Origin of the sequence: Marinomonas sp. NPDC078689, assembly GCF_044542435.1 — a bacterium.
In the GTDB taxonomy this organism is placed as follows: Bacteria; Pseudomonadota; Gammaproteobacteria; order Pseudomonadales; family Marinomonadaceae; genus Marinomonas; species Marinomonas arenicola.
The window spans coordinates 57,672-237,308 of the sequence record NZ_JBITUJ010000007.1; the positions used below are offsets into that span (position 1 = coordinate 57,672).

Sequence of the window (179,637 nt, forward strand, 5' to 3'; positions counted from 1 at the left end):
GCCAACCACCAAACCAGTAAAGAATTGGTGCGCAACCTAGCCCATGAAATTAAAAACCCACTTGGTGGCATCCGTGGCGCGGCACAACTGATCAGCCGAGCTTTCACGGATGAAGCGCTAAAAGATTACACCCAAGTGATTATTGAAGAATCGGATCGCCTTCGCGATCTAGTCGACCGCTTATTAGGACCTCGCCAGTTACCTAAAACCAAAGAACTCAATATTCACCGAGTTATTGAGCGAGTAAAGCAGCTTATTCAAGTGGAGTCAGACGGGCAAATTGAGATCATCCGGGATTATGACCCAAGTATTCCAGACATTATCGGAGACGAATCTCAACTTATTCAAGCCTTGTTGAACGTGTCCCGTAATGCAATGCAGGCCTTATTAGAGCAAGAAGACAATCACCAGAAACAAATTCGCTTAGTCACCCGCGCATTACGACAATTCACCATTGGCGCAAAACGCCATCGTTTGGTGTGCAAAATCAGCATTATTGATAATGGCCCTGGCATTCCTGAGCCCTTATTAAAAACCCTATTTTACCCAATGGTTAGTGGCCGAGCCGATGGCACTGGGCTTGGACTTTCGATTTCACAATCCGTGATCCATCAGCACAACGGAATTATCGAGTGCCATAGCCAACCACAAAACACAGAATTTAATATATTAATGCCCATTGAGACGATCGTCCCAGGCAAGGAGAAAAACACATGACACCACAAGAAACAGTATGGATTGTAGACGATGACAGATCGATTCGTTGGGTACTGGAAAAAACCCTAGAACAAGAGGGCATCCAGTGTCGCTTATTCGAATCCGCTGAAACCCTGGTGGACATTATTGATCATGAGCAACCCAGTGCGATCATCAGTGATATTCGTATGCCGGGCATGGATGGCTTAACTCTGCTCAACAAGCTGCAAAACGACCATCCTCATTTGCCAGTTATTATCATGACGGCGCATTCTGACCTAGAAAGTGCGGTGGCCTCTTATCAAGGCGGCGCGTTTGAATACTTACCAAAGCCGTTTGATGTCGAAGAAGCCGTCAGCTTGGTAAAACGCGCTATTTTGCACCACAGAAACTCCATGCCAAGCCTCGACGAGCCAGTCGAAGAAATAGAAACACAAGTGGACAAGGACATCATTGGTGAAGCGCCAGCGATGCAAGAGGTATTCCGTGCCATCGGTCGTCTTGCCAATTCCAATATTACTGTACTGATTAATGGTGAGTCCGGTACGGGTAAAGAGCTTGTCGCTCAAGCTCTGCATACCCACAGCCCAAGAGCGGCTAACCCTTTCATCGCTCTGAACATGGCGGCGATTCCCCATGACTTAATCGAATCCGAATTATTCGGCCATGAGAAAGGCGCTTTTACTGGCGCCAACACACAACGCCGCGGACGATTCGAGCAAGCCAATGGTGGCACACTGTTTCTAGATGAAATAGGCGATATGCCAGCGGAAACACAAACTCGACTACTGCGTGTATTAGCCGACGGTGAGTTCTATCGTGTGGGGGGTCATACACCAGTAAAAGTCGATGTGCGTATTATCGCGGCGACTCACCAAAACCTTGAAGGCTTGGTGCTAAAAGGCTCATTCCGTGAAGATTTATTTCACCGCCTAAACGTGATCCGTATTCATTTGCCAAAATTAGCAGAGCGACGCGAAGATATTCCTAAGCTGGCACGACACTTTTTAAGCCGTGCTGCCGAAGAACTGGCGGTAGAACCCAAACTGCTGACCAAAGAAACCGAAAACTACCTCACCCGACTGGAGTGGCCTGGTAACGTGCGCCAGCTCGAAAACACCTGTCGCTGGTTGATTGTTATGGCATCGGGACGTGAAGTCCTAGTAGAAGATTTACCGCCAGAGTTACTCTCAGCAACGCCGAGCGAGCAGCCTTTTGGCTCTTGGGAAGAAGCGCTGAAAAACTGGGTAGACAGCGCTTTAGCCAGTGGCCAAAAAGGCATTTTAGAACAAGCGGTGCCAAAGTTTGAACGCATTATGATTGAAACGGCATTAGCCCATACTGCAGGGCGCCGTCGCGACGCCTCTTTATTATTGGGCTGGGGACGCAATACGCTGACCCGAAAAATAAAAGAACTCGGCATAGATAATACCGAACAAGAAGAAGATTAACGCTTCTACTAAAAGATGATTGCAGGAAAATGAAGGCGGATAATTAATTACCGGCTTCCTGCGTCATCTCAATTTTCTTCTGCTTTACCCTTGCTTTTAAACATAACAATCCCATACTACTTAACTAAGTATTATACAAACACTAAATAGGACCTTGTTATGCATCCAACGCTTGAATCTATGGGCATCACCAGTACAGAAAATATCGAAAAATTTACCCTTCGATATGAAAATGGACAAGATGTTTTAAAAGTATATTATCGTCGTGAAAAAGGCTCTCTACTGCCAAAAAGTAAAAAGTTTAAATTCGGCCGATCAACCAAAACCGTATTAGCCGATGGCGGACAACAAACTTACCGCCAAGTACAAGAACCTTCTTTAATTGTGGTTCGTGCGTTAGAAGAACTTGAGCAGATTGTCGGTAAACAACATGAAATCAAAGTTTCTAAAGATGATCTAATTGTTGAGTTAGAACATCTAGAAAAAGTCATGGAAAGTAAAATTGCTGACATCAAAGAAAAAATCAAAGCGCTAAAATAAGCGATTGATGCTCTTTCAAGTCATCTAGTTGGACTCTGGGCTGATTAATTTTTGTTAATCGGCCTTCCCTTCTAGCTCCTCATAAGAAATACCCTTAAAATTCCCTCTGACAATTTTCCTCTTCCTGTCTGAGTGATCTTCCATGAAACTGATACATTCCCCTGAACTACTCGCCGACATCATGCGTCAAGGCGGTGTTGTTGCCTACCCAACGGAAGCCGTTTGGGGTTTAGGTTGTGATCCATTCAACGAATCTGCAGTCAAAAAGATTCTGTCTCTGAAATCACGCGCCATGGAAAAAGGCCTAATTTTGGTTGCGAGCAACGCCTCACATCTTCTTCCTTGGACAAAAACACTGAGCGCAGAATCGGCAACACGACTCACCAGTCGCACGCTTATACCGACTTCTTGGGTAGTTCCAGACACTCACATCGCACCAGAATGGGTCCGTGGACAACACGCCAGCGTGGCCATTCGTCTGTCGCAACATGCGCCAGTTCAGGCATTATGCGATGCCTTCGACGGTGTTCTTGTCTCCACTTCGGCAAACCCAGCTGGGCTCGAACCTGCCATGTCGAAAGAAGAAGTCATGGCTTACTTTGGCGATGGGGTTGATGCGATTTACGATGCTCCTCTTGGAGAAAGCCTGCAGCCTTCGCAAGTGAAAGACTTAATAAGCGACACCTTATTTCGCGCTTAATGCCCTGTTAACACAGTGCTCAACAGCAATAAAAATGGCGAACCCTAATCCATAGAGTTCGCCATTTTTTATTTCTAAGTCAGTAACTTGAGCAAATTAATGTCCGCCTAGATACGCCTCTCGCACTTCTGGATTCACCAACAACTCAGCCCCTGTGCCAGTCAAACGAATTTCTCCGTTTACCATCACATAGCCACGATCCGCCAGTTTCAATGCGTGGTTGGCATTTTGCTCTACCAAGAAAATTGTCATACCTGTGCTGGCCACATCCTTCAAGATTTGAAAGATTTGCTTCACGATAATAGGCGCAAGCCCCAAACTCGGCTCGTCCAACAACAACAGCTTAGGACGACTCATTAACGCCCGAGCAATGGCCAACATTTGTTGCTCACCACCAGACATGGTCGACGCCCGTTGATTGCGGCGTTCTTCCAAGCGTGGAAACAGCTCAAACATACGTTTCATGTCTTCATTCGCATACTGCATGCCGATTGGAATTGTCCCCATCAATAGGTTCTCTTCGACCGACATGCTCGGAAATATACGCCGTCCTTCTGGTGATTGAGCCAACCCATGAGACGCCACATAATGGGCAGACTTTTGCGAAATGTCTTCTCCACGGTAAATAATCTCACCGCTCGAAATACGTGGCTGGCCAAAAATAGACATCAGTAGAGTCGACTTACCGGCGCCATTGGCACCGATCATGGTGACAATTTCACCTTCATCTATCGTTAACGATACCTTTTTTAACGCTTGGATTGGACCATAATGGACATCCACCTCTTTAAATTCCATCAAGGTTGTCATAGGGTCACCTCCTCGCCTTCTTCTGCCCCGAGATAGGCGGCAATTACTTTTGGATTACTCTTGATATCATCAGGACCGCCATCGGCGATCACTTCACCATGATCAAGAACAACAATATAATCCGAAATATCCATCACCATGCCCATATCGTGCTCAATCAATAAGACGGTGGTCTTATGCTGGTCTCGCAAAACACGGATCATTTTCGTTAAGGCTTCGGTTTCCGACGGGTTTAACCCAGCGGCTGGCTCATCGAGACACACTATTTCTGGATTAGTACACATGGCTCGAGCAATTTCTAAGCGACGCTGCTGACCATAAGAAAGCTCTCCCGCTAAACGGTTCGCAAAGTCCACTAGATCAACAACGCCTAGCCAATAAAAAGCACGCTCTAGCGCTTCTTCTTCTGCGAGTTGATAGGCTTTAGTGTTCAAAATGCCGCCCAATAGGTTGCGATTGACGCGCATGTGCTGAGCCACCAATAGGTTCTCTACCACCGACATTTCTTTAAATAAACGAATGTTTTGAAAGGTTCTTGATAAACCTGCACGGTTAACCAAATGTGAGCCGCCAAACATTTTGTATTTTAAGCGCTGAAAAAACGCCACCGGTGAAATAAAGTCAGTGCCTTTAAAAGGTTCACCTAACACTTTGATCACACTGGTTTCTTTGTTGTTGGCAGACAACATGATGTTGCCTCCCGTGGCCTTATAAAAGCCTGTCAGACAGTTAAATACCGTTGTTTTACCTGCTCCATTAGGCCCAATCAAAGCCGATACTGAGCCGCGTTTTATATCAAAGGTCACATCATTAAGGGCCTTAATACCACCAAAGTGCATGACCAAGTTTTCTACTTTAAGGATGTTTTCTTGGCTCATTTAACCGCCCCTTCTCTCGCAGCAAAACCATTTCGAGTCACACGAACGAGACCGCGAGGTTTCCAAATCATCATGACCACCATCAAGATACCGAACAACAGCACTCGGAATTCGGCCACTTCCCTTAACATCTCAGGCAATACGGTCAAACAGAACGCGGCAATAACCACACCCAGTGTTGACCCCATGCCACCGAGTACAACAATCGCGAGAATCAATGCTGATTCAAAGAAAGTAAACGAGGATGGACTAACAAAGCCTTGATAAGTGGCGAAGAACACCCCAGCCAAACCGGCGGTAGAAGCGCCCAACATAAAGGCAGATAACTTAACTAAAACATGGTTTAAACCTAAAGAACGACACGCAATTTCATCTTCTCGCAGCGCTTCCCAAGCACGGCCAATGGGCATTTTAACCAAGCGATGCTTGATAAACAGAACCGCCCAAACCACAGCAAACAGCACCAAATAGATAAACATGTATTTGTAGCCAGAATCGTAGGGCAAATTAAAGAACTCATGGAAGGTCTCACCGCTTGCGGATCGCCGCTTGAACTCCAGCCCAAAGAAGGTTGGTAGTGGCGCAGAAATACCATTAGGTCCGTGGGTCAAGGACACCCAGTTGGTTAACACCAAGCGAATGATTTCACCAAAGCCCAGGGTCACAATCGCCAAATAGTCACCGTGCATCCGCAATACCGGAAAACCCAGTATGGCGCCAGCAAACGCGGCGGCTATGGCTGCAATCGGTAGCATCGACCAGAACCCTAGACCCAGATTTTCATAGCCCAAAGCCAGTGCATAAGCACCGATGGCGTAAAAACCCACAAAGCCAAGGTCCAGCAAACCCGCTAAGCCAACAACAATATTAAGGCCAAGCCCTAGTAGGACGTAAATCAAGCCTAAAATCATTACCGTTAAGATGTACTTAGACGCAATAAAGGGAATCAGAAAACCGATCACCATGACCACAGGGATTACCCAAATCATTTTGGATTTAAAATGCGGAGGATTCACCGTTACGCCATCATGGTTGCTGGCGTATTTAAAGATCATTGCCTTACCTTTTTCGGTTTGAAAATAGTAAGACATAATAAAGCGGCCAACAAAGACAACGCAGACAATCACCGCCACCCGCTGAAAGTCGATATCAAATTTATAGCCGTCAAGAACGACCCCCATAATGGGGCCAAACACCACCAACGCCATCAATGCAGCAACAACGGCATCAGTGAAGCATTGCTTATAATTCATACCTGCTGTTTGACTCATTTATACTTTCTCCACTGCTGGTTTGCCTAGAAGACCACTTGGACGAATAATCAAAATGAGCACTAACAAAGAGAAAGAGAACACGTCTTTATAATCAGAGCTCACTAGACCAGCGAACAAGGATTCAGAAAGACCTAAAATAATGCCCCCTAACATCGCCCCAGGTAAGGAACCAATGCCACCGAGCACCGCAGCCGTAAAGGCTTTAATTCCCATAATAAAACCAATATAGAAATCAAACGCGCCATAATCGAGCGTGACCAACACGCCAGCCAGCGCAGCCATCGCAGAACCAATGACAAACACAGAAGAAATAACCTTATCGGTATCAATGCCCAAGATAGAAGCCATCTTGCGGTCTTGTTGAGTCGCACGACACATGCGGCCCAGCTTTGTCTTCTGAATAATATAAGTCAGTACCGCCATACCAGTGAATGCGATCAGCAGGATCAATAATTTCATGTAGGTGATCTGGACAAATCCATCGCCAATATGGAAGCGGAAGGCACCACTTAATAGGGTAGGCACACCTTGTTGGTTAGGCCCCTGACTAAGCTGTACGTAGTTTTGCAGAATAAGAGACATACCGATCGCAGAGATCAGCACAGAAAGACGACTAGAGTTACGTAATGGTCGATAGGCAACACGCTCTATCACCCACCCATAGGCTCCGGTAATCACAATCGTAAAGATTAACGCACCAAAAATAATGAAAGGAAAAGATTGCACGCCAAAGAAAGTAAGCAGTGCGATTGAAATAGCAGTGAGATAAGCAGAAACCATGTAAACATCGCCATGGGCGAAGTTAATCATGCCAATAATGCCGTACACCATGGTGTAGCCGATCGCTATAAGCCCATAAACAGAGCCAAGAGTTAGGCCGTTGACCAACTGCTGGAGAACGATATCCATCGTATAACCTCGCGGAAATGTAAATCGAAGAACAACTCGCCGATGCACTGAACATCGGCGAGTAATGAACTAAATTAATTCAGCAATTAATCTAATTGGATGTACTTACCTTTATCATTCCACTCATACATAACATAATCCGATACGGTCAAATCGCCTTTTTTATCAAAGCTCTTTTTACCCATTACCGTATCAACAGAGTGAGCATGCAACCATTCCGCGCCTTTGATAGGATCTAAATCCGCGTGTTGTAATGCCGCTGCTGCAACCTGCAATGCCGTGTAAGAATACAGAGTATATCCTTCTGGCTCATAGCCATTTGCTTGGAACTCTTTCACGACGCTTTTGCCTGTTGGGTATGACATTGGATCAGCACCAAATGTCATCATCACGCCTTTCACATACTGTGGACCACCGGCAACGGTAACAAACTCATCAGAAACGATACCATCGCCTGACATAAAGATGGCTTTTGACCCTTGTTCACGAAGCTGGCGAACCAATGGGCCCGCTTCAGAATGCAAACCACCAAAATACACAACGTCTGCATCCACAGAACGAATCTTAGTAACGAGTGCGTTAAAGTCTTTTTCACCACGAGTTAGCCCCTCGTACATGACTTCTTTCGTACCATACGCGTTTAACGATGCTTTCATTGCATCTGCTAAACCTTTTCCGTAGGTGTCTTTATCGTGAATAATCGCCACGCGTTTTGCTTTCAATTTATCAACAATATAACTTGCTGCTACATCGCCTTGCTGGTCATCACGACCACAAACACGGAAAACATTAGGCAGGCCACGATCTGTGATCGTTGGGTTCGTTGACGCTGGTGTTACCATTAAGACACCCGCTTCAGCGTAAATATTTGAGGCAGGTTGAGTAGAAGAAGAACAGAAGTGACCAACGACCGCGACAGCGCCATCAGAGTCAACTAAACGGTTGGCAACAGACACCGCTTGTTTTGGTTCACAAGCATCATCGGCTTTCACCAACTTAATCATTTCACCATTAATACCGCCTGAGGCATTAATGTCTTTTGCCGCCTGCTCAGCCCCTTTCCATAGTTGTTCGCCAAACGCAGCATAAGCCCCTGTATGAGGACCTGCTACACCAATTACCACATCTGCTTGAGCCAGTGTCGCTGCACCTGCTACCGCAATAGAAATTAACGTTTTCCTTACTACCGCCTTTGACATAAGAAGAGCTCCTACTCGTTTTTTTGTTTATCGTTATTATATAAAAGCAAGAAGCGTTCCAAAAATAAGCCACCCCTAAAATGGCATATAAAATGGAACTTTATACGGAATTCCCTAAAGAATGTGCACCGCAATGTAGCAACAGACTAATATTTGAACAGTCCGTGGTCAATAGAGAAGCACTAAAATAGAAAAAATAAACTGCGAGAAGACTTTGAATAGATAAAATTAAACACTGAAAAAATACTATAGAGCGGTGTTTTATGCTCTAAGAAGGCACTTTACTAGGGGAAGGAGTTATCGTAATTAGGCGTAAAATGAGCCAGGATACAGCGCTAAACCACAGGGGGCATCGCAACGAAATGAGGACAGGAGCCAAACTTAGTGAAACATGCTTATGTGAAAATACTAACCGTTTGGACGATAAAATGAAAAGCATTTAAGTCATTAACTTAAATACTTTTCATCGAACAAATTACGGCTTCTGTGGCGTTTTATGAAGCATCTCTGTCAGAGGCACCAATTTTACGCCATCTTTTTCTAACGCCACCAAACGTTTCTTTAAATACGCCATCGTTTCTGGATAAGGATGACCAATCGCGAGGGCTTCACCGTTACGTTTTGCCAATTTGATCAAGCGTGAAAACTGCTTATCTATGGCTTTTTCCATGCGAATATTGTCTAAAAACACATCTCGACTGGTGGTTTTCAAACCATGACGTTTGGCTGTTTTTTCTGCCACACTGTGGGACGACGTCAGGCTATCAATGAAAAACAAAGAGCGCCCTTGCAGCACTTCCATGACCCAATTCATAGAGTTTTGCTGCGCTGTTAACAAGCTCCCCATGTGGTTATTTACCCCTTTAATACCGGGCAAACTGTCGATGTCTTTCACCAAGGCGGTCTTGAGTTGTTTCTCTGTCATTTTGACATACAAACCACCCGGCCCAAGCTTAAGTTCGCGTACGTTCTCCATGGGAGCATGCAGTATGGTTACACGCTGTTGGGCTTTGGCTTGCGTTGCTGTCTCATGAGCAAAAGGGGTTAACGGCAGTATGGCTAACGCCACATTTTTAGGCAAAGCCAGTGCGGATTTCATACCTTGTCGGTTGTACCCCAAATCATCAATTAAAATAGCAATTTTAGGCAACGGCTTTTTAGGCTTGGTCTGCGCGAGATGGCTTCCTTTTGGCGCTATGGGAGTGATTGGATGCCAAAATGGCGGCACCGATTTTAACGGAACAGCCAGTGTCTCACTTTCCTCTGGCGACGCCAAATCGTTAACAATAGGGCCAAGCCAATGTTCACTGGCGTCTGACCAGCTTTCTTCTTCAGCGGTTATCTCAAAATCCGATGAGGCGCTTTTCAGCACTAACGGCCCCATCATAGCAGGCTGTTCGGATGTTGCTGACTGAGCCTGATTCCCCATCAAGCCAACCAAGATAAGAGCGCACCACAGCGCGCCCTTCTTGATGTTTATTACATTCACAGTTTTGTCTCTCAAGGGTGATGATCAAAGGTCGGTAAGGTTTTTAAAATAGTCAGCGCTTGGAATAGCTGAAAATCGCTTTTCGCCAGATCGCTGAGCTTAAACTGCTCCGCTGTATTGGTTCTGTCCGCGCCACCAGTGCCATTACTAAGATGACCTTTAAGCTCCGCTTCTTTCACCACAAAATGATCTTTATTAAGCGTTAAGGTCGCTTCGGGGACCACCAAATCAGGCGTAATGCCTTGCGCCTGAATAGAGCGACCATTAGGTGTGTAATACAAAGCCGTGGTGAGCTTTACGGCGGCCCCATTAGACAAAGGAACCACGGTTTGCACTGAGCCTTTACCAAAGCTCTCTGTGCCCATGATCAAGCCGCGCTGATGATCTTGGAGCGCACCTGCCACAATTTCAGACGCAGACGCAGAACCATCGTTAATCAACACAACCAAAGGCGCCTTAGGTAATAACGTGTGCTTAGTCGTGGCTCTAAATTGGCTTTTAGACAGTTTATGACGCCCATCTGTGTAGACAATCATGCCTTTATCAATAAAGGTATCGACCACACCAACCGCCGCTTGCAGCACCCCACCTGGGTTATTTCTCAAGTCCAACACAACGCCATTAATTGGCTGTTCTTTTTGCAGTTTTTTAACGGCTTTATAGAACTCTGTGTCGGTATCACCTTGGAACTGCTTAATACGCAAATAAGCAATGCCTTTGCTTAACCATTTACTGGTGACACTCTCATCTTCAACCAAGCGGCGCTCTAGACTAAAGTGTTTAATCTTGCCGCCCCGCTCAATGTCTAAGGTGACCTTAGTCCCTACTTCACCACGCATTAAGTTCATCACGTCTTGAAAGCCGAGATCACTAATATAGGTGGTGCCAACTTTTACAATCACATCCCCAGGCAAGATGCCCGCTTGTTTGGCTGGTGAACCGTCAATTGGCGAAACCACGGTTAACTTGCCGTCTTTCATCTCAACTTCAACACCAACCCCGGCATAGTTGCCAGAAGTCAGGTCTTCAAAGTCTGCCACTTCGTCTTTCGTCAGGTACTCAGAATGGGGATCCAATGCCGACACCATTCCCTTTAACGCTTTATTTAAGATCTGCTGATCCGATAAATCGTCCACATACCCTTCGCGAATGGTTTCGAAGGTTTCTACAAAAGACTGTATTTGAGAAAGGGGTAACGGCGATGCATGGCTATCGACTGGCTTATCTGCGGCCATACTCTGCTGCGCAGAAAAGGCCATCAGTAACAATACTAGACCTCGCTTCAAGGGGTTCATCATATTTTTTCCTGTTGTTGTGCCATGTATACAAAAACACATTTATTGCTACTAGGGGTCAACTAGACCGTACCCAAGAGAGCGGTGTTAAAGGTGCACCATTGTGTCTAATGGCAAAAAAGAGAGCCGCGTCCGAGCGTCCACCTGAGCTGCCAACCGTCGCAACCACATCATTACTATTCACCCATTCACCCACTTCTTTTAACAGGCTCTGGTTGTAACCATAAAGAGACATATAACCATCTCCATGGTCAATAATCATTAAAAATCCGAACCCTCGTAACCAATCAGCAAACACCACTCGACCATTAAAAATAGCGTGTACCTGTGTGCCTTCTTTGGCCTCAAGGGTCACTCCGCCAAGGTTTACCTTGCCGTCAGTGGGCAAACGTACGAGTTTTCTTAATGGGCTTACTAGCTTGCCCTTCTGTGATGAGAAAGGCACGTCTTGGTCTGGCAGTTTCACATCTGCCAATGCTTCTTCTAGGCGCTTCAGCATTTCTTTAAGATCTTGTTGGTTTTGCGCCAAACGCTGAGAACGCTGATTGCCTTTTGCTAAATCTTTATCCAACTTAGCCAATAGGGCGCGACGCGCGGTTTTCTCTTGGCTGAGTTGATTGCGTTGTTCTATTAATGAGGCTTCTTCTTGGGCTTGTTGAGCGCGTTTCTGGCGCAGGCTTTTTTCCACCAAATTGAGGTCATTCACCTCATTCGCATAGCCATTAATAAGGGATTGTCGAGCCGTTGAGAAATAACGATTGTATTGCAGCAAGCGCATCGAGGTCGCGGTGTCTGACCCATTGAGCAGCAACTTAATGCCTTCTTGCTTACCGGAACGATAAACCGCCCTTAATTGGGCGGCTATTTGTTCGTTTTGTTTTTGGATACTAAGCTGAAGAGTTTGCTGCTGCTGCTTTAGCTGGCCAAGCTGCTTTTCCCCCTTCTTCAGGCTGTCTTTCAAGTTTTGAATCTTGTTAAGCAATCCCTGAATCGCCTTCTCTTTGCCTTCTAATTCTTTTTCCACATCAGAACGCTGAGACTTTGTATCCTTCAACCAAGCATTCAGCTTTTTCAAATCTTGCTGCAATGCTTGAATTTGCTGTTTGGCTTCTTGTGGCGTTTTAGGCTCCCCTGCTGCCCAGCTCACACTGGACAACAAGAGCAATACGACACAGAACACATGACGACATAATAAAGTCATCAATGCCTCACTGGCGTGTGAGTAGACTAACGCCACTCATTTCTTCAGGTTTTTCCATGCCCATCATGTCCAACAAAGTCGGTGCGATGTCACACAAAGAACCTTCTTTAAGACCAAGACCTGGAGTGGGAGAGAAAAGTACCAAAGGAACAGGACCAATCGTATGAGAGGTCAATGGCTGAGACCCGTCATTGCTTAGCATTTGCTCAACATTACCGTGGTCTGCGGTGACCAAACATTGGCCGCCATTCACTTTCAACGCCGCCATAATTCGGCCTAAACATGCGTCTACCGCTTCGACCGCTTTCACCGCTGCATCGAAAATACCACTGTGCCCAACCATATCGCCATTCGCAAAGTTACAAATAATGGTGTCGTATTTGCCCGCTTCGATCACTTCCACCAGTTTATCTGTGACTTCTGGCGCGCTCATTTCTGGCTTCAGGTCATAGGTGGCTACATTAGGAGAGGGAATCAATTCACGATCTTCCCCATCAAACACCGCTTCTTCGCCACCATTAAAGAAAAAGGTAACGTGGGCGTATTTTTCGGTTTCCGCAATGCGCAGTTGTTTTTTACCAGACTTAGAAAGTACTTCGCCTAGGGTGTTGCTCAACGCCAATGGCGGGAAGGCCACATCGGCAGCAATGTCTGAGGCAAATTCTGTAAAGGTCACGAACGACGCGTACGCAGGGTGCGCTTTACGCTCAAAACCGGCAAATTCTTGCTCAGTAAAAGCACGGGTTAGTTGGCGCGCACGATCCGGACGGAAGTTCGCAAATACAATCGCATCGCCATCTTCAACTGGCACAGGCTCGCCAATGACGGTCGCTTTGACAAACTCATCATTTTCATCTCGCTCGTAAGCGGCTTGAATCGCTTGTTCTGCAGACTCGGCTTGGAACTGGCCTTCACCTAATACGATCGCGTCGTAGGCGGTTTGCACACGATCCCAGCGATTGTCTCGGTCCATTGCAAAATAACGACCCGTTAAGGTAGCGATTTTACCAACGCCCAATTCCGCAAGCTTGGCTTCTAATTCCATAATCGGTGTTTGTGCTGAACGCGGTGGCGTATCACGGCCATCCGTAAAGCCATGAACATAAACCGCTTTGGCGCCACGTTTAACGGCTAGCTCACACATTGCCATGATTTGCTCATGATGACTGTGCACACCACCGTTCGAAAGCAAGCCTAGAATATGCACAGCTTTGCCCGCGGTAACCGCTTTATCGACAGCATTAACCAAGGCCGTATTTTCAAAAAACGAACCATCAGAAATGGCTTTACCAATACGAGTAAAGTTTTGATAAACCACTCGACCCGCACCTAGATTCATATGGCCAACTTCAGAGTTGCCCATCTGGCCTTCTGGCAAACCAACGGCCAAACCCGATGTTTTGATTAAGGTGTGCGCGCGGTTCTCCCACAAACGATCCCAGTTAGGCGTGTTTGCTGCAGCAATGGCATTCGATTGGGAAGTTTCGCTGTAACCCCATCCATCAAGGATGAAGAGTGCGGTGGTCTTTTTATTCATGGTAATGTGTCCCGTAAATTAAACATGACGATGGTTCGATACTATCACAGGCGTGTAATTTAGTTACAGACTGACAACACTATTCCGCTTATTAATTCTCTTTATGATCGGGCTTGTTTGGCCAACAACCAATCTCGAAAAGTCACCACTTGCTCTAAATCGGCTTTGTCGGCCGGATAAGACAACAAGTATTCATGGGGGGTCGCCACTTCATCACCAAAAGGCGCAACGAGATCACCATTGTTTAGGCTGCCTTGCGCCAAGATACTCGGAATGACCGCCACGCCCATGCTGTTTTTCGCCGCTTCAATCAGCATATGAAAATGCTCAAACGAGGTGCCAGCAAAGGAGCCGCTTTCTAATCCCTGCGCCACCATCCAATCGGGCCAAGCATTAATACGCGCAGACGAGTGCAGTAAAGGGAGCTTAACCACGTCGCTGCATTGCCATTGCCCATCAGTTTGCTGGTCTTGATATTGCGCTAACAAAGCGGGAGAGCACACAGCGACGACTTTCTCTTGCATCAGCTGATGCGAGACAGCACGAGGCCAATGATCGCCACCATAGTGAAGAATGATATCGATACATTCAGGGTCGATTTTCGCCGCGTCATCGAGGGAACGAACTTTGATTTGAAACTGTGGGTACGTTTGCTGGAATTCAGCCAATTGAGGAACCAACCAATGGGAAGCAAAGGTCGGCAACGCCGAAATGGTCAACGTAGTTTTTTCGTCTTCTCTATGCAGCATGCGCAAACACGCATTCTCCATACCATCGAGTAAGGGTACGACTTCTTTGTAATAAGCCGCCCCAGTGCCAGTAAGAACTAAGCGTTTGTTTAAACGAATAAATAAGTCACGAGATAAAAACTCTTCCAGATTACGAATCTGACGACTCACAGCACTTTGAGTTAGGTGTAACTCTTGTGCCGCGCGCGTAAAGCTAAGGTGCCTAACCGACGCTTCAAAACATTTGAGCGCGGTTGACGACGGGATATATCTCCGCATTCTTTGGCCACTTCATTCTAAGGTGATAGAGGGATAAAAATATACTCTACCTTAAGCTTATTAGGCATACAAAGGAATGCCCTAAAATTGCGCATTCCTTCATTTTTATTGTCAAATCATCCGATTAAGCTAATCAAAAGCATGTGTTTTTTGGCCTAGGTGATAAGTGTGTGCGCCCACTTCGTAAAATAGACGTTTCAACTCCCGTAATGGAATATCGCGCAGCATGGTAGTGGGCACAGACAAAGCGTCTCGTTTCCCTGCAAACCACTCCGCCAGCTCTTTCCCCATCATGGTGCCCGGGCCAATACCACGACCGCTGTACCCTGCAACACTGAACAGCCCGCGCTGTAATTGCTGACAATGGGGCAGATGATCCTCACTGTAGGCAATTTTGCCACTCCACGAATACGCCCATTCCACCTTATTCAAAAACGGAAACAACTCAAACACTCGTTGAGACGCCCAATTAGATAAGGCACCGCCTTCTCCGCCCATACCACCAAAAATCAAACGCCCTTGCTGGTCAAGCCGAAAAGAACTCATCACAGTACAGGTGTCCCATACCCCTTCACCGTTCGGTAAAATCTGCGCTAGCTGAGCGGGCGTTAACGGTTGGCTGGCTAACTGGCTGTAAAAGATGGGCACAAATTTACGCGCTTGCTCCTTTACCCCATGTTCGCTGTACGCATTGGTCGCCAGGACGACTTTTTGGGCGTGAACTTCACCATCTGGCGTATTCACAATCCAGCCCTCTGACGAAGGTTGCACGCTGCTGACGGGAGAGTGATCAAACAACAAAGCCCCCTCTTTTAGGGCCGCCTTTGCCAACCCACGAGCGTAGGCTAATGGCTGAATCGTGCCGGCCCTAGGGTCGAACAATGCAGAATTAAACTTGCTTGAACCAATGCGCGCTTGGGCTTCTGCGGTGTCCAGCAATTGCACGGGCGCACCGCGCATTTGCATTTGTTCACAACGGCGCTGTAATTGCGCCAAACCAGGTTTGCCCACGCCCGCATGCAAAGTACCATGGCGTACCGCTTCGCATTGGATTTGATACTTTTCGATCAAGCTAAACACCAACTCGGGGGCGTCTGCTAAGGTGTTATATAAGGTTCGTCCCGCGTCCGCGCCTATGGTTTTATCCAGTTGATCTGGCTCCAGCCAAACCCCAGCATTCACCAAGCCCACATTACGGCCAGAACCACCAAAACCAATTTCTTGCGCTTCAATAACCGCAACAGACAAGCCTAACTGAGCAAGGTGAAGCGCCGCGGATAAACCAGTAAAACCGCCACCAACAATCGCCACCTGCACCTCGTGACGCCCTTCTAAAGGCGCTAATTTAGGGCCTTCTGGTGCACTGGCCCGCCACAAAGAATCACACACAGATTCCAGCATACTCACGACCTTAAAGCCGACGACAACGGCCTTAGAAATGGATGGATGAATAAACAACACACCTTACTTGGGTAAGGCTCACAATAAACGGCGAGCCAAACTCGCCGCGTATTGCACTATGCTCGCAACCTAGCCTTACTCAAAAACAATGCCTTGAGCCAATGGCAGATCGCCACCATAGTTAATCGTATTGGTGGTGCGACGCATGTAGTTTCTCCACGCATCCGAACCAGACTCACGACCACCGCCGGTGTCTTTTTCGCCACCAAATGCACCACCGATTTCAGCGCCAGAGGTGCCAATATTAACGTTAGCAATACCGCAATCTGAGCCTGCTGGCGACATAAACAATTCCGCTTCACGTAAACGTTCGGTGAAGACCGCAGAAGATAAGCCTTGTGGCACTTCATTTTGAATTTCAATCGCTTCTTCGAAATCACTGTACGTTAGCACGTACAAAATAGGCGCAAAGGTTTCTTCGTGAACAATAGGGGCGTCGTGAGCGATTCGTACAATGGCGGGTGCCACATAAAAACCACCCGCTGGCACGCCATCCGTTACGCGTTGTCCGCCACAAATGATTTCTCCACCTTGTTGTTTCGCGGTTTCTAACGCCGCTTGCATGCGTGCAAAGCTGCCTTCATCCACCAAGGGCCCGACTAAAGTGCCTTCTTCTAATGGGTTACCAATCGGTAATGAGGTATAAGATTTCGCCAAACGTGCTACCACGCTATCTACCACAGAGGTATGAGTAATAAGGCGACGTAAGGTTGTGCAACGTTGTCCCGCAGTACCCGCGGCGGAAAACACAATCGCCCGCAAGGCTAGATCCAAATCGGCGGAATCCGACACTATCATGGCATTATTGCCACCAAGTTCTAGTAAAGAGCGCCCTAAACGACCAGCCACAGTCGTCGCCACTGCTCGACCCATGGCCGTTGACCCTGTCGCCGACACGAGTGGGAAAGTATTGCTAGCGGCAATGGCCTCCCCTAAATCTCGACCACCTATCATCACAGACACCGCCGCTTTTGGAATGTCTGGCATATCCGCCAATACATTCTGCGCGATTTGATACATGGCCAAGGCACACAAAGGCGCCTTTTCAGACGGTTTTAATAACACAGGGTCACCACAAACCAACCCAAGCATGGTATTCCACGCCCACACGGCCATCGGGAAATTAAACGCCGTAATCACCGCAACAGGGCCTAGTGGTTGCCATTGCTCCATCATTCGATGCCCTGGACGTTCAGAAACAATCGACAAACCATGCAACATACGAGATTGACCGACCGCAAAGTCACAAACATCGATCCATTCTTGAACTTCACCCAAGGCTTCAGGAACAATCTTGCCCGCTTCTAATGAAATGACTTGAGCCAGCTCTTCTTTGTATTTACGAGCTTCTTCACCAATACGACGCACCAACTCACCACGACGTGGCGCTGGAATGGTTCGCAATACGCTAAAGGCGTCTCTTAGTTCTGCACTGACGCCTTCTAACTGTGCTGGTGTGGCATTGTTGAATTGTGACAAGCGCGCGCCGTCAATGGGGCTGTGCGCAGAAAATTCACTGCCGTCACCCAAGGCTCGTGTATTACCGGTCAACACACTGTAGAAAGTATCGCCCTGTTTTAGTTGATTAACACCCAATGTTTCTAAGCAAGTTAATGACATTCTGAACCTCTGTAATCTTGGTGAAATGACAAATAGAGAAAGCGCTGATGGTCAATTTGCCGCGCTCAAGTCTTTCCAACACCTTACTCAGCTTAGTCAATGATGAGAAATACCGTTTTCCTGAGGGAGGTCTAGTTTTTACCTATAGCCTGCTCCATACTCAGTAAAACACAGGCTTCTGAGGCTCTCTTTATGGACGTTCGATCACTTAGGTACTTCATTGCAGTTTTTGAAGAACGCAGCTTAAGCGCAGCAGCAAAACGCTGCTTTATTGCTCAGCCGTCTATTTCGGCCACCTTAGCGCAACTGGAAGAGGATTTAGACACCAAGCTGTTTGTTCGTCACTCTAAGGGAGTGGCGCCCACAGACAGTGGCACACAGCTCTACCCTCACGCTTGTCGTATGGTGAATGAATTCAGCAATCTCAAAGACATGTTCCGCCACAGTGCCAAACCTCTGGCGCTGTCCATTTCTTTGGCGCCTTTTTTATCTGGCACCTTAATCAGCCAAGTCATTAAAACCATGCTCGATGACATTCCGGGGCTGACATTAAGCTTGGTTGACGCCTCTGAAAGTGCCGACTTACGCTTTACCTGCAGCAACTACATAAACGAAGACGATGTGTTTTACCCACTTTGGGAAGACGATTACGTCATTGCTATGCCGGTTGGCTATTGGTTGGCCGATTACACCTCGCTTTCTATCAAGCAGATCGACAAACAACCTTTTGTCTCACGCACACCCTGCGATATTTTGGAATCTTGGAACTTCATTATGCAAAAGCAAGGGCTCACCACCGATGTTCGCGCACAAGTGAAAACCGAAGAATACGCACTCGATCTGGTGGCCGCAGGCTTAGGCATTTCACTGATCCCAGAACACTCATCACGCGGCCGTGGCGACATAGTATTACGCACGTTAAATGACATTGCGCTGAAACGAGTAGTCGGCCTTGCTCACAGCAAAGAACACAGTTTTCCTGCGTATGTGATCAACACTATTTTAATGACCAAAAGCAGCTTATTTAGCAAAAAAGCCCCGAAGCACCGAGACCCGCATAATTTTTTTGCATGACTAAGTGCGTTTTTACCCTTTGTCGGTGGGTCAACGCATCCAGTAAAGTCGTTATCAACCGTCATCCTATTTTTAGAGGTAAGTTATGCAAGCATCAGAATTTTTCGACTCTCTATGGCAGCAGTACATTAAGGTGACTCCTCAAGCTAACCGTATCCAAGCTTTGTTTAAAAGCCATGGAGAAAGCTTTCTTAATGACCATGTTGCGTTTCGCACCTTCGCTAACTCACCGGTTTCGTTGGCAAAATTAGAGCCTCAGCTGATCAGCATGGGCTACCAAGCTTACGGTGTTTTTCGCTTTGAGAATAAACACCTAGTGGCGCGCTGTTACAAACACCCAGAGCATGACGAATTGCCTAAGATCTTTTTGTCAGAACTACTGGTGGACGAGCTCCCTGACAATTGCCAAGCCATCATCCAGACCATGATCAAACAAATTCCGGCAGACGCTGTTCAGTCGCCAGCCGTATTTTGGTCCGGTACCTTATGGCAGCCATTGTCATTCGACGACTATCAAACACTCACCGAACACAGTGAATACGCAGCCTGGCTATCCACTATGGGGTTACAAGCGAATCACTTTACGGTGAGCATTAATCTGTTAGAAGGCTTTACCAGCATCGAACAGGTGAACCAATTACTGTTAGACCAAGGCTATCGCCTAAATGAAGTCGGCGGTTTAGTAAAAGGCTCACCAAGTGTCTACCTCGAACAGTCTTCCACTATGGCCGACAAGATCGAATACACTTTTTCAGACGCCAAAACCAGCACCATCCCAAGTTGCTTCTATGAGTTCGCGCGTCGTCATAAGACACCAGATGGCGTCTTATTCGACAGCTTTATTGAAGGCAATGCGGATAAAATATTCGACTCAACTAACAGCAACTAACGCCTTTTTATAAAACAGGCGATGTTCCAAACGCCAGCCGACTTTTCGTTCAGTGACAGCAGGATTCTGTCACGCGAGCGGCGAAATAGTCGGCTGGCTTTTTGGTCTGTTTTGCCCGTTCTGAAGAAATCTTTTTCTGAGAATCCACATCCTCTGATAAGGAGTATGTACCCGCTAAGCTGGCCGTGTATAATGCTGGCAGTTTTTTTACAGGTCTTACCGTTATGATGATGAATCAAATTATTGAATTTGCGACTAACCACTGGGAAATGGTCGCGGTATTTTTAGCTGTCCTAGCCACATTAATTTTCTCTGAAACAAAAGGTGGCCCACAAGGATTAACCCCTTCTGCGGCAACGACTCTTATGAACACAGAAGACGCTGTGATTCTTGATATTCGTCCAGAAAAGGAATTTAAAACTGGCTTTATCACCGGCTCTTTAAACATCCCTGCGACTAAGATCAAAAGCAGTCTAGGCAAGCTTGAGAAACACAAAGATGCCCCTATTATTGTAGTATGTAAATCTGGCATTCATTCTGGCCCTAGCTCGAAAGAGTTGAAAAAAGCAGGCTTTAGTAAAGTCTTCAAACTTCAAGGCGGCATCGCTGAATGGCAGTCATCTAACCTTCCTCTAGTGAAGAAATAAGAGAGACTATTATGGCAACAGTAACCATTTACTCTAGTGACTACTGCCCGTTTTGCACTCGAGCAAAGCAGTTACTTAGCACAAAAAACGTCGCATACGATGAAATTCGTGTGGATGGACAACCTAAAAAACGCCAAGAAATGATGGAAAAAAGTGGTCGTCATACGGTTCCTCAGATTTGGATCGGTGAACAACACGTTGGCGGTTGTGACGACTTGTTTGCGTTAGAACGTGAACAAAAACTGGATGCCTTGCTTGCTCACTAAATAAAGCGGCAAAAATAGCATCCGGAAAAATAACAACGATATCGCTGTCTAGGACAGTAAATCGGAACACTCTTCATAAGAAAAAGGAATAATAATGGCTGATAATAACGAAGCGGCAGTAAACCAAGAAGAACAAGGTCCTCAGCTTTCTTTACAACGCGTATTTCTAAAAGACATTTCTTTTGAATCTCCACGCTCTCCAATGGTTTTCCAAGAAGAATGGCAACCTGAAGTGGCCATGGAATTGAACACTCGCAGTCGCCAAGTGGGTGAAAGCGTTTATGAAGTCGTGTTAGATATCACTTTGAATGTGAAAAATGCCAATGAACCTGCTTACCTTGTGCAAGTTCAACAAGGTGGATTGTTTGTCATTGCCGGTCTAGACGATCTGCAATTACACCACGCATTAGGCGCTTTCTGTCCAGCAACATTGTTCCCTTATGCACGTGAAAATGTTGATGCGACCATTGTTAAAGGCAGTTTCCCTGCCGTGATGCTAGCGCCAATCAACTTTGATGCGCTTTACTTAGAAAATCTTCAGAAACAACAAGCTGAAGCAGCCACAACACAATAACCCGTGTGCACGTTTTTTGCTTATAAAAGGAGGCCCTGTGCCTCCTTTTTTGTGGCATAGTAGTCGTTAGATGCGCTCCAACAGTAACCATTAACTTGGCGTTTACCCATCATGACGAAAAAAAAGAAAAAGCCTTGTCCATATTGCCTTAAAGCTCGCTGGCTTTTACTTTACTTAGCCTGCATGGCATTGATTGGCGTTCTTTTTATTAACCAATTTCTAGGCAAAGGGCATTAATGTTGAAGTGGGCTATTATTTGCGTAACGTTCACCCTATTGACGGGTTGCGCGACCTATAAACAGGAAATAGACCAAGGCTTAACCCTGGCCAAACAAGGCGATTGGAAAAACGCGGAAAACCAACTCACCAAAGCGTTGCACGACAGCCCCCATGACCAGTTACTCTATTTCCTTGAAACGGGCGCATTGGCGCAGAATCAAGGGGATTATCAGCGCAGTAACGCCTTGCTGGAACAAGCCGATGAGCTTAGCGATACCTTCTTCCAAAAGAGCTTCAAAAATCGCGCTTGGGCACTCTTAAGCAACCCAAGACAAGAAAATTACCATGGCAGTGGCTTAGAACGAATCTACATCAGTTATCTTAAGTCTCTCAATTACTTAGCCTTATCAGAACAAGCCACTAATCGTGAGCAACGCGACAAACTACGGGACTCCGCTCTGGTAGAAGCCCGCCGCATCGACAATAAACTCAATGAGATTCAAGCACAGAAACCCAGCTACCAAGATTTAAACGCGAAACAAGACCAAGCCTTTTATATGAAAGCGCTCAGCTGGCTGGGTAACTTCTATAATGGCGGTCGCAGCACCGAAGAATACGCCTATCGCGATGACGCTTGGGCGCGTTATTTAGAAGGTCTGCAATATGAGATCAGCAAACAATACGACGACGCTCGTATCAGCTATCAAGACGCCGCCAAGCTCTACGAAGCAGGTTACGCCAAACAATATAGCCTGTCTGATATGACCGCAGAACGCGCCTGGCTAGACACCATACGTATGATGCGTAAGGGCGGAGGCTGGAGCCAAGATGAAATAAATAAACTCATCAAAAGCAAACTCTCTTTGCCGATGCAAACCGTACTGGACAGCTACAAAAAAGACGACGCAGAGCTCGTCATTCTCGAACACGAAGGCTTTATTCCAGACAAAAGCGAAATGTCGCTGCGTCTGTACGCCGACCCGAATGCCTATTCCTTGGTATTACAGCCTGTAATCGGCGGCAGCCACCAGCAACAAAACGATGCTTTTCGCTGGTTTACCATGGTGTATTCAGACATTAATCCGCTTAACTTGATCGCCAATTACAAAGCGGGTGGCGCTTGGGGCGCCGTCAGTGGTGTCTTCACCAAGCGCGTCATTATCGGTCCGGCGGTGTGGAAACAACTCGAACAAGCCCATTTAGACACGCTACTAACCCAGCAGTTTATTCGCGTCACCGTGCCCTATTACACACGTTTTACACTCGACCACCAAACCCCTATATTGGCATTAAACGCCAGCGGCACAGATAAAGACACGGCCAACAGTACTGGTAAAAGTACAGACAAAAGTACAGACCAAAACTCTGACAAAAGTACAGATAAAACCGAGCCGGCGAGCCAAACCATCCGCATGACATCCCTGGCGGATATCGCCTTTCAAGAACAGCTGTTTGAAGCACAGCGCGACATATACGAAGGCTTGGTTCGTGAATTATTACGCAGTTGGCTCGCTGATCGGGTGGCGCGAAGTGTCAAAGATGATACCGCCAGCTTGATCCTCAGCTTGATCGGCCAAGTGTCTGTGTTCGCCTCTTCGGCTGCCGACACGCGCAACTGGCTCACCTTGCCTGCGCAAGTGCGTTTAACTCGTAAAGCAATACCAGCTCGCCCTTACGAGCCAACTTACTCGGTAGACAAGCAACATTTTTCATTGGGGAAAATTGTGTTAAAACCCAATGAAATAAAAGTGTGGAACTTACGTAACCCAAACTAAACTGACGACTCTAAACACCTAAAATTTTAGGTAAGTAAATAAGGACTCTGATCATGCGCCTATTAGCTCAATGGAAACATTTAATTGTGATACTGCTCGCCGTTACCTTAGTAGCCTGCTCGGGTAGTGTTAAACGAATCGACACGGACAAAGAAGTGGCGGTTTCTGATCGCTGGAACGACATCGATTCTAAATTGGTCGCCGATGCCATGATCAATGACATGTTGAGTTTCCCTTGGTACCGAGATTACAACTTCTCGAAAAAAGGCAATCCAACCGTCATTATTCAGACCATTCGCAACAAAAGCTCAGAACATATCCCTGTGGATACCTTTGTGAATGACATCAAACGCAGCCTGTTACGCGCGGGTAAAGTGGACTTTGTGGTGTCTGGCGAAGAACGTGAAGACATTCGTACCGAAAGAAGCGATCAAGAAATGAATGCCGCTCCTGATACTGTGGCGAAATTCGGCCTTGAACAGGGTGCCGGCTTTGCTTTGTCTGGCACCATCAACTCCATCGTCGATTCGAACGGTGACGAGCGAGTGACCTTTTATCAAGTGGATTTAAAACTGATCGACATGACAACCAACCGAGAAGTATGGAATGGTCAGAAGAAAATCAAAAAGCTGGCGACTAAAGGTGGTTTCTTCTAACGATGAACAAAGCCTCCTTGTTTCGATCTTTTAGCTGGCTGCTCGTCGCGTCCTTTAGTCTCGCCAGCTTAACCGGCTGTATCAGCGCATTGAGCGGCGACAGCCTGGTCAAGACAGACTCATCCGATGTGCCTGATTGGGTCTTGTCTCCGCCCAGTGATCGCTCTCACCTATATGGTGTTGGCAGTGCGCCACGCATCGATAATCTCGCGTTGGCGTTCTCACAAGCAGAGCAAAACGGCAATGCACAGATTGCCCAACAGCTGCGTACCCAAGTGAGTCAGGTTAATACCCAAGACACTCAGGTGTCGTCGACCTCAGGGCAACACGAGCAAGTCGTGCGGATACAAAGCGCGTACACCCAAGTCAAAACCGCGCCCATTGAACTAGAACAAACCGTCAATGAGCAACGTTTCGCAGGCGCCGATTACGTCTATGTTTTGCAGTCCATTGATCGCCAACGCATCATCGCAAAATTAACCGCTATGCTAAGCGACACCGACGACCAGATTCGCAGCGCGGCGGCTAGGTTAAGCACCACCCCTGAGCAAACGGCAGCCGTAAAAGACTGGCGCACTTACATGGGGTTGATTCGCCTATTCGCCCAACGTAAAACCTATCAGGATGAGCTCAGTCTCTATTCGACTCAAAATGGGTTAAGCGGTCGTGCAGACAAAGGCTTACAAGCCACGGAGCGTCAACTCAATCAAGCACTAAGCCAGTTTGGTTTTGATATTTCTGCCACCGAGCAAGGTCATTTATTGGCAAGTGAATTGTCCAAATATGGGTTGGTTGCAAAACAAGGTGGTGTGTTTCGCTTATCCTCTAAAACCTCCAGCCATAGTCAGACACAAAGTGGGCGCTATTATGTGTTCCAAGAAGGCACCTTGTCCCTTATTGGGCCTGACAATGGCCACTTGGCATCTTGGAATCTGAGTGCTCGTGGAATAGATAAAAACCAGCAAAGCGCAGAAAACAAAGCCGCTGAAGATTGGTCGCAACAAGCCATCAGCACGTTATTTAGCTGGCTGACCAGCCAGAAATAAACGTCTGGGTATCATGGCCAGACGGCAGCTTTTCGCCAATTAGTAAGGGTAAAAAAGCGGCCTCTGTTATCCACAGAGGCCGCTTTTGTTTATTTGCTCAACTCGATTTGTCAGTTAATGCACCAAGCCCACAGCAATCACAGGGAAGGCGACAATCAAGGCCAAGCGCAATAAGTCAGAGATCACAAACGGCACCACGCCCTTGTACATGTCTCCCAGACTAATATGCGGCGCCACTGATTTAATCACGAAGACATTCATGCCAACCGGTGGCGTTATCAGCCCCAGCTCAACGGTAATCACAGCCACAATACCAAACCAAATAGGGTCAAAGCCCGCGGCTTCAATCAGGGGATAAACCACAGGAACAGTCAGCAACAGCATGGCAATACTGTCCATCACACAGCCCAGCAACATAAACAAAACAAGCACACACAATAACACCATGTATGGGCTCAGGTTTAAGCTGCCGACATACTCCACCAAGGAGAAAGAAATACGCGATACCGATAAGAAATAACCAAATATTTCCGCGCCTATGATCATAAAAAAGATCATCGCAGACATCACCAAGGTTTCGCTCACGGCTTCTTGAAATTGCTGGAAGCGCATCCCTCTGGCCAAGGCAATAACCAAGGTCGCACCCGCACCCACAGCAGCGGCTTCAGTTGGCGTAAACCAACCGGTGTAAATACCGCCGATAATAAACAAGAACACAGCAGAGAAAGGCAACAAGCCTTTCAAGCCAATGATTTTCTGCTTTAACGTCGTCGCTTCACCAGGGTTCGCACTCTTCGGAAAAAGCGTCACCACCACAGCCACAGTAAGGCCGTACATCACCAAGCCCATGAGGCCTGGCACTATGCCTGCGATAAACATATCGCCCACCGATTGCTCAGTGATCAAGGCATACAACAAGAGCGCAATCGACGGTGGAATCATCACCCCTAAAGTACCGCCTGCCGCTAACACACCACTGGCCAGCGTCGGTGCATAACCGTTTTTCTCCATTTCAGGCAAGGCCACACGAGACATGCTTGCCGCCGTCGCCAAAGAAGAACCTGAAATCGCAGAAAAGATGCCGCAGGAGGTCACGGCCGCCAATGCCATGCCACCACGCCAGCTGCCAAACATGGTTTTAGCGCCTTGGAAGAGCGCCTGTGACATGCCGGCTTTTGAGGCAAATACCCCCATCAAAATAAACATAGGAATAGGACTGAAACTGTAGTTCGACAGAGTCTCAAAGGGTCCGTTTGCCAAAATAGACACCGCAGGATCAAACGCCACAATCCAGGTAAAACCACCAAAGCCGATCAGCGCCATCGTTAACGCAATGGGCGCTCGCAGCACAATTAATAGCATCATGAACGCGATGCAAACTAAACCTATCATTGAGGTACTCATGATTCTGCCTTCCCACAAATTAATAAATCGAACGCGTAGACAAACGCAGAAACAGCCAGCATCACGGTTGCGAATGTGGCCACTGAGTAAAAGTAGGTTAATGGGATCATCAGGTCTTGAGTGGTTTCATAACTCATCGCGGCGTCTTCAATGTGTAGGTAAAAACTATATGCCATCGCCGCCCCAAATAGGCCAAAGCAAACACTATAAAACGCTTCAAACATGACCTTTGTTCTGGCTTTAAAACCGTCTGTAAACAGGTCAACAATCACCTGTGATCGGCTGACCGAGTGCGGCAAAATAAACAATACCGTAAACAACAAGCTGTACTTAACCAGCTCTATGCCACCGGTAAAAGTCCAATCCAGCGCGCCATCGGTAAGGGTAAAGATTCCGCGAGTAGCAACATCCACTAAGGTTACAAACATCATGGCGACTAAAAAGAAGCCGCCAATTAGATGCATAAAATGGGTGATTCGCACTATAAAACAGGTTACTGCTTTCATGAAAAGTCCCCAGATAACGCTGTAAAAACAGTCTTCATCATCGCTTATTTACACGCGGTTTGTGATAGTTCGATAGCGCGAGCGTAGACCTTATAAGAGGGTAAGCCTTTCTTTTGCAGCTCTTTTAAGTAATCTTCGGTGGCTTGATACAGCACAGGTTTCCACAATGGGTTTTCTGCACCATCTTTGATGATGTCTATCGTGTCACCCATTTCAATGGCTTGGGCACGTCCTTTCGCATCCAGCTCATCAAATACCTTCGCGGCTTTTTCAGACCATTTCATGCCTGAGTTGTTATCGATGACCTTTTTAAGATCGGCAGGAAGGCGGTTATAGAAGGACTTGTTCATTGTCATCACGAAGGCCAAGGTATAAAGGCCACCCACTTCTGTGTGGTATTTGGTTAACTCGTTAAGTCGGAAGGTATATTGCCCTTCCCATGGCAAGGCAACCCCATCAATCACACCGCGCTGAGTGGATTGATAAGCGTCTGGCGCAGGCATACCAACAGGCTGAGCACCAAGTCCTTCTAATAGTTTCGCGACCACAGAAGTCGGACGACGAATGCGTAAGCCCGCTAAATCTTCTGGGGTTTTAATTTCTTTGTCTGTGGTGTGCAGCACACCAGGCCCATGGGTAAACATAAACAGAGGCTTGGTTTGGCGATACTCTTTCGCAATCAAACCTTCATCGTATAAGCTTTCGACGATGCAAGAGCCTTGCGCAGCGTCTTTCGCCACCCCTGGCAGCTCAACAATTTGTGTAAGAGGGAAACGGTTGGCGGTGTAACCCTGAATAGCAACGGCCACATCAGCAATGCTGTTTTTCACCGCATCGTATTGGCCTGTGGCTTTCGCCAAGGTGCCGGAAGGGTAGATTTGAACGTCTATGCGCCCATTAGATTCTTCTTCTACCGATTTTGCCCACACATGGAACAGCTCTTTACTTTGCCCAGAAACCTCTGGGAAAAAGTGACTGAAACGCAAAGTGTATTCAGCGGATGCGTGTACTTGAGCAATGGCGGAAACGGCTACGGCTGCGACAGCTGTCTGCTTTATTATTTTTCTCATGTTCGACTCCGAAGTATCATTATATTTATTATATTGTGCTGCGATCCTTTGCAGTATTCTCTTTAAAAGCTAACAAGCAAATCCTTAAAAAGGTAATTGATTCTGAGTTTTATCTATTGGAAAAATGAATAGCAAAATCTTATTTTTGAAGGAGGTGTTTTCCTTCCCCTCAAAAATAAAATAAAAATATTTTATAAACCCAATGATTTATAAGACTTTTTAAGAAATTGCAATTTCATACTTTATAATCAACCTCTTTCATTTTTTGTTTAACCTAATGATTTTCACTTGGTAAAATAGGCTCATAAGGCAAGCCGACATATTGCATAGCAATCACTCGGCGCCCTTCTTCTGTTCCCGTATAGAAATTCAACTCAGAACTCATGAATTTTTCAAAGGTTGCGGCGTCTGCGCCATTGACCGATACATCACCAAAATCGTGCATCATATTCGTCATCCACCAAGAGAAACGCTCGCCATTCCACACTCGACGCAAACAAATATCAGAATACTGAGAAATACAGGCGGTATCCTTATGTTGATACACTCGGGTCAACACCTTGTATAAGGTTGCAACATCAGACGCCGCCAAGTTCAGCCCTTTTGCCCCTGTTGGCGGCACAATATGCGCGGCGTCGCCGACGAGAAACAATTGACCGTATTGCATTGGCTCACAAACAAAAGAGCGCAGTGGGGCGATGCTTTTCTCAATACTTGGCCCTGTGACCAACTGACTAGACACATCGTCTGGTAAACGTTTTTTCAACTCTTCCCAAAAATCATCATCGCTCCAGTTCTCCGCTTTGTCGGTTAAAGGCACCTGTAAGTAATAACGGGAACGGGTTGGCGAACGCATACTGGCGAGGGCAAAACCTCGATCTGTTTTGCAGTAAATCAATTCATGGTTAACCGGTGGTGTATCGGCTAGTAGCCCTAACCAACCAAACGGATAAACCCGTTCATACTCAGTGCGAACACTTAGGGGAATAGTTTGACGAGAAACACCATGAAAACCATCGCAACCGGCTATGTAGTCACAATCTAAGCGCTGCAATTGCCCGTCTTGCTCAAAGGTCACATAAGGCGAGTCGGTTTTCACGTCGTGCAAAAGCACATTGCTAGATTCGTAATGGGTCGTTAATCCGGCGGCGGCACGAGCTTGCATCAAATCCCGTGTCACTTCGGTTTGACCATACACCATCACGGTATCACCGCCGGTGAGTTCGGCTAGATCAATGTGCACACGCTTATTATTAAAGGCCAATTCAAAGCCGCTGTGAATTTCACCTTCTTTATCCATGCGCTCATTCACACCCGCTTCACGCAATAAGTCCATCATACCTTGCTCAAGAACACCGGCACGGATACGCCCTAAAACGTAATCCCCTGAAGCGCGCTCAATAATGACATTGTCTATTCCTTGTTTGGCCAGCAACTGGCCTAACAATAATCCTGCCGGACCTGCACCGATAATAGCGACTTGTGTTCTCATTTTTTCTCACCTTATGCTTTTATTTTTTTTCTTTAGCGAGATCATTGCTCGCCATAAAGTGAGTTTATAGTGGCGAATTAAAAGCCCTTCCGTTAGGCACATTATGATCAAAAAATTGTACTTTTCGATCATCTATAGATTTATTTAAGAAATCTATATTTCGACAAAAACCATAGAAAAGGCGTGCTTTTGTGGCTATTTTTAAGTAAAAACAGAGATATTCAATAAAAAGTAATCATAAAGAGCACACGCTTTGGTTTTCTCTTTATTGCACCTTTTGGAAAAATAATAAAAACATGATGACAAACAACAGCATTCCTCACTTTGGTTTATACGGCGAATCTAATTGGATTGATGACCCTGATTTTTTTCATATAGAAGCGATAGAATCTCGCAGCAGTCATTTGGATTGGAAAATCAAAGCCCATCGCCATGCCCAGTTGTTTCAGATTTTGATTCTTAAATCGGGCAGCGCCAATATTCAAATGGATGAACAGCAGCAACACTTACTCGGCAGCTGGGCCATTATTGTGCCTACGGGGGTGGTTCATAGTTTTCAATTTGCTCCCGACACTGATGGTCGAGTCATTACCATTGCCGTGCCTGTGATCGACCGCATCGGCAAAGAAGCCGAACAAATTATCAAACCCTTATTGAATCAGCCAGGCTACATCCCCTTTAACGGGCAGCCATCCATGCTGGGAGAGCTTTGGCCGCTGATTGAGCAACTGGAAAAAGAACTGCAATACTCGCGAGAAGGCCGTGGATTGATGTGTCATTACTTAATCAATGCCATTCTTCTGCAATTGAGGCGTCAGCAACGCCTAAGTGGTGAACAACATGCGGTCATGTCGACGCAAGACCGTCAGATGCAGGCACTAAAAACCCTCATCGAGCAGCACTACAAAGAGCATTGGAGCAGTGATCAATACGCGCAGGCATTAGGTTCCTCTATTAGCCGTTTGAATCGCGCCAGTAAAGCGGTTCTGCAACAGAGCATCCATGACTTAATCCATGGGAGGTTGCTCTTAGAAGCCAAGCGGCAACTTCTGTACACCGGCCAATCCATTGAAGAAATTGCTTATAATCTAGGCTTCAAAGACCCGGCCTATTTCTCGCGTTTTTTCAAAAAGAACACAGGCTATCCTCCAGGAAGGTTCCGTGCGGCCAGCCAGCAGCCGATTCAATAACACAGTAAAAATCACCCTATGTAGAGGGTTGTTGCGTTAACGGTTAGTTTTTCTCAACTATTAGCTGAAAATTGATCGTTTGTTCAAGATTCATCCATTCGCTACTATAAAAAGCGTAAACAAAACACGATTTTTATTTAGGAGATAAACGATGAAAACTGATTACAAATACGACAACCTAGGTAACTTAGACACTGATTACTACGTAGAAAAAGCCTACGAAATGCGCCGTGTTTACCTTTCTCTAGCGTTCAAAAAAGTGGTTTCTGGCATTAAAAAAGTAGTTGTTAGCTTGATCCCTAATCGTTCAGTTCAAGGCCACACAGCACACTAATCATTCGCGTCACCGACTAGTCGATTGCCGTTGTTATCAACAACCGTAATGAAGACTAAACGACCCACGTTCCCGATCGTAAGGTAAGAATAAAAATACCGATCTGGTTACGGGTTCAACCCCCCTCTTAGTAGAACTCTTTTCCTACCCTATTTCTCGCTCTGCTTTTCAAAAACAACACACCCTATTTTAATGCGTTATTACCCCGTTCTGTGACAGCCTATGGCGCTCACTGTGTTCCACCGACTCGTGCCCGACAGACCGTCATCAAACGGTCATAAATACGACATAAACTGATGTGCATCAACAAGCTGATGAAGTGTTAAGACGACGATGAGCACGAACGAGAACAAAATTTTACTGGATAAGATTTTAAATGACGGCTTAATTACGCCGCTTTTTCAGCCCATCTATGATTTATCATCTGGTGCAATTTACGGCAATGAAGCCCTCTCTCGAGGCCCTGAAAACACGCCTTTGTTCACCCCTGACGCTCTGTTTACCTTGGCCACTGAAGAGCATCGACTGCACGAACTTGAGCTGCTTTGTCGCGAGCGAGCACTGACTCGTTTTGCCAAACTGGCGCTGCCAGGACGCTTATTTCTGAACGTGAGCGCGTCTCTATTAAGCTCGCCTTACCATCAAAAAGGCATGACGCTCAATATTCTTAATGACCTTGGCCTCAACCAAAAAGACATCATTATTGAGCTTTCTGAACAGCATCCTTACGACCATAATGGATTGTCGAGAACCAGTGTCGAGCATTATCGAAAAATGGGCTTCCAAGTCGCCATTGACGATCTTGGTGTGGGGTATTCAGGCCTTAGATTATGGTCAGAATTGCAGCCTGACATTGTCAAAATCGACAAGCATTTCATTCATGACATTGATAAAGACGAAATCAAGCGTGAGTTTGTTCGCTCCATCATTACCATTGCCCAACGCTTAGATTGCAAATTGATTGCCGAAGGCATAGAAACACAGCAGGAGTTGGACCAGCTCATCGAAATGGGGGTCACATTCGGCCAAGGTTTCTTTCTCGCTCGACCGGTAGAAAAACCCTCATCACAACCTAACGCGTATTTGGAGAAACACGCCCAACGTCGTGCTGCCTTCAACATTGACCATGCAGAAACAGTACAAACCTTATCAAGAGCCACGCCTAACGTTTATGCCGACAGCCCTTTAAACAGCGTGTCTCTGCTTTTTACCGAGCACCCTGACGTGTTCGCTATTCCGGTTCTAAACAAGGCAGATGAGCCCATCGGCGTTGTCCGACGCTATCAGTTGCATGAGTTATTTTCGACCACCTATGGCCGCGCTTTATACGAATACAAACCTGCCATCACCTTACTTAGTGAAGATGTGCTGATCGTTGAAAGCGGCGTTAGTCTGGCGACTGTGTCTGAGCTCGTCACCAACCAAGAAGCCAATACACTCAACAACGAAATCATCATTGTTCGAGAAGGTAAATTTATTGGTACAGGGCATTTACGCGATCTGCTCAAGCGCATTACCGAACTCAAAATACAAAATGCGACCTACTCGAACCCGCTCACCTTGTTGCCTGGGAATGTGCCAATCCACAAAGAAGTCAGCCTGCGTTTAAAAGCCAAAGAAGACTTCTATGTGGCCTATTTCGATCTCAATGATTTCAAACCTTTTAACGACTACTTTGGTTACTCCAAAGGGGACGCTATTATTCAATTGGTCGGCAACCTTATTAAATATGAAGTGAGTCCTGATGGTAACTTTATCGGCCATATCGGCGGCGATGATTTTGTCGCCATTTTTCGCTCGCCAAATTGGGAACAGCAATGTCGCGCTATCTTGGCTAGGTTTGCTCAAGAAGTTCGTCATTTCTACACACAAGAAACTCTCCAAGAAGGCGGTGTCTGGACGCAAAGCCGACAAGGCGAGACGGTATTTCACCCCATTTTAAGCCTCGCTATTGGGGTGGTGAACCCAAACCCTGATGAATGTGACAACCACCATCTCGTCGCCGAGCTAGCGGCGCAAGCCAAGAAATCCGCAAAGCAAAAAGGCGGCAATTACCTTTACCTTCAGCCTTATCAAAATACCTATTTCACCCCCAGTATCGCTATGTGACAGAACCGTCATCTCACGCTCATATATTTGTCATGAAGCCAGCTTATCTTAGAAGAACATGGCGCTCAGGAGACTTTTATGCAAACGACGTTTCGATCGGTTTTCATCTCAGATGTTCACTTAGGTACTAAGGCTTGCCAAGCAAACCACTTGTTGGATTTTCTGCAGAAAATCTCCACACAAACCTTGTACTTAGTCGGAGACATCATCGACTTACAAGAAATGAAGAGTCGTGCCAATTTTATTGATACGCACACTCAGATCGTTGAACAGATCCTCAGCATGGCGCGCTCAGGCACCAAGGTGATTTACATTCCAGGCAATCACGACGCCTTCTTTAGACAGTTTGCGGGACAAACCTTATCCGGCATCGACATTCGCCTAAACGCCAAACACATCACGGCAGATGGCCGAACCTTCCATGTCAGTCACGGCGATGAGTTTGATCAGATGATCAAAATCAGCCCGCTGATGTTAGCCATTGGCGACCGAGCACACGGCCTGATGCTCTCGCTTAACCAATGGATTAATGGCATGCGTCGTTTAATCGGTTTGCCTTATTGGTCGCTGGCCGGATACTTGAAAACCCATATCAATAAAGCCAAAGAGTTTATTGAGCGCTTTGAGACAGCGGCCCTAAAATCTGCCAAAAACCATCATCTGGATGGTTATATCTGCGGCCATATTCACTACGCCTCGTTTCGCCTTAAAGACGCGACCCTCTATTGTAACGACGGCGACTGGGTAGAACATTGCACGGCGCTCACGGAATCAGCCAGCGGTCAGCTTAACTTGATTCACTGGTCTGAAAATCCCAAGCACCTGGCGTCCGAACCGACGGATGAGGAATGGGCATTTAATCCAAGCCCTTCTCGTAGCTAGAGAACAATAACTGAAGAAGTAAGCACGTTAGCCTGATAACCGCACAAAAATAGGAGCAAGAAATCAAAAAGCAAGGAAGCAGAATAGATAGTATTGCAATTAAATAGCGCACTATCTATTATCTACGAATCCAGAGTTTAGAGGTAAGTCCGCCATGACAGGCGTTCCAAAATTGAACGAGCTTTTGTGTTTCTCCTTGTACTCAACGTCGTTGGCGATGAACAAGTTATACCGGAAACTACTCAAGCCCTTAGGCATCACTTACCCACAATACCTGGTTTTAATTGTACTTTGGCAACATAGATCCTGCTCCGTTTCTACCATTGGAGAACAGCTCTATCTGGACTCAGCCACCTTAACGCCATTACTGAAAAGAATGGAAACAGCTGGCTTAGTCACAAGGCACCGTGCGAAGGATGATGAACGTCATGTCATCATTGAGTTAACTCAGCAAGGGGAAGCTTTAGAAGCCAAAGTAGAAGGCATTATTCAACAAGCGGTCTGTGCTTCAGACCTTTCGTTGGATGAGCTGGCGAAGACCAAAACAGCCATAGAAGCACTGCGACAGAACTTACTCACCCACTCTTAATGGTATAGCCGTTAACTGTGCTGATGTGATTAAGTTCTTATTTTTTGATTATTATATAGCGCGCTATTTAATAGTAGACAATATAAATACAAGATTAGGAGACAGCAATGACAGCATTAAATGATGTTCTTTATACCGCTCGAGCAAAATCAACCGGTGGTCGTACTGGTGAATCTCACTCTGATGATGGCGCATTACAGGTCACCCTAAGCACACCAAAAGCGTTAGGCGGTGCTGGTGGTAATGGCACCAACCCTGAGCAGCTTTTTGCCGCAGGGTATTCAGCCTGTTTTATTGGCGCGTTACAACTGGTTGCTTCGCAACAAAAAGTCACGCTGCCTGCAGACACCAACATTGACGCGTCTGTCAGCATTGGGCCAATTGAGCACGGTTTTGGTATCGCAGCGGACCTAGTTATCAACGTACCAGGGCTAGACAAAGCCGTGGCGGAAAAACTGGTCGACGATGCACACCAAGTTTGCCCTTACTCAAACGCCACGCGCAACAACATTGAAGTCACTCTTAGCGTTAACGTTTAAGCGTTTGCTTTGATCCCAAGATGACATGACCGCCGCCCATTTGGAGCAAGTCATGTAAGCGACAACCTTTGCCTTGATAAGCGACTTGCGCAAGTAATAACTCCGCCGTCGCCAAGGCATCGGTTAACGCATCATGCCCTTGGTATTCCGGTAGCCCATAACGCATTCGACAAGGCGCTAAACGAAAGCCTCCTTCTTGTATTGGTTGACTGCTGCGTGCTGCCTTTGTTCTTTCTATCGCCAGCGTATCCAACCAACTTATGGACAACGAAGGCTGCTTCAGTTGGCGCCACCAACTCCTTAAGAAACCAAGTTCTAACGGTGAATGGTGCATCACTAAGACCTTGTCACGTAACAGCAAACGCAGATAACGGATCACGCTTTCTTCACGACGACCACGGTCTTCTAGGTCGCCATCTGTGATCAAATGAATGCCCACACTGGCGTCCACTTGTGCGCCATCTAACAAGAGATGCTGCGCCGAATCCAACTGAATCTGACCCTGTTTGATCAACACCCATCCAATACTAACAATGTGATCTCGCTTGGCATCCAGCCCACTGGTTTCAATGTCTAATACCAAATATTCCCACTCTTGCCATGGCCGTTTTTCGCTCAACTTATCGCGCCGCCACCTTTTATACCTTGTTATCAAACAGCCAAGCACTAAGCATATCCTCTCGCAAAACGCTGTAGAACAATCTCTTGAGCGTCTTTAATCGTGGCGAATGTCGCCTTCAAATGTTTGCGCTCTAAAGGGCTCAGCACACTCGGATCGAGGTAAGCGCTGGCCTTACCAGATGACTGCCAATGCCGGCGCTGGGCATCAAGGCGCAAGCCATTGAGTTCGTCCCAGGCGTCGATTAAGTTGCGGGCGGTGTCGGGAGTAATCAACTTCTCACGAATCGCTTGCTCTAACCGCTCAATCGTACCCACTCGATACGTGCGGCACGCCAACCCATATAAACGCGCAATATCATTGATCAGCGCCAAGCCCTGATGTTTCAGATCCAGCTGGTGTTTATGCTCACCAGAAGACTCTAATAAAAAATGACGGAAGAAACCCAGCGGCGGTTTTGAAGCGAGAGCACTGCGCGTTAAAGAAGCCAAAAACAGACTGTTCTTAGCGACGTCTTTTTGCACTTCGGTGATCAAATTCGCCACCGATTCGTCATCCCCATACACACAACGAATATCAAAGAAAATACTCGCGTTCAGTAACGCGCTAGGGGCAGCGCTGGTTACCCAATTAGAAAATACCTGACGCCACTGTGCCGCCGTCATCCGCCAGTCTGGGTTGCTTGCCATAATGTTCCCAGGGCACAAGCGAATACCACATTCCCCCAAACCTTCGCAGACAAAGGAGGCCAAGGCCGCAAAGTACTCTTCTTCCGTTTGCGTTGGCGCTCTCGACAGCATCAAGCCATTGTCTTGGTCACTGCCTAATGACTGATCGCTTCGCGCTTGAGAACCAAACACCAAGAACTGAAACGCCATCGGCGGCTTCCCGAGCGTCTTAATGGCTAATTCAATCAAGCGGCGGGTCAGATTGTCACTCACTGCGGCCAATACCTTGCCAATGTCCGCCGGTTTCATGTCCGTTAAAATCAGATTCACAATCAAAATAGGCCATTGCTTGCACACCCGTGCAAGGCTGTCGACACTGGCCTGCCGATGAATCTGGTTAATCAATAAAATGGGGCTCAACTCTTGGTGGCGCAATAAATCCGCCGCCGTCACCATACCGACCGGAAGGCCTTCGGCAGAAACCACTGGCAAATGGTGAATATTGTGTTCGCTCATTAAGGTTTGCGCCTGCATCACCAGAGAGTCTGGTAATAAGGTCGCTGGCTCGCCGGTCATGACCTCAGCCAGCGATAAATCGGCCGTGATACCCAACGCCAGCACTCGAGAACGAAGATCCCGGTCTGTCACTATGCCAACTAGGCGTTGCTTCTTCTCTTTACCTTCAACAATAAGAATCGAGCTGACGCGCGCCTCGGTCATGCGCGCCGCCGCTACTTGCACGGTTTCTTCGGGAATCGCTTGAATAAGCTGGCGCGTCATCACTTGTTCGATGGGCGTTGAGAGCTGCAACGCTGGCGTATTAATATCGCCTGATTGGGTGCGTAATAATTTGCGCGATCTATGGTGTCGAGTGTGTTTGAAAAACAGCGCAAAGGCGTCGCTTTGTGCGATCACGGTCAGAAAAGAGGCTTTATCAAACCGGTAAACGAGACTGTCTTCCATCGCCACGATTTCCAAACCGTCTGGGTTTTGAGCCAACACACTTGATACCCCAAAACACTCGCCATCGGCAATTTGATCAACCAGCGCGCCTTTGGGTGTGCGTATTTCACACGCCCCACGACGGATCAGGTGCAAGGTAGCGGCCTCCCCTTCCAGCGTTAATGTCTGCCCTTGGCGCACATAGGAAATACTTATGCCGGTGAGCAGTGTCGTCACTTGCGCAGTAGAAAGATTAGAGAAAGGAGGAGTGCTTAAAATGAACTTTTGTACTTCTGAAACGTCGATGGCTGCCATTGTTATTATGCTCTTAGTCTCGAGTTAACAACATAATGCGCCTTTTTCAGCGACAATCAAACGCCATCTAGACTAATGTCTAGGGAAGGAATAGCAAAACTGGCACCTGCAAGAAGGCACCAGTAAAAGGATAATAAGCGTGTCACTGGCGCTTATCTCAATCGACGGTTACCTGATTGCGACCGAGGGATTTGGCGGCGTAAAGTGCATCATCCGCCCGTGTTAGTAAGGAGTCTATGGTGTCTCCTTGACGATGCTCGCTCAGGCCGATACTGACGCTTGTCGTCAATCGTTTACCATCAAAATCAAGCTCTAGCTCAGCGATGGCAAGACGCATTGCCTCCATCAATTGTTGCGCTTGCTGGCGACTTTTCCCTGGCAGCAATACCAAAAACTCTTCGCCGCCCCAACGCCCAATGTAGCCTTCTTGTGCGATGACAGCAGGCATGGCTTTGCCCAGTGCCACTAACACATCGTCGCCCACCTGGTGTCCGTATTCGTCGTTCACTAATTTAAAATGATCCACGTCCACCATAGCAACACAATAGACTTTATCACGCTCGTCACGCTCGAATTCCGTAGATAAGCGTTTCATCATCATTCGACGATTTGGTAACTCGGTCAAAGGGTCAATCAGGGCCGTTTGTTCAAGCTCACTGTTCACTTGTTTTAACACGCGTTGGTAATGGTCGGAAATTCGAGTGATTTTTTCCAATTGACGCAAATGCTTATCAAAGCGAGCGCTGAGGCTTTTTTCTCGCTTCATCATCATATCTTGGTATGAATCCGATAAACGGGTAATACGTTCGACTCGATTCCATTGGTTAAGATTCATTTCCCATAATCGACCTAAAGCATCACGGGCTGGGTGATCGTCGTATTCAGGGGTGTCCAGAATACGCTGAACTTCCTCTTCTAAGGCCGAAAAATCAATCTTCATTACCCACCTATGATGTCAAAAGGAAAAGAACAGTCTTCTTTAAATTCTTCTGCGAGTTCAGCCACCCGCTCATTTTCTTCGTCGTAGAACCACTTTACCGACACCTGCCGATCCGCTTGATACATCTCTTCCATTTCATCAAAAATATCCATCATCACTTTGATGCTGCTGGTATTAAGATAAACCAAGGTCAATTCTAGGGTCAAAGGAGACGATGTTTCTTTCAAAAAGCGGCTAACCCAAGCCACCACATCGTTATACAGTTCATAGGAATTCTCAGGGTACGAATCGCCCTTCATGTACAGAATACCATTTTCCCAATCCCCACGGATTTCAGGTGAAGACTGGGTACTGTTAATTAATAACTCATTCATAGTGTGTCTCAGATTTGTATACTTAAGCTGAAATAGGCAGTTTCATCGTCAATGGGCTTTAATGTCGCTTCCATTGGCTTGGTCGATTTTCGAGCCATGTCGATCAACCCTAACCCTGCACCTGTGGTGGCTTTGGGATCTCGAGGCTGGCGTAGCTGAGTTTTATACGCTGCTTTTAACTCAACCTTATCCATTGTCGCAAATAACTCAATGCGTTTTACCAGGGCAGCACCGTCGTTTATACGCACAATATTACCGGCTGCCACGCTATAGCAACCTTCGCTGTGACTCACGATCACAGTAGCGGTGTCCGCCCCTGCTAGCTGAGACTCGATGGCATAATGTCGAATGTTTTGCGTTAGTTCAATGTACGCGGCAAACACATCCATCGCGGACGCTGGCGGAAGCTGTTCAGATTGTAAATAGTTTTTCAGCGCATTGCCGATCTCTTCAATCAAACTTCGCGATATTGGTCCATTAAAGCACAGCAATATCTTATCTTTTTCAAAGCGCTCTCTTAAACCATAAAGGTCCGGTGTTGGCATAGCTTATTCCCCATGATCGACTGGGTTATTGATCAAAGCGAAAAGACAATAAAGTGATGTCGTCTCGTTGCGGCTGATCGCCCATGTACGTTTTTAATGCCTCTACAAATGCGGAAGCTTGGTCATTCAATGGTAGCTCCGCATTCTCTTGTAATAAGGACTCGAAGCGACGATTCCCAAAACCGAATTTTTTCTCTCCGCCGGCTTGGTCCAAGAAGCCATCGGTGGTCATATAGTAAGTCCAACCCGATACTGGCAAGTCCACATTTACATACTCACCTAGGCGTCTGTCTCCTAGCGCTCGACGCGACGGCTTAAACTTCACGACGTCTTCACCATTGCTAGCATACAAGCCAATCTTAGCACCAGCAAATCGCATATTCTTGTTATCTTTCGAAATATAAACCAATCCGACATCTGCGTTTGTGGCCACTCGATCACCACTGGCGTCTTCATTCAACATGGAACGCAAGGTGCTATCAATAGAATGCAATAAAGCGGCTGGGTCTTGAATGCCGACTTCCGTGGTGGCATGGTCGATCGCCGCGCGCATTAGCATGGTCATCAAAGCCCCCGGCACACCATGACCAGCACAATCAACAATGCCTAATAAACAACCGTCATCAGAGTGTTTAAAAACATAGAAATCACCGCCAACCACATCCCTAGGACGCCACACCACACTATGGTGTTCACCCAAGAATTGTTTCATTTGTCGGTCGGGTAAAATCGCCTTTTGAATCAAGCTTGCATAGTCAATGGACGCGCCAATTTTCCGATGGGCTTCGGCCATTTCTTGATGGGTAGCTTGCAGTTGAGTGGTTCGCTCAGTGACCTTACGTTCTAATTCTTCCGTGTGGTTTCTAACCTGTTTCGCCATATTGTTAAAGGTTCGACTGAGATCGCCAATTTCATCATTGCCCGTTACCGGCAAACTGACATCGTAAGAGCCGCCCTCCATTGCTTTTGCCGAAGATTGCAAATGACGAATCGGAGAAATAACCAAACGCTCGACCGCGAAGCCAAAAACAGCGAGCAACAAGATCAACAATATAACAAACACACTGGCCGTCGGCAGCAACACCTTCATGTTCAACAAATTGACATTGTTCAAGTCAACGTTGGTCACCACATACCAATCCAGCAATGGGAAGTACATAAAGGACATCAACTGCTGCGTTCCCTTTTGCTGCACCATGACAGAAACAACATTGGCGTCCAGGCCTCGGGCTTTTTCCATGGCCTGTTTTACCTTTTGTTTAGACGCATTATCGTCTAGTAAGGCAAAAATCGAACGGGCACCGTAATCGCCATCCAAGGTATCAAAGGCGATTAAATCCTTGTCTTGATGAGCCTCAATCCCGCCATTGGCATTAATAATAAAGGGGTGAACGCCGGCCACAGGTGTGCTGGTATACTCATCCAAAAAATGGCTTAAATCAAAGCCCGTGCCAGCCAAACCGACAAAAACACCTTTGTTTTTGACTAGGTAGTTGACCCAAATTTTGGTGACTTTTAAGTGTTCATCTTCATCAACATTAATATTAAAGGGCGCTAACTGCTGACGCGTATGGAAATACCAATCGTCACGAGGATTCGCGTGGGATATCCGGTATTTTGGCGTCATGCTAAAAGGGTTATTGGCATCGGCAAAATAATAGTCTTTCGTCGCATCGGTAACGAAAAACATCGAATGATCCTGAAATACCCCTAAGAAGCCTTTTGCGTCTTCAATAAACGCCGCTTGTTTTTCACTGTTAGTCGGGTCTTGCATCCACTCTCGAACCGTCGAAGTGTCCGCAAACCGCTCCGCCAAAGCTAACTCGCGAGAAATAGGGGTTAGAATTTTTTGATAGTTCAGTTCGGTAAAACTTTTGGCGTAATTTTTAGCCGAATACAGCTTACCTTCTTTTAATAGAAGCCAGCCCATAAATGTCGTAAACAACAGGGCTAGAAAGCAGGTAACAGCCAATGCAAACAATGATTTACCACGTAATCCCCAACGAGCCATACAGAAAAAACCTTACCAATAAGTTAAACGTTAATACGTTCTAAACAAGTCATAGTATTCGACAAATAATGCCAATTAGTTCGTATCTTCCGTTATAACAAACTCATTGCTCGGTTGTGGGCGCCCTAACAAAAATCCTTGGTAAAGATCACATCCGTGATTCTTCAGCCAGTCAAATTGGGCTTGCGTCTCAACCCCTTCGGCAATCACTTCCATGCCTAAATTGTGCCCCAAACCTATGATCGACGCCGCCAACGAAGCTTGTTTATCGCTTTCTTCTATCGCACGGGTGAAGGATTGGTCTATTTTTAGTTGATCAATCGGCAACTGCTGCAAATAAGACAAAGAAGAGTAGCCTGTACCAAAATCATCCAACGAAATCAGAACACCAAGTTTTTTCAGTGCCTGCATTTTTTGGATAATATCTAACTGATCTCGTACCAGCATGCTCTCCGTCAATTCTAACTGTATCTGCGCAGGATTGACGCCCGTCTGCGTCAAGGCATCTTCCACTTCAGAGACAAAATCTACCGTGGTAAATTGCAACACACTGACATTGATCGACATGACAAGATCACTCCATTGAGTGGTTTTTTGCCAGCTGGCCAGTTGCGCCATCGCGCTCTGCATTACCCAGCGTCCGAGCGGTAAAATCAGTTTAGATTCTTCTGCGAATGGAATAAAAACACCTGGCGGTATCATGCCTTTTTCTGGGTGAATCCAGCGCACTAGCGCTTCAACACCGATCATTTTCCGCTCGCTATTCCATTGTGGCTGAAAATGTAAAACAAATTCATTGCGCTGCAAAGCCAATCTGAAGCTACTGTCTAGCGTGACTCGTTCAAGAATTTTCTCATGCATTTGAGGAGCATAAAAACACACATGATTACGGCCCAAGCCTTTGGCTTCATACATCGCCATTTCAGCTTGCTTAATAATTTCATCACTGCCGATGGCGTCTTGGCCAAAGATGGCGATACCAATACTCGCCGTCATCGAATAAGGCTGTTCATTTAACTCGAAAGGCTGCCCTAACGACGTCATTATTTTATTCGCAACATGTTTGGCGCGGTAAGCAATGCGATCTGGATTTAACGAGATGTCCACATCTTCTAAAATCACCACAAACTCATCGCCACTAAAGCGCGCCACAGAATCACCTGAGCGAGTAGCGTCCATCAAACGAGAAGCCACTTGCTGTAGCAGAAGATCCCCTAAATGGTGACCTTTTAAATCGTTCACATCTTTAAAGTGATCTAAATCGATAAACAAAACCGCACTACGACGGCACTTAAGGTCAATATGAGTCAGCAGATAATCAATTTCTTCTGTCAACATACGACGGTTTGGTAAACGCGTTAAGCTGTCGTAATAATTAAGCTGATTAATACGGCGCTCATTGGCTTTGCTCTCAGAGATATCTTTAAAGGTCGCGACATAATGAGTCAGCACGCCTTCGTCATCTTTTACGATGGAAATGCTTAGCCACTCAGGGAAAATTTCGCCATTTTTACGACGATTCCAAACCTCCCCTTCCCAGCTGTCGTTTTCTTTAATGCGTTGAAACATTTCCCGATAAAACGATTTAGGGTGACGGCCGGAACTGATCACACTCGGTAGAGCTCCAATCACTTCGGATTCTTTATAACCCGTAATGGCTTCAAAAGCTGAGTTGACGCGAATAATCTTGTTGTCCGCATCTGAAATCAAAATACCATCTTGAGTTTGGAAGGCGGTTGCCGCGATACGCAACTCAGATTCTACCGATTTGCGCTCAGTAATTTCTCGCGACAATAAAATGTAAAAGCCGTTTCCGCCTTCATTGTCACCAGTGTAAGTCATGGAGATCTCAAACCATCGACGATGCTCACCAAAGTCATAGTAGTATTCTTGGCCATTGGCATAGCCCTCTTTTTTCGCTTGCTCCATCACTTTCTTAAAAATTGCGGTCGACTCTTCTCCTAACAACTCACTAAAATGCTTGCCTATCGGCCAGTCCGTTTTTTGATACCAAGCATCCATTCTCGGTGAATGGTAAGACGTTACGACACCACTCTCATCGGCTTCATAAAAGGAATCGGGCAATGCGGATAAAATCGCTTTCATACGCAAGTTAGAAGTACTTAGTTGTGCGGTGCGTTGTCCGATAAGCTCCTCAAGGTTCACTTTTCCTTCGCGCATTTTCAATGCCACAAACACCAGCCGCCCAAACAAGAGGCTCATCAGCAACACAATGAGAAAGTCACCAATCACAACCCAGGGAGACAGCCAATGACCTTGTGGTGACAACATTAACTGCCAACGCCCATTCGGCACCGCGATTGTCACCGCGATATGATCGTTACTGACGGCTTGTTTTGAAGAGGCAATCACAACAGCCGATTCACTTCGCTCTTCCTGTAACTTCGTCAGTTGGTAGTTAAAACCGCCGTTATCCAGGTCGGTGAAATTCACATAACGCAACAAGTCTTCAAGGCGAATAACGACATTGGTAAACCCCCAAAAAACCGGTTCACTGTCATCGTATTGCGGCAAGTAAACAGGCAAGCGTCCAATCACCCCTTCGCCACCTTGAATCAAGTCCATAGGACCGGCAAGAGTGAGCTTTCCGTCTTCTTTCGCCTGTAGTGTTTCTTTTCCTTGCTCTAAGTCTGTTAACTGATCAAAACCTAATGCGGATTTATTCTCTTCAAAAGGAAAAACCTGACGCACAATGCCATCAGGGGAAAGCGCGAAGCTGGATACATCTGGATAATCTTTTTGCAGGTTTGCTGCGAAGGAAGGGAACCAATCCGTTCTTTCATGCTCTCTAGCGGCCACCGCTGCCAGGGCATAATTTGCAGACAAATTTTTATCGAGTGCGGTTTTTAATAATAAAACATGACTTTGCGCTAGAGAGAGCGCCACAGATTTCTTTGTTTGTAGTTGCTGGTGCAAAATTTTTGTCGTTGCGAAACCAAATACAAGCAACACAAGGACAAAAACGGCGACACCAGCGCGTTTCGGTCGAGCCAATAGTGTATGAAATATTCGATGCATTATTACCAGCCAACCTATGAAGAATACATTTAAATTCTGAAGTCAAAATAAAGCTTACATGCTACTACACACCCCTTTATTAATCGAGGCTCTCACATGGCTTTACAGACATAGAGCAAAGAAACGCAAAAAAGATATCTTTAGATATCAATCCATTATGAAAAAACCAATAAAAATAAAGATATCGAACTTGACCAAGACCAAAAGTTACCGGTAACATACGACTCTTAAGTTACCGGTAACAAATACTGGTATTAGCAATCCATTTTCCAAAAACAATAAACATCGGGAAGCGATCTTATGAGCAAGTTAATGACCACACTGACCTCTGTTGCTCTAGCAGGGGTTTTGTCTACTTCCGCATTCGCGGCAGACTACAAATTTAAATTCCAGTCCTCAGACCCATCGGGTGATAAAAATTACCAGATTCAGCAGGAATGGGTAAAACGCGTTGAAACCATGACTGGCGGTCGCGTGCACATTGATTTGCTTCCTGTTGGCAGTGTGTTCAAACACACCGAAACCCTAGATGGCATTAAAATGGGCATCTTGGACGGCCAAATCACCGCAACAAGTTACTTCTCAGGTAAAGATCCAGCGTTCGGACTGATTGGTAATACCGTCGGCGCTTGGTCCAATACTCAGCAACTTCTACAGTACATTAACTACGGCGGTGGTTACGAGTTGATGAATGAACTTTACGCTCCTTACGGCGTGAAATTCATTGGTGGCTCAACGACTGGTGTTGAAGCCTTAGTATCTCGAGTCCCTCTAGACAGTGTTGCGGATCTAAAAGGCCTAAAAATTCGAGCGCCTGAAGGCCTTGTTCAGCAAGTCTTCGCCGCTGCGGGTGCCGCGCCGGTAAACTTACCAGGTTCTGAAGTCTTTACGGGCTTAAGCAAAGGCGTTATTGATGCCGCTGATTACACTGTTTTCTCGACAAACCAGAAAGCCGGCATGAACGACATTGCAACGCACCCTGTGTACCCAGGCTTCCATTCTTTGCCATTGATTGATATCTCTATGAGCAAGAAAAAATGGGACAAATTGCCTGCCGACATTCAAGCGATTCTAACCGTTTCTGTTCGTGATTTTGCAGAAGACATCACCACGCAATTGCGCATCGCAGATGAAGCCGCTGTGAAGGTGGCTAAAGCCAACCCGAAGATCACCATTCATAACTGGTCTCCAGAAGAACGTAAGAAGTTCCGTGCTATTGCTCGTGTACAGTGGAAAGAGTTTGCTAAACGCTCACCAAATGCACAAAAAGTGTACGACTCTATCACTACTTACCTAGAAGAAAACGGCCTTCTATAATCTGCCGATTTTCATAGATAGAACAGCGCCTTTGCGTTGTTCTATCTCATTCTCTTAAACCTCGTTTATTAGCCTCGCGAAGAAGAGATTTTCTGTCTCAACTTTACATTGGACCACTGCTATGAAACCCGAAATAATTCACCCAGAAATAGACCCTTCTGAACAACCTCGTAACGGCTTAGATCACGTTATTCATGGGTTGGGCAATATCTTAAGTCTGTTGTTTATTTTTACCGTTGGTATTTCTTTTTATGAAGTATTAATGCGCTATCTATTCGACTCTCCAACCATTTGGGTGCATGAAACGGCGTCGTTTATCGGCGGCTGCTTATTTGTCTATGGCGGAAGTTATGCCATGGCGACAAATAAACACGTTCGCGTGGTACTGATTTACGACATTGTTTCCGACACTGCTCGTCGCTATTTAAATGTCTTCCACCATATTCTGGGATTGGTATTTACCAGTTTGCTTATTTGGGCGTCATTTCAGATGGTACATGACTCTTGGTTATCACCACTTGGTGGATGGTATTTAGAAACCTCTGGTTCTGCGTGGAATCCCGCTTTTCCAGCCTTAGTAAAAGGCACTATTTTTCTGACAATTTGTCTGATGTTTGCGCAATTTTTCTTACACCTTATTCAAGAGATTAATGGCCTAAGGAAGCATAAAAATGTTTGATTTATCCTCCCTAGGAATAGGCTATGGCAGCCTATTAATGCTCGGTTCAATGATTTTCTTATTGCTAACCGGCATGCAACTCGCGTTTGTTACCCTACTCGTTGCCATGTTTTTTGCTATTGGTTGGTTTGGTGTAGGGGCATTGCCTCTGGTTACCAGCCGCTTATACAGTTTTGTCGGCAGTTATGTGTTCTTGGCTGTGCCCATGTTTGTTCTGATGGCCGCCTTGCTCGATCGTTCCGGTATCGCCCGCGACTTATTTGACGCGATGAAGGTATTCGGTAGAAAGCTACGTGGTGGCGTTGCGGTTCAAACCTTATTAGTGGCCATTGTATTGGCGTCTATGTCTGGTGTGATTGGTGGCGAAACCGTGCTGCTGGGCATTCTTGCTTTGCCGCAGATGCTCCGCCTTGGCTACAACCGTAAGCTGGCAATTGGTACCACCTGTGCTGGTGGTGCGTTAGGCACCATGTTGCCACCCAGTATTGTCCTGATCATCTATGGTTTAACCGCCAGTGTTTCGATCGGCGAACTGTTTAAAGCCGCCTTTCTTCCTGCGCTGTTGCTCGCTTTTGCCTACATGGCGTATGTGTTGATTATTTGTCGTTTGCACCCTGAGTACGCGCCGCTTCCTACGGAAGAAGAGCTCGCAGAAGATGCCAACGTCAACTATTTCAAGGCCTTGTTCTTCCCGCTACTGTCTGTGGCTGTCGTGTTGGGCAGTATTTACACCGGTGTGGCGTCTGTGACCGAAGCGTCTGCATTAGGGGTGGTAGGAATCATGATCAGCGCGGTGATTCGCGGTGAAATGAGCTTCTCCATGCTAAAAGAAAGCGCCAAAGCCACTATGAGCACCTGTGGCATGATTATTTGGATCGGTATTGGTGCCACCGCGTTGGTAGGCGTTTATAACCTGATGGGCGGCATCGACTTTGTCGAAACAACCATTTTGGCCTTAAGCGGCGGCAGCGTAATGGGCACCGTTTTGATCATGATGTTGGTGCTATTTGTGCTCGGCATGTTTCTTGACTGGGTGGGCGTTGCCTTGCTCACCATGCCTATTTTTGTCCCTATTATCATGAACTTAGGACTAGATCCTGTGTGGTTCGGCGTGGTCTTCTGTTTGAACATGCAAGTATCATTCTTATCCCCACCGTTTGGTCCTGCTGCGTTTTACCTAAAATCCGTAGCCCCTAAAGACATTAGCCTAGGCGAAATCTTCAGTTCTTTGTTGCCCTTTATCGGCTTACAAATTCTGGTATTAGCACTGGTTGTCTTCTTCCCTCAGCTGGCTTTGTGGTGGAAATAATTAACCCTAGGTCATGCCGTTCAACACGGCTTTTTGAACGTACGGTCTTTGTCTCAATCAGCAAAGACCGTTAGGAGACATGAAGAAATGATTAAAAAAATTATTGTATTGGGTGTATCTGGCTCAGGAAAATCCTCTATCGGACAGCGACTTGCTGAGCAACTAGGTTATCCATTTTTTGACGGCGACGATTACCACTGCGACGCAAACGTGAAGAAGATGGCCACCGGCACTCCGTTGAACGATGAAGATCGTATGGGCTGGTTAGCCACGCTTAACCAACTGCTTCAAGACACCGATAAGGCCGTCATCGCCTGCTCAGGGCTTAAGCCGGAATATCGCAATATCTTACGCAACGGCGTCGATCAACTCGCCATGGTGTACTTAAAAGGCGACATTGAAACCATCTGGCAGCGTCATCAAAAGCGCGACGGCCATTATTTTAAAGGCCGTGGCATGCTCGAAAGCCAATTTGCCACCTTAATTGAGCCAACCTCTGATGAAGCCATTATTGTCGACATCGATCAAGAGGTGGATGCCGTCGTCAACGAAGCCTTGCAACAACTAAAGCCGTAATTTCACAAAGGCACCTTTCGTTGCGTGCCTTTCGTTTTAGATCCAAATGAAGTTAATACTCACTTCTACATTACTCCCTATAGATAAAGAGATTAGAAAGGCGTAATAGAGAAATTTTTCTTTCTCGTAGGCTGAGTGATATGCTAATGTTACGTGTAACAATGAGATGGATTTAAACAGAGAATGAAAAAGAAACGCCCTACGCTTCAAGACGTAGCCGACCTTGTCGGCGTTACCAAAATGACGGTCAGCCGCTATCTAAAAAGCGCCGATCTGGTTTCTTCTCCATTGCAAATCCGTATCCGCGACGCCTTAGACACCCTAGGCTATATTCCAAATCGCGCACCGGATATTTTATCCAATTCAAAAAGTCATGCGATTGGCGTGTTATTGCCTTCTTTGACCAACCAAGTGTTTTCTGAAGTCATCCGTGGTATTGAAGCCGTCTTTGAACCCGCTGGTTACCAAACCATGTTGGCCCACTATGGCTACAGCCGAGAGTCGGAAGAAGCCCGGATCGCAACCTTGCTGTCATACAATGTGGATGGACTGATTATCTCCGAGAGTTTCCACACCGATCGGGTACGAAAAATGCTCGAAGTGGCTGGGGTTCCTGTGATTGAAATCATGGATTCTGTGTCACCACCGATTGAACAAGCCATCGGCATTGATAACGAAGCCGCCGCTTATGCTATGACCAATTTTATGATTGAGAAAGGCCATCGAAAAGTGGTTTATTTTGCCGCTCGCATGGACGAACGAACCTTACTCAAAATAAAAGGATACGAAAAAGCCATGCAAGATCATGGCTTTACCCCGTTATGCGTCAAAACCACCAGCGCTTCTTCATTTACCCTTGGTGCGACTTTTTTAGAAGAAGTACTGAAGCAACAACCGGACACCGATGGCATCTTTTGCACCAATGATGACTTGGCAATCGGGGCGCTTTACGCGTGTCAAAAAGCCGGTATTAAGGTGCCTGAAGAAATGGGCATTGCTGGGTTTCATGGCCATGATATTTCCCGTGCTATGGTGCCACTACTCGCCACCGTTATTACCCCTCGCGAGGAGATAGGTCGTTTGGCAGCGGAGCATTTACTGTCGCGTTTGCAAGGCAATCCTATCCAACAGCGCATCATTGATTTGCCATTTCAGATCGAAGCCGGCGAAAGCCTCTAGCACAAACTTGTGTGATAAATTTGGCGCCAATCTGGCATCAAATGTGACTATTGGATTGACAAAAAAGCAGCACATCTATTTAATGAGACTTATTATCATTTGGTAATTCTCATTAAATAAGAGGCGACAACATGCCGCACCGCGCGGATCCAAGAGTGCAGCAGGAGCTAATGCACTCTCTTTATTCAGATCACCATAGTTGGCTGTTTACATGGATGCGCAAACGCTTAGAAAATCAATGTGATGCGGCAGATCTCACACAAGACACTTTTGTTCGGATTCATACTCGCCAAGAATCGGACAAGATAGATTCACCGCGCGCCTATTTGCTCACGGTGGCAAAAGGCATCATCAGCCACTTTTATCGCCGGCGCTCCATCGAACAGGCCTATCTTGAGCAACTCGCCTTATTACCTGAACAGGCAATGCCTTCCCAAGAGCACCAGCTGATTATTTTGCAAACCCTTGAGCAAATAGACGCCCTGCTTGATAACTTGCCAAAGAAAGTCAAAACCGCCTTTTTGCTGTCTCAAATTGAGGGTAAAAAGTACCAAGAAATCGCCGATGAGATGGGCATTTCGCTGATCAGCGTAAAGCGTTATATGAAGCAAGCCTACCTGCAGTGCCTGATGCTTATGGAGGAAGATTTTTTTGCCGGAATCTAACCAGAAAATTCCCTTACGAGCCTTAGAGGAAGCCGCAGAATGGCTACTCAAACTCCAAGACGCGCCCTTGTCCAACCTCGAACAGCAAACATTGTTAGATTGGCAGCAAGCCAACACTGACAACCAAGCCGCATGGGAAAAAGCACAGCGCTTGATGCATGGCATGGCACAAATGCCAAAAGACATCGCAGGGGCAGTGCTCAATCGTGCAGACGACGAAGGCCGCCGCCTTGCTATTGGTAAACTTGCCCTACTGCTGGCCGCTGGTCCCACTATTTGGGGCGGCAGCAAATTGGTCGAAAGCCAACAATGGAGTGCCGATTATCGCACCACAAAAGGTGGCTTTAGCTCGGTCACGCTGCCGGATGGCTCTACCGTAAAGCTGAATACAGCCACGGCATTTGATATTCAATTTAATCCAACGCATCGGCTTTTAACCCTGCGCGAAGGAGAAATTGAAATTGTCACGGCGCCAGTGAACAGCAAACAGTTCGGTCCTTTTCTGGTCAGCACTCAAGAAGGGGAGCTAATGCCGCTAGGGACACGTTTCACGGTTCGACAGCACCAAGAAATGACGCATCTAGTGGTTATAGAAGGCCGCGTCAAAGCCACACCAAAACAGGCTACACAACACCAAAATAACATCATAGAAGCAGGGCAAGAAGTCAGTTTTTCCCGCTATCAGCTTCACGCACGCAAAGCCTTAAGGCCAGAATCGACCGCCTGGCTACAACGCATGCTCGCCGTTCATAACATGCCATTGAGTACTTTTATTAACGAAGTGTCCCGCTACCGACATGGCCTGTTACGAGTGTCGCCCAAGCTCGCTGAGCTGACTATTTCTGGCTCGTTTCCCACCACAAATACAGACACGATTCTTACCATGCTCTCGCACACCTACCCACTGACAGTGTCGCGCCATCTTGGGGGCTACTGGGTAACATTAGAAGCCAGTTGAGGCGATGGCAGAGCAGCCAATAGAAATTAATAGGAATAGTTTTCATTATCATTGATACCTTTTTTATTTTCGAGTGGCTTAGTTAGTAACAGTCAATAAAACAACTAAACACACTCAATCGAAAAGAAAGGAGGTGGCTGTGGCTACCCGCAAAAATAACATGGTGAAAACGCCATTGCAGCAGGCAATAAAAGTGGCACTTTGCAGTACTGGCTTATTGCTTGGTAGCAGCATCAGCCTGGTTGCCATTGCCGCTGACTCGGCGCAACACAGCGCACGTCAGTTGTTCACTGTGCCGGCTGGCGACTTAGGCAAGAACATCACCGAGGTCGCGGCGCAAAACCACATAGCCTTGTCTTTTAATCCTGCGTTAACTCAGGGGCTAAAAAACCCTGCTATTCACGGAGAGTTTACGCCTCTCGAATTGATTGATCGTCTGCTCAGTGGTTCAAACTTATTGATGGTCGCCAATAAAGATGGCACCTACAGCTTACTAGACCAACAAGATTACACCTTACCCGGTGTTGCTGTGTCGGCCGACAAGGTGGCGGAGAGCAAGTTAACAGCCTACTCAGGCGGTCAAATCGAAGCCGGTGGACGCTTAGGCACATTTGGTGAGCAAAACAGCGCCAATGTGCCCTTCAGCGTGATTTCTTATACGGATAAGACCATCGAGAACCAACAAGCCGAAAGCATCGCCGAGGTGCTGGATAACGACGCCTCCGTTCAATCTGGCTATGGTTACGGAAACTATTCAGAAACCTTTATGGTGCGGGGGTTTGCGCTCGACAGTGACGCCATCTCTTACAACGGTTTATACGGTATTTTACCGCGCCAAGTGGTGTCGACTAACGCCATCGAAAGTGTACAGTTACTAAAAGGCTCCAGTGCGTTTCTCAATGGCGTCACTCCGGGTGGCTCAGGCATTGGCGGTGCGATTAACCTCCAACCCAAGCGTGCCGACGCCGATCTAAACAAGATCACCCTTGATACCACCGCAGAAGGCCAAACGGGCATTAACCTAGATGTGGCGCGACGCTTTGGTAGCGAAAAACAATGGGGAGTGCGCAGCAATGTACTGTATCGTGATGGTGACAGCGCCGTAGACAATGAATCCCGCGAAGAGACGGCCATTAGTATTGGCGCCGATTACCGCTCAGACACCCTTAGAGTCTCAACGGACATTGGCTATCAGAACCTCAAAATAGACAGCGGTCGCTCCGTGGTTCACAACTCATCTTATTTTGATGTTTCAGCACCAGACGCCGCAACAAACTACTCGCCATCGTGGGCGAACTCTCGCTTAAAAACCCTTTATGGTATGGTCAATGCCGACTACGATTTGAATGATGATTGGACCCTTCATACTGGCCTAGGCCTGAATAAAAACAAGGAATATGGCGACTATTCGTCCCCTACTTTGAGCAATGCCGATGGTGATGCCACTGTGACTCGCTTGTCGGTACCTTATGAGTCAAACTCCTTCGCCTCGACACTGGGTCTAGTCGGTCATGTTAATACTGGCGATGTCACTCATCGGATTAACCTTGCCTATTCGGGCTTCGTGAATAAAAGCTATAGCGCGTATACCTATGGTAGCGCTTCAGATAATACGACAAATATCTATAACCCGAACGACACCGACTACCCTACAGCCTCCTCCTTAGCCGATGGCAACATGGACAACCCTAATATCCGCAGCAAGACCAACGCTCGAGGTGTTTCCCTTGCGGATACCCTAGGCTTCTTGGATGACACCCTGCTTATTACAGCGGGTCTGCGCCGCCAAAATATAACGGTGAACAATTACGACTACGACGGTATTGAGTCCAGCTATTACGACGACGCGGCCACGTCCCCTATTTACGGAATCGTCTATAAACCCATAGAGAATGTTTCCTTGTACGCAAACCATGTGGAAGCGTTGCAACAAGGAGATCAGGTTACCGACACCTCCGCCGCCAACTATGGCAGCGTATTAGCGCCTTACGTTTCTAAGCAAAATGAAATCGGTGTGAAGTACGAAAATGGCACCCTAGGCGCAGAGCTGGCTCTCTTTGAAATCACCAAACCAGAAGCCTACACCTTAAATGGCGACTATGGTCTGCATGGAGAACAACGTAACCGCGGAATGGAAGTCAGCCTGTATGGCGAACCTATGGCTGGAGTACGCTTGCATACCTCAGCGACGGTTCTGGACCCAGAGTTGCGCAATGCAGAAGACAGCGACAATAATGGCAATGATGCCGCTGGCGTCGCCAAGTATCGCCTTGTTGTTGGAGGAGAGTACGACTTACCATTCTTCGCTGGCGCCACGCTTGGCGGCAAAGTCATTCGCAGTGGTCCGCAGTATTTAGACGCTGCCAACACCACCGAGCTAGACTCATGGACTCGTATCGATTTAAGCGCACGCTACCAAACCCAACTCTCAGAACATGAAGTAACATGGCGCTTAAACGTCACCAACCTAATGAACAAAGGGTATTGGGAAAGCGCCAGTAGCTCAGGTTACTTAACCCAAGGCAGTCCGCGTGAAATCAAATTATCCGTGAGCAGTACATTCTAGGGAGAAGCCGCTAGCCTTCCTAATACTAGGGTCAAACCACAAAGCCAGTAGCCATTTGCTATTGGCTTTGTGCAACCGCTGAAGAGAGTAAAGTGAAGGCACTGTCTTGAGAAATGACCGTGGCGTACTCGCCGTCTAGATTCGCCAGCGACATCGCATGCACTTCATCCGCCGAGCGCTCATAGCCATTAAAATCCGCTTTGGCAAAGGCGAAACACGCCTCCTGAACCACATAGGTGTTAAACCCTAAATTGCCCGCCGTACGCACCGTCGATTCCACTGAATTATTGGTGCTCACGCCCACCACAACCAGATCCTTAATGCCTTTTTCTTGTAACCAAACGGCCAGATTTGAATGCGTAAATGCATCAGGCACAGACTTATCAATGACCATTTCATGACTCAATGGCTGAAACACATCTTGGAATAAAGCACCATCTTGCTCTGGCCAGAACAGTGATTCAGGCTCCAGTGAAAGGTGTCGAACATGGACGATAGGCGCATGGTGTACTCGCCAATGGGCCAGCAACTCAGCGATGTCTTGTTCTGCATTAGGATTATTGCGTTGCCCAGCTTGCGGCCATGACATTCCCTTTTGCATATCAATAATAAGCAGGCATGGCATATTTTTCATGGTGCAATCTCCTTTTGTTTCACATCCAATAATCGCGTTAATTGGCGCGCTTGACGTCGCTGAAAAAACAGACTAACCAGCAAGGCAACAAACAGCAAAAAGACTAAGTTGGTTAAGAAGTCGATGCGATCTGTCGCCTGAGAGTTTTCTTTCACTGTGGCCGCTAGCTGCTCTATCTGTGTTTCAAGCGTCTGATAATCATCACTTGAAGCAGTAGACACCTGCAAAATTGCCATACTGCGCTCTAACTCAATGACCTTCTTTTCGACGCTTTGTAACGCCTTCTTAGAATGAGATTGCGTGGCCATGGCGGGCAAAATAAAACCGCCAAGTAAACACAACAGTAGGATGCGAAATAACATGAATAAGGCCTATGTCGATTTAACGAATATCAACATCATAACGGTATCCAAGGCTAGATGGCTATCATTAGAATGGGACCTTGTTTAACCTTTACTTTACTGAATGCGAGAAAACGCCTGTTTCAGAAAATCGACCACCAACCGCAGTTTTTTTGAATTTGCCGTGCCGGGCGGAAAAACAGCAAACACATCAATATCAGAGCAACGGTAATCAGCAAGAATACGCTCTAATGAACCATGTTCAAGGCGCGGCTTTGCGTCGTAACTGGGAATCCGGCCGATACCATTCCCCCCTTCTAAAAACAGAGTGCGGGCGGCCGCATTATTGGTGCTAACGGCGCCAACCACCGAAATACTAAAAGAGCGCCCGCCTTGGCTAAGATGAACGGAATTAGCCGCTTGCCGATACACGACCCAATCATGGTCATACAATTCTTGCGGCTGAGTGGGTTTACCACGCAAGCGGAAGTATTCTGGTGCGCCACACAAATAGGTCTCAAACGACGCCAGCTTACTGGCCTGCAAACCGGAATCCGCCAATGGCGCCCCACGAATAGCCAGATCGACACCGTCTTTTATTATGTTCACCACCTCATCGCCTAATGACACATCCAGCTCAATAAGCGGATACAAACGACGAAACTCATTCAAAGCAGGCACCACAATCTGTAACCCTAAATTCACCGGGCAGGTGATTTTTAACTTACCTATGGGCTCTTGCTTGGCTTTTTCTATCTGTAAATTGGCTTCGTGCGCTTGATGGGCAATCGTTCGACAACGCTGATAATACGCCTCTCCCGTTTCCGTTAACGATATTGAGCGAGTCGTGCGGTTGAGTAACACCACGCCCAATTGATCTTCTAGCTTTTTAAGGTGGTAGCTCACGACGCCACGAGAAATCCCCATCGCTTTTGCCGCGGCCGTTAGGCTGCCTTGCTCGATAACCTGAGAAAACACCACCATGCTTTTTAACTGTTCAAAGGAAATATCCATCGTGTCTCACGCTTTGTAATCAATGCCTCTATTGTATCAATAATTAAATCAATGATGTCAATTTTGTCCCCATAGTCAAGATTTGAATCCACCTCTATACTAATCCCACGCTTATCGATACAGATGGCATTCGCGATTCATCGATAGCAAACCAAACAAACACTCGCTTATAAGGAGCCCGTGATGAGCAGCAAGAAAATTTTAGTTGTCCTAACCTCTCATTCAGACTTAGGAAACACAGGCCATAAAACCGGTTTTTGGGTAGAAGAGTTCGCAGCACCTTATTATGCTTTCATCGATGCTGGCGCAGAAGTGACTGTTGCGACACCAAAAGGTGGTCAAGCGCCCATCGACCCAAACAGTGAATTAAGCGATGCGCAAACCGCAGCCACAAAGCGCTTCTACGAAGACCAAACAGCACAAAACATCATTGCCAACACACAGCTATTAAGCGACATGAAGCAAGAAGATTTTGATGCCATTTTCTACCCAGGTGGCCACGGTCCATTGTGGGACTTAACGAACAATGAAACATCCATTGCCTTGATCGAAAGCTTCCTACACGCAGAGAAGCCTATTTCTTCTGTCTGCCATGCCCCTAGTGCGTTTTTGAACATCAAAGACAGCAAAGGTGAATATTATGTCAAAGGGAAAACCGTCACTGCGTTCAAAAACAGTGAAGAAGACGCCGTACAACTGACCGATGTGGTTCCTTTTCTACTAGAAGACGAGCTGAAAAAACGCGGCGCGGAATACCAAAGTAGCGCGGACTGGAGTGCATTTGCGGTTCAAGACGGCTTAATGATTACCGGTCAGAACCCAGCAAGCTCTGAACTTGTTGCAGAAAAACTGCTCACTACACTGAGCAAATAAAACACCTTAATTAGCCGCCAAAAGTGGCTTCAAGCCTGCCTTATTTACCCATAAGGCAGGCTTTTCTACGCCTAAAAACCAACCATTTTTTCGTTTAATTCAGCCTTGTTTAGCCTTCATTATCATAAATGATAAGGATCTGAGTGAAAAAGTACATCTGTTTGCAAATTCTATTATAAAAAGTATTTATATCTCGAATTCCGCAATTTTCATTCAAAGAATTGGACCAATTATTGATTCAAAGCCTCTCCTATAGATTACGAAACCTAAGCTATCTATACTAAAAACAATTCGAAACCTGACACATTATTGACCCTTCTGGAGTTCTCAAATGACTGTTATCCTAGTCGCAAGTGCCGCCTACTTTTGGCTGTACTCTGTTTAGTTTTTTCCTTAAAAAACGAAAAAAAAGCCAGAACTCAATGAATTCTGGCTTTTCTATAAACAATGCCCCGTCCTGAAATAAACGCGTACTAGCGGCTTCTATTAAGCCGCGTAATCTAGCATGACCACATCTTCTAAGATCGGCAGCAATTCGTCGTTCACCAATGTCTGGTGCGCAGAATGAGGGAGATAAGCGTCACGAGCCGCCTCATCTACAAATGTCATAAACACACAGTGTGTGTAATGTTTAGAACCGACAGGGCTGTTATTTACTCCCCACTCAACGGCTTCGATCCCTTCGATTTTGTCTTTTAATGCTGAAATATTATCAAGGCAGCCAGTGATGGCTTCAGCGCTTGCTTCTTCTTTAAATTGAATAAATAGAATATGGCGAATCATGTGGATTTCACTCCTAATAAATACATTATGGTTAATACTAATGCGCTCATACTAGCATGACGCTATTCACCAAATAGTTAAGAAATAAGGCCAATTCAGGCATTTTAGTACGCGTTGGTTTGATGAAGTTGCGAACAATAAACAGACAAAAAAAGGTCACTTTGAGAGCAGAATATAAGGCGCAATAGCCTCAGCCCATACTCGGTATTGAGCAGCATTAATGTGTAGATAATCTCCCATTACCTCAGGGCTCACCCGCCCATTGTCATCTAAAAAACACTCATTGATATCAAGATAAACCACCTCTTCAGTGTCTGCATAAGCTTGCATCAAACGATTCACTTCATCGTTTAACACTCGCATTTTTTGCGTGGGCTTGGCGCTTCTAGGAAAAATGGCCAGCAATAGTATTTTTGTCTTCGGTAGCTTGACTCGTAATATCGCCAAAATCGCTTGAATGCCTAAGGCTGTCTCTTGGGGAGCATCTTGCCGATGGCCTGTGTTATTGGTCCCGATCAATAACACCAAGCACTTAGGCTCAATACCCTCGACCGCACCATGGGCTAATCGCCATAATACATGCTCGGTGCGATCACCATTGAAACCAAGGTTTAATGCATTCAAAGAGCCGTAATATTCATCCCAAAATACCCGCCCTTCGGCTTCCCAGCCCTGAGTAATTGAGTCACCCAAAAACACCAGATCAACCCGTTCCATCGACGCTTTCTCGGCCAGTTTTTGTTGGTGGCGGGGCAGCCACCAATCAGCATCTTGCGGCGTTGCCAACAACGACAGTGGCGTCGGCTCTGGCATTTCATCCTTTCTCTCATGACTCACCTTGGCTCTCCTACTCTTTTGAGGGTTCGCAATAGACCATTTGCCCAAAGAGAACACACAGCCGTCATTATATAAAAAGCAGTAAACACGGTATCCTAACGACTCCATCCACAGACTGTAAACACCACCATGTCTTTAAGCCTTTTCACTGTCAAAAAAATCATCGGCATGGCGCTAATGCCGATCCCCCTTTCTCTTATTGTTATGCTGCTTGCGCTTCTGCTTATCTCGACACGACCCAAAATAGCCAAAGGCCTGCTGGTCATCGCCATTGCCTGCTTAGGACTCACCAGCTTTGACCCTGTCGCCAATCGTCTGATTGCACCACTGGAAAATACATACCCTATTTTTGATACCCAACAGCCTGTAGACGTCGTTGTGGTATTGGGCAGCGCTCATCAACATTACCCCAATGATCCTGCTGTGATGCAGCTAGGACGAAGCGCCATTTACCGCCTCGAAGAAGGCTTGCGGATTTTAAAAGCCAATCCAGACGCTCAACTTTTTGTCTCGGGGTTCGACGGGCACGCAAAAATCATGCATGATGCCGCGATAGAATTAGGCACAAAGCCAAGCAGAATAGTCATGTTTCCAAAACCAAAAGACACGGAAGCAGAAGCCAATGCCATGGCATCACAACTAACAGGGAAACGCGTCGCGCTGGTCAGCGAAGCCTCACATTTAAGGCGCGCTCTTGGCTTTTTCCAACAAGTGGGCATCACGGCAACGCCCGCCCCAGCCTTCCGCTTAAGTGACACCCGCACCGAATGGCGCATCGGCGCCTCTGAAAACTACCAATCCCAGCGCGCTTTTTACGAATATTTAGGGCTCGCGTGGCAGTGGCTGAAAGCGAAAAACGTCGAATGATCAATGGGCATCACGAAAACAAAAAAGGCCGAGCAGATGCTCAGCCTTTTCGTATTGTCTCTTATTTATACTTGAAACAAGAAGTTCTTAATCAGGTCTTTGCCACCTTCTGTCGCAAAGGATTCTGGGTGAAACTGAATACCTTGAATCGGATACTCTTTATGGCGAACCCCCATTAGCTCAAAGTCGCCACCTTGGTTTATCGTCTTAATATTGCTGAAGTCCGCCTCTTGCAAATCCCCCACAGACGCCGTCACCTCTAACACATCAGGAAAGCTTTCTGCTTCGGCAATCAGTGAATGGTAGCGCATGACTTCTAACTGGTCTGGAATGTCATGGAAAATACCTTCGCCATTGTGAGTAAGGGGGCTGGTTTTACCGTGCATTGGCAATGGCGCTTTCACCACCTTGCCGCCAAACACATGGCAAATACCCTGCATACCAAGACAAACGCCCATTAATGGGATGGTTTTGCCAAATTCCACAATCACCTCAGCACAAATACCAAAGTAGGCCTTATCGTCTGGTGAACCTGGGCCAGGAGAAATAATGATGCGGTCTGGTGCGGCCTTGCGAATGTCATCCAAGGTCACTTCGTCATTACGCTTCACTATCACTTCAAAGCTTGAAACTTCGCCCTTGCTTTGTTCCGTTTCCAACACTTCGCCAATAAACTGATACAGGTTGTAGGTGAAAGAGTCGTAATTATCGATAATGTATACTTTCATGTGTTTACTCCAGACCGGCATTGTTTATGGCGTTGGTTTTCGGTGCAAAGCTTTCTAAAACACGACGAGTGCCAGCAAATTTGCGTTGAATTTCTTCGTATTCGTCTTCGGCATTAGAGTCATAGACATTGCCGCCACAAGTCTGCACGTAGGCTTTCTCACCTTTCGCAAAAACAGTACGGATCGGTATCGCAAACATGCAATCGCCATTGAAAGAGAATTGACCAACCGCACCACCGTAAGGGCCACGACCATCGTTTTCTAAATCGTCGATGATCTTCATCGCTTCGATTTTAGGTGCGCCCGTCAAGGTGCCCGCAGGGAAGTTGCTCGCCAATGCAGAAAACATGTCATGATCTTCCGCCATGATGCCGACAATTTCACTGGAAATATGCTGAACATGACTAAAGCGTTTGATGTCCATCAGGCTACGCACCTTCACCGTGCCAAAGCGAGCCACTCGACCAATGTCATTACGATGCAGGTCGACAATCATGTTGTGCTCAGCAATTTCTTTCGGGTCATTCAATAAGGCGCGCGCTAAGGCCACGTCTTCTTTTTCGTCTACACCACGCTTCGCTGTGCCCGCAAGCGGGAAGGTTTCCATTTCCCCTTGGCGCACGCGGAACAAGAGTTCAGGACTGGCGCCAATGACTTTTTGCTCGCCAAATTTGATGTAATACATTTGTGGTGACGGGTTCACTTCACGCAGTTGCTCATACAAGTTAATCGTATCGCCTGCCATGTTGAACCACATTTTGAAGCCCACTTCACACTGGAAGATTTTACCGTCTACTATGTCTTGTTTCACTTTCGCCACCGCATCTGCGTGGTCAGATTTAGACATAGATTCACCCGCTGGCGTCACCACGAATGGGCCATTTTTCGGTGTTTCTTCTGCCATCATCTTATTCACGAGTGCCACACGATTGGCATCGCAATGCTCATCTTCGTAGTAGAAGTAGACCACTTCGCCGGTCATCTTGTCGTAGATCAGACCGTCTTTGTACAAACCAAAACGGAAGGCATCAAACATCTCACTCGACTGCAGATTCAAACTTGGCTCAAAGTAGTTCATGCTGTCGTAACCAAGATAACCGGTTAACCCACCCGCGAAACCGCGCGACAAAATATTCTGCGGCACAATGTCTCGTAGCAAATAATATGGGTTCTCAGATTCGTAGGACTCAGTCGTGCCATCACGTTCTTGAATAAACAGCTGTTTGCCTTCAGCCCAGATCAATTTCTCAGGGTCAAAACCAATGATCGAATGGCGGGAAATAAAACTCTCTTCGCCAAGGGATTCCAACATAAAGCAGTTATCGAAATGCTTTTCTACCGTTTTAAACAAGGCAAAAAAGTCACAATCGGCGCTGATAGTAATGTACTTAGGCTTGCGCGGTAGCGTGATGCGCTGCGGCTTTTTTTGATAGTAAGACTGGCTATTCATGATTCTTTTAATTCCTTCAATGCGCGGGAGCCACGGGTCACCGTAGCAATACCAACACCTAACTGTTTTGCGATGTCGCGCTGTGGCACACCGTCGTCTAATAAGGCAATGATTTTTAACCGGCGCGCCATTTCGCTGATCTCGTTTGGCGTCAGCAACACGGTTAAGCGCTTTTCTAACTCGGCGGCATCATCAACTTCGGATAAAAACTGGATCAAGTCCTTCATAGGTTGTGTCTCTAATGACTCTTATAAAAAGGGCTATGTATTCACGTACTAGTACAATATAGATTTCAAAGGAGTGAAGCAAGAGGTCTGAGCATAAAAAGGCAAGGTGCTTCATCATTAAATTGATCCGTTCGCTAATTAAGACTTTCAATGAAAAATTAACAAAACTATGGAAGAGCGAGGTTTAACATGAGTATTTTTGATGAATTAAAATCTTCTTTAGAAGCAGCGGTAGATATCCACCAAGGTCGTAAAGAAACTGGTCGTAGTACTCGCGTTGAGATCGCAGATGTAAAATCTATTCGCGATGACCTTCAAGTCTCTCAGGCTGAGTTTGCCAAAGCGCTTGGCACCAGTGTGGATACGATTAAGAGCGGGGAAAGTCGACGTCGCAACCCAACAGGCTTAGCGGCTAAGGTATTGGCAACGATTCAAGATAACCCCAATTTCTATAACGAATTATCAGCACACTGACAATATCCTCAGTCTTACGCATTAAAGCGCTGCTCTGTGTCTAAGTAACGCTTTATCCTACCAACATAGTGTTAAATCAAGAAAAACGCTTTCGTTGTTCTATATAATGCTCGCATCATCCATCATGAGGAAAGCTAATGGGTATTGTCGTCGCGGTTTGTATGTGGCTCATCTTGCTGATGTCTGTTCCTAACCCGCTGCGCGGTAAATTAGAGAAACGGCAGGGCACGCTCGCATTGTTAGCATTTATAGCAGGGGTTTGGAACTTCGCTTTTTATGGATCCTTTCATCTTGGGGAGTTTTGGGGAAATGCGGCCTTTATTTCTGGCTTCTTTATGATGTTCAGTAGCTTTTCGCTCTTACAAGCCGAGACCTGGCCTTCGTCGCTAAAAAGCCCGATTCAAACGCTGCAGCGTTATCGTCATGCAATACACAATGTCATCAATAACTTAGCCCTGTTTGCGCTTGCCATTTATGCGTCACTTTACACTTATGCCCTTATCCTACTGAATTTGAACGCCTAACCCATAAAAAAAGAGAAACCCTTTGTATAAGGCGTTTCTCTTTATGGCTGACAATATTATGTTGTGGCTTTCAACCTGATCTTGGTTACAAGAACATACCGCCGGACGCTTCGATACGCTGCCCGGTTATCCAGCCTGCCCCATCGCTCAATAGCATAGCAACCGCTTGACCAATGTCTTCGGCTTCACCGACACGCCCTAATGCCGTCACCGAAGACACCATTTTATTCATCTCAGGGTTGTCGCGCACATTGCCATCACGAAAATCCGTCGCAATCGCTCCCGGTGCCAAGGTATTCACGCGCACTTGTCGTTGTGAGAATTCTTTTGCCATATAGCGAGTCATGACTTCTACACCGCCTTTCGCAATGGCGTAAGCACTTGAGCCAGGCAAGGTGAAGCGCGCTAAACCAGACGAAACATTTAAAATATGACCGCCGTTTTTAATCAATGGCAATAAAGCTTGGGTCAAAAAGAAAGGCCCTTTCACATGTATTGCTAGCATCTCTTCTAGCGCCTCATAACTGGTTTCTTCAATGCTGCTTTGTATGCCAGTGCCAGCATTATTCAGCAGATAATCGAAATCCTGGCGCCCAAATTCGCTTTCTAGCACCTTTTGTAAGCGCTCTTTAAACTGAGGAAAAGCCGCCACATCTCGAGTGTCTAATTGCAGCGAAAAAGCGTTTTGACCTGTTTCTTTGATCGCTTCCACTACGCTTTGTGCGCCATCAGCATCTTGATGATAGGTCAACACAACATCAACGCCCGCTTTTGCTAAAGCAAGTGCGCTGCTCTTGCCCAAACCACGACTACCACCCGTAATAATTGCTAACTTGCTCATTATGCACCTCTCTTAGTGATCAAATGCTCCAGGCGATGCCCGAAGGGAGCCTTAAGAATAGCCATTAGAGTAAGCGCTTTATTGTCATGGATATAGAGGGTAAAGGTGATAACATTGTTCGGATAAAACAAACAATTTGGAGTATTGAATGGACAAGTTTGATGCCATGCAGCGCTTTGTATTAGTCGCGCAATCGGGCAGTTTTACCAAGGCCGCTGAGGCCCTTGGCCTGCCAAAATCCAGCATTTCACAAGCCATACAAGGGCTTGAGAAATCATTAGGTACACGACTTTTGCATCGTAGTACCCGCAGCGTCGTGCTGACTCAGGATGGGGAAACCTACTTGCCACAGTGCCAGGCATTATTAGCGGAACTGGACGCAATGAGTGGGCAATTTCAGCGCCACCAAGACACCATTCGTGGCGTATTGAGAGTCGACATGTCGAGCCGTTTCGCTTCAACTGTGGTGCTCCCAAATTTGTCCGACTTTCTCACTAAATACCCCAATATCCAGTTAAAAATCAGCAGTTCTGATCATCGAGTAGACCCAGTCAAAGAAGGCATTGATTGCGTTGTACGCACAGGAGAATTAAACGACAGCAGTTTGGTCGCTCGAACCTTAAGCCACTACAGAAGCATCAACTGTGTTTCGCCAAGCTATGTGAAAAAGTTTGGTATTCCTTTGACCTTGGACGATTTAGCCAACCATCAATTGATCGACTATTCGCACACCCTTGGCAATCTAGAAGCGCAGTTTGAATACATGGAACAAGGCGTCGTAAAACACCATATTATGCCCAGCAGCTTAGCCGTTAATGGCACAGATGCCTATTTGTCTGCCTGTTTATCTGGCTTAGGCATTGCACAAATACCCACCATAGGGGTGGAAGATTGGATCGCTAAAGGTCAGTTGATACACATTTTACCGCAATACGAAGCCGAGCCTATGCCAGTGTCTTTGCTTTACCCGTCGCGCCGCCAACCACCCAAACGCCTGAGTGTTTTTATGTCGTGGCTAGAAGAGGTGGTCACCAAGATCGACCAAACGGGTTTGCGTGCCTCTCCTAGTGCAGCACCTTAATCTCAACATCAATCACCCCATGATGGGTGCTCGCAATACGTTGGAACGCCGATTTACTCAAATCGATAATACGGCCTCTCACAAAAGGACCACGGTCATTTATGCGCACAATCACACTTTTACCATTCGCCACGTTTGTCACTTTTACCTTGGTGCCAAAAGGGAGGCGTTTATGCGCCGCCGTGTGGGCATGCTGATTAAAGCGCTCGCCACTGGCGGTTTGTCGCCCTTGGTATTTGTCCGCATAGTAGGAGGCCTCACCTGATTCTTCATAGCCCATCGCCGCTGAGCGTGTCAGTGGGGTGCTCGAACAGGCGGTGAGCCATAAAGACAAAAAGACCCAATAAATAGGCGCTGCATTTTTCATAAGACTCTCTTTTTCGTTGCTTGTTATCACAGGCGCGAGTGACAACAGGGTCGATGGGGGTAATCTGCTGTAGAGCGATGAAAAGTCTAACAAATCTTGGTCGTGATAAAACAAACCACTGCGAACTTTGCGCTTTCCTCGCAGGCTTTTACGCTTTGTACACGAGCGCACTCCAGGTTTTGGCGGTTCGAGAAAAATGTGAATAGATTAGTGACACCCTCTTCCATTCGCTTATTATTCTATGATTTCAGGTATGCTCTAGATACCGCATTCCTTTACCACTTTCTTGGATCAGAAACATGCCCTCGCCAGAGATAAACACTGCCACCTTAGCTCACTGGCCAACGCCTTGGCGGTTTCTTCTACTTTTCCTTTTGTCCTGTGTGTTTGCCAGCGTATTAGAATACTTTCACCTACCGGCCGCTCTATTACTCGGCCCCATGGTAGCGAGTATTTTTATCACAGTGAAAGGGGCTGATTTGAGTCTGCCGAAGCCGCTTTTTTTGATGGCACAAGGCACCCTTGGTTGGATGATAGCGGGTCATTTACCCACCAACATTTACCTTGAAATCGTTCAAGAATGGCCAATTTTTCTACTCGGCACCTGCTCTACGATTGTCGCATCCAGCTTCCTTGGCTGGCTATTGAGCCGAACCGGACTCTTGCCCGGCACCACGGCTATTTGGGGTTCATCGCCAGGGGCTGCTTCCGTCATGACTATCATGTCTGAATCCTATGGGGCCGACATGCGCCTCGTCGCTTTTATGCAATATTTGCGGGTCGCCTGTTGTGCCATCGCGGCTATGGTTGTGGCTACCTTGTTCAATGTGGACGGTGTCAAGCCGATCCATTGGTTTGCCATGAGCTCGTCCTCTGGCTTTATCATGACCATAGCGATGAGCTGCGTCACCGTCTATTTAGGCGTGAAATTGCGCCTGCCTGGCGGTGCCTTACTCATGTCCATCGCAGTGGGGATTTTCATCAAGTTCTCTGGCACCTTTCCCATTGTGTTGCCTTATTGGTACTTGGCCATCAGCTTTGGCATTCTTGGTTGGGGGATTGGCTTTCGTTTTTCACCCGCGGTATTGCGACACGCGCTGCACGTCTTTCCTCATGTTCTGGGCGCGATTATTGCCCTGATTGTGATCAACGGTGGTTTTGCCATGCTGCTGGTGTACTTTGCCGACATTGACCCGCTTACCGCCTTTCTTGCCACCAGCCCAGGGGGGGCGGATTCTGTGGCCATTATTGCCGCTACCACCCACGCGGACGTGGCCTTTGTGATGGCCATGCAAATCATGCGCTTCTTTGTGGTATTGATTGCTGGCCCTATGCTTGCTCGCTGGCTATCGGTAAACAAAAGCCTACCTTCGAGCTAACGAGCGGGCATAAAAAAGCCACGCTGAGCGTGGCTTTTAACCTGACATAAATCGGCGTTTATTAAGCCAAATTTTCAGGCCCAAACGAACACGGCAACAGCTCATCCATCGCAAAAGAACGACGTACTTCCGTCGCGCTGCAGACGTGAATACGCGTCGCTTCTGAGGAAAACTCACGAATCCGCTGACGGCAGCCGCCACACGGTGTCACCAGCTCACTTCCATTGCCCATAACGTAGATGTTTTTGATCTGGCTTTCACCGTCTAAAATCATCGCCGCAATCGCGCCTGCTTCTGCACAGGTTCCTTCAGGGTAAGAAGCGTTTTCTACGTTACAGCCAGAATAATAACGACCGTTCGCCGTTTCAATGGCAACCCCAACCTTGAATTTAGAGTAAGGCACATAGGCCTTACTCATCGCTGTTTTGGCAAGCTCAAATGCTTGTTCGTTCATCACCGCATGACTCATAAACTAAGCTCGTTCTTTCAGATAAGGACGACCAACGGCTTTTGGCGCGACCGCTTTGCCAATAAAACCGGCCAACAACAGAACCGTCAGCACATAAGGCAAGACTTCAATCAATTGCACTGGCACTTCACCCATACCTGGAATGACAACCCCTTGCAAACGTACTGCTACGGCATCTAAGAAGCCAAACAGCAAACAAGCGAACATCACAGGCACCGGACGCCATTTACCAAAAATCAACGCCGCTAATGCCATGTAGCCTTTACCCGCACTCATGTCTTTTAAGAAGCCAGCATTGTGCGCAGTAGACAAATAAGCCCCTGCAATACCACATAAGATGCCGCAAACAATCAGCGCACGGTAACGAATCCAAGCCACCGAAATACCGGCGGTATCCACCGCATGAGGGTTCTCACCCACCGCACGTAGGCGTAAGCCAAAACGGGTTTTATAAATCACCCAATAGGTCACCGGCACCATCACAAAGGCAAGGTAAACGATGATATTGTGGCCACTGAGTAAATTCGAGTAGATCTGACCAATCACGGGCACATCACGCAAGGCATCGGCAAATGGTAAAGTAATATCGGTGAAACGCTGGTCACCAGACAAGGTCGGCGTTTGCCCACCCATGCCAAACCAATCCAACCCCAAGGTGACCGTTAAGCCAGCCACTATGGTGTTAATGGCGACGCCGGAGACAATGTGATCACCGCGATGAGTGATACAGGCAAAGCCATGTATCATCGCCAACACAACCGACGCGGCAATACCACAAGCCAAGCCTATCCACGCAGAACCGAATATGGCAGCGCCCGCGGCGGCGGCAAAAGCACTGCCCAAGATTTTACCTTCCAAGCCAATATCAACGATACCAGCACGTTCAGAATACAAGCCCGCTAATGCCGCGAGAATCAAGGGAGTGGAGACACGCAAGGTGGCATCCAGCATTATGATTAGGGTATCAAACATTTTATTTCTCCTGCGCCGCGGCTCTGCGAATAAAGAAGCCTTCGATGCGACCTTTGAACATGTGCTCTAGGGCACCACAGAACAAAATCACCAGACCTTGAATAACCACCACAACTTCAGGTGTGATACTTGGAATTTCAAACGCTAGCTCAGCGCCACCTTGATACAAGGCACCAAACAAAACAGCGGCCAGCACAATACCAATAGGATGATTACGGCCCATTAAAGACACAGCAATTCCGGCAAAACCATAACCTGCGGTAAAGTTCAGCAATAGACTGTGGTTTACCCCCATGATTTCGTTAATACCCACAAAACCAGCCAAACCACCAGAAATCAACATCACCCAAATAGTGACTTTAGCGGTATCAATACCCGCGTACTTAGCCGCTGTTGGGTTGGTTCCCAAGGTTCTAAGTTGGTAACCCCAACGGGTATGCCAAATTAAGACCCAGACCAGCACACAGCACACCAAAGCCAAAATAAACGCACCATTTAATGGAGAATCACCGATGTCGATACCCAATGGGGTGAGCATATTGTGCAGATACGGCATCCAAGCGTTTTCTTCGAAAGTACGGCTGTTTGGCGCCATGCCCGTTTTTTCTTTTAACCAGTTCACCATTAGGTAAACCATCAAAGACGAGGCAATAAAGTTAAACATAATGGTGGTAATAACGATGTGACTACCACGTCGCGCTTGCAAGTAAGCGGGAACATACGCCCACGCTGCACCAAACAAGGCGGCCGCTATGATCGCCAGCGGCATAATGACAATAAAGGGCATAGAGTGATCAAGCGAAAGACACACAAGGCCAACCCCTAACCCACCGATGTAAGCTTGGCCTTCACCACCGATATTAAACAAACCCGCTTTGAAGGCGACCGACACCGCCAAACCAGTAAAGATGAAGTTGGTCGCGTAATACAGCGTATAACCAATCCCCTCATCGTAACCAAAGGCGCCATACACCAAGTAACCCGCAGCTTCTATTGGGTTTTGGCCAATGGCAACAAACACCAAACCAGACACCAAAAAGGCCAGTACAATATTAATAAACGGAATTAGGCCGACATTGACCCAAACAGGAACCTTAGCCTGACTCATTACGCCACTCCTTTTTGGTCTTCGTTGTAGGCGTTTGCCATCATCAAACCAAGAGTACGTTCGTCGGCGTCTTTTGCATCAAGCTCACCAACAACCGCACCATCAAACATCACTAGGATGCGATCACTAAGTGCCATAATTTCGTCCAACTCTACCGATACCAGCAAAATCGCTTTGCCAGAATCTCGCAATTTTACAATTTGTTCATGAATGTTTTCGATGGCGCCGATGTCGACACCACGGGTTGGCTGACCAATCAGCAACACATCTGGGTTCTGCTCGACTTCACGGGCGATCACGATTTTCTGCTGATTACCACCAGAGAAGTTGGCGGTTTTTAGATGAGGATTTGGGGGACGAACGTCCCAAGCGGCCATCCGAGTATTACACTCATCTAGCATGGCCTTGCGGTTCATCAAAAAGGCGCCGTTATAGGCCGCTGAGTTGTGATAACCCAGCACCGCCGCTTCATACGCTTCAAACCCAGTTACCAAGCCCATTTTATGGCGATCTTCTGGCACGTGGGCCATTTTCATATCACGCATTTGCGCTGCATTTTTAGGCGCACTGGCGGTAATGGTTTGCCCGGCAAATTGAATTTCACCTTCGTCCATTGGCGTAATACCAGACAACACATTCAACAGCTCACTCTGGCCATTACCAGAGACCCCTGCGATACCTAGGATTTCTCCAGCACGCAGTTCCAAGCTCACTTCTTTTAAACGTTTCACGCCTTGGCTATCAAATTGGGAAAGGTTTTTGGCGGATAAGAAAACGTCCGTTGGTGTCGCGTCGTCTTTATCGACTTTCAAGCGCACCTTTTTTCCCACCATCAGCTCGGCTAACTCTTCTTTATCCGTTTTTGCCGTCTCACGATGCGCCACCATTTCACCTTGGCGCATCACAGAGACATTGCTCGTGGAAGCCAAGATTTCACGTAATTTATGCGTAATCAATAAAACCGTCACACCTTGCTCAGTCAACGAGCGCAAGATACGGAATAGGTGATCCGCTTCTTGTGGTGTTAAAACGCCTGTCGGCTCATCTAGAATCAGAATGCGCGCGCCACGATACAGAGCCTTCAAAATTTCAACACGCTGCTGTAGACCAACTGGGAGCTCTTCCACAACCGCATCTACATCAATGTCTAGACTGTATTCATGAGCAAGACGCTTCAATTCAGTTCGAGCTGCATCCATACCTTGCTGCAATAAGGCACCACCCTCGGCCCCCAACATCACGTTTTCCAAAACCGTGAAGTTTTCAACCAACATAAAGTGCTGATGCACCATACCTATGCCGGCTTTAATCGCATCTTGTGAGTTGCGAATATCTACAATTTTTCCATCGACTTCAATATGGCCCGAGTCCGCCTCGTAGAAACCATAAATAATACTCATCAGAGTCGATTTACCTGCCCCGTTTTCACCGATAATACCGTGAACCGTACCTGCAGGAACTTGTAGGCAAATGTCTTTGTTCGCCTGAACGGCGCCAAAGCGTTTGCTAATATCACGCAATTCAATTGCGTATGGCGTTGTATTGTTTGTCATATTTCAATAATAATTCGTCTGCTTTATGTTAGGGCGGTGAAATCATATTTTGATCAAAATACACTCAACCTGCCTATATCGCTACCTTAGTTTGATGGCTATCAATGCCTGCTCTGCGGATAAACACTCAACAATCTTACTCAATGAAAACAAACGATTCAGAGCATGACCCATGCGATATTTTTCGTTAGCAGAAACATTTTTCACAGAAGCACTAAGACAAAAAAACAGCCGCCCACACAATGGACGACTGTTTCTCGATATAACTTAGTAGTTACAAGTACTGTCTGACATGTAGTCATGTACTTTGATGTCACCACTGATAATTTTTGCTTTGATGTCCGCTAATTTCGCTTTCATCTCAGCGGTTACTAAGCCCTTGTTATTATCATCAAGCGCCCAATCCACACCATCTTCAGCCAAACCTAGTACTTGAAGACCTGGTTTCCAATCTCCCGCTGCACCGTCTTTAAAGGTGTTGTACGCTGCACGGTCAACGCGTTTAACCATAGAGGTTAGCATCACACCTGGGTGCAAATGGTTTTGGTTAGAGTCCACACCGATCGCGTAATGACCAGCATCGGCGGCGGCTTGATAAACACCGATTCCTGTACCACCAGCGGCCGCGAAGACAACATCAGCGCCTTGTGAAAACTGGCTTTTCGCCAATTCAGAGCCTTTTGTTGGGTCGTTAAACGCCGCGCCAGTAGAACCAGTCATGTTTTGGATAACTTTGTCATTTGGAGCAATGTATTTAACGCCTTGCTCGTAACCACAACCAAACTTACGTACCAAAGGAATGTCCATACCGCCAATAAAGCCAACCGTACCGGTTTTAGACTTCATTGCTGCCAAAGCACCAACAAGGAAAGACCCTTCGTGCTCTTTAAAAACGATAGATTCAACGTTTGGCAGATCAACCACGCTGTCAATCAAAGTGAAATGAATGTTAGGGAAATCTTTCGCTACTTTTTCAACAGAAGACGTCATCGTGAAACCAACCGCCACGATTGGCGAATAACCACGCTTAGCTAAACGGCGAAGGCCTTGCTCAACTTGCGCTTCATTCTTTGGTTCGAATTCGCGAACTTTAACGCCACTCTCTTTTGTGTATTTAGTAATACCGTCGTACACGCCTTCGTTAAAAGACTTGTCGAATTTACCCGCTTGATCGTAGACAACCGCAGGTTTGTCCGCAGCATGAGCCACACTTACAGATACAGCCAATGCCGTTACGGACGCAAGAAAGATACCTTTCATTCCAATTCCTCTCATGTTTTTTAATGATGGCTAGCCCATTTTTATTTTGAAGCTGCCTAACTGGTCAAAAATAAACTGATTAATGTCATATCGCAATGACAACAACGTTCAGATGACCCCCTTATTCCAAGAGGAACATCAAAATACTGCCTGTGATAAAACACGAATCAAGATTCGCAAGAACAACAGCAATAAACATGCCTATAACCTAACCAATGGGTCAAGTTTGGCATTTTGGACAATATACCGTACTTCGTTGACCTTGTCTTATTTCCTTTAAGACCGCACCACAGGCGGTACACGCCTGATCGGCTCGTCCATATACCATAAGCTCTTGCTTGAAGTAGCCAGGTTTACCATCACCACCGACAAAATCTTTTAAGGTGGTGCCGCCCTGTTTAATCGCCGCTGCTAGCACGGTTTTGATGCACTCAACCAATACAGCATAGCGTGCTTTACTAATGTTGCCCGCCATACGTGTTGGTCGAATGCCCGCCATAAATAAGGCTTCATTCGCATAAATATTGCCAACACCCACCACCACTTTGCTGTCCATAATGAAGCTTTTGATCGCCACTTTACGGCCTTTTGCCTTTTCATAAAGGTAATCGATATGAAAATCTTCAGACAAGGGTTCAGGGCCAAGATGCGCCAACAGCTCATGCGCCAGCCAATCGCCTTTTGTCCACAGCACAGCGCCAAAGCGACGTGGGTCCGTATAACGTAGCCAAGGGCCCTTACCAGCAAAGCGAAAATCCACATGGTCATGAAATAACGGCGCCGTTTCTGGTTCAACGAAATACAAGCTACCTGACATCCCAAGGTGGATAATTAACGTACCTGCCGCCGTGTGAATACCAATGTATTTACCTCGTCGTGTTAGGTGCGTGATCACTTGCCCCTGCATTTCTGAGACTAATGCAGGCGTAATCGGCCAACGCAACTTAGGTTGACGAACATCAATATGAGCGACGGTTTGCTCAACAAGAAGTGGCTCGATTCCACGCAGGGTAGTTTCTACTTCTGGTAATTCAGGCATAGGGACCTCAGCAAAAAATGCACGGTGAAAACAATGCTGACCATATGTTCAACAGGTTCTACTATATAGTAGATACAAAAAAACCGACTCTATTGAGTCGGTTTCTTTTTACAAAGACCGAAAATTATTTAATTTTCGCTTCTTTGTACATAACATGCTTACGTACAACAGGATCAAACTTTTTCATTTCTAGTTTGTCTGGAGTGTTTCGCTTGTTCTTGTCAGTTGTGTAAAAGTGACCAGTACCAGCAGAAGATACCATGCGAATTAAATCGCGAGCGCCTTTAGAAGCCATGATTCAGATCCTTATACTTTTTCGCCGTTGGCACGCATATCAGAAAGAACTGATTCGATGCCTTTTTTATCGATAATACGCATACCTTTAGAAGATACACGTAAACGGATGTAGCGGTTTTCACCTTCGACCCAAAAACGGTGCCAGTGAAGGTTAGGAAGAAAACGACGCTTAGTACGGCGTTTTGAGTGAGAAACGTTATTACCTGTAACAGGACGTTTCCCAGTAACTTGACATACGCGAGACATAATTAAATACCTTTTGCTATCCAGAAGATTATTGGAAGTGTGCTTCACTTCCTCAGGCGGAGCATGATTCCTTATGAATCAAAAATATCCCGTACCGAGGAATAGCGGCGCGCATTCTCCCATAAGCAGCTCTTCTGGGCAAATATTTTGTTAAAAAATTGATCAATTCTTCAAAGTTAGTCGCGAAAAAAGCCAAGTAGCGTCGAATTTACCGATAAATCCCCCATTACTTGTCTCTTTTTATAACAGGCCTCTTTCGGCGAGTGACACGGGCGTGCCGTCGCCTACCACAAAATGATCCAGCAATCTGACATCCACCAAGTTGAGTGCGTCTTGTATTTTTGTCGTGATTGAAATGTCCGCTTGGCTGGGTTCGGCCACGCCACTGGGATGATTGTGAGCCAGAATAACCGCAGCGGCATTATACTGTAGCGCCGCTTTCACCACTTCCCTCGGATAAACCGCCGCCGCGTCTATGGTGCCCATAAAAAGCTCTTGGTATCGGATCAAACGGTGCTGGGTGTCTAAGAACAGCACTGCAAACACTTCTCTTTGGGCGTGCCTTAGTTGCGCAGAAAGATACTGACGGACGTGTTCTGCGCTGGTAAAGACGGTCTCTCGCTTTAACTGCTCGTGCAAATGCCGCTTGGACATTTCAAGCACCGCTTGCAACTGAGTGTATTTGGCATCGCCCAGACCAAAGCCTTGGCAAAACTCTTCACGACTGGCCGACATCAGGGCGCGTAGGCCTCCAAACTGCAACAACACTTGCCGCGCCAACTCGACCGCGCTGATGCCTTGCGTTCCTGTGCGTAAGAAAATCGCCAGCAATTCAGAATCCGTTAAGGCACTTGCCCCTTGGTGAATCAGCTTTTCTCGCGGTCTCTCTTGTTCCGGCCAATGCTTAATACTCATGATCTACTCCTTGATCCATGTTAATCTTGGCAGCAATAAAACAGAGACGTCCTGTCTCTATAGTGACTAGTTTAGTCGTTATTTATCGATTGGATATTTTACCTTATCGGCCACCACTTGGATTGAGAAGTTTTATATGTCAAACCTAGCGCAAAAACGCATTCTATTAGGTATTACTGGTGGCATCGCTGCCTACAAAAGTATTGAATTAATTCGTTTGCTCACCAAGGCAGGCGGCGAGGTGCAAGTGGTCTTAACCGAAGGGGCAAAAGCCTTTGTGACGGAAATGACGCTGCAAGCTGTGTCTGGTCACCCGGTGCGCAGTACGCTTTTGGACCCTAATGCCGAAGCCGGTATGGGCCACATTGAGCTGGCCAAGTGGGCCGATCTGATTGTTATCGCCCCGGCATCCGCCGATTTTATGGCGCGCTATGCCCAAGGCATGGCCAATGACTTATTAAGCACTTTATGTCTCGCTACCGAATCGCCTGTGTTACTGGCGCCAGCGATGAACCAAGCCATGTGGAAGCACCCAGCAACCCAAGCCAATGCCGCCTTACTGTCTGCGCGCGGAGTATTGAGCATTGGCCCTGCGGATGGAGCTCAAGCGTGTGGTGATGTGGGACCTGGTCGCATGAGTGAACCAAGCGATATTTTTGACGCTATCACTGAGCATTTTAGCGCGCCAGCAGCAAGCCAAGATTTGGCCGGCCAACACTGGGTAATTACCGCCGGTCCGACCATGGAAGCCATTGATCCGGTACGCTTTATTAGCAACCACAGTTCTGGAAAAATGGGCTACGCATTAGCGCAGGCCGCACTGTATCGTGGCGCCGCAGTCACCTTGATCAGTGGTCCAGTGCAAGTCCCTGCGCCAGCTGGCGCAAAGCTAATTCCCGTCAAAAGCGCCGATGATATGTTGGCCGCATGCGCCACTGCTATGGCTCATCCAGCGGATGTTTTTATCGGCGCTGCCGCCGTGGCTGATTTCAAAATGAAGCAAGCTTCAGATCAAAAAATGAAAAAGCAAAGCAACACCGACGAGCTGCACCTGACCTTGGTCAAAAACCCTGACATCATTGCCGCCGTGGCCAAAAATAACTGGTCAAAATGCGTGATCGGCTTTGCGGCAGAAACTCAAAACGTCATCGAATACGCCAAGGACAAATTGGTCAGAAAAGGCTTGGATATGATCATTGCCAACGACGTGTCTCGTGCAGACATTGGCTTTAATCAAGACGAAAACCAAGTGTCTGTTATTACTAAAGACGCTCTTTGGACACCAGATAAGGCGACAAAAACAACCTTAGCCACTGAACTCGTCAGCCTAATCCAACAACACACCCATTCCTCCCATTAATCTATTATCGACAAGACAAAGTGAAGACTATGAAACATGCCATTCAATTAAAAATCATCAGCGATAAAATCGGCAAAGAAATCCCCTTGCCAACTTACGCCACAGAAGGTTCTGCAGGCCTTGATCTACGCGCCTGCCTAGACGAAGCCATTGAACTTTCTCCTGGCGATACAACGCTACTACCAACTGGATTGTCTATTTATATTCAAGACCCTAGCCTAGCGGCGGTGCTTTTACCGCGCTCAGGTTTGGGCCATAAGCACGGCATAGTGCTAGGCAACCTTGTGGGTTTGATTGATTCTGATTACCAAGGTGAACTCATGGTGTCTTGCTGGAACCGCGGACACTCGACTTTCACCATCGAGCCTGGCGAACGTGTCGCGCAATTGGTCTTAGTTCCTGTGGTTCAAGCGGAATTTGATATCGTGACTGAATTTGAAACAACCGCTCGCGGCGAAGGTGGTTTTGGCCACACTGGCACGAAATAATTGTTGTTTTCAAACGAGAAAAGGTGAATTTTTTTCACCTTTTCTCACACCGCTTTCCACATTCTCTCACCCATCTTTCAAAACTGAAATTGAATTTACTTTCATAAGTCTAAAGTTCGTAATTTTCATACAAATTTCTATAGTGTATCCCTCTGGATCACGCTATTATTTCAACCCTAAGTGGTTGCTCACACTTGTCACTAGCCTTGAACAGTCATCGTTCTGACACAGCAACCGGCTAAACTATTATAAAAATGGCTCTTTGCTGAGCCGCCAAGCCCCTAACCAACACAACCGGGGTTTTCATCGCTTAACAGGAGTAATTTTACCGTGGCTTTTTCGCGTGAATCCGCTTTAGATGTTGCCAATGTACTAAGTGAGTCTTTGCCTTATATCCAACGCTACGCTGGCAAAACACTCGTTATAAAATATGGCGGCAATGCCATGACAGACGAAAAACTCCAAGCGGGCTTTGCTCGAGACATAGTGCTAATGAAAGCCATCGGCATTCACCCTATCGTTGTGCATGGTGGTGGCCCTCAAATTGGCGACATGTTGGAAAAACTCAGCATCGAATCCAAATTCATCAATGGCATGCGTGTCACTGACACCGCAACGATGGATGTCGTGGAAATGGTGCTTGGTGGTCAGGTCAATAAACACATTGTGAATATGATCTCCCAAGCGGGTGGTAAAGCCATCGGCCTAACGGGTAAAGACAGCCACTTTATTCAAGCGAAGAAACTCTTTGTTAAGCATCAAGCCGAAGGCATGAGTGCGCCAGAGCCTGTAGACATTGGTCATGTTGGTGAAGTCGCTAGCATTGATACAAACGTGCTAAAAGTATTGGAAAACAGTGACTTGATCCCTGTTATCGCACCAATTGGTGTGGACGCTGAAGGCAACTCTTATAACATTAATGCCGATTTAGTCGCCGGCAAAGTCGCTGAAGCGGTTGGCGCTGAAAAGCTTATGCTGCTGACAAATATTTCCGGCGTACAAGACAAGCAAGGCAATGTGTTAACTGGGCTAACAACCGCTCAAGTTGATGGTTTAATTGCCGATGGTACTATTTATGGCGGTATGCTGCCGAAGATCAGTTGTGCACTTTCTGCCGTCAATGCAGGCGTCGGCAGTGCGATTATTATTGATGGCCGCGTACCTCACGCGATCTTGTTAGAAATCCTAACAGACAAAGGCGTTGGCACCTTAATCTCAAATACAAAAGCGGCAGAATAAGCCGCGTGTCAGCCAAGTTTTTCAAGACGACATATTAACAATAACGAGTTTGGGAACAGAACATAAATGAGCAACAAAAAAAGCGATCGTCGAACACAAATACTGCAGGCGCTAGCTCAAATGCTAGAAAGCAGCCCTGGAGCACGTATCACGACCGCCGCATTGGCGAAACAAGTTGGCGTCTCTGAAGCCGCTTTATATCGTCATTTCCCAAGCAAAGCGAAAATGTTTGAAGGCTTGATCGAATTTATTGAAGAATCGTTATTCACGCGCATTCACAGAATCGTACAAGATGAAAGTGATGTGCTGATTCGCATTGAAATGATTGTCACCCTAGTGCTGGGCTTTTCTACACAGAACCCAGGTATGTGCCGTCTTCTTACTGCAGACGCATTAGCGGGCGAGACAGAGCGTTTACGCGTTCGTATTGCTCAGCTGTTTGACAGGATTGAAACTCAGTTAAAACAAGTCATGCGTGAAGCGGACTTAAAACAAGGTTTACGCCCAGTGATGGGAGTGGCACCTTGCGCTAACTTTTTGCTGGCCATAATAGAAGGCAAAATCCGCCACTATGTGCGCAGTGAATTTAAAGTAAAACCCACTGAAGCGTGGACAGAACAATGGTCAGCATTAGTAAAAACGCTAATGCTTAACCGCTAGTACTGGGAGCCAAAAGCCCCCTAGCACTATGGCTTAGCACGGCTTCGATTACGACTCGATACCATACTGCTGACGGTACGCTTTAACAGCATCAAGATGCTCAGCAAGCTCAGGCGTTGCTTGTTCTGCTAAGTAGGTCATGATGTCATTAAGAGAAACGATGCTGATCACAGGCATGTTGAAGTCACGTTCGACTTCTTGGATTGCAGATAGCTCGCCTTGACCACGTTCTTGGCGATCCAATGCGATTAGCACGCCAGCCGGAACGGCTTTTGCTTCTTGTATGATGGACATGACTTCTCGAATGGCCGTCCCTGCGGTAATAACGTCATCGATAATCATGACGTTACCTGCTAAAGGGGCACCGACGAGAGAACCACCTTCACCGTGAGCTTTCGCTTCTTTACGGTTGAAAACGTAAGGGGTGTCCACATCATGGTGATCGAACAGTGCCACCGCGGTTGTGGTAGCCAAAGGAATGCCCTTATAAGCAGGGCCAAATAGAACATCAAATGGAACATTAGCTTCCATTAATGCGGCTGCATAAAAGCGACCTAACTTCGCTAACGCTTGTCCAGAATTGAATAAGCCAGCGTTAAAGAAGTAAGGGCTTACGCGGCCAGATTTGAGTGTAAATTCGCCAAAACGCAAAACATTTTGCTCAATGGCGAACTCGATAAAGTCTCTTTGGTAAGGTTTCATGCCGACTCCAGATAGATTTTAAAAATAGAACAAAGCGCCGCCAAGAACGAGCGAAGCCATGCCAACATTGGATAGGCGCTAATATAACACACGGCTAGGAATTGTAGGGACCAGAAATGAAGGTCATCAGCCTTAATGTAAACGGTATAAGACAAGCAGCCGATCGCGGCTTTTTCGAGTGGATGGTTCGTCAGGATCCTGATGTTGTCTGTCTGCAAGATATTCAGGCGGATGAACGCAGTCTTAATGACAGCGTCTTCTTTCCACCTGGGTACAACACTTACTTTTTTGACTCTATGGAAGACCCTGAACAAGCAGGCGTAGCCATTTATTGTAAAACGATGCCAAAAGCCATCATGACCGGCATGGGATTTCCTGAGTGCGACTTTGAAGGGCGCTTTATTCAAGCAGACTTCGATAAGGTCAGCATTGGTGCATTCCTAACACCACATGGGTCAAACCATGAAGATGCGCTACAAGAGCATAAATACCGTTTTATGGAAGGCTTTAAAAACCACTTGATTAAAACACGCCGTAAACGCCGTGAGTTTATTTTTTGTGGAACCGCCAACGTGGCACGTTCACCGATCGATGTGAGCAGCTGGTTTGTAAACCAACGCAACTCTGGTTTTCTGGCTGAAGAGCGTAAATGGATTAACGAAATTTTCAACGAGCTTGAATACGTTGATGCTTTCCGCCAAGTTAACAAACAAGACAAGCAATACACTTGGTGGCCTGACTACGAGCGCGCTTGGAAATTAGATGAAGGAGGTCGTTTGGACTACCAAATTACCACGCCTGGCATCAAACACTTGATCCAAGGTGGCAGCGTCTACAAAGGTCAGCGTTTCTCTGACCATGCGCCATTGATCATGGAATACAATATCGATTAATCTGACTTGCCATTGGCGAAGACAGAGCGATCAATAAAAAGCCCACCAGCCTTGCTTGTATGACACAGTTTTGTGTTACACAAGCAAGGCTGATGGGCTTTTTTGTCATTACATATCTTGTACCGTACAGTATCAGCCGTTAAACGTCAGCAGGCGTTAAAGGCGCGACCATAACATTCAGTCTAAGCTGGTGCATGTCGCCAGGCTTAATCTCGTAGGCATCGTTCAACGCATTGGCTGTTTCCACACAGACAAAGTGGCGATAGTCTTCGTCTTCCATGTCACTGCGCTGTTTGGCAAGCTCAGGGCCTGGATTCCACAGCACAGTACTTTGGCTGCATGCGCTGCTCACCGTAATTTTGCGCTGCAAATCGAGGTCATGGATCTCACACACATCCGGTGACTCTAGATACACACTGTCCACACATTCAAATGGTTTCACTGTGCCTTCTTGCTGTTTACGGGCGCTTTTTTCAAGCTTATCCACATAGATCACACCATCTAGGCCATGCACTTCGGCCGCTTTGTTGTTACCCACATGGAAATAGGTGTGTAAGGCTTCGCTAACCGGCATGGTTTTATCAGATAAATTTGCCGCCGAGAAATTAATGCTAAAGCCATCGCTGGTGAAACGAAATACTTGTCTTAGCTCAAACGCTTGAGGCCACATTTCTTCGATTAATGGGTGATCCTCAGACGCCAATCGAAGCACAATTTTAGCGTCACCATTTTTAAAAGTGCCCACTTCGGCCAGTTGCCAGCGAAAATAACGCGCAAGACCATGTGCCGGGTAATCTTTGTGTTTCTCGTTCGCCCCAAACCACGGCCAGCAAACAGGCACACCAAAGTGACGGCGTCCAAAACGGGTATCAGCACCTTCATTGGCAGACTGAAACAAAAGATCGCTCTGCCCTGTCGGTATAAAACTCACTAAATGACCGCCCCACAATGCAATACGCGCACTGAAATCAGGCTGGTTAATCACAATTTCATCACACTCTTTTAGGCTGGCCGGTAGTATTTCACCACCCAGTGTTTCCAACTCTCGAATCAGTTGGCCATTCATTCAAGACTCCATAAGATTAATCTAGTACGCACATATTAGCCCCAGACAATACGATTACAATAGTTTGTGCTTATGCTGACTATTTAATAATTCTGAGAATCAATTTTTTACCGAATAAAACTTAACCTGGTTTGCTTTTTAGGCTATAAAGCCAGTCAATACGATAGCGTCTTCTACTGCAGAAAAACGCCCTCTTTTGTTTTTGCTATTATCGACATTCTAGTCAGAGCCAACGTCTTATGAATCAACTAAATGAACCCAAAATGGTCATCGGCAGTGAAGAGTGGTGTGCCTTCTCCTCTCTGAACATTCCGGCGGTAAAAGCGCGCATCGACTCCGGCGCTAAAACCTCTTCTTTGCACGCGATTAACATTCAGTATTTTTCACGGAATGGCGAGCAGTGGACCAGCTTTGAGGTTCATCCATTACAGGATAACCGTAAAATCACGGTGCATTGTGAAGCGCAGATCATTGACCACCGCGTGGTAAAAAGCTCCAGCGGTGACAAAGAAAAGCGCCCTGTGATTCGTGCATCTTTAGCACTAGGGGAAAAATCGTGGGTGGTTGAGTTAACGCTCACCGATCGAGACAGCATGGGCTATCGCATGTTACTGGGTCGTGAAGCAATGAACGGCCGTATTCTCGTTGATCCAGAAGGTCACTGCCTGCTTGGCGATCGCCTACAGAACGATTTAGCGTCTTTATACAAGGCCCCTGAGATGCGCACTGGTGGCCTTAAAATCGGCTTATTGGCCAGCAATCCAGATTTGTACAGTAACCGACGCATCATCGAAGCGGCAGAAGCACGTGGCCATGAAATTCAGTTTTTAAACATCAAAAACTGCTATATGAAATTGGACGCGACGACCCCTGAAATTCATTATCGAGGAGGCCGTATTCTAAACGACCTCGATGCTGTGATTCCGCGCATTCGTCCAAGCAAAACCTTTTATGCCTGCACGCTATTACGACAATTTGAGTCATTGGGTATTTATTGCTTAAACACCTCAACCGCCATTGCCCAATCGCGAGACAAACTTCGCTCATTGCAGTTACTGTTAGACAACGGTTTAGACATACCGACGACAGGCTTTGCAAACTCGCCTCTGGACACAGGTGATCTCATTGATATGGTTGGCGGCGCGCCGCTTATCATTAAGCTGCTAGAAGGCACTCAGGGAACAGGCGTGGTATTGGCCGAAACACGCAAAGCGGCCGACAGCGTGATCAATGCGTTTAAGAGCTTAAACGCGAACATTCTCGTGCAAGAGTTTATTAAGGAATCCAGCGGTAAAGATTTACGCTGCTTCGTGGTAGATGGGAAAGTGGTTGCTTCCATTCAGCGAACTGCCGCGGTGGGCGAATTTCGAGCCAATATCCACCAAGGTGGTCGCGCGGAATTGGTTAAAATCACTCCAGAAGAAAAGCGCATCGCGATTAAAGCCGCTAAAGCCATGGATTTAAAAGTCGCGGGGGTCGACTTGATCCGCTCCAATAAAGGCCCACTCCTCTTGGAGGTCAACTCGTCACCGGGGTTACAAGGCATAGAAACCGCGACCAATGAAGACATCGCAGTGCGCATGATAATGGCCATTGAAAGACAACTTATGAAGCCAAAAGAAGCCTAAGCGTTACCCTCAAAGCCCAGCAATAGACATCGAAGCCGCTCTCCAATACCTGGAGAGCGGCTTTTTATTCGCTGTGTTTAGCCAAACGTTTGATTACGACCAGAGGCTTTTGCTTTATACAAGGCTTCATCGGCTCGAACCAGCCAAGCAGACGATGTTTTATCTTCTTCCATCAGCTGGGCTACTCCCAAACTCATGGTGACTTTAATATCCCCTTTATCGGTTTTTATCGTCATCGCTTCGATCTTTTGACGCAATTTCTCGCAAAAGCTTATGGCCCCTGAAGAGGGTGTATTAGGCAAAAGCACGACAAATTCTTCGCCGCCATAGCGACCAATAAAATCGCCTTTACGTGTCGATGCCATCATCAGTTTGGCGACTTCTTTTAATACGATGTCTCCAATGGGATGCCCATATTGATCATTGATTTTCTTAAAGAAATCCAAATCAGCTATCACTAAGGAATGCGTGCTGCTCGGTTTCTTCTGATACGCGGAAAAAATAATACCCAGGGCTTTTTCTAAGCTGCCTCGGTTGTGCAATTCCGTTAACGCATCGGTTTTACTGAGCTGTTCAAGCTGACGATTGGCCGATGAAAGCGCCTGTTTATGGGTCGCCGTGTCCGTCACATCATAAACAGCAATACACACATGCTTCACAGTACCGTCTGCGTTGGCCAGTGGGCGCAAGGTGATATTCTGGTACATGTTGTCGGCCAGCCCAGTAATGGGTCGGTAGCTTTTAAAAGCAAAAAGGTAAGGTCGCTGCTCCCAAGAAATAAAAATGGATGTCCTTAAGGCAATCACATTATCTAACTTACGCTGCAGCCACTCTTTGTCTATTTCGGGAAAAAGATTGAATAACGACTGATCTTTGGCAATGGAGGAGCTTTTGCCACTGTGGTTTTCCATAAAGCTATTCCACAGGGTTATTTTGTAATTTTGATCGACCACAACAAGGCCCAGATCGATATGGTTGAGCATATCAAACAGCCAATGCAGCTCCATCATTTCATCTAGAGAGTTCGACATGGCTAATCCTCAACCAAATAAGACAATAAGTTTTCGAGCACGGGAATAGAATCCTCCGTAAAAAGCAAAAGCAAATCGCAACTTACATTGTGATTTTCAATCTCGTAGACAATTTCTACCGTTAACGTGCGCTTCCATGTCGATCTTTTTACATCAATGAGGTTGGCCATTTTGACATTTTGACCCAGTAGAGCTGGGTGCCCAAAGCTGAAATCAATGTTCATTTGCTTGCCAAGCGCATCCATAAAAGGCCCAACCAGCACCGAAGAAACCTCCATCAGTAGTTCGACCTCTCTGTCACGATCAACCTCTCCCGATGAATTCAACAATTTGGCGATATCAGGAAAGCTAGTGTCGTTGAAAATAAGCAGGGCTTCAAACGCAACACCAGCACCGACAAAACCTTGAGAGATGGCAGAAAATCGACTGTCTTGCGAGCCATACCCAAGCGCCATTTGCAGCTCACTAACCTCTAAAATATTCACCGTAGGCACAGGCAATTTAACAAAAACATTGAGCATGTCAGCCAATACGCTGGCGGCTTTCCCCATCGCGACATTGGACACTTCTTGCAGGCATTCTGAGAATGAAAAATCATCCACAACAGACGCTCTAGCACTGGCAACCGAATGAACACCCTGCTCCATTAAACCTAAAGACTGAAGAGACTCACGTAGGGCATCCACCTGAATTGGCTTTTTATGAAAGGCAATTGCGCCAAGGTCTTTCACCCGTTGCACTGCTTGCGGCTGCACATCACCAGACACCACCAACACATGGGGCATGGCCCCACGGCCTCGTAACTCCTCTAATGTTTGGTAACCATCTTTGACGGGCATGTTTAAGTCGAGAAAAAGAATATCAATTTTCTTCTTCGCTATTATGTCTAAGGCTTCCTGTCCATCTTGGGCATAATCTAGGTCAATGTCCCAGTCAGCTGGCAATGTCTTTGCCAATTGCTTCCTAGCAATACTTGAGTCATCGCAAATTAACACACTCTTTCTCATACGTATTTCCCAAAACCGAAAAATAGATTTACATCATAGATAACAAGGCTTTAACGACCATTTGCTCATCATATTTATGTTCTTTTTGAGCAATCAGTGGCGTCTTAATAACGCTCACACCAAGCGAGCTCAATTGCTTTTCATCAATCTCGCCATAATCATGACGATCATCCAATAATAGGTAATCCAAACCACCAAACTGAATGGCTTCCATGGATTTTGCGTCGCTAAGTACGGTCGCAACCAAGCGCTCTACTTGTGTCATCAACGACAAACCGAATTGCTCAGGGTCCACGCCCAAATTCGGTAAATAGACCTTAGGATTTGGGTTCTGGCAAATCGCCCGACCCACGCCAACAGGCAGTAAATTAGCCAGCACGCTGCTATAAAAACTGCCCGGTGGATAACAAATTAAATCAGCGTGTTCAATGAGATCACGACGATCTTCGGCAATCTCACTGTTGATCGCAGACACCTGCTTTAAGCCTTTATTTAGCCACATGCGCTTAATTGGACTGTCTAGCACAGCATGCTCTTTGCCGGTAATCCGGTGCTGACCTAGAATGATCTCGCCATTATCAAGCTCTACGCTCAAATGGTAAGGAGCATCCAATATGGTTTTTACTTCGCCAAGCGCCTTCGTCAAACGCGAGAAAAGAAACACTATGGGGTCTAACTGTTGCTGGTTATTCAAATAACCACCTGAAATAATCAGGTTGCCAATGCTCGCTCCTCGCAAATCGAAGGTGTCGCTGATTTGCGCTTGAGTCACCCCAAGTTGCGTCTGTATCAACTCTCTCATGGGGTTTGGAATCGGTTTGATCAGTGAATGCGACCCATCCACTAGCTGCTTAAGCTCTTCTCGTAACTCAGACAAAGAAGCGGACATACCAAAACGGTGGGTAAACAAAGCATAGACTTCAGGTTGCCCCATCACGGTTTCGTCGGCCAACGCCATCAAGCGACTGCGCAAATCTCCTACGGCCGGCATATCAAATTCAGCCCGCAAACGAGCAGAACTGCCACCAGAATCGAAAGGCGTCACAAGGTGTATAGAGTGGTGGGTGTAGCCTTTGAGCACGCGACTGATTTTATTCAGTGCTGAACCGCCACTAAAAAATAATACTTTGGGACCTTGCTCAGGCAAACTTTGGTAACGGTGAATTCGAGCAAGATCAGGCATTTGCATGCGCCGCCAAATGCGACAAGAGCTAGACATATTGACCTCAAAACCATTGAACTGGCACTACCTTAAATAACCTAGACCATGACAACAAGAGGAAAAGTGTTAACGTGACTTACAATAGTCACGTTAGAGCACAGAAAAGAGTCAAGCAGAACACATTGCCTGCAATTCTTAACCAAAAGCGTGATTAATGCCGTGTAACGTCTTTTGTTTCATTTGGTTTTCTTTCACGCTTAACGCACAATAAAAACACACAGACTACTCATCAATAGGACCCATGATATGGCAATGACAGGACTGCTTGCGTTACTCGATGACATCACCACCTTACTCGATGACGTTGCCGTATTTTCTAAAGTGGCGGCCAAGAAAACCGCTGGCGTATTAGGCGACGATCTGGCGTTAAACGCAGAACAAGTCACCGGCGTGAAGGCGGATAGAGAGCTGCCTGTTGTTTGGGCGGTTGCCAAAGGCTCTTTCATCAATAAGATCATCTTGGTGCCACTTGCGTTGGCCATCAGCGCCTTTATTCCTTGGCTGATCCAACCATTGTTAATGCTCGGTGGCGCTTACTTATGCTACGAAGGCATCGAAAAAATCCTGCATGTTTATCAGCATCGCCACGATGATAAGAGCAAGCTACACGCTGACATAGTCAAAAAACAAAGCCTGTCTGATCAGGCATTATTGGCACTTGAGAAAACCAAAGTGCGCGGCGCTATACGCACCGATTTTGTCTTATCATCTGAAATCATTGTGATTGCACTTGGCACAGTGAATGGCCAACCTTTGTTGACTCAAGCCGTCGTAGTGAGCCTGATTGCGTTATTGGTGACTGTTGGTGTGTATGCGCTGGTAGGGTTAATCGTGCGGCTCGATGACATTGGCCTTCATTTAATCCAATCAAAAGCGGCACTGGTGAAAGTAATCGGCTCAGGCATTTTGAAAAGTGCGCCCTGGGTCATTCGGCTGCTGTCTATTGTGGGGACGATCGCCATGTTTTTAGTCGGCGGTGGCATTGTTGTTCATGGTTTACCGGCGCTACACCATCTTGCTCAAGAGGCCGTTTCAGGGGAAATTACCCAACAGCCTTTCATCAGCATGATACTCAATACCGGCATTAGTTTACTGGTTGGCCTGTTACTCGGTACTCTGGTGACAGCTGGCGTCGTTTGCTTACAAAAAATGCGCCCCAATAAGCAAGGCTAATTCACGCCTTGCTTATCCTTCACGATTGGCAACACCGTTAAGTGTTGGCCAATAAATAATCAGCAAATTCCGCAAAACCAAAACCACCAGGCTGCTGAGTTTGAAAGCCTGGGTGATGCTGCATATTATCTAAGTGCTGAGCAATATTGGCGACGCCTACACTTAATGGAAAACGCGCGAACATGCTTTCATCATTGGGCGCATCGCCAACGTACACCACCTGCTGGCGACAGGCTTCTTCGTGCAAGCCATAACGCTCACGCAGCACTCTTTCTGCCATGGCAAACTTATCGTAGCCACCACCACTGACATTAATATGGATAGAACTGGCTTTGGCGTTCAACCCTTGCTCCAACAAAACCTTAAGCAAGGCGTTTTTCTCATCAATGGCTGGCGGTTTCACGTCTTGAGCATAATCAATCGCCACATCGGTTAACCGATAAGATTGATCACGCGCCAAGCGCAAACGAGGAAACGCCGTTAGCGCTTGCTGAATCTTTGCCATAATACTGGCTTGGTCCGCGAGCATTTCCGCTTCATCACGCCAAAAAGTGTAATCTAATACGCCCTCTGTGTTGGCAATAAAACAGCCGCCACCTTCGGTAATAACGCCTTCCACCGGAAGCGTTCGTGCGATCATATCTGACCACCCAGCACAGCCTCCCGTTACTGGTATCACCTTGATGCCCGCTGCGCTTAAGCGCGTCAGGGCCGCTAACGTTTGCTCCGGTAAACGCCCATGCCAGGTTAAGGTATCATCCACATCCGTGAGGATAAATCGCACCCCGTGACAAGCCTCTTTACTGAAATGTTCAAGTGATTTTATCGACATACGATTCCTAACCAACCGGCCTTAACCCACCAGCTCTACTTTGACGCCAGCAGCCTTAAGCATTTGCTGTCTTGGCTGCGTCATTTCGTCACTAAAAAAACAGTCTATATTGGAAAAAGACTCCACTCGCGCCATCGCCTTGCGATTCCATTTGTGCTGATCAGCCACTAAAAATGAATGACGACTTTGTTCGATTAACACTCTGCTCACGGCCGCTTCTTCTGGGTCGAAGTCTAAAATACCTTGCACATCATCCAGACCACCGCACCCTAAAATGCCATAGTCGAAATAATATTGGCGCAAACCAGCAAGGGTTTCTTCGCCCACTAAATCATGATGTCGATGCCGCAACTTACCGCTCAATACCCGCACTTGAATATTAGGACGAGTGCCAAAAATACTGGCCACCGTCAGGTTGTTAGTAAACACCTGCAGCGCTTTATGCTCTAACAAGGCTCGACTCACATATTCGACCGTGGTGCCCACCCCTAGAAACAACGACGAGCCGTCTGGAATGGCCTTTGCGGTTCGCTCCGCAATCGCCAACTTGGCCGCTATATTGAGATTGTGTCTGTGATCAAAAGGTAGGTTTTCCATGCTGGAAACCGGTGCAATACCGCCATGGGTACGACGCACCAGATTGCGTTCTGCCAGCTGATTTATGTCCTTGCGAATGGTCTGCGAGGAAACATCAAAATGCGCCACCATGTCTTCTACCAGTAAACTGTCCATTTGCTGAACCCAGTTCAATATCTGGCTTTGTCGTTCGTTGAGACTCAACATCATTGTCCTACACGACTAAATAAAAGAAGCAAACACAGAAGGATTGTCCGTAATCACGGCGTCCATTCCCCATTCCCAATGCTCGGTCACTGTCTCAGGATCGTTCGCGGTATAGCACAACAACTTATAGCCTTCGGCCTTCACCGCTTGCGCCTGCGCTTGCGTTAACAAGCTGTAATCACAATTCAAACTATAAGCATGAATTTGCTCTAATTGTGCCTGCCAATTCGCCGGGATCGCTTCATAAAGTTGGCCAAGGTGACGCTGTGGGTCCAACTCAAACACCATTTTTAGAGCGTCATGATTAAAGCTAGAAATAAGCAGCTTTTCATTGTCCACCCAGTACTCTTTTAATGTGTCTAAGACGGTCGGCACGATATTTTCGACGTCTGCTGTGTCGTGTTTGATTTCTAGATTCAAGCCCAACCCCAGCGCCTGAATGCAATCCAAGGCTTCGATCAAGGTAGGAATGCTTTCCCCTTTGAATTCAGCTGCAAACCAAGCACCAGCGTCCAATGTACTGGCCACCAGCGGGTCGGTTTCTCGTGTCACACCAGCGCCATTCGTACAGCGCTCTAGTGTGTCATCATGAAAAATAATCAAACCGCCTTTGTCGATCAGGTAAACGTCAATTTCTACCCACTTAACTCCGGTTTCAGCCGCCGCTTTAATCGAGGCTAAGGTATTTTCTGGTGCCAATAATGCCGCACCACGATGCCCCATCACCTTACTTTTCAAAATGTCTTTTCGTACTGCTGGATTGGTTTGCATAAAAACCTCACAAACGTTGTTGGGTAATGGCATCAAACAAATGCCAGTGCTTCAAAGGGGCCGTTAACCACATTCGACTTCCAATGTCAGGCAAATGAGGGCCTGCCAGTCGCACTACAATAGGTTTCGGTTGCTCAGTTCCATCCTCGAGCACACCATGAATTAGTGTTTCTGCACCAAGGGATTCTACCGCTTGTACTTGTAAAGAAAAGTCCCCATTGGCTTCATCGCTTTGCAATAAATGCTCTGGACGAATCCCCCACTTGATGGCGCCACGGTATTGGTGAGGCATCAGCAAGGTTAATGATTCTGACAATTCTATCCCGCGTTCAGTCAACATGGCATCAAATAAGTTCATTGATGGCGAGCCAATAAACTCCGCCACAAAGGTAGTGGCTGGCTTATCGTACAGCTCCATCGGCGTGCCAATCTGTTCCGCTTTGCCTTTGTTTAGTACCACCAAACGGTCCGCTAAGGTCATGGCTTCGACCTGATCGTGGGTCACATACAAGGTGGTGGTGGCAAGTTTACGCTGTAACTGACGAATTTCGACGCGCATTTGCACTCGTAATTTGGCGTCTAAATTCGACAAGGGTTCGTCAAACAAAAACACTTTAGGGTCGCGCACCATAGCGCGCCCCATGGCCACACGCTGGCGCTGACCACCAGACAATTGACCTGGACGACGGTCTAACAACTCGTCTAATCCCAACATCTGAGCCACATCCATCACCTTGGTGTGGCGCTCGTCTTTGGAAACACCACGGTTTTTCAAGCCGTATTCCATATTGGCACGCACCGTCATATGCGGATACAAGGCATAGTTTTGAAACACCATGGCGATATCACGATCGGCGGGCTCTTTGTCGTTCACCCGATTGCCTTTAATCAACAAGTCGCCTTGGGTAATCGTCTCAAGGCCTGCCACCATGCGCAGTAACGTTGATTTACCACAACCTGATGGCCCAACTAGGACAATGAATTCACCTTCTTCAATGCTTAAATCAATACTTGGTATCGCTTGGTAGCCATTCGGGTAGGTTTTGCCTATGTTCTTTAATACTAAATCGGTCATTGCTTACTTCTCCGCGTCAACCAAGCCTTTCACAAATAATTTTTGCATTCCCACGACCACCGCAACCGGTGGAAGCATAGCCAATAAAGTGGTTACCATGACGTAATTCCACTGAATGTCGCCATCAGGAACAGACAACATGCTCTTTATACTCATTACCAAGGTGTAATAGGTGTCATCTGTGGTAATGATCAAAGGCCAAAGATATTGGTTCCAACCATAGATAAACATAATCACAAACAAGGCCGCGATATTGGTACGCGACATCGGCAGCAAGATATCAAAGAAGAAACGAATCGGGCCGGCGCCATCAATCCTAGCCGCTTCCACTAACTCACCAGGAATCGACATAAAACACTGTCGAAACAAGAAAGTAGCCGTCGCACTGGCGATCAAAGGCAAAATCAAACCACTGTAAGAGTTCAACATATCCAAGTTCGCAATGACCTGATACGTCGGCACAATCCGTACTTCAACTGGCAACATCAGGGTCATAAAAATCACCCAGAAAATAGCACTGCGAAATGGAAAGCGGAAAAACACAATGGCATAGGCAGAAATAATCGAAATGGCAATCTTGCCAATGGTAATTCCCAGCGCCATCACTAAAGAGTTCAATAACAAATGCCAAACGGGAATTTGTAAGGTACTGCCCGCTTCCGCAAACAATACATGCGCCCAGTTCTGTACACCTTGGTCACCAAACCACAAAGGAATACTACCGGAGTTAAAAGAACCTTCTGGTTGTGTCGATCCCACCAAGGCAACCCACACAGGCAAAGCAACAATAAACACACCAATTATCAAAATAAGATGGCTAAGCAATCTCGACCAAGGACGATTCTCTATCATTAGTATTGCACCTTACGCTCAATGAAACGGAACTGAATCACCGTCATGAGTCCAACAATGGCCATTAAGACAATAGATTGCGCCGCTGATCCGCCGCTGTCTAAGCCAATAAAGCCGTCTTTAAATACCTTGTACACCAGTGTATTGGTGCTGCCGTCTGGTCCACCTTGAGTGGTGGTATCTATCACCCCAAAGGTTTCGAAAAAGGCGTACACCAAGTTGACGACCAACAAGAAAAATGTGGTGGGTGACAGCAAGGGAAACACAATGTCCCAAAAGCGCTTGAAAGAGCTGGCGCCATCGATCGCCGCCGCCTCAATCAAAGACCGAGGGATCGCTTGTAACCCAGCTAAGAAAAATAAGAAGTTATAACTAATCTGTTTCCAAGTCGCAGAAATAACCACCAAAATCATCGCCTGATCACCGTTTAAAAAGTGATTCCAATGCAGACCAATACGATCTAAAAACAAGGCCACAGGGCCGATATTTGGGTCAAATAAAATCCACCACAACACCCCAGCCAAGGCCGGCGCAACAGCGTAAGGCCACACTAATAAGGTTTGATAAACCATTCTGCCGCGAATCACTCGATCTGCCATCACCGCCAGCCAGAGCGCCACTGCGATGCCCAAAAAGGCGACCGAAAAACTAAAGACCATGGTGACTACCATGGATTTGTAATAAAGCGGGTCTTGGAATAAATCAACGAAGTTCTCAAGGCCAACAAATTGCTGGCTCAAACCAAAGGCATCTTCACGATAAAAGGCTTGCAGCACCGCCTGTCCAGCAGGCCAAAGGAAGAAAATCGCCGTGATCACCAACTGAGGTAACACCAGCAAGTAAGGCAATTTTTTTTGCGGGAAATAAACAGACATAACGTCACTCGAACAGAAACAAGAAATCAAATATCCCTATCCGTAGGACGGATAGGGATAACAACCAAAGCAATTAGTTGTGCGCTTTTTCGAACTTACGCAACAACATATCGCCACGTTTCACCGCGGTGTCTAGAGCGGCTTGTGGTGTTTCTTTACCACTCCACACACTTTCTAGCGCGCCGTTGATCACATCGCGAATCTGCACAAAGTTACCCAATCGCAAACCACGAGAGTTTACCGTCGGCTCTGATGCGGTCATTTGCAGAACCGCCGCTTCAGTACCTGGGTGCGCTTGGTAGAAACCTTCTTTTTTGGTTAGCTCATAAGCCGCGTGCGTAATCGGCAAATAGCCGGTGAACTGGTGCCACTGAGCTTGGATTTCTGGCGTAGATAGGAAGTGAAGGAAAGCCGCAGCCGCTTTGTATTCTGCTTTGTCTTTGCCTTGTAGTACCCATAAAGAAGCACCACCAATGATGGTGTTGTTAGGCTGTTTTACTTCGCTTGCCCAGTAAGGCAATGAAGACACACCAAAATCAAATTTTGCGTTACGCGTCATGCCGCCAAACGCAGAAGAAGACCCTGTGTACATAGCACATTGCTGGCTATAGAACTTAGGAGCGGAATCGCTACGACGACCACCGTAGCTGAAAATGCCACTTTTCTGCCATTCGTGCATCTTAGTGATATGCATGACTTGCAGAGGGCCATTGAACAACAACTTGGTGTCGAGACCTGAGAAGCCATCATCATTGCTCGCAAACGGCACATCGTGTCGTGCACTTAGGTTTTCAAGTTGAACCCAAGACTGCCAACCCGTGGTAAAACCACATTGTGCGCCGCTGGCTAATAATTTTTTAGAGTAGGCTGCAACCTCTTCCCATGTTTTTGGCGGTGTTGTTAGCCCCGCTTTTTTAAACATTTCTTTGTTGTAATAAAGCACTGGGGTTGAGCTATTGAAAGGCATAGACAACATGTTGCCATCTACATCCGAGTAATAACCGGTAACAGAACTGAGGTAAGCACTTGGGTCAAAATCTGCCTTAGTGTCTTTCATCAGCTTATAAACAGGATAAACAGCGCCTTTGGCGGCCATCATGGTCGCGGTACCCACTTCGAAAACTTGGACAATGGCAGGTTGTTTGTGGGCGCGGAACGCCGCAATAGCGGACGTCATGGTTTCTGTGTAAGTCCCTTTAAAAACAGGGTCTACTTTGTATTGCGTTTGCGAGTCGTTAAATTCTTTAACGATTTCATTCAATTTTTCACCGTTAGCACCACCCATAGCATGCCACCATTCAATTTCTGTGGCGGCAAAGCTGGAACTAGCAATAGACAAGCCTAATACGGTTGTCGCGAACATTGATTTACGCATTTAGGAGTTCCTCATGTGATTATTTTATTGGTTGAGAAAGCACTTTAGTAGCTCAATGTTTCATTTTTATGATATTTGAGTTTCAAATGAAAGAAAAAAGTCGAAAAAAGAAAATGATTGAACCTAAAAAGACGTTTTTAGGTTCGAAATGGATATTAAAATTCGCTAGATGAAAGCGCGGCGGTGAGCGCTTTATACTCTTTTTGCAGCTGCTCTAACGCCTGCTGCACTGTGGTGGCGTCATCGGCTTGTGCCGCAGATTCAATGCGCTTGGCGGTGTCACTCATGGCGAGCCCCGACACCTCAGCGCTTGCGCCTTTAATTCGGTGAGCAACACGCGCCACGTTTGTCCAATCTTCTGCTGCTGCGTGCGCCAGTAATTGTTCGACTAGACCGGCGCTTTCTTTCAAAAATTCTTTCGCCACCAACGTCATTAGCATCTTATTGTTGCCTAGACGATTGCCATAATTAACCGCATCAAAGTCCTGCATCCTTTCCTCTTTATTTATCCTGTATTAAGGCTTCTGGTAACCATTTTTTCAGTTGCTGTTTTAATTGATCTTGGGCAATAGGCTTCGCTAAATGGTCGTTCATTCCGGCCTCAAGACACAACTCTTTGTCACCCTTCATGGCATTCGCGCTCAACGCAACAATAGGCACATCATTCGGGGTTGCTCCAGCGGCCAACTTACGAATTTCACGGGTCGCTTCGTAGCCATCCATCACCGGCATTTGGCAATCCATGAAAATAAGATCGTAGGCTTCTGTACGCACTTTTTCCAGTGCCTCTTGCCCATTTTCTGCCACTTCAACCTCTACACCAAACATATTAAGCAGCCCTCGCACCACTATCTGGTTAGTTAAGTTGTCTTCCACCACTAACACGCGGGCATTGATAGTTAGACCGCGGCTCACTAACTCGTCTGAAAAGGTACTTGCTGCCATGATTGATTCCCCTTGTGTCGCCAATGCCATGGTTGATAATAATGTTTCTAACTGAGAATAACTAATGGGCTTTTGTATGGACTCTGACGCGGATGTTTCGGCCTCTTCTAAGCTGGATTGTAACCGAATAACCCGCACTCTAGAATGACGACATGCCGCCTGCAATCTCGACGCGTCATCGGCAGAGCAAGCTTCAGAAGCGATGCTATCAAGCAAAAGGCCATCGACATTCGATAATGACGCGTCCAATAGTAAGCTAACGCTCTCGTATAACGTATGCTGAACGTTAAAGTGCGTTAATAACTGACTAATATAGTGACGCCCTGTTTCATTCTGATAGACCACAGCCAGAGACAAATCGTACTCCGCTGTGTCTATGTCTTTTTTCTCGTGATCTAGGGCAACATGAAACCAAAAAGACGCGCCCTTGCCTTCCTGCGAGGAAAAGCCAATTTCACCGCCCATTAGCTCGATCATCTCTTTGCTGATTGCCAACCCCAAACCGGTACCGCCATATTGACGAGTGGTGGAACTATCCGCTTGTTTGAAACGCTGAAACAAGCGCTCATGCTGCGACTCAGGAATACCGATCCCAGTATCATCAACACGCACATAGAGCTCACTCGCGGTGTCACTTAAGGTGCGCGTAGAAAGGTATAAATTCACTTCGCCGTCACGGGTAAACTTAATCGCATTGCCCAATAAATTGACCAATATCTGCTTCACCCTTAACCGATCTCCGATCAGCACCACGGAAGGTATGTATACCGCAGGCACATTAAAGGCGATGTTTTTTTCTTCTGCTTTTACCACCAGCAAACGAGACACTTCTTCCACCAATTCTCGAACATCAAACGGCTCATGCTCTAATGCAATGCTGCCTATCTCGATTTTAGACAAATCCAAAATGTCGTTAATAATGCCCATTAAGGACTCTGCGCTTTGTTTCGAGAGGTTCGCTAAGTTCGTTTGTTCTGGGCGAAGCCCGGTATTTTCTAAGAGCGACAAACACCCAATCACACCATTTAATGGGGTCCTAATTTCATGGCTCATATTCGCCAAGAAAGCGCTTTTCGCTCGGTTTGCATTTTCGGCCGCCTGTTGGGCATCGCTATGGGCAAGCTGGGCTTTTTTTAACGACTGATTGGCACGCGATAAATCCCTCGTACGTAACAACACTCGGCTTTCTATTTCCGCCGTATGGCTACTAACCACCAATAAAAACCACCCAAGCATAGCGGCTAAGAAAAAGCCCCCAGCCAACACAAAATGCACGCCCCAAGGTTGGCGATAAAACGCCGCTTCACTCACTTGAAATAAATGCCAGTGCTTTGCCCCTACAACCACTTCGTAACTCACCGCATGGCCAAAAGTCTTCGCTTCGTATCTGTCTAGAACGGTTTGTACTGACAAATCCGCCCCCTGACTCTTGGCTAATATCGCGGGCGAGGCCCCATTGTCGCCTTCATCAATTAAGTAAAGCTGCGTATTGGGCAACACGCCTCTGTCCACTATTGCTTTGGCTAAAAAATCCATGCGCAACACCATGGTAGCGACGCTTTTTAGCTTGTCTGAATTGTCATGAAACAGAGGCAAAAAGAGCAATACGGCCGTATCACCCTGCACTAACTGAATAGGCGGCGTCGCGTAAAGTCGATTGAGTTTGATGGACTGATCTAAGGCGTGCCGTCGGCTTTTCTGTGAATAAATATCATAGCCCAACGCATTTTTATTGCTTTCCTGCCGATTCATAAAGGTCACAACGATATATTTAGACCGCGGTTCGACTGGCATAAACCCACCCTTACCGTCTCTTTCTTTAACGTAGAATTTATAATCTGGGTAATTTTTCTGAATCTCCTCCTCAAACGCGGCAAGGTCCTGTTGATACACCACCATATTCAAAGAGACCGCATAAATAGACGAATCACGCTCTAAAATACCGTCTGTATAACGCGTAAACTCGTCTGCGGTGACACCTTCGCTGCCTCTTACCAGCCCCATGATGCCGTATAGAACACTTTCCATATTGTTGAGCCGGTTGTTCAATGAGATGTCTACCAACTCGGCGTTTGAATCAAATTCTTCTTGTTGCTTAACATACTCAAAATGCCGCACACCATAAGACAACCCTATGGTGACCGAGATGATCATCAAGAGACCTACCAGCAATTGAAAAGGGCGATCCAGCTTGCTGTTAAACACAGACGGAAACAGCACCACAAACCACGGCACCACAACCAGAACGCCAATAAAATCCCCCGTCCACCAACTGAGCCATTCGGCTAATACATTGCCTCGTTCAATGCGCCCCACTATGTATAAAGCCGTAACCGAGATGCTGGCACTCACAATCGTCGAAAGAAGGCCAACCAAAACAATAAAGCGCAAAACTAATGCGGAGTTATGAAACGCAAATGGCAAGGGACTATAACGTTGGACCAGCCGATAGCCGATGTAAGTTTGTAGGGTCGCCGCCAAAGAAAGAACAATAAATAAGGGCAGAAGAAAGGCATGATGATGCATTTTCGCGACCATCACGCTTAAGAGAATCGAACCGATAAAAACACCGAGTAAGGCCCAATATCGAAACAGCAGCACGGCCATCAAGGCAAACCCAGCCGCTGGAAATACAATGGTGGCGTAACCTGGCGATACCACCTCTGCCAAACCTAATAGGCCAAACAGAAGGTATCCTAATGTTGTCAGTGCAGTGACTGTCATTCCTTTGCGCATAGTAGGGGTCATTCGTCTGTTTGAAAGCAATCTATGGGCTTATCTATTATCAATTTATATTAACATCAAAGACCAAGAACAAAGTTTCTATTAGTGTAGACAAAAAACGCCCGCCATAGTCTCCTAAAAGCGTTACGATATGTAATAAGAAAAGTATGTATGTAAATGGTGCGCCCCATCCTGTCGTATCAGTATCTTATCGGCATAAAAAAGGCGCGATCTTAGACCGCGCCTTGCGTATTACAACACGGTGGATGACCTTGTTATAACTGGAATTGATTGACCGCTAAGGTCAGTTTTTCGGACAAGCCATCTAATCGTTTGGCGGTTGAAACCGTGTTTTTCGCCGCTGCCGAGCCCTCTCCAGTAATGGTCGCAATTTCATCTATTTTGCGCGCTATATCATCACTGGCATTGCTTTGCTCTAATAAGGCGTTACAAATATAGTTAATCGCTTCCTCTACCTGATCGGTGCTGCCGCGCACTTGCGTCATAGAGCCGCCGGCTTTTTCTGCCAACAGAACCCCTTTTTCGACCTGCAACAATTCGGCTTCCATACTGCCTGCTACGGCAACGGTCACTTCTTGAATTTTGGTGACGATAAAGGTGATTTCCTTCGTCGATTCGGCGGTACGCTGGGCAAGATTACGAATCTCATCGGCTACAACAGAAAAGCCTCGACCTTGCTCGCCCGCTCGCGCTGCTTCGATCGCGGCATTTAGCGCCAACAAATTGGTCTGATCCGCCACATCTCGAATCACCTGCATGATGTTATTAATATCACTAGAGCGTTTTTCTAAATCTCGAATCAATGACGATGAATCTTGTGACAACTGAGAAATTTTGGTCATCTCTTTGGTCGCCGACAAGACCACTTCTCCCGCTTCGGCAGACAACTTGCCAGATTGAATCGAAAAGTCCTGCGCATTCTTCGCCTGCTCTGCCACCTGCCCTATGCTAACCGACAATTCTTGTACCGTAGAAGCCACTGAAGTCGTCGCTTCGCTTTGCCCTAGGGCGCTATTTGCACTGTGCTCTGACGCGTCGAACAACTGACTTGCCGCCGCAGACACTTCGTGTGACCCTTCTTTTACATGACACAAAATGGCGTGGGTTTTCTCAACAAATTCATTCATAGAGCTGGCAATGGCCGCCAATTCATCACGTCCTTCCACTGGCAAGCGCTGAGTTAAATCCCCTTCGCTAAGCTGTCCCACGACGGTTTGAATGCGAAACACTCGCTTGCGTAAATCGCTCGCCACAAAGCGCTGCATGGCCACCACAAACACACCACCGGCCAACAAAGGCGCGAGGATCAGCCATAAAATACTGTGCATCAGTTCAGAAATCACATCGTAAGACTGCTGCTCTTTGACTTGGTTATCCTCGATCAGCTGATCAATGCGCTCGATCATAGGAATAAGCTGAAGCCCATAAATAGCATCGGGGATTTGCAACGCATCTTGGGGGCTGTCTGGCGCAATTTTTATCGCACTATTAAATTGCTTGTCGTATTCCGACCATAATCTGGCGATGTCATTCAGTAAGGCTCTGGTTTGCTCTGGGCTAATTGCCTTAACCACTTCTGCCTCTTCCGAGTCATCTGCGTTACTAACAGCACCCTGGTGAGGTTTTTCTTGCTGTGTGTTCGAGTCATTTTCAGACTCTTTCTTTTCAGGCGGTAAGCTTGTTTCGATTTGCGCCAATAGCGAAACTATTTTGGCATTGGCGGCGTCGAGCGCGGTTTTTGTATTCGGTAAAATGGGGTCGTTTTTTGCCACCGATAAAGCCGTCGCTTTGATTTCAAAAAAGCTCTGAGAGGTCGCAACCTGACTTTGATACTGGTGAAAGCCATTGCGCAAACCCGAAAGGGTATAAGCGCTGAAAACACCCACCAAAATAATACTGATCGAAGTAATGGCAGAGAGCAGCCACATTTTTTTATTAATACTCAAACCTGTGTCTCCGAAAAAGAAGGCTAGATCACGCCCGAAGCGCGACTTCTGAATCGGTCACAATACAGTAACAATATTAAGGAAATGTAACAGTGGCTCACTAGATCAACTTGTATTGCTCATACACTTTTCCCATTATGGGAACTAGCAGAAAAGCCCAAAAATGATGATGACCTAACGAAGTTTTTAGGCCAACGCAGCCGTGTCAGTGAAGTTCTGAATAAAAAAAGAGCACTTAGCCTTAAAATGATTCGCAGCCTTCATCAAGGGCTGAACATTCCTTTAGACGCACTAGTGAAAGATTACCCACTAGAAAGAGAAACGGTTTAACCTCGCTTTCATAAGGATTATTAAATGGATTTATCTCCCGCTGATGCGGTCACCGTGAAAAGTGCGGCTTAAAACGGCGATACAGAGCTTGAGAGGCTGTGATTTATCAGAAAAATAGGTCTGAGGGCTTTAGGCAGTAAGAAGAAGTGAACGAATACAGAGGATGGTGCCCAGAGACGGAATCGAACCGCCGACACGAGGATTTTCAATCCTCTGCTCTACCGACTGAGCTATCTGGGCAAATCAAGAATTTATGGTTTTTTTGGGAGTAAACCATTTTTGCCAAAAAAAAGGCCATCTATTGCTAGATGGCCTTTCTTTTTAAATCATGGTGCCCAGAGACGGAATCGAACCGCCGACACGAGGATTTTCAATCCTCTGCTCTACCGACTGAGCTATCTGGGCAAGTGCGGCGTATTATAGATGAGTCTCATTGTTCGTCAATAGTTTTTTTAAAATTTTTAATAAAAACTTAGAGATGCGCTTAGGTCTGTTATTATCTCCTCATATCAAGGAGATAAAAAATGCTTCATATTGTTTTGTACCAACCTGAGATTCCACCTAATACCGGCAACGTGATTCGCCTATGCGCGAATACCGGCTACCAGCTTCATTTGATTGAGCCATTAGGCTTTGACCTAGAAGATAAGAAGCTGCGCCGAGCTGGGTTGGATTACCATGAATTTGCGCGCCTGAAGCGCTACCCAGACTTTCAGGCATTTGTTGACCAGAATGACATAGGCACGATTTACGCGCTCACCACGAAAGGCAGTCGCCCTCACAGTGAAGCGGCGTTTAAAGCCAACGATGTGCTGGTATTTGGGCCTGAGACACGTGGCTTGCCTGCTGAGTTTATTGAAGCGCTACCAAAAGAGCAGCGCTTACGTTTACCGATGCAAGCTAACTCGCGCAGTTTAAATCTGTCTAACACAGTTGCCGTGATGGTCTATGAATCATGGCGTCAGCTTGGCTATCAAATGCCGGCTGGCGAGCAATAATAAAGCAGGAGCAGGATGAATTCGCTTAGCTTACTTATCAGACGCAATAAAAATAACCGATACCGGTATCGTAGCGAAGTCTACCTTCATGATAAACAAGACTTAAGAAAGCGCGTCCTCTTGCTCTTGCTTGTTATTGGAATGCACTCGATCGCGATGGTGTTCTTTGAAGACCTCAATTGGTGGCAAGCGTTTTGGCTGACCATGACTTCTGCCAGTACCACTGGCTATGGAGACATATCGGCCGCCACCTTTTGGGGGCAACTGTCCACCATTGTGCTCATTTACTGCATGGGCATCACCCTGTTAGCCCAAATAGCCAGTGATTACATTGAGCTACGAATAACACGCAAAGAAATGCGCATTAAAGGCCGCATGGAGTGGAATGCTATGCAAGATCATTTGCTCATCATTAATACCCCCAAATACGATGCCGAAAGGTACCTTGATTTGCTCATCACACAGGTGGCGAACACACCTGAGTTGGCAGACATTCCCATTCAGATTCTCACCCCAGATTTTCCAGAAGGCTTGCCGTTGAAGCTGCGTTCTTTGGGTGTGGTGCATCAAACTGGCGACGCAACCACCAATGGCATGCTGCTGTCCGCAGGCGCAGACAAGGCCAAGTACATCATTGTCTTGTGTCCGGATTATCAGGCATCGCACTCTGACAGCGTCACTTTCGACACGCTGCACAGAATCAAAAGCTTGCGTTCATCGGCCTTTATCTTGGCTGAGGCCATCGATGACAACAACCGTTCGCGGTTTCGAGAAGTCGGCGCCAATGCGGTGATTCGTCCGGTACGGGCGTACCCAGAGATGCTGGTGCGTTCCTTGATCGCGCCAGGCACAGAACAAGTCTTGGAGAATTTATTTCGTTACGAAGGGGACCACACTATTCGTGTCGATATTCAATTGGAAGGATTCACTTGGGCTGACATTGTCACCAAATTGATTCAACACAATGTGGGAACGGCATTGGGATTTGAGAACAATAATGGGGACATTATTACCCACCCTTCCACCACAGAAAAAGTCTCGGCGCGCTCTCTCATATTGCTAGTAGGCGACAAACAAGTGTTACCCAGCAAAGCGCAGCTCTATGGCTACTTTAACCTATAGCGTGCCGCTGGCTTGCATCACGCCTTCATAAGAGGTGATTTTTAAGCATAAAAAAAGCGAGGCATTTGCCTCGCTTTTTCAAGTAACACCTTGATTACAGCTGACCGGTCAATACTAGGTATTTTTCCATCAACTGTTCTTCTGTTTCTTTGCGATTCGGATCTAATGGAATGCAATCAACAGGGCAAACTTGCTGACACTGTGGCTCATCGTAATGACCGATACACTCGGTACATTTAGATGGCTCGATCACATAAATCTCTTCGCCTTGAGAGATCGCCTCATTCGGGCACTCAGGTTCACAGACATCGCAGTTAATACATTCATCGGTAATGATTAAAGACATCATTCACTCCTAACGATCTACAAGGCAGCCCTTGCAGGATCAAGACAACTTAATTTCGTTTTAACGCGTTATAGTGCTCTCTTAGAACACTCGCCACTTCAGGGTTTACAAACTGCCCAAAATCGCCTTCTAAGGACGCAATCTCTCGTACTAAGGTGGACGAAATATAAGAATGCTTTTCAGAAGGAGTCAGGAAAATGCTTTCTACATCTGGCGCAATAGCACGGTTCATATTGGCAAGCTGGAATTCGTATTCGAAGTCTGAAACAGCACGAAGCCCACGAACCACCACCTGACCTTTCACTGAACGAGTAAATTCAGTGAGCAGATTATCAAAGCCTACGACTTCAACATTCGGCAAGTGCCCCAATACTTTTTTCGCCAACGCAATGCGCACTTCATGAGAAAGAGCAGGTTTCTTTTTCGGGCTCGCCGCTACAGCCACGATAACCTGTTTAAACAGTTTTGACGCACGTTCAACCAAATCAGTATGGCCGTTGGTAATGGGGTCAAAGGTACCCGGATAAACCGCAATCGTACTCATAGCTTTCATCCAAACAATTATTAAAGGGAGAATAACTCGGCAAGCTGATTATTTACTATCCACTTTGTATTCCCATTGAGGGGTCGCATCATATAGGAATACGCCCCCTTTCTCAATTCACGGATACCATTACTAACATGAGTAATGTGTATACCACTAATCTATACTTGTTATATCGCGTATGGCGCTAAAAACTGCTTCAGCAAGGAGATCGCCAGAAAGAGAAATATAGGCGATAAATCCAAACCACCCAAGGTCGGAATGACGCGATGACACGCTTTATACAAGGGTGCGGTGATCTGCCCAACCAACATAGCCCCCGGATGACTCGCCCCTGGTGCAACCCAGCTTAGAATCACCGAAATCAGCAATGCCCAGAAGTACAAATCCAATAGGTGATACAGAGTCCCAACCACGGTAAAAATCGCATAATGCGCCGGTGTTGCGCTAAAACCGGCCATCATAAAAATAATGACCGTTGTTAATAGCTGTACCGCTAGAGCAAGCACAAGACACGAGGTGTCTAAGCGTCCAATAGGTGGAATAACCTTGCGCAAAGGCAACAGCAATGGGCTTGTGGCTTTCACAATACCCTGACTGATAGGGTTGTAAAAATCCGCACGGCTAAACTGCAATACCAAGCGCAATAAAACAACGAACAAGTACAGGTTCGCGATGGTTTTGATCAAAAAAACAAATGGATCTGACGTCATGGAAAAAGTCCTAGTTAATCAATTTGACCAGAAAACTGGCTAGCAAGCTGTTTGGAACGATTGGCACAAGCCGTCATTGCATCGTCCACTACCTTGTCAATATTAGACGCCTCAAACGACAACAATGCCTGTTCTGTGGTGCCCTTTGGTGAGGTAATGTTTTTACGCAATTGACTGATTGGCTCATCCAACTCTGTGACCATTTTAGCGGCACCCAACATGGTGTATGACGCCAGACGAGTACAAGCTTCTTCACTCAAACCTTGCGCTTGACCACTTTTAATCATGGCTTCTAAAAAGCGGAAAAAGTAAGCCGGCGCACTGCCAGACAAGGCGGTAACCGTATGCATATGCGCCTCATCATCCACCCATACTGAGTCGCCAATACTGGCAAATACATCAGACACCCATGCTTTTTGCTCATCACTGGTGTGTGCATTAGCGATCAAACCAGACATACCAGCACCGACTTGTGACGGCGTATTGGGCATACTTCTTACCACGGCGACTGGCTGTTTTAGCCATTTTTCAATGGCTGCCAATTCCACACCGGCGGCCACAGAGAGAAAGATCTGATCGGGGCGAACCTGATCAGCAAAGCCTTCAATGACACCTTGAATTTGAGCGGGCTTCACACATAAAACAACAGAATCTGCTTTTGCCACGGCGTCATTATTGTCGGCGAACATTTCGATGCCGAATGCCGCGCTGTATTTTTCTCGTTTCTCTGCGGTGCGAGAGGTTCCCATGATTTTTTCAGCTGGATAACCCGCTTCAATCATACCGCCGATAATGGCACTCGCCATATTACCAACGCCAATAAAGGCAATACTTGGTTTCATTTCATATCCTAATCTATGTATGAGGTGACGGTTAACATTGCGACCGCCCTCTTTGTAAAATCACTACGCGGACACTCATATTATGCCGTCGTATCGTTCGTATTATGCTGTCGTATAGTCCCGTGCGCCAAAGATAGCGGTGCCCACGCGAACCAGGGTACTGCCCGACGCAATCGCGGCGGATAAATCACCAGACATACCAATCGACAATGTGTCTATCATGCTATCAGTCGCGGCTAATTCAAGGAAGATTTGATGCAATGGCGCATAAACCTCTTTTTGTGCTTGTTCGTCTTCTTGTGGCGCAGGGATCGCCATTAGGCCACGCAAACGAAGATTCGCCAGCGAGTGAATCAAGGATGCCATAGCAGGCACGTCACTCAGTGCAATACCAGATTTGCTTGCTTCGCCGCTGATATTGACTTGAATACACACGTTTAACGGTGGGCTACCTTCTGGTCGCTGCTCATTCAAGCGCAAGGCTATTTTCTCACGATCTATGGTGTGAACCCAGTCCATGTTTTGGGCAATCAAGCGCGATTTATTAGACTGAATTGGCCCAATAAAGTGCCATTCAATGTCACTTAAATGCGCCAATGCCTGACGTTTTTCAACCGCCTCTTGCACGTAATTCTCACCAAATAAGCGCTGCCCAGCCTGATAAGCTTCTTCTAGCGCTTGCAGAGGTTTTGTTTTGCTCACGGCAAGCAAACGCACGCTGTTATCTTGACGATGATAACGGCGTGTAAAATCCGTAATTTGCTGAGTAACTTGAGATAGATTGGCTTCTATACTCATAGCAGCTTGCGCTCCTTTGTTATCGGTAAGGTAAATAAAGAATAGCCAAAAGGCCTTTTTACCGGACAGTAAAAAAGCCGCAAGGGATCATAACATTCTTATCAGATCGTCAATAACACACTAAAAGGTATAGAACTCTGTACTGGTGGTATAAATAGCACCATGAAATTCGATACGATAGCCAAACACGTCTGGCATTGAATTGGCCGCGTATTCGGCGGCACGGTGTAGATCGTCTAGCGAAGAATGCTCAGGGTAGTACGCAATGCCAATGCGAACGCCGTCTTTCGTCAGTCGATTAGACTCGCTGCCGGGAGCAGAAATAGCCTTAATCAGTTTACTGGCAACCACTTCGGCATCTTGCATGTTACGAATACAGACCCCCATCACAAATTCCCCATCACCGTAATACGCCACTAGGTCGTTGTCACGAACGGCGGTTTGTATCTTGCCGGCAATGTCTTTTAATTGTGCGTCATCGTGGGAGGTCAGTGTGCCGCGCAGCTTAAGAGAGATGAGTGCGACGCGCATAAAATGACGGCGCGAGTCTTTCAATACCATCGAAAAACTTTGCTTAAAGCTGAACGCTCTTAAAAGATGGGTTTGTGGGTCAAAGTGCCCTTTCTCTAACAACAGCTGATCTGTGTATTCACGCAAGGCGGCGGCTTCGATAAGCTCAACACTGCCTTTTAAAATCAAGTGTTTAACATCATCAAGCGGTGGCATCTCATGTTGTAACACCAGCATGAGATACGCCCCACTGTGCGGTTCATTGATGTTCAGCATGACGGCGTCAGTGAAATTATTGGCGGCTAGAAAGGCGTGCCATATCGCCCAGTCAGAAGCGTGCTGTATGTTGCTTTCTTGTCGGATCGGACAAGACGGACTTTGAGAAAAGGTATTTAAAGAAGCGGGCAGCTTAACAGCACTGCTGTTTGGGGTTAATAACTGAGTATTAATGTCATCATGACGCATTAGGGCCCATTCTTGCCCCTCCGCTCTCGTCAACAAGGTTACATACGCATCCGGCAAGATGGCTTTGCAATCTTTGAGCACTTCATCCCAAAAAAACGAGACAGATTTACCCTCTGCGATAGAGCGTAAACGTCGAGCCGTGTCAGAATCCCGACACATTAATAACTCACGTTCTTTTTCACTCTGAGCAAGTCGAGTTTGTAATTCTTGAATATCGAGCGGTAAAACATCAGACGCCATGTAGATGAACCAAAATAGTAGATACTGAATAATCAGATTAACGAGTCGATTATAAAAGTAAAGACTAAACAATCAAATAGGGCAAAGCCTTAGACGATTTCTAGCTTTGCCCTAGTGATTATCAAGCCAATGATGATTACACCAACTGGTAGACTCGCTGCCCAGAAATAAAGGTCGACATAATACGACCGGTGAAAGTATCTCCTAAATAGGGAGAATTTTGCCCTTTGGTTTTACGATTTTCCATGGTCCACTGCCATTGGGCCGTGCTATCAAACAACACAAAGTCTGCAAAACTGCCCACCGATAAGGTACCGGCTTCCAAGCCAAAGCAAGAGGCTGGGCCGCAGGTTAAAGAAGACAGCACTGTAGACAGGTCTAGATCCCCTTCATCCATCAACTGCATAGCAAGCGACAACAGTATTTCAACATTCGCCATACCCGGCTCAGTGGCGGCAAACGGCGCGATTTTTGCCATTTTCTCGTGGGGCTGATGATCAGAACAAATGGCACTGATCACACCGGCTTTGACGCCTTCAATCAAGGTCAAACGGTCGCCTTCACTGCGCAATGGCGGCAGCACATGGTAGTGACCATTAAACTGGTTAAGCACCTGATCGCTGAGCAATAAGTTGTGCACTGCCACATCGGCCGTCACATCCAAACCAGACGCTCTGGCATCGGCCACCATTTCAACCGATTTCGCACAAGACAAGCGAGCAAAGTGGGCTCGTACGCCGGTTTTCTCGACCAACAGCAAGTCACGCATCAAGGCGATGGTTTCTGCCGTCTCAGGGATGCCCGCTAAACCGTGCATGGTAGACATCAAGCCTTCATGGGCACAACCGCCTTCCGACAAACTGCCTTCGTCTGGGTGGAAGACCACCAATAGATCGTGGGTGGCTGCGTATTCTAAGGCTCGCGACAGCACCTTAGTGCTTGCCATCGGACGACGATGGTTCGATAAGGCGACGCAACCTGCGTCCGTTAGCGACACCATGTTGCTCAAATGCGCGCCGTCCAAACCTTGGGTCAAGGCACCAAGTGGAAAAACATTCGCCATGCCAGCGTCATCGGCTTTGTCTTGAATCAAGGCCGCGACCGCAGGCGTGTCTACAATAGGGTTGGTATCAGGCGGGCACACCAAGGTGGTGACGCCTCCAGACACAGCCGCACGACCTTCGGTGGCAATACTGCCCTTTTGAGTCAATCCAGGCTCACGCAACGCCACGGCCAGATCCACCAGCCCAGGCAATACCCAAAGCCCTTTTGCGTCAATCACTTCTGCGTTTTCAAAACCTGCAGGCGCTTCACCTATTGCCGCAATTTTCTGGTTCTCTACGTACAGATCGGTGACACGGTCTAGTTCTTGGCTAGGGTCGATTACACGACCATTTTGAATTCGTAATTTCATTGTCTTATTCATCCCCTGCCGTTTGCGGTTCATCACGTTGCAACTGACCACTCATCGCCATCGACAGCACCGCCATGCGCACCGCGATGCCATTGGTGACTTGATCTAAGATAACGGAATGCTCGCCGTCTGCGACTTCTGAGGAAATCTCAACACCACGGTTAATCGGCCCTGGGTGCATCACAATGGCATCAGGCTTAGCCCACGACAGGGACTCTTCCGTCAAACCATATAGACGGTAGAACTCGCCTTCGCTTGGCAATAAAGCGCCTTTCATGCGTTCTTTTTGGAGGCGTAACATGACCACGACATCCACGTCTTTCAGACCGGCTTCTAAGTCATGACAGATGGTCGCGCCCATTTCGGTAAAGAACTCAGGCACTAGGGTTTTGGGCCCCACTAAACGCACTTCTTCAACCCCTAAGGTCGTCAAAGCATGAAGCTGAGAACGCGCTACGCGAGAGTGTAAAATGTCCCCTACGATGGCTACTTTTAGCCCGTCAAACGTGCCTTTGTGGCGACGAATCGTAAGCATGTCCAACATCGCTTGAGTTGGGTGCGCGTGACGGCCATCGCCGGCATTAATGATCGCTACATTCGGTGTGCAATGTTCCGCAATAAAATGCGCCGCACCACTGTCTGAATGACGCACAATAAACATATCACTCTGCATCGCTTCTAGGTTTTTAAGGGTGTCTAGAAGGGATTCCCCTTTCGAGGTGGCGGAAGTTTCAATATTAAGATTGATGACGTCGGCAGACAGGCGCTTAGCGGCCAATTCGAACGTAGTGCGGGTACGAGTGGAGTTTTCAAAAAATAGGTTTACAACGGTTTTACCGCGAAGCAAGGGGACTTTTTTAACTGACTGTTCACCCATTGAGAGAAACGAATCTGCTCGATCTAGGATTTCCGTCAATATGGTTTTGTCCAAACCATCCAAGGTTAAAAAATGTTTTAGCTGACCGTGTTCATTTAACTGTAATGCCCGAGGGTCGGATCGCATCATGGTTTGCTTTCCTCAAACTGCAAAGACAGAATCGTCTTTCTCTATGTAAGATAGGAAAATGCCCAGCAAGGAGTATTCCATTACTGGGCATGTGTGACGCTAAACGGTGAGCTCGCCAGAAAGTTCTATGTGATCTCAAGCGTTTCAACCGCGTTTGCTAACCACCTTATCCATCTGCTAATTGTCGTACGAGTAGACTAAAAAATAAAGCGTGATAAGCACTTTAATAGCCATCAATCACAGAAACCGTAAGGGGTAACGGCCCAGATAGCTTAACTCTTTGGTCAGGATTAAGTTGCAATCGCTCGCCAATAACATCCGCTTGAATCGGCAGCTCGTGCTGTCCCAAATCATAGAGAATGGCCAAGCTGATGCTCGCAGGGCGACCGAAGTCAAAAATCTCGTTCATGGCGGCACGAATGGTGCGGCCCGACATCAAAACGTCGTCGACTAAAATAACGTGACGATCTTCAATCGCTGGCAACAGTGTTTGGTTCACTTTTGGGTTTAATCCCGCTCGGGTGAAGTCATCACGATAAAACGTAATGTCGAGCGTGGCCAATGCCTCATCTGTGTCTACCACCGACATCAACTGCTCCGCGACCCAAACGCCACCAGTGTGAATCCCAACAACGATCGGATTTGTTATGCCTTTTTGCGAACAATACGCGGTGAGCTGTGTCTTCATCGACGCCAGAGATTGCTCTAAATCTAACTTCATTTCTACTCCACTATGTATTGAAATCAACAGACACTTTATCCACTCGTGCCTGCCAGCATACTAATTGGTGACGGCTATTCTTTCGATTCCATAAACCAGGTTTCTAAAATCATCTGAGCAGCCAATCCATCTACTGAATTTTCTTTAAAATTACGATTGCCGCCGCGAGCAATCACTTGGCCTTTCGCCTCAAAGGACGACAAACGCTCGTCCATCATATGGTAAGGGCGATTAAAGCGTCCATGGAGGCGCTTGGCAAATTTACGTGCGCGTTGACACATCTCATTTTCCGAACCGTCCATGTCTAATGGCAATCCCACAACAAAGGCATCTGGCTTCCATTCATCAACCAGCTTAGTTATCTCATCCCAATTAGGAATGCCTTCTTTGGCCTTAAGTGGCGCTAATGGCGTCGCACTCCCGGTGAATGATTGCCCTATGGCAACCCCCATTCGAGTGGTACCAAAATCAAAGCCCAATACCGTATTAACGGTATTGGGCTTTTGGTTATCGCTCTGTGACGGTGTTACTGTCATTAACCATGTCCTATATCCGGTGAAAGTCTGGCCATGTCAATTCCCAACACCTTAGTGGCGGCGGTAAACTGCATGTCACTTGGAGTATGGAATAATACGTCTAAATCAGCCTCACATACCAGCCAATCATTATTCGCAATCTCAGACTCCAGTTTTCCAGCGTCCCAACCGGCACACCCTAACGTAATACGAAACGCTTCAGGGCCATTGCCTTCAGAAATATGCTCTAACGTTTCTAACGACGCCGATAACGACACATCACTGGTAATTTTTAACGTATTGCTCCACGACTTATCCGCGGTATGCAGAATAAACCCTCGCTCTGCTTCAACAGGACCACCATTATAAATAGGCTCAGATGTTAACCATGGACACGCTATCTGCATACCTAGATGATCCGCTAATTCGGTAAAGTCGATATTAGATGGGCGATTAATTATGATGCCCATTGCGCCATCTTCAGTGTGTTCGCAAAGATAAACCACGGTGTGCTGAAAATGTGGGTCATCAAGATGTGGCATTGAAATTAGAAAGTGATCTTTAAACGAATCAAAAAATGCATTCATACTAATTTGCCCTCTTTTTTTATGAAAACGCAGGGAACTCACGTCATTGGAATGCCTCAGAATAAGGCTGTTTTACATAGGAAATTTCGACCAATAAAGACGCGCCGACCTTTGCAGTATAGGACAAGCTTTGCATTTGCCTAGCCCGAACGCACAATTTATCTCGGTTTCGCTTCAAAATAAGCAACCCAAACGGTAAACTGACTGCCTTTAGATCGCTCTCGATCTATTCGATAACAGAACCATTCACCCAATTAAGGAATGACAAACATGTCCTTTGCATCCTCATCTACCTTGTTAAGCACACCGACATACGTCGCTGCGTTTGGCTGTGCGATGGATTTGGCTGATTGGCAACGTCATTATCATGCGGAGTCTATCGACTTACGTCTCTTTTTCCACAGTGGTTGGTCTTCTTAACGCCCTGCTTCGTCGCATTATTTTATTCTCAACAGGCAGCAAGGCTCTCTGTCCTTGCAACTGTCATATTGCCTTTGCTCGCCCTATCGCGAGCACAACGACATGGCCTTTGGCCAACAGGAAATAATCATGAAATTAGAAGCCGTAGATTACACCAGTGCCACTGCACAAGAAGATTTTGTTAAGTCCCTTCACGACACCGGTTTTGGCGTATTAAAGAATCACCCAATCCAAAAATCCTTAGTCAGCGCCATTTATCAAGAATGGCAGGCGTTTTTTGATAGCGAAGAAAAATACGACTACCGCTACAACAAGGGCACTCAAGATGGTTACTTTCCTCCGGATGTGTCAGAAACCGCGAAAGGCCACACTAAAAAAGACATCAAGGAGTACTTTCACTACTACCCTTGGGGTCAGTGCCCAGAAGACAAAAAAGCCCTGCTCACTCAGTATTACTCAGAAGCCAATAGCTTAGCGGCTGAATTATTGGCTTGGGTTGAAAAACACACCCCAGCTGACATTGCTCAACACTACTCTCAATCGCTTTCAAGCATGGTGGATAACAGTGACCAGACACTGCTTCGAGTGTTGCATTACCCACCACTGAAAGGTGACGAAGAGCTGGGCGCTATTCGTGCTGGAGCCCATGAAGACATTAATTTGCTGACCATATTGCCGTCAGCCAATGAGCCTGGCCTGCAAGTCAAAGCAAAAGACGGCAGCTGGGTGGACGTTCCTTGTGACTTTGGCACGCTAGTGGTCAACATTGGCGATATGCTGCAAGAAGCCTCTGGCGGCTACTTTCCATCGACATCACACCGAGTGATCAATCCAGAAGGGGCGGACAAGACCAAATCTCGTATTTCTCTGCCACTCTTCTTGCACCCAAAACCCGCTGTCGTGTTATCTGAGCGTCACACTGCAAAGAGCTATTTGCACGAACGATTGGTGGAACTAGGGGTCATTTAACCGGCCTTTTTCAAGCCCATAAAAAACGCGCTAACAGTGATGCTAGCGCGTTTTTTCATTCTACTTTGTCATGATAAGCACGCGATTGTGCTTATCATGAGATAAGGCTATTGCTTCCCGCTATAGCCAAATTCCACTGCCGTTCGCGTATAGAAGATTTTTATGTCTGCTTGCTCCAAACGTTCCAGTAATTGAGCTTCTTGCTCAGGTGACGCAATAAAGGTGATCTGCACTGGCTCATCGGAATCATCCAACCAAGTTTTGCTGTGTGTTTCACCGTGCTGACCGACGCCCATTAAACCACTGGATACCGTAGCCCCAGGTAACGCTAGCTCGGCTGCCAATGCCATCAAATATTCAGGCACATTATGATTTTGGTACGCTCGTCCATAATAGGTATAAAACGTAATCTGAGATCCTTTCATAAACCACCTCTTAAAAATAGAACACTCTAGTCTGTGAAGTATGCGCGATTATTGATCCGTATGAATCACTGGGCGAACCGACATGCCCACACGCAATTGCGTCAATGCCGCTTGCCCTGGTGTTAGCTGAATACGCACAGGAATACGCTGGGTAATTTTAGTAAAGTTGCCCGTTGCGTTGTGAGCAGCAATAGGGGAATAGCTCACTAAGCTCGCTGGCGCAATATGCTCAACCGTGCCTCTTAGAGTCACATCTGGCAAGGCGTCTACTTTAATGGTTACTGGCTGCCCTTCTCGAACGTGCGCCAGTTGTGTTTCACGATATTGCGCTTCGATGTATACCTTATCAATAGGCACAATCGTTAGCAGAGGCTGACCAACATTAACGTGACCCCCTTTACGCGCTTGAACCTGAGCGACCATGCCAGACTCTGGCGCGGTTAATTTCGCGTATGACTGCTGCAAAATAGCGCCGTTCAATTTCGCTTGAGCGGATTCTAACTTGGCTTCTGCTTGCTTAAGCTGCGCCATTAAAATCGCCACCGCTTGCTTGGTGGATTCCAAGGTCGCTTCATCGCGCTGCTGAATGGCTTGCTGGGTTTGCAAGTCTGCATCGGCTTGTTGCTTCGCCAATACGGTTCCAGCCCCATCACGGGCTAGGTTTTTAAAGCGTTTCTGATTCGCTTGCGCCAAACTTAGCTTCGCTTTATCGAGCGACAAGTTTGCTTCCGCTTGCTTAATCAAAGACCCTTGGCGGGCAATCTGTGCGTTTAAAATAGCCAACGAAGATTGCGCCGTCATCACATCGGCCTGCGCTTCTTTATGAGCAATCGCCAAATCACGCTCATCAATGCTCACCAAAGGATCGCCCGCTTTGACAGAGATGTAGTCCGACACAAAAACCTGATCGACAACGCCACTAATGCGCGGCGAAATAACGGTCAAATCTGCATCAATGTATGCGTCTTCGGTCGCTTGATCTACGTTATTTGATGCATGCTTGTTTAATTGCCAAACACCGCCGCCCACGACAACAGCAACCAATGCAACGACAGCGGAGTAACGAATATTCTTAATCATGTCTAACCTATTTAAATAACTTATTAGTAAAGGCACAGAGGCCGAATTTTTCACGTTTTGCAGCCTATTAAGCAGGCTTCACCACTTTTGGCGCAGGGATATACATCAAACACATTACCAATGGGATCATCACAAAAGCAGCGATGCCAAGCCCAATGAAAATATCCTCTCCACTCAGCACCCCTGCCTGCTTGGCTAACTCTCCAGCCCAATAAGCGTTGGTGTGTACTTGCGTTTCGTAGATAGATGCTGTGTTCCAATGAGCCAACAAATCTTCAAAATGAAACTGATTGCGAACCACCATAATTTGACCAATCAAGACACCACCGACCATGGTGCCCAAGGCTCTCAAGGTGTTAATGATGCCGGATACAAATGGCCCTTCCATTGGTTGCACCACGCTGGTTGCCAAAAACAACAAGCACACTACCGCCATTGGCTGGCCGATTGCTTGCAATACTTGAGCGGTAACGAATTGCGCCGTCATCCATTCACTGGTCACATTAGAGGCCAATAAACAAGCACTACCAATGCACGCCAAACCAATAGAAAACAGAACTCGAGCATCCACCCATGATTGGTACAACAAGAAGGCAACAACAGAACCTAAGAAGATCTGCGGCAAACCTATCCACAAACCAATGGACGCGAGTTGCTCCATTCGGAAACCCTGAGTTTGTGCTAGTAATTGCAATGGCATAGATACACCACTCGCCAATACAATCAATAATGCGAAGAACAAGGTGAATCCCAAACCTAAATTACGCTTTGACAATAACTGCAAGCGCATAAAGGGGGCCGGATGATGAAATTCTGACCACAGAAACAACACCAATAAACCCGTTGCTATCATCGCGGTGCCGCGAATAAAGCTAGAATCCAGCCAGTCCATGCGAATGCCTTGAGTTAACGTAATCGTCAACGCAATGATGCCGAAGACCGCACAAAAGGCACCGAGGTAATTCGCCTCTTTTATGCGCGATCTCATTTGTGGCAGCTTAGGAATGCCGTAATATACAAAGCTGATCGATAACAGGCCTAAGGGAATGACATGCCAGTACAACCAACGCCAGTCATGTATTTTGTCCAAGAATAAAGCCGCCAACCAAACAGCCACATTCGGTGCCAGTGTTGCTGTCATTGCATACAAAGCCAAACCATGCAGACGAATCGACAGTGGCAAAAAGCGCAACGCCGACATCATCAAAAGAGGCACCAAGGAACCCGCAAAGTAACCTTGCACAAAACGCAGCCCCATAAACAGTTCAGCGTTTTGTATAAGAGGCAGAAACACCGCAATGGTAATCACACCGATTTGAGCGATGATCTGGAAGCGACGCAACGAAAAAGTAATCGCCAACCAACAAGCAAATGGCATTGCCATTAACTCACCCGCCTCGTACCAAGTGGTAATCCAAGAGCCTTGATCACTACTAAAGCCCATGGCGCCTAAAAAATCGGCTTCTCCCAAAGAAGGCAAGCGGCTGTTCAAACCAGACATCATGGCCGCCAACAACACGCCCAATAAACCAATGGCTAAGCGAACGCCAAAAGCAGGGCCTGGCGGCGGAGTGGGTTTACTGGCCTGAGGCGCGCTGTCCACTACTGGACTTTGCACAACTGCGGTCATTTCGACACCTTCTCACCTGAAAAAGGTTGCTTAACATCGCCACTCCAATCACCGCCCAATGAACGATAAAGAGCGACCATGGCCAATGCTTGACTCACTTGTCCATCCATCAAAGAACGCTTCGCGGCAACCAAAGACTGTTGCGCATTCAATACATCGCCACGGTCTGCTGCCCCTTCTTGAAAGGATCTAAGCGCCGCGTGCAATGCTACTTCACGCTGCTTTTGTGCGGCATTTAAGCGACGCACACTTTCACTTTCTGAGGTCCAAGCACCCAATGAGTTCTCGACTTCATGCCAAGCTGACAGTACGGTTTTGCGATAAGTAACCGCCGCCGCTTTTTGTTTCGCTTCTGTTAATGCCAAGGTCTGGCGTAATTTTCCGCCTTCAAAGATTGGCAAGTGGAAAGAAGGCCCGACAGAGTATTGACGAGAGTCCCAGCTGCCCAAATCAGACAAATCGTTCGACAAGGCGCCGATTGAGGCGGTTAAACGAATGCGTGGGTAAAAATCAGCATTCGCCGCGCTTACTTGGGCGATGCTTGCTCTCAATTTGGCGCCCGCCATCAAGATATCAGGACGATTACGCGCTAAATCAGACGGCACACCAACCGCTAATACAGTCGGTAAAGAAGGCGCTTTTGGCTGACCGCTTAATTCAAGATCTAAAGCGTGTGGCGACAAGCCCAACAACAACGCCAGTGCATTTTTCAACACCGCTTCTTGATGCTGTAAAGAAGGCAATTTCGCCGTCACATCAGACAACTCAGCTTTCATTGTTTGCGTTTGATAATTGGTGCCTACGCCATTTCGCTCGCGGTTTTGCGCTAAACCATAGCGGCTTTTCGCGATTTTGATTTGCTCTTGAAGGTACTGCTGCTGTGCCTGAACGCCGCGTAAACGCCAATAGTTACGCGCAATGTCTGCACTTAACGAGACTTGCACCATGTCGTTTTCAAAGGCGGTGGCTTGCAACTGTTCTTTCGCGGCTTTTTCTTTGTCGCTTAAATATCCCCAGAAATCCATTTCCCAGCTTGCGCCAGTACTCAAGCTCCAAGTATCAATACGGGAAGTCGGAGCGCCAACAGCAGCAAGCGGAGCGTCTTCACTCAACCCTATGCTACTAAAGCCACCATCGACAGACAGCTGAACATTCTTCTGAGAAGACACCAAGCCCAATTGCGCGCGGCTTTCTTTCCAGCGAATCGCCGCCAACTGCAAATCTAAGTTATTTTTCTCTGCTCTACTTTCCAGCGAGGACAAAACATCATCGTGAAACAGCGTCCACCAACGAACAGGCGTCGCCACCGAGCTCGTTGTTTTAAGTGCTTCCCAATTAACACTCACCTCTGGTTTGCTGTCCTCTGCGGACAAGGTACTTTTCGGTATCAGAGCACAACCTGTCATCAGCCCTAAGGCCGTGATAACCAAGCCGCCTTGAAACCAACGGGAATATTTTAAACCCTTCGTCATATCGTATAATATCTCTAGAAATAAACTGGTTAGTTTAGCTTTGAAAGAACCAACAAATACCATAAAAACCTTTATTAATTGGAATTTAAAGTAAAAATTGAACCGATCAGTACAGTTGAATTTCGTTTATTTTAAACCGATCGGTACACCTTGTGTCAAGATAAAAATGAGAATAGAATCTATTTCCTAAAAAATGAAAAATGGTGAAGAATTGTGACCTCAGAACAACCGGCACCGCAGGACCCAAAAGCACAACTTGTGCTGGAAGCTGCGACGAAAATATTCCTACAACGTGGCTTTTCAGCCGCCACCACAGACATGATTCAAAAAGAAGCTGGGGTATCAAAAGCAACGGTATATAACCGCTATCCAAACAAAGAAGCCTTGTTTTTTGCGGTCATTGAAAAGGGCTGTTCAAATACCATTTCGCAAGTCAAAGCGATCCAAGCATCGGCGGATAGTATTGATAAAGTACTCGCTGAAATTGGCTATACCTATCTAAAATTTACCTTATCTCGCGAGGGTTTAGCTCTTTTTCGCACAGTGGCTGCCGAAGCGATTCGCTTTCCAAATATCGCAGATGCTTTCTATACGGCTGGGCCAAAAATGACCCTAGAAATTATCTCTGAACACATTGCTCGCGCCGCCGATAGAAATGAAATCAAGGTGCAATCCATTGGTGTAGAGCAAGCCGCTTCTTTGTTTATTAGTATGCTCAGAGGAGAAGGTCACATGATTGGCGTGATGTATGCGGACTCTGTACCGTCACAAATACAGATTGAAAAGTGGACAAAAAATGCTGTAGATACCTTTATGAAGGCGTTTGCACCTTAACGATTTTGGCGGATCTCAGACAAAAACGTCGAGCGAATATCGAACTTAGCGCTTGTCTATTGTGTAAATTACCAGCAATTAGCAGGAAAACGTTTTAATTTCTTATCATTGCCCCCAACCATTTTAAATAGTGACTAATTTAAATATATATGGAATTACACAATGAAAGATCAAATCGATATTCAGTTTGTCTCCGATGTTATGTGCCCATGGTGTGTTGTCGGATTGGGAAATCTTAATCAAGCCTTGGCGCAATTAGACGACAAAGTCTCCGCCAACATGACGTTTCAGCCGTTTGAGCTTAATCCTGACATGCCTCAAGAAGGGCAAGATTTTGATGAGCACATCCAGCAGAAATATGGCATTTCAAAAGAACAATCAGACCAGAACCGTCAGGCCATCAAAGAGCGTGGACAAGAAGTGGGTTTCGACTTTAGCTTCAAACCAGAAAGTCGCATGTGGAATTCTTTTGACGCCCATCGACTGTTGCATTGGGCAGAACATGAAGAGAAACAAGCTGAATTAAAAAACGCCTTGTTCAAAGCGCATTTCACTCATGCTCAAAATGTGAGCGACCATGATGTGTTAGCCAGCCTTGCCGCAGCCGTAGGTCTAGACCCAAAAGCAGCAAAAGGCATTTTGGAGAGCGGTCAGTTTGCCGATGAAGTTCGCCAAAAAGAAGCCTTTTGGCAGCAAAACAACATCACATCTGTACCGACTGTGATCATCAACAACAAATACGCCATTTCGGGCGGCCAACCTGCTGACGTATTTAAAGAAGCGCTTGAAGAAATTATCAGCAAGGAAAAAGCGGGCTCAGCTTAATCCTTTCGCTCCGCTGATCCTATCCTCGGCGGAGCGTAACGCCTTTTCTCTACTCACCAATATCCACTAAACCTTGTTGTTCTTTTACGATCTGCCCAAGGCTTGGCAAGATAGAACGCGATGTCTGAGCGTCATTCGACCAAATTTTGCCTTTAATCATGGCTTTTGGGCAATGGAAATACATCTCCTGAATCGCTATTTTGATGACCAATTTAGGGACTTTCGCGCCATCTGGGCAGCCCGCCAGTAACTCCGGATCATCATGGATAGAAGCGGTTCCCTTAAGTCGCACCACTTCATTGATGCCTGGAATAGTAAACAAGACGCCAATTGCTGGATTCACCAATAAGTTTTTAATGGTATCAAGACGATTATTGCCTGGGCTGTCGGGTATCAGCAAATGAGTGTCGTCTAAAATCTTGATAAAACCTGGCTCTCCACCGCGAGGCGAGACATCCAACAAGTTCTCAGAAGTTCGACTGGATAACACCACAAAAGGACTGTGTTCAATAAAGGTCTTGATGTGAGAATCCAACGCGTATACCGCTTTGTTTTCCACGATCGGATGAGGAGCAGAGTAAAGCCTATTGAGTTGCTCTACACTTGTGATTTGCGCCATAAAATTCGCTCTTTTTGGGTCTCAGCTGACGTACCTCATCGAGATCATTGATAAAAACACCAAAACATCAAATGAGAAGCATTATTAATATTAATTTTATATGTTATTGTATGGTGCAAATTCACCCAGTACAACACACTCTATGTTTCAACTGAATAATGCGGCCTTCACCGTGTCGAGCCATACCATACTGCACCCCACGAACATCACATTTGAAAAGGGTGTTGTCACCACCTTGCTGGGTCACAATGGCTGTGGCAAATCCACGTTAATGAAATTATTAAGCCGCCAGAATCAAGCGTCTCATGGACAAGTATTACTTGAGAATCAGGCAGTTAGTCAGCTTAAACAAAAAGACTTTGCCTTGAAGGTGGCGTACTTGCCACAGCACCCGCCGATCACAGACGGCATCACAGTCAAAGAGCTGGTTCGTTTTGGGCGCTATCCGTGGAAGGGGGCGTTCGGCCGCTACACAGATCAAGACAACAATTTGGTAACGCAAGCCATTGAGAAGGTGGGCTTGGAAAACTACCAAGATCGATTTGTCGCCACCTTGTCTGGTGGAGAACGTCAACGCGCTTGGGTGGCTATGTTACTGGCCCAACAAAGCGAATGCATTCTGCTCGATGAACCAACGTCTGCACTGGATATTTCTCACCAGCACGAGCTTCTTGCCCTGATTCGAGAATTAAACCAGAGCCTAGGACTCACCGTCATTATGGTGCTTCACGATATCAATATGGCCGCCAAATTCAGTGACCATTTAATCGCGTTGCATAGTGGCAAAGTCATCGCTCAAGGCAAGCCCAAGGACATAATGAAAGTCGATGTTCTAAAACAGATTTACGGCATGGATCTGGCACTTTTTGCCCACCCCACGTCCGGCCACCCCATCAGCTACATCCCTTAAAGAGGCTATTTTGAAGTACTTACTCATTGGTTTATCTATGCTTTTTTCAGGCCTAGCCGCCGCGAATCCAATCACACATGAGCTGACGGCTAGTGATTTCGCAACGCCACCAAAACGCATCATATCCATCGACTGGGCGACCACAGAAACCCTGATCAGTTTGGGCGTCACGCCTTTAGGTATCGCAGACATAAAAGGCTACCAACAATGGGTAATTCGCCCTACTTTGCCCAAAGGAATCTTGGATGTCGGCGCACGAAACGAACCCAATTTGGAGCTCATTTCTAGCCTAAAGCCCGATCTCATTTTGATCAGTAGCAGCTTATCGCCAGCCTACGACAAGCTAAGCAAGATCGCGCCAACCATAATGTACAATGTGTACAACGAAGAAAAGACGCCGCTCAAAAACGTACAGGCCTTAACCCTCAAACTGGGTAATATTTTAGGCAAACGCCAAGCCGCGGCAAAACTTATTGCGCACACTCAAACACTGTTAAGAAAAAATGGCGAGACCATACGCGCCGCTCACCCTAACCTAGATCCCTTGCTATTTGTCCGTATCGTGGACAACAGCACTCTGCATTTTCAAGGCAAAGGCTCCTTGATCAATGACACGATTCACGCCATGGGACTGAAAAATGAATGGCACGGAAAAACCAATTTCTGGGGATTTTCTACCGTCGAGATTGCAAAAATTGCCGAGCATCAACAAGCCAATGTGTTTCTTTTGCAATCGGTAAAAAAGGCCGAAAAGAAAAAATTTCTCAATTCGCCTTTATGGAAAGCCATGGCCTTCAGCCAGCAACATAAAGTCTATGAGTTACCTCCTATCTGGAGTTATGGCGGGCTGCTGGCGGCACAAAGATTCAGTAATCAACTGGTTAATCTACTCACCGAACAGCCATAACGGTCTTTGTATTTTATGAACAACACCTTCCGCCTTAGCCTGACGTTTGGTCTAGTGGCCAGCGCCTTACTTATCTCGGTATTGATCCACCTGACGGTGCCTTACTCCGGCGGCTGGACGCTGATACAGCGTACTCTTTTTGCTTACGACACAAGCAATTACCAAGAGTTGATTGTCCATATGACCTACCTTCCTAGGCTTACTATTGCTTTGATTTGTGGCTTTTCACTCGCCATTGCAGGCTGTGTCATGCAGTTTGTGCTGCGTAACCCTATTGCTGCACCTACGACGCTTGGTGTGGCGTCAGGCGCACAGCTGGGGATGGTGGCTGGGGTATTGTTTTTACCCGCAGGCCTAGCATTACCCAGCTTTATTCCGGCCTTTTTAGGCGCGACTTTTTCCAGCTTGTTGGTTTTTTGGATTGCCGCTAAAAAAGGCTTTGCTCCTATTCATTTAGTGCTCTCAGGCATGGTCATCAGTTTGTTCATTGGGGCAATTAATACCATGCTAATGCTGGTGTATGAACGCTATTTGAGCAGTGTCTTTATCTGGGGAGCAGGGGCGCTCAACCAAAACAGCTGGGAGTCGGTTCACCGCTTACTCCCTCTTTTGTGTGTGCCACTGGCCGGACTCTTTTTGATGCAGCGCCCCTTGTCAGCGCTTATTCTAGGCGACAGCGTGTCCAACACCATTGGCGTCAATGTAAAGCGTATTAAACTGATTGCGCTGACCTTGGTTATCTTTGTCACCGCGGTGGTGGTCAGCGAGGTCGGTATTATTGGTTTTATTGGCATAGTCGCCCCCGGTATTACTCGACTCTTGGGGGTTCGCCATCTTAATGCGCAGATCCTCATCAGCGGTATGATTGGCGCTTTGATGCTCTTACTGGCAGACCAACTTACTCAGCCAATTTCAGCAGCCACTGGGGATTTATTGCCAACTGGCGCCATGACAGCGCTACTCGGTGCACCATTTCTGCTGTGGTTATTAAACCGACAAACGTGGCCGTCACAACTTCGCGCGACAGAAGACACTGTGCCCGATTGGCGCCATCGACGCTTTATACCGCTGCTCATTACTTTGCTCATCGTATTGATATTAACTAGCCTGGCGGCCTTATGGGTAGGCAAAGACCCCCAAGGCTGGAATCTACTCATCAATGAAAACATCGTAAATTTGCGCTTACCGCGTATTTTAGGCGCGCTGTTTGCTGGGGTGGGCTTAGCGATTGCTGGCACCTTGGTACAGCGTTTGACCAATAACCCTATGGCAAGCCCTGAAGTGTTAGGCATCAGCTCTGGCGCTGCGTTGACCTTGGTGATTTGTGCCTTACTGGGGCTCAGCATCAACCGTTACGAGCAAATCATGCTGGGCACCTTAGGCGCATTAGCGGTCACTGGGATTATTTGGTGGCTCGGCAAAAAACATCGCTTTGCCCCTGCGCAACTTTTATTAACGGGCATTGCGTTAAGTGCAGGATTGGACGCCATCATGCGCATCGTCATGTCTTCAGGGCAAGAAGATGTCAGCAGTTTATTGACTTGGCTCTCTGGCTCTACCTACTTAGTAAGCTATCAAGACGCGGCGATATTAGGCGTGGGCGTGATGATTTTCGGCACAATGGCCATTCTCTTGCATCGTTGGTTAGATTTGATTGCTCTTGGCGAGGTCTCTGCCAACAGTGTCGGCCTCAACAGCCTTATGGTCCGGCGGGTATTGATTTTACTGATCGCGGCCCTCACCACATTATGCACAGCCATCATTGGGCCGCTGACCTTTATCGGTCTACTCGCCCCTCACATGGCTCGTTCGCTCAGTCAAAATACGGCAAAAAAACAACTGGTCACCGCCTGTTTATTAGGCGCTTTAGTCATGGTCATTGCCGATTGGGTCGGCCGTGTACTTTGGTTTCCGTGGCAGTTTCCGGCAGGTTTATTATCGTCACTTCTTGGCGGCGCGTATTTCCTTTATCTTATGAGAAAGTAACGCTAAAGGCGGTTTTTTAGCTTTAATTTCTGACGAATACGACTTAATGCCACCGGCGTAATACCAATATAAGAGGCAATGTACTGCTGAGGGATTCGCTCTTTCAAATCTGGAAAGGCCACACAAAAATCCAGATAGCGACGCTCAGCTGAGTCCTTAACAAAGGTGTTCTCTCGCTCCTCTTTGAGGATGAAAATCTCTTCCAAGAAATGGCTATAACACTCTAAAAATGCGTTATCGCGGCGCATCTGTTGGTAGAACTCTCCCCAGTCATAGGAGGTGATAATGCTGTCTTCAAGTGCTTGGATTCCAAACAACACTGGGGACCTTGTCACCATGGATCGGGTCGAACCTATGATTCTAGGCCCCTTGGCAAACGTCTGCGTAAACTCTTTTCCCTCACCAGACACACTGACATAACGCACCAAGCCTGAGTGCAAAAAATACAAGCGCTCGGCGCTCTCTCCTTGCTGAAATAAATACTCTGATTTCGCTGTTAAATGCACTTCAATCGGCGTGGAAAGCCTTTTCCAATCGATTTCGTCACCTAGCCGGTTAAAGTAAGAGAACACTTTATTTTGCAGATGTACCTTGTCCATGAAGACTACTTCTCTGTTTAATTCGTTCGTCAATAAGCACCAGTGCAAGCAATAACAGCAAGACTCCCATCAAAAAGCCAGCATCCAATAGGGACCCTAAATGCGACTGTGACAACGCCGTATAACAAGCAACCCAGACAGGAATGGTATAAGAGATCGCCAGTAATCGGCTCGCCCCCACCTGCACCACTAAGCGTTGTTGTAGGATAAAGGTCAGCAGTGTGGTGAAGAAAGTAAGGTACAAAACATTCACCCAAAAACCACTGTGCGACCATTTCACACCCGCAAGGTCTCCCCAGATTAATGTCACAGGCAACAACCATATTGAGCCAAACAACATAATCATAAAGGCGCCTGACAAGGCGTTAAGTGAGCGCCCCCATTTTTGCACCGACACCACATGTAAAGCCAATAAAAAACACGCTCCTAGGAAAATGGAATCCCCTGAATTCCACTGGAAGCTAAGCGCCTGTTGGGTTGCCAATAATACGCTCAGCGCCCCTATTGTTCCCAATAGAAACCCTAGTATTCGCACGCCTGAAGTGCGCTCTTTTAACCATACTCTAGCAATCAGCACTCCCATCAAAGGAATCAAGGTATACAGCACAGAAGTGTGCAGTGGCGTAGTGGATTGCAGCGCCCTAAATAAGCCAACAAAGAAGCCCACCAGCGCACCACTGATCAAAAGATATTGGCACACTCGTCGCCAAGACTGAAACAACTGCCGACACTGCTCAGCCATGTTGAGCTTCGCATTATGCCAACGAAACAAGAGTGCGATTGTGATCACCACCAGCGCTAATAAAAAGCGAAAACCAGAAGTGGCGAGTGGACTGGCGTACGCGGACATATTTCCAGACACCACAAAGGACGAGGCCATCAACCAAGCCCAGAGCAACAAAGTAAATAGGGAACTCATTGCTCTCTCCTTTTTTCTGCGATCCATTTAGCTCCGATAAAACGGTCAAATAGGTGCTCAGCGACCACCAATTCCAGCGCGATCGAGAACACATCCGCGAGCAAAGACTGTAGCGCTTCTGCGGATTCAATTTGCTGTATTTGTGTTCCGTCTCGTGTGACCATTTTGAAGTTTTCATTTTGCAACGACGCGGTTCTTTGTTGATCCTTTACGCTCACCATAAGGTTATTCACAAACACAGCATGGGGATGTTTATGTGAATAAAAGTGGCCTAATTCACAATCTGCATCGCTGTATGTGGCTAAATCGAAGCGATAAAGGGTAAAAAACGCCTGATCTTTTTCTATCTGCAACTCGTATTCACGCACGCCAAAACGCGTCTCATGGCTCGTCACTTGATAATGATCAAGCCCTGAGATTTGTCGTAATCCAGAAGTTAATAGCAATGGGGAAATTGGCCCATTTGCGCCAAAGCCAGTGTCGATCAAATAACGGCTGCCATCCAACGTGAGCAAGGTGACTCTATGGGTTCTAGGGGCGTTTATGTCTCGATTATTCAGCACCCTTGCGAGCACCAACTGAACCTCATAACCCAATGCAGCGAGCAGCTCAAAGGTGAGTTTATTGTGTTCAAAGCAGTAACCACCTAACCCCCTCGTCACAAACTTATCGCTCAGTGAGACAAGGTCGAGTGGTAAGGCTTCTCCTAGCACCACTGACAAGCTGTTAAAGCTATGACGCGCCACATGGCGACCTTGTAACTGCTGGACAAAGGCTAAGGAAGGCTGATGCGGTGCCGCCAACCCTAAATCGGTGAGATAATGCTGTAACTCTGGTGAAAGTGTTTTCATGACTGCGTCCTCTATGGCGAGCTTGTTAAGGCAAAGACTAAAGGAAAACCACACAAATGAAATTAACCTAGGTTAACTCCCTCACCACTATTGCTTGGTGGATAGAACCGTTCGTGCTTCTCTCTATTATGATCACTCGATCTCGCTCTAGTGCGCAGATAGGATAATTAGGCGCGACAGGGATTATCACGGGGACGATAGTGGCTAAGGTAGGGGAAAGGGGATTGTTAAAAAGAAGCCAATTTGGCTTACTTTGTTATCCACGCCACTCCAAAGTATCCGATGGACGCTCATCAAAAAGCTGACGGTAGTCTTTGGCAAACTGGCTCAGGTGCCAAAATCCCCAACGGACTGCAATGTCGCTCACGGACTGGGTATGATCGGCATTAATTAACTCTCGGCGAACCCCATTCAATCGGCTGATGCGCAAATACTGAATCGGACTCATGCCCAGAATACTTTCAAAACTGTACTGCAAGGTACGACGACTAACGTTGGCTATTTCACATAATTGGGTGACGGTTACCGGCGTATCTAAATGATGGTCCAAAAAATGTCGGGCACAATCTACCACGCTTTTCCGGTGCACATAACTCTGTGTTTTCACGGGCTGCGGCGTTTCCACTTTGAGCACTTCTAATAAGGCCATCATCACAATATCATGTTGCAATCGAACCGCGGCCCCTGCGTTCTGGTTTGATAAAAGTCGCGCTAATAAAAAACGCACTTCTCCCAAAGTTTTATCAGGCACACCCAATCGGCCATGCTCTGTTAGCTCTTGCCAATTTAACTTCACGCCATGGATAGCCGCCACTTTCATCAAGGCTTGATGGTCCACAACTAAACCATATAAGTTGTAATCTTGCGGCGTAGTCAACTCAAAGTGACAGTCGCCAGGACGGCACATAATAGTATTGGGTTGAACGGCCAACCCATTGATACGACCCTCTGCTTGATCCGCCAAGGGAATTCCTAACCACACAGAATTTGGCCAAACAACGCACTTTTGTTGCAACGCCTGATTCGTATGTTCACGAAATACTTGCAACCCTTCAAACGGTAATTCAACAATGCTGCCATAAAAACGACCACGACTCGTTTGATCGTATTCCTGTTGCCAATTGGTCAAATTACTGGCGTGTAAATCGGCATCCCGAGCTTCGCTGACATTAATAGCAACGCTCTCATTTGGTGCGTTTATGCATTTATCAAACATAACTTATTCCTAGTGAATAACGAAATAACGCAAAACTTTCATTTAAATATTTCATAAATAATTGATAAATATAGATTTATTCTTTTTGCCAATATTCGATAACCACTCATGGTGGTATTTATTAAGCTCTATATAAGCAACATTTATACCTTTTTTGATTCATCTTATTTGACCCTATTAATACTGAGTCAAAACAAAATAACAACGAGAGTTTGTTTATGACAAGTCCCAATTCTGCTTTTCAATTTCGTCATATGGTTGGCGAGCGCACGTTTGGTTTTACCGATCTTGCCGATTTAATGGCAAAAGCCACCCCTGCTCGTTCAGGGGATCGACTTGCAGGTGTGGCCGCTCGTAACGCAGAAGAAAGAGCCATTGCGCAAATGACCTTAGCCGATGTGCCGCTTTCCTTGTTTCTGGAACACCTGCTTATTCCCTATGAAGAAGATGAAGTCACGCGGTTAATCATAGACGATCACGACAAGCTGGCTTTTGCGCCCATTGCCCACTTAACCGTTGGCGGCTTCCGCGATTGGTTACTGAGTGACTTAGCCACAACATCGGCCCTAGAAAGCATTCGCGCGGGGGTCACGCCAGAAATGGCGGCCGCTGTCAGCAAGATTATGCGCAACCAAGATCTCATCCTGGTCGCCAAGAAATGCCATGTAAAAAGCGCCTTTAGAAACACCATTGGCTTGCCTGGTCACCTTTCTACGCGCTTACAGCCCAATCACCCTACCGATGACTTAACGGGCATTGCCGCCAGTATGTTGGATGGCTTGTTGTACGCCAATGGCGACGCCGTGATCGGCATTAACCCTGCGACAGATAATGTCCAACAAGCCTCGCGCCTAATCCGCATGATGGATGAAGTCATTCAACATTATGAAATTCCAACGCAGTCTTGCGTGCTTACCCATGTCACCAACACCATAGAATGCATTGATCAAGGCGCTCCTGTGGACTTGGTGTTTCAGTCCATTGGCGGCACTCAAGCGACCAATGACAGCTTTGGCCTTAACCTCAACACCTTAGCAGAAGCCCAAGATGCAGCGCTGTCATTGAACCGTGGCACCGTTGGCAACAACGTCATGTACTTTGAAACCGGCCAAGGCAGTGCTTTGTCTGCCAATGCGCACCATGGTTTAGACCAACAAACTTGTGAAGCGCGAGCCTATGCCGTGGCCCGCAAATTTAACCCTCTGTTGGTCAATACTGTGGTTGGTTTTATTGGTCCTGAATACTTATACGACGGCAAAGAAATCACCCGCGCCGGTTTAGAAGACCACTTCTGTGGCAAGTTGCTTGGCTTACCTATGGGGTGTGACGTTTGCTACACCAACCACGCCGAAGCCGACCAAAATGACATGGACAACTTGCTCACACTGCTCGGCGTTGCTGGCTGCACTTTTATCATGGGTATCCCAGGCTCTGACGACATCATGTTGAACTACCAGACGACCTCATTTCACGATGCTCTCTATGCCCGTCGAGTATTAGGTTTAAAACCAGCGCCAGAATTCGATGCTTGGTTAGCCACAATGGAGATATTCAAAAATAACGAGCAATTCACCCTCAACCACCAACTGCCAGCGGCCTTTCATAAATCACTTAACCGTATGATTGGAGGCCACTGATGGACAAGCCAGATCATAATAAACCTCATCTCAGCCCCACCCATCCTCACAACGACCCCATGGAGCCGGTCACCACCAACGCATGGAGTAAGCTTAACGCTTTTACCGATGCCAGGGTGGGCCTCGGTCGCGCAGGGGTCAGTGTGCCGACCAAGCATCTGCTGGCTTTTCAGTTAGCCCATGCACAAGCAATCGACGCGGTCCACACGCCCTTAGATGTGTCTGATTTGAGTCGTCACCTAATCGATCAAGATTGGGCGCCTCGTTGCGCGCCCTTGCAACTGCATAGCCGTGCCACAGACAGAGCCAGCTACTTACAGCGACCTGATTTCGGACGTCTATTAGACCCAGCTTCAGCTGACCAGCTCGATGCTCATAGCGCCGACAACCCTCAAGGCTACGATCTGGCTATTGCCGTGGTTGATGGCTTATCCGCTCTGGCTGTAAAACAAAATACTCTGCCTTTTTTAAACGCACTGTTTGAACTGTTACCACTTAGCCATAACGATGACGCTGCGCTTGCAGAAGAAACACCATCAGAAGCTAAAAAACCTTGGACACTGGCGCCCATTTGCCTAGTCGAGCAGGGGCGAGTCGCTATCGGTGATGATATTTGTCAGCGTTTAAACGCCAAATGCGTGTTGGTTTTAGTTGGCGAACGCCCTGGATTAAGTTCTCCAGACAGCTTGGGACTCTACCTAACTTGGGAAGGGAAAGTAGGCCATACAGACGCGTATCGTAACTGTATTTCTAATGTTCGCCCTGCCGGTTTGAAATACCAAGAAGCGGCCAGAAAGGCCTACTACCTACTGACAGAAGCCAGAAAACTGCAGCTATCAGGGGTGAAATTAAAAGACCGCTCCGATGATGAACTCGTACTAGACAACAAAGAAACAACCAACTTTCTCGTGTCCAAATAGAACGCCGCTAACCCAGCGTTCTACATGCTCAAAAATACCTAAAAAAATAAACGCGTACAGCGTTAGAAAATCACAAATGACTTTTAACATTCTGAAATAAAGGAACACTTATGTCTGAACAACTAGATAAAGAGTACTTGGCAAAACGCCAGCTAAAACGAGGCTCAGCAGGCTGGATTTTGCTCGCGGGCTTAGGCGTCTCATACGTTATTTCCGGCGATTTTGCGGGTTGGAACTTTGGGATTGCTGAAGCCGGATGGGGTGGTTTTGCTATTGCAGCCTTACTCATGGCCGTCATGTATTTCACCTTGGTTTTATCCCTAGCAGAAATGTCTGCGGCCATACCAGCCGCTGGTGGCGGTTATAGTTTTGCGCGTCAAGCGATGGGGCCCACCGGTGGCTTCTTAACTGGCTTAGCAGTGCTTATTGAGTATGCTCTGGCGCCTGCGGCCATTGTGATTTTTATTGGCTCTGCGGTAGAAGCGTTACTTGGGTTTAACGGCCCTTGGGTCTACGCCGCATTTTATCTTGTTTTTATCGGTATCCATTTAGCTGGCGCGGGTGAAGCGTTAAAAGTCATGATGGTTATCAGTGGTTTGGCTGTCATTGCGATTCTCGCGACAGCGGTCGCATTAATAGGCGACTTTGATACCAGCCGTTTATTTGATGTGGCGGTTAGTGACGCCGCTGGCGCAACAGAATTTTTACCAATGGGTTGGTACGGTGTTTGGGCTGCGCTGCCATTTGGTATGTGGTTGTTCTTAGCGGTAGAAGGTGTTCCATTAGCGGCGGAAGAAGCTAAAGACCCAGCTAAAGACGTACCTAAAGGCATTATTGGTGCAATGATTTTCTTATTGTTCACGGCCTTATTGGTTGTCTTCTTACTCGCCGGTGCCGCGGGGGCAGATGCCATGGGAAAAAGTGCCGTACCCTTGGTTGATGCGCTAAATTTCGCAGGCCATGAAACATTAGGAACCGTCGTAAACGTACTTGGCCTTGCCGGTTTGATCGCCTCTTTCTTCTCCATCATCTATGGTTACAGCCGTTTGGTGTTTGCCTTATCCCGTGCTGGCTATATTCCGCAAAGTTTGTCTGTGACGAATAAACGTAAAGTGCCTGCACGAGCTTTGATCGTACCTGGCATTTTGGGTTTTCTGGCCTCGTTGACAGGTGAAGGTGACTTGATGCTCGCCATGGCGGTTGTCGGTGCAACCGTCTCTTATGCCTTAATGGCACTAAGCCATATTTTGTTGAGAATCAAACAACCAAATATGCCTCGACCGTATAAAACCCCTGGTGGTATCTTCACCTCATCCATTGCTTTTATTCTGTCTTTACTCGCGCTTTCTGGTGTGTACGCTTACGATCCTAGAGCCTTTAACTATACCCTCGTATTGTTCGTCATTGGCGCCGCTTACTACTTCTTATATAGCAAAAAACATTTGGTTGCGAAAACGCCTGAGGAAGAATTCACCATGCTCGCTGCTGCTGAAGCGGATCTCAGCGCGTCATAATCTGTTTACTTTCCCCCTCCTAAACAAAAGCCTATTGATTCATTTTCAATAGGCTTTTTTTGTTCCTGCTTTTTATTCATGTCTCTCACCTTTCTTCTGCGTTACATTTAAGACACAGTAAATTTTATTTATTGACACAAATATGAAACAGTAATGATCTATTATTACATTTATCTCGTATTGATTCGTATTGAAAATAGCAAAAGGTGGAGACCAATATCATGGAAATGAAGATGAAAGGTCAAATCGAAAGCATTTATCCTATTAAAGAACATAAGATAAAACGTAAATCCGCAAAAAAGGCTCAGAAGAAAGCCAAAAAAGCAGAACAAAAGTTAGCGCTAAAAATAGCCGATGCCGAGCAACAGGAAAATGCTAAGACGGCCAAGCAAGATGACGCTATGCAAAATCGAGCATCGAAGAATTCTCAACCTCTTGATAACCAAGAGAAGCGACAAGTCATGAAAGACATCATCAACCGCATGATGGACGGCGACTTATCTCAAGGAGAGGCGCTAAAAATGCTGCGCATTCGAGTGCTTGGGCTAAAACAAGAGGACTACGCACAGCTTGTTGGCGTGTCGCGAAAAACCTTGTCAGAAAATGAGAATAATAAGGGCAACTACAGCGCGGATGTGGTGAATAAGGTCTTTCAGCCTTTTGGCCTGAAAGTTGGGTTAGTTGCAATATCCTAATAGAAAACCCGTTACTATAAACAGCGGCGGCAAAGGCACACCTTCGCCGCTTCATGGTATTCTCTGTGCCCTATGCCTTTACCCTGCAAAGCGGTCCATTCGCTTCGCTAAATCAAAGTCTTTTTCAGACACCCCACCCACGTCATGAGTGATCAATTGCACTTTGACCTTATTGTAGGTATTAGACCATTCTGGGTGATGGTTCTTCTTTTCGACATATAAAGCACTCATCGTCATAAAACCAAAAGCGTGCTGGAAGTCTTTGAATTGAAAGAGTTTTGTTAGTTTGCCGTCTTCGATAACCCAAGGAGAAACTGTTTCGCTGTTTAACGACTTAAGTGCATTTGAAACACCAAGTTCACTTAACTTGTGTGCGGTCATAACATCCTCCTATTTATCCTACTGATAACTAAAGAGTAGCCCAACGAACTATATCAGGCAAAGGTCAATTCACGCTGTAAAGCAAAGAGATAATAATGCAGATAACGGCAGCTCACATAGACAATGACTAAGCTTGCGATCAAGAGTTCAAGCATGCCCAGCGCCCCTAATAAAGCGATCAAAAGCTCGCTACTTTGCCATGCAATACATTGCTCTTGGACTTTAAACAACGCCGTTGCCCCGATGGCCAAAGGAAACGTAAAGGAGGCATAGCCTGGACTAAATGGCAAACGAACTAGGCGCAATGAAAAACCATACACCACGCCAGTTTTGATTAATGCCGCGTATTTTCACTTATTTTGGCGCGGCAACCACAGGACAATTGAGTACCACATTGGTTCGAGTAATGGTCACCAAGCCTCGATCTTCTGCATCGAAAATGGCTTCTTCCGAGGTTAATTCATGGGCCAGAGAGGGTGTTTTCCACGTGACCATATACATTAACCACAATGGTGAATAATGCGAGTCATTACTTTGGTAGCCTAACGGCGCGGGCACTGAGGCAAACACACTACGACCTTGCTCCCCATTTGGAAAAGCATAAACTCGTTCTAGGGCGGTTTTGACTCGTGGTGGTTTTGGATACTGAGGCACCGCATCTTCTAATCTCGGCGCATAGTTCGCGTTCTTGGCTTTTGCAATCGCACGATCAGACACGTCTGTCGTAATATAAAAGACGGTTTCACCATCGTGCCAACCTTTTAATAAAGGCAAACTCACCTGATCAGTACGTACTGTTTGGTGACTACAAGCTGACAAAAAGATCGTCAACACAATCCCCATCAACAGTTTATATTTCATAATAAAACCTACTCCTAACCAGATGATACAAAGCGAACGACATTACCTTAGTTTACCGTATTTATACACGGTATTGCGGCTAACGCCTGCGACTTTTGCGGTTTGAGACACATTCCCTTTATATTCGTTTAACAATCGAGGGATCAAGATTTCTAATGGCTCATGCCTATCATCTGGCGCATCGTGTGATTTGCTTGAGTCTAGATTGCCTTCGTTTAAATCCTCAAAAAAATCATCCGGCAAATGCCACTCTTCCAGCACGTCTTCGTCGGCCATCGCCATGCCGACTTTCAGTACATGGACGAGTTGACGCATATTGCCAGGCCAAGGATGTTGCACTAATAACGCCAACATCTCAGCCGGCAACTCAGGACCTGGCTCCTCTTGCCGCAAACGATTATGCAAATATTGGATCAGCTGAGCCTTGTCTTGACGCTGACGCAAAGGCGGTAATTCGATGTTTAACCCCGAAATCCGATAATACAAATCCTGTCGAAAGCGCCCTTCGTCGACTTCTTTTTTTAAGGCTCGGTTGGTCGCTGAAATAAGCTTAATGTCCACCGGATAGGTTTCTGTAGAACCCAGTGGCGTAACCACTCGCTCTTGTAGCACACGCAACAATCTGGATTGAACAGGCATTGGCATTTCACCAATTTCATCCAAGAATAAAGTGCCACCATGGGCCCGTCGAATAAGCCCGATAGAACCTTTATTCTGTGCTCCTGTAAAGGCGCCTTTTTCATAACCAAATAGTTCAGACTCAACCAATTCTGAAGGAATAGCAGCACAATTTACGGCCACCAGCATGCTACTCGCTCGAGAACTGTGATAATGCAAACTGCGTACAAAAATTTCTTTTCCAGCGCCGGTTTCCCCATGAATCAAAATGGGAATGTCTTTTTCCATGATCTTATGCGCTTGTCGAACCAAGCGTTCAACATGCTCATCACCATGCTGCAATTCGTCTAAGGGAATCACATTATCAGGAATCGATTGCTTTGCCATGACGGGTTCCTGAGGCTTTTCTTTCAATGAGTTAGACGGTGATACATAGTCCGCACGTTGTCGAAAGTCCGGAACTCTCATAACCTGTTGCACAGGAGGAATCACTTTGACATAAAACTGATAACGCCCTAATGAACGCAATTTAATCGGCATACTGGGGGGATGATGTCGAACCTCGCGCATCTCTATGTCAAATATCTGATTGATATTTAACAGCGCCAAATCTCTTGCCAATACCACTTCAGCTCGACGGTTCGCCGATACCACGGTACCGCTTTCATCCAATACCAAAATACCAGACCAATGACTGTCTAAACTGACCACATTGGTGTTAAAGGTCAAAATAAAATGGTCTTGCTGAAACGCAGAAAATATCAGTCTATTTTCCACACTAAGAGACATGAGTTTGACCATGCCAAAGGTATGATCTTGAGGAAGGTACGCGTCTGAAGAAATATCCAGCACGCCCACTAGATCGTTTTTGGTGTTATAAATCGGCGAAGCAGACCCCACCATAAATCGGTTAGCACGAAGAAAATGCTCATCTCGTCCGACCTGAATGGCTTCACCGGTAATCAGTGCTGTGCCTATCGCATTGGTGCCTACTCGCATTTCGGTCCATTGATTTCCACCGATTAAGCCATGCGCCGAAGCCCGACCAAAACGTGGCTGCCCCCATGTATTAAGCACATGACCTTGGCGATCTGCGAGCACAATCATACAAGCCGAATTACTTAAAATATTCTCGTAATAAGGCAATACTTCATTTTCTGTGGTTTCCAACAAGCTACGATGCTGATCCATCAGGTCGTTCAACGTCCCCTTTGGCAGGGTCGCAAAATCAGGCCGACTGCTGTGATCCAAACCGAATTGCTCACAACGATACCAAGAGTCCTGTATCCGCTCTTTATGGTCTTGTTTTTGGCCAGCAATCTGATTTAAAGCCGTGTCATCCAAGACACTATCTGGCTGCTTTTCTTGTTGTTCCTTGTTGTCCATTTCTGGCTCCAAAGCATTCGAGCAAGGCGCTGACGCCTTACTTGATTGTCGATATTGACACTTTTTCTAGTACAAAATGAGCGTTTTAAGATAACGACAATGTGCATTAAGTGTTCATTATTTTTACCTACTGTAAACACTTTGAACACCTGTGAACAGCTCTTTTTCGCAACAGAACACCTTGATCTTTTCCGAACATATTATAAAAAGAACAGTAATTTCAATAAGATAGGAATTTAACAAGACCTATAAAAAATCATGGCATGGGATTTGTAAGCGTATATAGACAATGTGATGTTCGATTTTGCACCTGTTCAGTCTCTCCATCATGAACAGGTTGAACTCGGTGTCTTTTCAACACCGCCAAAATGGTGGCATCACAAGCAATAACCAAAAAAGCACAACAAACAACAATAACAAAAAAGGGTACACACAATGTCTTTGACGCTGCAAAATGTGTCTCGCGTTGTTGACGGTGAAACTTGGATCGAGAACGTCGACTTGACGCTTGAGCCAGGCTCCTTCAACGTTCTGCTTGGCCGAACACTGTCAGGTAAGACTACGCTGATGCGATTGATGGCGGGTCTGGATAGACCCAGCACAGGAAAAATTCTGATGAATGGCGTCGACGTGACCGGTATGGCGGTGCGCGAACGCAATATCTCCATGGTCTATCAGCAATTCATCAATTACCCAAACCTCTCTGTCTACGAAAACATAGCGTCACCACTACGACTCGCCAAAATAGACAAGGCTGAAATCGACAAACGGGTTCGAGAAACCGCAGAAATGCTGCGCATTGACGAATTCTTAGATCGCTTGCCTCTGCAACTTTCCGGTGGTCAACAACAACGTACTGCCATGGCGCGCGCACTGGTCAAAGACTCACAAATCATTTTATTTGATGAACCCCTTGTTAACCTTGATTACAAATTACGCGAAGAGTTGCGCCAAGAACTCAGAGCGCTGTTTAAAGCGCGTAATTGCATTGCTGTCTACGCCACCACCGAACCGAATGAAGCCTTAGCCCTTGGCGGTAACACCGCGGTCATGCACGAAGGCAAGTTGCTCCAAATGGGGCCAACCGCCGAGGTTTACCATCAGCCAAAAGACATTATCACCGCTGAGATGTTCTCCGAACCACCGATCAATGTCGTCCCTGGGCGTGTCAGTGAAAACGAAGTCACCTTTGATGAAACGGTTCATTTCCAACTCAACAGTGATTTGCGCCAACTGACACCCGGACAATATCAATTTGGTGTGCGCGCCTCACACATTGGCTTGGTCCCACACTCTGATGATGATTTAGAACTGCCCGTCAAAGTAGACCTCGCCGAGATCAGTGGCTCCGAAACCTTCTTACACGTCCACAACCCACACTTTGATCTAGTGCTCCATTTGTCTGGCGTACATGAGTATCAAGTCGATCAAGACATCAAGGTGTACTTCCCCACGCACAAACTCTATGCCTTCGATAGCCAAGGCAAGATGGTGCATTCACCAGCGCGAATGAGGGATTAAGATCATGGCTGAAATCACACTCAATGCACTCGCTCACAGCTACAGTGAGAACCCAAGTAAAGCCGAAGACTATGCCATCCGCGAGATGTCTCACGTCTGGGAGCAAGGCGGCGCGTTTGCCCTGCTCGGCCCTTCTGGTTGTGGTAAGTCCACCCTGCTCAATATTATTTCCGGCTTGCTGGAACCGTCTGATGGCGAAGTCTTATTCGATGGAAAACGCGTCAATGAGCTGAAACCTGAAGAGCGCAACATTGCTCAGGTTTTCCAATTCCCTGTGGTGTACGACACCATGACGGTGTTCGACAATCTGGCGTTTCCATTGCGCAATATTGGCGTGCCAGCCCATAAGGTCACCTCGAAAGTTCATGAGGTCGCTGAGATTTTAGAACTGTCTGATCAACTCAAACGCAAAGCGAAAGGGCTGTCAGCAGACCAAAAACAAAAAGTCTCCATGGGACGTGGCTTGGTTCGCGATGACGTATCGGCGATTTTATTCGACGAACCATTAACCGTGATCGACCCACAATTAAAATGGAAATTGCGCCGCAAGCTCAAGCAAATCCATGAGCAATTCAATATCACCATGGTGTATGTCACCCATGACCAATTAGAAGCTTCCACTTTCGCCGATAAAATTGCGGTGATGTACAACGGGCAAATCGTCCAATTTGGCACCCCACGAGAGCTGTTTGAAAACCCAGCGCATACCTTTGTTGGGTATTTCATTGGCAGCCCAGGCATGAACTTTTTTGACGCCGAACTGCAAACTGACCACCAAGGCCACACACGGGTGATGTTTGGCGAACATGAAATAGCGATTCGAAGTGACGTACTAACAACCTTAAAAAACATGGCGGCGACCAAACTACGACTGGGCATCCGTCCGGAGTTTGTTCACGTTTGGGATGGCAAAAACGACGACGCCTATCAGGTAGAGGTCGATTATGTAGAAGATCTAGGCACCTACAAGATCCTCTCATTCCTGTTTAACGGTCAGATGATGAAAGCTCGTCTGAGTGAAGACCAAAAAGTGCCGTCTGGGCAGATCTTTGTGAGTTTCCCAGAACAGTGGACCAAGGTGTATGTGAATGAGTATTTGGTGGAAGCCAGTACGCCTATGGCTACCTCGGCAACCCAGGAGGTAGAAGATGCAAACTAAAGTCGAAAACAACAAGGCGTGGTTCCTTGTTTTACCGGTTTTTATCATTGTGGCCTTTTCCGCCATCATCCCTTTGATGACGGTGGTGAATTATTCGGTACAAGATATTTTTGACCAAAACACCAGCTATTTTGTGGGCGCAGAATGGTTCAAGCAAGTGATGCTAGACAGTCGTCTGCACGATGCCTTGATCCGCCAGTTCTTGTTCTCTTTCACTATTTTGCTGATCGAAATTCCACTCGGAATCGGTGTCGCATTGATGATGCCAACCAAAGGAAAAAGCGCCTCTTTGTGCTTAATCTTAGTGGCGATCCCTCTGCTGATTCCTTGGAACGTGGTCGGTACTATTTGGCAAATTTTTGGACGCGAAGACATAGGTTTGTTCGGTGCTTTCATGGGCGCTATCGGCGTCGACTATAACTACGCATCAGACCCAGTTGATGCCTGGTCTACCGTGGTTTTAATGGACGTTTGGCATTGGACACCACTGGTCGCCTTGTTGTGCTATTCCGGTTTACGGGCGATCCCTGAAGTCTATTATCAAGCGGCGCGCATCGATCAAGCGTCACGCTGGGCAGTGTTCCGTTATATCCAACTGCCGAAGCTCACCAACGTACTGATTATTGGTGTGTTATTGCGCTTTATGGACTCTTTTATGATCTACACCGAACCGTTTGTACTCACTGGTGGCGGCCCAGGTAGCTCGACGACCTTCTTAAGCCAAGCCTTAGTACAGCAAGCCATCGGCCAATTTGACCTAGGTCCTGCGGCGGCGTTCTCTTTGGTGTATTTCCTTATCATCTTGTTGGTGTGTTGGGTGTTCTACACCACCATCATGAACATGCAAAAAGACAAGTAGGAGCGGATCATGACGCAATCATCTACGACACACACCAACAAATCGTCCGCGGCAAAAACGTACGGCACCGCCGAGACGGTTCAAGCGCCGGTTTACAGTCGTGCGGAGCGTAAAGCCCGCAATGCGACGCGCCGTAGCCGCCTAGGCATGGTGATTTATTTAGTCCTGTTGTTATTGCCTATTTATTGGCTGATCAACATGTCCTTTAAAACCAATACCGAGATCCTCAGTGGCTTGTCTTTCTTCCCTGAGCATTTCACCTTGGATAACTACGCGAAGATCTTTGGTGATCCCACTTGGTACATGGGGTACATCAACTCCACTTTGTACGTAGTGATGAACATGGTCATCAGCTTGTTGGTCGCCTTACCAGCCGCTTACGCCTTCAGTCGTTACCGCTTTGTTGGTGATAAGCACATGTTCTTCTGGTTATTGTCGAACCGTATGGCGCCACCTGCGGTGTTCTTATTGCCTTTCTTCCAGCTCTATTCCTCTGTGGGGTTATTTGATACTCACATTGCGGTGGCCTTGGCTCACTGTTTGTTTAACGTGCCATTGGCGGTCTGGATTTTAGAAGGCTTTATGAGTGGCGTTCCTCGCGAAATAGACGAAACCGCCTATATTGATGGCTACACCTTTCCGAAGTTCTTTGTGCGTATTTTTATTCCTTTAATACGTTCAGGCATAGGGGTTACTGCGTTTTTCTGTTTTATGTTTTCTTGGGTCGAATTGCTATTGGCGCGCACCTTAACCTCGGTCGAGGCCAAACCGATCGCTGCCATCATGACCCGAACAGTCTCCGCCTCGGGGATGGACTGGGGGCTGCTCGCCGCCGCCGGTGTGCTCACTATTATTCCTGGCATGTTGGTCATTTACTTTGTTCGTAACCATGTGGCGAAGGGCTTTGCCCTTGGTCGAGTGTAAGGAGAATTATTATGGCTTGGATGTCTTGGACACTACCAACCGCGCTCTTTTTTATTGGCATTGGGGTCATCCTAGTGGGGATGACCGCGTGGCAAATCGCTTCCCCTTGTGTGGAGCGTCGAGGCTTTTTACCGCTCGACACCACACGAGGCGATCGTTTGTTTATTGGCCTGCTGAGCAGCGCCTTTATTCATCTCGTGTTCGTTGCGTTAACGGATGCAAACCTTGCGGTGGCAACCGTCCTTTGCGCTATTTGGATGATCATCCTAATGCGTTGGGGCTAAACCACCAGTACGACCAGGACTATTCGGCACGGACGCCACCAGAAAATTAAACTATGTTGAGGTACATCATGCACTACAATAAGAAAAAAATTGCACTGGCAGCCTTACCCATCGCGGTGATGCTTCATTCTGCTTCACTGTGGGCTGATCAATACTCAGATGCCGCAGAAAAATGGGTAGACAACGAGTTTACTGTCTCGACGCTAAGCAAACAGCAACAGCTTGAGGAAATGCACTGGTTTACTGAAGCCGCAAAAAGCTTCCGAGGCATGGACATAAACGTTGCGTCAGAAACACTCACCACGCACAAATACGAGTCCCAAGTATTGGCCAAAGCCTTTACTGAAATCACTGGTATTAATCTGCACCATGACTTGATTCAAGAAGGGGATGTGATTGAAAAACTGCAAACTCAAATGCAGTCAGGCCGTAATATTTATGACGCCTACATCAATGACTCCGATCTGATCGGTACCCACTTCCGCTATGGTAAAGTGGTGCCAATTTCCGACATGATGGCGGGCGATGGCAAAGATTATACCTCGCCAACCTTGGATCTAGATGACTTTATCGGCCTGTCCTTTACCACTGGACCAGACGGTAAATTGTATCAACTTCCTGACCAACAATTCGCCAACCTTTATTGGTTCCGCGCCGATTGGTTTGCGCGCCCAGATCTAAAAGCAAAATTTAAATCCATTTACGGCTACGACCTAGGCGTGCCAGTAAACTGGTCTGCTTATCAAGACATCGCTGAGTTCTTCACCGATAAAGTGAAAAACCTGGATGGCAAACGCGTATACGGCCACATGGATTACGGTAAAAAAGACCCTTCACTTGGCTGGCGTTTCACTGATGCTTGGTTCTCTATGGCCGGTGCCGGCGACAAAGGCTTGCCAAATGGCTTACCGGTAGACGAATGGGGTATCCGTGTCGAAAATTGTCATCCGGTCGGTTCGAGTGTGTCTCGTGGTGGAGCAACAAATGGTCCAGCGGCCGTTTATGCCACTCAGAAATACGTTGATTGGTTGAGTAGCTACGCGCCACCAGAAGCACAAGGTATGACCTTCTCTGAATCTGGTCCGGTACCGGCTCAAGGTAACGTTGCTCAGCAAATTTTCTGGTACACCGCCTTTACCGCAGACATGACCAAAAAAGGCCTACCTGTGGTGAATGAAGACGGCACGCCAAAATGGCGCATGGCACCGTCTCCTGTTGGGCCATACTGGGAGCAAGGCATGAAAAAAGGTTATCAAGACGTTGGCTCTTGGACCTTTATGAAATCTACGCCTGAAAAACGTCGTCTAGCGGCTTGGTTGTATGCTCAGTTCACCACGTCTAAAACGGTGTCTTTGAAAAAAACCTTGGTCGGCTTAACGCCGATTCGTGAATCCGACATCAACTCTCAAGCGATGACGGACGCAGCGCCAAACCTAGGTGGTTTGGTTGAGTTCTATCGTAGCCCAGCACGTACCGAGTGGAGCCCTACCGGTACTAACGTACCAGATTACCCAAAACTGGCTCAGCTTTGGTGGCAATACGTTTCACAAGCGGCCAGCGGTGAAGCAACACCTCAAGAAGCGTTGAACGGCCTTGCGGCGGCTCAAGATAAGGTAATGGGACGTTTAGAACGCGCTAAAGTACAGCCTAACTGTGGTCCTAAGCTCAACGAACCACGTGATGAAGCTTACTGGTTAGCGCAACCTGGCGCACCCAAAGCCAAATTGGCTAACGAGAAACCTCAAGGGGTGACCGTGGCTTATGACGAGTTGCTTAAATCGTGGCAGAAAAAATAAGTTTACTCTTCTAAGAGAGTAACTTTCTCTGCTGTTTAGCATTGTTTTGGCATCAAAAAAGGCGTGATTCTTAAACCAAGAATCACGCCTTTTTATTCATTAGAGAGTCAGCCAAACGTAACGAGAAAACTACAGATCAAATTTCTCTTCTAAATCTTCCACTAAAGATTCACTGATATTGTCTGCGTCTACGTGTTCGTCTTTTTCGTCCCATTGATGAATGGCACGCTCAATATTGACGTAAACCGCTTTAAAATAACCATACAAAGGGGTGTAATTGTTTTGCACCAGCTTGGCAAGCGTTTGATTACCTTGAGACACCACGACCTGATGAGAGACTAATGGACGACTCAGAGCTCGCCCTCCCATTTTATAACGGCGTAAATAATCAATGGTAATGTCTAATTCGCCCACATTAGGCCCCGGCTTAGAAGCATAAAGGCCTTCTTCTACTAGGTGTTTATGAATCGAATAGGCGAAGTCTTTGCTCAGTTTACTCTCAGAAGCAAACTGTTTGCTGCCAGGAATCGCTTCAACAGACTCGGATAAATTAACCGTCAGTTTTTTCATATAAAACGCGCGAATTGTTTTTTGTTCTGGTGCTTGATCTACATGCCCAGCACAGCCAACTAATGCGAGGCCGGCACACCAGATAATATTTCTCAAACGCATTTTCTATCCCTATTCAAACGGTTTCTGATAAAAACATGAGCAAAATGCCCATGTTTATGGGTGAAATAACATCGCTAAAACACGACTATTCATCCATTTTAAAAATTAAAAAATGCGCTTGAATAGTGTAAATATTATGTATGTTATTCATTTGTGAGACATTTTAAAAGTGTTAGTTAAATCTCATCACTTTAAATACGCTAAGCGCTGTTTTTTCCGCTATTTATCGCTGTTAAAAAATAAAAAAAACTCTATGATCAGCCATCCGGTTCACTGCTAGAGAAAACCTTACATGTTAAGTGATGATTTTATTGATGTGCTCAAGTTATTGATTCGACAGCCTAGCGTGGTTGGCGCAGAACATTCTTTTTTCCGCGTATTGCAGCGTGAGTTAGAAGAGCGTGGCGCCAAGGTCACCTGGTATGAAGGGTTATTGGTTGCCCAAGGCAGTGAACCAATGAGCACTATGTTCTCGGCACACATCGACCGCCATGGCTTGGTCTGCACTGGGCCGAATGAATTCCAGTACGCCGCCTTTGTCTCTGCGAATCGCACTGATCTACTGAACAACTCCGTTTCTGAAGAGTTAATGAGTAAAATCACCGAGCGCTTCCACCATGAAAATGTCTATGCCTATGAGCCTTGGTCCGGTGTTTATCGTGGCAAAGGCGTCATCAAACACGCTTATATCTGCGAGTTTCGCAACAACTTAATTTTTGAAATCGACGGATTAGAAGGCGTGGTCGCAGGCACACCAATTGCTTTTAAAGACAAGCTGCATATCAAGGAAGACCGCCTTGCAGGCCAATTGGATAACGTTATCTCGGCGGCTGCATTGGTGCATTTGTTTAGTCTTGGCTTTAAAGGTACGGCGTTTTTTACCGCACAAGAAGAGTCCGGCAAAAGCTGGCGTTATTTATTAGAGTGGTTCCGTCGTTTTGGCGGCTCGACCAACCGCTTATTTGTTATCGACACCAGCCCTTTTCCTAGCGTTGCCTCAGCCAATGAGCAGCAAATCGTGCTACGGGAAAAAGACGCCAACGCCACGTTTAACCCAGAAACGACTCAGCTTATTGAAGCGCTCTGTGTGAAAAGTGGCATAAGTTACCTCTTCAAAAATCGCTATGCAGAAGCTGAAAATAAAAAGCGAGAGGCCAATGGTTTACCGCCTTCATCAATCGGCAGTACAGAATTAGGTCGCATCATTGCGGCGTCTAATGGCTTGGTTGATGGCACCACCATTCAGATTCCCACCACCGGCTATCACACCATGCATGAATCGGCGTCCAATGATTCGGTTAACGCATTTTTAGAAATTCTTAGACGCGTTTCGAATACCTAAACGTGTCGTCGTTAATTTGGCTCGGCCTCCCCATTCCAATCACAGCACCTCGCTTTCTTGGTGCTGTTTTATTCGCTCTTATTTGCGTCAACACTCGTTATCAAATGGCGATAAAATGCAGATATTCTAAGCTTTGTGCCTTTTTTTCATCTTTTTTCACGGCACTATTCTTTATACTATGGCGATACCCTATCTTTAGATTAAGAGAGACGATGTGAAAGTATTAGTAACCGGAGCCGCTGGGTTCATTGGACACGGTTTAATTAAACCACTCCTTGCTCGAGGTGATGACGTTGTGGGCATCGATAATCTCAACGATTATTACGACCCGGCGTTAAAAATCGCACGCCTTGATGACCTCGCTCGTTTCAAAGACTCTCACCAAGCACAAGACCGCTTTCGTTTTATTAAAATGGATTTAGCAGATCGTGACGCCATGGCGACCCTCTTCGAGGACGAACAGTTCGATGTGGTGGTAAATTTAGCCGCCCAAGCCGGGGTACGTTACTCGATTGAAAATCCGCAAGCCTATATTGATTCTAACCTAGTGGGCTTTGCGAATATTCTAGAAGGCTGTCGCCAAACCAAGGTGAAGCACCTTGTGTATGCGTCTTCTAGCTCTGTGTATGGGATGAATAAAAAGCAGCCGTTTAGCACAGAAGACAGAGTCGACTATCCTATTAGTCTGTACGCGGCCACCAAAAAATCGAACGAACTCATGGCGCATTCTTACAGCCATCTTTATGACATTCCAACGACCGGCCTACGCTTTTTTACCGTGTACGGTCCTTGGGGGCGCCCAGATATGGCGGCCTATAAATTTGTCAAAGCGATTTTCGAAGACCAGCCAATCGACGTTTATAACCATGGTCAGATGAAGCGTGACTTCACCTATATTGACGACATTGTTGAAGGCATTGTGCGCGTTATAGGCACCATACCAACGAAGATGGAAAGCGAAATTACCGCAGCGACCGCGCCTTATAAAGTATTCAATATTGGCAACAATCAGCCAATTGAATTACGACGCTTTATTGACGCTATTGAAAGCGCCTGTGGCAAGAAAGCCCAAGAAAACCATTTGCCAATGCAAGCGGGCGATGTGCCACTGACGTTTGCCGACATTGATGAACTGATAGAAAGTACCGGTTTTAAGCCAGCCACCAGTATCGAAGACGGCATGCAGAATTTTGTCGACTGGTACCGTGACTTTTATGGCTCAACCCACTAATTATACTGATAACGTAGGAAGATATTTTGACGACTAAAAAATACCAGATTGCCGTTGCGGGAACAGGCTATGTTGGCCTGTCTATCTCCATGTTGCTGGCCCAGAACCATAAAGTCACAGCGGTTGATATCGTCGCAGAGCGTGTGTCCATGCTAAACCAAGGACAGTCGCCTATTAGCGATGCAGAAATCGAAGATTTCCTTGCCACTAAGACGCTCGATTTTGTCGCCACCGAAGACAAAACACAGGCTTATCAGAAGGCAGACTTCGTGGTAATTGCCACGCCAACAGACTATGACCCTGAAACCAATTACTTCAATACCAGCTCGGTAGAAAGTGTTATTGCGGATGTGTTGGCGGTCAACCCAAGCGCGGTTATGGTCATCAAGTCGACTATCCCTGTCGGCTACACAGCGGAAGTAAAAGCCAAATTTGGTACAGATAATATTCTGTTCTCGCCTGAGTTTTTGCGTGAAGGCAAAGCCCTTTACGACAACCTTCACCCGTCTCGTATTATCGTTGGAGAAGACTCCGAGCGCGCGAAAGTGTTCGCTGCTTTGTTGCAAGAAGGCGCGATCAAACAAGAGGTTCCCACCTTGTTTACCGACGCCACCGAAGCCGAAGCCGTTAAGCTTTTCTCTAATACCTATTTGGCCATGCGTGTGGCCTACTTCAACGAGCTTGATTCTTACTGTGAAGCCTTTGGCCTCAGCTCTAAGCAAGTGATCGAAGGCGTCGGCCTAGACCCTCGTATTGGCGCGCACTACAACAACCCTTCTTTTGGTTACGGCGGCTACTGCCTACCAAAAGACACCAAGCAGCTGCTGGCCAATTACGACAATGTGCCGAACAACCTGATCCGTGCCATTGTTGACTCTAACACCACACGTAAAGACTTTATTGCCGATGCCATCATCAAACGCAATCCTAGCGTCGTGGGCGTGTATCGCTTAGTGATGAAAACAGGTTCAGACAACTTCCGCGCATCGGCGATTCAAGGCGTCATGAAACGTTTGAAAGCCAAAGGTATTGAAGTCATTGTTTTTGAACCAGAATTAGAAGAAGACAACTTCTTCCACTCAACAGTCTATCGTGACCTTGCTGAGTTTAAAGTCGCGGCGGATGTCATCATGAGTAACCGCATGACCGACGAGCTGAGCGACGTGGCGGATAAGGTTTATACCCGAGATTTATTCGGTAAAGACTAAATTCGCAGCGCCATCGCGAGAGAAACAATGCCTTAAGAAAAACAGAAACCTAACAGACTCAGTGTGTTAGGTTTTTTTACGCGATATCACGCTACTCACGATGGATGAAAACGCGCCGTGTTAGGCAAATATCTTTATATATTTGATAAAAGTGACGCTAAAATCTGTTAAAGTCGCTCTTTGAATCGCCAGTGATTCACCCTGACTGTACTGGACACCTAACACTAGGACTCTACTTTGACCAATAACGATATTTTACGCCGCCTTCGCTACACCTTTGACTTGAAAGATTCTTATGTAAAAGAGATCTTTGCTGCCGCTGATCAAACGGTTAATCGTGATCAAATCATCGCGTGGATGAAAAAAGAAGAGGAAGAGGGTTACACCTCTATGGTCGATATAGACATGGCCGCTTTTCTAAATGGCTTTATCAATGTGCGTCGTGGCAAGCGCGAAGGTGAACAGCCTGCGCCAGAGAAACGCCTAAATAATAATCTTATCTTTATGAAGCTGCGCATTGCGCTTAATCTGAAAGCGGAAGATATTCTTGAAATCATGCAATTGGCTGAGTTCAACATGAGCAAGCACGAGCTAAGTGCCTTCTTCCGTAAGCCAGACAACAAGCATTACCGTGAATGCAAAGACCAGATCTTGCGTAACTTCATCATGGGATTGCAGCTAAAATTCCGTCCTAAAACAGACGTTTAATCCTGTTGTTTTAGGCAAAGAAAACGCCCTGCTGGGCGTTTTCTTGTTAGCAAAGTAACTCTCTCGCTTACGCGACACCGACGGCAAGTGGTTTCATACGATTTTCTTCCACCGCATGACATGCAATAAAATGCCCTTCTTCTGCTTTACCCAATAACGGCGTTTCACTGCGACAACGATCGTTCGCATAAGAACAACGACCATGAAACGCGCACCCAGACGGTGGGTTTAATGGCGAAGGCAACTCCCCTTCTAACTTAATACGCTGACGACGTTTATCCGGCGACAGTTGAGGCGTACTAGACAGTAAGGCCAAGGTATAAGGGTGCTGCGGATTTTCAAACAATTGCTCTCGAGAGCCTTGCTCAACCACCTTCCCCAAATACATCACCATCACGTCATCAGCAATGTGCTCCACCACCGACAAATCGTGGGAGATAAACACATAACTCAAGCCAAACTCTTGCTGTAAATCCATCATTAGATTAAGCACTTGGGCTTGAACTGACACATCTAGCGCAGACACTGGCTCATCAGCGACGATGACATTAGGGTCCAACATCAGGCCACGAGCAATGGCAATACGCTGGCGCTGGCCACCGGAAAACATATGCGGATAGCGATCGTAATGTTCTTCTTTCAGTCCCACTTTTGCCATCATGGCCAAGGCTTTTTCTTTGCGCTGCCCTTTAGAAAGCTTGGTATTGATAACCAAAGGTTCTTCTAAAATCGAGCCAATTTTCTTACGTGGATTTAACGAACCATAAGGATTTTGGAAGATGATTTGGATCTTTTGACGCAGGCTTGCTTGCTCGTTTTTAGAAAGCGTTAATAAGTCCTGCCCAAGATGCGCCAGCTGCCCTTCTGTTGGTGTTTCGATCATGGTCAACATACGACCCAAGGTCGATTTACCACAACCAGACTCGCCAACCACCGCCAACGTTTTGCCTTTTTCCAAAGTAAAACTAACCCCATCCACCGCTTTTACGACGGCATCCGGCTTAAACATCCCCTGCTTAACATGGTAATGCTGCTTTAGGTTTTCTGCATTCAGGATCAGTGCATTGTTCTGTGATGTACTCATGCGGCCGGTCTCCCTTCAATGTCTAACGGAGTATGGCATTTCACTTGGCGGTCTAATGGACCTTGATTTTCAGGTTCTACCTTATGACATTGTTCCTGAGCATAAGGGCAACGAGGGCTTAACAAACAGCCTTGCGGACGATCGTATTGCCCAGGCACAACACCAGGTAAAGCCTCAAGACGAGCTTTACCGGAGGACGACTCTGGCAGCGAAGCCAACAAGGCTTGCGTGTAAGGGTGCTTTGGAGAACGAAACACTTCCGCCGCGGGACCAGATTCGACAATTTGACCGGCGTACATCACGATCACTCGATGGGCGACTTCTGCCACCAACGCCAAATCATGGGTAATCAACACCAATCCCATTTTTTTCTTGCGCTGTAATTCGATCAACAGATCAATGATTTGCGCTTGAATGGTGACATCCAGAGCCGTGGTAGGCTCATCGGCTATCAATAACCTAGGATTACACGCAATCGCCATGGCAATCATCACACGCTGGCTCATACCACCAGACAGCTGATGCGGATAATTATCCAAACGTGATTCAGGCGCGGGAATACCCACTTGGGTTAACAATTCAATCGCGCGTTGTTTTAAGACTTTCTTGCGCCCACCTTGGTGGGTTTTAAGCGCCTCCATGATCTGATAACCCACTGAGAAACAAGGGTTCAAACTGGTCATAGGATCTTGGAAAATCATCGCAATATCCGAGCCCGTCAGTTTACGACGTTGCTTTTCTGGCATGGCTTGTAGGTCTTGCCCATCAAAGGTTAATTGATCGGCGCTCACTTTACCGGGAAAATCAATCAAGCCCATTATAGACAAGGAACTCACGCTCTTACCTGAGCCAGATTCTCCAACGATGCCAAGGACTTCCCCTTCCTCGACCTTATAACTGATGTTGTCCACGGCACGAAAATTACCGAAGGTAACGCTTAAATTGTCCAGCTGTAGCAGTGACATCACAACCTCCTACTGTTTCAACTTGGGATCAAGAGCATCGCGTAAGCCATCGCCCATGAGGTTAAATGCCAACACTGTGATCAAGATCATCAATCCGGGGAAGGTCACAACCCACCACGCGCGTTGTACAAACTGTAAGGCGTCGGCCAACATAGAACCCCATTCAGGCGTCGGTGGCTGAGCACCTAGCCCGAGAAAGCCCAATGCCGCCATGTCCAAGATGGCGCTAGAAAAGCCCAGTGTCGCTTGCACGATCAGAGGTGCTAAGCAGTTCGGTAAAATACACACAAACATCAAACGCAATGGACTGGCACCCAAAACACGAGACGAGGTGACATAGTCCCGTGACATTTCCGCCATGGTCGCAGCACGCGTTAAGCGCACGTAATTTGGCAAAGACACCAAAGATATCGCCAGGGCTGCATTAAAGATGCTTGGCCCTAATATTGCGACAATGGCAATCGCCAATAGCAAACTCGGCATCGCCAACATGATGTCGACAAGGCGCATGATGCAAATATCGACAACGCCTTTAAAGTAGCCTGCTACCAAGCCCAACAATATGCCAATGACCAAAGAAATCGTTACCGCAAAAGCGCCAACAGACAAAGACAATCTGGCCCCATAAATAAGGCGTGAAAAAATGTCTCGACCCACGTCATCGGTGCCTAACAAGTAGGACCAACTGCCACCATCTAACCATGCAGGCGGAAGCAATAAGGCGTCTCGCACTTGAGCAGAGGGCGAATGCGGTGCCACAACATCGGCGAAAACCGCCATAAAACAAATCAATACAATAAAAACCAGTCCTGCGACCGCGCCTTTATTGCTGCTAAAATAATGCCAAAATTCTTGTATCGGTGTTCTTGGCGCTGGTGCAGATACGGTATTAGTCGTCATAAAGCGCCTCCTTATCGGTTGTGTCGAATGCGTGGGTTAACAACGCCGTAGGCGATGTCGACCAATAGGTTGACGACAATAATAATGGTCGCAACAATCAAGATGCCGCCCTGTACAACAGGGTAATCTCGTCGGCTAATAGACTCGATAAGCCATTTGCCAATGCCTGGCCAAGCAAACACAGTCTCGGTCAAAATTGCCCCTGATAATAAAGTTCCGACCTGCAAACCGATCACGGTAATCACAGGAATCAGAGCGTTGCGCAACGCATGAATAACAATCACTCGCCACGGAGCAATGCCTTTGGCACGAGCGGTGCGAATGTAGTCTTCACTTAAGACTTCAAGCATAGAAGAACGCGTCATACGGGCAATAACGGCCATCGGAATGGTGCCCAAGACAATGCTGGGCAAAATAAGGTGAGACACGGCAGACTTGAAAGCGCCCTCTTCGCCTGATAACCAAGAGTCGATCAACATAAATCCCGTGGTATTGTCGATCCAATAGACAACATCAATCCGCCCCGATACTGGGGTCCAGCCTAGGGTCACGGAAAACACCAACATCAGCAGCAATGCCCACCAAAAAATAGGCATCGAATAACCCGTTAATGAAAAGGTCATCACCGAATGGTCGAAAATGGTACCGCGCTTCACCGCAGCAAAAATACCGGCGGGTAAGCCAATTAAAATAGCAAAAATAGCCGCGCAAACAGCAAGCTCTACGGTGGCTGGAAACAGCGTCATAAACTCATTCATGACAGGTTCGTGGGTAACTAAAGACTCGCCTAAGTCACCTTGTACTATGCCTGCAACATAGTGGAAATATTGCTCATATAGGGGTTTATCTAACCCCAATTGGGCACTCAACTCAGCATGACGTTCTGGCGATACACCACGCTCCCCTGCCATCACTTCAATCGGGTCACCAGGGATCATGTGGATCAAGGTGAAGGTCAGTAAGGTAATACCGATAAAGGTCGGAATGACAAGACTCAAACGTCGGAAAATAAATTGGAACATAAAGGACTGGCTCTCTTGCGATTTGACTAGATCGGGTTTGTAGCCCGGTCAGCGGGGTGTTTGCTTGCGTCCCAGCAAACAAACACCCTATTACGGCGTCCGAATTGGACTTACTTCTCTTTGCTTACGCTGTAGAAGTAGTGACCACCAAGTGGATCAATTTTGTAGCCTTTCACTTCTTTGCGGATTGGTTCGTATACCACAGAGTTGGCAACAGGAATCCAAGGTGCTTGATCATGGAAAATAACCTGTGCTTGTTTGTAGTAGTCGTTACGTTTGTCCATATCAGAAGTACGTTTCGCTTTAACCAGCAGGTCATCATAGGCTTTGTTACACCATTCTGAGTAGTTTGAACCACCCACAGAATCACAGCTTGTTAGTACGTACAGGAAGTTATCTGGGTCACCATTGTCACCCGTCCAACCAATTAGAATCGTGTCTGGCTCACCCGCTTTTGCACGCTTAAGGTATTCACCCCATTCGTACGTCACTATGTTCGCTTTAACACCCACTTTGGCCCAATCCTCTTGCATGATTTCCGCCATACGGCGTGCATTCGGGTTGTAAGGACGCTGAACTGGCATTGCCCAAATAGTGGTTTCGAAACCATCAGCATAGCCTGCTTCTGCTAACAGTTTTTTCGCTTTAGCTGGGTCATATGGGTAATCTTTGATAGACGTATTGTAAGACCACATAGTCGGTGGAATTGGGTTCTTAGCGACTTTACCAGCCCCTTGGAAAACCGAATCAATGATCGCTTGTTTATCCGTCGCATAGTTCAATGCCTGACGCACTTTCACATCACCAAACGGTTTTTTCGTCACGTTGAATGCTAGATAACCAACGTTCAAACCTTCTTGGCTCATCAAGTTGATATTTGGATCCGCTTCCATCTGCTTGATATCAGCAGGATTTGGGTATGGCATCACATCACATTCGCCGGCTTTTAGTTTAGCGTAACGAACAGAAGCATCTGGTGTGATAGAGAATACCAAGCGGTCAATTTTTGCTTTGCCTTTCCAGTAATCTTTAAACGCAACGTAGCGAATCAAAGAGTCTTTTTGGTACTGCACTTTTTGGAATGGTCCGGTACCAACTGGGGTTTGATCCAGTTTTTCAGGCGTGCCCGCTTTTAAGTATTGATCCGCTTGTTCTTTTGAAAAGATAGACGCAAAGTCCATCGCCAAGTTGGCAATAAACGGCGCTTCTGGGTGGTTCAATACAAATTTAACTGTGTAGTCATCGACTTTTACTATGTCTTTGATCAGGGTATTCATGCCCATGTCATCAAAGTAACCGTAAGAACCGCCGCCCACTTTATGGTACGGGTTACTATCAAGACGCTGACGGTTGAATGAGAAGATCACATCGTCTGCATCAAAGTCGCGTGTTGGTTTGAAATCTTTTGAGCTTTGGAACTTCACACCCTTACGTAAATGGAAGGTATATTCTAAGCCATCGTCAGAGACATCAACGCTTTTGGCTAAGCTCGGCTCTACTTGAGTCGTGCCCAGTTTAAACTCCATTAAGCGGTTAAAAATTGGTTTAGAAGACGCATCGAAAGTGGTACCAGAATAGTACAAAGAAGGGTTAAAGCCTTCTGGGCTACCTTCTGAACAGTATACCAATGTTGATGCTGCATGAGCTGACGTGGAAATAGCGGCCGCGGCCATGACGGCAAACGGTAATGCTGCTAACCCTTTTTTCATTTTCATTCTCCATTAGCGTAATTATGATCGTGTTAAACACGTGGGAAGTTGAATCAAGGTAATCGTTACTTTGTGATATCTGAGAGGCAAGGTTGTAATGGCATAGATAGAGAAACGACCTCGCTTAGATATCCATCTAAGCGAGGTGTCCTGCCTCATCCTTGAGCCCCCTTTAGCTGTTTATCGCGCGCTACAATGTAACCCCGCTCAAAACCGCATCATTGAAGACTACTTAAGCTTTCCCAAATGACCAATCGAAATAACGATATGCCTCATGCGTGTAATGAATAAGTAATTTTTATGCACACATATAGCACCCGAAAACAAAGGGGTTGCAGCGTTATAAGGCTATTTAGGAAAAAGAGAAATGACGTGTTTTTTTCAAAAATAAAAACCTAACTCAATGAATATTAAGTTAGAAAGCGTGACAAAAGAGTAATAGCGAACAGATAAATCCCTTATAGATCGCCACGGTTTCCACGAAAATGTGACGCACAAAACGCCGGATACAAAAACAAATAAGGCCAGCATCATTCAATGATACTGGCCTTATTACTATCGTTGTTAATCACAAGCCGTACAAGATTAGGCCTGTTTGTCTCATGCTTTATTGTCTAATGCTTTAATAAGCACTGAAGTATCTTGGCGGCTACGACCTTCTGCCATTAGGGCTTGATAATCTTCATCTACGGCTTTCGTTAAAGGAATAGACAGCCCCATTTTATCCGCTTGGGCCAGGCAAAGAGTTAAGTCTTTATGCATCCATTCGATGGCGAAACCAAAATCAAATTCGTCTTTCGCCATGGTCTCGCCACGGTTTTCTAATTGCCATGAGCCTGCGGCTCCATGTTTTAAAGTGTCGACTAAAGTGGCCATATCTAGCCCCGCTTTTTGTGCAAAGCGCACCCCTTCAGACAAGCCAGACAATACTCCACCAATCAGGATTTGATTGACCATTTTTGCTAATTGACCATGACCAACAGGGCCTAATAACGTGGTGGATTTCGCATAACAATCTAACACGGGTTGAGCCATCGCTAACGGCGCAGCTTCTCCGCCCATCATCACAGTCAAGACACCATTAACCGCACCGGCTTGGCCGCCAGACACAGGGCCATCCATAAACAGGAAGCCCCTATCCTTTGCTACGGCACTTAGCTCTTTAGCGACTTCCGCTGAGGCTGTTGTGTGATCAATAAAGAGAGTGCCCGCTTTCGCCATATGAAAAGCGCCTTCCTCGCCTAAGTAGACGGCACGCAGATCCGCGTCGTTACCGACACACGTCAGTACTATCTCCGCGTCTTGGGCGGCCAGTGCTGGCGTTAGTGCAAACGCACCAGAATACTCTTCACTCCAAGCCTGAGCCTTGGCCGTAGTGCGATTATAAACGGTAACATCATGACCTGCCTTGCTCACATGACCCGCCATTGGATAGCCCATTGTGCCCAAGCCGATAAAAGTAACCTTCATTATGACGTCTCCCTATTGGTTAGTATTTCACTGCCTTTGATCATAACGCCTCGTCAGCAGATTTCGAGGCACACAATGCCAAAAAACACAGCATACAGATTCTAAAAATGGCCAATCTGCGTCTATCTCACCGGTTTTCGCTCATTATTTGAACACGACGTTCTTGTGGATAACTTTGTGAAAGGTTTTTAAAAAAACTTGAAGATTGCCGCTTTCTGGTATTGACACAGGGCTCTCGGATTGATTTTTAAACGATTTTTTCTATTTGGTCAGGAATAGTTAAAAATTCCGATTCGTGTCAAGATCTGTGGCATAAAAACCGATGAAAAACTTTCCTCAAAAAAGCTTTCGTCTTAAAAAAGTCAATCCTTATCGCCAAAAAAAACACCTGTTAATTTATTTTTCTCTTTTAAATCAGTAGGTTAATAAATTATTGATTTTACTCCTCCAAACATTAGAACCGTTCACACCCAACCTACTCCAACAAAGCTCAAGCCCTCTTTCAATAATCAACGATAAAACCGTGCGTTGGTCTATTTAAGCGCGGTAAGCAAGCCAAACATCTGATGTGTATGGGTAATCTTCTGCTCTTGTGAAACACTGATCCAATTGGGGATAAAATAATTTACTAAGGCTTTTTCCACTCCTAAGGCCTGCTGTCACTGTAAAAGAAGCGTCCTTCTATAATGAAGAGAAAATGACGCTATTCTCTTGGTATTATGTCGTGTTTTCTTTGACTGACCATTAACAGACGGCGTGTTTTGTAAAGAATGCCCAGCCATTCTGGCGACTATGGAACCTTTGCGGTATACCCAGCTGGAAACTGTTTATTTTAAAAGAAGTCCGTATTGTAAAGACCAACGATAACAACCGGATTTACTTTATGAACGTCAGTGTTCAAAAACTTTTTGCGAAAACCTTCTCCTATATTTTCTTCACGCTGGCAGCGTTAGTGGTCATTACTAGCTTTGTTTCAGCCACCGGCAATTACTTAAATGGCGAAGACATTACTCAGACGCTAATCAAGATCATTAACTCAAATATTATTGCCATTGCGGTGTTTGAACTGGCCATGGTGATTAACAAAGAATATGGCAATGACGATGAACACGATGTGATCGTCATGATGCGACGCACCTTACCGCGCTTTATCAGTACAGTTTGTGTTGCCTTGGCACTAGAAGGGCTCATCATGGTCATTAAATACAGCCAAATGGACATGGCAGGAAATCTTTATTATCCCGTGGCCATTGTCAGCTGTGCCGGCTTCTTACTGATTTCCTTAGGTGTGTTTCTCAAACATGCTCCTAAAGAAACAGAATAATAACGCAGCGGCTTAGCCTTCTTAACTAAGCCGCTGTTTAAGCCATGGCATCAGACAATCGTAGTGCGTCCTATCGACCACATCTTGGCATCGTCACCCCGTTTAAATAGTGGCGGTTTTTACTTTCATTTGACTGCTTAATAGAGCCCCATAAACAAGCGCCGCAACAAGCACACCAATCACGGGCGGTAACACAGGCGTGAAATAAGCACAGGCGCAAGCGATCCCATAGGCAATCAAGCCGGCGTAATTAAAATTGGGCAATGCGGCACTGTCTAATGCGGGGTATTTACCGCGATATTTGACCCAAAAATCGGCCATGATGACGCCACCCAATGGTGGAATAAAAGTGCCTAACAAGATCAAGTAGGGAATCAAGTAATTGTACATGCCACCTAATGCCAACACAGTGCCAATGGCCGCTCCCAGCACAGTCACAAGGCGTCGTTTGTCCGTACGAACAAGGTTACAGCCCGCGACGGCGAAGTTATAAATGGTGTTGTCTTGAGTGGTCCACAGATTTAGAAATAGCATAAGAATCGCCAATGAGATGGAACCTTGAGCGATCATCACATCAACAATGTCAGCTTGTTGGTATATTAGGCTACCCAGCGCCCCTGTCACGACCATTAAGCCATTGCCTAATACAAAGGCCAGCAATGTCGCCCAAATGGCCACCTTGCCAGACTTAGCGAAGCGACTCCAATTGGTCGCCTGTGTTCCACCACTCACAAAAGTGCCAATAATAATGGTAATGGCCGTTGCCATGCTCATATTGGTCGTGGGCGCTTGTCCGAACACATCCCCTAAGCCGCTGAGATCCGCCATCCCTTTATAGAAACTGATCAAGATAAACAGCAACATGGCAGGTACAGCAAGACGGGAGAGGTAATCCATCCCCTTATAGCCAATCATCGCGGTAATGCAAAAAGCAAAACCAAAGAAGATCATCAAGGGCGTTTCGAGACTGGGGCTCAGATCCAGTGTCTTCACTAGCACAATCGCAATCGTCGCTGTGCCCCAGGCATACCAACCGATTTGCGTAAAGCCTAAAATAAAGTCAGACAGTTTGCTGCCTTTCTCACCAAAACAAAAACGCCCCATCAATACCGCGTTAAGGCCACTTTTGTAGGCAATATAAGCCAAGGCGGCGGCATAAAAGCCCAATAATAGGTTACCTATGGTAACCGCTAACAGCATTTCACCTAGACTAAATGCACTGCCTATTTTCCCCCCAGCAAACATGGTGGCGGTAAAAAAAGTAAAGCCAAGCAACACGATACTGGTAGAAAACAACCCTTTGCGGTCATTTTTTGGTACTTCAGTTAATGGGTAATCGTTCGTTTCCATACTGTTCGCCCTCTTTATTGGTATTTTAACCAAGCAAAGAATAAGCCAACGTCAAGGTAGTTGGGTTGCAAAGAAGCGTGCTGTCGGCGAAGCCGCAGAATAAGAGGTTGGTAGTGAACAAGCGCTGACGCGCATAAGAGTTATCATGCACGCCAGCTCAGACAAGGATCACACGACAGGGATCTCACGATGAACTGCGGGGCGTACCACGGCACGCTCCCAATCACCGTATTCAACAAGATCGGCATGTTGAAAAGGTTGATTGTAAACATAAATCCAACCTTTTCCATAAGGAGATTGTACGCATTTTCTCACAAACAAGGAGCGCTCTGGTGCCGCAGGATCATACTCTTCAAGACGATCCATTGCTTCCAATGTGCTGTCCGTTACCTTGTACCATTCGACACGAACACGTTGGTTATCTTCATGGGTAAACACCACACCAGGAAAGTCTCCAAAATTACCCATTCGGTAACCTGTTAACCAGCCCTTTCCAATAGGTTGGCTGTTCGCTAATAATTCGTGATTATCGAAACCCACTCTGAGAGAGCCATAAACGGCCACTATATTTGAAGGCATATTGATTTCCATCTTGTCATACTATTTCCAGAGGATCTCCTTACCGACTCCCTATTTCAAGAGCCTCACCCGCTCTAAGCCAATAAATTAAACTTTCATGACGAAGACCAAAGACAACCTTTAACCTTCTGATAAAACCGTTACTAAGCAAATCCAGATGAAATGCCGCAATAAACCTTAACGGCCTCTTTTTATGCCCTCTATTTTGTTTTTATCGCGGCGAATATTTTTCGGCATTTACTAAAATAAACGTATCTTTTAGCACTTCTTTGGCTCTAAAATCGCGACCTGTTTGGCCATTGATTATTGTTAAATGAACATCATCTCTTTCGACGCATTACGCACCTTGCACCTCCCGAATGTTCGCTACATAAAGCCTGAATCTATGTACGATCACTTAGAGGAAATTCAACAAGCGGACTGGCTTCTATTCCCACAGTATTGGCAGCTTAACGCGTTAATATACGGTTTAAAGAAGCGCATTTTTCCAAGTCTTGCGTCTTATATGATTGGTCATGACAAAATAGAAATGACGCGTACTTTTCGCACCATAGTACCGAATCAACACCCTTATACAGTGATTGCCGCGAACACCCCTTATGAAGCGGACAAAATCTGGGACACAATGTCATCTCCTTTTGTCGCTAAGATTCCAAAAAGCAGCATGGGAAATGGGGTGTTTCTGATCGAAACATTGGGACAGTGGCGTGACTATCTGGCCAAAAGTGATGTTCTATATGTACAAGAGTATTTGCCGATCGACCGAGATCTGCGCATTATTTGGGTAGGCAATAAAATTGTCAGTGGTTACTGGCGTTTGCAATCAGATAATGGCTTCCACAACAATGTTAGCCAAGGCGGGCAGGTAGAAGTGGCTTTGATCCCAAAAGAAGCTCAAGATCTTGTGACCTATTTGGCGCAATCTCTCGACATTAACCACGCCGGATTTGATATCGCTATGATAGGCTCAGTGCCCTACGTCATTGAAATCAATAGGATCTTTGGTAATCAAGGTATTACCAGTATTCAAACCGATGTGAATACAGAATTACTGAATTATTTAAATGAGCAACACCTGCTGTCGATTGCCCATTTAACAGACCAATTAAGCGGTTTCTAGCGTCTTTTTGGCCCACTATTCAGCCTGTAATTTAATTGTCATCTCTCTCTTTTATGCTCTGCGGCACTTGGCCTAAGAGCATAAAATCCACTTTGATCAGACACCGGTTGTTCACGCTCTCTATGAAAGATGGCGTGTTTACACTCAAGCGTTTAACTCCTGAATGCCGTGTCCGCCAAAAAAGAGCAAGCAACAAAAGCCAGTCATCATTTTTGAGCGCTTGATGGCTGGCTTTTCCTTATTGGACTACCCAGCCAATAAACCTCTATGCTTATCCTGAAAACACATTAAGTCTATAAAAAAGGAAACAAGTATGAGATTAACCAGCAAAATCATTTGCCTAATTGGCTGTGTTTTAGTGCCGACTATCTCCTTCGCTAAAGGCGAACAAGCAAACCACAATGCCGCTTGTTATAACCAGAAAATAAACTGCCAGACAAACAAACACTCAGCTCAAAAAAGTGTTTCACCTCCTGTCCAAAAACACAAAGTAGTGACACAAAAACATAAAGCCGTTACTAAGCACCAGAAACAACTTACCAAGAAAAAGCCGACTGTCTTTCGTAGTGGGCCACATATTGTCACGAGCAAGCGCTTAAATATTCGCGCGCAACCTACCACTAACAGCCCAATCGTCGGTGCCTTACGTCATGGAATGAAGATAACTGTGATTAGACAACATGGGGCATGGCGTGAGATCGTATTTAATAAACAGCATGTCTGGGTTTATGCGGCATACCTTAAAGCTATACAGTAGCCTTCTTTACCCTCTTAGCACGCTAAAGAGAGCCCTTCAAACATCGTGGCTGGTTATAGCCAGCCACGGTGTTTGAAGTACCAATAGGGTGCGAAACCAGACACCACCATTAGCCCCAGCGCACCTGGATAACCAAGGCTCCAGTTTAATTCCGGCATAATATGGAAGTTCATCCCATAAATACTGGCCACTAAGGTCGGCGGTAAAAACACCACAGAAGCAATCGAGAAAATCTTAATGATTTTATTTTGTTCTATATTGATAAAGCCTTGGGTGGAATCCATCAAGAAGTTAATTTTATCGAACAAAAAGGTCGTGTGTGACATCAGGGTGTCCACATCGCGCATGATCTCGCGTAATGTTTCTGAATGGTCCTGCTTGCTGGTCAGATGACGCAATAAAAATGAAATATTGCGCTGGGTATCCATCAGGCATAAACGAATCTTTCCGTTACTGTCTTCTAGACGCGCTAATTTGGCGATAACAGAGTCGAATTCTGTTTCATTTTCTTCCAACACAAGATGGCTTACTTCTTCCAGCTGACGGTGTAAATCTTCCAAAATATCGGCATGGTTTTCGACCTTGTGCTCAAGCATGGTTACCAGTAATTGAGCCGGAGAATCGGCTGCTATCTGGCCGCCTCTGGCGCGCATTCTTAATAATCGAAAATCGGCAATTTCGCCTTCTCGCACCGTCACTAAACGATCTTTCTGTAAAATACAGGCAACCGTTGTGGTTTTGTGACGGCCTTCACTTTGCGTTAAAAACAAAGAGTGAACATGAATGCCAACTTGGTCCACAAAACAGCGAGCCGACGCTTCAATTTCTTCTACATCATCCGATTCAGGTAAGTCTGTGCGTAACAAGGTACGCAGCTGCGTGCGCTCTTCCTCATCGGGTTCATTTACATCAATCCAGTCTGCTTCTGTGTGCATACTGGGAAGCGCACCCTCATCTTTAGGGATTTCTTTGATCAAACCGTTATTAATTCTGAAAAATCTTAACATTCGCGTACCTCTGCGAACCGATACCTAATGCGTTCTATGTCATCAAAAAGAACGTCCATTCTGTTTCAGCGTACTACTTATTTATGACCGTTATTGTCACACCATCTAAGGAAAAAAAGACAGTGGCAATAAAGAAGGGTAGGAGTGGCGCTATAATAAATTTTAACTCGGGTAAAAGCGAAGCATAAACGCGTTTTTACCCTTCGTGGCTGGCGCCTATCACGCTCACAACCTAGTCATTTATGCAGAGAATGCGAATAAGAAAGCAAGATTGTAACTGACTTCTCATAACCCGAGTGGTAAAAAGAGGCTCATTTAAATAACAGCAAGGAAGTAGTCATGCCTCAGTCTTCCCAAAGCGGCATATTTTACGCCCTGACGGCGTTTACTTTATGGGCTATTGCCCCGATGTATTTCAAGTTTATGGCGTTTATTCCAACCACTGAGATACTCGCTCACCGCGTCATTTGGTCTTGCCTGATCGTGCTCATTCTTATTGTTGGAATGAGCAAAACAGACAAGTTAAAACAAGTGTTTAGCTCCAAAAAAACACTGCTGGCCATGCTTCTTTCAACCCTGCTAATCGGCGTCAATTGGGGGACTTTTATTTGGGCCATTAGCCACAACCAATTGCTCAGTGCCAGTTTAGGTTATTACATTAACCCCTTAATCAGCATTATGCTGGGGATGGTTTTCTTTAAAGAAAAACTAGACCCTGTGCGCAAAGCCGCCGTCGCCTTATGCTTTGCTGCCGTGGCGTTTGAGGTGATCCAATTTGGTTCTCTGCCTTGGGTCGCATTGTCCTTAGCACTGTCGTTTGGTTTCTATGGCTTAGTACGAAAAAAAGTCGCCATTGATAGCTTCACAGGGATGGCCGTCGAAACCTTATTAATGCTGCCAGTGGCTCTGATTTACATGTTCACTGTGCACACCTCAACGTCGAATATGCTAGCAAACCCAAGCCTGACCAACTGGCTTTTGTTTGCCGCTGGACCAATCACCATGGTGCCACTAATGTGCTTTGCTGCCGCCGCGAACCGAGTCAGCATGATTACCCTTGGCTTCTTCCAATACATAGGACCAAGTGGCATGTTCTTACTGGCTGTCTTTTTATACGATGAGCCGTTAAGCCCTGAGAAGTTAATTACCTTTAGCTTGATCTGGGGCGCTCTGGCATTGCTGATTTTCAATTCTATTCGTCAACTGCGCAATACCAGAAAAAAACGACCGTTAGACATGACTACGAAAACAGAAAAAGTTTAAACGCCGCCATGCAGGACATGATCCGGATCAGCCATTTGAACTGAACCGGATTCACTTTTTTCAAGAAGTGATAGCCAATAAACGACCCTATCAACAAGCCAGGCAACGCCATGACGCTCATTTTGGCAGTACCAACAGACAACAAACCTAAGCTGATATAGAGCGGCAATTTCAATAAGTTAATAATGAAGAAGGCCCATGCTCTTGTGCTCACATACGTTTTTTTATCGAGCTTTTGCTCCAACAAAAACAAGCTAAATAACGGGCCTGCCGCGTTCGCCATCATGCTCACAACCCCACCTAAAAAGCCCATACTATATGCCGCAGCAGGCTTTCGCATAAAACCAGCGGGGCGAAAATCAAGATACAGACCCAGTAAGATCATCGCGATGACAATCGTCCCTAAGAAGTAAACAAACTGGCTGGCATCAATGCCCGATAAGAAATGCCCACCCACAAAGACGCCAAGAAAAGCCAATGGTAAGAAGCGCAACAAAACAGACCAAGCAATGTGGTTCTTATAGCTAAACACGGCCATCAGGTCCGTAATCACATAGAGCGGCATTAAAATACCTAAGGCTTCAGGCCCAGGGAACGCAATCATCACAATGGGCAATACCAACAACCCCATACCGCCTACGGAGAATTTCGAAAAACCCGTAATCAAACCCGCAATCAATAAGACAACGAAGGATGTATCCAACACTTTCTCCTTTAAAAAAACACTTTCATTTGATATTCACTATGATAAGGCAAATAATGAACGAAAAATAATTTCGTTTTGTTATTAAAATGATTGGATATATCTATCATGAAGCTAGATCAAGTTAGAGCGTTTATCGCGGTGGTTGAAACGGGTAGCTTTCGTTCCGCTGCAGACGCCATTCATAAAACCCAACCAAGCATCAGTGCCGCGGTAAAAACGCTGGAAGCACAATATGGCATCCAGCTGTTCGACCGTGACAGCTATCGCCCTACACTGACGACAGAAGGCAAAGCGTTTTTCCTGCAAAGCAAAAAGCTCATGTCTCAAGTACAGCAATTAGAAAGTTTAGGGCACAATTTAGCGCAAGGAACCGAGGCGCCATTACGCCTTTGCTTTAGTCAGAGCTGCTTTTCTAATGAGCTTATGACGCGCCTCAAAAACTTTCAGACCAGTTACCCAGAGCTGTCCATCGACATCACAACGGATCATCTCTATGGGGTGCATGAAAACCTGCAAAAAGACAAATCAGAAGTGGCGATTGGCCCTCGATATGGTCTCGATGACAGACACGCTTTTATTGAATTATTACGACTGGAGGTGGTCACTGTGGTGGCGCCTGAACTGTTGGCAACACTGGGTCATAAAGGCAATCGTTTAAAGCAAGCTCAGCTTTATTCTACCGCGCACATTCTCGTCAATAATTCGGCAATCAACCAAAGTGAGAGTGGCCATCGCTACTTACTGCCGACCGGGAAACGCTGGTATGTGAATGATTACTTCGCGAAGAAGTCGTTATTATTAAATGGCTTAGGTTGGGCAAGAATGCCTCGCTATATGGTGGAGGCGGAGCTAGCGTCTGGCGCGTTAGTGACCATCGACATAGAAAACTTTATGTCTCATAACCAGCTGCCTATTTTTATGATCAAGCTTCGGCATCAAACACTCAGTTATCAAGCGAACTTATTCTGGGAAGCAATGAAAGAAAACGCACTAAAGTTGCTACCTTAGTGCGTTTTAATCATTCTATTATCTGGCGTTTTCAAAGAGGCTAAACGCGCTCTAAATTAGCCTCGACGCCAAGTATGATATTTCTCGATCCACTTCAAGATACGCTCAGGCGTATGAGCGCGTTTCCACTCACCTGCGGCGTATTTATTCGATTCAGCCCACGTAGGATAAGTATGAATCGTTCCTAGGATTTTATTCAAGCCAAGACCATGCTTCATCGCTAAAACGAACTCAGCCAATAATTCACCAGAATGCTCACCTACAATGGTCACTCCTAAGATCTTATCTTTGCCGGGAACGGTTAACACCTTAACAAAACCCTTGGTTGCACTCTCAGCAATCGCGCGGTCTAGGTCATCAAGACCGTAGCGTACCATTTCATATTCGATGCCTTGTTCTTTCGCATCTTGCTCACTTAAACCAACACGCGCCACTTCAGGGTCAACAAAGGTTGCCCATGGAATCACTCGGTAATCCGCACGGAATTTCTTAAAGGTTCCAAATAAAGCATTCACGGCGGCAAACCAAGCTTGATGAGCTGCGACGTGGGTAAACTGATAAGGGCCCGCGACATCACCGACCGCAAAAATATTTGGAAACAAGGTTTCAAGGTAATCGTTGGTCACTATGGTGCGATTTGTTTCTACACCAAGATTTTCTAAACCGTAACCTTCAAGGCGAGCCTGACGGCCAACAGCACACAGTAGCGCATCAAATTCGATCACACTTTCAATGCCGTCTTTTTCAACGATAAGACGTTTGATGTCGCCTTCTTTCTCACAGCGAATCGCATTGTGCGACGTTAGTATGGTCACGCCATCCGATTCCATACTTTCTTGAACCAAGGCCGACACTTCTTCGTCTTCGCGGACCATAATACGATCAGAACGCTCGACCTGAGTGACATTAGAACCTAGGCGAGCAAAGCTTTGTGCCAGCTCAGAGCCAATTGGACCACCGCCTAATACAACAAGACGCTTTGGTGGCTCGTCAAACTTGGCGAATTCACCCCACAAAGTATCGCTGGTGTAGTAACCCACATCGTCTAACCCAGGCAATGGTGGAACAAATGGACGCGCACCGGTCGCCAGAATAATACTGCGTGCCGTCAGACGTTGCGTACCACCGTCGTTTAATTGAATTTCAACGGTCCAAGGGTCAATTATTTTTGCATAGCCTTGAACAACATCTACACCAAGTTCGGTATAGCGCTCAACGCTGTCATGAGGCTCTACTTTACTAATAACATCGTGCACACGCGCCATGACTTTCTTAAACGAAAACGTAGGCTCAACATTTTCTAATCCATAGTGTTCCGCATGACGCATTTGTTGTGCGATTTTCGCACTCTTAATAATCGCTTTGCTTGGAATACAACCGTAGTTCAAGCAATCGCCACCCATTTTATGAGCTTCGATCAAGGTAACTTTCGATTTCACTGCCGCAGCAATGTAAGCACTTACCAATCCACCAGCACCTCCACCAATAACGATTAGGTTACGGTCAAAACTTTTTGGCTTGGTAAATCCTGCATACACTCGACGCGCTTTTATCACATCCAATAATTTTTTAGCCACCAAAGGAAATACCCCAAGCAGGACAAAGGAGAACAGTAAAGAAGGGGATAAAATGCCAGATAAGCTTTCTAATTGACCCAGTTGCGTACCCGCGTTCACATACACGACAGTGCCTACCAACATGCCCACTTGGCTAACCCAATAGAAGGTAAAAGCGCGCAGCGCGGTTAAGCCCATCAACAAGTTAATTAAAAAGAAAGGGAAAACAGGCACCAAGCGCAAGGTGAATAAATAAAAGGCTCCGTCTTTCTCGACCCCTTCATTAAACGCCTTTAAACGACTACCGAACTTTGCTTGCACCCAATCACGCAATAAGTAACGCGACACCAAAAACGCCAATGTGGCACCAATAGAGCTCGCGAATGAGACAATAACGGTGCCCCAAAACAAACCAAACAAGGTGCCGGCCGCCAAGGTCATAATCACAGCACCCGGTAACGACAAGGCTGTCACTACCACGTAAAGCAATAAGAAAGCGCTGCCAACCAATAACGGAGCTTCTGCACGCCAAACTTCAAACTGCACAAGTCCCGATTTTAGCCCATCAAGCGTTAATAACCGATCAAGGTCGTAATGGAAAAAGCCCACCACCAATAATAGGATAGCGATTACTAACCCGATTTTCTTCATTGCTAAACTCCAAAATAGATTAAGTTGATTTGCCTATTAAGCATAAATGTTTTACTTCCTATCCCATCTACGCCACCAACAACATAGGCATAAGATCAAGGCTACTTATCGTTAGACGCACCAACTCTGCGAACTCTTACAATGAAGCTGAATTATTTTTAAAGCGCTTCGCCAAAATACTCAAACTGCCGCCACAAACACAAAAAATCAGCACCAGTGAAATCAGCCCTTGTACACCAAAAAGACTGAGCATGGTCGCAAAGCTTGGCGGCCCAATGGTCGACCCTAAATTCCCTAACTGAGCGACTAAACCGTAGGTCTGAGCTTGTTCATTAGGGTTACGGGCGAGTGCCGGAATCATCGACATCGCCGCACCAGTCACCATGCCTGCAGACAACACCATCACACCGGCAACCACGCAAAATAACACTGGCGTAGCCACTAGAAAATTCAAGGCCACAGCGCTCGTAGCAATCAAAAAATATGCCATGATCGCGACGTTCTGAGGGCGCATCACATATTGAGACAAGGTACCGGCTAAAAACGTTCCTGCAATGCTCATTAAAGGCAAACAGGTACGAATCACCGAGCGCAAATGTTCGTCTTCTATCAAGCGAGGGACATACGTTAGTAACGAGACAAACATACAGGTATAAAATAAAAATATTGCGGCTGGCAGTATGTTTCTTGGGTTACGATACACCTGCGACATTTGCGCTAACATTTTATTCTGCACTGTGCTTGTTTGGTTTTCATACAAAGGGTTATTGCGCTCTAAACGAAAATACAGCACACAGGCAACGCCCCCAATAAAGAGGCCATGGGAGAAGAACAAACTTCCCATACCGTAATGGCGCAGAATCATGTCACCAAATAAGCCAGTCATCGCAAACGCCACACCAAAGAAGGTGCCCCATAGCCCCATCGTAATCGAACGATGCTGTGGTGCACTCAAGCGAGCAATCATAGTCGGCGCAGCGACAACGACACCCAATTGAGAAAAGCCTTCGATCACACGGCACACCATCATCAGCTCAAAATTTGGCATCAAGGCTTCTAAAAAGGACATCACTGAGCCTAATGCCAAGGCCCCAATCAGGGCACGTCGATAACCAACACGGCCGACAACAACCCCCGCCGAGACACCAAAAATAAGCCCGATCACACCCACTACGGAAATCGCCGCACCGGTGAGTGTTGCGCCTTCTTGGTAATACGCCAGTAACGCATCATAAGAAATGGAAAACTTGGCAAATTGCATTGCCACTGATATCCCTGCCGCCCATAGCAGCATTACTTCCAGCCATGCCGTTTTCGTATCATATGGAGAGGTGTGCACTGTCATTTAACGCCCTTTTTATAAACAATCCGTTCAATAAACATTAAACGTTGACCTATCGGTCAAGGTTTTGGCGCTATTCTAATGTAAAAAAGCGCGGCTTGATGCCCAATGAATAAAAAAGATAGGTTTCATTCTATCGTGTTTTATACCACGCAACAGTGCGTCTCTGTTTTGGCCGATTTCAGATCACTTACATTGTGAGATAATGATTATCATTTATTAAAATAACGAACGAGTCGGAGTGTGTGATGAAGATCAAAAATGTTGTGGTTTCCAGTGCGTTAATGCTTGCCAGTCAACTGGTCATGGCCTCTCAGCCTGAGCGGATTGTGAGTTTTGATTACGGCAGTTTAGACACGCTCACAGAGTTAGGGTTAGCAAACCAAGTCGTAGCGGTTCCCAAACAAACTCTGCCACATTATCTTGCCGCCTATAATACCGACCAATACGTAGACGTGGGCAACGCCAAAAATATCGACATCACCGCCGCGGGCACAGCAAAACCAACGCTTATCATGATTTCTGGGCGCCAACAAAGCCACGAAGCGGAGCTAAAAAAACTCGCTAAAGTAGAAAACATGAGCTTTGACACAAAAGACTATTGGAAAAACTTCAGCGCTCAAGTAGAGCAGATTGGCAAGCAGTTCGGTGTAGAAAACAAAGCAAAAACCGCGCTTGCTTCACTGCATTCAAAGATCGATGCGCTAAAAGCCAAAGTGGGTCCAAACAAACACTTTGTCCTGGTCATTCATAATAATGGCCACTTAATGATGGGGAATTACCCTGTGGTGGATCAAGTCATGGGGCTTCAGCCATCCCCTATCCCTGCCGGCGTAGAAACCAAAAAACGTGGCAATCGTAGCTTCACACCACTAACGCCAGCCAACATAGTCACTATGAATCCAGATGTGCTCTACATAGTTGACCGTAGCGCAGCCATCAACAAGCCAGAAGAAGCATTGGACCTAGCGGCTTTCAAACAAACCTTAGCAAAACTGGGGGGTGGCGACATCAAAGTCAGCAACCTAAACCCTGGTCTTTGGTACATAGCCGGCAACGGTTTAGAAAGCGTTTATCTGCAAGCTGAAGAAGTCGCCAACGCCTTCTAACTCAAAGCTTAACCACACAAAATAAAAATGACGATAAGGGCAACCTTATCGTCATTTTTTTATGCTTGTGGGCTCGGCGGTCTGGCGCCGACTAATGTGGGCATGACTTCTCGAATCAACTCGAAAAATTTTCTTAGACGTGCGGGGTAATAGCTGGCGTAGGGATACACAAGATAGACAGGTAAAGGGTCTGCTCGCCACTCAGGAAGCAGCTGGACAAGTGAACCAGAGGCAAGGTCATCGTTAATGACCCACGCTGAGGAAACACATACGCCAACCCCTGATAACACAGTGTTTCTTAATGCATACAAGCTATCGGTAATAAATCTGGGGAAAAATTCCAACTCTCGGCTGCTGTTGTGTGCCGCGCACTGCAAGGTTATTTTGTTGCGATAAAAGGTACTCAAGGCCGCCCAAGGCAATCGTTCTAACTCATCGAGTGTTGTCACCTCTGAATATTGCTTTAGTAACAAGGGTGACGCGACTATGATGCGAGGGACTTCGGCCAATAAAATAGCCACCATAGACGAGTCCGTAATCTCGCCGACTCGAATGGCACAATCAATGCCATCGTTAATGAAGTCAGGCGAATGGTCGTTGAGCATCCACTCGACAGAAATCTGTCCGTGATCGTTTAAGTACTTCATCAAAGGGGCGATCAACTGATCTTGACCAAACGCGTGAGGAACTCGAACTTTTAAGGTTCCGACTGGGTCATCATTGGCATTGATCAGATCTTCTTCTAGCGATTCCCACTGCTCTAGTAACTTTTTGGCATGTTGATAACAACGTTCACCATCGTCGGTTAACTTCATGGCGTGCGTCGTGCGCATAATAAGCTTGGCGCCCAATCTTGCTTCTAAAGACTGTAAGCGACGACTCACGGTTGGCTGCGTTGTATTCAATTGCAATGCCGCCGATGACAAGCTACCGCTCTCAACAATACGCACAAACGTCTGCATCATTTCTATACGGTCGATGCCACCTGATTTTATTTCTTTCATACGTTCAACGTATATCAGTTTTACCTTACCTGTGGCTACCAATCTTTTCTACAAACGATAAAAATGTGTGCATTCTAACCGCTTCTCACCAGAACGAGATTCTACTATGTCATTGCAAACTAACACCCTTACCACTCCCCAGCACAAAGCGATTGGGCCTTCTCGCTCGCTTCTTTTTAGTTTATCGGTCGGCGCTGGATTAAGTGTCGCGGCGATTTATTACAACCAGCCCATGCTCGGCAATATTGGTCAGGACTTTCATTCCAGCGTCAGTGCCACCGGCCTAATACCAACCTTGACGCAAATTGGCTATGCCTTGGGCATCTTGTTATTGATTCCGCTTGGAGATCGTTTTAACCGCCGCCATGTCATCCTAGCCAAAGGATTGATGCTCGCGATGGCCTTAATCTTGTGCTCCTTTATGCCATCGCTTAATGGCATGCTGGTCACCAGCTTGATCATCGGCATCATGGCGACTATGGCTCAGGACATTGTTCCAACGGCGGCGATATTGGCACCAGATGCCCAGCGAGGTAAGGCTGTTGGCACTGTTATGACGGGATTGCTAATCGGAATTTTGCTGTCTCGCGTGGTCAGTGGCGTGGTCACAGAGCTGGTCGGATGGCGAGTCATGTATCAAGCGGCGGCAGCCAGTATTATCGCCATTTCCGTGATACTTTGGCGCGTGTTACCCAACATGGAAACCCACACTAATGTCAGCTATCTCGCGCTTATGCGCTCTATGCTGACACTCTGGAATCGCCATCCAACATTACGTCGTGCCGCGTTGTCTCAAGGCTTATTATCACTTTCATTTAGTGCCTTTTGGTCTACGCTTGCGGTCATGCTGCATCAAAATTATGGGTTTGGCAGTGCCACCGCTGGGGCCTTCGGATTGGCGGGTGCGGCTGGCGCATTAGCCGCGCCGCTGGCGGGTAGACTTGCGGACAAACAAGGACCTTCTCGAGTTACTCAAGTCGGTTCTGGATTGGTGGCTTTATCGTTCGCACTGATGTTCTTACTGCCGTATTTGTCTACTAATGGCCAAATTGCTTTGATCATCCTCTCTGCAATCGGTTTTGATTTTGGAGTACAGGCTGCCCTGGTTTCTCACCAGACCTTGGTTTACGGCATCGACCCTACTGCTCGAGGGCGTCTAAATGCGCTATTTTTTACCGGCATGTTTATTGGTATGGCGGCAGGTTCGGCACTTGGCAGCCAAGCGTTAATGAGCCTAGGCTGGAGCGGTGTGGTTTCGTTAGCCACCATTGCAGGCATATTAAGTTTGATTATTCGAATGACAGAAAGAACGAAATAAAGCGCGCTATAGCCTCGCTTGTAAAAACAAGAACGCCTGCAAAGAAATAACGATTTGCAGGCGTTTTAACCAGGCTAATGTGATTGTTTAGCTTAGTGGCTCGATTTGAACTTCTCTACCATTCCTTGTAGCTCACTGGACAAATCGTTCAACGCCGTTGCGGTTTGCGATACCTGCTCAGACAAATTATTCGACTTCACAGTACCATCGTGAATAACAATCACATTGGTGTTTATTTCTTCTGCCACCAAGTGCTGTTCTTCGGCCGATGCACTGATCTGAATCATCATGTCTTTGATGCTCAAAACAGACGCCAGAATTTGCTCGAACACGGAATACGTTTGAGAGGCAAGATCAACGGACCCTTTCGCCACACTCACACTGTGTTCCATTTTACTGGCCGATACATTCGTTTGTTGCTGCAAACGCGTTAGCAACTTATCAATTTCATCTGTCGATTCTGCGGTACGTCCCGCCAAGGTACGAACTTCATCCGCCACCACGGCAAACCCTCGGCCGTACTCACCGGCGCGCGCGGCTTCTATGGCCGCATTCAATGCCAACAAGTTGGTCTGCTCTGCAATCGCTTTGATCGTGTCCAAAATACTGACAATGTTATTTGATTCTTCTGACAGCACCTTCATCGACTCATTCGAGCTGAGCAATTCCGTTTCTAGGCCTTTCAATGAATCCATGGTTTCTTGAATCAGTTTATTGCCTTCTTGAACTTGTTGCTCGCTGCTTTCTGCGGCATGCGCTGCCGTACTGCAATTCGAAGCGACTTCATTGGCCGTCGCCACCATTTCATTAAACGCCGTCGACACATGATCGACTGAGTTCACTTGATGAGAGACGACTGACGTTAATTCAGAAGACAAATCGTCGGAGCGCTGTGCGACGTCGCCAATCTGATGACACGAGGATTTTGCATGGCTAATAATGCCATCAATCGATGCCACAAACTGATTAAACGCGGCCGCCATTTGTGCTGATTCGTCATTGCCTTTTACTTCTAAGCGCTGCGTTAAATCCCCTTCGCCTTGGCTAATGTCTTCTAAACGAGCGGCCATCACTTTAATTGGGCGAATCACAATATTGGCTAACACAGAGCCAATCACAACAAAAATAACAATCATCACTAGCGCGATAATTAGCGTAATCATTAACAAGTGATTGGCTTCACCATAAACAACTTTTTCAGGCACCAAACCAATCAACTTCCATCCCAAATGAGGCGATGTATGAACCCGTGCAAACCAATCTTGGCCATCAATGGTGATACTTTGCAGCCCTTCCTCTGAGGTTAACGCCCCATACGGATAAGAAGCTTTATCAATCGCTTTAAAGTTATTTTCAGTGTCTCTTGGGTCTGCCAAAATAGTACCTGTGTCTTCCACCATGACCACATAACCATCGCCCCCGAATTTCACTGTAGACAATAATTCCGTCAACTTTTGCAGAGTCACATCAACACCTACCGTGCCTTGGAAACCGTTTTTACCATCAAAAGCATGCAAGAAGTCTACTAGAGGGGCGCCGGACGCTAAATCCTTGTATGCCGGAATTCGTACCGCCTCATCCTTACTATTGATAGAGCGTTTATACCAATCTCTGGTGAGTGGATTGTAGTTCGCAACGTTCTTGCCCTTTGGCCATTGCAAATACCCTTTGTCATTTGCCCCTAACCAAATAAATTTTAAATCCGGATGGGTTTGGCCAAACGCGTCCATTAAAGCAAACGCTGCCTGCTCTTTTTCAGAGTTTTGATCCGGTGTCATTTGCTGTGATTCTTTATCGTAATAGCTGGTAATGCTACCGGGAGTGAGTTCTGTTAAGGCTTGAGTACGGGCAAAAAAAGCCGCATTTTCCGCTAGATTATTTAGGTACATAGAAAATAAAGAGTCGACGTGCCCCATTTCTAACTGGCTTTGGCGTGAGAAATCAGCAAGCGCATTAGAGCGAACATTTCCTATAATCACAGCTGAAATAATAAAAACTGGCAAGATAACGCCTGCCGCCACTAACGCAATAATCTTAGACCGAACTGTCATTGAGACCTCTCATGAACTGACCAAAAAAGGGTATCTACACCTCTACTGAGACGTGAAGCAAGATGACCTACTAATTATTAACGGCCATTCCTCTGATACCACGAGGCAAAATAATCGATTTTTTGCACATTGTCAGTTGATTTTTACAATATCAAGAGAGAAGGTGAAAATAGTTGGCTTGCTCTATGCTTGAAAACATTCTATTAGTTATTCAGACACTGTAAAAAAATCCCCCCTCAACCTCTTTATTTGGAATAACAAAGCGACTTATGAAACTTTCAGCCTCTTTCTTATTAATTACTTCTGCGCTTACCTTTAGTGCGTTTGCTCAAGCAGATCGTCTTGAAGACATTCAAAAACAAGGCTATATCACAGTAGGAACAACCGGCGATTACACTCCTTTTTCGCATTATGATGGCAAAGAATTTACTGGCTATGATATTGATGTCGCAAAATATTTTGCTAAAGAAATGGGCGTGGAAGTGAAGTTTGTTCAAACCACATGGAAAAACCTAGTGCCCGACCTTAAAAGTGATAAATACGACATCGCTATGGGAGGAATTACCCGTCGAACGTCCCGTCAAATGGCGGCAGACATCTCTCAGGGGTACATGACATTTGGTAAATGTTTCCTAGTGGCGAAAGGCAAAACGGCCGCGTTTGATACATTGGCAGAAGTTAATCGTCCAGAAGTCAGAGTCGGCGTGAACATCGGTGGTACCAATGAAAAATTCGCCGATCAATACCTGCCTAACGCCACCCTAGTCCGTTTTGAAAACAACCTCGATGTTCCCAAGGCTGTGGCAAGCGGCAAGGTAGATGTAATGATCACCGAAACGCCAGAAGCGCTTTACTACCAAGTAACCGACGATAAATTAGAAGCGTCTCGTGCCGGCAATCCATTCACCAAAAGTCAGTTCGGTTATTTGATTCCAGCAGGCGAACAACGCCTGTTAAATACCGTGAACTTCATGATGGATGAAATGAAATTAAAAGGCATTGATGAGCAGATAATGAAAGAAAATCATCTGCAATAAATCTTTTTTGCTCAACCTCTGTCCGCTTTATAACGACTATAAATCAGACAGAGGAACTCTTTCCTTCACATAAAAGTGTTTTTCTTAGTAGTATCCTTCCTCGGCTTTTCTTATTTGCATTCGTTGATGTAAGGATACTCTCTTGGACTACAGTCTTTTCACTGTCTCGCTCTTAATTGGCACCGGATTTATAGCCGGTATTATCAACACATTGGCCGGTGGCGGTTCTAACCTGACCCTACCCGCACTCATGGTCATGGGCATGCCTGCTGATATTGCCAATGCAACCAACCGAGTCGGTGTGTTTTTGCAGAACTTGACCGCGGTGGCGGGGTTTAGAAAAGCAAAAAAACTCGATACGGCAGACATTATGCCGGTGATGATTCCCTCTTTACTCGGTGGTGTAGTAGGCGCCTTTGCTGCCAGCTACGCACCTGAAACTTGGCTCAAACCGTTATTATTAAGCGCCATGATAGGCATGACGCTGATTATGATAGTCCGCCCAACCTTAATCGCGCCACCAGAAGGAACCGTGCCCTTTAAAGTGTCAGAAAAGCCCAGCGCATGGATCGCCTTATTCATTGCTGGGGTGTACGGTGGGTTCGTGCAGGCAGGCGTGGGGTTTATTCTTATCGCCGCACTCGCCGGTACGCTGCGTTATGATCTTGTTCGTACCAATGCTTTGAAAATGGTGTGTACGATCGGCTTTACCGCATTGGCTTTGGGGGTCTTTATTTGGAACGACCAAATTCTTTGGATCCCTGGTTTAATCCTCGCTTCTGGCACCATGTTAGGCTCGCATCTTGCGGTGAAATTCGCCATTAAAGCCAACCCAAAGCATCTTAAATGGTTCCTATTTATTATGACCGTATGTGGCAGTGCGGCGGCGTTACTAAGCGATTAAGCGCCTCACAACGAGCCCACAAAACAGATAAAAAAATACCCACTTCGACGTGGGTATTTTTTATCGAATAACTCGCCGATCACGCTTGGCTAAGCGCCAACCACCCAAGCAAGCATGTACATCGCAATAGCAACAACCAACGACATCAGCACACCATACAATAAATTCGACCGTGCTAATTGAAAGTTATCCACGGCGTATTTTCCTGCCACCGATAAGTTAATACCAGATAGCGGACTGATTGCCGTTCCTACGCCCCAAGAACAAAGACAGACAAAGGCCAATAAGGTGTTATCTACGCCATGAGCCGGCACTAAAGAACTCATTAATGAAATGCCCACAATCGGGTGTAAGCCCAATAAGGCAATCGCACAAATGCCCACAAAACAAGAAAAAGCCTCAACAAAACCAAACGAATCAAACAAAGACCAATTCGCCCCTAATACGCCAGCCAAGGCCAAACTGACGGCCTTAGTGAGCAATCCTGCTGACAAAAAAAGTGACACTTCATTGGCCATATTCGGCAGACGGATATACACATGGTCCGTAAGCCGTTGCTTAGTGTATCGGGCGCCGCTCTTCAGTACCAAAAGCACAATCACAGAGACTGGGCTCAACAAAGTCACAATCGATAAAATCGGCAAGTCCGGCATAATAAAATAATGGAACACCAGTACAGATGCGGCCAAGCTAAGGGGAAAAACCAGCGAATGGAAAGCCAGAGGAAACCCTGAAAATGAGGTAAGAGTGCCTCTTTTATTGAACTCCCACAGCGAAATCAGACAAGAAAGCATGGCCATTGGCACCCCTATTATGGCCAGTTGATGGAACTCCGCATGCGGCGCAATCGACAAGGCAACCGCCATCGAAGCAAAAAAAGGCGACCAAAACCCTGCACTGGTCAGCGCTCGAACCAAAATTGAGTATTGTGCTTTCGATAAGGACCCCGTGTTTCGTTGCAACTTATCACCAACTAAAAACACCGACGACATATTAATCACAGCACCTAATAAATGAACACTAGCCCAAGTGCTAACCACGCCTTTCGCACCAAGAATCGGCGCTTTTTGCTTAACGGGATCAGGTAGCAACCCCAATACAGACACTGCGGATAGCATTGCTACAATCCCCAAGTTGCCTTCTATCAAGCTGAAAAAATTCAAACTGACGCCGTTAAAATACGCCGTCAGTAAGGCAATAATAGCCACACCAAGCAACAAACGAATTTGCTTTTTATTGCGTGCATTTAACCGCGGCCACGCCATGATAAATACGGTCCAATAACAGAGGGCAGACAGCGCATAAGCCCAGCCCACACCCGGAATAATAGACAATAAAAACAAACCACAACCAAGCGCGACACCGTACCCTGAGAGCCTGTGTAATGAAAACGCGGAACCATCCTGATGGTGAAACATAAGGTGCCTTAATGAAAACGAGTAGGGGAAAAGGGCGTGACATCAAAAAAGGTGATGGCTAAAGCGATGGCATTAATGCCCAACCGCGAGCCTAATACATTAATAGCAATGTCGAATGCACTATGTGACAAATAATACCCGCCTTCAAAACACATAGAAATAAGTATTGATTCACTTTTCGGCAAGCCATGATCAAGAAATTGGGCGCGAGTATTAAGATCAAGCTGATGATTTTTCGTCACTTAATATAAAAGCGGCTTATTTACGCCGCTTTTATCAAGGTAATAGAGGTGGTTTTTCTGATTAAGGCTTCATCTTGTCGACCATTTCGACAAAGCGTTGTACGCCTTGCGTGATCTCGTCCAACCCTCTCGAAACGTCTGTGATGCTTTCTTTGCCATGTAATGCAATGCCAGAAACAGAGCCTAATATTTGATCCATTACATTAATCAGCTCATGATTACGTTCCACCACTTTCGCAATTTCCGCCGTGGCTTCAGACGTGTTACTGGCCAGATGTCGAACCTCGTCAGCAACCACCGAAAAACCGCGCCCCGCTTCCCCAGCTCGGGCGGCTTCAATCGCTGCATTCAAGGCCAGTAAATTGGTTTGATCTGCAATCGAGCGAATGGTGACCACTATGTCAGCGATGCTTTTTGATTGCGCCTTTAGTTCTTCTCCTGTACTTGATGCACTGGAGACCTTGTCAGCGATATCGCTCGACGTTTTCACCGACTCGTTCAGTACTTTTACCGCATTCGTCGCCACTTGGCTGGTTTGCTCGGAGGTGGCTGCCGCCAAATCAATGGCATTCAGCGCCATGGTCACTCGTGCGGTAATGTCAGAGGCAAATTTGATCACTTTGTAAACTTGCCCTTTCTCGTCGAAAATAGGATTATAAGTGGCTTCTAACCAAATCAGTTTGCCATTCCCATCAAAGCGCTTAAAGCGACCTGAAAAGTGCTGACCACTGGCAAGTTGCTGCCAAAAATTCGGATTGTCTCGATAAAAACTCTCGTCACAAAACATCTTATGATGCTTGCCTTGAATCTTGTCTAATTCGTAAAACATGGCGTGTAAGAAGTTACGATTTGCCGTTAAGATAGTGCCATCTGGATCAAACTCAATCACGGCTAAAGAACGGTCTAGGGCATTTAAAATCGCATGCTTATTTTTAAGAGAGTCTTGCATTTCGGTCACGTCATTTGCCATCTTGATGACCTTTGAAACCTGACCATCCTGACCAATAACAGGGAAATAACTGGCTTCAAGGTAAACGGGCTCTTTGCTTTTTTTAAAGCGTAAGAAATTGCCGTTAAATGATTTCCCCGACTTTAGATCCTCCCAGAAAATCTTATATTCGGAGGATTTAGCGTATTCTGACTCACAAAACATTCTATGATGCTGGCCAACAATTTCCTCTAGTGAAAATCCCATTACATCCAAGAAAATAGTATTAGCGTCGATCACTATGCCATCGGCCGTGAAACTAATATAAGCCGTATTCGTTTTAATCGCGTTCAACTCATCTTGCACCTGCTCCGTGCGGCTCGCCATAATTGACTGCTCTGCTGATGTCTCTTTTTTCCGAGTGCCAAATAACATTCCTGTTACTCCTATGCCGTCATGATGGCTATCTATTCCTAGTGGATGTCGACAAATGATTTGTCCTGTTCAAACTTAGTAAACGATAGCGATATTTGCGAACACTTCAGACAATATAAGTCATCACTCAAAAGGTGTATTGCTTTGCAACTAAACGCCATGGTCTACTGAAGTCTGTTTAGATCAGACTGCTCGGAGTGTAAATGCTCGACCTTAGACCCAATTGCGAATGCTGCGACAAAGACCTTCCCGCGTCGTCTAACGACGCCATGATCTGTTCGTTTGAATGCACCTTCTGCTCTACTTGCGTGAGCACGCTACTGAATAATATTTGTCCAAATTGTGGCGGTAACTTTGTCCCACGCCCTATTCGTCCTCGCAACAAGCTTGAGCGTCACCCTCCTTCGACAAAGCGTGTTCTCTCTCCCTGTAAAGCGCGCTAAACCACGCCGCTATTTATCGCGCTAGATCATGTTTATTTTTCACTTGTTAAATCCTTATTAACACCATATTCTCTCGATCGATCAAGTAATGCAGAAGTTTGTTAATTTTCGTAATTCGTAAAACGCATTGCTGATAAAGATTAAAACCGCCTCAAGCGCACATTCAACATAGATTTAACTTCATTTACCTATCACGACATCAGGAAGATACAGTGTTCACTAAAATGACTCTTAAAACGCAATTCATCTCTATTATCACCATTCCCTGCATTGCCTTATTACTAGTGAGTTTGTTTGGCCTAAATGGCCTATCAAACATGCAAAATCAGGCCGAGGAGTTAGCAGACAATACAAATATTCCAATGCGCTCATTAGCCGAAGTGGCCTCTCGCATTCCACGTATGCGGGTGGGTATTGATGTGATTCTTTTGCAAGAAATTTCGTCCATGAGAGACACGAAAGGAGTACTAACCCGCGTACAAGAAACACGCACAGAAGACATTCCTGAAATGGATGAAGCGCTCAAAAATGCCCTCGATGCGCAAGTAAATCCTCACATACGAACCAAGGTTCAAGCGCTCATCAATGTCTTTTCAAAGGTAAAAAGTGATGAACTAACCCCCATGCTTGCCGCAATGGAAAGCGGTGATCTGGCGACAGCAAAAACCCTCTACCGCACGCAATATGCCAACAGCTACAGCGTGATGCGAAAAGCCGTTAATGAGATCCTTGATGAGCTTCTTGCCCAAAGCCACAACAGCTACCTAGCAAGCTCAAGCAATCACAGCAAAACGCTCAATGAAATGGTCGCGTTAACCGCCATCGCTCTCATTACCTCAGTATTACTGGCGCTATTAATTCTGCGTCGTTTAAATAAGCGTGTCAGCCACTTGCAGCAACACATCACGCAAGCCAGTGATAACCTTGATCTGGGCTCAAGAGTGGAGCTTAAAGGCGATGATGAACTCGCCAATATTGGTCAACACTTTAACGTTTTCTCGGAGAAAATCCGCGCCGCCATTGAAGCGGTGGCTGAAAACTCCAAACAACTTGCTCACACCGCCAATGATGTCGCAAAAAAGGCGCAAGAGACGCATAACAACTCATTAAATGAACGTGATCGCACCACACAAATTGCGACGGCCATCCATGAAATGGGCACCACGGTAGAGAACATTGCTAGCAATGCATCCGACGCGGCAAAAGCGGCTCAAGAAGCCGATAGCCAAGCACACAGTGGTGCAGGTTTAGTCGATAAAGCGCGTCAAAGTGTGGTTTTGTTGTCTGGTGAAATTGAGCATATCAGCACCGACATTGGCTCTCTGGCGTCACAAACCGATTCCATTGGCAGTATTTTGGACACCATTCGTAGCATTTTCGAGCAAACAAACTTATTAGCCCTGAATGCGGCGATTGAAGCCGCTCGAGCCGGAGAGCACGGTCGAGGCTTTGCCGTGGTGGCTGATGAAGTACGCAACCTAGCTAGCCGTTCGTCAGAGTCGACTGATGAAATTCAGAAAATGATCAACCTGCTACAAGAGCAATCGGCAAAAACAGTAGCGACGATTAAAATAGGGCAAGAACAAAGCCATGATGTCGTGACACAAGCTGGCGATGCGAGTAACGCGCTGGTGCAAATCACCTCCCACATTAGCAAAATCAGTGACATGAACATTCAAGTCGCAACGGCGACAGAAGAACAGTCTCTCGTCGTCACCGAAATGAGCCGTAACGTCGAAGAGATTAATCAACTTACCACGGAAACGGCAGACATAGCTGACGCCCTAACAGCCTCTAGTCGCAACCTACAAAGCTTGTCGAATCAACTCGATAATCTCGTGACGCAATTTAAACTCTAATATTCCCTCTCTGACACGATTAAAAAAAGCGTTATTAGAGAAAATTCATGAAGATGGATTCGAACCTTGGCTAGTACTAGATGACCGCGATGCAGTGGTAAAAGGCTGGAGTGACCTCGGACTAACCTGCTTACAATGCGCGCCGGGGGATTTCTAGCAAGAAAGCGAATGCGCACTCAATAACCTGTATTCAATCGCCTTGTCACAAAATTTGATGACAAGGCGACGTTACCTGAAGGCTATAAGTGTGCCGAAATGACTTTAAAAGCGAACAGTTGAGTGACTTCAGTTGCGTTGAAATTATTGTCCGAGATAAGGACAAGAGTCTCTTGTCCATCTGCTAATTTAGGGCCAAAGGTAATGCCTTCTAAGTTATCAAGTCGAGGTAAATTAGCCTGATTCAAGTTCAGCAATAAGCGTTTATGCATCGGTTTAAACTGACCGGCGACCAGTTTATTGCGCCCTTTCACATTCGTCGCGCCCTTCATGTCCGTTTGATAGATACGAATGTAATCATGATAATGACCCTTCTTATCCTGAATACCTGCGCGTTCTAATACCAATAAATGCTGATTATCCACCGCTAAAATTTCTGATACGCCATTATCTGCGTGCTTACCGGCATCTGGCGCGGCGGGCAATGAGTCGACCGGATAAACATACTCACCCAGTACGGTATTATTTTTGCCGTAACGTAGAACTCGTGAAAAAGCCCCCTTATTAAGCGAAGGTACTGGACCATCTTGTATTAAAGGCGCTTCCATCGCGACAAAATACGCCTTCTTATCTGGGGTATAACTGCTACCTTCAAACGCTAAATTATCATAAAAGCCACGAGCCTTATTTTTAGGGTCGAACTTAAACGCCACCGGTACTGGCAGTTCGTCTAAGTAATGACCATCTATATCTGCATCTCGAATAAAAGGACTAAAACCTAAAGAACGATCGCCTTCGCTGGTATAACGGATTCCCTTAGTATAAGGGTTAAAGCGTATGGACTCGAAATCTGGCACAACACCTTTATGATCACTAAGATAAGCGACTTTACTTGGGTAAAGGCTACCGTTCGGCTGTAAGAGCGGAATCATTTTTGTTAGCGTCATAGCGCCGACGTTATTGGCCGTGATGGTCATTTTTCCAAGGTAAGCACGATCGGGACCTTTATCAGACCTATCGTCACTGATCATTAACCATTGTTTATTTTTTGCATCGTAATCAATTCCAGATAATCCCCCAACAGTCACACCATCGACAGTGGCATCATTAGGAATGATGTACTCACCAATATAATCTAGCTTACTAATAGGATAATGCTCTTCCTTAGCAGCAGAAGCATCTATAGATACAACCAAACACCCAATAGCGAGCATTGAAAAATAGGACCTTCTCATTTTATTTCCTTCAAAATTTCAGATTATCAAGATAATTTGGAAAATAGGATAGGACTCATCGAGGGTCAAGAATATTTACAAAGTCTTAAATTCAGATAATAAGTGCGACACTGCTAATCAGGTGTAGAAGAAGCCAACTGCTGAAGTTGGTATGATTCTTCTTACCACAGAACAAAGCA

174 protein-coding genes, 2 tRNA genes and 1 pseudogene (1 of these 177 cut by a window edge) are annotated in these 179,637 nt (G+C 46.5%); 75 read left to right on the forward strand and 102 right to left on the reverse strand.

Annotated elements, in window-relative coordinates:
• From glnL to ACIGBN_RS12220, 4 genes are all read left to right on the forward strand, one after another.
• A protein-coding gene (gene glnL, locus ACIGBN_RS12205; protein ID WP_396665729.1) for a nitrogen regulation protein NR(II) crosses the window boundary here: on the forward strand, positions 1-717 show its 3' portion. 369 nt of this gene lie to the left of the window's left edge; only the last 717 of its 1,086 coding nucleotides appear in the window; its start codon lies beyond the left edge, outside the window; the stop codon is at positions 715-717.
• On the forward strand, positions 714-2,147 hold the full coding sequence (ntrC, locus tag ACIGBN_RS12210) for a nitrogen regulation protein NR(I) (protein ID WP_133002555.1): 1,434 nt from the start codon (positions 714-716) through the stop codon (positions 2,145-2,147). Before glnL ends, ntrC begins: the two co-directional genes overlap by 4 nt.
• Positions 2,148-2,306: 159 nt before the next feature.
• Positions 2,307-2,687 (forward strand): DUF3461 family protein, encoded by a 381-nt coding sequence (locus ACIGBN_RS12215; protein ID WP_133002554.1) that lies wholly within the window; start codon positions 2,307-2,309, stop codon positions 2,685-2,687.
• Between the two features lie 142 nt (positions 2,688-2,829).
• Positions 2,830-3,387, forward strand: a complete 558-nt coding sequence (locus ACIGBN_RS12220) for an L-threonylcarbamoyladenylate synthase (RefSeq protein WP_133002553.1) — start codon at positions 2,830-2,832, stop codon at positions 3,385-3,387.
• 96 nt (positions 3,388-3,483) lie between these two features.
• Here the strand turns inward: ACIGBN_RS12220 and ACIGBN_RS12225 are convergent, their stop codons facing one another.
• The 12 genes from ACIGBN_RS12225 to ACIGBN_RS12280 form a co-directional block, all read right to left on the reverse strand.
• Positions 3,484-4,197: an ABC transporter ATP-binding protein gene (locus ACIGBN_RS12225; protein ID WP_133002552.1), complete on the reverse strand. Its 714-nt coding sequence runs from the start codon at positions 4,195-4,197 to the stop codon at positions 3,484-3,486.
• Complete coding sequence (locus ACIGBN_RS12230) at positions 4,194-5,075, reverse strand: ATP-binding cassette domain-containing protein (RefSeq protein WP_341563175.1); 882 nt, start codon at positions 5,073-5,075, stop codon at positions 4,194-4,196. The genes ACIGBN_RS12225 and ACIGBN_RS12230 overlap by 4 nt, the downstream gene beginning before the upstream one ends.
• Positions 5,072-6,346, reverse strand: a complete 1,275-nt coding sequence (gene livM / locus ACIGBN_RS12235; RefSeq protein WP_133002550.1) for a high-affinity branched-chain amino acid ABC transporter permease LivM — start codon at positions 6,344-6,346, stop codon at positions 5,072-5,074. Before livM ends, ACIGBN_RS12230 begins: the two co-directional genes overlap by 4 nt.
• Complete coding sequence (locus ACIGBN_RS12240; RefSeq protein WP_133002549.1) at positions 6,347-7,258, reverse strand: branched-chain amino acid ABC transporter permease LivH; 912 nt, start codon at positions 7,256-7,258, stop codon at positions 6,347-6,349.
• 86 nt (positions 7,259-7,344) lie between these two features.
• Positions 7,345-8,457 (reverse strand): branched-chain amino acid ABC transporter substrate-binding protein, encoded by a 1,113-nt coding sequence (locus ACIGBN_RS12245; protein WP_396665733.1) that lies wholly within the window; start codon positions 8,455-8,457, stop codon positions 7,345-7,347.
• Between the two features lie 475 nt (positions 8,458-8,932).
• Positions 8,933-9,946: a divergent polysaccharide deacetylase family protein gene (locus tag ACIGBN_RS12250; RefSeq protein ID WP_396665735.1), complete on the reverse strand. Its 1,014-nt coding sequence runs from the start codon at positions 9,944-9,946 to the stop codon at positions 8,933-8,935.
• A gap of 11 nt (positions 9,947-9,957) precedes the next feature.
• Positions 9,958-11,244, reverse strand: coding sequence for a S41 family peptidase (locus tag ACIGBN_RS12255; RefSeq protein ID WP_133002547.1), 1,287 nt, complete (start codon positions 11,242-11,244; stop codon positions 9,958-9,960).
• Between the two features lie 55 nt (positions 11,245-11,299).
• Positions 11,300-12,442: a murein hydrolase activator EnvC family protein gene (locus ACIGBN_RS12260; RefSeq protein ID WP_396665737.1), complete on the reverse strand. Its 1,143-nt coding sequence runs from the start codon at positions 12,440-12,442 to the stop codon at positions 11,300-11,302.
• A gap of 7 nt (positions 12,443-12,449) precedes the next feature.
• A complete protein-coding gene (gene gpmI, locus ACIGBN_RS12265; protein ID WP_133002545.1) occupies positions 12,450-13,979 on the reverse strand; it encodes a 2,3-bisphosphoglycerate-independent phosphoglycerate mutase in 1,530 nt (509 codons plus the stop codon).
• A 101-nt stretch (positions 13,980-14,080) separates the two neighbouring features.
• The gene (locus ACIGBN_RS12270; RefSeq protein WP_133002544.1) at positions 14,081-14,986 is read right to left on the reverse strand and encodes a LysR substrate-binding domain-containing protein; all 906 of its coding nucleotides are present in this window, start codon (positions 14,984-14,986) and stop codon (positions 14,081-14,083) included.
• A 129-nt stretch (positions 14,987-15,115) separates the two neighbouring features.
• A complete protein-coding gene (locus ACIGBN_RS12275; RefSeq protein WP_396665740.1) occupies positions 15,116-16,387 on the reverse strand; it encodes an NAD(P)/FAD-dependent oxidoreductase in 1,272 nt (423 codons plus the stop codon).
• Positions 16,388-16,522: 135 nt separating this feature from the next.
• A complete protein-coding gene (locus ACIGBN_RS12280; RefSeq protein ID WP_396665742.1) occupies positions 16,523-18,067 on the reverse strand; it encodes an aldehyde dehydrogenase family protein in 1,545 nt (514 codons plus the stop codon).
• Positions 18,068-18,259: 192 nt separating this feature from the next.
• Between ACIGBN_RS12280 and ACIGBN_RS12285 the strand changes: the two genes are divergently transcribed.
• The 8 genes from ACIGBN_RS12285 (at position 18,260) to ACIGBN_RS12320 (ending at position 25,213) form a co-directional block, all read left to right on the forward strand.
• Entirely contained in the window at positions 18,260-19,141 is an 882-nt protein-coding gene (locus ACIGBN_RS12285) for a LysR family transcriptional regulator (protein WP_133002541.1), read from the forward strand.
• Positions 19,142-19,226: 85 nt separating this feature from the next.
• Positions 19,227-20,030, forward strand: a complete 804-nt coding sequence (locus tag ACIGBN_RS12290; protein ID WP_396665744.1) for a DUF1338 domain-containing protein — start codon at positions 19,227-19,229, stop codon at positions 20,028-20,030.
• A 224-nt stretch (positions 20,031-20,254) separates the two neighbouring features.
• Positions 20,255-20,677 carry a rhodanese-like domain-containing protein gene (locus ACIGBN_RS12295; RefSeq protein WP_243711954.1) on the forward strand — a complete coding sequence of 141 codons (423 nt, stop codon included), beginning with the start codon at positions 20,255-20,257 and terminating at the stop codon, positions 20,675-20,677.
• 11 nt (positions 20,678-20,688) lie between these two features.
• A complete protein-coding gene (grxC, locus tag ACIGBN_RS12300) occupies positions 20,689-20,943 on the forward strand; it encodes a glutaredoxin 3 (protein ID WP_133002539.1) in 255 nt (84 codons plus the stop codon).
• Positions 20,944-21,037: 94 nt separating this feature from the next.
• Positions 21,038-21,517: a protein-export chaperone SecB gene (secB, locus tag ACIGBN_RS12305; protein WP_396665747.1), complete on the forward strand. Its 480-nt coding sequence runs from the start codon at positions 21,038-21,040 to the stop codon at positions 21,515-21,517.
• A gap of 236 nt (positions 21,518-21,753) precedes the next feature.
• On the forward strand, positions 21,754-23,511 hold the full coding sequence (locus ACIGBN_RS12310; protein WP_396665749.1) for a hypothetical protein: 1,758 nt from the start codon (positions 21,754-21,756) through the stop codon (positions 23,509-23,511).
• A gap of 53 nt (positions 23,512-23,564) precedes the next feature.
• Complete coding sequence (locus ACIGBN_RS12315) at positions 23,565-24,167, forward strand: penicillin-binding protein activator LpoB (protein ID WP_133002537.1); 603 nt, start codon at positions 23,565-23,567, stop codon at positions 24,165-24,167.
• A 2-nt stretch (positions 24,168-24,169) separates the two neighbouring features.
• Positions 24,170-25,213, forward strand: coding sequence for an LPP20 family lipoprotein (locus tag ACIGBN_RS12320; RefSeq protein ID WP_396665751.1), 1,044 nt, complete (start codon positions 24,170-24,172; stop codon positions 25,211-25,213).
• Positions 25,214-25,327: 114 nt separating this feature from the next.
• Here ACIGBN_RS12320 and ACIGBN_RS12325 read toward each other — a convergent pair whose 3' ends face one another.
• The 4 genes from ACIGBN_RS12325 to pobA form a co-directional block, all read right to left on the reverse strand.
• Positions 25,328-26,617, reverse strand: coding sequence for a TRAP transporter large permease (locus ACIGBN_RS12325; protein ID WP_396665753.1), 1,290 nt, complete (start codon positions 26,615-26,617; stop codon positions 25,328-25,330).
• Positions 26,614-27,123 carry a TRAP transporter small permease gene (locus tag ACIGBN_RS12330; RefSeq protein ID WP_396665755.1) on the reverse strand — a complete coding sequence of 170 codons (510 nt, stop codon included), beginning with the start codon at positions 27,121-27,123 and terminating at the stop codon, positions 26,614-26,616. Before ACIGBN_RS12330 ends, ACIGBN_RS12325 begins: the two co-directional genes overlap by 4 nt.
• A 44-nt stretch (positions 27,124-27,167) precedes the next feature.
• Complete coding sequence (locus ACIGBN_RS12335; RefSeq protein WP_396665757.1) at positions 27,168-28,193, reverse strand: TRAP transporter substrate-binding protein; 1,026 nt, start codon at positions 28,191-28,193, stop codon at positions 27,168-27,170.
• A 274-nt stretch (positions 28,194-28,467) separates the two neighbouring features.
• Positions 28,468-29,685 carry a 4-hydroxybenzoate 3-monooxygenase gene (gene pobA / locus ACIGBN_RS12340; protein ID WP_396665759.1) on the reverse strand — a complete coding sequence of 406 codons (1,218 nt, stop codon included), beginning with the start codon at positions 29,683-29,685 and terminating at the stop codon, positions 28,468-28,470.
• A gap of 296 nt (positions 29,686-29,981) precedes the next feature.
• Between pobA and ACIGBN_RS12345 the strand changes: the two genes are divergently transcribed.
• The 6 genes from ACIGBN_RS12345 (at position 29,982) to ACIGBN_RS12370 (ending at position 35,328) form a co-directional block, all read left to right on the forward strand.
• Positions 29,982-30,875: a helix-turn-helix domain-containing protein gene (locus tag ACIGBN_RS12345; RefSeq protein ID WP_396665761.1), complete on the forward strand. Its 894-nt coding sequence runs from the start codon at positions 29,982-29,984 to the stop codon at positions 30,873-30,875.
• Positions 30,876-31,026: 151 nt separating this feature from the next.
• A complete protein-coding gene (locus ACIGBN_RS12350; protein ID WP_396665763.1) occupies positions 31,027-31,209 on the forward strand; it encodes a hypothetical protein in 183 nt (60 codons plus the stop codon).
• A gap of 333 nt (positions 31,210-31,542) precedes the next feature.
• Complete coding sequence (locus ACIGBN_RS12355; protein WP_396665765.1) at positions 31,543-33,318, forward strand: bifunctional diguanylate cyclase/phosphodiesterase; 1,776 nt, start codon at positions 31,543-31,545, stop codon at positions 33,316-33,318.
• 78 nt (positions 33,319-33,396) lie between these two features.
• On the forward strand, positions 33,397-34,200 hold the full coding sequence (locus ACIGBN_RS12360; RefSeq protein WP_133002529.1) for a UDP-2,3-diacylglucosamine diphosphatase: 804 nt from the start codon (positions 33,397-33,399) through the stop codon (positions 34,198-34,200).
• Positions 34,201-34,354: 154 nt separating this feature from the next.
• The gene (locus tag ACIGBN_RS12365; protein ID WP_133002528.1) at positions 34,355-34,789 is read left to right on the forward strand and encodes a MarR family winged helix-turn-helix transcriptional regulator; all 435 of its coding nucleotides are present in this window, start codon (positions 34,355-34,357) and stop codon (positions 34,787-34,789) included.
• A 107-nt stretch (positions 34,790-34,896) separates the two neighbouring features.
• Entirely contained in the window at positions 34,897-35,328 is a 432-nt protein-coding gene (locus ACIGBN_RS12370; RefSeq protein ID WP_133002527.1) for an organic hydroperoxide resistance protein, read from the forward strand.
• On the opposite strand, the gene ACIGBN_RS12375 is transcribed toward ACIGBN_RS12370, so the two are convergent.
• The 7 genes from ACIGBN_RS12375 to ACIGBN_RS12405 all read right to left on the reverse strand — a co-directional run bounded on the left by ACIGBN_RS12375 (position 35,318) and on the right by ACIGBN_RS12405 (position 44,781).
• The gene (locus ACIGBN_RS12375) at positions 35,318-35,947 is read right to left on the reverse strand and encodes a 3'-5' exonuclease (protein WP_396665768.1); all 630 of its coding nucleotides are present in this window, start codon (positions 35,945-35,947) and stop codon (positions 35,318-35,320) included. The genes ACIGBN_RS12370 and ACIGBN_RS12375 overlap by 11 nt on opposite strands.
• 47 nt (positions 35,948-35,994) lie before the next feature.
• Positions 35,995-37,872: a DUF294 nucleotidyltransferase-like domain-containing protein gene (locus ACIGBN_RS12380; RefSeq protein ID WP_396665770.1), complete on the reverse strand. Its 1,878-nt coding sequence runs from the start codon at positions 37,870-37,872 to the stop codon at positions 35,995-35,997.
• 157 nt (positions 37,873-38,029) lie between these two features.
• Positions 38,030-38,812 carry a biofilm regulation diguanylate cyclase SiaD gene (siaD, locus tag ACIGBN_RS12385; protein ID WP_133002524.1) on the reverse strand — a complete coding sequence of 261 codons (783 nt, stop codon included), beginning with the start codon at positions 38,810-38,812 and terminating at the stop codon, positions 38,030-38,032.
• On the reverse strand, positions 38,812-39,186 hold the full coding sequence (siaC, locus tag ACIGBN_RS12390) for a biofilm regulation phosphoprotein SiaC (RefSeq protein WP_396665773.1): 375 nt from the start codon (positions 39,184-39,186) through the stop codon (positions 38,812-38,814). The genes siaD and siaC overlap by 1 nt, the downstream gene beginning before the upstream one ends.
• Before the next feature lie 8 nt (positions 39,187-39,194).
• Positions 39,195-39,731 (reverse strand): biofilm regulation protein kinase SiaB, encoded by a 537-nt coding sequence (gene siaB / locus ACIGBN_RS12395; RefSeq protein WP_396665775.1) that lies wholly within the window; start codon positions 39,729-39,731, stop codon positions 39,195-39,197.
• A gap of 25 nt (positions 39,732-39,756) precedes the next feature.
• Positions 39,757-41,742 (reverse strand): biofilm regulation protein phosphatase SiaA, encoded by a 1,986-nt coding sequence (gene siaA, locus ACIGBN_RS12400; protein ID WP_396665777.1) that lies wholly within the window; start codon positions 41,740-41,742, stop codon positions 39,757-39,759.
• A 75-nt stretch (positions 41,743-41,817) separates the two neighbouring features.
• The gene (locus tag ACIGBN_RS12405; RefSeq protein WP_396665779.1) at positions 41,818-44,781 is read right to left on the reverse strand and encodes an EAL domain-containing protein; all 2,964 of its coding nucleotides are present in this window, start codon (positions 44,779-44,781) and stop codon (positions 41,818-41,820) included.
• A 300-nt stretch (positions 44,782-45,081) separates the two neighbouring features.
• On the opposite strand from ACIGBN_RS12405, the gene ACIGBN_RS12410 reads away from it, so the two are divergent.
• The 9 genes from ACIGBN_RS12410 (at position 45,082) to ACIGBN_RS12450 (ending at position 54,030) form a co-directional block, all read left to right on the forward strand.
• The gene (locus ACIGBN_RS12410; protein ID WP_133002519.1) at positions 45,082-46,098 is read left to right on the forward strand and encodes a TRAP transporter substrate-binding protein; all 1,017 of its coding nucleotides are present in this window, start codon (positions 45,082-45,084) and stop codon (positions 46,096-46,098) included.
• A gap of 121 nt (positions 46,099-46,219) precedes the next feature.
• The gene (locus tag ACIGBN_RS12415; protein WP_133002518.1) at positions 46,220-46,777 is read left to right on the forward strand and encodes a TRAP transporter small permease subunit; all 558 of its coding nucleotides are present in this window, start codon (positions 46,220-46,222) and stop codon (positions 46,775-46,777) included.
• A complete protein-coding gene (locus ACIGBN_RS12420) occupies positions 46,770-48,086 on the forward strand; it encodes a TRAP transporter large permease subunit (RefSeq protein ID WP_133002517.1) in 1,317 nt (438 codons plus the stop codon). The genes ACIGBN_RS12415 and ACIGBN_RS12420 overlap by 8 nt, the downstream gene beginning before the upstream one ends.
• Before the next feature lie 87 nt (positions 48,087-48,173).
• Positions 48,174-48,662, forward strand: coding sequence for a gluconokinase (locus tag ACIGBN_RS12425; protein ID WP_396665782.1), 489 nt, complete (start codon positions 48,174-48,176; stop codon positions 48,660-48,662).
• Positions 48,663-48,845: 183 nt separating this feature from the next.
• Entirely contained in the window at positions 48,846-49,841 is a 996-nt protein-coding gene (gntR, locus tag ACIGBN_RS12430) for a gluconate operon transcriptional repressor GntR (RefSeq protein WP_396665784.1), read from the forward strand.
• The gene (locus ACIGBN_RS12435) at positions 49,780-49,947 is read left to right on the forward strand and encodes a hypothetical protein (RefSeq protein WP_396665933.1); all 168 of its coding nucleotides are present in this window, start codon (positions 49,780-49,782) and stop codon (positions 49,945-49,947) included. Before gntR ends, ACIGBN_RS12435 begins: the two co-directional genes overlap by 62 nt.
• 25 nt (positions 49,948-49,972) lie before the next feature.
• Entirely contained in the window at positions 49,973-50,506 is a 534-nt protein-coding gene (locus tag ACIGBN_RS12440) for a sigma-70 family RNA polymerase sigma factor (RefSeq protein WP_133002514.1), read from the forward strand.
• The gene (locus ACIGBN_RS12445) at positions 50,493-51,464 is read left to right on the forward strand and encodes a FecR domain-containing protein (RefSeq protein ID WP_396665785.1); all 972 of its coding nucleotides are present in this window, start codon (positions 50,493-50,495) and stop codon (positions 51,462-51,464) included. The genes ACIGBN_RS12440 and ACIGBN_RS12445 overlap by 14 nt, the downstream gene beginning before the upstream one ends.
• 139 nt (positions 51,465-51,603) lie before the next feature.
• Positions 51,604-54,030, forward strand: coding sequence for a TonB-dependent siderophore receptor (locus ACIGBN_RS12450; RefSeq protein WP_396665787.1), 2,427 nt, complete (start codon positions 51,604-51,606; stop codon positions 54,028-54,030).
• Between the two features lie 58 nt (positions 54,031-54,088).
• On the opposite strand, the gene ACIGBN_RS12455 is transcribed toward ACIGBN_RS12450, so the two are convergent.
• From ACIGBN_RS12455 to ACIGBN_RS12465, 3 genes are all read right to left on the reverse strand, one after another.
• Positions 54,089-54,664 carry a cysteine hydrolase family protein gene (locus tag ACIGBN_RS12455; RefSeq protein WP_133002511.1) on the reverse strand — a complete coding sequence of 192 codons (576 nt, stop codon included), beginning with the start codon at positions 54,662-54,664 and terminating at the stop codon, positions 54,089-54,091.
• Complete coding sequence (locus ACIGBN_RS12460; RefSeq protein WP_396665788.1) at positions 54,661-55,026, reverse strand: hypothetical protein; 366 nt, start codon at positions 55,024-55,026, stop codon at positions 54,661-54,663. Before ACIGBN_RS12460 ends, ACIGBN_RS12455 begins: the two co-directional genes overlap by 4 nt.
• A 96-nt stretch (positions 55,027-55,122) precedes the next feature.
• A complete protein-coding gene (locus ACIGBN_RS12465; RefSeq protein WP_133002509.1) occupies positions 55,123-56,019 on the reverse strand; it encodes a LysR family transcriptional regulator in 897 nt (298 codons plus the stop codon).
• Between the two features lie 183 nt (positions 56,020-56,202).
• On the opposite strand from ACIGBN_RS12465, the gene ACIGBN_RS12470 reads away from it, so the two are divergent.
• Entirely contained in the window at positions 56,203-56,892 is a 690-nt protein-coding gene (locus ACIGBN_RS12470; protein ID WP_396665790.1) for a type 1 glutamine amidotransferase domain-containing protein, read from the forward strand.
• 486 nt (positions 56,893-57,378) lie between these two features.
• Here the strand turns inward: ACIGBN_RS12470 and ACIGBN_RS12475 are convergent, their stop codons facing one another.
• Together ACIGBN_RS12475 and ACIGBN_RS12480 are read right to left on the reverse strand one after the other, a co-directional pair.
• Positions 57,379-57,675, reverse strand: coding sequence for a Dabb family protein (locus tag ACIGBN_RS12475; protein WP_396665792.1), 297 nt, complete (start codon positions 57,673-57,675; stop codon positions 57,379-57,381).
• 156 nt (positions 57,676-57,831) lie between these two features.
• Complete coding sequence (locus ACIGBN_RS12480) at positions 57,832-58,512, reverse strand: GDSL-type esterase/lipase family protein (RefSeq protein ID WP_396665794.1); 681 nt, start codon at positions 58,510-58,512, stop codon at positions 57,832-57,834.
• A 129-nt stretch (positions 58,513-58,641) separates the two neighbouring features.
• Here ACIGBN_RS12480 and ACIGBN_RS12485 point away from each other — a divergent pair, with 129 nt between their 5' ends.
• Entirely contained in the window at positions 58,642-59,379 is a 738-nt protein-coding gene (locus ACIGBN_RS12485; RefSeq protein WP_396665796.1) for an ElyC/SanA/YdcF family protein, read from the forward strand.
• Positions 59,380-59,444: 65 nt separating this feature from the next.
• Here ACIGBN_RS12485 and ACIGBN_RS12490 read toward each other — a convergent pair whose 3' ends face one another.
• Genes ACIGBN_RS12490 through ACIGBN_RS12500 form a run of 3 tightly spaced genes read right to left on the reverse strand, consistent with a single transcriptional unit; the run spans position 59,445 to position 61,784 of the window.
• Complete coding sequence (locus tag ACIGBN_RS12490) at positions 59,445-60,107, reverse strand: anthranilate synthase component II (protein ID WP_396665798.1); 663 nt, start codon at positions 60,105-60,107, stop codon at positions 59,445-59,447.
• 4 nt (positions 60,108-60,111) lie between these two features.
• On the reverse strand, positions 60,112-61,557 hold the full coding sequence (locus tag ACIGBN_RS12495; RefSeq protein WP_396665800.1) for an anthranilate synthase component I family protein: 1,446 nt from the start codon (positions 61,555-61,557) through the stop codon (positions 60,112-60,114).
• On the reverse strand, positions 61,554-61,784 hold the full coding sequence (locus ACIGBN_RS12500; RefSeq protein ID WP_133002502.1) for a Trp family transcriptional regulator: 231 nt from the start codon (positions 61,782-61,784) through the stop codon (positions 61,554-61,556). Before ACIGBN_RS12500 ends, ACIGBN_RS12495 begins: the two co-directional genes overlap by 4 nt.
• Before the next feature lie 189 nt (positions 61,785-61,973).
• Here ACIGBN_RS12500 and nadS point away from each other — a divergent pair, with 189 nt between their 5' ends.
• Positions 61,974-62,258 (forward strand): NadS family protein, encoded by a 285-nt coding sequence (nadS, locus tag ACIGBN_RS12505; protein WP_396665803.1) that lies wholly within the window; start codon positions 61,974-61,976, stop codon positions 62,256-62,258.
• Positions 62,259-62,395: 137 nt separating this feature from the next.
• Entirely contained in the window at positions 62,396-62,782 is a 387-nt protein-coding gene (locus tag ACIGBN_RS12510; RefSeq protein ID WP_396665805.1) for a hypothetical protein, read from the forward strand.
• Positions 62,783-62,867: 85 nt separating this feature from the next.
• Here ACIGBN_RS12510 and ACIGBN_RS12515 read toward each other — a convergent pair whose 3' ends face one another.
• A complete protein-coding gene (locus tag ACIGBN_RS12515; RefSeq protein ID WP_396665807.1) occupies positions 62,868-63,623 on the reverse strand; it encodes an SDR family NAD(P)-dependent oxidoreductase in 756 nt (251 codons plus the stop codon).
• 148 nt (positions 63,624-63,771) lie between these two features.
• On the opposite strand from ACIGBN_RS12515, the gene ACIGBN_RS12520 reads away from it, so the two are divergent.
• Positions 63,772-64,704, forward strand: a complete 933-nt coding sequence (locus tag ACIGBN_RS12520) for a LysR substrate-binding domain-containing protein (protein WP_396665809.1) — start codon at positions 63,772-63,774, stop codon at positions 64,702-64,704.
• Here ACIGBN_RS12520 and ACIGBN_RS12525 read toward each other — a convergent pair.
• The gene (locus ACIGBN_RS12525) at positions 64,688-65,071 is read right to left on the reverse strand and encodes a septal ring lytic transglycosylase RlpA family protein (protein WP_133002497.1); all 384 of its coding nucleotides are present in this window, start codon (positions 65,069-65,071) and stop codon (positions 64,688-64,690) included. The genes ACIGBN_RS12520 and ACIGBN_RS12525 overlap by 17 nt on opposite strands.
• A gap of 299 nt (positions 65,072-65,370) precedes the next feature.
• On the opposite strand from ACIGBN_RS12525, the gene ACIGBN_RS12530 reads away from it, so the two are divergent.
• The gene (locus ACIGBN_RS12530) at positions 65,371-66,450 is read left to right on the forward strand and encodes an AbrB family transcriptional regulator (protein ID WP_396665812.1); all 1,080 of its coding nucleotides are present in this window, start codon (positions 65,371-65,373) and stop codon (positions 66,448-66,450) included.
• Positions 66,451-66,511: 61 nt separating this feature from the next.
• On the opposite strand, the gene cdd is transcribed toward ACIGBN_RS12530, so the two are convergent.
• From cdd to radC, 9 genes are all read right to left on the reverse strand, one after another.
• Entirely contained in the window at positions 66,512-66,919 is a 408-nt protein-coding gene (gene cdd, locus ACIGBN_RS12535) for a cytidine deaminase (RefSeq protein WP_133002495.1), read from the reverse strand.
• 3 nt (positions 66,920-66,922) lie between these two features.
• Positions 66,923-67,891, reverse strand: coding sequence for an ABC transporter permease (locus ACIGBN_RS12540; protein ID WP_341563227.1), 969 nt, complete (start codon positions 67,889-67,891; stop codon positions 66,923-66,925).
• A 1-nt stretch (position 67,892) separates the two neighbouring features.
• Complete coding sequence (locus tag ACIGBN_RS12545; protein WP_133002493.1) at positions 67,893-68,999, reverse strand: ABC transporter permease; 1,107 nt, start codon at positions 68,997-68,999, stop codon at positions 67,893-67,895.
• The gene (locus tag ACIGBN_RS12550; RefSeq protein WP_133002492.1) at positions 68,999-70,552 is read right to left on the reverse strand and encodes an ABC transporter ATP-binding protein; all 1,554 of its coding nucleotides are present in this window, start codon (positions 70,550-70,552) and stop codon (positions 68,999-69,001) included. The genes ACIGBN_RS12545 and ACIGBN_RS12550 overlap by 1 nt, the downstream gene beginning before the upstream one ends.
• A 267-nt stretch (positions 70,553-70,819) precedes the next feature.
• Positions 70,820-71,812 carry a BMP family protein gene (locus ACIGBN_RS12555; RefSeq protein ID WP_133002491.1) on the reverse strand — a complete coding sequence of 331 codons (993 nt, stop codon included), beginning with the start codon at positions 71,810-71,812 and terminating at the stop codon, positions 70,820-70,822.
• Positions 71,813-72,032: 220 nt separating this feature from the next.
• Positions 72,033-72,851: a bifunctional DNA-formamidopyrimidine glycosylase/DNA-(apurinic or apyrimidinic site) lyase gene (gene mutM, locus ACIGBN_RS12560; RefSeq protein WP_396665816.1), complete on the reverse strand. Its 819-nt coding sequence runs from the start codon at positions 72,849-72,851 to the stop codon at positions 72,033-72,035.
• A 124-nt stretch (positions 72,852-72,975) separates the two neighbouring features.
• Positions 72,976-73,146, reverse strand: a complete 171-nt coding sequence (gene rpmG, locus ACIGBN_RS12565) for a 50S ribosomal protein L33 (RefSeq protein ID WP_011978459.1) — start codon at positions 73,144-73,146, stop codon at positions 72,976-72,978.
• Positions 73,147-73,157: 11 nt separating this feature from the next.
• Entirely contained in the window at positions 73,158-73,394 is a 237-nt protein-coding gene (gene rpmB / locus ACIGBN_RS12570; RefSeq protein ID WP_133002489.1) for a 50S ribosomal protein L28, read from the reverse strand.
• A gap of 240 nt (positions 73,395-73,634) precedes the next feature.
• Positions 73,635-74,309, reverse strand: a complete 675-nt coding sequence (radC, locus tag ACIGBN_RS12575) for a DNA repair protein RadC (protein ID WP_133002488.1) — start codon at positions 74,307-74,309, stop codon at positions 73,635-73,637.
• A gap of 136 nt (positions 74,310-74,445) precedes the next feature.
• Between radC and coaBC the strand changes: the two genes are divergently transcribed.
• The 4 genes from coaBC to slmA all read left to right on the forward strand — a co-directional run bounded on the left by coaBC (position 74,446) and on the right by slmA (position 78,056).
• Complete coding sequence (gene coaBC / locus ACIGBN_RS12580; protein WP_396665819.1) at positions 74,446-75,669, forward strand: bifunctional phosphopantothenoylcysteine decarboxylase/phosphopantothenate--cysteine ligase CoaBC; 1,224 nt, start codon at positions 74,446-74,448, stop codon at positions 75,667-75,669.
• 29 nt (positions 75,670-75,698) lie between these two features.
• Entirely contained in the window at positions 75,699-76,157 is a 459-nt protein-coding gene (gene dut, locus ACIGBN_RS12585) for a dUTP diphosphatase (RefSeq protein WP_133002486.1), read from the forward strand.
• A 330-nt stretch (positions 76,158-76,487) separates the two neighbouring features.
• On the forward strand, positions 76,488-77,396 hold the full coding sequence (gene argB / locus ACIGBN_RS12590; RefSeq protein ID WP_133002485.1) for an acetylglutamate kinase: 909 nt from the start codon (positions 76,488-76,490) through the stop codon (positions 77,394-77,396).
• A 66-nt stretch (positions 77,397-77,462) separates the two neighbouring features.
• The gene (gene slmA, locus ACIGBN_RS12595) at positions 77,463-78,056 is read left to right on the forward strand and encodes a nucleoid occlusion factor SlmA (protein WP_133002484.1); all 594 of its coding nucleotides are present in this window, start codon (positions 77,463-77,465) and stop codon (positions 78,054-78,056) included.
• A gap of 48 nt (positions 78,057-78,104) precedes the next feature.
• Here slmA and pyrE read toward each other — a convergent pair whose 3' ends face one another.
• Positions 78,105-78,758: an orotate phosphoribosyltransferase gene (gene pyrE / locus ACIGBN_RS12600; protein WP_396665821.1), complete on the reverse strand. Its 654-nt coding sequence runs from the start codon at positions 78,756-78,758 to the stop codon at positions 78,105-78,107.
• Positions 78,759-78,874: 116 nt separating this feature from the next.
• Here pyrE and ACIGBN_RS12605 point away from each other — a divergent pair, with 116 nt between their 5' ends.
• Positions 78,875-79,651, forward strand: a complete 777-nt coding sequence (locus ACIGBN_RS12605) for an exodeoxyribonuclease III (protein WP_133002482.1) — start codon at positions 78,875-78,877, stop codon at positions 79,649-79,651.
• Between the two features lie 139 nt (positions 79,652-79,790).
• On the opposite strand, the gene ACIGBN_RS12610 is transcribed toward ACIGBN_RS12605, so the two are convergent.
• Positions 79,791-80,717 carry a D-hexose-6-phosphate mutarotase gene (locus ACIGBN_RS12610; protein ID WP_396665824.1) on the reverse strand — a complete coding sequence of 309 codons (927 nt, stop codon included), beginning with the start codon at positions 80,715-80,717 and terminating at the stop codon, positions 79,791-79,793.
• A gap of 263 nt (positions 80,718-80,980) precedes the next feature.
• Here ACIGBN_RS12610 and rimK point away from each other — a divergent pair, with 263 nt between their 5' ends.
• Positions 80,981-82,345, forward strand: a complete 1,365-nt coding sequence (gene rimK / locus ACIGBN_RS12615) for a 30S ribosomal protein S6--L-glutamate ligase (RefSeq protein WP_396665935.1) — start codon at positions 80,981-80,983, stop codon at positions 82,343-82,345.
• 77 nt (positions 82,346-82,422) lie between these two features.
• Here the strand turns inward: rimK and ACIGBN_RS12620 are convergent, their stop codons facing one another.
• The 3 genes from ACIGBN_RS12620 to ACIGBN_RS12630 are packed head-to-tail and all read right to left on the reverse strand — an operon-like array spanning position 82,423 to position 85,602.
• The gene (locus ACIGBN_RS12620) at positions 82,423-83,376 is read right to left on the reverse strand and encodes a sensor domain-containing diguanylate cyclase (RefSeq protein WP_133002479.1); all 954 of its coding nucleotides are present in this window, start codon (positions 83,374-83,376) and stop codon (positions 82,423-82,425) included.
• 2 nt (positions 83,377-83,378) lie between these two features.
• The gene (locus ACIGBN_RS12625) at positions 83,379-84,383 is read right to left on the reverse strand and encodes a response regulator (protein WP_396665826.1); all 1,005 of its coding nucleotides are present in this window, start codon (positions 84,381-84,383) and stop codon (positions 83,379-83,381) included.
• A 28-nt stretch (positions 84,384-84,411) separates the two neighbouring features.
• Complete coding sequence (locus tag ACIGBN_RS12630) at positions 84,412-85,602, reverse strand: GAK system CofD-like protein (protein ID WP_133002477.1); 1,191 nt, start codon at positions 85,600-85,602, stop codon at positions 84,412-84,414.
• 249 nt (positions 85,603-85,851) lie between these two features.
• Here ACIGBN_RS12630 and ACIGBN_RS12635 point away from each other — a divergent pair, with 249 nt between their 5' ends.
• Positions 85,852-86,778 carry a DUF808 domain-containing protein gene (locus tag ACIGBN_RS12635; protein WP_396665829.1) on the forward strand — a complete coding sequence of 309 codons (927 nt, stop codon included), beginning with the start codon at positions 85,852-85,854 and terminating at the stop codon, positions 86,776-86,778.
• 37 nt (positions 86,779-86,815) lie between these two features.
• Here ACIGBN_RS12635 and ACIGBN_RS12640 read toward each other — a convergent pair whose 3' ends face one another.
• The 12 genes from ACIGBN_RS12640 to ACIGBN_RS12695 all read right to left on the reverse strand — a co-directional run bounded on the left by ACIGBN_RS12640 (position 86,816) and on the right by ACIGBN_RS12695 (position 99,712).
• A complete protein-coding gene (locus ACIGBN_RS12640) occupies positions 86,816-87,610 on the reverse strand; it encodes an HAD-IIB family hydrolase (RefSeq protein WP_396665831.1) in 795 nt (264 codons plus the stop codon).
• 21 nt (positions 87,611-87,631) lie between these two features.
• Positions 87,632-88,396, reverse strand: a complete 765-nt coding sequence (locus ACIGBN_RS12645; RefSeq protein WP_341567606.1) for a DeoR/GlpR family DNA-binding transcription regulator — start codon at positions 88,394-88,396, stop codon at positions 87,632-87,634.
• 12 nt (positions 88,397-88,408) lie between these two features.
• Positions 88,409-89,164, reverse strand: a complete 756-nt coding sequence (locus ACIGBN_RS12650) for a glycerophosphoryl diester phosphodiesterase (RefSeq protein ID WP_341563245.1) — start codon at positions 89,162-89,164, stop codon at positions 88,409-88,411.
• Positions 89,165-89,171: 7 nt separating this feature from the next.
• Positions 89,172-90,239 (reverse strand): sn-glycerol-3-phosphate import ATP-binding protein UgpC, encoded by a 1,068-nt coding sequence (locus tag ACIGBN_RS12655; RefSeq protein WP_396665833.1) that lies wholly within the window; start codon positions 90,237-90,239, stop codon positions 89,172-89,174.
• 3 nt (positions 90,240-90,242) lie between these two features.
• Positions 90,243-91,091: a sn-glycerol-3-phosphate ABC transporter permease UgpE gene (gene ugpE, locus ACIGBN_RS12660; RefSeq protein ID WP_133002472.1), complete on the reverse strand. Its 849-nt coding sequence runs from the start codon at positions 91,089-91,091 to the stop codon at positions 90,243-90,245.
• The gene (gene ugpA, locus ACIGBN_RS12665) at positions 91,091-91,966 is read right to left on the reverse strand and encodes a sn-glycerol-3-phosphate ABC transporter permease UgpA (RefSeq protein WP_133002471.1); all 876 of its coding nucleotides are present in this window, start codon (positions 91,964-91,966) and stop codon (positions 91,091-91,093) included. Before ugpA ends, ugpE begins: the two co-directional genes overlap by 1 nt.
• Positions 91,967-92,039: 73 nt before the next feature.
• The gene (gene ugpB / locus ACIGBN_RS12670; protein ID WP_133002470.1) at positions 92,040-93,341 is read right to left on the reverse strand and encodes a sn-glycerol-3-phosphate ABC transporter substrate-binding protein UgpB; all 1,302 of its coding nucleotides are present in this window, start codon (positions 93,339-93,341) and stop codon (positions 92,040-92,042) included.
• A 155-nt stretch (positions 93,342-93,496) separates the two neighbouring features.
• Positions 93,497-93,832: an Hpt domain-containing protein gene (locus ACIGBN_RS12675; protein ID WP_396665837.1), complete on the reverse strand. Its 336-nt coding sequence runs from the start codon at positions 93,830-93,832 to the stop codon at positions 93,497-93,499.
• A 10-nt stretch (positions 93,833-93,842) separates the two neighbouring features.
• The gene (locus tag ACIGBN_RS12680; RefSeq protein ID WP_396665839.1) at positions 93,843-97,010 is read right to left on the reverse strand and encodes an ATP-binding protein; all 3,168 of its coding nucleotides are present in this window, start codon (positions 97,008-97,010) and stop codon (positions 93,843-93,845) included.
• Between the two features lie 275 nt (positions 97,011-97,285).
• The gene (locus ACIGBN_RS12685; RefSeq protein ID WP_396665841.1) at positions 97,286-98,977 is read right to left on the reverse strand and encodes a methyl-accepting chemotaxis protein; all 1,692 of its coding nucleotides are present in this window, start codon (positions 98,975-98,977) and stop codon (positions 97,286-97,288) included.
• Positions 98,978-99,471: 494 nt separating this feature from the next.
• Positions 99,472-99,547 (reverse strand) — tRNA-Phe (locus ACIGBN_RS12690).
• Between the two features lie 89 nt (positions 99,548-99,636).
• Positions 99,637-99,712, reverse strand: a tRNA-Phe gene (locus ACIGBN_RS12695).
• Positions 99,713-99,831: 119 nt separating this feature from the next.
• Between ACIGBN_RS12695 and trmL the strand changes: the two genes are divergently transcribed.
• Both trmL and ACIGBN_RS12705 read left to right on the forward strand, forming a co-directional pair.
• Positions 99,832-100,305: a tRNA (uridine(34)/cytosine(34)/5-carboxymethylaminomethyluridine(34)-2'-O)-methyltransferase TrmL gene (trmL, locus tag ACIGBN_RS12700; RefSeq protein ID WP_133002466.1), complete on the forward strand. Its 474-nt coding sequence runs from the start codon at positions 99,832-99,834 to the stop codon at positions 100,303-100,305.
• A 15-nt stretch (positions 100,306-100,320) separates the two neighbouring features.
• Positions 100,321-101,427 carry an ion channel gene (locus ACIGBN_RS12705; RefSeq protein ID WP_396665844.1) on the forward strand — a complete coding sequence of 369 codons (1,107 nt, stop codon included), beginning with the start codon at positions 100,321-100,323 and terminating at the stop codon, positions 101,425-101,427.
• A gap of 94 nt (positions 101,428-101,521) precedes the next feature.
• Here the strand turns inward: ACIGBN_RS12705 and ACIGBN_RS12710 are convergent, their stop codons facing one another.
• From ACIGBN_RS12710 to ACIGBN_RS12760, 11 genes are all read right to left on the reverse strand, one after another.
• The gene (locus ACIGBN_RS12710; protein WP_133002464.1) at positions 101,522-101,773 is read right to left on the reverse strand and encodes a YfhL family 4Fe-4S dicluster ferredoxin; all 252 of its coding nucleotides are present in this window, start codon (positions 101,771-101,773) and stop codon (positions 101,522-101,524) included.
• Positions 101,774-101,822: 49 nt separating this feature from the next.
• The gene (gene coaD, locus ACIGBN_RS12715; protein WP_133002463.1) at positions 101,823-102,317 is read right to left on the reverse strand and encodes a pantetheine-phosphate adenylyltransferase; all 495 of its coding nucleotides are present in this window, start codon (positions 102,315-102,317) and stop codon (positions 101,823-101,825) included.
• A gap of 170 nt (positions 102,318-102,487) precedes the next feature.
• The gene (locus ACIGBN_RS12720) at positions 102,488-103,030 is read right to left on the reverse strand and encodes a YggT family protein (RefSeq protein ID WP_133002462.1); all 543 of its coding nucleotides are present in this window, start codon (positions 103,028-103,030) and stop codon (positions 102,488-102,490) included.
• Between the two features lie 14 nt (positions 103,031-103,044).
• Positions 103,045-103,872, reverse strand: a complete 828-nt coding sequence (gene proC, locus ACIGBN_RS12725; RefSeq protein WP_396665847.1) for a pyrroline-5-carboxylate reductase — start codon at positions 103,870-103,872, stop codon at positions 103,045-103,047.
• A 102-nt stretch (positions 103,873-103,974) separates the two neighbouring features.
• Entirely contained in the window at positions 103,975-104,670 is a 696-nt protein-coding gene (locus ACIGBN_RS12730; protein ID WP_396665849.1) for a YggS family pyridoxal phosphate-dependent enzyme, read from the reverse strand.
• A gap of 120 nt (positions 104,671-104,790) precedes the next feature.
• Positions 104,791-105,885 (reverse strand): GGDEF domain-containing protein, encoded by a 1,095-nt coding sequence (locus ACIGBN_RS12735; protein WP_396665851.1) that lies wholly within the window; start codon positions 105,883-105,885, stop codon positions 104,791-104,793.
• Between the two features lie 136 nt (positions 105,886-106,021).
• Entirely contained in the window at positions 106,022-107,299 is a 1,278-nt protein-coding gene (locus ACIGBN_RS12740; protein ID WP_396665853.1) for a dihydroorotase, read from the reverse strand.
• Positions 107,300-107,303: 4 nt separating this feature from the next.
• The gene (locus ACIGBN_RS12745) at positions 107,304-108,305 is read right to left on the reverse strand and encodes an aspartate carbamoyltransferase catalytic subunit (protein ID WP_133002457.1); all 1,002 of its coding nucleotides are present in this window, start codon (positions 108,303-108,305) and stop codon (positions 107,304-107,306) included.
• Between the two features lie 223 nt (positions 108,306-108,528).
• Positions 108,529-109,026: a bifunctional pyr operon transcriptional regulator/uracil phosphoribosyltransferase PyrR gene (gene pyrR, locus ACIGBN_RS12750; protein WP_133002456.1), complete on the reverse strand. Its 498-nt coding sequence runs from the start codon at positions 109,024-109,026 to the stop codon at positions 108,529-108,531.
• Positions 109,027-109,100: 74 nt separating this feature from the next.
• A complete protein-coding gene (gene ruvX, locus ACIGBN_RS12755) occupies positions 109,101-109,562 on the reverse strand; it encodes a Holliday junction resolvase RuvX (protein WP_133002455.1) in 462 nt (153 codons plus the stop codon).
• Positions 109,562-110,128, reverse strand: a complete 567-nt coding sequence (locus ACIGBN_RS12760; protein ID WP_133002454.1) for a YqgE/AlgH family protein — start codon at positions 110,126-110,128, stop codon at positions 109,562-109,564. Before ACIGBN_RS12760 ends, ruvX begins: the two co-directional genes overlap by 1 nt.
• Positions 110,129-110,398: 270 nt before the next feature.
• Between ACIGBN_RS12760 and ACIGBN_RS12765 the strand changes: the two genes are divergently transcribed.
• On the forward strand, positions 110,399-110,548 hold the full coding sequence (locus ACIGBN_RS12765) for a hypothetical protein (protein WP_165942960.1): 150 nt from the start codon (positions 110,399-110,401) through the stop codon (positions 110,546-110,548).
• A 129-nt stretch (positions 110,549-110,677) separates the two neighbouring features.
• Positions 110,678-111,517, forward strand: a complete 840-nt coding sequence (locus tag ACIGBN_RS12770; RefSeq protein ID WP_133002453.1) for an isopenicillin N synthase family oxygenase — start codon at positions 110,678-110,680, stop codon at positions 111,515-111,517.
• Between the two features lie 107 nt (positions 111,518-111,624).
• On the opposite strand, the gene ACIGBN_RS12775 is transcribed toward ACIGBN_RS12770, so the two are convergent.
• The 4 genes from ACIGBN_RS12775 to ACIGBN_RS12790 form a co-directional block, all read right to left on the reverse strand.
• Complete coding sequence (locus ACIGBN_RS12775; protein WP_133002452.1) at positions 111,625-111,942, reverse strand: DUF190 domain-containing protein; 318 nt, start codon at positions 111,940-111,942, stop codon at positions 111,625-111,627.
• 48 nt (positions 111,943-111,990) lie between these two features.
• Positions 111,991-113,022, reverse strand: coding sequence for an HlyD family secretion protein (locus ACIGBN_RS12780; protein WP_337164105.1), 1,032 nt, complete (start codon positions 113,020-113,022; stop codon positions 111,991-111,993).
• Between the two features lie 67 nt (positions 113,023-113,089).
• Entirely contained in the window at positions 113,090-114,652 is a 1,563-nt protein-coding gene (locus ACIGBN_RS12785) for an MFS transporter (protein ID WP_396665858.1), read from the reverse strand.
• Positions 114,649-116,124, reverse strand: a complete 1,476-nt coding sequence (locus tag ACIGBN_RS12790; RefSeq protein WP_396665860.1) for an efflux transporter outer membrane subunit — start codon at positions 116,122-116,124, stop codon at positions 114,649-114,651. The genes ACIGBN_RS12785 and ACIGBN_RS12790 overlap by 4 nt, the downstream gene beginning before the upstream one ends.
• A gap of 213 nt (positions 116,125-116,337) precedes the next feature.
• Here ACIGBN_RS12790 and ACIGBN_RS12795 point away from each other — a divergent pair, with 213 nt between their 5' ends.
• Together ACIGBN_RS12795 and ACIGBN_RS12800 are read left to right on the forward strand one after the other, a co-directional pair.
• The gene (locus ACIGBN_RS12795) at positions 116,338-116,958 is read left to right on the forward strand and encodes a TetR/AcrR family transcriptional regulator (protein WP_207923341.1); all 621 of its coding nucleotides are present in this window, start codon (positions 116,338-116,340) and stop codon (positions 116,956-116,958) included.
• A 162-nt stretch (positions 116,959-117,120) separates the two neighbouring features.
• Entirely contained in the window at positions 117,121-117,783 is a 663-nt protein-coding gene (locus ACIGBN_RS12800) for a DsbA family oxidoreductase (protein ID WP_396665862.1), read from the forward strand.
• A gap of 49 nt (positions 117,784-117,832) precedes the next feature.
• On the opposite strand, the gene ACIGBN_RS12805 is transcribed toward ACIGBN_RS12800, so the two are convergent.
• Entirely contained in the window at positions 117,833-118,402 is a 570-nt protein-coding gene (locus tag ACIGBN_RS12805) for an MSMEG_1061 family FMN-dependent PPOX-type flavoprotein (RefSeq protein WP_133002447.1), read from the reverse strand.
• A gap of 142 nt (positions 118,403-118,544) precedes the next feature.
• On the opposite strand from ACIGBN_RS12805, the gene ACIGBN_RS12810 reads away from it, so the two are divergent.
• The 3 genes from ACIGBN_RS12810 to fhuB are packed head-to-tail and all read left to right on the forward strand — an operon-like array spanning position 118,545 to position 122,205.
• A complete protein-coding gene (locus ACIGBN_RS12810) occupies positions 118,545-119,312 on the forward strand; it encodes an ABC transporter ATP-binding protein (RefSeq protein ID WP_133002446.1) in 768 nt (255 codons plus the stop codon).
• 10 nt (positions 119,313-119,322) lie between these two features.
• Positions 119,323-120,219 carry an ABC transporter substrate-binding protein gene (locus ACIGBN_RS12815; RefSeq protein ID WP_133002445.1) on the forward strand — a complete coding sequence of 299 codons (897 nt, stop codon included), beginning with the start codon at positions 119,323-119,325 and terminating at the stop codon, positions 120,217-120,219.
• 15 nt (positions 120,220-120,234) lie between these two features.
• Positions 120,235-122,205, forward strand: a complete 1,971-nt coding sequence (gene fhuB / locus ACIGBN_RS12820) for a Fe(3+)-hydroxamate ABC transporter permease FhuB (RefSeq protein WP_396665865.1) — start codon at positions 120,235-120,237, stop codon at positions 122,203-122,205.
• Between the two features lie 2 nt (positions 122,206-122,207).
• On the opposite strand, the gene ACIGBN_RS12825 is transcribed toward fhuB, so the two are convergent.
• The 4 genes from ACIGBN_RS12825 to ACIGBN_RS12840 all read right to left on the reverse strand — a co-directional run bounded on the left by ACIGBN_RS12825 (position 122,208) and on the right by ACIGBN_RS12840 (position 125,790).
• Positions 122,208-122,804: a Crp/Fnr family transcriptional regulator gene (locus ACIGBN_RS12825; RefSeq protein WP_396665867.1), complete on the reverse strand. Its 597-nt coding sequence runs from the start codon at positions 122,802-122,804 to the stop codon at positions 122,208-122,210.
• Positions 122,779-123,723 carry a DMT family transporter gene (locus ACIGBN_RS12830; RefSeq protein ID WP_396665869.1) on the reverse strand — a complete coding sequence of 315 codons (945 nt, stop codon included), beginning with the start codon at positions 123,721-123,723 and terminating at the stop codon, positions 122,779-122,781. Before ACIGBN_RS12830 ends, ACIGBN_RS12825 begins: the two co-directional genes overlap by 26 nt.
• On the reverse strand, positions 123,720-124,574 hold the full coding sequence (locus tag ACIGBN_RS12835) for an arylamine N-acetyltransferase (RefSeq protein ID WP_396665871.1): 855 nt from the start codon (positions 124,572-124,574) through the stop codon (positions 123,720-123,722). Before ACIGBN_RS12835 ends, ACIGBN_RS12830 begins: the two co-directional genes overlap by 4 nt.
• A 256-nt stretch (positions 124,575-124,830) precedes the next feature.
• Positions 124,831-125,790, reverse strand: a complete 960-nt coding sequence (locus ACIGBN_RS12840) for a helix-turn-helix domain-containing protein (protein ID WP_341566521.1) — start codon at positions 125,788-125,790, stop codon at positions 124,831-124,833.
• Between the two features lie 218 nt (positions 125,791-126,008).
• Between ACIGBN_RS12840 and ACIGBN_RS12845 the strand changes: the two genes are divergently transcribed.
• The 4 genes from ACIGBN_RS12845 to ACIGBN_RS12860 all read left to right on the forward strand — a co-directional run bounded on the left by ACIGBN_RS12845 (position 126,009) and on the right by ACIGBN_RS12860 (position 130,556).
• Entirely contained in the window at positions 126,009-127,427 is a 1,419-nt protein-coding gene (locus tag ACIGBN_RS12845) for an ethanolamine ammonia-lyase subunit EutB (protein WP_396665873.1), read from the forward strand.
• A complete protein-coding gene (gene eutC, locus ACIGBN_RS12850; protein WP_396665875.1) occupies positions 127,427-128,347 on the forward strand; it encodes an ethanolamine ammonia-lyase subunit EutC in 921 nt (306 codons plus the stop codon). The genes ACIGBN_RS12845 and eutC overlap by 1 nt, the downstream gene beginning before the upstream one ends.
• Positions 128,348-128,457: 110 nt before the next feature.
• A complete protein-coding gene (gene eat / locus ACIGBN_RS12855) occupies positions 128,458-129,861 on the forward strand; it encodes an ethanolamine permease (RefSeq protein WP_133002437.1) in 1,404 nt (467 codons plus the stop codon).
• A 233-nt stretch (positions 129,862-130,094) separates the two neighbouring features.
• Positions 130,095-130,556 (forward strand): helix-turn-helix transcriptional regulator, encoded by a 462-nt coding sequence (locus ACIGBN_RS12860; RefSeq protein WP_396665877.1) that lies wholly within the window; start codon positions 130,095-130,097, stop codon positions 130,554-130,556.
• Between the two features lie 78 nt (positions 130,557-130,634).
• On the opposite strand, the gene ACIGBN_RS12865 is transcribed toward ACIGBN_RS12860, so the two are convergent.
• The 4 genes from ACIGBN_RS12865 to ACIGBN_RS12880 are packed head-to-tail and all read right to left on the reverse strand — an operon-like array spanning position 130,635 to position 133,802.
• On the reverse strand, positions 130,635-130,937 hold the full coding sequence (locus ACIGBN_RS12865; RefSeq protein WP_133002436.1) for a 4a-hydroxytetrahydrobiopterin dehydratase: 303 nt from the start codon (positions 130,935-130,937) through the stop codon (positions 130,635-130,637).
• Positions 130,938-130,990: 53 nt separating this feature from the next.
• A complete protein-coding gene (locus ACIGBN_RS12870) occupies positions 130,991-131,242 on the reverse strand; it encodes a hypothetical protein (protein ID WP_396665879.1) in 252 nt (83 codons plus the stop codon).
• Between the two features lie 49 nt (positions 131,243-131,291).
• Positions 131,292-131,798, reverse strand: a complete 507-nt coding sequence (locus ACIGBN_RS12875; RefSeq protein ID WP_396665881.1) for a hypothetical protein — start codon at positions 131,796-131,798, stop codon at positions 131,292-131,294.
• 42 nt (positions 131,799-131,840) lie between these two features.
• The gene (locus ACIGBN_RS12880) at positions 131,841-133,802 is read right to left on the reverse strand and encodes a sigma-54-dependent Fis family transcriptional regulator (RefSeq protein ID WP_396665883.1); all 1,962 of its coding nucleotides are present in this window, start codon (positions 133,800-133,802) and stop codon (positions 131,841-131,843) included.
• A gap of 435 nt (positions 133,803-134,237) precedes the next feature.
• On the opposite strand from ACIGBN_RS12880, the gene ACIGBN_RS12885 reads away from it, so the two are divergent.
• From ACIGBN_RS12885 to ACIGBN_RS12910, 6 genes are all read left to right on the forward strand, one after another.
• Positions 134,238-135,323 (forward strand): ABC transporter ATP-binding protein, encoded by a 1,086-nt coding sequence (locus ACIGBN_RS12885; RefSeq protein ID WP_133002426.1) that lies wholly within the window; start codon positions 134,238-134,240, stop codon positions 135,321-135,323.
• A 4-nt stretch (positions 135,324-135,327) separates the two neighbouring features.
• The gene (locus tag ACIGBN_RS12890) at positions 135,328-136,482 is read left to right on the forward strand and encodes an ABC transporter ATP-binding protein (RefSeq protein ID WP_133002425.1); all 1,155 of its coding nucleotides are present in this window, start codon (positions 135,328-135,330) and stop codon (positions 136,480-136,482) included.
• Entirely contained in the window at positions 136,472-137,341 is an 870-nt protein-coding gene (locus tag ACIGBN_RS12895; protein ID WP_133002424.1) for a carbohydrate ABC transporter permease, read from the forward strand. Before ACIGBN_RS12890 ends, ACIGBN_RS12895 begins: the two co-directional genes overlap by 11 nt.
• 147 nt (positions 137,342-137,488) lie before the next feature.
• Complete coding sequence (locus tag ACIGBN_RS12900; protein ID WP_133002763.1) at positions 137,489-138,265, forward strand: carbohydrate ABC transporter permease; 777 nt, start codon at positions 137,489-137,491, stop codon at positions 138,263-138,265.
• An 11-nt stretch (positions 138,266-138,276) separates the two neighbouring features.
• Positions 138,277-138,549, forward strand: a complete 273-nt coding sequence (locus ACIGBN_RS12905; protein ID WP_133002423.1) for a DUF2160 domain-containing protein — start codon at positions 138,277-138,279, stop codon at positions 138,547-138,549.
• A gap of 68 nt (positions 138,550-138,617) precedes the next feature.
• Positions 138,618-140,345, forward strand: coding sequence for an ABC transporter substrate-binding protein (locus tag ACIGBN_RS12910; RefSeq protein ID WP_396665887.1), 1,728 nt, complete (start codon positions 138,618-138,620; stop codon positions 140,343-140,345).
• A 129-nt stretch (positions 140,346-140,474) separates the two neighbouring features.
• Here ACIGBN_RS12910 and ACIGBN_RS12915 read toward each other — a convergent pair whose 3' ends face one another.
• A complete protein-coding gene (locus ACIGBN_RS12915) occupies positions 140,475-141,017 on the reverse strand; it encodes a hypothetical protein (RefSeq protein WP_396665889.1) in 543 nt (180 codons plus the stop codon).
• A gap of 292 nt (positions 141,018-141,309) precedes the next feature.
• On the opposite strand from ACIGBN_RS12915, the gene ACIGBN_RS12920 reads away from it, so the two are divergent.
• From ACIGBN_RS12920 to ACIGBN_RS12935, 4 genes are all read left to right on the forward strand, one after another.
• Entirely contained in the window at positions 141,310-142,359 is a 1,050-nt protein-coding gene (locus tag ACIGBN_RS12920) for a peptidase M42 (protein WP_396665891.1), read from the forward strand.
• 214 nt (positions 142,360-142,573) lie between these two features.
• Positions 142,574-143,590, forward strand: a complete 1,017-nt coding sequence (locus ACIGBN_RS12925; RefSeq protein WP_396665893.1) for an NAD-dependent epimerase — start codon at positions 142,574-142,576, stop codon at positions 143,588-143,590.
• Between the two features lie 26 nt (positions 143,591-143,616).
• Positions 143,617-144,798 carry a nucleotide sugar dehydrogenase gene (locus ACIGBN_RS12930; RefSeq protein WP_396665895.1) on the forward strand — a complete coding sequence of 394 codons (1,182 nt, stop codon included), beginning with the start codon at positions 143,617-143,619 and terminating at the stop codon, positions 144,796-144,798.
• 237 nt (positions 144,799-145,035) lie between these two features.
• Positions 145,036-145,506: a DUF1456 family protein gene (locus ACIGBN_RS12935; protein WP_133002418.1), complete on the forward strand. Its 471-nt coding sequence runs from the start codon at positions 145,036-145,038 to the stop codon at positions 145,504-145,506.
• Positions 145,507-145,573: 67 nt separating this feature from the next.
• Here the strand turns inward: ACIGBN_RS12935 and ACIGBN_RS12940 are convergent, their stop codons facing one another.
• From ACIGBN_RS12940 to ACIGBN_RS12965, 6 genes are all read right to left on the reverse strand, one after another.
• A complete protein-coding gene (locus ACIGBN_RS12940) occupies positions 145,574-146,590 on the reverse strand; it encodes a peptide ABC transporter ATP-binding protein (protein ID WP_133002417.1) in 1,017 nt (338 codons plus the stop codon).
• A complete protein-coding gene (gene dppD / locus ACIGBN_RS12945; protein ID WP_133002416.1) occupies positions 146,587-147,555 on the reverse strand; it encodes a dipeptide ABC transporter ATP-binding protein in 969 nt (322 codons plus the stop codon). Before dppD ends, ACIGBN_RS12940 begins: the two co-directional genes overlap by 4 nt.
• 9 nt (positions 147,556-147,564) lie before the next feature.
• Positions 147,565-148,455 carry a dipeptide ABC transporter permease DppC gene (gene dppC / locus ACIGBN_RS12950; protein ID WP_133002415.1) on the reverse strand — a complete coding sequence of 297 codons (891 nt, stop codon included), beginning with the start codon at positions 148,453-148,455 and terminating at the stop codon, positions 147,565-147,567.
• An 11-nt stretch (positions 148,456-148,466) separates the two neighbouring features.
• Complete coding sequence (locus ACIGBN_RS12955; protein ID WP_133002414.1) at positions 148,467-149,477, reverse strand: ABC transporter permease subunit; 1,011 nt, start codon at positions 149,475-149,477, stop codon at positions 148,467-148,469.
• Positions 149,478-149,587: 110 nt separating this feature from the next.
• A complete protein-coding gene (locus ACIGBN_RS12960; RefSeq protein ID WP_133002413.1) occupies positions 149,588-151,186 on the reverse strand; it encodes an ABC transporter substrate-binding protein in 1,599 nt (532 codons plus the stop codon).
• A gap of 600 nt (positions 151,187-151,786) precedes the next feature.
• Positions 151,787-152,656, reverse strand: a complete 870-nt coding sequence (locus ACIGBN_RS12965) for an NAD(P)-dependent oxidoreductase (RefSeq protein ID WP_396665899.1) — start codon at positions 152,654-152,656, stop codon at positions 151,787-151,789.
• Between the two features lie 883 nt (positions 152,657-153,539).
• Between ACIGBN_RS12965 and ACIGBN_RS12970 the strand changes: the two genes are divergently transcribed.
• On the forward strand, positions 153,540-153,980 hold the full coding sequence (locus ACIGBN_RS12970; RefSeq protein ID WP_133002411.1) for a hypothetical protein: 441 nt from the start codon (positions 153,540-153,542) through the stop codon (positions 153,978-153,980).
• A gap of 102 nt (positions 153,981-154,082) precedes the next feature.
• Here ACIGBN_RS12970 and codB read toward each other — a convergent pair whose 3' ends face one another.
• Complete coding sequence (codB, locus tag ACIGBN_RS12975) at positions 154,083-155,330, reverse strand: cytosine permease (RefSeq protein WP_133002410.1); 1,248 nt, start codon at positions 155,328-155,330, stop codon at positions 154,083-154,085.
• Between the two features lie 168 nt (positions 155,331-155,498).
• Positions 155,499-155,909, reverse strand: coding sequence for a gamma-glutamylcyclotransferase (locus tag ACIGBN_RS12980; protein ID WP_396665902.1), 411 nt, complete (start codon positions 155,907-155,909; stop codon positions 155,499-155,501).
• Positions 155,910-156,222: 313 nt separating this feature from the next.
• Between ACIGBN_RS12980 and ACIGBN_RS12985 the strand changes: the two genes are divergently transcribed.
• Entirely contained in the window at positions 156,223-157,029 is an 807-nt protein-coding gene (locus ACIGBN_RS12985) for a RimK family alpha-L-glutamate ligase (protein WP_133002408.1), read from the forward strand.
• A gap of 313 nt (positions 157,030-157,342) precedes the next feature.
• A complete protein-coding gene (locus ACIGBN_RS12990) occupies positions 157,343-157,786 on the forward strand; it encodes an SH3 domain-containing protein (protein WP_396665904.1) in 444 nt (147 codons plus the stop codon).
• A gap of 53 nt (positions 157,787-157,839) precedes the next feature.
• Here ACIGBN_RS12990 and corA read toward each other — a convergent pair whose 3' ends face one another.
• A complete protein-coding gene (corA, locus tag ACIGBN_RS12995; protein WP_133002406.1) occupies positions 157,840-158,793 on the reverse strand; it encodes a magnesium/cobalt transporter CorA in 954 nt (317 codons plus the stop codon).
• A 339-nt stretch (positions 158,794-159,132) separates the two neighbouring features.
• Here corA and rarD point away from each other — a divergent pair, with 339 nt between their 5' ends.
• Positions 159,133-160,056, forward strand: coding sequence for an EamA family transporter RarD (gene rarD / locus ACIGBN_RS13000; RefSeq protein ID WP_133002405.1), 924 nt, complete (start codon positions 159,133-159,135; stop codon positions 160,054-160,056).
• Here rarD and ACIGBN_RS13005 read toward each other — a convergent pair.
• Positions 160,034-160,762, reverse strand: coding sequence for a sulfite exporter TauE/SafE family protein (locus tag ACIGBN_RS13005; RefSeq protein ID WP_341563291.1), 729 nt, complete (start codon positions 160,760-160,762; stop codon positions 160,034-160,036). The two genes, rarD and ACIGBN_RS13005, sit on opposite strands and share 23 nt — an antisense overlap.
• A gap of 105 nt (positions 160,763-160,867) precedes the next feature.
• Between ACIGBN_RS13005 and ACIGBN_RS13010 the strand changes: the two genes are divergently transcribed.
• A complete protein-coding gene (locus tag ACIGBN_RS13010) occupies positions 160,868-161,770 on the forward strand; it encodes a LysR family transcriptional regulator (RefSeq protein WP_133002403.1) in 903 nt (300 codons plus the stop codon).
• Between the two features lie 56 nt (positions 161,771-161,826).
• Here ACIGBN_RS13010 and ACIGBN_RS13015 read toward each other — a convergent pair whose 3' ends face one another.
• Complete coding sequence (locus ACIGBN_RS13015) at positions 161,827-163,977, reverse strand: FAD-dependent oxidoreductase (RefSeq protein ID WP_396665908.1); 2,151 nt, start codon at positions 163,975-163,977, stop codon at positions 161,827-161,829.
• Between the two features lie 136 nt (positions 163,978-164,113).
• Entirely contained in the window at positions 164,114-165,322 is a 1,209-nt protein-coding gene (locus ACIGBN_RS13020; protein ID WP_396665910.1) for an MFS transporter, read from the reverse strand.
• A 245-nt stretch (positions 165,323-165,567) separates the two neighbouring features.
• Between ACIGBN_RS13020 and ACIGBN_RS13025 the strand changes: the two genes are divergently transcribed.
• The gene (locus tag ACIGBN_RS13025) at positions 165,568-166,428 is read left to right on the forward strand and encodes an ABC transporter substrate-binding protein (RefSeq protein WP_133002400.1); all 861 of its coding nucleotides are present in this window, start codon (positions 165,568-165,570) and stop codon (positions 166,426-166,428) included.
• A 59-nt stretch (positions 166,429-166,487) separates the two neighbouring features.
• Here ACIGBN_RS13025 and ACIGBN_RS13030 read toward each other — a convergent pair whose 3' ends face one another.
• Complete coding sequence (locus tag ACIGBN_RS13030) at positions 166,488-167,432, reverse strand: LysR family transcriptional regulator (protein WP_396665912.1); 945 nt, start codon at positions 167,430-167,432, stop codon at positions 166,488-166,490.
• A gap of 106 nt (positions 167,433-167,538) precedes the next feature.
• Here ACIGBN_RS13030 and ACIGBN_RS13035 point away from each other — a divergent pair, with 106 nt between their 5' ends.
• On the forward strand, positions 167,539-168,750 hold the full coding sequence (locus ACIGBN_RS13035) for an MFS transporter (RefSeq protein WP_396665914.1): 1,212 nt from the start codon (positions 167,539-167,541) through the stop codon (positions 168,748-168,750).
• A gap of 92 nt (positions 168,751-168,842) precedes the next feature.
• On the opposite strand, the gene ACIGBN_RS13040 is transcribed toward ACIGBN_RS13035, so the two are convergent.
• Positions 168,843-170,801 carry a methyl-accepting chemotaxis protein gene (locus tag ACIGBN_RS13040; RefSeq protein ID WP_396665916.1) on the reverse strand — a complete coding sequence of 653 codons (1,959 nt, stop codon included), beginning with the start codon at positions 170,799-170,801 and terminating at the stop codon, positions 168,843-168,845.
• 269 nt (positions 170,802-171,070) lie between these two features.
• Between ACIGBN_RS13040 and ACIGBN_RS13045 the strand changes: the two genes are divergently transcribed.
• Positions 171,071-171,838, forward strand: a complete 768-nt coding sequence (locus ACIGBN_RS13045) for a transporter substrate-binding domain-containing protein (RefSeq protein ID WP_396665918.1) — start codon at positions 171,071-171,073, stop codon at positions 171,836-171,838.
• Positions 171,839-171,980: 142 nt separating this feature from the next.
• Positions 171,981-172,742: a sulfite exporter TauE/SafE family protein gene (locus tag ACIGBN_RS13050; protein WP_133002395.1), complete on the forward strand. Its 762-nt coding sequence runs from the start codon at positions 171,981-171,983 to the stop codon at positions 172,740-172,742.
• Between the two features lie 89 nt (positions 172,743-172,831).
• Here ACIGBN_RS13050 and ACIGBN_RS13055 read toward each other — a convergent pair whose 3' ends face one another.
• From ACIGBN_RS13055 to ACIGBN_RS13065, 3 genes are all read right to left on the reverse strand, one after another.
• Entirely contained in the window at positions 172,832-174,160 is a 1,329-nt protein-coding gene (locus tag ACIGBN_RS13055; protein ID WP_396665920.1) for a hypothetical protein, read from the reverse strand.
• Positions 174,161-174,168: 8 nt separating this feature from the next.
• Positions 174,169-174,291 carry a hypothetical protein gene (locus ACIGBN_RS13060; protein WP_396665922.1) on the reverse strand — a complete coding sequence of 41 codons (123 nt, stop codon included), beginning with the start codon at positions 174,289-174,291 and terminating at the stop codon, positions 174,169-174,171.
• Between the two features lie 172 nt (positions 174,292-174,463).
• Positions 174,464-175,765 carry a methyl-accepting chemotaxis protein gene (locus ACIGBN_RS13065; protein WP_396665924.1) on the reverse strand — a complete coding sequence of 434 codons (1,302 nt, stop codon included), beginning with the start codon at positions 175,763-175,765 and terminating at the stop codon, positions 174,464-174,466.
• A 203-nt stretch (positions 175,766-175,968) separates the two neighbouring features.
• Between ACIGBN_RS13065 and ACIGBN_RS13070 the strand changes: the two genes are divergently transcribed.
• From ACIGBN_RS13070 to ACIGBN_RS13080, 3 genes and pseudogenes are all read left to right on the forward strand, one after another.
• Complete coding sequence (locus tag ACIGBN_RS13070) at positions 175,969-176,208, forward strand: DUF1272 domain-containing protein (protein WP_396665926.1); 240 nt, start codon at positions 175,969-175,971, stop codon at positions 176,206-176,208.
• Positions 176,209-176,420: 212 nt separating this feature from the next.
• Complete coding sequence (locus tag ACIGBN_RS13075; protein ID WP_396665928.1) at positions 176,421-178,067, forward strand: methyl-accepting chemotaxis protein; 1,647 nt, start codon at positions 176,421-176,423, stop codon at positions 178,065-178,067.
• Between the two features lie 19 nt (positions 178,068-178,086).
• Positions 178,087-178,224, forward strand: a pseudogene (locus tag ACIGBN_RS13080) (polynucleotide kinase); the annotation flags it as partial.
• A gap of 82 nt (positions 178,225-178,306) precedes the next feature.
• Here the strand turns inward: ACIGBN_RS13080 and ACIGBN_RS13085 are convergent.
• Positions 178,307-179,458, reverse strand: a complete 1,152-nt coding sequence (locus ACIGBN_RS13085; protein ID WP_396665930.1) for an esterase-like activity of phytase family protein — start codon at positions 179,456-179,458, stop codon at positions 178,307-178,309.
• Positions 179,459-179,637 lie beyond the last annotated feature (179 nt).

Bases quoted from the DNA above. Each gene is read 5' to 3' on its own strand.
- ACIGBN_RS12730 (WP_396665849.1), bottom strand. From the start codon at position 104,670: ATGAGTATAGAAGCCAATCTATCTCAAGTTACTCAGCAAATTACGGAT.
- ACIGBN_RS13030 (WP_396665912.1), bottom strand. From the start codon at position 167,432: ATGAAAGAAATAAAATCAGGTGGCATCGACCGTATAGAAATGATGCAG.
- ACIGBN_RS12255 (WP_133002547.1), bottom strand. From the start codon at position 11,244: ATGATGAACCCCTTGAAGCGAGGTCTAGTATTGTTACTGATGGCCTTT.
- ACIGBN_RS12910 (WP_396665887.1), top strand. From the start codon at position 138,618: ATGCACTACAATAAGAAAAAAATTGCACTGGCAGCCTTACCCATCGCG.
- ACIGBN_RS12530 (WP_396665812.1), top strand. From the start codon at position 65,371: ATGCCCTCGCCAGAGATAAACACTGCCACCTTAGCTCACTGGCCAACG.
- ACIGBN_RS12225 (WP_133002552.1), bottom strand. From the start codon at position 4,197: ATGACAACCTTGATGGAATTTAAAGAGGTGGATGTCCATTATGGTCCA.
- ACIGBN_RS12380 (WP_396665770.1), bottom strand. From the start codon at position 37,872: ATGGCAGCCATCGACGTTTCAGAAGTACAAAAGTTCATTTTAAGCACT.
- dppC (WP_133002415.1), bottom strand. From the start codon at position 148,455: ATGACGACTAATACCGTATCTGCACCAGCGCCAAGAACACCGATACAA.
- ACIGBN_RS12825 (WP_396665867.1), bottom strand. From the start codon at position 122,804: ATGGACAAGGTACATCTGCAAAATAAAGTGTTCTCTTACTTTAACCGG.
- ACIGBN_RS12965 (WP_396665899.1), bottom strand. From the start codon at position 152,656: ATGAAGGTTACTTTTATCGGCTTGGGCACAATGGGCTATCCAATGGCG.
- eat (WP_133002437.1), top strand. From the start codon at position 128,458: ATGTCTGAACAACTAGATAAAGAGTACTTGGCAAAACGCCAGCTAAAA.
- livM (WP_133002550.1), bottom strand. From the start codon at position 6,346: ATGAGTCAAACAGCAGGTATGAATTATAAGCAATGCTTCACTGATGCC.
- ACIGBN_RS12310 (WP_396665749.1), top strand. From the start codon at position 21,754: ATGTTGAAGTGGGCTATTATTTGCGTAACGTTCACCCTATTGACGGGT.
- ugpB (WP_133002470.1), bottom strand. From the start codon at position 93,341: ATGCGTAAATCAATGTTCGCGACAACCGTATTAGGCTTGTCTATTGCT.
- ACIGBN_RS12985 (WP_133002408.1), top strand. From the start codon at position 156,223: ATGAACATCATCTCTTTCGACGCATTACGCACCTTGCACCTCCCGAAT.
- siaD (WP_133002524.1), bottom strand. From the start codon at position 38,812: ATGAAGATTGATTTTTCGGCCTTAGAAGAGGAAGTTCAGCGTATTCTG.
- rarD (WP_133002405.1), top strand. From the start codon at position 159,133: ATGCCTCAGTCTTCCCAAAGCGGCATATTTTACGCCCTGACGGCGTTT.
- ACIGBN_RS12215 (WP_133002554.1), top strand. From the start codon at position 2,307: ATGCATCCAACGCTTGAATCTATGGGCATCACCAGTACAGAAAATATC.
- dppD (WP_133002416.1), bottom strand. From the start codon at position 147,555: ATGTCACTGCTACAGCTGGACAATTTAAGCGTTACCTTCGGTAATTTT.
- ACIGBN_RS12355 (WP_396665765.1), top strand. From the start codon at position 31,543: ATGAGCACGAACGAGAACAAAATTTTACTGGATAAGATTTTAAATGAC.
- ACIGBN_RS12865 (WP_133002436.1), bottom strand. From the start codon at position 130,937: ATGACCGCACACAAGTTAAGTGAACTTGGTGTTTCAAATGCACTTAAG.
- ACIGBN_RS12895 (WP_133002424.1), top strand. From the start codon at position 136,472: ATGCAAACTAAAGTCGAAAACAACAAGGCGTGGTTCCTTGTTTTACCG.
- ACIGBN_RS12270 (WP_133002544.1), bottom strand. From the start codon at position 14,986: ATGCGGAGATATATCCCGTCGTCAACCGCGCTCAAATGTTTTGAAGCG.
- ACIGBN_RS12720 (WP_133002462.1), bottom strand. From the start codon at position 103,030: ATGACGTCAGATCCATTTGTTTTTTTGATCAAAACCATCGCGAACCTG.
- siaB (WP_396665775.1), bottom strand. From the start codon at position 39,731: ATGCCAACACCGGACCTTTATGGTTTAAGAGAGCGCTTTGAAAAAGAT.
- ACIGBN_RS12330 (WP_396665755.1), bottom strand. From the start codon at position 27,123: ATGAAAGCAGTAACCTGTTTTATAGTGCGAATCACCCATTTTATGCAT.
- ACIGBN_RS12275 (WP_396665740.1), bottom strand. From the start codon at position 16,387: ATGCTGGAATCTGTGTGTGATTCTTTGTGGCGGGCCAGTGCACCAGAA.
- ACIGBN_RS12860 (WP_396665877.1), top strand. From the start codon at position 130,095: ATGAAAGGTCAAATCGAAAGCATTTATCCTATTAAAGAACATAAGATA.
- proC (WP_396665847.1), bottom strand. From the start codon at position 103,872: ATGAAACCAAGTATTGCCTTTATTGGCGTTGGTAATATGGCGAGTGCC.
- ACIGBN_RS13015 (WP_396665908.1), bottom strand. From the start codon at position 163,977: ATGAAGAAAATCGGGTTAGTAATCGCTATCCTATTATTGGTGGTGGGC.
- trmL (WP_133002466.1), top strand. From the start codon at position 99,832: ATGCTTCATATTGTTTTGTACCAACCTGAGATTCCACCTAATACCGGC.
- ACIGBN_RS12245 (WP_396665733.1), bottom strand. From the start codon at position 8,457: ATGTCAAAGGCGGTAGTAAGGAAAACGTTAATTTCTATTGCGGTAGCA.
- ACIGBN_RS12880 (WP_396665883.1), bottom strand. From the start codon at position 133,802: ATGGACAACAAGGAACAACAAGAAAAGCAGCCAGATAGTGTCTTGGAT.
- ACIGBN_RS12740 (WP_396665853.1), bottom strand. From the start codon at position 107,299: ATGAAATTACGAATTCAAAATGGTCGTGTAATCGACCCTAGCCAAGAA.
- ugpE (WP_133002472.1), bottom strand. From the start codon at position 91,091: ATGATAGAGAATCGTCCTTGGTCGAGATTGCTTAGCCATCTTATTTTG.
- ACIGBN_RS12515 (WP_396665807.1), bottom strand. From the start codon at position 63,623: ATGAGCAAGTTAGCAATTATTACGGGTGGTAGTCGTGGTTTGGGCAAG.
- ACIGBN_RS12345 (WP_396665761.1), top strand. From the start codon at position 29,982: ATGATGACAAACAACAGCATTCCTCACTTTGGTTTATACGGCGAATCT.
- ACIGBN_RS12550 (WP_133002492.1), bottom strand. From the start codon at position 70,552: ATGACAAACAATACAACGCCATACGCAATTGAATTGCGTGATATTAGC.
- ACIGBN_RS12800 (WP_396665862.1), top strand. From the start codon at position 117,121: ATGAAAGATCAAATCGATATTCAGTTTGTCTCCGATGTTATGTGCCCA.
- ACIGBN_RS12915 (WP_396665889.1), bottom strand. From the start codon at position 141,017: ATGCGTTTGAGAAATATTATCTGGTGTGCCGGCCTCGCATTAGTTGGC.
- ACIGBN_RS12840 (WP_341566521.1), bottom strand. From the start codon at position 125,790: ATGTTTGATAAATGCATAAACGCACCAAATGAGAGCGTTGCTATTAAT.
- ACIGBN_RS13055 (WP_396665920.1), bottom strand. From the start codon at position 174,160: ATGTTTCACCATCAGGATGGTTCCGCGTTTTCATTACACAGGCTCTCA.
- ACIGBN_RS12830 (WP_396665869.1), bottom strand. From the start codon at position 123,723: ATGAGTTCCCTATTTACTTTGTTGCTCTGGGCTTGGTTGATGGCCTCG.
- ACIGBN_RS12980 (WP_396665902.1), bottom strand. From the start codon at position 155,909: ATGCCTTCAAATATAGTGGCCGTTTATGGCTCTCTCAGAGTGGGTTTC.
- pyrE (WP_396665821.1), bottom strand. From the start codon at position 78,758: ATGAAACCTTACCAAAGAGACTTTATCGAGTTCGCCATTGAGCAAAAT.
- ACIGBN_RS12495 (WP_396665800.1), bottom strand. From the start codon at position 61,557: ATGAATAGCCAGTCTTACTATCAAAAAAAGCCGCAGCGCATCACGCTA.
- radC (WP_133002488.1), bottom strand. From the start codon at position 74,309: ATGAGTATTAAGCATTGGCCGGAACAAGAGAGACCGCGAGAAAAGCTG.
- ACIGBN_RS12745 (WP_133002457.1), bottom strand. From the start codon at position 108,305: ATGATGCGATCCGACCCTCGGGCATTACAGTTAAATGAACACGGTCAG.
- ACIGBN_RS12955 (WP_133002414.1), bottom strand. From the start codon at position 149,477: ATGTTCCAATTTATTTTCCGACGTTTGAGTCTTGTCATTCCGACCTTT.
- ACIGBN_RS12500 (WP_133002502.1), bottom strand. From the start codon at position 61,784: ATGAAGGACTTGATCCAGTTTTTATCCGAAGTTGATGATGCCGCCGAG.
- rimK (WP_396665935.1), top strand. From the start codon at position 80,981: ATGGTCATCGGCAGTGAAGAGTGGTGTGCCTTCTCCTCTCTGAACATT.
- ACIGBN_RS12410 (WP_133002519.1), top strand. From the start codon at position 45,082: ATGAGCAAGTTAATGACCACACTGACCTCTGTTGCTCTAGCAGGGGTT.
- ACIGBN_RS12645 (WP_341567606.1), bottom strand. From the start codon at position 88,396: ATGATGTTGAGTCTCAACGAACGACAAAGCCAGATATTGAACTGGGTT.
- ACIGBN_RS12845 (WP_396665873.1), top strand. From the start codon at position 126,009: ATGACAAGTCCCAATTCTGCTTTTCAATTTCGTCATATGGTTGGCGAG.
- ACIGBN_RS12220 (WP_133002553.1), top strand. From the start codon at position 2,830: ATGAAACTGATACATTCCCCTGAACTACTCGCCGACATCATGCGTCAA.
- ACIGBN_RS12785 (WP_396665858.1), bottom strand. From the start codon at position 114,652: ATGACCGCAGTTGTGCAAAGTCCAGTAGTGGACAGCGCGCCTCAGGCC.
- ACIGBN_RS12655 (WP_396665833.1), bottom strand. From the start codon at position 90,239: ATGACCGATTTAGTATTAAAGAACATAGGCAAAACCTACCCGAATGGC.
- ACIGBN_RS12630 (WP_133002477.1), bottom strand. From the start codon at position 85,602: ATGTCTAGCTCTTGTCGCATTTGGCGGCGCATGCAAATGCCTGATCTT.
- ACIGBN_RS12335 (WP_396665757.1), bottom strand. From the start codon at position 28,193: ATGAGAAAAATAATAAAGCAGACAGCTGTCGCAGCCGTAGCCGTTTCC.
- ACIGBN_RS12320 (WP_396665751.1), top strand. From the start codon at position 24,170: ATGAACAAAGCCTCCTTGTTTCGATCTTTTAGCTGGCTGCTCGTCGCG.
- ACIGBN_RS13085 (WP_396665930.1), bottom strand. From the start codon at position 179,458: ATGAGAAGGTCCTATTTTTCAATGCTCGCTATTGGGTGTTTGGTTGTA.
- ACIGBN_RS12605 (WP_133002482.1), top strand. From the start codon at position 78,875: ATGAAGGTCATCAGCCTTAATGTAAACGGTATAAGACAAGCAGCCGAT.
- ACIGBN_RS13025 (WP_133002400.1), top strand. From the start codon at position 165,568: ATGAAGATCAAAAATGTTGTGGTTTCCAGTGCGTTAATGCTTGCCAGT.
- ACIGBN_RS12770 (WP_133002453.1), top strand. From the start codon at position 110,678: ATGAAATTAGAAGCCGTAGATTACACCAGTGCCACTGCACAAGAAGAT.
- rpmB (WP_133002489.1), bottom strand. From the start codon at position 73,394: ATGTCTCGCGTATGTCAAGTTACTGGGAAACGTCCTGTTACAGGTAAT.
- ACIGBN_RS12705 (WP_396665844.1), top strand. From the start codon at position 100,321: ATGAATTCGCTTAGCTTACTTATCAGACGCAATAAAAATAACCGATAC.
- ACIGBN_RS12475 (WP_396665792.1), bottom strand. From the start codon at position 57,675: ATGATTCGCCATATTCTATTTATTCAATTTAAAGAAGAAGCAAGCGCT.
- ACIGBN_RS12420 (WP_133002517.1), top strand. From the start codon at position 46,770: ATGTTTGATTTATCCTCCCTAGGAATAGGCTATGGCAGCCTATTAATG.
- ACIGBN_RS12940 (WP_133002417.1), bottom strand. From the start codon at position 146,590: ATGAGTACATCACAGAACAATGCACTGATCCTGAATGCAGAAAACCTA.
- slmA (WP_133002484.1), top strand. From the start codon at position 77,463: ATGAGCAACAAAAAAAGCGATCGTCGAACACAAATACTGCAGGCGCTA.
- ACIGBN_RS12875 (WP_396665881.1), bottom strand. From the start codon at position 131,798: ATGAAATATAAACTGTTGATGGGGATTGTGTTGACGATCTTTTTGTCA.
- ACIGBN_RS12290 (WP_396665744.1), top strand. From the start codon at position 19,227: ATGCAAGCATCAGAATTTTTCGACTCTCTATGGCAGCAGTACATTAAG.
- ACIGBN_RS12970 (WP_133002411.1), top strand. From the start codon at position 153,540: ATGAACGTCAGTGTTCAAAAACTTTTTGCGAAAACCTTCTCCTATATT.
- ACIGBN_RS13010 (WP_133002403.1), top strand. From the start codon at position 160,868: ATGAAGCTAGATCAAGTTAGAGCGTTTATCGCGGTGGTTGAAACGGGT.
- ACIGBN_RS12325 (WP_396665753.1), bottom strand. From the start codon at position 26,617: ATGAGTACCTCAATGATAGGTTTAGTTTGCATCGCGTTCATGATGCTA.
- grxC (WP_133002539.1), top strand. From the start codon at position 20,689: ATGGCAACAGTAACCATTTACTCTAGTGACTACTGCCCGTTTTGCACT.
- ACIGBN_RS12650 (WP_341563245.1), bottom strand. From the start codon at position 89,164: ATGCAAACCAATCCAGCAGTACGAAAAGACATTTTGAAAAGTAAGGTG.
- codB (WP_133002410.1), bottom strand. From the start codon at position 155,330: ATGGAAACGAACGATTACCCATTAACTGAAGTACCAAAAAATGACCGC.
- ACIGBN_RS12260 (WP_396665737.1), bottom strand. From the start codon at position 12,442: ATGACTTTATTATGTCGTCATGTGTTCTGTGTCGTATTGCTCTTGTTG.
- ACIGBN_RS12465 (WP_133002509.1), bottom strand. From the start codon at position 56,019: ATGGATATTTCCTTTGAACAGTTAAAAAGCATGGTGGTGTTTTCTCAG.
- ACIGBN_RS12520 (WP_396665809.1), top strand. From the start codon at position 63,772: ATGGACAAGTTTGATGCCATGCAGCGCTTTGTATTAGTCGCGCAATCG.
- ACIGBN_RS12490 (WP_396665798.1), bottom strand. From the start codon at position 60,107: ATGAAAGTATACATTATCGATAATTACGACTCTTTCACCTACAACCTG.
- ACIGBN_RS12370 (WP_133002527.1), top strand. From the start codon at position 34,897: ATGACAGCATTAAATGATGTTCTTTATACCGCTCGAGCAAAATCAACC.
- coaD (WP_133002463.1), bottom strand. From the start codon at position 102,317: ATGAGTACGATTGCGGTTTATCCGGGTACCTTTGACCCCATTACCAAC.
- pyrR (WP_133002456.1), bottom strand. From the start codon at position 109,026: ATGAAGTTAGATTTAGAGCAATCTCTGGCGTCGATGAAGACACAGCTC.
- siaA (WP_396665777.1), bottom strand. From the start codon at position 41,742: ATGGCTCGTTGGGGATTACGTGGTAAATCATTGTTTGCATTGGCTGTT.
- ACIGBN_RS12440 (WP_133002514.1), top strand. From the start codon at position 49,973: ATGCCGCACCGCGCGGATCCAAGAGTGCAGCAGGAGCTAATGCACTCT.
- ACIGBN_RS12810 (WP_133002446.1), top strand. From the start codon at position 118,545: ATGTTTCAACTGAATAATGCGGCCTTCACCGTGTCGAGCCATACCATA.
- ACIGBN_RS12780 (WP_337164105.1), bottom strand. From the start codon at position 113,022: ATGATTAAGAATATTCGTTACTCCGCTGTCGTTGCATTGGTTGCTGTT.
- ACIGBN_RS12680 (WP_396665839.1), bottom strand. From the start codon at position 97,010: ATGACAGTCACTGCACTGACAACATTAGGATACCTTCTGTTTGGCCTA.
- ACIGBN_RS12540 (WP_341563227.1), bottom strand. From the start codon at position 67,891: ATGTTTGATACCCTAATCATAATGCTGGATGCCACCTTGCGTGTCTCC.
- ACIGBN_RS12295 (WP_243711954.1), top strand. From the start codon at position 20,255: ATGATGATGAATCAAATTATTGAATTTGCGACTAACCACTGGGAAATG.
- ACIGBN_RS12890 (WP_133002425.1), top strand. From the start codon at position 135,328: ATGGCTGAAATCACACTCAATGCACTCGCTCACAGCTACAGTGAGAAC.
- ntrC (WP_133002555.1), top strand. From the start codon at position 714: ATGACACCACAAGAAACAGTATGGATTGTAGACGATGACAGATCGATT.
- ACIGBN_RS12620 (WP_133002479.1), bottom strand. From the start codon at position 83,376: ATGTCGAACTCTCTAGATGAAATGATGGAGCTGCATTGGCTGTTTGAT.
- ACIGBN_RS12510 (WP_396665805.1), top strand. From the start codon at position 62,396: ATGGGTATTGTCGTCGCGGTTTGTATGTGGCTCATCTTGCTGATGTCT.
- ACIGBN_RS12230 (WP_341563175.1), bottom strand. From the start codon at position 5,075: ATGAGCCAAGAAAACATCCTTAAAGTAGAAAACTTGGTCATGCACTTT.
- ACIGBN_RS12555 (WP_133002491.1), bottom strand. From the start codon at position 71,812: ATGAAAGGTATCTTTCTTGCGTCCGTAACGGCATTGGCTGTATCTGTA.
- ACIGBN_RS12960 (WP_133002413.1), bottom strand. From the start codon at position 151,186: ATGAAAAAAGGGTTAGCAGCATTACCGTTTGCCGTCATGGCCGCGGCC.
- pobA (WP_396665759.1), bottom strand. From the start codon at position 29,685: ATGAGAACACAAGTCGCTATTATCGGTGCAGGTCCGGCAGGATTATTG.
- ACIGBN_RS12415 (WP_133002518.1), top strand. From the start codon at position 46,220: ATGAAACCCGAAATAATTCACCCAGAAATAGACCCTTCTGAACAACCT.
- ACIGBN_RS12625 (WP_396665826.1), bottom strand. From the start codon at position 84,383: ATGAGAAAGAGTGTGTTAATTTGCGATGACTCAAGTATTGCTAGGAAG.
- ACIGBN_RS12350 (WP_396665763.1), top strand. From the start codon at position 31,027: ATGAAAACTGATTACAAATACGACAACCTAGGTAACTTAGACACTGAT.
- ACIGBN_RS12675 (WP_396665837.1), bottom strand. From the start codon at position 93,832: ATGCAGGACTTTGATGCGGTTAATTATGGCAATCGTCTAGGCAACAAT.
- ruvX (WP_133002455.1), bottom strand. From the start codon at position 109,562: ATGACAGTAACACCGTCACAGAGCGATAACCAAAAGCCCAATACCGTT.
- secB (WP_396665747.1), top strand. From the start codon at position 21,038: ATGGCTGATAATAACGAAGCGGCAGTAAACCAAGAAGAACAAGGTCCT.
- ACIGBN_RS13070 (WP_396665926.1), top strand. From the start codon at position 175,969: ATGCTCGACCTTAGACCCAATTGCGAATGCTGCGACAAAGACCTTCCC.
- ACIGBN_RS12280 (WP_396665742.1), bottom strand. From the start codon at position 18,067: ATGTCATTAACTTGCTTAGAAACATTGGGTGTTAATCAACTAAAACAG.
- mutM (WP_396665816.1), bottom strand. From the start codon at position 72,851: ATGCCTGAATTACCAGAAGTAGAAACTACCCTGCGTGGAATCGAGCCA.
- siaC (WP_396665773.1), bottom strand. From the start codon at position 39,186: ATGAATGAGTTATTAATTAACAGTACCCAGTCTTCACCTGAAATCCGT.
- ACIGBN_RS12710 (WP_133002464.1), bottom strand. From the start codon at position 101,773: ATGTCTTTAATCATTACCGATGAATGTATTAACTGCGATGTCTGTGAA.
- ACIGBN_RS12805 (WP_133002447.1), bottom strand. From the start codon at position 118,402: ATGGCGCAAATCACAAGTGTAGAGCAACTCAATAGGCTTTACTCTGCT.
- ACIGBN_RS13020 (WP_396665910.1), bottom strand. From the start codon at position 165,322: ATGACAGTGCACACCTCTCCATATGATACGAAAACGGCATGGCTGGAA.
- ACIGBN_RS12460 (WP_396665788.1), bottom strand. From the start codon at position 55,026: ATGTTATTTCGCATCCTACTGTTGTGTTTACTTGGCGGTTTTATTTTG.
- ACIGBN_RS12455 (WP_133002511.1), bottom strand. From the start codon at position 54,664: ATGAAAAATATGCCATGCCTGCTTATTATTGATATGCAAAAGGGAATG.
- ACIGBN_RS13045 (WP_396665918.1), top strand. From the start codon at position 171,071: ATGAAACTTTCAGCCTCTTTCTTATTAATTACTTCTGCGCTTACCTTT.
- ACIGBN_RS12365 (WP_133002528.1), top strand. From the start codon at position 34,355: ATGACAGGCGTTCCAAAATTGAACGAGCTTTTGTGTTTCTCCTTGTAC.
- ACIGBN_RS12640 (WP_396665831.1), bottom strand. From the start codon at position 87,610: ATGTCGATAAAATCACTTGAACATTTCAGTAAAGAGGCTTGTCACGGG.
- gntR (WP_396665784.1), top strand. From the start codon at position 48,846: ATGAAAAAGAAACGCCCTACGCTTCAAGACGTAGCCGACCTTGTCGGC.
- ACIGBN_RS12470 (WP_396665790.1), top strand. From the start codon at position 56,203: ATGAGCAGCAAGAAAATTTTAGTTGTCCTAACCTCTCATTCAGACTTA.
- ACIGBN_RS12905 (WP_133002423.1), top strand. From the start codon at position 138,277: ATGGCTTGGATGTCTTGGACACTACCAACCGCGCTCTTTTTTATTGGC.
- ACIGBN_RS12835 (WP_396665871.1), bottom strand. From the start codon at position 124,574: ATGAAAACACTTTCACCAGAGTTACAGCATTATCTCACCGATTTAGGG.
- ACIGBN_RS13065 (WP_396665924.1), bottom strand. From the start codon at position 175,765: ATGTTATTTGGCACTCGGAAAAAAGAGACATCAGCAGAGCAGTCAATT.
- fhuB (WP_396665865.1), top strand. From the start codon at position 120,235: ATGAACAACACCTTCCGCCTTAGCCTGACGTTTGGTCTAGTGGCCAGC.
- dut (WP_133002486.1), top strand. From the start codon at position 75,699: ATGAAACATGCCATTCAATTAAAAATCATCAGCGATAAAATCGGCAAA.
- cdd (WP_133002495.1), bottom strand. From the start codon at position 66,919: ATGAGTCATGCGGTGATGAACGAACAAGCATTTGAGCTTGCCAAAACA.
- nadS (WP_396665803.1), top strand. From the start codon at position 61,974: ATGAGTATTTTTGATGAATTAAAATCTTCTTTAGAAGCAGCGGTAGAT.
- ACIGBN_RS12775 (WP_133002452.1), bottom strand. From the start codon at position 111,942: ATGAAAGGATCTCAGATTACGTTTTATACCTATTATGGACGAGCGTAC.
- corA (WP_133002406.1), bottom strand. From the start codon at position 158,793: ATGTTAAGATTTTTCAGAATTAATAACGGTTTGATCAAAGAAATCCCT.
- ACIGBN_RS13035 (WP_396665914.1), top strand. From the start codon at position 167,539: ATGTCATTGCAAACTAACACCCTTACCACTCCCCAGCACAAAGCGATT.
- eutC (WP_396665875.1), top strand. From the start codon at position 127,427: ATGGACAAGCCAGATCATAATAAACCTCATCTCAGCCCCACCCATCCT.
- ACIGBN_RS12525 (WP_133002497.1), bottom strand. From the start codon at position 65,071: ATGAAAAATGCAGCGCCTATTTATTGGGTCTTTTTGTCTTTATGGCTC.
- ACIGBN_RS12920 (WP_396665891.1), top strand. From the start codon at position 141,310: ATGTTAAGTGATGATTTTATTGATGTGCTCAAGTTATTGATTCGACAG.
- ACIGBN_RS12635 (WP_396665829.1), top strand. From the start codon at position 85,852: ATGGCAATGACAGGACTGCTTGCGTTACTCGATGACATCACCACCTTA.
- ACIGBN_RS12405 (WP_396665779.1), bottom strand. From the start codon at position 44,781: ATGCATCGAATATTTCATACACTATTGGCTCGACCGAAACGCGCTGGT.
- ACIGBN_RS12360 (WP_133002529.1), top strand. From the start codon at position 33,397: ATGCAAACGACGTTTCGATCGGTTTTCATCTCAGATGTTCACTTAGGT.
- ACIGBN_RS12545 (WP_133002493.1), bottom strand. From the start codon at position 68,999: ATGAGTCAGGCTAAGGTTCCTGTTTGGGTCAATGTCGGCCTAATTCCG.
- ACIGBN_RS12285 (WP_133002541.1), top strand. From the start codon at position 18,260: ATGGACGTTCGATCACTTAGGTACTTCATTGCAGTTTTTGAAGAACGC.
- ACIGBN_RS12425 (WP_396665782.1), top strand. From the start codon at position 48,174: ATGATTAAAAAAATTATTGTATTGGGTGTATCTGGCTCAGGAAAATCC.
- ugpA (WP_133002471.1), bottom strand. From the start codon at position 91,966: ATGTCTGTTTATTTCCCGCAAAAAAAATTGCCTTACTTGCTGGTGTTA.
- ACIGBN_RS12735 (WP_396665851.1), bottom strand. From the start codon at position 105,885: ATGGCGTCTGATGTTTTACCGCTCGATATTCAAGAATTACAAACTCGA.
- ACIGBN_RS13040 (WP_396665916.1), bottom strand. From the start codon at position 170,801: ATGACAGTTCGGTCTAAGATTATTGCGTTAGTGGCGGCAGGCGTTATC.
- ACIGBN_RS12485 (WP_396665796.1), top strand. From the start codon at position 58,642: ATGTCTTTAAGCCTTTTCACTGTCAAAAAAATCATCGGCATGGCGCTA.
- rpmG (WP_011978459.1), bottom strand. From the start codon at position 73,146: ATGGCTTCTAAAGGCGCTCGCGATTTAATTCGCATGGTATCTTCTGCT.
- ACIGBN_RS12990 (WP_396665904.1), top strand. From the start codon at position 157,343: ATGAGATTAACCAGCAAAATCATTTGCCTAATTGGCTGTGTTTTAGTG.
- ACIGBN_RS12240 (WP_133002549.1), bottom strand. From the start codon at position 7,258: ATGGATATCGTTCTCCAGCAGTTGGTCAACGGCCTAACTCTTGGCTCT.
- coaBC (WP_396665819.1), top strand. From the start codon at position 74,446: ATGTCAAACCTAGCGCAAAAACGCATTCTATTAGGTATTACTGGTGGC.
- ACIGBN_RS12885 (WP_133002426.1), top strand. From the start codon at position 134,238: ATGTCTTTGACGCTGCAAAATGTGTCTCGCGTTGTTGACGGTGAAACT.
- ACIGBN_RS12315 (WP_133002537.1), top strand. From the start codon at position 23,565: ATGCGCCTATTAGCTCAATGGAAACATTTAATTGTGATACTGCTCGCC.
- ACIGBN_RS12900 (WP_133002763.1), top strand. From the start codon at position 137,489: ATGGTGATTTATTTAGTCCTGTTGTTATTGCCTATTTATTGGCTGATC.
- gpmI (WP_133002545.1), bottom strand. From the start codon at position 13,979: ATGAATAAAAAGACCACCGCACTCTTCATCCTTGATGGATGGGGTTAC.
- ACIGBN_RS12610 (WP_396665824.1), bottom strand. From the start codon at position 80,717: ATGAATGGCCAACTGATTCGAGAGTTGGAAACACTGGGTGGTGAAATA.
- ACIGBN_RS12765 (WP_165942960.1), top strand. From the start codon at position 110,399: ATGTCCTTTGCATCCTCATCTACCTTGTTAAGCACACCGACATACGTC.
- ACIGBN_RS12760 (WP_133002454.1), bottom strand. From the start codon at position 110,128: ATGAATGCATTTTTTGATTCGTTTAAAGATCACTTTCTAATTTCAATG.
- ACIGBN_RS12790 (WP_396665860.1), bottom strand. From the start codon at position 116,124: ATGACGAAGGGTTTAAAATATTCCCGTTGGTTTCAAGGCGGCTTGGTT.